190 protein-coding genes, 1 other RNA gene, 1 pseudogene and 1 other annotated feature (1 of these 193 cut by a window edge) are annotated in these 230686 nt (G+C 52.5%); of the genes and pseudogenes, 119 read left to right on the top strand and 73 right to left on the bottom strand.

The features are described 5' to 3' along the window. Together betB and betI are read right to left on the bottom strand one after the other, a co-directional pair. Positions 1–1398 carry the 5' portion of a betaine-aldehyde dehydrogenase gene (betB, locus tag ACJHXB_RS07805; protein ID WP_000089054.1) on the bottom strand. It extends 75 nt beyond the left edge of the window, so the window shows 1398 of its 1473 coding nt (coding positions 1–1398); its start codon is at positions 1396–1398; the stop codon falls past the left edge of the window. A 13-nt stretch (positions 1399–1411) separates the two neighbouring features. After that, a complete protein-coding gene (betI, locus tag ACJHXB_RS07800) occupies positions 1412–1999 on the bottom strand; it encodes a transcriptional regulator BetI (RefSeq protein ID WP_001469423.1) in 588 nt (195 codons plus the stop codon). 128 nt (positions 2000–2127) lie between these two features. Between betI and betT the strand changes: the two genes are divergently transcribed. Then, complete coding sequence (betT, locus tag ACJHXB_RS07795; RefSeq protein WP_000131044.1) at positions 2128–4161, top strand: choline BCCT transporter BetT; 2034 nt, start codon at positions 2128–2130, stop codon at positions 4159–4161. 877 nt (positions 4162–5038) lie between these two features. Then, on the top strand, positions 5039–6127 hold the full coding sequence (pdeL, locus tag ACJHXB_RS07790; protein ID WP_001305451.1) for a DNA-binding transcriptional activator/c-di-GMP phosphodiesterase PdeL: 1089 nt from the start codon (positions 5039–5041) through the stop codon (positions 6125–6127). Positions 6128–6168: 41 nt separating this feature from the next. Here the strand turns inward: pdeL and ACJHXB_RS07785 are convergent, their stop codons facing one another. Together ACJHXB_RS07785 and ACJHXB_RS07780 are read right to left on the bottom strand one after the other, a co-directional pair. Beyond that, entirely contained in the window at positions 6169–7101 is a 933-nt protein-coding gene (locus ACJHXB_RS07785; protein ID WP_001084392.1) for a LysR substrate-binding domain-containing protein, read from the bottom strand. A 91-nt stretch (positions 7102–7192) separates the two neighbouring features. Beyond that, positions 7193–7690: a DUF1097 domain-containing protein gene (locus ACJHXB_RS07780; protein ID WP_001013882.1), complete on the bottom strand. Its 498-nt coding sequence runs from the start codon at positions 7688–7690 to the stop codon at positions 7193–7195. A 257-nt stretch (positions 7691–7947) separates the two neighbouring features. Between ACJHXB_RS07780 and ACJHXB_RS07775 the strand changes: the two genes are divergently transcribed. The 14 genes from ACJHXB_RS07775 to yahM all read left to right on the top strand — a co-directional run bounded on the left by ACJHXB_RS07775 (position 7948) and on the right by yahM (position 23094). Beyond that, positions 7948–8553 carry an ankyrin repeat domain-containing protein gene (locus tag ACJHXB_RS07775; RefSeq protein ID WP_000153102.1) on the top strand — a complete coding sequence of 202 codons (606 nt, stop codon included), beginning with the start codon at positions 7948–7950 and terminating at the stop codon, positions 8551–8553. Between the two features lie 39 nt (positions 8554–8592). After that, complete coding sequence (locus ACJHXB_RS07770; RefSeq protein ID WP_001316147.1) at positions 8593–9456, top strand: DUF2877 domain-containing protein; 864 nt, start codon at positions 8593–8595, stop codon at positions 9454–9456. Beyond that, positions 9446–10993 carry an acyl-CoA synthetase FdrA gene (gene fdrA, locus ACJHXB_RS07765; protein ID WP_000111842.1) on the top strand — a complete coding sequence of 516 codons (1548 nt, stop codon included), beginning with the start codon at positions 9446–9448 and terminating at the stop codon, positions 10991–10993. Before ACJHXB_RS07770 ends, fdrA begins: the two co-directional genes overlap by 11 nt. Continuing rightward, positions 10993–12411 carry a DUF1116 domain-containing protein gene (locus tag ACJHXB_RS07760; protein ID WP_000083440.1) on the top strand — a complete coding sequence of 473 codons (1419 nt, stop codon included), beginning with the start codon at positions 10993–10995 and terminating at the stop codon, positions 12409–12411. Before fdrA ends, ACJHXB_RS07760 begins: the two co-directional genes overlap by 1 nt. A 94-nt stretch (positions 12412–12505) precedes the next feature. Further along, entirely contained in the window at positions 12506–13456 is a 951-nt protein-coding gene (locus tag ACJHXB_RS07755) for a carbamate kinase family protein (protein ID WP_000661640.1), read from the top strand. 9 nt (positions 13457–13465) lie between these two features. Continuing rightward, positions 13466–14848, top strand: coding sequence for an amidohydrolase family protein (locus ACJHXB_RS07750; RefSeq protein ID WP_000665144.1), 1383 nt, complete (start codon positions 13466–13468; stop codon positions 14846–14848). 296 nt (positions 14849–15144) lie between these two features. Beyond that, a complete protein-coding gene (locus tag ACJHXB_RS07745) occupies positions 15145–15555 on the top strand; it encodes an ASCH domain-containing protein (protein WP_410233480.1) in 411 nt (136 codons plus the stop codon). 253 nt (positions 15556–15808) lie between these two features. Further along, positions 15809–16792 carry an autoinducer 2 ABC transporter substrate-binding protein gene (locus tag ACJHXB_RS07740; protein WP_001042105.1) on the top strand — a complete coding sequence of 328 codons (984 nt, stop codon included), beginning with the start codon at positions 15809–15811 and terminating at the stop codon, positions 16790–16792. Positions 16793–16840: 48 nt separating this feature from the next. Further along, positions 16841–18325, top strand: coding sequence for a sugar ABC transporter ATP-binding protein (locus ACJHXB_RS07735; RefSeq protein WP_000447342.1), 1485 nt, complete (start codon positions 16841–16843; stop codon positions 18323–18325). Continuing rightward, positions 18318–19289, top strand: a complete 972-nt coding sequence (locus tag ACJHXB_RS07730) for an ABC transporter permease (protein WP_000818902.1) — start codon at positions 18318–18320, stop codon at positions 19287–19289. The genes ACJHXB_RS07735 and ACJHXB_RS07730 overlap by 8 nt, the downstream gene beginning before the upstream one ends. Then, positions 19286–20242, top strand: coding sequence for an ABC transporter permease (locus tag ACJHXB_RS07725; RefSeq protein WP_000750344.1), 957 nt, complete (start codon positions 19286–19288; stop codon positions 20240–20242). Before ACJHXB_RS07730 ends, ACJHXB_RS07725 begins: the two co-directional genes overlap by 4 nt. 86 nt (positions 20243–20328) lie before the next feature. Continuing rightward, on the top strand, positions 20329–21378 hold the full coding sequence (gene yahK / locus ACJHXB_RS07720) for an NADPH-dependent aldehyde reductase YahK (RefSeq protein ID WP_000692722.1): 1050 nt from the start codon (positions 20329–20331) through the stop codon (positions 21376–21378). A 242-nt stretch (positions 21379–21620) separates the two neighbouring features. Further along, entirely contained in the window at positions 21621–22436 is an 816-nt protein-coding gene (gene yahL, locus ACJHXB_RS07715; RefSeq protein ID WP_001605091.1) for a protein YahL, read from the top strand. 412 nt (positions 22437–22848) lie between these two features. Beyond that, positions 22849–23094, top strand: coding sequence for a protein YahM (yahM, locus tag ACJHXB_RS07710; RefSeq protein ID WP_000290604.1), 246 nt, complete (start codon positions 22849–22851; stop codon positions 23092–23094). A gap of 16 nt (positions 23095–23110) precedes the next feature. On the opposite strand, the gene ACJHXB_RS07705 is transcribed toward yahM, so the two are convergent. After that, a complete protein-coding gene (locus ACJHXB_RS07705) occupies positions 23111–23782 on the bottom strand; it encodes a LysE family transporter (protein ID WP_000976969.1) in 672 nt (223 codons plus the stop codon). Positions 23783–23928: 146 nt separating this feature from the next. Here ACJHXB_RS07705 and yahO point away from each other — a divergent pair, with 146 nt between their 5' ends. After that, positions 23929–24204, top strand: a complete 276-nt coding sequence (gene yahO / locus ACJHXB_RS07700) for a DUF1471 family periplasmic protein YahO (protein WP_000691953.1) — start codon at positions 23929–23931, stop codon at positions 24202–24204. 100 nt (positions 24205–24304) lie between these two features. Here the strand turns inward: yahO and prpR are convergent, their stop codons facing one another. Continuing rightward, complete coding sequence (prpR, locus tag ACJHXB_RS07695; protein WP_000941090.1) at positions 24305–25891, bottom strand: propionate catabolism operon regulatory protein PrpR; 1587 nt, start codon at positions 25889–25891, stop codon at positions 24305–24307. 238 nt (positions 25892–26129) lie between these two features. On the opposite strand from prpR, the gene prpB reads away from it, so the two are divergent. The 6 genes from prpB (at position 26130) to codA (ending at position 34413) form a co-directional block, all read left to right on the top strand. Beyond that, the gene (gene prpB / locus ACJHXB_RS07690; RefSeq protein ID WP_000052204.1) at positions 26130–27020 is read left to right on the top strand and encodes a methylisocitrate lyase; all 891 of its coding nucleotides are present in this window, start codon (positions 26130–26132) and stop codon (positions 27018–27020) included. A gap of 44 nt (positions 27021–27064) precedes the next feature. Next, positions 27065–28234 (top strand): 2-methylcitrate synthase, encoded by a 1170-nt coding sequence (gene prpC / locus ACJHXB_RS07685; protein WP_001285910.1) that lies wholly within the window; start codon positions 27065–27067, stop codon positions 28232–28234. Positions 28235–28267: 33 nt separating this feature from the next. Beyond that, positions 28268–29719: a 2-methylcitrate dehydratase gene (gene prpD / locus ACJHXB_RS07680; RefSeq protein WP_001275892.1), complete on the top strand. Its 1452-nt coding sequence runs from the start codon at positions 28268–28270 to the stop codon at positions 29717–29719. 39 nt (positions 29720–29758) lie between these two features. After that, positions 29759–31645, top strand: a complete 1887-nt coding sequence (gene prpE, locus ACJHXB_RS07675) for a propionate--CoA ligase (protein WP_000010274.1) — start codon at positions 29759–29761, stop codon at positions 31643–31645. Positions 31646–31880: 235 nt separating this feature from the next. Further along, positions 31881–33140 (top strand): cytosine permease, encoded by a 1260-nt coding sequence (codB, locus tag ACJHXB_RS07670; protein ID WP_000076233.1) that lies wholly within the window; start codon positions 31881–31883, stop codon positions 33138–33140. Next, positions 33130–34413: a cytosine/isoguanine deaminase gene (gene codA / locus ACJHXB_RS07665; protein ID WP_001469424.1), complete on the top strand. Its 1284-nt coding sequence runs from the start codon at positions 33130–33132 to the stop codon at positions 34411–34413. The genes codB and codA overlap by 11 nt, the downstream gene beginning before the upstream one ends. A gap of 39 nt (positions 34414–34452) precedes the next feature. On the opposite strand, the gene cynR is transcribed toward codA, so the two are convergent. Then, positions 34453–35352, bottom strand: coding sequence for a transcriptional regulator CynR (gene cynR / locus ACJHXB_RS07660; protein WP_000952486.1), 900 nt, complete (start codon positions 35350–35352; stop codon positions 34453–34455). 109 nt (positions 35353–35461) lie between these two features. Between cynR and cynT the strand changes: the two genes are divergently transcribed. Genes cynT through cynX form a run of 3 tightly spaced genes read left to right on the top strand, consistent with a single transcriptional unit; the run spans position 35462 to position 37809 of the window. After that, a complete protein-coding gene (gene cynT / locus ACJHXB_RS07655) occupies positions 35462–36121 on the top strand; it encodes a carbonic anhydrase CynT (RefSeq protein ID WP_000658660.1) in 660 nt (219 codons plus the stop codon). Between the two features lie 30 nt (positions 36122–36151). Next, complete coding sequence (cynS, locus tag ACJHXB_RS07650; protein WP_000616235.1) at positions 36152–36622, top strand: cyanase; 471 nt, start codon at positions 36152–36154, stop codon at positions 36620–36622. Between the two features lie 5 nt (positions 36623–36627). After that, on the top strand, positions 36628–37809 hold the full coding sequence (gene cynX / locus ACJHXB_RS07645; protein ID WP_001244045.1) for a cyanate transporter CynX: 1182 nt from the start codon (positions 36628–36630) through the stop codon (positions 37807–37809). 87 nt (positions 37810–37896) lie between these two features. On the opposite strand, the gene lacA is transcribed toward cynX, so the two are convergent. The 5 genes from lacA to ACJHXB_RS07620 form a co-directional block, all read right to left on the bottom strand. Further along, on the bottom strand, positions 37897–38508 hold the full coding sequence (gene lacA / locus ACJHXB_RS07640; RefSeq protein WP_024185241.1) for a galactoside O-acetyltransferase: 612 nt from the start codon (positions 38506–38508) through the stop codon (positions 37897–37899). 65 nt (positions 38509–38573) lie between these two features. Continuing rightward, a complete protein-coding gene (lacY, locus tag ACJHXB_RS07635; protein WP_000291549.1) occupies positions 38574–39827 on the bottom strand; it encodes a lactose permease in 1254 nt (417 codons plus the stop codon). A gap of 51 nt (positions 39828–39878) precedes the next feature. Next, complete coding sequence (gene lacZ, locus ACJHXB_RS07630; RefSeq protein WP_000177890.1) at positions 39879–42953, bottom strand: beta-galactosidase; 3075 nt, start codon at positions 42951–42953, stop codon at positions 39879–39881. Between the two features lie 122 nt (positions 42954–43075). Next, complete coding sequence (gene lacI, locus ACJHXB_RS07625) at positions 43076–44158, bottom strand: DNA-binding transcriptional repressor LacI (protein WP_000805887.1); 1083 nt, start codon at positions 44156–44158, stop codon at positions 43076–43078. A gap of 76 nt (positions 44159–44234) precedes the next feature. After that, positions 44235–45068 carry a DNA-binding transcriptional regulator gene (locus ACJHXB_RS07620; protein ID WP_001309295.1) on the bottom strand — a complete coding sequence of 278 codons (834 nt, stop codon included), beginning with the start codon at positions 45066–45068 and terminating at the stop codon, positions 44235–44237. Positions 45069–45258: 190 nt separating this feature from the next. Here ACJHXB_RS07620 and ACJHXB_RS07615 point away from each other — a divergent pair, with 190 nt between their 5' ends. The 8 genes from ACJHXB_RS07615 to ACJHXB_RS07580 all read left to right on the top strand — a co-directional run bounded on the left by ACJHXB_RS07615 (position 45259) and on the right by ACJHXB_RS07580 (position 53561). Further along, a complete protein-coding gene (locus tag ACJHXB_RS07615) occupies positions 45259–46923 on the top strand; it encodes a bifunctional 3-(3-hydroxy-phenyl)propionate/3-hydroxycinnamic acid hydroxylase (protein ID WP_001007421.1) in 1665 nt (554 codons plus the stop codon). 1 nt (position 46924) lies between these two features. Beyond that, on the top strand, positions 46925–47869 hold the full coding sequence (gene mhpB / locus ACJHXB_RS07610) for a 2,3-dihydroxyphenylpropionate/2,3-dihydroxicinnamic acid 1,2-dioxygenase (RefSeq protein ID WP_000543457.1): 945 nt from the start codon (positions 46925–46927) through the stop codon (positions 47867–47869). 17 nt (positions 47870–47886) lie between these two features. Further along, positions 47887–48753: a 2-hydroxy-6-oxonona-2,4-dienedioate hydrolase gene (gene mhpC, locus ACJHXB_RS07605; protein WP_000121898.1), complete on the top strand. Its 867-nt coding sequence runs from the start codon at positions 47887–47889 to the stop codon at positions 48751–48753. Positions 48754–48762: 9 nt separating this feature from the next. After that, a complete protein-coding gene (mhpD, locus tag ACJHXB_RS07600) occupies positions 48763–49572 on the top strand; it encodes a 2-keto-4-pentenoate hydratase (protein ID WP_000160745.1) in 810 nt (269 codons plus the stop codon). Continuing rightward, positions 49569–50519, top strand: coding sequence for an acetaldehyde dehydrogenase (gene mhpF / locus ACJHXB_RS07595; RefSeq protein WP_000044314.1), 951 nt, complete (start codon positions 49569–49571; stop codon positions 50517–50519). Before mhpD ends, mhpF begins: the two co-directional genes overlap by 4 nt. Beyond that, positions 50516–51529 (top strand): 4-hydroxy-2-oxovalerate aldolase, encoded by a 1014-nt coding sequence (gene mhpE, locus ACJHXB_RS07590; protein ID WP_001013499.1) that lies wholly within the window; start codon positions 50516–50518, stop codon positions 51527–51529. Before mhpF ends, mhpE begins: the two co-directional genes overlap by 4 nt. Positions 51530–51708: 179 nt before the next feature. Then, positions 51709–52920, top strand: a complete 1212-nt coding sequence (gene mhpT, locus ACJHXB_RS07585) for a 3-(3-hydroxy-phenyl)propionate transporter MhpT (RefSeq protein ID WP_001605095.1) — start codon at positions 51709–51711, stop codon at positions 52918–52920. Positions 52921–53021: 101 nt separating this feature from the next. After that, positions 53022–53561: a DUF2058 domain-containing protein gene (locus tag ACJHXB_RS07580; protein ID WP_001096703.1), complete on the top strand. Its 540-nt coding sequence runs from the start codon at positions 53022–53024 to the stop codon at positions 53559–53561. A 125-nt stretch (positions 53562–53686) separates the two neighbouring features. Here ACJHXB_RS07580 and fghA read toward each other — a convergent pair whose 3' ends face one another. The 7 genes from fghA to ACJHXB_RS07545 form a co-directional block, all read right to left on the bottom strand. After that, a complete protein-coding gene (gene fghA, locus ACJHXB_RS07575) occupies positions 53687–54520 on the bottom strand; it encodes an S-formylglutathione hydrolase (protein WP_000419063.1) in 834 nt (277 codons plus the stop codon). A 92-nt stretch (positions 54521–54612) separates the two neighbouring features. Continuing rightward, complete coding sequence (gene frmA, locus ACJHXB_RS07570; protein ID WP_000842102.1) at positions 54613–55722, bottom strand: S-(hydroxymethyl)glutathione dehydrogenase; 1110 nt, start codon at positions 55720–55722, stop codon at positions 54613–54615. A gap of 34 nt (positions 55723–55756) precedes the next feature. Further along, positions 55757–56032, bottom strand: a complete 276-nt coding sequence (frmR, locus tag ACJHXB_RS07565; RefSeq protein WP_001141271.1) for a formaldehyde-responsive transcriptional repressor FrmR — start codon at positions 56030–56032, stop codon at positions 55757–55759. A gap of 184 nt (positions 56033–56216) precedes the next feature. Next, on the bottom strand, positions 56217–56990 hold the full coding sequence (locus tag ACJHXB_RS07560; RefSeq protein WP_000596108.1) for a YaiO family outer membrane beta-barrel protein: 774 nt from the start codon (positions 56988–56990) through the stop codon (positions 56217–56219). Between the two features lies 1 nt (position 56991). Then, the gene (locus ACJHXB_RS07555; protein WP_072146524.1) at positions 56992–57573 is read right to left on the bottom strand and encodes an acetyltransferase; all 582 of its coding nucleotides are present in this window, start codon (positions 57571–57573) and stop codon (positions 56992–56994) included. Then, positions 57551–58747, bottom strand: a complete 1197-nt coding sequence (locus ACJHXB_RS07550) for a glycosyltransferase (RefSeq protein WP_001605096.1) — start codon at positions 58745–58747, stop codon at positions 57551–57553. Before ACJHXB_RS07550 ends, ACJHXB_RS07555 begins: the two co-directional genes overlap by 23 nt. 9 nt (positions 58748–58756) lie before the next feature. Then, positions 58757–59428 carry a PIG-L deacetylase family protein gene (locus ACJHXB_RS07545; RefSeq protein WP_000362012.1) on the bottom strand — a complete coding sequence of 224 codons (672 nt, stop codon included), beginning with the start codon at positions 59426–59428 and terminating at the stop codon, positions 58757–58759. A 608-nt stretch (positions 59429–60036) separates the two neighbouring features. Here ACJHXB_RS07545 and tauA point away from each other — a divergent pair. Genes tauA through tauD form a run of 4 tightly spaced genes read left to right on the top strand, consistent with a single transcriptional unit; the run spans position 60037 to position 63451 of the window. Beyond that, on the top strand, positions 60037–60999 hold the full coding sequence (gene tauA / locus ACJHXB_RS07540) for a taurine ABC transporter substrate-binding protein (RefSeq protein WP_001469425.1): 963 nt from the start codon (positions 60037–60039) through the stop codon (positions 60997–60999). A 12-nt stretch (positions 61000–61011) separates the two neighbouring features. Further along, positions 61012–61779 (top strand): taurine ABC transporter ATP-binding subunit, encoded by a 768-nt coding sequence (tauB, locus tag ACJHXB_RS07535; RefSeq protein WP_000939354.1) that lies wholly within the window; start codon positions 61012–61014, stop codon positions 61777–61779. Beyond that, positions 61776–62603 carry a taurine ABC transporter permease TauC gene (tauC, locus tag ACJHXB_RS07530; protein WP_000114581.1) on the top strand — a complete coding sequence of 276 codons (828 nt, stop codon included), beginning with the start codon at positions 61776–61778 and terminating at the stop codon, positions 62601–62603. Before tauB ends, tauC begins: the two co-directional genes overlap by 4 nt. Continuing rightward, the gene (tauD, locus tag ACJHXB_RS07525) at positions 62600–63451 is read left to right on the top strand and encodes a taurine dioxygenase (RefSeq protein WP_000004073.1); all 852 of its coding nucleotides are present in this window, start codon (positions 62600–62602) and stop codon (positions 63449–63451) included. The genes tauC and tauD overlap by 4 nt, the downstream gene beginning before the upstream one ends. A gap of 39 nt (positions 63452–63490) precedes the next feature. On the opposite strand, the gene hemB is transcribed toward tauD, so the two are convergent. Then, positions 63491–64465, bottom strand: coding sequence for a porphobilinogen synthase (hemB, locus tag ACJHXB_RS07520; RefSeq protein ID WP_001366503.1), 975 nt, complete (start codon positions 64463–64465; stop codon positions 63491–63493). A 525-nt stretch (positions 64466–64990) separates the two neighbouring features. Here hemB and ehaB point away from each other — a divergent pair. Both ehaB and iprA read left to right on the top strand, forming a co-directional pair. Then, complete coding sequence (gene ehaB / locus ACJHXB_RS07515) at positions 64991–67939, top strand: autotransporter adhesin EhaB (protein ID WP_000556477.1); 2949 nt, start codon at positions 64991–64993, stop codon at positions 67937–67939. Between the two features lie 85 nt (positions 67940–68024). Then, the gene (gene iprA / locus ACJHXB_RS07510) at positions 68025–68648 is read left to right on the top strand and encodes a hydrogen peroxide resistance inhibitor IprA (RefSeq protein ID WP_001295817.1); all 624 of its coding nucleotides are present in this window, start codon (positions 68025–68027) and stop codon (positions 68646–68648) included. On the opposite strand, the gene ampH is transcribed toward iprA, so the two are convergent. Continuing rightward, positions 68649–69806, bottom strand: a complete 1158-nt coding sequence (ampH, locus tag ACJHXB_RS07505; RefSeq protein ID WP_410233479.1) for a D-alanyl-D-alanine-carboxypeptidase/endopeptidase AmpH — start codon at positions 69804–69806, stop codon at positions 68649–68651. Between the two features lie 351 nt (positions 69807–70157). On the opposite strand from ampH, the gene sbmA reads away from it, so the two are divergent. Together sbmA and yaiW are read left to right on the top strand one after the other, a co-directional pair. After that, positions 70158–71378, top strand: a complete 1221-nt coding sequence (gene sbmA, locus ACJHXB_RS07500) for a peptide antibiotic transporter SbmA (protein WP_001469426.1) — start codon at positions 70158–70160, stop codon at positions 71376–71378. Positions 71379–71390: 12 nt separating this feature from the next. Further along, positions 71391–72485 (top strand): surface-exposed outer membrane lipoprotein YaiW, encoded by a 1095-nt coding sequence (gene yaiW / locus ACJHXB_RS07495; protein WP_000092060.1) that lies wholly within the window; start codon positions 71391–71393, stop codon positions 72483–72485. 57 nt (positions 72486–72542) lie between these two features. On the opposite strand, the gene ACJHXB_RS07490 is transcribed toward yaiW, so the two are convergent. Beyond that, complete coding sequence (locus tag ACJHXB_RS07490; protein ID WP_000763151.1) at positions 72543–72851, bottom strand: YaiY family protein; 309 nt, start codon at positions 72849–72851, stop codon at positions 72543–72545. Between the two features lie 259 nt (positions 72852–73110). On the opposite strand from ACJHXB_RS07490, the gene ACJHXB_RS07485 reads away from it, so the two are divergent. Continuing rightward, complete coding sequence (locus ACJHXB_RS07485; protein WP_001295334.1) at positions 73111–73323, top strand: DUF2754 domain-containing protein; 213 nt, start codon at positions 73111–73113, stop codon at positions 73321–73323. A 23-nt stretch (positions 73324–73346) separates the two neighbouring features. On the opposite strand, the gene ddlA is transcribed toward ACJHXB_RS07485, so the two are convergent. Then, entirely contained in the window at positions 73347–74441 is a 1095-nt protein-coding gene (ddlA, locus tag ACJHXB_RS07480) for a D-alanine--D-alanine ligase (RefSeq protein ID WP_000413676.1), read from the bottom strand. Between the two features lie 77 nt (positions 74442–74518). Here ddlA and ACJHXB_RS07475 point away from each other — a divergent pair, with 77 nt between their 5' ends. From ACJHXB_RS07475 to adrA, 5 genes are all read left to right on the top strand, one after another. Then, on the top strand, positions 74519–74722 hold the full coding sequence (locus tag ACJHXB_RS07475) for a hypothetical protein (protein ID WP_001300163.1): 204 nt from the start codon (positions 74519–74521) through the stop codon (positions 74720–74722). Between the two features lie 181 nt (positions 74723–74903). After that, positions 74904–75164: an anti-adapter protein IraP gene (iraP, locus tag ACJHXB_RS07470; RefSeq protein WP_000792975.1), complete on the top strand. Its 261-nt coding sequence runs from the start codon at positions 74904–74906 to the stop codon at positions 75162–75164. Between the two features lie 99 nt (positions 75165–75263). Next, the gene (gene phoA, locus ACJHXB_RS07465; RefSeq protein ID WP_000814388.1) at positions 75264–76679 is read left to right on the top strand and encodes an alkaline phosphatase; all 1416 of its coding nucleotides are present in this window, start codon (positions 75264–75266) and stop codon (positions 76677–76679) included. 118 nt (positions 76680–76797) lie between these two features. Beyond that, complete coding sequence (gene psiF / locus ACJHXB_RS07460; protein ID WP_000705173.1) at positions 76798–77118, top strand: phosphate starvation-inducible protein PsiF; 321 nt, start codon at positions 76798–76800, stop codon at positions 77116–77118. A 101-nt stretch (positions 77119–77219) separates the two neighbouring features. Next, on the top strand, positions 77220–78335 hold the full coding sequence (gene adrA, locus ACJHXB_RS07455; RefSeq protein ID WP_000484048.1) for a diguanylate cyclase AdrA: 1116 nt from the start codon (positions 77220–77222) through the stop codon (positions 78333–78335). A gap of 16 nt (positions 78336–78351) precedes the next feature. On the opposite strand, the gene proC is transcribed toward adrA, so the two are convergent. Further along, positions 78352–79161 (bottom strand): pyrroline-5-carboxylate reductase, encoded by an 810-nt coding sequence (gene proC / locus ACJHXB_RS07450; protein ID WP_001304841.1) that lies wholly within the window; start codon positions 79159–79161, stop codon positions 78352–78354. A gap of 119 nt (positions 79162–79280) precedes the next feature. Here proC and ACJHXB_RS07445 point away from each other — a divergent pair, with 119 nt between their 5' ends. The 6 genes and pseudogenes from ACJHXB_RS07445 to ACJHXB_RS07420 all read left to right on the top strand — a co-directional run. Continuing rightward, a complete protein-coding gene (locus ACJHXB_RS07445; protein ID WP_000158155.1) occupies positions 79281–79739 on the top strand; it encodes a YaiI/YqxD family protein in 459 nt (152 codons plus the stop codon). A 182-nt stretch (positions 79740–79921) separates the two neighbouring features. Then, positions 79922–80446, top strand: a complete 525-nt coding sequence (gene aroL / locus ACJHXB_RS07440; protein ID WP_000193393.1) for a shikimate kinase AroL — start codon at positions 79922–79924, stop codon at positions 80444–80446. A gap of 49 nt (positions 80447–80495) precedes the next feature. After that, the gene (yaiA, locus tag ACJHXB_RS07435) at positions 80496–80687 is read left to right on the top strand and encodes a protein YaiA (protein WP_001142439.1); all 192 of its coding nucleotides are present in this window, start codon (positions 80496–80498) and stop codon (positions 80685–80687) included. Between the two features lie 257 nt (positions 80688–80944). Next, positions 80945–81622, top strand: coding sequence for an AroM family protein (locus tag ACJHXB_RS07430; RefSeq protein ID WP_001276403.1), 678 nt, complete (start codon positions 80945–80947; stop codon positions 81620–81622). A 71-nt stretch (positions 81623–81693) separates the two neighbouring features. Then, positions 81694–81978, top strand: a complete 285-nt coding sequence (gene ppnP / locus ACJHXB_RS07425; protein WP_000941942.1) for a pyrimidine/purine nucleoside phosphorylase — start codon at positions 81694–81696, stop codon at positions 81976–81978. A 144-nt stretch (positions 81979–82122) separates the two neighbouring features. Further along, a pseudogene (locus tag ACJHXB_RS07420) lies at positions 82123–82515 on the top strand (DUF2773 domain-containing protein); the annotation flags it as partial. 77 nt (positions 82516–82592) lie between these two features. Here the strand turns inward: ACJHXB_RS07420 and rdgC are convergent. After that, a complete protein-coding gene (gene rdgC / locus ACJHXB_RS07415; protein ID WP_001298537.1) occupies positions 82593–83504 on the bottom strand; it encodes a recombination-associated protein RdgC in 912 nt (303 codons plus the stop codon). Positions 83505–83628: 124 nt separating this feature from the next. Between rdgC and mak the strand changes: the two genes are divergently transcribed. After that, on the top strand, positions 83629–84537 hold the full coding sequence (gene mak, locus ACJHXB_RS07410) for a fructokinase (RefSeq protein ID WP_001219310.1): 909 nt from the start codon (positions 83629–83631) through the stop codon (positions 84535–84537). 135 nt (positions 84538–84672) lie between these two features. Here mak and araJ read toward each other — a convergent pair whose 3' ends face one another. The 3 genes from araJ to sbcD all read right to left on the bottom strand — a co-directional run bounded on the left by araJ (position 84673) and on the right by sbcD (position 90325). After that, positions 84673–85857, bottom strand: coding sequence for an MFS transporter AraJ (gene araJ / locus ACJHXB_RS07405; RefSeq protein WP_410233482.1), 1185 nt, complete (start codon positions 85855–85857; stop codon positions 84673–84675). Positions 85858–85982: 125 nt separating this feature from the next. Then, positions 85983–89126 (bottom strand): exonuclease subunit SbcC, encoded by a 3144-nt coding sequence (gene sbcC / locus ACJHXB_RS07400; protein WP_000698901.1) that lies wholly within the window; start codon positions 89124–89126, stop codon positions 85983–85985. Then, positions 89123–90325: an exonuclease subunit SbcD gene (sbcD, locus tag ACJHXB_RS07395; RefSeq protein WP_001221337.1), complete on the bottom strand. Its 1203-nt coding sequence runs from the start codon at positions 90323–90325 to the stop codon at positions 89123–89125. Before sbcD ends, sbcC begins: the two co-directional genes overlap by 4 nt. A gap of 189 nt (positions 90326–90514) precedes the next feature. Here sbcD and phoB point away from each other — a divergent pair, with 189 nt between their 5' ends. The 6 genes from phoB (at position 90515) to ACJHXB_RS07365 (ending at position 99338) form a co-directional block, all read left to right on the top strand. Next, positions 90515–91204 (top strand): phosphate response regulator transcription factor PhoB, encoded by a 690-nt coding sequence (phoB, locus tag ACJHXB_RS07390; RefSeq protein WP_000113933.1) that lies wholly within the window; start codon positions 90515–90517, stop codon positions 91202–91204. A gap of 57 nt (positions 91205–91261) precedes the next feature. After that, on the top strand, positions 91262–92557 hold the full coding sequence (gene phoR / locus ACJHXB_RS07385; RefSeq protein ID WP_000893603.1) for a phosphate regulon sensor histidine kinase PhoR: 1296 nt from the start codon (positions 91262–91264) through the stop codon (positions 92555–92557). Positions 92558–92963: 406 nt separating this feature from the next. Further along, entirely contained in the window at positions 92964–94283 is a 1320-nt protein-coding gene (brnQ, locus tag ACJHXB_RS07380) for a branched-chain amino acid transporter carrier protein BrnQ (protein ID WP_000149639.1), read from the top strand. 75 nt (positions 94284–94358) lie between these two features. Beyond that, on the top strand, positions 94359–95732 hold the full coding sequence (gene proY, locus ACJHXB_RS07375; RefSeq protein WP_001366470.1) for a proline-specific permease ProY: 1374 nt from the start codon (positions 94359–94361) through the stop codon (positions 95730–95732). A gap of 155 nt (positions 95733–95887) precedes the next feature. Further along, positions 95888–97705: a maltodextrin glucosidase gene (gene malZ, locus ACJHXB_RS07370; protein WP_001605099.1), complete on the top strand. Its 1818-nt coding sequence runs from the start codon at positions 95888–95890 to the stop codon at positions 97703–97705. Positions 97706–97892: 187 nt separating this feature from the next. After that, positions 97893–99338 (top strand): hypothetical protein, encoded by a 1446-nt coding sequence (locus ACJHXB_RS07365; protein ID WP_000155934.1) that lies wholly within the window; start codon positions 97893–97895, stop codon positions 99336–99338. Positions 99339–99358: 20 nt separating this feature from the next. Here the strand turns inward: ACJHXB_RS07365 and acpH are convergent, their stop codons facing one another. Further along, entirely contained in the window at positions 99359–99940 is a 582-nt protein-coding gene (gene acpH, locus ACJHXB_RS07360; protein ID WP_001009884.1) for an ACP phosphodiesterase, read from the bottom strand. A 295-nt stretch (positions 99941–100235) separates the two neighbouring features. Between acpH and queA the strand changes: the two genes are divergently transcribed. The 6 genes from queA (at position 100236) to yajD (ending at position 106177) form a co-directional block, all read left to right on the top strand. Continuing rightward, positions 100236–101306, top strand: a complete 1071-nt coding sequence (gene queA / locus ACJHXB_RS07355; protein ID WP_001266492.1) for a tRNA preQ1(34) S-adenosylmethionine ribosyltransferase-isomerase QueA — start codon at positions 100236–100238, stop codon at positions 101304–101306. A gap of 55 nt (positions 101307–101361) precedes the next feature. Then, positions 101362–102489 carry a tRNA guanosine(34) transglycosylase Tgt gene (tgt, locus tag ACJHXB_RS07350; RefSeq protein ID WP_000667319.1) on the top strand — a complete coding sequence of 376 codons (1128 nt, stop codon included), beginning with the start codon at positions 101362–101364 and terminating at the stop codon, positions 102487–102489. A gap of 22 nt (positions 102490–102511) precedes the next feature. Further along, on the top strand, positions 102512–102844 hold the full coding sequence (gene yajC, locus ACJHXB_RS07345) for a preprotein translocase subunit YajC (RefSeq protein WP_000007629.1): 333 nt from the start codon (positions 102512–102514) through the stop codon (positions 102842–102844). 27 nt (positions 102845–102871) lie between these two features. Continuing rightward, positions 102872–104719 (top strand): protein translocase subunit SecD, encoded by a 1848-nt coding sequence (gene secD / locus ACJHXB_RS07340; protein ID WP_000934822.1) that lies wholly within the window; start codon positions 102872–102874, stop codon positions 104717–104719. Between the two features lie 10 nt (positions 104720–104729). Continuing rightward, the gene (gene secF, locus ACJHXB_RS07335; RefSeq protein WP_000046637.1) at positions 104730–105701 is read left to right on the top strand and encodes a protein translocase subunit SecF; all 972 of its coding nucleotides are present in this window, start codon (positions 104730–104732) and stop codon (positions 105699–105701) included. A 128-nt stretch (positions 105702–105829) separates the two neighbouring features. Next, positions 105830–106177: an HNH nuclease YajD gene (gene yajD / locus ACJHXB_RS07330; RefSeq protein WP_000974813.1), complete on the top strand. Its 348-nt coding sequence runs from the start codon at positions 105830–105832 to the stop codon at positions 106175–106177. Between the two features lie 37 nt (positions 106178–106214). On the opposite strand, the gene tsx is transcribed toward yajD, so the two are convergent. Continuing rightward, positions 106215–107099, bottom strand: coding sequence for a nucleoside-specific channel-forming protein Tsx (tsx, locus tag ACJHXB_RS07325; protein WP_001295328.1), 885 nt, complete (start codon positions 107097–107099; stop codon positions 106215–106217). Between the two features lie 298 nt (positions 107100–107397). After that, positions 107398–107937, bottom strand: a complete 540-nt coding sequence (locus ACJHXB_RS07320) for a DUF3251 domain-containing protein (protein ID WP_001389860.1) — start codon at positions 107935–107937, stop codon at positions 107398–107400. A gap of 150 nt (positions 107938–108087) precedes the next feature. Between ACJHXB_RS07320 and nrdR the strand changes: the two genes are divergently transcribed. The 6 genes from nrdR to pgpA all read left to right on the top strand — a co-directional run bounded on the left by nrdR (position 108088) and on the right by pgpA (position 112190). Beyond that, the gene (gene nrdR, locus ACJHXB_RS07315) at positions 108088–108537 is read left to right on the top strand and encodes a transcriptional regulator NrdR (RefSeq protein WP_000543535.1); all 450 of its coding nucleotides are present in this window, start codon (positions 108088–108090) and stop codon (positions 108535–108537) included. A 3-nt stretch (positions 108538–108540) separates the two neighbouring features. Further along, positions 108541–109644, top strand: a complete 1104-nt coding sequence (ribD, locus tag ACJHXB_RS07310) for a bifunctional diaminohydroxyphosphoribosylaminopyrimidine deaminase/5-amino-6-(5-phosphoribosylamino)uracil reductase RibD (protein WP_001150438.1) — start codon at positions 108541–108543, stop codon at positions 109642–109644. 88 nt (positions 109645–109732) lie between these two features. Continuing rightward, complete coding sequence (ribE, locus tag ACJHXB_RS07305) at positions 109733–110203, top strand: 6,7-dimethyl-8-ribityllumazine synthase (protein WP_001021161.1); 471 nt, start codon at positions 109733–109735, stop codon at positions 110201–110203. A 19-nt stretch (positions 110204–110222) separates the two neighbouring features. After that, entirely contained in the window at positions 110223–110642 is a 420-nt protein-coding gene (nusB, locus tag ACJHXB_RS07300) for a transcription antitermination factor NusB (RefSeq protein ID WP_000801125.1), read from the top strand. 77 nt (positions 110643–110719) lie between these two features. After that, on the top strand, positions 110720–111697 hold the full coding sequence (gene thiL / locus ACJHXB_RS07295) for a thiamine-phosphate kinase (protein ID WP_000742097.1): 978 nt from the start codon (positions 110720–110722) through the stop codon (positions 111695–111697). After that, the gene (gene pgpA / locus ACJHXB_RS07290) at positions 111675–112190 is read left to right on the top strand and encodes a phosphatidylglycerophosphatase A (protein WP_000154043.1); all 516 of its coding nucleotides are present in this window, start codon (positions 111675–111677) and stop codon (positions 112188–112190) included. Before thiL ends, pgpA begins: the two co-directional genes overlap by 23 nt. Positions 112191–112366: 176 nt before the next feature. Here pgpA and ACJHXB_RS07285 read toward each other — a convergent pair whose 3' ends face one another. From ACJHXB_RS07285 to xseB, 5 genes are all read right to left on the bottom strand, one after another. After that, positions 112367–113938 (bottom strand): pentapeptide repeat-containing protein, encoded by a 1572-nt coding sequence (locus ACJHXB_RS07285; RefSeq protein ID WP_000978315.1) that lies wholly within the window; start codon positions 113936–113938, stop codon positions 112367–112369. A gap of 231 nt (positions 113939–114169) precedes the next feature. Continuing rightward, positions 114170–115144, bottom strand: coding sequence for a 1-deoxyxylulose-5-phosphate synthase YajO (gene yajO, locus ACJHXB_RS07280; protein ID WP_001199800.1), 975 nt, complete (start codon positions 115142–115144; stop codon positions 114170–114172). Between the two features lie 54 nt (positions 115145–115198). Beyond that, entirely contained in the window at positions 115199–117061 is a 1863-nt protein-coding gene (dxs, locus tag ACJHXB_RS07275) for a 1-deoxy-D-xylulose-5-phosphate synthase (RefSeq protein WP_000006831.1), read from the bottom strand. Between the two features lie 24 nt (positions 117062–117085). Next, positions 117086–117985, bottom strand: coding sequence for a (2E,6E)-farnesyl diphosphate synthase (ispA, locus tag ACJHXB_RS07270; protein WP_000347217.1), 900 nt, complete (start codon positions 117983–117985; stop codon positions 117086–117088). Further along, positions 117985–118227, bottom strand: coding sequence for an exodeoxyribonuclease VII small subunit (gene xseB / locus ACJHXB_RS07265; RefSeq protein ID WP_001124935.1), 243 nt, complete (start codon positions 118225–118227; stop codon positions 117985–117987). The genes ispA and xseB overlap by 1 nt, the downstream gene beginning before the upstream one ends. A gap of 205 nt (positions 118228–118432) precedes the next feature. Here xseB and ACJHXB_RS07260 point away from each other — a divergent pair, with 205 nt between their 5' ends. Continuing rightward, positions 118433–119881 (top strand): tRNA 4-thiouridine(8) synthase ThiI, encoded by a 1449-nt coding sequence (locus tag ACJHXB_RS07260; RefSeq protein ID WP_000668662.1) that lies wholly within the window; start codon positions 118433–118435, stop codon positions 119879–119881. Between the two features lie 53 nt (positions 119882–119934). Here ACJHXB_RS07260 and yajL read toward each other — a convergent pair whose 3' ends face one another. Further along, on the bottom strand, positions 119935–120525 hold the full coding sequence (yajL, locus tag ACJHXB_RS07255; protein WP_001276301.1) for a protein deglycase YajL: 591 nt from the start codon (positions 120523–120525) through the stop codon (positions 119935–119937). After that, a complete protein-coding gene (gene panE / locus ACJHXB_RS07250) occupies positions 120488–121399 on the bottom strand; it encodes a 2-dehydropantoate 2-reductase (RefSeq protein ID WP_000705866.1) in 912 nt (303 codons plus the stop codon). Before panE ends, yajL begins: the two co-directional genes overlap by 38 nt. A 167-nt stretch (positions 121400–121566) precedes the next feature. On the opposite strand from panE, the gene yajQ reads away from it, so the two are divergent. After that, positions 121567–122058 carry a nucleotide binding protein YajQ gene (gene yajQ, locus ACJHXB_RS07245; RefSeq protein ID WP_001138904.1) on the top strand — a complete coding sequence of 164 codons (492 nt, stop codon included), beginning with the start codon at positions 121567–121569 and terminating at the stop codon, positions 122056–122058. A 127-nt stretch (positions 122059–122185) separates the two neighbouring features. Here yajQ and ACJHXB_RS07240 read toward each other — a convergent pair whose 3' ends face one another. From ACJHXB_RS07240 to ACJHXB_RS07205, 8 genes are all read right to left on the bottom strand, one after another. Further along, positions 122186–123550 (bottom strand): MFS transporter, encoded by a 1365-nt coding sequence (locus ACJHXB_RS07240; protein WP_001000953.1) that lies wholly within the window; start codon positions 123548–123550, stop codon positions 122186–122188. Between the two features lie 148 nt (positions 123551–123698). Then, entirely contained in the window at positions 123699–124589 is an 891-nt protein-coding gene (gene cyoE / locus ACJHXB_RS07235) for a heme o synthase (RefSeq protein ID WP_000971336.1), read from the bottom strand. 11 nt (positions 124590–124600) lie between these two features. Then, entirely contained in the window at positions 124601–124930 is a 330-nt protein-coding gene (locus ACJHXB_RS07230) for a cytochrome o ubiquinol oxidase subunit IV (protein ID WP_000019869.1), read from the bottom strand. Next, the gene (locus ACJHXB_RS07225; RefSeq protein WP_000179819.1) at positions 124930–125544 is read right to left on the bottom strand and encodes a cytochrome o ubiquinol oxidase subunit III; all 615 of its coding nucleotides are present in this window, start codon (positions 125542–125544) and stop codon (positions 124930–124932) included. The genes ACJHXB_RS07230 and ACJHXB_RS07225 overlap by 1 nt, the downstream gene beginning before the upstream one ends. Then, positions 125534–127525, bottom strand: coding sequence for a cytochrome o ubiquinol oxidase subunit I (cyoB, locus tag ACJHXB_RS07220; RefSeq protein ID WP_000467180.1), 1992 nt, complete (start codon positions 127523–127525; stop codon positions 125534–125536). Before cyoB ends, ACJHXB_RS07225 begins: the two co-directional genes overlap by 11 nt. Positions 127526–127546: 21 nt before the next feature. Continuing rightward, positions 127547–128494: a cytochrome o ubiquinol oxidase subunit II gene (gene cyoA, locus ACJHXB_RS07215; RefSeq protein WP_001239436.1), complete on the bottom strand. Its 948-nt coding sequence runs from the start codon at positions 128492–128494 to the stop codon at positions 127547–127549. Between the two features lie 459 nt (positions 128495–128953). After that, positions 128954–130429 (bottom strand): muropeptide MFS transporter AmpG, encoded by a 1476-nt coding sequence (ampG, locus tag ACJHXB_RS07210; RefSeq protein WP_000098451.1) that lies wholly within the window; start codon positions 130427–130429, stop codon positions 128954–128956. A 43-nt stretch (positions 130430–130472) separates the two neighbouring features. Then, positions 130473–131051 (bottom strand): lipoprotein, encoded by a 579-nt coding sequence (locus tag ACJHXB_RS07205; RefSeq protein WP_000473501.1) that lies wholly within the window; start codon positions 131049–131051, stop codon positions 130473–130475. 304 nt (positions 131052–131355) lie between these two features. Between ACJHXB_RS07205 and bolA the strand changes: the two genes are divergently transcribed. The 9 genes from bolA to fadM all read left to right on the top strand — a co-directional run bounded on the left by bolA (position 131356) and on the right by fadM (position 141684). Next, positions 131356–131673: a transcriptional regulator BolA gene (gene bolA, locus ACJHXB_RS07200; protein ID WP_000973448.1), complete on the top strand. Its 318-nt coding sequence runs from the start codon at positions 131356–131358 to the stop codon at positions 131671–131673. 343 nt (positions 131674–132016) lie between these two features. Continuing rightward, positions 132017–133315: a trigger factor gene (tig, locus tag ACJHXB_RS07195; RefSeq protein WP_001198386.1), complete on the top strand. Its 1299-nt coding sequence runs from the start codon at positions 132017–132019 to the stop codon at positions 133313–133315. Positions 133316–133560: 245 nt separating this feature from the next. Continuing rightward, entirely contained in the window at positions 133561–134184 is a 624-nt protein-coding gene (clpP, locus tag ACJHXB_RS07190) for an ATP-dependent Clp endopeptidase proteolytic subunit ClpP (RefSeq protein ID WP_000122253.1), read from the top strand. Between the two features lie 125 nt (positions 134185–134309). Further along, on the top strand, positions 134310–135584 hold the full coding sequence (gene clpX, locus ACJHXB_RS07185; protein WP_000130305.1) for an ATP-dependent protease ATP-binding subunit ClpX: 1275 nt from the start codon (positions 134310–134312) through the stop codon (positions 135582–135584). Positions 135585–135771: 187 nt separating this feature from the next. Continuing rightward, the gene (gene lon, locus ACJHXB_RS07180) at positions 135772–138126 is read left to right on the top strand and encodes an endopeptidase La (protein ID WP_001295325.1); all 2355 of its coding nucleotides are present in this window, start codon (positions 135772–135774) and stop codon (positions 138124–138126) included. A 190-nt stretch (positions 138127–138316) separates the two neighbouring features. Then, entirely contained in the window at positions 138317–138607 is a 291-nt protein-coding gene (gene hupB / locus ACJHXB_RS07175) for a nucleoid-associated protein HU-beta (protein WP_254892905.1), read from the top strand. Between the two features lie 191 nt (positions 138608–138798). Next, a complete protein-coding gene (gene ppiD, locus ACJHXB_RS07170) occupies positions 138799–140670 on the top strand; it encodes a peptidylprolyl isomerase (protein ID WP_000969353.1) in 1872 nt (623 codons plus the stop codon). 150 nt (positions 140671–140820) lie between these two features. Continuing rightward, entirely contained in the window at positions 140821–141192 is a 372-nt protein-coding gene (locus ACJHXB_RS07165) for a helix-hairpin-helix domain-containing protein (protein WP_000680294.1), read from the top strand. Between the two features lie 93 nt (positions 141193–141285). After that, a complete protein-coding gene (fadM, locus tag ACJHXB_RS07160; protein WP_001194534.1) occupies positions 141286–141684 on the top strand; it encodes a long-chain acyl-CoA thioesterase FadM in 399 nt (132 codons plus the stop codon). Positions 141685–141735: 51 nt separating this feature from the next. On the opposite strand, the gene queC is transcribed toward fadM, so the two are convergent. Together queC and ACJHXB_RS07150 are read right to left on the bottom strand one after the other, a co-directional pair. Further along, a complete protein-coding gene (queC, locus tag ACJHXB_RS07155) occupies positions 141736–142431 on the bottom strand; it encodes a 7-cyano-7-deazaguanine synthase QueC (RefSeq protein ID WP_000817245.1) in 696 nt (231 codons plus the stop codon). Positions 142432–142495: 64 nt separating this feature from the next. Then, positions 142496–144196 carry an SgrR family transcriptional regulator gene (locus ACJHXB_RS07150; RefSeq protein WP_001238251.1) on the bottom strand — a complete coding sequence of 567 codons (1701 nt, stop codon included), beginning with the start codon at positions 144194–144196 and terminating at the stop codon, positions 142496–142498. Positions 144197–144295: 99 nt separating this feature from the next. On the opposite strand from ACJHXB_RS07150, the gene cof reads away from it, so the two are divergent. The 6 genes from cof (at position 144296) to amtB (ending at position 151136) form a co-directional block, all read left to right on the top strand. Continuing rightward, positions 144296–145114 (top strand): HMP-PP phosphatase, encoded by an 819-nt coding sequence (gene cof, locus ACJHXB_RS07145; RefSeq protein WP_001469438.1) that lies wholly within the window; start codon positions 144296–144298, stop codon positions 145112–145114. Positions 145115–145266: 152 nt separating this feature from the next. Continuing rightward, positions 145267–145725 carry a DNA-binding transcriptional regulator DecR gene (decR, locus tag ACJHXB_RS07140; protein WP_000884589.1) on the top strand — a complete coding sequence of 153 codons (459 nt, stop codon included), beginning with the start codon at positions 145267–145269 and terminating at the stop codon, positions 145723–145725. A 29-nt stretch (positions 145726–145754) separates the two neighbouring features. Further along, entirely contained in the window at positions 145755–147527 is a 1773-nt protein-coding gene (locus ACJHXB_RS07135) for a SmdA family multidrug ABC transporter permease/ATP-binding protein (RefSeq protein WP_001235589.1), read from the top strand. Beyond that, on the top strand, positions 147520–149301 hold the full coding sequence (locus ACJHXB_RS07130) for a SmdB family multidrug efflux ABC transporter permease/ATP-binding protein (RefSeq protein ID WP_001256201.1): 1782 nt from the start codon (positions 147520–147522) through the stop codon (positions 149299–149301). Before ACJHXB_RS07135 ends, ACJHXB_RS07130 begins: the two co-directional genes overlap by 8 nt. A 180-nt stretch (positions 149302–149481) precedes the next feature. Then, positions 149482–149820 carry a P-II family nitrogen regulator gene (glnK, locus tag ACJHXB_RS07125; RefSeq protein ID WP_000780338.1) on the top strand — a complete coding sequence of 113 codons (339 nt, stop codon included), beginning with the start codon at positions 149482–149484 and terminating at the stop codon, positions 149818–149820. Positions 149821–149849: 29 nt separating this feature from the next. Further along, on the top strand, positions 149850–151136 hold the full coding sequence (amtB, locus tag ACJHXB_RS07120; protein WP_000685037.1) for an ammonium transporter AmtB: 1287 nt from the start codon (positions 149850–149852) through the stop codon (positions 151134–151136). Positions 151137–151184: 48 nt separating this feature from the next. Here amtB and tesB read toward each other — a convergent pair whose 3' ends face one another. Further along, complete coding sequence (tesB, locus tag ACJHXB_RS07115) at positions 151185–152045, bottom strand: acyl-CoA thioesterase II (RefSeq protein ID WP_000075876.1); 861 nt, start codon at positions 152043–152045, stop codon at positions 151185–151187. A 217-nt stretch (positions 152046–152262) separates the two neighbouring features. Here tesB and ACJHXB_RS07110 point away from each other — a divergent pair, with 217 nt between their 5' ends. Beyond that, positions 152263–152835: a YbaY family lipoprotein gene (locus ACJHXB_RS07110; RefSeq protein WP_000779831.1), complete on the top strand. Its 573-nt coding sequence runs from the start codon at positions 152263–152265 to the stop codon at positions 152833–152835. A gap of 30 nt (positions 152836–152865) precedes the next feature. On the opposite strand, the gene ACJHXB_RS07105 is transcribed toward ACJHXB_RS07110, so the two are convergent. Continuing rightward, positions 152866–153177, bottom strand: a complete 312-nt coding sequence (locus tag ACJHXB_RS07105; protein ID WP_000409911.1) for an MGMT family protein — start codon at positions 153175–153177, stop codon at positions 152866–152868. 162 nt (positions 153178–153339) lie between these two features. On the opposite strand from ACJHXB_RS07105, the gene ffs reads away from it, so the two are divergent. Then, positions 153340–153436: signal recognition particle sRNA small type (gene ffs, locus ACJHXB_RS07100), an RNA gene on the top strand. A gap of 119 nt (positions 153437–153555) precedes the next feature. Then, entirely contained in the window at positions 153556–153909 is a 354-nt protein-coding gene (locus ACJHXB_RS07095; protein WP_000878140.1) for a DUF1428 domain-containing protein, read from the top strand. 41 nt (positions 153910–153950) lie between these two features. Here ACJHXB_RS07095 and pdeB read toward each other — a convergent pair whose 3' ends face one another. The 7 genes from pdeB to acrA form a co-directional block, all read right to left on the bottom strand. After that, positions 153951–155501, bottom strand: coding sequence for a cyclic-guanylate-specific phosphodiesterase PdeB (gene pdeB, locus ACJHXB_RS07090; RefSeq protein WP_001366446.1), 1551 nt, complete (start codon positions 155499–155501; stop codon positions 153951–153953). Positions 155502–155664: 163 nt separating this feature from the next. Further along, positions 155665–156135 carry a YlaC family protein gene (locus ACJHXB_RS07085; RefSeq protein ID WP_000136192.1) on the bottom strand — a complete coding sequence of 157 codons (471 nt, stop codon included), beginning with the start codon at positions 156133–156135 and terminating at the stop codon, positions 155665–155667. Positions 156136–156250: 115 nt separating this feature from the next. Further along, a complete protein-coding gene (maa, locus tag ACJHXB_RS07080; protein ID WP_000102564.1) occupies positions 156251–156802 on the bottom strand; it encodes a maltose O-acetyltransferase in 552 nt (183 codons plus the stop codon). 171 nt (positions 156803–156973) lie between these two features. Next, entirely contained in the window at positions 156974–157192 is a 219-nt protein-coding gene (locus ACJHXB_RS07075) for an HHA domain-containing protein (protein ID WP_001291435.1), read from the bottom strand. A gap of 25 nt (positions 157193–157217) precedes the next feature. After that, on the bottom strand, positions 157218–157592 hold the full coding sequence (gene tomB / locus ACJHXB_RS07070; protein WP_000344800.1) for an Hha toxicity modulator TomB: 375 nt from the start codon (positions 157590–157592) through the stop codon (positions 157218–157220). Positions 157593–158137: 545 nt separating this feature from the next. Further along, entirely contained in the window at positions 158138–161287 is a 3150-nt protein-coding gene (acrB, locus tag ACJHXB_RS07065) for an efflux RND transporter permease AcrB (RefSeq protein ID WP_001132480.1), read from the bottom strand. Positions 161288–161309: 22 nt separating this feature from the next. Further along, positions 161310–162503: a multidrug efflux RND transporter periplasmic adaptor subunit AcrA gene (acrA, locus tag ACJHXB_RS07060; RefSeq protein WP_001295833.1), complete on the bottom strand. Its 1194-nt coding sequence runs from the start codon at positions 162501–162503 to the stop codon at positions 161310–161312. A 141-nt stretch (positions 162504–162644) separates the two neighbouring features. Between acrA and acrR the strand changes: the two genes are divergently transcribed. After that, positions 162645–163292, top strand: coding sequence for a multidrug efflux transporter transcriptional repressor AcrR (gene acrR, locus ACJHXB_RS07055; RefSeq protein ID WP_000101737.1), 648 nt, complete (start codon positions 162645–162647; stop codon positions 163290–163292). 127 nt (positions 163293–163419) lie between these two features. After that, positions 163420–166782 (top strand): mechanosensitive channel MscK, encoded by a 3363-nt coding sequence (gene mscK, locus ACJHXB_RS07050; RefSeq protein ID WP_000177742.1) that lies wholly within the window; start codon positions 163420–163422, stop codon positions 166780–166782. Positions 166783–166993: 211 nt separating this feature from the next. Here the strand turns inward: mscK and rsmS are convergent, their stop codons facing one another. Both rsmS and priC read right to left on the bottom strand, forming a co-directional pair. After that, positions 166994–167155, bottom strand: a complete 162-nt coding sequence (gene rsmS / locus ACJHXB_RS07045) for a pleiotropic regulatory protein RsmS (RefSeq protein WP_000051157.1) — start codon at positions 167153–167155, stop codon at positions 166994–166996. A 13-nt stretch (positions 167156–167168) separates the two neighbouring features. Continuing rightward, positions 167169–167696 carry a primosomal replication protein N'' gene (gene priC, locus ACJHXB_RS07040; protein WP_000844861.1) on the bottom strand — a complete coding sequence of 176 codons (528 nt, stop codon included), beginning with the start codon at positions 167694–167696 and terminating at the stop codon, positions 167169–167171. A 69-nt stretch (positions 167697–167765) separates the two neighbouring features. On the opposite strand from priC, the gene ACJHXB_RS07035 reads away from it, so the two are divergent. The 8 genes from ACJHXB_RS07035 to hemH all read left to right on the top strand — a co-directional run bounded on the left by ACJHXB_RS07035 (position 167766) and on the right by hemH (position 175797). Then, the gene (locus tag ACJHXB_RS07035) at positions 167766–168143 is read left to right on the top strand and encodes a DUF454 family protein (RefSeq protein WP_001188905.1); all 378 of its coding nucleotides are present in this window, start codon (positions 167766–167768) and stop codon (positions 168141–168143) included. A gap of 152 nt (positions 168144–168295) precedes the next feature. Further along, entirely contained in the window at positions 168296–168847 is a 552-nt protein-coding gene (apt, locus tag ACJHXB_RS07030; protein WP_000127356.1) for an adenine phosphoribosyltransferase, read from the top strand. 128 nt (positions 168848–168975) lie between these two features. Then, complete coding sequence (dnaX, locus tag ACJHXB_RS07025; RefSeq protein WP_000122015.1) at positions 168976–170907, top strand: DNA polymerase III subunit gamma/tau; 1932 nt, start codon at positions 168976–168978, stop codon at positions 170905–170907. After that, positions 170240–170304, top strand: a sequence feature (DnaX frameshifting element). Its footprint overlaps the gene before it by 65 nt. Before the next feature lie 52 nt (positions 170908–170959). Next, positions 170960–171289 (top strand): YbaB/EbfC family nucleoid-associated protein, encoded by a 330-nt coding sequence (locus ACJHXB_RS07020; RefSeq protein WP_000467098.1) that lies wholly within the window; start codon positions 170960–170962, stop codon positions 171287–171289. Next, the gene (gene recR / locus ACJHXB_RS07015) at positions 171289–171894 is read left to right on the top strand and encodes a recombination mediator RecR (RefSeq protein ID WP_001195025.1); all 606 of its coding nucleotides are present in this window, start codon (positions 171289–171291) and stop codon (positions 171892–171894) included. The genes ACJHXB_RS07020 and recR overlap by 1 nt, the downstream gene beginning before the upstream one ends. Before the next feature lie 109 nt (positions 171895–172003). After that, complete coding sequence (gene htpG, locus ACJHXB_RS07010) at positions 172004–173878, top strand: molecular chaperone HtpG (RefSeq protein WP_000678197.1); 1875 nt, start codon at positions 172004–172006, stop codon at positions 173876–173878. A gap of 180 nt (positions 173879–174058) precedes the next feature. After that, positions 174059–174703 (top strand): adenylate kinase, encoded by a 645-nt coding sequence (gene adk, locus ACJHXB_RS07005; RefSeq protein ID WP_001220233.1) that lies wholly within the window; start codon positions 174059–174061, stop codon positions 174701–174703. A 131-nt stretch (positions 174704–174834) separates the two neighbouring features. Then, positions 174835–175797, top strand: coding sequence for a ferrochelatase (gene hemH, locus ACJHXB_RS07000; RefSeq protein WP_001250087.1), 963 nt, complete (start codon positions 174835–174837; stop codon positions 175795–175797). Here hemH and aes read toward each other — a convergent pair. Further along, entirely contained in the window at positions 175794–176753 is a 960-nt protein-coding gene (gene aes / locus ACJHXB_RS06995; protein WP_000801806.1) for an acetyl esterase, read from the bottom strand. The two genes, hemH and aes, sit on opposite strands and share 4 nt — an antisense overlap. 151 nt (positions 176754–176904) lie before the next feature. Here aes and gsk point away from each other — a divergent pair, with 151 nt between their 5' ends. Continuing rightward, a complete protein-coding gene (gene gsk / locus ACJHXB_RS06990; protein ID WP_000671570.1) occupies positions 176905–178209 on the top strand; it encodes an inosine/guanosine kinase in 1305 nt (434 codons plus the stop codon). A 288-nt stretch (positions 178210–178497) separates the two neighbouring features. Continuing rightward, positions 178498–179478 (top strand): IS110-like element IS621 family transposase, encoded by a 981-nt coding sequence (locus ACJHXB_RS06985; RefSeq protein ID WP_000399660.1) that lies wholly within the window; start codon positions 178498–178500, stop codon positions 179476–179478. 140 nt (positions 179479–179618) lie between these two features. Here ACJHXB_RS06985 and ybaL read toward each other — a convergent pair whose 3' ends face one another. Both ybaL and fsr read right to left on the bottom strand, forming a co-directional pair. Then, positions 179619–181295 (bottom strand): YbaL family putative K(+) efflux transporter, encoded by a 1677-nt coding sequence (gene ybaL, locus ACJHXB_RS06980; protein WP_000546224.1) that lies wholly within the window; start codon positions 181293–181295, stop codon positions 179619–179621. Positions 181296–181532: 237 nt separating this feature from the next. After that, positions 181533–182753, bottom strand: coding sequence for a fosmidomycin MFS transporter (gene fsr, locus ACJHXB_RS06975; protein WP_001251635.1), 1221 nt, complete (start codon positions 182751–182753; stop codon positions 181533–181535). Between the two features lie 217 nt (positions 182754–182970). On the opposite strand from fsr, the gene ushA reads away from it, so the two are divergent. Further along, positions 182971–184623: a bifunctional UDP-sugar hydrolase/5'-nucleotidase gene (gene ushA, locus ACJHXB_RS06970; protein WP_000771776.1), complete on the top strand. Its 1653-nt coding sequence runs from the start codon at positions 182971–182973 to the stop codon at positions 184621–184623. Positions 184624–184659: 36 nt separating this feature from the next. Here the strand turns inward: ushA and ybaK are convergent, their stop codons facing one another. From ybaK to copA, 3 genes are all read right to left on the bottom strand, one after another. Further along, positions 184660–185139, bottom strand: a complete 480-nt coding sequence (ybaK, locus tag ACJHXB_RS06965; protein WP_000186631.1) for a Cys-tRNA(Pro)/Cys-tRNA(Cys) deacylase YbaK — start codon at positions 185137–185139, stop codon at positions 184660–184662. 203 nt (positions 185140–185342) lie between these two features. Further along, entirely contained in the window at positions 185343–186137 is a 795-nt protein-coding gene (locus ACJHXB_RS06960; protein ID WP_000365154.1) for a TraB/GumN family protein, read from the bottom strand. Positions 186138–186565: 428 nt separating this feature from the next. Continuing rightward, complete coding sequence (gene copA / locus ACJHXB_RS06955) at positions 186566–189070, bottom strand: copper-exporting P-type ATPase CopA (protein ID WP_000083991.1); 2505 nt, start codon at positions 189068–189070, stop codon at positions 186566–186568. Positions 189071–189332: 262 nt separating this feature from the next. On the opposite strand from copA, the gene glsA reads away from it, so the two are divergent. The 7 genes from glsA to cueR all read left to right on the top strand — a co-directional run bounded on the left by glsA (position 189333) and on the right by cueR (position 217881). Beyond that, positions 189333–190265 (top strand): glutaminase A, encoded by a 933-nt coding sequence (gene glsA / locus ACJHXB_RS06950; RefSeq protein ID WP_000883024.1) that lies wholly within the window; start codon positions 189333–189335, stop codon positions 190263–190265. Positions 190266–190267: 2 nt separating this feature from the next. Further along, on the top strand, positions 190268–191560 hold the full coding sequence (locus ACJHXB_RS06945) for an APC family permease (RefSeq protein ID WP_000982143.1): 1293 nt from the start codon (positions 190268–190270) through the stop codon (positions 191558–191560). Between the two features lie 337 nt (positions 191561–191897). Continuing rightward, positions 191898–193253: a TolC family outer membrane protein gene (locus ACJHXB_RS06940; RefSeq protein WP_000090504.1), complete on the top strand. Its 1356-nt coding sequence runs from the start codon at positions 191898–191900 to the stop codon at positions 193251–193253. 108 nt (positions 193254–193361) lie between these two features. Then, positions 193362–214139 carry a BapA-related adhesin SiiEA gene (gene siiEA / locus ACJHXB_RS06935; protein WP_001605107.1) on the top strand — a complete coding sequence of 6926 codons (20778 nt, stop codon included), beginning with the start codon at positions 193362–193364 and terminating at the stop codon, positions 214137–214139. 3 nt (positions 214140–214142) lie between these two features. Continuing rightward, entirely contained in the window at positions 214143–216305 is a 2163-nt protein-coding gene (locus ACJHXB_RS06930) for a type I secretion system permease/ATPase (protein ID WP_097446870.1), read from the top strand. Then, entirely contained in the window at positions 216302–217477 is a 1176-nt protein-coding gene (locus tag ACJHXB_RS06925) for an HlyD family type I secretion periplasmic adaptor subunit (protein WP_097446869.1), read from the top strand. The genes ACJHXB_RS06930 and ACJHXB_RS06925 overlap by 4 nt, the downstream gene beginning before the upstream one ends. Further along, positions 217474–217881, top strand: a complete 408-nt coding sequence (gene cueR / locus ACJHXB_RS06920) for a Cu(I)-responsive transcriptional regulator (protein ID WP_001026741.1) — start codon at positions 217474–217476, stop codon at positions 217879–217881. Before ACJHXB_RS06925 ends, cueR begins: the two co-directional genes overlap by 4 nt. A gap of 3 nt (positions 217882–217884) precedes the next feature. Here cueR and ACJHXB_RS06915 read toward each other — a convergent pair whose 3' ends face one another. The 3 genes from ACJHXB_RS06915 to ACJHXB_RS06905 are packed head-to-tail and all read right to left on the bottom strand — an operon-like array spanning position 217885 to position 219856. Next, positions 217885–218088 carry a hypothetical protein gene (locus tag ACJHXB_RS06915; RefSeq protein WP_000664216.1) on the bottom strand — a complete coding sequence of 68 codons (204 nt, stop codon included), beginning with the start codon at positions 218086–218088 and terminating at the stop codon, positions 217885–217887. Next, a complete protein-coding gene (locus ACJHXB_RS06910) occupies positions 218085–218507 on the bottom strand; it encodes a hypothetical protein (protein ID WP_001305512.1) in 423 nt (140 codons plus the stop codon). The genes ACJHXB_RS06915 and ACJHXB_RS06910 overlap by 4 nt, the downstream gene beginning before the upstream one ends. Positions 218508–218560: 53 nt before the next feature. Next, positions 218561–219856, bottom strand: coding sequence for a YadA-like family protein (locus tag ACJHXB_RS06905; RefSeq protein WP_020240786.1), 1296 nt, complete (start codon positions 219854–219856; stop codon positions 218561–218563). A gap of 486 nt (positions 219857–220342) precedes the next feature. On the opposite strand from ACJHXB_RS06905, the gene ACJHXB_RS06900 reads away from it, so the two are divergent. Beyond that, a complete protein-coding gene (locus tag ACJHXB_RS06900) occupies positions 220343–220705 on the top strand; it encodes a hypothetical protein (protein ID WP_001001643.1) in 363 nt (120 codons plus the stop codon). 184 nt (positions 220706–220889) lie between these two features. Here ACJHXB_RS06900 and ACJHXB_RS06895 read toward each other — a convergent pair whose 3' ends face one another. Both ACJHXB_RS06895 and ACJHXB_RS06890 read right to left on the bottom strand, forming a co-directional pair. Further along, a complete protein-coding gene (locus ACJHXB_RS06895) occupies positions 220890–221348 on the bottom strand; it encodes an NfeD family protein (RefSeq protein WP_000970319.1) in 459 nt (152 codons plus the stop codon). Then, on the bottom strand, positions 221345–222262 hold the full coding sequence (locus ACJHXB_RS06890; RefSeq protein WP_000904502.1) for an SPFH domain-containing protein: 918 nt from the start codon (positions 222260–222262) through the stop codon (positions 221345–221347). The genes ACJHXB_RS06895 and ACJHXB_RS06890 overlap by 4 nt, the downstream gene beginning before the upstream one ends. 145 nt (positions 222263–222407) lie before the next feature. Between ACJHXB_RS06890 and fetA the strand changes: the two genes are divergently transcribed. Continuing rightward, positions 222408–223085: an iron efflux ABC transporter ATP-binding subunit FetA gene (gene fetA, locus ACJHXB_RS06885; RefSeq protein WP_001157538.1), complete on the top strand. Its 678-nt coding sequence runs from the start codon at positions 222408–222410 to the stop codon at positions 223083–223085. Beyond that, positions 223072–223851 (top strand): iron efflux ABC transporter permease subunit FetB, encoded by a 780-nt coding sequence (gene fetB / locus ACJHXB_RS06880; RefSeq protein WP_001295323.1) that lies wholly within the window; start codon positions 223072–223074, stop codon positions 223849–223851. Before fetA ends, fetB begins: the two co-directional genes overlap by 14 nt. Positions 223852–223913: 62 nt before the next feature. Here the strand turns inward: fetB and cnoX are convergent, their stop codons facing one another. Genes cnoX through tesA form a run of 3 tightly spaced genes read right to left on the bottom strand, consistent with a single transcriptional unit; the run spans position 223914 to position 226251 of the window. Further along, positions 223914–224768, bottom strand: a complete 855-nt coding sequence (cnoX, locus tag ACJHXB_RS06875; RefSeq protein ID WP_080786636.1) for a chaperedoxin — start codon at positions 224766–224768, stop codon at positions 223914–223916. 60 nt (positions 224769–224828) lie between these two features. Next, the gene (gene ybbO, locus ACJHXB_RS06870) at positions 224829–225638 is read right to left on the bottom strand and encodes an NADP(+)-dependent aldehyde reductase (RefSeq protein ID WP_000148932.1); all 810 of its coding nucleotides are present in this window, start codon (positions 225636–225638) and stop codon (positions 224829–224831) included. Then, the gene (gene tesA / locus ACJHXB_RS06865; protein ID WP_001295836.1) at positions 225628–226251 is read right to left on the bottom strand and encodes a multifunctional acyl-CoA thioesterase I/protease I/lysophospholipase L1; all 624 of its coding nucleotides are present in this window, start codon (positions 226249–226251) and stop codon (positions 225628–225630) included. Before tesA ends, ybbO begins: the two co-directional genes overlap by 11 nt. Between tesA and ybbA the strand changes: the two genes are divergently transcribed. The 3 genes from ybbA to ACJHXB_RS06850 all read left to right on the top strand — a co-directional run. Further along, positions 226222–226908: a putative ABC transporter ATP-binding protein YbbA gene (gene ybbA, locus ACJHXB_RS06860; protein ID WP_001110573.1), complete on the top strand. Its 687-nt coding sequence runs from the start codon at positions 226222–226224 to the stop codon at positions 226906–226908. The two genes, tesA and ybbA, sit on opposite strands and share 30 nt — an antisense overlap. Then, complete coding sequence (gene ybbP / locus ACJHXB_RS06855; protein ID WP_097446868.1) at positions 226905–229319, top strand: putative ABC transporter permease subunit YbbP; 2415 nt, start codon at positions 226905–226907, stop codon at positions 229317–229319. The genes ybbA and ybbP overlap by 4 nt, the downstream gene beginning before the upstream one ends. Positions 229320–229747: 428 nt before the next feature. Then, the coding region (locus ACJHXB_RS06850) for a DUF6531 domain-containing protein (RefSeq protein ID WP_407631326.1) at positions 229748–230686 on the top strand (939 nt) is incomplete at its 3' end.

Below are 230686 nucleotides of genomic sequence, written 5' to 3'. Positions count from 1 at the left end.
GCCGTTCTCGCGACCAATGCCGGAGTGTTTGTAGCCGCCAACGGGCATCTCAGCAGGGGATTCGCCCCAGGTGTTGATCCAGCAAATACCCGCTTCCAGCTGATGAATGACGCGATGCGCGCGGTTCAGGTCCGCCGTCACGATGCCCGCCGCCAGGCCGTAGTCGGTATCATTGGCGCGGCGAATCACTTCGTCCTCAGATTCATAAGTGAGAAGCGACATCACCGGACCGAAGATCTCTTCGCGCACGATGGTCATTTCGTCGCGGCAATCGGTGAACACGGTCGGTGCAACCCATGCGCCGTTATCGAAGCCATCGCCTTTCAATACATCGCCGCCGCGCAGTACGCGCGCGCCTTCCTCTTTGCCTTTAGCGATGTAACGCAGCACGTTATCGCGATGCGGGAAGCTGACCAGCGGGCCGAAGTTAGTTTGCGGATCGAAAACGTCGCCCGCGCGAATGCGCTCAACGCGCGCCAGAATCTTTTGTTCAAATGCGGCTTTGCATTTCGCCGGAACGAAGACGCGGGTGCCGTTGGTACACACCTGACCGGAGCTGAAGAAGTTCGCCATCATGGCGATATCAGCGGCGAGATCGAGATCTGCATCGTCGAAAACGATCAGCGGTGATTTACCGCCCAGCTCCATGGTCACTTCTTTCAGGGAGGAAGCCGCCGAGTTAGCCATCACTTTTTTGCCGCTGGCGACACCGCCGGTAAATGACACTTTGGCAATGCCCGGATGCTCGGTCAGATACTGCCCGGTTTCCGCACCTACGCCCGGCAGCACGTTAAATACACCGTCCGGCAGGCCCGCTTCGCTGTAAATTTCAGCCAGCTTTAACGCGGTAAGCGGGGTGACTTCGCTCGGTTTGAAAATCATCGCGTTGCCTGCCGCCAGCGCCGGTGCGGATTTCCACAAGGCAATCTGGATCGGGTAGTTCCATGCGCCAATCCCTGCCACTACGCCCAGCGGTTCGCGGCGGGTATAAACAAATGACGTCTCACGCAATGGGATCTGGCTGCCTTCCAGCGACGGGATCAGCCCGGCGTAGTACTCGAGCACGTCCGCGCCGGTAACGATATCGACGGTTGATGTTTCCGAATACGCTTTTCCGGTGTCGAGGGTTTCCAGTTTTGCGAGTTCGTCATTGCGTTCACGCAGAATATCAACGGCCCGACGCAGAATACGCGAGCGCTCCATAGCGGTCATCGCCGCCCAGATTTTTTGCCCTTGTTGGGCACTCTTCACGGCGCGATCGACATCCTCACGCCCGGCGGCCTGCACGGTCGCCAGCACGTTACCGTTGGCCGGGTTAATGGTCTCGAAGGAGCGACCACTGGTGGCGGAGGTATAACCACCATGTATATAAAGCTGCTGTTCTGCCATTCGGGACATCACGTCTCCTCAGTTAATCGGTGGGTAAATGCTGAGTAATAAAGTGACGGGTCAGCGAGTGTGCGAGAGGTTTATCCAGCGCTTTGCCGCTCAGTGCCGCGCGCAGCCATAATCCGTCAATTAGCGCGGCAAGGCCGTAGCCCGCTTCCTGTGCCTGTTGGCGCGGTAACTCGCGGCGAAATTCGCTCACCAGATTCGACAGCAAGCGGCGGCTACTGACCTGCTGCAAGCGATAGAGCATCGGCTGATGCATACTGCTGGCCCAGAACGCCAGCCAGGCTTTCATCGCCGCGCCGCTCACCTGAGTCTCATCGAAGTTTCCACCAACAATCGCCTGTAATCGCAGCTCTGCACTGCCCTGCGGAAGTGCATGTAAGCGGTTCAAAACCGCGTCACGCAGCTGACTGGTGATATCGCGCATGGTTGCTTCCAGCAGACCATTTTTGTCCCTGAAATAGTGGCTGATGATCCCCGTAGAAACGCCTGCACGGCGGGCGATCTGCGCGATCGTTGCATCGTGCATGCCCACCTCATTGATTGCTTCCAGCGTGGCGTCGATCAGTTGTCTGCGCCGGATCGACTGCATCCCCAATTTGGGCATTTTCGCCACTCCATTCATCAGCGTTGTTTATCTATTAAAGCGGTTATTGATTGGACGTTCAATATAAAATGTGTCTTAATTGTTACGAATTTGATTTTAAATGGTAACAATAACAGTGGGGATACTGGATGACAGACCTTTCACACAGCAGGGAAAAGGACAAAATCAATCCGGTGGTGTTTTACACTTCCGCCGGACTGATTTTGTTGTTTTCCCTGACAACGATCCTGTTTCGCGACTTCTCGGCCCTGTGGATTGGCCGCACGCTGGACTGGGTTTCTAAAACCTTCGGTTGGTACTATCTGCTGGCGGCAACGCTCTATATTGTCTTTGTGGTCTGTATCGCTTGTTCGCGTTTTGGTTCGGTGAAGCTCGGGCCAGAACAATCCAAACCGGAATTCAGTCTGCTGAGTTGGGCGGCGATGCTGTTTGCTGCCGGGATCGGTATCGACCTGATGTTCTTCTCCGTAGCCGAACCGGTAACGCAGTATATGCAGCCGCCGGAAGGCGCGGGACAGACGATTGAGGCCGCGCGTCAGGCGATGGTCTGGACGCTGTTTCACTACGGCTTAACCGGCTGGTCGATGTATGCGCTGATGGGCATGGCGCTCGGATACTTTAGCTATCGTTATAATTTGCCGCTCACTATCCGCTCGGCGCTGTACCCGATCTTCGGTAAACGGATTAACGGGCCGATAGGTCACTCAGTGGATATTGCTGCGGTGATCGGCACCATCTTTGGTATTGCCACTACGCTCGGTATCGGTGTGGTGCAGCTTAACTATGGCTTGAGCGTACTGTTTGATATTCCCGATTCGATGGCGGCGAAAGCGGCACTGATCGCCTTGTCGGTGATCATCGCAACGATCTCTGTCACCTCCGGTGTCGATAAGGGCATTCGCGTGTTATCGGAACTCAACGTTGCGCTGGCGCTGGGGCTGATCCTGTTCGTGCTGTTTATGGGCGACACCTCGTTCCTGCTTAATGCGCTGGTGCTGAACGTTGGCGACTATGTGAATCGCTTTATGGGAATGACGCTCAACAGTTTTGCCTTCGACCGTCCGGTTGAGTGGATGAATAACTGGACGCTCTTCTTCTGGGCATGGTGGGTGGCATGGTCGCCGTTTGTCGGCCTGTTTCTGGCGCGTATCTCGCGCGGGCGCACCATTCGCCAGTTCGTGCTGGGCACGTTGATTATTCCGTTTACCTTCACGCTGTTATGGCTCTCGGTGTTCGGCAATAGCGCGCTGTATGAAATCATCCACGGCGGCGCGGCATTTGCCGAGGAAGCTATGGTCCATCCGGAGCGCGGCTTCTACAGCCTGCTGGCGCAATATCCGGCGTTTACCTTTAGCGCCTCTGTCGCCACCATTACTGGCCTGCTGTTTTATGTGACCTCGGCGGACTCCGGCGCGCTGGTGCTGGGGAATTTCACCTCGCAGCTTAAAGATATCAACAGCGACGCCCCCGGCTGGCTGCGCGTCTTCTGGTCGGTGGCGATTGGTCTGCTGACGCTTGGCATGCTGATGACCAACGGGATATCCGCGCTGCAAAACACCACGGTAATCATGGGGCTGCCGTTCAGCTTTGTGATTTTCTTCGTGATGGCGGGGTTGTATAAATCTCTGAAGGTAGAAGATTACCGCCGTGAAAGTGCCAACCGTGATACCGCGCCGCGACCGCTGGGGCTTCAGGATCGCCTGAGCTGGAAAAAACGTCTCTCGCGCCTGATGAATTATCCGGGCACGCGTTACACTAAACAGATGATGGAGACGGTCTGTTACCCGGCAATGGAAGAAGTGGCGCAGGAACTGCGGTTGCGCGGCGCGTACGTGGAGCTAAAAAGCCTGCCGCCGGAAGAGGGGCAACAGTTGGGGCATCTGGATTTGTTGGTGCATATGGGCGAAGAGCAAAACTTTGTCTATCAGATTTGGCCGCAGCAATATTCGGTGCCGGGCTTTACCTACCGCGCACGTAGCGGTAAATCGACCTACTACCGGCTGGAAACCTTCCTGTTAGAAGGCAGCCAGGGCAACGACCTGATGGACTACAGCAAAGAGCAGGTGATCACCGATATTCTCGACCAGTACGAGCGGCACCTTAACTTTATCCATCTCCATCGTGAAGCGCCGGGCCATAGCGTGATGTTCCCGGACGCGTGATTGTTATTGCATAAAACCGCGCCATGTCTGCATATGGCGCGGTTTCTCTTACCTCTTGATACGTTATATCTGTGTACAGTTAAGCCCTTAGTATCGATTGATGATTGCCAGGCAACAGATAATAAAAAAGAAAAGAACTATTGAAGCCCAAAACCTACGCTTGGACTGTTGTGAATGTTCAATAAGCTTAGTCTTATTTAATGTAAATATTGGTGCTAATTTGAAATGACGCTTTATTCATGGGAAACGCGTAGCGCAAATCAACTAAAATCAATGTAACTGTTTGTTGTTTAAGGTTTAATTGTCTGTGTCTGATATTTTATTGATTGTTTTAAATATTGTTTTTATTGTCATTGTTATAATGTTGGCCATCTATTGCTGAATGGATTCAGCCTTAAAAAGCAGGTTGTTAAGGGATAGGCATAGAGTAATGACGTGTATGCATAACCAACATCTTTACTCATTATGTCATTGAATGTTGACGCTATGTGTTTATGAGGTTGAGGTATTTTCAGTTGATCTGGATTGTTAAATTCATATAATGCGCCTTTACTCATGAATGGGCGTCAATACGTAGTGGGAAATTATAAATATTGAAATAGTCCAACTACTTCTTTATTACCAAAAATGAGTATCTGAATTTTAATATTGCATTCTTGCGTGATTATCTCCTGAGTTTGACTTGTGATTACCTTTTTAAGGTATTTAGCGTAACTGTTTTTGAGCGAGCATCAGAGGTAAAGATAATCTTTTTGATAGTGATGTGGGATGTTATGCGTATGGCATCGCTGATGTTTATGGTTACCCCTTATGTGTGCTCAGGAATCCACAGGTAATCACTCATACTGAACAGCGATAAAAGATAAAAGGTGTGTTCATGAATTCATGTGATTTTCGTGTTTTTCTGCAAGAGTTCGGTACAACGGTTCATTTGTCATTGCCTGGTAGCGTATCCGAGAAAGAACGACTGCTACTCAAGCTGCTGATGCAGGGAATGTCTGTAACAGAAATATCACAGTACAGAAATCGCAGTGCAAAGACCATTTCACATCAAAAGAAACAGCTCTTTGAGAAACTGGGGATTCAGAGTGATATTACTTTCTGGCGGGATATTTTCTTTCAGTACAATCCGGAGATCATATCCGCCACGGGTAATAATAGTCACAAATATATTAATGATAATCACTATCACCATATCGTCACGCCTGAAGCCATCAGTCTGGCGTTGGAAAACCATGAGTTTAAACCGTGGATCCAACCGGTTTTCTGCGCGCAGACTGGGGTACTGACGGGCTGTGAGGTGCTTGTCCGCTGGGAACATCCACAAACGGGAATTATCCCACCGGATCAGTTTATTCCTCTGGCGGAGTCATCTGGTCTTATCGTCATAATGACTCGCCAGTTGATGAAACAGACTGCGGATATTCTGATGCCGGTAAAACATTTGCTGCCGGACAATTTCCATATTGGCATCAACGTCTCGGCGGGTTGTTTTTTGGCTGCGGGATTTGAAAAAGAGTGTCTGAACCTGGTTAAGAAATTAGGTAACGATAAAATCAAACTGGTTCTCGAGCTAACGGAACGTAACCCTATTCCGGTAACGCCAGAAGCCAGAGCGATATTTGACAGCCTTCATCAGCACAACATTACCTTTGCGCTGGATGACTTTGGTACGGGTTATGCGACCTATCGTTACTTGCAGGCGTTCCCGGTCGATTTTATTAAGATCGATAAGTCATTTGTGCAAATGGCGAGCGTGGACGAAATATCCGGTCATATTGTGGACAATATTGTCGAACTGGCGCGTAAGCCTGGTCTGAGTATCGTGGCGGAAGGGGTAGAAACCCAGGAGCAGGCGGATTTAATGATCGGCAAAGGCGTTCACTTTTTACAGGGCTATTTGTACTCCCCGCCAGTTCCGGGTAATAAATTTATCTCTGAATGGGTAATGAAAGCAGGTGGTTGATGTAAACCGCTATTCACAGCGCATCGGGAGGTTGGCAGCGATTAATTCTCCCGATGCAGTAAATCCTGATAGATCCCCGTTAATATGCCATTTGGCGCAAATTGTTTTTTAATCCACTGCGTCACCTGACCCGTAGCAGAATGCTGAGTCGCCAGTAACATGCGCGAATCCTGGCGCGGATTATGGATTTGTCGGGTAACCAGCAGGGATTGCGTCATCGCCTCACGGACCATGTAATCCGGCAAAAAACCAATCCCTTCACCTAAAATCTGGCACTGACATTTGGTGTTGAAATCTGGCACCAGAATCGACTCCTGCCCATGCAGCAACCAGCCCACTTTTTTATTAATCGTATGCGCGGTGTCCTCCACCATGATATTAGGATAGAGACGCAGTTGGCTTTCGGCGATCGGCTCCGGCACAAAGGCTAATGGGTGATCCGGGGCGATAGCAAAAGCCCAGCGAATTGCGCCAATCTCCGTGTAATCAATGCCGCCGCCGTCCAGCAGTGTGTCGGGCGCGCCGATAGCAATATTCGCCTGATTATTAATAATCGCATCCCAGACGCCGTTATACACTTCGGTCGTCACGGTAATCTGGCAGGTTGGAAACTGCTTTTTCAGTACCTGTAATAAGCGTGCGGTGTGTTTGGGCGTATAAAGCAGTTGGTTAATACAAATGCGCACCCGTGCTTCTATACCCTGCGAAATAGTATCGATGCTGCGTTTGATGGCGTGAAAATCATTCAGCAGGTCGGTAGCTTTGCGGAAAAAATAACGCCCGGACTCCGTTAACTCAATGCTTCGGGTACTGCGAGTGAACAGCACCACATCCAGCCCTGTTTCCATTCGCTTGATGGTGTAGCTAATGGCGGAAGTGGTTAAACCCAACTCTTCTGCGGCTTTACTGAAGCTGCCAAAACGCGCAGCGGTAGTAAATGCCAACAGATTCTCTTCGGTAAAAATTGAGTTCATTAAACCATTCCCGCCATTATCGAATATGAATTTCTCCAGCCATGACTGTAGAGGTATCGGTTAAAGATAGATAATCATTTTTGAATAACTTTTAATACCCGTCGCGTTTAGTCGTCGCTTCGCTTAATTTTTGTCCGCCATATTCTGAAATTATCCCCACGCAGTTACCCGCCAGAAAACCCAGTAATGTCACCGTCCAGTTCATCCCGCTGGCAAAAAATAGCGTCATGCCGAGAAAGCCTCCGGGAATAAAAGACAATAAACCGAAACGTCCTTGCCAGACCACCACCGCCGAGAAGGGTACAGTCATAATCACGCTCGCCCAGAACGTGGACAATCCACTCACCGAGGCCAGCCAACCGGCAGCCAGCGCGGCGAAAAACGCCCACACCATCCCGGAATAATTAACCGCCAGGCTTCTGATAAACCCCGATTTACCGCCGCCTGCGGCATAAAAACTGCAAAAGGCGACGAAGCCAATAGTTCCTAATAATTCCCATCCCTGAGAGAGCCCGACATGTGAAGACACTAACTGCCAAAGCCCTGCACAAATACCGACGGTGACACCCGTTGCCGTGAGTCCGTTCATCTTGTTCCCCTCTGGTTAGACATGGACGAAAGCTACTCTTACATGTGCAGACTATAGAGAAATAAAACCTGATTGAGTGAAAGGGTATCGGGTCAAAGAAACAAATATTGCACTACCGCACACTGCGAAAAGATTGTTGAACATCATTCAACAAAAAGGCGAAATACGGCGAATTAAATTTAAGCGGGTTCTTTTATCAGATTATCGTTGCTATTCTCAATTCATCGAAAACAGCCACAAAAACCAGGGGAATGTGAATGACTATAAAAAATCTACCTGCCGACTATTTATTGGCTGCGCAACAGGGTGATATCGATAAAGTAAAAACATGCCTTGCGCTGGGTGTCGATATTAATACCTGCGATCGTCAGGGGAAAACGGCAATTACGCTGGCAAGTTTATATCAGCAATATGCTTGCGTTCAGGCATTAATTGATGCCGGAGCGGATATTAATAAGCAAGATCAAATATGTTCAAATCCTTTTTTAATTAGCTGCCTGACCGGCGATTTAACCCTGTTACGGATTATTTTACCGGCTAAACCTGATCTTAATTGCGTCACCCGTTTTGGCGGTGTCGGCCTGACGCCTGCCTGTGAAAAAGGCCATTTAAGTATTGTAAAAGAGCTTTTGGCGCATACGGAGATTAACGTTAACCAGACCAACCATGTTGGCTGGACGCCGCTACTGGAAGCAATTGTGCTTAATGATGGCGGGATTAAACAGCAGGCGATTGTCCAGTTATTGCTGGAACACGGTGCCAGCCCGCACATGACGGATAAATATGGCAAAACGCCGCTGGAACTGGCGCGGGAACGAGGCTTTGAAGAGATTGCGCAGTTACTGATTGCCGCAGGTGCATAATCCGGGAGGCTTGCTATCAACACACCAGAAAGACGGTGTGTGTGGGCGCTAACTGCGGATGCTGATTTTCTGGCGCATCGGGGGCAAGGTCAGGTTGAACAGGTCTTTGCCAGAGCGGTAAATATCGCACTTCCGGCCCGCCAGCAGTTGCTGACGCTGCTTTGTGAAGAGTACGACAATGCGCCAAACAGTTGTCGGTTGGCACTCACTCACTTTGATGGTCTGTTCCGGCATGGTGATAAGGTTCAGTTTGACGATCAAGGCATTACGGTTGGTCAACATCTTCATATAGAGATGAGTCATTGCCTGCGTTGGCTGTCCCCAACCTTGCAAATGGCCGCTGTGAATTTTCATCTTATCGCCTGGCAACAGTGGCATGACATTATTCATCAGCACCTGGGGGAAAATGAAACCCTGTTTAATTATTGCGGCGATAATCCGTTTTATCAGGCGTTAAATAAAGAATTACATATTAAACGACGGGCAGTTATTCAGGCCGTAAACGATAAACAAAATATCGCCTCAGCAGTCGCCAGTATGATGGGCTTAGGGATTGGCCTTACGCCATCAGCCGACGATTATTTAACAGGTCTGGCGCTTATTTTATTTATTTCCGGACATCCGGCGGAAAAATACAAAGAGGAATTTTATATCGGTCTGCAACGCGGCAGAAATAATACCACGTTATTAAGTGCCATAACGCTGGAAGCCGCATTACAACAACGCTGCCGGGAAAATATTCATCATTTTATTCACGATATTATTTATGGTGTCCCTGGGAATTCAACCCAGGCAATAGAAAAAATTAAACATATTGGCTCCAGTTCCGGCTGCGACATGCTGTATGGCATGGCCGATGGTTGTGCGCTGAGCCAAACCTACGGAGGGAATTATGTCAGTTAAAATAGTCATTAAACCGAATACCTATTTTGATTCTGTCTCGCTGATGTCTATCTCCACGCGTGCAAATAAACTCGACGGCGTCGAGCAGGCATTTGTGGCGATGGCGACCGAAATGAACAAAGGCGTACTGAAGAATTTAGGGCTGCTGACGCCGGAGCTGGAGCAGGCGAAAAACGGCGACCTGATGATTGTCATCAATGGTAAATCGGGTGTGGACAACGAGCAGTTGCTGGCGGAGATTGAAGAACTGTTCAACACCAAAGCGCAAAGCGGCTCGCACGAGGCGCGTTACGCCACTATTGCCAGCGCCAAAAAGCATATCCCGGAAAGTAACCTGGCAGTGATTTCGGTCAACGGTCTGTTTGCCGCTCGCGAAGCGCGTCAGGCGCTGCAAAACGATCTTAACGTGATGCTGTTTTCCGATAACGTCTCGGTTGAAGATGAACTGGCGCTCAAACAGTTGGCCCATGAAAAAGGGCTGCTGCTGATGGGGCCGGACTGCGGCACGGCGATTATCAACGGCGCGGCGCTCTGCTTTGGTAACGCCGTGCGTCGCGGCAACATCGGTATTGTTGGCGCATCCGGCACCGGCAGCCAGGAGCTGAGCGTCCGCATTCATGAATTTGGCGGCGGCGTTTCACAACTGATCGGCACCGGCGGGCGCGACCTGAGCGAGAAAATCGGCGGCCTGATGATGCTCGACGCTATCGGGATGCTGGAAAACGATCCGCAAACTGAAATCATTGTGCTTATCTCCAAACCGCCAGCGCCTGCGGTGGCCCGCAAAGTGCTGGAACGCGCACGCGCCTGCCGTAAGCCAGTGGTGGTCTGCTTCCTCGGTCGTGGCGAAACGCCAGTGGATGAGCAGGGGCTACAGTTTGCTCGCGGCAGCAAAGAGGCGGCACTAAAAGCGGTGATGCTCTCCGGTGTGAAACAAGAACATCTCGACTTGCATACCCTGAACCAGCCGTTGATTGCGGATGTGCGTGCGCGTCTGCAACCGCAGCAGAAATACATTCGTGGCCTGTTCTGCGGCGGCACGCTGTGTGACGAAACCATGTTCGCGGTGATGGAAAAACATGGCGATGTCTACAGCAACATTCAGCCCGATCCTGAATTCCGCCTGCAAGATATCAACCGCAGCATCAAACACACCTTCCTAGACTTTGGCGATGACGACTTCACCAACGGCAAGCCGCATCCAATGATTGACCCCACCAACCGTATCAGCCGCTTGATCGAAGAGGCGCGCGATCCAGAAGTGGCGGTGATCGTGATGGATTTTGTGCTCGGGTTTGGATCGCATGAAGATCCGGTCGGTTCCACCATCGAGGCGATCAAAGAGGCGAAAGCGATCGCCGCTGCCGAAGGACGTGAGTTGATCATTCTCGCCTATGTGCTGGGTACCGATCTTGATACGCCATCATTAGAACAACAAAGCCAGATGCTGCTTGATGCCGGAGTGATTCTGGCAAGCAGCAGCACCAATACCGGATTGCTGGCGCGTGAATTTATCTGCAAAGGGGAGGAAGCCTGATGAGCCAGTCACTGTTTAGCCAACCGTTGAACGTTATTAACGTCGGCATCGCCATGTTTAGCGATGATCTGAAAAAGCAGCATGTAGAAGTGACCCAACTCGACTGGACGCCGCCGGGGCAGGGCAATATGCAGGTGGTGCAGGCGCTGGACAACATTGCCGATTCCCCGCTGGCGGACAAAATCGCCGCCGCGAATCAGCAGGCGCTGGAGCGCATTATTCAGTCACATCCGGTGCTGATTGGTTTTGATCAGGCGATTAACGTGGTGCCGGGCATGACGCCGAAAACCATTCTTCACGCCGGGCCGCCGATCACCTGGGAAAAAATGTGCGGCGCGATGAAAGGCGCGGTCACCGGGGCGCTGGTGTTCGAAGGGCTGGCGAAAGATCTCGACGAGGCGGCTGAACTGGCGGCCTCCGGGGAGATCTCCTTCTCGCCGTGCCACGAGCACGACTGCGTGGGATCGATGGCGGGTGTTACTTCGGCCTCGATGTTTATGCACATCGTAAAAAACAAAACCTACGGCAACATCGCTTACACCAATATGAGCGAGCAGATGGCGAAGATTTTGCGTATGGGCGCTAACGACCAGAGCGTGATTGACCGCCTCAACTGGATGCGCGATGTGCAGGGGCCCATGCTGCGCGACGCGATGAAAATTATCGGCGAAATCGATCTGCGCTTAATGCTGGCGCAAGCGCTGCATATGGGCGATGAATGCCATAACCGCAATAACGCCGGGACGACGCTGTTGATTCAGGCGTTGACGCCAGGGATTATTCAGGCGGGTTATTCCGTCGAGCAACAGCGCGAAGTGTTTGAGTTTGTCGCCAGCAGCGACTACTTCTCCGGCCCGACGTGGATGGCGATGTGTAAAGCGGCGATGGATGCGGCGCACGGCATCGAATACAGCACCGTGGTCACCACCATGGCGCGTAACGGCGTCGAGTTCGGCCTGCGGGTCAGCGGCCTGCCGGGGCAATGGTTTACCGGTCCGGCGCAGCAGGTGATCGGGCCGATGTTTGCCGGTTATAAGCCGGAAGATTCGGGGCTGGATATCGGCGACAGCGCCATCACCGAAACCTACGGCATTGGCGGATTTGCTATGGCGACCGCGCCCGCGATCGTCGCGCTGGTGGGCGGCACGGTGGAAGAGGCTATCGATTTCTCCCGCCAGATGCGTGAAATCACTCTCGGTGAAAACCCCAACGTCACCATTCCGCTGCTCGGTTTTATGGGCGTGCCGTCGGCAATCGACATCACCCGCGTGGGCAGCAGCGGCATTCTGCCGGTGATCAACACCGCCATCGCCCATAAAGATGCGGGCGTCGGCATGATTGGTGCGGGCATTGTGCATCCACCATTCGCCTGCTTCGAGAAAGCCATTCTCGGCTGGTGCGAACGTTACGGCGTCTGACCTGCAAACGCACCTTACGATCCCTTCTCCCTTCTGGGGAGAGGGGCAACCTCACTCTCATAACCCCATCACCCTCTGTAGCGGACATAACAACATGAAAGAGCTTGTGGTCGTTGCCATTGGTGGCAACAGCATTATCAAAGATAACGCCAGCCAGTCGATTGAGCATCAGGCGGAGGCGGTGAAAGCCGTGGCCGATACGGTGCTGGAAATGCTGGCTTCCGATTACGACATTGTGCTGACCCACGGCAACGGGCCGCAGGTCGGTCTGGATTTACGCCGCGCGGAGATAGCCCACGAGCGCGAAGGGCTGCCCTTAACGCCGCTGGCGAACTGTGTGGCGGATACGCAAGGCGGCATTGGCTATCTGATCCAACAGGCGCTGAATAACCGACTGGCGCGTCACGGTGAGAAAAAAGCCGTCACCGTGGTGACTCAGGTGGAAGTGGATAAAAACGATCCGGGGTTTGCCCATCCCACCAAGCCCATCGGCGCATTCTTTAGTGAAAGCCAGCGTGACGAATTACAAAAGGCAAACCCTGACTGGCGTTTTGTTGAAGATGCCGGACGGGGCTATCGCCGCGTGGTCGCCTCGCCGGAACCGAAACGTATTGTCGAAGCACCTGCCATTAAGACTCTGATCCAACAAGGCTTTGTGGTGATTGGCGCGGGTGGCGGCGGAATTCCGGTGGTGCGCACAGAAGCAGGGGATTACCAAAGCGTGGACGCAGTTATCGACAAAGATCTCTCTACCGCGCTACTGGCTCGCGAAATTCACGCCGACATTTTGGTGATCACTACTGGCGTGGAAAAAGTGTGTATTCACTTTGGCAAGCCGCAGCAGCAGGCGCTTGATCGGGTGGATATTGCCACCATGACCCGCTATATGCAGGAAGGGCATTTCCCGCCTGGCAGCATGTTGCCAAAAATCATCGCCAGCCTGACGTTCCTGGAACAGGGCGGCAAAGAAGTGATTATCACCACGCCGGAATGCCTGCCTGCGGCGCTGCGCGGTGAAACGGGCACCCATATTATTAAAACGTAAGGACGTAAGATGAAAGAAAGCAATAGCCGCCGTGAGTTTCTGAGCCAGAGCGGTAAGATGGTCACCGCCGCCGCGCTGTTTGGTACCTCTGTGCCGCTCGCCCATGCGGCAGTCTCTGGCACAACCCACTGCGACGCGAATAACACCATGAAAATCACTGACCCGCACTACTATCTCGACAACGTGTTGCTGGAAACCGGTTTTGACTACGAAAATGGCGTGGCGGTGCAGACCCGCACGGCGCGCCAGACTGTGGAAATTCAGAACGGCAAAATTGTTGCACTGCGCGAGAACAATCAGCATCCGGACGCCACGCTGCCGCACTATGACGCTGGCGGTAAGCTGATGCTGCCCACCACCCGCGACATGCATATTCATCTCGACAAAACCTTTTACGGCGGGCCGTGGCGCTCGCTCAATCGCCCGGCAGGCACCACCATCCAGGACATGATCAACCTCGAGCAGAAAATGCTGCCGGAGCTGCAACCGTACACTCAGGAACGAGCGGAAAAACTGATCGATTTATTGCAGTCGAAAGGCACTACCATTGCCCGCAGCCACTGCAATATCGAACCGGTTTCCGGCCTGAAAAATCTGCAAAATTTGCAGGCGGTGCTGGCGCGACGTCAGGCGGGCTTCGAGTGTGAAATCGTCGCCTTCCCGCAGCACGGTTTGCTGCTGTCGAAATCGGAACCCTTAATGCGTGAAGCAATGCAGGCGGGCGCGCATTACGTCGGCGGTCTGGACCCGACCAGTGTTGATGGCGCGATGGAAAAATCCCTCGACACCATGTTTCAGATTGCGCTGGACTACGACAAAGGCGTCGATATTCACCTACACGAAACCACTCCGGCAGGCGTGGCAGCCATCAATTATATGGTTGAAACGGTAGAGAAAACGCCACAGCTGAAGGGCAAGCTGACCATCAGCCACGCCTTCGCGCTGGCAACGCTCAACGAACAACAGGTAGATGAACTGGCGCACCGGATGGCGGCGCAGCGAATTTCGATCGCTTCGACGGTGCCGATTGGCACGCTGCATATGCCGCTCAAACAGTTGCACGACAAAGGCGTAAAAGTCATGACCGGAACTGACAGCGTTATTGACCACTGGTCACCTTACGGCCTGGGCGACATGCTGGAAAAAGCCAATCTGTACGCGCAGCTCTATATTCGCCCTAACGAACAGAATTTGTCCCGTTCGCTGTTTTTAGCCACTGGCGATGTATTGCCGCTGAATGAAAAAGGCGAGCGCGTGTGGCCCAAAGCGCAGGATGACGCCAGTTTTGTGCTGGTGGACGCCTCCTGTTCCGCCGAGGCGGTGGCGCGTATCTCGCCGAGAACGGCGACGTTCCATAAAGGGCAACTGGTGTGGGGGAGTGTGGCAGGTTGATACGCATTTGAAACGCCTGCAATGGTGAACAGTAAGAGATTTAAAGCCCCAGGGAGTGGGGCAGCAATGGTTTGCTAATGAATGATCCTGAACTTTATAATCTCCGGGCGTAATTTCCAGGGGATTATTTGAGAGAAATACACAAAAGTGAGTTTTAACAAAGATATTTATCAAGCCATAAATGTGACCTGCTTCGGATAAAAAAGATTAAGCATCGAAAAACCAATGATCTTCTTGCTGATGGTTACCAACAGTAATTAAGATGTGATTTTTTCCGTAATCGCGAAAATATTCTCATGACCATAAAAGAAAAAATCTCACAAGAATATCCCCATGCTTCCTTTTGTACTTTTGGCGATTCAGCAGCGTTGGCCGATCACCTCGCAACGTTGATTGCGACATGTGTTAAAACAGCTTCCTGTGGTTCGCTGGCGGGATGTATTGAAGACAACGCATTTCCGATGATTGGTGAGTATAAGATTGTAGAAAATAGCCGTGGTGAGCCTGTCTGTGTTATCAGAGTGATTGGCCTGCATTTACTGCGCTTTTCTGATGTCACCGCGGAGCTTGCCCGTAAGGAAGGTGAAGGTGACCTCAGTCTTGAATATTGGCGTAATGAACACCGTCGTTTTTTCCAGGCAGAAGGATGCTATTCACCCGAAATGGACGTTATCTTTGAAGAATATGCCCTTATTGACGTTGTGTAGATAACTATTTTTCTACGCGAAATAAGCTCACAAACATAAAATATCGCTAATTTTGTTTATTTTGCTATTTTTTACGTGATGAATGTCACACTTATTATTGCTGCCCGTTTTGTCCATATTTATAACCAAATTTTTAATAGCTGCCTGAAATAGGGCTGTTTATTCTGCATAAAAATATTCGAAAATTCTTATTCTCTCCAGCGCGCTAATTTGGGCGAACACTTCCTGACTACCCTGCAATGAGGCTGAAATGATGAATAAACGTTTTGTTATCAATATGGTGTCTTCGCTGTTATTAGGCGCTGCGCTAATTTCTGCGCCGCTCCAGGCAGCGGAAAAAGTCGTGGTGAATATCTCTAAAGTCGATGGTATGCCGTGGTTTAATCGCATGGGCGAAGGTGTGGTCGAGGCGGGTAAAGCCTTTGGTGTTAATGCCTCACAGGTGGGACCTTCAAGTACTGATGCTCCGCAACAGGTTAAAATTATTGAGGATTTAATCGCCCGTAAGGTTAATGCAATTACTATCGTGCCAAACGATGCCAACGTGCTGGAACCGGTATTCAAAAAAGCGCGAGATGCCGGAATTGTGGTTCTGACCAACGAATCCCCCGGTCAGCCAAGTGCTAACTGGGATATCGAAATCATTGATAACGAAAAATTTGCCGCTGAATATGTTGAACATATGGCGAAACGCATGGGTGGCAAGGGCGGCTATGTGATTTACGTGGGTAGTTTGACCGTGCCGCAGCATAACTTATGGGCTGACTTGCTGGTGAAATACCAGAAAGAGCATTACCCTGATATGCATGAAGTTACCCGCCGCATGCCGGTTGCCGAGAGTGTGGATGACTCACGTCGTACCACACTGGACCTGATGAAAACCTATCCTGACTTGAAAGCGGTTGTCTCCTTTGGTTCAAACGGTCCGATTGGCGCGGGACGTGCGGTGAAAGAGAAACGGGCGAAAAATAAAGTCGCAGTCTATGGCATGATGATCCCTTCACAGGCGGCATCACTGATTAAAAGTGGTGATATCACCGAAGGGATTACTTACGATCCGGCCTCTGCAGGTTACGCACTCGCGGCCGTCGCCAGCACGTTGCTGAAGGGTGAAGAGATCAAACCTGGATTAGAAATGGAGAATCTCGGTAAGGCCGACGTAGATATGGATAAGCGAATTATCCGTTTCCATAAGGTATTACTGGTCAACAAAGACAATATCGACTCACTTTATTAATCCATTTCTTCGGGGCGAAAGCCCCGATTCTTATTGCCAGGGGATGCTATGGAAACCTTCCTTTCCCTTCGTCATATCAACAAAACGTTTCATGCCACGCGAGCGCTGCGCGATGTTTCTCTCGACTTTATGTCGGGTGAAGTGCACTGCCTTGCCGGGCAAAACGGCTGTGGTAAATCGACGTTGATTAAAATTATGTCCGGTGTTTATCGCCCGGATGAGGGAGCGGAAATTACGCTTGGTGGGAAAAACTGGTCAAAGCTGACACCCGCCGCTTCGGTGGCGCAGGGGATTCAGGTGATTTATCAGGACCTCTCTTTATTTCCTAACCTGAGTGTCTGGGAGAATATCGCCGTGAATCACTATCACCACGGTCTGTTTGTTAACCGCCGTCGTCTGCGTGAGGTGGCGCAGGCGGCAATGACCAGTATTAACGTCACATTGCCACTGGATACGCTCGTTTCTGAGCTTTCAATTGCCCGCTGTCAGCTGGTGGCAATTTGCCGTGCACTGGCGCAGGACGCACGGTTGATCGTGATGGATGAACCAACCGCTTCGCTGACCCATCAGGAAGTGCAAGGGTTATTACAGGTGGTGCATCAATTGCGGGAACGCGGGATCTGCGTGGTCTTCGTCAGTCATCGTCTGGAAGAAGTGATGGAAGTTTCCGACCGTATTTCAGTGCTGAAAGATGGTGAGCTGGTCGGGACCTTTCCGGCCGCAGAGATGACCACAAAACAACTCAGTTTTCTGATGACCGGCCAGGAGTTCGAATATCAGGTACGAGAGTTGTGGCAGGGAAAATCCAGCACCCCGGTGCTGGAGGTGCGTAATTTAAGTCGTCATGGGGAATATCAAAATATTAACTTGCGGGTGGAAGCGGGCGAAGTGGTGTCGATTGTTGGCCTGCTTGGTGCGGGGCGCACGGAATTATGTCTGAGTCTGTTTGGTATGACCCGACCGGATGCTGGTGAGATCCTCATCAACGGTCAGCCGGTTACACTGCATAGTAACCAGGACGCCATCCGCCACGGTATTGGTTATGTTTCGGAAGATCGCATGTCGCGCGGTTTGGTGATGGCGCAATCTATTGAAGACAACATCATTAGCACTGTTTTTCACAAGGTAAAAGATCGCTTCGGCTTTCTGAGTGAAGCTAAAGTGCGTGACCTGGTGGACAGGCTAATCAAGGCATTGACCATCAAAGTCTCTGACCCACATCTCCCGGTGAATACGCTTTCCGGGGGTAACGCGCAGCGAGTATCGATCGCCAAATGGCTGGCGATTGGGCCACGACTGTTGATTCTCGATAGCCCGACTGTCGGTGTTGATATCGCCAACAAAGCAGGAATATACGGCATTATCAGCGATCTGGCGGCTCATGGCATTGCGGTATTGATGATCTGCGATGAAATTGAAGAAGCGTGGTATCAAAGCCACCGGATTTTGGTAATGCAAAAAGGTCAGATCACCCATAGCTTCCTGCCTGACAGCAGTTCTCAGGCCAGGATTGCGGAGGTGGTAAATGGCTGAACTGAAAAAACGCCATGAATTCTGGCTGGCATTACTGATTGTGGTGCTGTTTGTTGGCCTTGCCTGGCGCAGCGACGAGTTTCTGACATTCGGTAATTTGTACGATCTCGCCAATAACTATGCCATGTTGACTATTCTCGCCTGTGGTTTGTTTGTGGTGTTAATTTCCGGTGGGATTGATATTTCGTTTCCGGCAATGACCATCATTGCGCAATACGGCATGGTGCTGTTGCTGCAAAAAATTGGTGGCAACTTTGCTGTCGCGTTTGCCCTGGCGGGCGGCATCGGCATTTTACTTGGCTTAATAAACGCCTTACTGGTTAATCGCCTACGGGTGCCGTCTATCATCATCACTATCTCGACGCTGAATATTTTCTATGGCCTGCTGTTATGGTTGAGTAAAGGTGTGTGGCTGTACGACTTTCCGCCGTGGTTTGAGCAGGGGGTTATGTTGTTCAAGTACACCGATGCTGATGGCTATGACTATGGCCTTGGTCTGCCGCTGATCGCCATGATTACGGTGGTGCTGCTAACAGCGTTTATCATGAATTTCACCAGTGTAGGGCGCAAAATTTATGCCCTTGGCGGGAACCGCGAATCAGCCAGTCGCATCGGCTTTAGCGTGCTGAAACTGCAACTTTTCGTCTACGGCTATATGGGATTGATGTCTGGTGCTGCGGGTGTAGTGCAGTCGTGGACGGTGATGACTGTCGCCCCCGATTCTCTTCTGGGTTATGAGCTGACAGTACTGGCTGCGGTGGTGCTTGGCGGCACTAGTTTGCTCGGCGGGCGCGGCACGTTAACCGGTACTTTGCTCGGCGTGGTGTTGTTGGCAGTGATGCAAAACGGGCTAAATTTATTGGGAGTCTCGTCTTACTGGCAAACATTGATCACCGGCATCATCATCGTTGCCAGCATTAGTGCCACGGCGTGGAGTCAGCATCAGAACCGGAGTCTGCTATGAAAAAATCGTGGCGTAACAACGTTGAGTTTTACTTGATCGGCCTGCTGGTGCTAACTGTTGCAGCCTTCAGCATTACTATGCCGGAGATTTTCTGGTCGATAAGTAATTTCCAGTCCGTCGCTTCGCAAATGCCCGTGCTGGGCATTCTGGCGTTGGCTATGGCGGTGACCATGCTTTGCGGTGGCATTAACTTGTCAATTATAGCCACTGCTAACGCCTGTTCACTGGTGATGGCGTGGGTGGCGACTCAGTATCCACCGGGTATTGCTACGGTTGTCGCTACGCTGCTGGCGGGCGCTGGCGCGGCGGTGATAATCGGTTTATGTAACGGCGTATTGATTGCTGGTATTCGAGTGTCGCCAATTCTTGCAACGCTTGGGATGATGACGTTGCTCAAAGGGGTAAATATTCTGGTGACAGGCGGTAGCGCCATTGCCAATTATCCCTCATGGGTGCTGTGGTTGAATCATGCACAGTGGTTCGGTATTCCGCTACCGATGTGGTTGTTTGCCGCAGTGGCGCTGGGGCTGTGGATATTGCTGGAGAAAACGCCACTCGGTAAATCCATTTATCTGATTGGTTCTAACGAACGAGCAACACTTTACTCCGGTATTAACACTCGTCGGGTGCTGATATGGGTGTATGTCATTTCCGCCTTGCTTTGTGCGGTAGCGGCATTTTTGATGATGTCGAAACTCAACTCGGCTAAGGCCTCTTATGGCGAATCGTACTTGCTGGTGTCAATCCTCGCGGCAGTACTCGGCGGGGTTAATCCGGACGGCGGCAGCGGGCGGATAATTGGTATGGTGCTGGCGCTGTTTCTTCTGCAAATTATTGAAAGCGGCTTCAATATTCTCGGTATAAGCCCCTACCTGACGATGGCCTTATGGGGAACGTTGCTGCTCTGTTTCATTCAGGCTCGCGGCATGTTGGGGCTGGATCGGGTGGTTTAAATATTGGCTATATTCAATGGACGCGTTTTGCCGCGATGACATATCAGGCATCGCCAAATACACATAGCTAATCAGGAGTAAACACAATGAAGATCAAAGCTGTTGGTGCATATTCCGCTAAACAACCACTTGAACCGATGGATATCACCCGGCGTGAACCGGGACCGCATGATGTCAAAATTGAAATCGCTTACTGTGGCGTCTGCCATTCCGATATCCACCAGGTCCGTTCCGAGTGGGCGGGGACGGTTTATCCCTGCGTGCCGGGCCATGAAATTGTAGGGCGCGTGGTAGCTGTTGGTGATCAGGTAGAAAAATATGCGCCGGGCGATCTGGTTGGTGTCGGCTGCATTGTCGACAGTTGTAAACATTGCGAAGAGTGTGAAGACGGGCTGGAAAACTACTGTGATCACATGACCGGCACCTATAACTCGCCGACGCCGGACGAACCGGGCCATACTCTGGGCGGCTACTCACAACAGATCGTCGTTCATGAGCGATATGTTCTGCGTATTCGTCACCCGCAAGAGCAGCTGGCGGCGGTGGCTCCTTTGTTGTGTGCAGGGATCACCACATACTCGCCGCTACGTCACTGGCAGGCCGGGCCGGGTAAAAAAGTGGGCGTGGTCGGCATCGGCGGTCTGGGACATATGGGGATCAAGCTGGCCCACGCGATGGGGGCGCATGTGGTGGCATTTACCACTTCTGAGTCAAAACGCGAAGCGGCAACAGCCCTGGGGGCCGATGAAGTTGTTAACTCACGCAATGCCGATGAGATGGCGGCTCATCTGAAGAGTTTCGATTTCATTTTGAATACAGTAGCTGCGCCACATAATCTCGACGATTTTACTACCTTGCTGAAGCGTGATGGCACCATGACGCTGGTTGGTGCGCCTGCGACACCGCATAAATCACCGGAAGTTTTCAACCTGATCATGAAACGCCGTGCGATAGCCGGTTCTATGATTGGCGGCATTCCAGAAACACAGGAGATGCTCGATTTTTGCGCCGAACATGGCATCGTGGCTGATATAGAGATGATTCGGGCCGATCAAATTAATGAAGCCTATGAGCGAATGCTGCGTGGTGATGTGAAATATCGTTTTGTTATCGATAATCGCACACTAACAGACTGAAAAAATTAATAAATACCCTGTGGTTTAACATATTAACTTCGCTCTCCACTTAACTTTTTAGTTAAGGAGAGCGAAATAATATCAAAGTAGCAGTAAAACCTATAACGTAAATTCAAATTGTTAAATTAACTCCCTCCAGTACACAATACTTCACACGTTCGTTATGAGCGATTTCTGATAGTGCCTGGTTTAATCAGGGCTTTATTATCTGCGACGTTTATTTTTATTTAAGAGAGATCGCGATGATATCATTAAAAGCTCCGCACAATAATTTGATGCCATATACGCAACAAAGCATACTTAATACGGTTAAAAACAATCAGTTATCAGAGGATATCAAAAGCTCCCTGGTCTCCTGTGTCGATATATTCAAGGTTTTGATTAAACAATATTATTATTATCCTTATGATTGTCGTGATGATTTAGTCGATGACGACAAACTCATTCATCTCATGGCTGCCGTACGAGACTGTGAGTGGTCAGACGATAACGCACTCACCATAAATGTGCAGTTTAATGATTTCCCTGGGTTTTATGACTGGATGGATTACCCTGATCACCCGGTTAAGTTTGTTTTTCGCATACTTGAAAATCAAAAAGGGACAGTTTGGGTATATGACCAGGATGATGCGTTTCTTGATATTAAAGCAAATGTGCAGGCTGGACGCTTTACCGGGCTTAAGAAATTAGTGCAGTTTATCGATTCAGTGCGAACAGATTGCAAATGTATTCTTCTTGAACACCATATGCCTTTGCTGAGACTTTTCCCTAAAGGGAAAGAGTGTATGCATGTGGAAAAATGGCTTCGCGAAATGTCGTCTATCCCGGAGACCGACGCGCCCATTAAGCAGGCGCTTGCGCATGGATTATTATTACACTTAAAAAATATCTACCCTGTTTTTCCTGAATCACTGGTGATGTTATTGCTCTCTGTTCTGGACGTAAAAACATACAGAGATGATGCGCGATTAAATCAATGGATATCTAATAGAGTGCAGGAATTAGGTGACAGATATTATCCTGTAAATAAGCACGTTAAAATCCGCTACACTCTTTAGTTCAGAAAGGGTTCCACCTGCGAGTTGTTATTCCACCAGAGAGTGAATCGCAAAGCAGGTGATCATTTCATCTGTATATCCGTATGCCAAATGGCATTCCACCGCCTTTTTCGCCGATATTTTGTTGTGATCGGCGACACTTCGCTTAAAAAAGCATCAGCAGTGGTTTCGCAGCTATACGGTGTATAAAAAATGATCTCATGCAGATGTTTTGTGAATGTGTGGGTTGACATTCATATTAAAAAAATCATAATTCCATCATGTTTGTGTGGGGTCTTTTCTGTATCTTACGCATCGCACTCAAGCCTGACAGAAAATATGCTGTAAGGCTCATATCAAAAACCGCCATTAGCTCATCAGGAAGAGCAGACGACAACCAGGATTGTTGTATGGTACGGGGTTCGAGGCCTCGATGGCGGTCCAACTTTTCATAACTCTTCTGAATCAGCTCCCCTTATTATCATCCCTGCAAAGTGGAACATTACCATTGTTTGGCTATTCAGGACGGGTCAGACCAATGAAAAAAGCCCACACAGGGGAGAGTGGGCTGAAATGGGAAGCTAAAGACTCAAGTAAACTTATCGGAAATAAGGACCACGCATTACGGGGGCTATCATCGCCGATGGTCGGGATTCGGCAAATCAGGTTGATTACGTAGAGAGTAAATTATCTGCTCACCGCTGCGTCACCCCTTCGTAAATCAGGCGTAGCGCGAATACACCAATAATTGCACCAATAACCCGACTGGCAACGCGTTGCATACGCCCATAAGCACGACGCACTGCGGGCAAAGAAAACGCCTGACTAAGAAAAACGCGCCAGATAACTGATGCGAGCACAATCCCCGCCCAGGCCATTAAACGTGCCCATGTTGGTGTTTCGGCATTTAATGTTACTGAGAAAATACTGATAAAAAATAAAACGGTTTGCGGGTTAGAGAGATCGGTAATTAATCCGCGGCGAAAAAAGACATACCAGGGGGCGTTAATCGGTTGTTGTAGTGTGCTCATTTGCGGTGTTGACTGGCGGCGCATGCTGCACCACGCAAACCATAAGAGATAAGCGCCGCCAACGATTCTGATAAGCGAAAAAATCTCCTCACACTGCGTAATTAGCGTTGCAAGACCAAACAAACCCAACCCGGAATAAAATGCATCGCCCAACGCCACGCCCAGCCCGGTCAGCACCCCTGCGCGTCGACCGGAAGCCAGGCTGGTTTGTACTACCACAAAGAGATTGGCTCCCGGATTAAAAAAAGTAATCACGAACAGTCCTACGGTCAGATAAACGGCGTGCAAAGGATCCATAGTGATTTCATCCATAAATAAGTGAAGTAACTTCATCATATTTCTACCAAAAATAATCGGGTGCGAGAGAGATCACAAAGTGTCTTATTTCCGGTTACTGGCGTTTATGCGCTGACTGAACTAATTATTAATCAACCCAATAATGTGGGTGGGTGATAGTGTGATAACAACTCTGGAGCCGTAATATGAAAATAATCTCTAAAATGTTAGTCGGTGCGTTAGCGTTTGCCGTTACCAATGTTTATGCCGCTGAATTGATGACCAAAGCGGAATTTGAAAAAGTTGAATCGCAGTATGAAAAAATAGGTGATATTTCAACCAGTAATGAAATGTCGACTGCAGATGCAAAAGAAGATTTAATCAAAAAAGCCGATGAAAAAGGGGCTGATGTGTTGGTACTGACCTCTGGTCAAACTGACAATAAGATTCACGGCACGGCAAATATTTATAAGAAGAAGTAATTCTGAAACCTATGTAAACATCCCCGATGCGTAAGTTTATCGGTGATCATCATCTATTGAAATTTATGCCGGATAAAGCGTTCGCGCTGCATTCGGCAGTTCAGTTTTTCAGCCGCCGCCAGAACGTCGTCCGGCTTATGCCTAAATAATTCGCCGCTGCTGTTTTATCGCCTTTAAATTTCTCCAGTGCCTGTTGTGGTGTCAGTAAGCGTGGAGCGGGAATTTTCGCCGACTCGCGCGCCAGCTCCGGCAGTAGCAGCTGCAAAAACTGCGGCGTTAAATCCGGCGTCGGTTCCACACTTAAAAACAGCGCCAGTCGCTCCATCATATTGCGCAGTTCACGAATATTGCCCGGCCAGTCGTAGTGCACCAGCACGGTTTCGCTTGCCTGTAATCCCTGGCGTAATGCGGCAGAAAACGGGGCGGAGAGCGCCGCCAGAGACACTTTCAAAAAGCTTTCCGCCAGCGGCAGAATATCCGTCACCCGCTCGCGCAGTGGTGGCAATTGCAGACGCAAAATACTCAGCCGATAAAACAGATCACGGCGAAACTGCCCTTGCCGCATATCTTCTTCCAGATTGCAGTGAGTGGCGCTAATGACCCGCACATCTACCGGAACAGGCTGATGCCCGCCGACGCGGGTGACCTCTTTTTCTTCCAGTACCCGCAGCAGCCGAGTCTGCAACGGCAGCGGCATTTCGCCAATCTCATCCAGAAACAGCGTACCGCCGTGGGCAATTTCGAACAGCCCGGCGCGACCTCCACGTCGCGAGCCGGTGAACGCCCCTTCCTCATAGCCAAACAGCTCTGCTTCCAGCAGCGATTCGGCAATCGCCCCGCAGTTGACGGCAACAAACGGATGCGACTTTTTGCCCTGTCGCGCATCGTGGCGGGCAAAATATTCCCGATGAATCGCCTGGGCTGCCAGTTCTTTGCCCGTCCCCGTTTCCCCTTCAATTAACACCGCCGCACTGGAGCGGGCATACAGCAAAATAGTCTGCCGCACCTGTTCCATCTGTGGTGATTGACCGAGCATATCGCCCAGCACGTAACGAGTACGCAGGGCGTTACGGGTGGCATCGTGAGTGTTATGGCGTAACGACATGCGCGTCATATCCAGCGCATCGCTGAACGCCTGGCGCACGGTGGCGGCGGAATAGATAAAAATTCCGGTCATTCCGGCTTCTTCTGCCAAATCGGTAATCAGCCCTGCGCCGACCACCGCTTCGGTGCCGTTAGCTTTTAGCTCGTTAATCTGCCCGCGTGCGTCTTCCTCGGTAATGTAGCTACGTTGGTCGAGGCGCAAATTAAAGGTTTTTTGAAACGCCACCAGCGCCGGAATAGTTTCCTGATAAGTCACAACGCCGATAGAAGAGGTGAGTTTTCCGGCTTTTGCCAGTGCCTGTAACACATCGTAGCCGCTCGGTTTAATCAAAATAACTGGCACTGACAGGCGGCTTTTCAGGTACGCGCCGTTAGAGCCAGCAGCGATGATGGCGTCGCAGCGTTCGCTAGCCAGTTTCTTGCGGATGTAGGTCACCGCTTTTTCAAAGCCAAGCTGGATAGGGGTAATGTTCGCCAGATGATCAAACTCGAGGCTGATATCGCGAAACAGCTCGAACAGGCGCGTTACAGATACCGTCCAGATAACCGGTTTGTCGTCATTCAGCCGTGGTGGATGTGCCATAGCGCACCGCAAAGTTAAGAAACCGAATATTGGGTTTAGTCTTGTTTCATAATTGTTGCAATGAAACGCGGTGAAACATTGCCTGAAACGTTAACTGAAACGCATATTTGCGGATTACTTCATGACTATATTGCTAACAAATTGAAATTAAACATTTAATTTTATTAAGGCAATTGTGGCACACCCCTTGCTTTGTGTTTATCAACGCAAATAACAAGTTGATAACAAAGGATGGGCTATGTCTCTACACTCTCCAGGTAAAGCGTTTCGCGCTGCACTGACTAAAGAAAATCCATTGCAGATTGTCGGCACCATCAACGCTAACCATGCGCTGCTGGCGCAGCGTGCCGGATATCAGGCGATTTATCTCTCCGGCGGTGGCGTGGCGGCAGGGTCGCTGGGGCTGCCCGATCTCGGTATTTCTACTCTTGATGACGTGCTGACAGATATTCGCCGTATCACCGACGTTTGTTCGCTGCCGCTGCTGGTGGATGCGGATATCGGTTTTGGTTCTTCTGCTTTTAACGTGGCGCGCACCGTGAAATCGATGATTAAAGCCGGTGCGGCAGGATTGCATATTGAAGATCAGGTTGGTGCAAAACGCTGTGGTCATCGCCCGAATAAAGCGATCGTCTCGAAAGAGGAGATGGTGGATCGGATCCGCGCGGCGGTGGATGCGAAAACCGATCCTGATTTTGTGATCATGGCGCGCACCGATGCGCTGGCGGTAGAGGGGCTGGATGCGGCGATTGAGCGTGCGCAGGCCTATGTTGAAGCGGGTGCCGAGATGTTGTTCCCGGAGGCGATTACCGAACTCGCCATGTACCGCCAGTTTGCCGATGCGGTGCAGGTGCCGATCCTCGCTAACATCACCGAATTTGGCGCAACACCGCTGTTTACCACCGACGAATTACGCAGCGCCCATGTCGCAATGGCGCTGTACCCACTTTCAGCGTTCCGCGCCATGAACCGCGCCGCTGAGCATGTCTACAACGTCCTGCGTCAGGAAGGGACGCAGAAAAGCGTCATCGACACCATGCAGACCCGCAACGAGCTGTACGAAAGCATCAACTACTACCAGTACGAAGAGAAGCTCGACGACCTGTTTGCCCGTAGCCAGGCGAAATAAAACACAACGAAAAATATCTCGACCCTACAAATGACGAGGACAACATGAGCGACACAACGATCCTGCAAAACAGTACCCATGTCATTAAACCGAAAAAATCTGTGGCACTATCCGGCGTTCCGGCGGGCAATACGGCGCTCTGCACCGTGGGTAAAAGCGGCAACGACCTGCATTACCGCGGCTACGATATTCTTGATCTGGCGGAACATTGCGAATTTGAAGAAGTGGCGCACCTGCTGATCCACGGCAAACTGCCGACCCGTGACGAACTCGCCGCCTACAAAACGAAACTGAAAGCCCTGCGCGGTTTACCAGCTAACGTGCGTACCGTGCTGGAAGCCTTACCCGCGGCGTCGCACCCGATGGATGTTATGCGCACCGGCGTCTCCGCGCTCGGTTGCACGCTGCCAGAAAAAGAGGGTCATACCGTCTCTGGCGCGCGGGATATTGCCGACAAACTGCTGGCGTCACTTAGCTCGATTCTTCTCTACTGGTATCACTACAGCCACAACGGCGAACGCATCCAGCCGGAAACCGATGACGACTCCATCGGCGGTCACTTCCTGCATCTGCTGCACGGCGAAAAGCCATCGCAAAGCTGGGAAAAGGCGATGCATATTTCGCTGGTGCTGTACGCCGAACACGAGTTTAACGCCTCCACCTTTACCAGCCGGGTGATTGCGGGCACCGGCTCTGATATGTATTCCGCGATTATTGGCGCGATTGGTGCACTGCGCGGGCCGAAGCACGGCGGGGCGAATGAAGTGTCGCTGGAGATCCAGCAACGCTACGAAACGCCGGACGAAGCCGAAGCCGATATCCGCAAGCGGGTGGAAAACAAAGAAGTGGTCATTGGTTTTGGTCATCCGGTTTATACCATCGCCGACCCGCGTCATCAGGTGATCAAACGCGTGGCGAAGCAGCTCTCGCAGGAAGGCGGCTCGCTGAAGATGTACAACATCGCCGATCGCCTGGAAACGGTGATGTGGGAAACGAAAAAGATGTTCCCCAATCTCGACTGGTTCTCCGCTGTTTCCTACAACATGATGGGCGTTCCCACCGAGATGTTCACACCACTGTTTGTTATCGCCCGTCTCACTGGCTGGGCGGCGCACATTATCGAACAACGTCAGGACAACAAAATTATCCGTCCTTCCGCCAATTATGTTGGACCGGAAGACCGCCAGTTTGTCGCGCTGGATAAGCGCCAGTAAACCTCTACGAATAACAATAAGGAAACGTACCCAATGTCAGCTCAAATCAACAACATCCGCCCGGAATTTGATCGTGAAATCGTTGATATCGTCGATTACGTCATGAACTACGAAATCAGCTCCAGAGTGGCCTACGATACCGCCCATTACTGCCTGCTCGACACTCTCGGCTGCGGTCTGGAAGCTCTCGAATACCCGGCCTGTAAAAAACTGCTGGGGCCAATTGTTCCTGGCACCGTCGTCCCTAACGGCGTGCGCGTCCCCGGAACTCAGTTCCAGCTCGACCCCGTCCAGGCGGCATTTAACATCGGCGCGATGATCCGTTGGCTCGATTTCAACGATACCTGGCTGGCGGCGGAGTGGGGCCATCCTTCCGACAACCTCGGCGGCATTCTGGCAACGGCGGACTGGCTTTCGCGCAACGCGGTCGCCAGCGGCAAAGCGCCGTTGACCATGAAACAGGTGCTGACCGCAATGATCAAAGCCCATGAAATTCAGGGCTGCATCGCGCTGGAAAACTCCTTTAACCGCGTCGGCCTCGACCACGTTCTGTTAGTGAAAGTGGCTTCCACCGCCGTGGTCGCCGAAATGCTCGGCCTGACCCGCGAGGAAATCCTCAACGCTGTTTCGCTGGCGTGGGTGGACGGTCAGTCGCTGCGCACCTATCGCCATGCGCCGAACACCGGCACGCGTAAATCCTGGGCGGCGGGCGATGCCACTTCCCGCGCGGTACGTCTGGCACTGATGGCGAAAACGGGCGAAATGGGTTACCCGTCAGCCCTGACTGCGCCTGTGTGGGGCTTCTACGACGTCTCCTTCAAAGGTGAGTCGTTCCGCTTCCAGCGCCCGTACGGTTCTTACGTGATGGAAAATGTGCTGTTCAAAATCTCCTTCCCGGCGGAGTTCCACTCCCAGACGGCAGTTGAAGCAGCGATGACGCTCTATGAACAGATGCAGGCAGCAGGCAAAACGGCGGCAGATATCGAAAAAGTGACCATTCGCACCCACGAAGCCTGTATTCGCATCATCGACAAAAAAGGACCGCTCAATAACCCGGCAGACCGCGATCACTGCATTCAGTACATGGTGGCGATCCCGCTGCTGTTCGGATGCTTAACGGCGGCAGATTACGAGGACAACGTTGCGCAAGATAAACGCATTGACGCCCTGCGCGAGAAGATCAATTGCTTTGAAGATCCGGCGTTTACCGCTGACTACCACGACCCGGAAAAACGCGCCATCGCCAATGCCATAACCCTTGAGTTCACCGACGGCACACGATTTGAAGAAGTGGTGGTGGAGTACCCAATTGGTCATGCTCGCCGCCGTCAGGATGGTATTCCGAAACTGGTCGATAAATTCAAAATCAATCTCGCGCGCCAGTTCCCGACTCGCCAACAGCAGCGCATTCTGGAGGTTTCTCTCGACAGAGCTCGCCTGGAACAGATGCCGGTCAATGAGTATCTCGACCTGTACGTCATTTAAGCAAACAGCGGTAAGGCGTAAGTTCAACAGGAGAGCATTATGTCTTTTAGCGAATTTTATCAGCGTTCGATTAACGAACCGGAGCAGTTCTGGGCCGAGCAGGCCCGGCGTATTGACTGGCAGACGCCCTTTACGCAAACGCTCGATCACAGCAATCCGCCGTTTGCCCGTTGGTTTTGTGAAGGCCGAACCAACTTGTGCCACAACGCTATCGACCGCTGGCTGGAGAAACAGCCAGAGGCGCTGGCGCTGATTGCCGTCTCTTCGGAAACAGAAGAAGAGCGCACCTTTACCTTCCGCCAGTTACATGACGAAGTGAATGCGGTGGCCTCAATGCTGCGCTCGCTGGGTGTGCAGCGCGGCGATCGGGTGCTGGTGTATATGCCGATGATTGCCGAAGCACATATTACTCTGCTGGCTTGCGCGCGCATTGGCGCTATTCACTCGGTGGTGTTTGGGGGATTTGCCTCGCACAGCGTGGCGGCGCGAATTGATGATGCTAAACCGGTGCTGATTGTCTCGGCTGATGCCGGAGCGCGCGGTGGCAAAATCATTCCTTATAAAAAATTGCTCGACGATGCGATAAGTCAGGCGCAGCACCAGCCACGCCATGTTTTGCTGGTGGATCGCGGGCTGGCGAAAATGGCACGCGTCAGCGGGCGGGATGTCGATTTCGCGTCGTTGCGCCATCAACACATCGGCGCGCGGGTACCGGTGGCGTGGCTGGAATCCAACGAAACCTCCTGCATTCTCTACACCTCCGGCACGACCGGCAAACCTAAAGGCGTGCAGCGTGACGTTGGCGGATATGCGGTGGCGCTGGCGACCTCGATGGACACCATTTTTGGCGGCAAAGCGGGCGGTGTGTTCTTTTGTGCTTCGGATATCGGCTGGGTGGTGGGGCATTCGTATATCGTCTACGCGCCGCTGCTGGCGGGGATGGCGACTATCGTTTACGAAGGATTACCGACCTGGCCGGACTGCGGCGTGTGGTGGAAAATCGTCGAGAAATATCAGGTTAGCCGCATGTTCTCAGCGCCGACCGCCATTCGCGTGCTGAAAAAATTCCCTACCGCTGAAATTCGCAAACACGATCTCTCGTCGCTGGAAGTGCTCTATCTGGCTGGAGAACCGCTGGACGAGCCGACCGCCAGTTGGGTGAGCAATACGCTGGATGTGCCGGTCATCGACAACTACTGGCAGACCGAATCCGGCTGGCCGATTATGGCGATTGCTCGCGGTCTGGACGACAGGCCGACGCGTCTGGGAAGCCCCGGCGTGCCGATGTATGGCTATAACGTGCAGTTGCTCAATGAAGTCACCGGCGAACCGTGCGGCGTCAACGAGAAAGGGATGCTGGTGGTGGAAGGGCCGCTGCCGCCGGGGTGTATTCAGACCATTTGGGGCGACGACGACCGCTTTGTGAAGACGTACTGGTCGCTGTTTTCCCGTCCGGTGTACGCCACTTTTGACTGGGGTATCCGCGATGCTGACGGTTATCACTTTATTCTCGGGCGCACTGACGATGTGATTAACGTTGCCGGGCATCGGCTGGGGACGCGCGAGATTGAAGAGAGTATCTCCAGTCATCCGGGCGTTGCCGAAGTGGCGGTGGTTGGGGTGAAAGATGCGCTGAAAGGGCAGGTGGCGGTGGCGTTTGTCATTCCGAAAGAGAGCGACAGTCTGGAAGACCGTGAGGTGGCGCACTCGCAAGAGAAGGCGATTATGGCGCTGGTGGACAGCCAGATTGGCAACTTTGGCCGCCCGGCGCACGTCTGGTTTGTCTCGCAATTGCCGAAAACGCGATCCGGAAAAATGCTGCGCCGCACGATCCAGGCGATTTGTGAAGGACGCGATCCTGGGGATCTGACGACCATTGATGATCCTGCGTCATTGGATCAGATCCGCCAGGCGATGGAAGAGTAGGTTGTTGTCGGATGCGTCGCGTGGCGCATTCGACACCATGCGCCGATGCCAGATGCGACGCTGACGCGTCTTATCATACCTACCCACTGTTTTTACACCGATAATTTTTCCCCCACCTTTTTGCACTCATTCATATAAAAAATATATTTCCCCACGAAAACGATTGCTTTTTATCTTCAGATGAATAGAATGCGGCGGATTTTTTGGGTTTCAAACAGCAAAAAGGGGGAATTTCGTGTCGCAAGATAACAACTTTAGCCAGGGGCCAGTCCCGCAGTCGGCGCGGAAAGGGGTATTGGCATTGACGTTCGTCATGCTGGGATTAACCTTCTTTTCCGCCAGTATGTGGACCGGCGGCACTCTCGGAACCGGTCTTAGCTATCATGATTTCTTCCTCGCAGTCCTCATCGGTAATCTTCTCCTCGGTATTTACACTTCATTTCTTGGTTACATTGGCGCAAAAACCGGCCTGACCACTCATCTTCTTGCTCGCTTCTCGTTTGGTGTTAAAGGCTCATGGCTGCCTTCACTGCTGCTGGGCGGCACTCAGGTTGGCTGGTTTGGCGTTGGCGTGGCGATGTTTGCCATTCCGGTGGGCAAGGCAACTGGGCTGGATATTAATTTGCTGATTGCCGTTTCCGGTTTACTGATGACCGTCACCGTCTTCTTTGGCATTTCGGCGCTGACGGTTCTTTCGGTCATTGCAGTTCCGGCTATCGCCTGTCTTGGCGGTTATTCCGTGTGGCTGGCCGTTAACGGCATGGGCGGCCTGGACGCATTAAAAGCGGTCGTTCCCGCACAACCGTTAGATTTCAATGTCGCGCTGGCGCTGGTTGTGGGGTCATTTATCAGTGCGGGCACGCTCACCGCTGACTTTGTCCGGTTTGGTCGTAATGCCAAACTGGCGGTGCTGGTGGCGATGGTGGCCTTTTTCCTCGGCAACTCGTTGATGTTTATTTTCGGTGCAGCGGGCGCGGCGGCACTGGGGATGGCGGATATCTCTGATGTGATGATTGCTCAGGGTCTGCTGCTGCCTGCGATTGTGGTGCTGGGGCTGAATATCTGGACCACCAACGATAACGCGCTCTATGCGTCGGGCTTAGGTTTCGCCAACATTACCGGGATGTCGAGCAAAACCCTTTCGGTAATCAACGGTATTATCGGTACGGTCTGCGCACTATGGCTGTATAACAATTTTGTCGGCTGGCTGACCTTCCTTTCGGCAGCTATTCCTCCGGTAGGGGGCGTGATCATCGCTGACTATCTGATGAACCGTCGCCGCTATGAGCACTTTGCGACCACGCGTATGATGAGTGTCAATTGGGTGGCGATTCTGGCGGTCGCCTTGGGGATTGCCGCAGGCCACTGGTTACCGGGTATTGTTCCGGTCAACGCGGTATTAGGTGGCGCGCTGAGCTATCTGATCCTTAACCCGATTTTGAATCGTAAAACGACAGCAGCAATGACGCATGTGGAGGCTAACAGTGTCGAATAACGCTTTACAAACAATTATTAACGCCCGGTTACCAGGCAAAGAGGGGCTGTGGCAGATTCATCTGCTGGACGGAAAAATCAGCGCCATTGATGCGCAATCCGGCGTGATGCCCGTAACTGAAAACAGCCTGGATGCCGAACAAGGTTTAGTTATACCGCCGTTTGTGGAGCCGCATATTCACCTGGACACCACGCAAACCGCCGGACAACCGAACTGGAATCAGTCCGGCACGCTGTTTGAAGGCATTGAACGCTGGGCCGAGCGCAAAGCGTTATTAACCCATGACGATGTGAAACAACGCGCATGGCAAACGCTGAAATGGCAGATTGCCAACGGCATTCAGCATGTACGTACCCATGTCGATGTTTCGGATGCAACGCTGACCGCGCTGAAAGCAATGCTGGAAGTGAAGCAGGAAGTCGCGCCGTGGATTGATCTGCAAATCGTCGCCTTCCCGCAGGAAGGGATTTTGTCGTATCCCAACGGTGAAGCGTTGCTGGAAGAGGCGTTACGCTTAGGGGCAGACGTAGTGGGGGCGATTCCGCATTTTGAATTTACCCGTGAATACGGCGTGGAGTCGCTGCATAAAACCTTCGCCCTGGCGCAAAAATACGACCGTCTCATCGACGTTCACTGTGATGAGATCGATGACGAACAGTCGCGCTTTGTCGAAACCGTTGCTGCCCTGGCGCACCGTGAAGGCATGGGCGCGCGAGTCACCGCCAGCCACACCACGGCAATGCACTCCTATAACGGGGCGTATACCTCACGCCTGTTCCGCTTGCTGAAAATGTCCGGTATTAACTTTGTCGCCAACCCGCTGGTCAATATTCATCTGCAAGGACGTTTCGATACGTATCCAAAACGTCGCGGCATCACGCGCGTTAAAGAGATGCAGGAGTCCGGCATTAACGTCTGCTTTGGTCACGATGATGTCTTCGATCCGTGGTATCCGCTGGGAACGGCAAATATGCTGCAAGTGCTGCATATGGGGCTGCATGTTTGCCAGCTGATGGGCTACGGGCAGATTAACGATGGCCTGAATTTAATCACCCACCACAGTGCCAGGACGTTGAATTTGCAGGATTACGGCATTGCCGCCGGAAACAGCGCCAACCTGATTATCCTGCCGGCTGAAAATGGGTTTGACGCGCTGCGCCGTCAGGTTCCGGTGCGCTATTCGGTACGTGGCGGTAAGGTGATTGCCAGCACCCAACCAGCACAAACCACCGTATATCTGGAGCAGCCAGAAGCCATCGATTACAAACGGTAATTTCCTCTGCGTTGAAGAGCCACTGACCTGTGTCAGTGGCTACCGTGATTCATGCCCGCCAACATCCGCACATTCTTCCAACGCCATGTGTAAAAATGCCTTCGCGGCGGCTGTCTGCCAGCTATTTTTCCGCCGCAACAAAACCGCCGTTCTCTCCAGTAACGGTGGGGCAAGGGAAATCGCTTTAAGCCCGTCATGTTGTGTGGCAATCGCTGCTGGTAACAATGTGGAAAGGGAAGTGCGGCGAATCAACTCCAGAACCGCGCTAATTGAGTTCGCCTCAATGACCACCTGTGGATGTAGCCCCGCTTTCTCGCAGTAGTGGTCAATTTGCTCTCTGGTGGCAAATTCCGCGCTGAGCAGGACCAGTTTTTCATCATGCAAGCGACTCAACGCCACCTGTTCACAGGCAGCCAGCGGATGATGTTGCGCCACGACTAACGCTAAACTTTCTGTCAGTAAAGGAATTGCCTCCAGCTCCGGCGAATGCACAGGCGCGAAGGCAATCCCAACGTCCAACTCGTCGCGACAAAGCAGATCTTCGATTTTCTCCTGCGACATTTCCTGTAGCTGGAGCGTGATGCCGGGGTAGCGCGCATAGAAATCCGCCATTAAAGGGCCGATAAAGTAGCTTGTAAAGGTGGGAGTGACGGCGATACGCAGCGATCCTCGCGTCAGATCGGCAACATCATGAATCGCCCGTTTACCCGCCCCCAGTTCCTGTAACGCCCGGCTGGCGTACTGTCGCCAGACTTCTCCTGCATCAGTGAGACGAATCGTTCGCCCACTACGGTCAAACAGCGGCACGCCTAAACTTTCCTCTAACTGGCGAATCTGCTGGGAAAGTGCTGGCTGGGAGACGTGCAACGCACTGGCTGCACGGGTGAAGCTGCCATGTTCAGCCACGGCAAGAAAATAATTGATATGTCGAGAGAGCATTCGCCAACCTATAAGTAAATCCAATAGAATTCATCATAAATGAGACTTTTACCTTATGACAATCGGCGAGTAGTCTGCCTCTCATTCCAGAGACAGACAGAGGTTAACGGTGAAAGAGATTATTGATGGATTCCTTAAATTCCAGCGCGAGGCATTTCCGAAGCGGGAAGCCTTGTTTAAACAGCTGGCGACACAGCAAAGCCCGCGCACCCTTTTTATCTCCTGCTCCGACAGCCGTCTGGTCCCTGAGCTGGTGACGCAACGTGAGCCTGGCGATCTGTTCGTTATTCGCAACGCGGGCAATATCGTCCCTTCCTACGGGCCGGAACCCGGTGGCGTTTCTGCTTCGGTGGAGTACGCCGTCGCTGCGCTTCGGGTATCTGACATTGTGATTTGCGGTCATTCCAACTGTGGCGCGATGACCTCCATTGCCAGCTGTCAGTGCATGGACCATATGTCTGCCGTCTCCCACTGGCTGCGTTATGCCGATTCAGCCCGCGTCGTTAATGAGGCGCGCCCGCATCCCGATTTACCGTCAAAAGCTGCGGCGATGGTACGTGAAAACGTCATTGCTCAGTTGGCTAATTTGCAAACTCATCCATCGGTGCGCCTGGCGCTCGAAGAGGGGCGGATCGCCCTGCACGGCTGGGTCTACGACATTGAAAGCGGCAGCATCGCAGCTTTTGACGGCGCAACCCGCCAGTTTGTGCCACTGGCCGCTAATCCTCGCGTTTGTGCCATACCGCTACGCCAACCGACCGCAGCGTAACCTTATTTTTAAACCATCAGGAGATCCACCATGATTCAGTCGCAAATTAACTGCAATATTCGTCTTGATCTTGCCGATGCCATTTTGCTCAGCAAAGCTAAAAAAGATCTCTCATTTGTCGAGATTGCCGACGGCACCGGTCTGGCAGAAGCCTTTGTAACCGCGGCTTTGCTGGGGCAGCAGGCGCTTCCTGCCGACGCCGCCCGCCTGGTCGGGGCGAAGCTGGATCTCGACGAAGACGCCATTCTACTGTTGCAGATGATTCCACTGCGTGGCTGCATTGATGACCGTATTCCAACCGACCCAACGATGTATCGTTTCTATGAAATGTTGCAGGTGTACGGCACAACCCTGAAAGCGTTGGTTCATGAGAAGTTTGGCGATGGCATTATCAGCGCGATTAACTTCAAACTCGACGTTAAGAAAGTGGCGGACCCGGAAGGTGGCGAACGTGCGGTTATTACCTTAGATGGCAAATATCTGCCGACCAAACCGTTCTGACAGCCATGCGCAACCATCAAAAGACGTTCACGATACTGCTGGTTCTGGTGCTGATTGGTCTTAATATGCGACCACTGCTCACCTCTGTTGGGCCACTGCTACCGCAATTGCGCCAGGCGAGCGGAATGAGCTTTAGTGTGGCTGCCCTGTTGACCGCTCTGCCGGTGGTCACCATGGGCGGGCTGGCGCTAGCCGGAAGCTGGCTTCATCAGCATGTCAGCGAACGTCGCAGCGTCGCCATCAGTCTGTTGCTGATTGCCGTCGGTGCATTGATGCGTGAGCTTTACCCCCAAAGTGCGCTGCTGCTTAGCAGCGCACTGCTTGGTGGGGTGGGGATCGGCATCATTCAGGCGGTGATGCCTTCGGTAATTAAGCGGCGGTTTCAGCACCGTACGCCACTGGTGATGGGGCTGTGGTCCGCGGCTCTGATGGGCGGCGGTGGCCTTGGTGCCGCCATTACGCCCTGGTTAGTTCAACATAGCGAAACCTGGTATCAAACACTCGCCTGGTGGGCGCTGCCTGCCGTTGTTGCGCTCTTTGCCTGGTGGTGGCAAAGCACCCGCGAGGTCGCCTCTTCCCACAAGACAACAACCACTTCGGTTCGCGTGGTTTTCACTCCTCGCGCGTGGACGCTGGGTGTTTACTTCGGTCTGATTAACGGTGGTTACGCCAGCCTGATTGCCTGGTTACCCGCTTTCTATATTGAGATTGGTGCCAGCGCGCAGTACAGCGGTTCCTTGCTGGCATTGATGACGCTTGGGCAAGCCGCAGGAGCTTTGCTGATGCCTGCTATGGCTCGCCATCAGGATCGGCGCAAACTTTTGATGCTGGCGCTGGCGTTACAACTGGTGGGTTTCTGCGGCTTTATCTGGCTGCCGCTGCAATTGCCGGTATTGTGGGCAATGGTGTGTGGGTTAGGTCTGGGCGGCGCATTTCCGCTCTGTTTGCTGCTGGCGCTCGATCACTCTGCGCAACCGACTATTGCTGGCAAGCTGGTGGCGTTTATGCAGGGGATCGGTTTTATCATCGCCGGGCTTGCCCCGTGGTTTTCTGGCGTGCTGCGTAGTATCAGTGGCAATTACTTGATGGACTGGGCGTTTCATGCGCTGTGCGTCGTTGGGCTGATGATCATAACCCTGCGCTTTGCACCAGCACGTTTTCCGCAGCTGTGGGTCAAAGAGGCATGATGCGACGCTTGTTTCGCCAGATAATGGAAGAGTGAATTATTGTCGGATGTGCCCAATGGCGCATCCGACATTTATTTCAGTGCTTATTTAAACTGAAGGTTCAACTTTATAATCTTTGTAATAATAGTGCTTATCCCGGTCGTTTATTTCGCGAATAACCCGGCAAGGAACGCCAGCAGCCACGACGTTTGGTGGAATGTCTTTTATGACGACACTACCCGCGCCAATAACAGAATTATCCCCGATGGTGACGCCTGGATTAATGACCACATGACTTCCGATCCAGACGTTATTGCCAATCGTTATCGGAAAAGAGTACATCTCACCGTTTTTTCTCAATTCATGGTGTACAGGGTGTCCCGTAACGGAAAGAGTAACATTGGGAGCAATCAGTACGTTATCACCGATTGTTACCGTGTAGTCATCGACAATGGTTAAATTAAAATTTGCATAAAAATTGCGGCCTATATGGATGTTGGAACCGTAAGAGAAATAGACGGGAGGTTCTATCCAGGCGTTTTCCCCTACCGTGGCAAACATATCTTTAAGCAGGCTTTCTCTTTTTTCAACTTCTGATGGATGCGAGTGATTAAACTCATACATTAACGTTTTCCCACGAAGTCTTTTTTCCGGTAAGCCTTCGCACATATCGGTAAATAGCTTGCCTGCTTTTATTCTTTCGGTCATTGGCATGTTCATTGCGATCATTCCGTCCTGATATGTTGGTCGGATAAGGCGCTCGCGCCGCATCCGACATTAATTGCTTAAGCGACTTCATTCACCTGACGACGCAGTAGAGAAAGCGGACCGGGGCCGCTAAGCGTGAACACGGAAATTAAGGTGAAGCCCAACGCCACCAGACCCAGCACCAGATAAGCGCCCTGGAAACCGATGCTTTCATACATATTGCCCGCCAGTACAGACATAAAAATCATCGCCAGTTGCTTAAAGAAGCAGAAACAGACCAGATAAATCGTCGCTGAAAAACGCACTTCAAACTGGCTGGTAATATATTTAAAGCAGCCCACCAGCAGGAACGGTACTTCAAACATATGCAGCGTTTTCAGAATAACCACTTCCAGCGCTGAGGTGGCGAACGATGAGCCAATAATACGTACAGACATAATAGTGCCAGCCAGCAGCAGGGCGTTTTTCCCACCGATGCGATTAATGATCAGTGGCGCAAAGAACATAATCGAGGCGTTAAGTAATTCGCCCATTGTCGTTACGTAGCCAAATACCCGCGTACCCTGTTCACCGGTAGCAAAGAACGAAGTAAAGAAATTAGCAAACTGTTGGTCAAAAACATCGTAGGTGCAGGAAACGCCAATAACATACAGTGACAAAAACCACAGTTTTGGCTGTCTGAACAGTTCCAGCGCCAGCTTAAGGCTAAATGCCGAATGGTTGGCACCTACCGCATTGGCAACCGTGGCGGAAGAGGGCGCATCCGTTTTGGCGAAAAAGAGCAAAACGGCGAGGATGAGTGCACAGCCAGAACCCAGCCAGAAAACAAACTGATTATTGATGGTGAACATGATGCCGACAATCGAGGCACACAGCGCCCAGCCAACACAGCCAAACATCCGCGCGCGACCAAATTCGAAATTACTGCGACGGCTGACTTTCTCGATAAATGCCTCTACTGCTGGCGCACCGGCGTTAAAACAAAAGCCAAGATAAATACCACCAACAATCGATCCTACTAAAATGTTGTATTGTAACAGTGGCCCGAAGATAAAAATAAAGAACGGCGCAAACATCACTAACATGCCGGTAATAATCCACAGCAGGTATTTGCGCAGCCCGAGTTTGTCAGAAAGCAGACCAAACAGCGGTTGGAATAATAGCGAGAACAGAGAAATAGCAGCAAAAATAATACCCGTATCACTTTTGCTGATATGGTTGATGTCATGTAGCCAAATCGGGAAAAACGGGAAGTAGGCTCCCATGATAAAAAAGTAAAAGAAAAAGAATAAACCGAACATCCAAAAGTTTGTGTTTTTTAAATAGTACATAATGGATTTCCTTACGCGAAATACGGGCAGACATGGCCTGCCCGGTTATTATTATTTTTGACACCAGACCAACTGGTAATGGTAGCGACCGGCGCTCAGCTGGAATTCCGCCGACACTGACGGGCTCCAGGAGTCGTCGCCACCAATCCCCATATGGAAACCGTCGATATTCAGCCATGTGCCTTCTTCGGCGTGCAGCAGATGGCGATGGCTGGTTTCCATCAGTTGTTGTTGGCTGTAGCGACTGATATTGAACTGGAAGTCGCCGCGCCACTGGTGTGGGCCATAATTCAATTCGCGCGTCCCGCAGCGCAGACCGTTTTCGCTCGGGAAGACGTACGGGGTATACATGTCTGACAATGGCAGATCCCAGCGGTCAAAACAGGCGGCAGTAAGGCGGTCGGGATAGTTTTCTTGCGGCCCTAATCCGAGCCAGTTTACCCGCTCTGCGACCTGCGCCAGCTGGCAGGTCAGGCCAATCCGTGCCGGATGCGGTGTATCGCTCGCTACTTCAACATCAACGGTAATCGCCATTTGACCACTACCATCAATCCGGTAGGTTTTCCGGCTGATAAATAAGGTTTTCCCCTGATGCTGCCACGCGTGAGCGGTCGTAATCAGCACCGCGTTGGCAAGTATATCTGCCGTGCACTGCAACAACGCCACTTCGGCCTGGTAATGGCCCGCCGCCTTCCAGCGTTCGACCCAGGCGTTAGGGTCAATGCGGGTCGCTTCACTTACGCCAATGTCGTTATCCAGCGGTGCGCGGGTGAACTGATCGCGCAGCGGCGTCAGCAGTTGTTTTTCATCGCCAATCCACATCTGTGAAAGAAAGCCTGACTGGCGGTTAAATTGCCAACGCTTATTACCCAGCTCGATGCAAAAATCCATTTCGCTGGTGGTCAGATGCGGGATGGCGTGGGACGCGGCGGGGAGTGTCACGCTGAGGTTTTCCGCCAGACGCCACTGCTGCCAGGCGCTGATGTGTCCGGCTTCTGACCATGCCGTCGCGTTCGGTTGCACTACGTGTACCGTAAGCCAGAGTTGTCCGGCGCTCTCCGGCTGCGGTAGTTCAGGCAGTTCAATTACCTGTTTACCTTGTGGAGCGACATCCAGAGGCACTTCACCGCTTGCCAGCGGCTTGCCATCCAGTGCCACCGTCCAGTGCAGGAGCTCGTTATCGCTATGACGGAACAGGTATTCGCTGGTCACTTCGATGGTTCGCCCGGATAAACGGAACTGGAAAAACTGCTGCTGGTGTTTTGCTTCCGTCAGCGCCGGATGCGGCGTGCGGTCGGCAAAGACCAGACCGTTCATGCAGAACTGGCGATCGTTTGGCGTATCGCCAAAATCACCGCCGTAAGCTGACCACGGGTTGCCGTTTTCATCATATTTAATCAGCGACTGATCCACCCAGTCCCAGACGAAGCCGCCCTGTAAACGGGGGTACTGACGAAATGCCTGCCAGTATTTAGCGAAGCCGCCAAGACTGTTACCCATCGCGTGGGCATATTCGCAAAGGATCAGCGGGCGCAGTTCTCCAGGCAGCGAAAGCCATTTTTTGATGGACCACTTCGGCACAGCCGGGAAGGGCTGGTCTTCATCCACGCGCGCGTACATCGGGCAAATAATATCGGTGGCCGTGGTGTCGGCTCCGCCGCCTTCATACTGCACCGGGCGGAAAGGATCGACAGATTTGATCCAGCGATACAGCGAGTCGTGATTAGCGCCGTGGCCTGATTCATTCCCCAGCGACCAGATGATCACACTCGGGTGATTACGATCGCGCTGCACCATTCGCGTTACGCGTTCGCTCATCGCTGGTAGCCAGCGCGGATCATCGGTCAGACGATTCATTGGCACCATGCCGTGGGTTTCAATATTGGCTTCATCCACCACATACAGGCCGTAGCGGTCGCACAACGTGTACCACAGCGGATGATTCGGATAATGCGAACAGCGCACGGCGTTAAAGTTGTTCTGCTTCATCAGCAGGATATCCTGCACCATCGTCTGCTCATCCATGACCTGACCATGCAGAGGATGATGCTCGTGACGGTTAACGCCGCGAATCAGCACCGGCTTGCCGTTCAGCAGCAGGAGACCATTTTCAATCCGCACTTCGCGGAAACCGACATCGCAGGCTTCTGCTTCAATCAGCGTGCCGTCGGCGGTGTGCAGTTCAACCACCGCACGATAGAGATTCGGGATTTCGGCGCTCCACAGCGCCGGGTTTTCGACGTTCAGACGTAGTGTGACGCGATCGGCATAACCACCACGCTCATCGATAATTTCACCGCCGAAAGGCGTGGTGCCGCTGGCGACCTGCGTTTCACCCTGCCACAAAGAAACCGTCACCCGCAGCTCATCGCGCAGTTCGCCGCACATCTGAACTTCTGCCTCCAGTACCGCGCGGCTGAAATCATCATTAAAGCGAGTGGCAACATGGAAATCGCTGATTTGTGTGGTCGGTTTGTGCAGCAACGAGACGTCACGGAAAATGCCGCTCATCCGCCACATATCCTGATCTTCCAGATAACTGCCGTCACTCCAGCGCAACACCATCACCGAGAGGCGGTTTTCTCCGGCGCGTAAAAATGCGCTCAGGTCAAATTCAGACGGCAAACGGCTGTCCTGGCCGTAACCGACCCAGCGCCCGTTGCACCACAGATGAAACGCCGAGTTAACACCATCAAAAATAATTCGCGTCTGGCCTTCCTGTAGCCAGCATTCATCAATATTAAATGTGAGCGAGTAACAACCCGTCGGATTCTCCGCGGGAACAAAAGGCGGATTGACCGTAATGGGATAGGTCACGTTGGTGTAGATGGGCGCATCGTAACCGTGCATCTGCCAGTTTGAGGGGACGACGACAGTATCGGCCTCAGGAAGATCGCACTCCAGCCAGCTTTCCGGCACCGCTTCTGGTGCCGGAAACCAGGCAAAGCGCCATTCGCCATTCAGGCTGCGCAACTGTTGGGAAGGGCGATCGGTGCGGGCCTCTTCGCTATTACGCCAGCTGGCGAAAGGGGGATGTGCCGCAAGGCGATTAAGTTGGGTAACGCCAGGGTTTTCCCAGTCACGACGTTGTAATACGACGGCCAGTGAATCCGTAATCATAGTCATAGCTGTATCCTGTGTGAAATTGTTATCCGCTCACAATTCCACAGAACATACGAGCCGGACGCATAAAGTGTAAAGCCTGGGGTGCCTAATGAGTGAGCTGACTCACATTAATTGCGTTGCGCTCACTGCCCGCTTTCGAGTCGGGAAATTTGTCGCGCCAGCTGCATTAAAGAATCTGCCAACGCCTGGGGAGAAGCGGTTTGCGTATTGGGCGGAAGGGTGGTTTTTCTTTTCACCAGTGAGACGGGCAACAGCTGATTGCCCTTCACCGCCTGGCCCTGAGAGAGTTGCAGCAAGCGGTCCACGCTGGTTTGCCCCAGCAGGCGAAAATCCTGTTTGATGGTGGTTAACGGCGGGATATAACACGAGCTGTCTTCGGTATCGTCGTATCCCACTACCGAGATATCCGCACCAACGCGCAGCCCGGACTCGGTAATGGCGCGCATTGCGCCCAGCGCCATCTGATCGTTGGCAACCAGCATCGCAGTGGGAACGATGCCCTCATTCAGCATTTGCATGGTTTGTTGAAAACCGGACATGGCACTCCAGTCGCCTTCCCGTTCCGCTATCGGCTGAATTTGATTGCGAGTGAGATATTTATGCCAGCCCGCCAGGCGCAGACGTGCCGAGACAGAACTTAATGGACCTGCTAACAGAGCGATTTGCTGGTGACCCAATGCGACCAGATGCTCCACGCCCAGTCGCGTACCGTCTTCATGGGAGAAAATAATACTGTTGATGGGTGTCTGGTCAGAGACATCAAGAAATAACGCCGGAACATTAGCGCAGGCTGCTTCCACAGCAATGGCATCCTGGTCATCCAGCGGATAGTTAATGATCAGCCCACTGACGCGTTGCGCGAGAAGATTGTGCACCGCCGCTTTACAGGCTTCGACGCCGCTTCGTTCTACCATCGACACCACCACGCTGGCACCCAGTTGATCGGCGCGAGATTTAATCGCCGCGACAATTTGCGACGGTGCGTGCAGGGCCAGACTGGAGGTGGCAACGCCAATCAGCAACGACTGTTTGCCCGCCAGTTGTTGTGCCACGCGGTTGGGAATGTAATTCAGCTCCGCCATCGCCGCTTCCACTTTTTCCCGCGTTTTCGCAGAAACGTGGCTGGCCTGGTTCACCACGCGGGAAACGGTCTGATAAGAGACACCGGCATACTCTGCGACATCGTATAGCGTTACTGGTTTCACATTCACCACCCTGAATTGACTCTCTTCCGGGCGCTATCATGCCATACCGCGAAAGGTTTTGCGCCATTCGATGGTGTCAACGTAAATGCATGCCGCTTCGCCGTCCGGCCACCAGAATAGCCTGCGATTCAACCCCTTCTTCGATCTGTTTTGCCACCCGTTGTAGCGCCGGAAGATGCTTTTCCGCTGCCTGTTCAATGGTCATTGCGCTCGCCATATACACCAGATTCAGACAGCCAATCACCCGTTGTTCACTGCGCAGCGGTACGGCAATAGAGGCGATCTTTTCTTCTTGATCCCAGCCGCGGTAGTTCTGTCCGTACCCCTCTTTGCGCGCGCGCGCCAGAATGGCTTCCAGCTTTAACGGTTCCCGTGCCAGTTGATAGTCATCACCGGGGCGGGAGGCTAACATCTCGATTAATTCCTTGCGTTCTTGTTCGGGGCAAAAGGCCAGCCAGGTCAGGCCCGAGGCGGTTTTCAGAAGCGGTAACCGTCGCCCGACCATTGCCCGGTGAAAGGATAAGCGGCTGAAACGGTGGGTGGTTTCGCGTACCACCATTGCATCAACATCCAGGGTGGACACATCTGTTGGCCAAACCACTTCGCGCAACAGATCACCCAGCAATGGGGCCGCCAGTGCAGAAATCCACTGTTCGTCACGAAATCCTTCGCTTAATTGCCGCACTTTGATGGTCAAACGGAAACTATCATCGGAGGGACTACGCCGGACATATCCCTCTTCCTGCAGCGTCTCCAGCAGTCGCCGCACAGTGGTGCGATGCAGGCCGCTGAGTTCCGCCAGCAGCCCGACGCTGGCACCGCCGTCAAGTTTATTTAACATATTTAATAACATTAGACCGCGGGTTAAGCCGCGTACGGTTTTGTATTCCGTCTGCTCATTGTTCTGCATATTAATTGACATTTCTATAGTTAAAACAACGTTGTGCACCTGGTGCACATTCGGGCATGTTTTGATTGTAGCCGAAAACACCCTTCCTATACTGAGCGCACAATAAAAAATCATTTACATGTTTTTAACAAAATAAGTTGCGCTGTACTGTGCGCGCAACGGCATTTTGTCCGAGTCGTGAGGTACTGAAATGGCAATACAACACCCTGACATCCAGCCTGCTGTTAACCATAGCGTTCAGGTGGCGATCGCTGGTGCCGGTCCGGTCGGGCTGATGATGGCGAACTATCTCGGCCAGATGGGCATTGACGTGCTGGTGGTGGAGAAACTCGATAAGTTGATCGACTACCCGCGTGCGATTGGTATTGATGACGAGGCGCTGCGCACCATGCAGTCGGTTGGCCTGGTCGATAATGTTCTGCCGCACACTACGCCGTGGCACGCGATGCGTTTTCTCACCCCAAAAGGTCGCTGTTTTGCTGATATTCAGCCAATGACCGATGAATTTGGCTGGCCGCGCCGTAACGCCTTTATTCAGCCTCAGGTCGATGCGGTGATGCTGGAAGGATTGTCGCGTTTTCCGAATGTGCGCTGCCTGTTTTCCCGCGAGCTGGAGGCCTTCAGCCAGCAAGATGACGAAGTGACCTTGCACCTGAAAACGGAAGAAGGGCAGCGGGAAACGGTCAAAGCCCAGTGGCTGGTGGCCTGTGATGGTGGGGCAAGTTTTGTCCGTCGCACTCTGAATGTGCCGTTTGAAGGTAAAACTGCGCCAAATCAGTGGATTGTGGTAGATATCGCCAACGATCCGTTAAGTACGCCGCATATCTATTTGTGTTGTGATCCGGTGCGCCCGTATGTTTCTGCCGCGCTGCCTCATGCGGTACGTCGCTTTGAATTTATGGTGATGCCGGGAGAAACCGAAGAACAGCTGCGTGAGCCGCAAAATATGCGCAAGCTGTTAAGCAAAGTGCTGCCTAATCCGGACAATGTTGAATTGATTCGCCAGCGTGTCTACACCCACAACGCGCGACTGGCGCAACGTTTTCGTATTGATCGCGTACTGCTGGCGGGCGATGCCGCGCACATCATGCCGGTATGGCAGGGGCAGGGCTATAACAGTGGCATGCGCGACGCCTTTAACCTCGCATGGAAACTGGCGTTGGTTATCCAGGGGAAAGCCCGCGATGCGCTGCTCGATACCTATCAACAAGAACGTCGCGATCACGCCAAAGCGATGATTGACCTGTCCGTGACGGCGGGCAACGTGCTGGCTCCGCCGAAACGCTGGCAGGGTACGTTACGTGACGGCGTTTCCTGGCTGTTGAATTATCTGCCGCCAGTAAAACGCTACTTCCTCGAAATGCGCTTCAAGCCGATGCCGCAATATTACGGCGGTGCGCTGGTGCGTGAGGGCGAAGCGAAGCACTCTCCGGTCGGCAAGATGTTTATTCAGCCGAAAGTCACGCTGGAAAACGGCGACGTGACGCTGCTCGATAACGCGATCGGCGCGAACTTCGCGGTAATTGGCTGGGGATGCAATCCACTGTGGGGGATGAGCGACGAGCAAATCCAGCAGTGGCGCGCGTTGGGCACACGCTTCATTCAGGTGGTGCCGGAAGTGCAAATTCATACCGCACAGGATAACCACGACGGCGTACTACGCGTGGGCGATACGCAAGGTCGCCTGCGTAGCTGGTTCGCACAACACAATGCTTCGCTGGTGGTGATGCGCCCGGATCGCTTTGTTGCCGCCACCGCCATTCCGCAAACTCTGGGTAATACGCTGAATAAACTGGCGTCGGTAATGACGCTGACCCGCCCTGATGCCGACGTTTCTGTCGAAAAGGTAGCCTGATATGCACGCTTATCTTCACTGTCTTTCCCACTCGCCGCTGGTGGGGTATGTCGACCCGGCACAAGAGGTACTCGATGAGGTCAATGGCGTGATTGCCAGCGCCCGCGAGCGTATTGCGGCTTTCTCCCCTGAACTGGTGGTGCTGTTTGCGCCAGATCACTACAACGGCTTTTTCTATGACGTGATGCCACCGTTCTGTTTAGGCGTTGGAGCGACGGCAATTGGTGATTTCGGCAGTGCGGCAGGTGAGCTGCCCGTGCCTGTGGAGCTGGCGGAGGCCTGTGCGCATGCCGTCATGAAGAGCGGAATCGATCTTGCCGTTTCTTACTGTATGCAGGTGGACCACGGGTTCGCCCAGCCGCTGGAGTTCCTGCTCGGCGGGCTGGATAAGGTGCCAGTTCTGCCTGTGTTCATCAACGGTGTCGCCACGCCGCTGCCCGGTTTCCAGCGTACCCGCATGTTGGGTGAAGCCATTGGACGTTTCACCAGCACTCTCAATAAACGCGTGCTGTTCCTGGGTTCCGGTGGGCTTTCCCATCAGCCGCCGGTGCCCGAACTGGCGAAAGCCGATGCCCATATGCGCGACCGTCTATTGGGGAGCGGGAAAGATTTACCCGCCAGTGAGCGCGAATTGCGTCAGCAACGGGTGATTAGCGCCGCTGAGAAGTTTGTTGAGGATCAGAGAACGCTGCATCCGCTCAACCCGATTTGGGATAACCAGTTCATGACTTTGCTGGAGCAGGGACGCATACAGGAACTGGATGCCGTCAGTAACGAAGAGCTTTCTGCTATTGCCGGAAAGTCGACACATGAAATCAAAACCTGGGTCGCCGCTTTTGCCGCTATTTCTGCGTTTGGCAACTGGCGTAGCGAAGGGCGTTATTACCGCCCAATCCCGGAGTGGATTGCCGGATTTGGCTCGTTAAGCGCCAGAACAGAGAACTGAATATGCAGGAGAAGATGATGAGTTATCAGCCACAAACCGAAGCCGCCACCAGCCGTTTTCTGAATGTAGAAGAAGCGGGTAAAACGCTGCGCATCCATTTTAATGACTGCGGACAAGGCGACGAAACCGTTGTCCTGCTGCACGGTTCCGGCCCGGGTGCTACTGGCTGGGCGAACTTCAGCCGCAATATCGATCCGCTGGTAGAGGCGGGCTATCGGGTGATCCTGCTGGATTGCCCGGGTTGGGGTAAGAGCGATTCGATCGTTAATAGTGGTTCGCGATCGGATCTTAATGCGCGAATCCTGAAAAGCGTGGTGGATCAACTGGATATCGCCAAAATCCACCTGCTGGGCAACTCGATGGGCGGCCACAGTTCTGTGGCGTTCACCCTTAACTGGCCGGAGCGCGTCGGCAAACTGGTGCTGATGGGCGGCGGTACGGGCGGTATGAGTTTGTTTACGCCGATGCCAACCGAAGGTATTAAGCGACTGAATCAGCTTTATCGTCAGCCGACTATCGAAAACCTGAAGCTGATGATGGATATCTTCGTTTTTGATACCAGCGATTTGACCGACGCCCTGTTTGAAGCGCGCCTGAATAATATGCTGTCGCGCCGCGATCACCTGGAAAACTTCGTTAAGAGCCTGGAAGCCAATCCGAAACAGTTCCCGGATTTTGGCCCACGTCTGGCGGAAATCAAAGCGCAAACCCTGATTGTCTGGGGGCGCAACGACCGCTTTGTGCCGATGGATGCGGGTCTGCGTCTGCTGTCCGGCATTGCCGGTTCTGAACTGCATATCTTCCGCGACTGTGGTCACTGGGCGCAGTGGGAACATGCCGACGCTTTCAATCAACTGGTGCTGAATTTCCTCGCACGCCCTTAAGGAACGGTCATGACGAAGCATACTCTTGAGCAACTGGCGGCGGATTTACGCCGCGCCGCAGAGCAGGGCGAAGCGATTGCGCCGCTGCGCGATCTGATTGGTATTGAAAACGCTAAAGCGGCCTACGCCATTCAGCGCATCAATGTGCAACATGACGTTGCGCAGGGGCGTCGCGTGGTGGGGCGTAAAGTGGGGCTGACGCATCCGAAAGTGCAGCAACAACTGGGCGTTGATCAACCGGATTTCGGGACATTATTTGCCGACATGTGTTATGGCGATAACGAAACCATTCCTTTTTCCCGTGTTCTGCAACCCCGCATTGAAGCGGAGATTGCACTGGTGTTGAACCGCGATCTACCCGCAACCGATATCACCTTCGACGAATTGTATAACGCCATTGAATGGGTACTTCCGGCGCTGGAAGTGGTGGGGAGCCGCATTCGCGACTGGTCGATTCAGTTTGTCGATACCGTGGCAGATAACGCTTCCTGTGGGGTGTATGTCATCGGCGGTCCAGCGCAACGTCCGGCGGGGTTAGACCTGAAAAACTGCGCCATGAAGATGACGCGTAATAACGAAGAGGTTTCCAGCGGGCGCGGCAGCGAATGCCTGGGACATCCGCTTAATGCCGCCGTCTGGCTGGCACGCAAAATGGCCAGTCTGGGTGAACCGCTGCGCGCCGGAGATATCATTCTTACCGGGGCATTAGGTCCGATGGTGGCGGTGAATGCGGGCGATCGTTTTGAAGCCCATATCGAAGGCATAGGTTCAGTTGCTGCGACATTTTCAAGTGCAGCCCCAAAAGGAAGTCTGTCATGAGTAAGCGTAAAGTCGCCATTATCGGTTCTGGCAACATTGGCACCGATCTGATGATTAAAATTTTGCGTCACGGTCAGCATCTGGAGATGGCGGTGATGGTCGGCATTGATCCTCAGTCCGACGGTCTGGCGCGTGCCAGACGTATGGGCGTCGCCACCACCCATGAAGGGGTGATCGGGCTGATGAACATGCCTGAATTTGCTGATATCGACATTGTATTTGATGCGACCAGCGCGGGTGCGCATGTGAAAAACGATGCCGCTTTGCGCGAAGCGAAACCGGATATTCGCTTAATTGACCTGACGCCTGCTGCCATCGGCCCCTACTGCGTGCCGGTCGTTAATCTCGAGGCGAATGTCGATCAACTGAACGTCAACATGGTCACCTGCGGCGGCCAGGCCACCATTCCAATGGTGGCGGCAGTTTCACGCGTGGCGCGTGTTCATTACGCCGAAATTATCGCTTCTATTGCCAGTAAATCTGCCGGACCTGGCACGCGTGCCAATATCGATGAATTTACAGAAACCACGTCTCGAGCCATTGAAGTGGTGGGCGGCGCGGCAAAAGGGAAGGCGATTATTGTGCTTAACCCAGCAGAGCCACCGTTGATGATGCGTGACACGGTGTATGTATTGAGCGACGAAGCTTCACAAGATGATATCGAAGCCTCAATCAATGAAATGGCTGAGGCGGTGCAGGCTTACGTACCGGGTTATCGCCTGAAACAGCGCGTGCAGTTTGAAGTTATCCCGCAGGATAAACCGGTTAATTTGCCGGGCGTGGGGCAGTTCTCCGGGCTGAAAACGGCTGTCTGGCTGGAAGTCGAAGGCGCAGCACATTATCTGCCTGCCTATGCGGGCAACCTCGACATTATGACTTCCAGTGCGCTGGCGACAGCGGAAAAAATGGCCCAGTCACTGGCGCGCAAGGCAGGAGAAGCGGCATGAACGGTAAAAAACTTTATATTTCGGACGTCACGTTGCGTGACGGTATGCACGCCATTCGTCATCAGTATTCGCTGGAAAATGTCCGCCAGATTGCCAAAGCACTGGATGATGCCCGTGTGGATTCGATTGAAGTGGCCCACGGCGACGGTTTGCAAGGTTCCAGCTTTAACTATGGTTTCGGCGCACATAGCGACCTTGAATGGATTGAAGCGGCGGCGGATGTGGTGAAGCACGCCAAAATCGCGACGTTGTTGCTGCCAGGAATCGGCACTATTCACGATTTGAAAAATGCCTGGCAGGCTGGCGCGCGGGTGGTTCGTGTGGCAACGCACTGTACCGAAGCCGATGTTTCCGCCCAGCATATTCAGTATGCCCGCGAGCTCGGAATGGACACCGTTGGTTTTCTGATGATGAGCCATATGACCACGCCGGAGAATCTCGCAAAGCAGGCAAAGCTGATGGAAGGCTACGGTGCGACCTGTATTTATGTGGTGGATTCTGGCGGTGCGATGAACATGAGCGATATCCGTGACCGTTTCCGCGCCCTGAAAGCAGAGCTGAAACCAGAAACGCAAACCGGCATGCACGCTCACCATAACCTGAGTCTTGGCGTGGCGAACTCTATCGCGGCGGTGGAAGAGGGCTGCGACCGAATCGACGCCAGCCTCGCGGGAATGGGCGCGGGCGCAGGTAACGCGCCGCTGGAAGTGTTTATTGCCGCCGCGGATAAACTGGGTTGGCAGCATGGGACCGATCTCTATGCGTTAATGGATGCCGCTGACGACCTGGTGCGTCCGTTGCAGGATCGTCCGGTACGAGTCGATCGCGAAACGCTGGCGCTGGGATACGCCGGTGTTTACTCGAGCTTCCTGCGTCACTGTGAAACGGCGGCGGCGCGTTATGGCTTAAGCGCGGTGGATATTCTCGTTGAGTTGGGCAAACGCCGGATGGTTGGCGGCCAGGAGGATATGATCGTCGACGTGGCGCTGGATCTGCGCAACAACAAATAATGATGACTGCCGAGAACGTGCATTTTGTATGCCCATCCCAGCACGACTGCCGGATGCGGCGTAAACGCCTTGTTCGGCCTACATTTTCTTCGCCTGTAGGCAGTCATTAAATGGTTCTGATTACGCGGCTGGCAATGTATCAGCCGCGATTCACCTGCACTCGCAACGAGGTTCATCTTATGTCGACTCGTATCCCTTCATCATCTTCATCCCGCCTGATGCTGACCATCGGGCTTTGTTTTTTGGTCGCTCTGATGGAAGGACTCGATCTTCAGGCGGCTGGCATTGCGGCGGGTGGCATCGCCCAGGCTTTCGCACTCGATAAAATGCAAATGGGCTGGATATTCAGCGCCGGAATACTCGGTTTGCTACCCGGCGCGTTGGTTGGCGGAATGCTGGCGGACCGTTATGGTCGCAAGCGCATTTTGATTGGCTCAGTTGCGCTGTTTGGTTTGTTCTCATTGGCAACGGCGATTGCCTGGGATTTCCCCTCACTGGTCTTTGCGCGACTGATGACCGGTGTCGGGCTGGGGGCGGCGTTGCCGAATCTGATCGCCCTGACGTCTGAAGCCGCGGGGCCACGTTTTCGTGGGACGGCAGTGAGCCTGATGTATTGCGGTGTCCCCATTGGCGCGGCGCTGGCGGCGACACTGGGTTTCGCGGGGGCAAACTTAGCATGGCAAACGGTGTTTTGGGTAGGTGGTGTGGTGCCGTTGATTCTGGTGCCGCTATTAATGCGCTGGCTGCCAGAGTCGGCGGTTTTCGCTGGCGAAAAACAGGCCGCGCCTCCACTGCGTGCGTTATTTGCGCCAGAAACGGCAACCGCGACGCTGCTGCTGTGGTTGTGTTATTTCTTCACTCTGCTGGTGGTCTACATGTTGATCAACTGGCTACCGCTGCTTTTGGTGGAGCAAGGATTCCAGCCATCGCAGGCGGCAGGGGTGATGTTTGCACTGCAAATGGGTGCGGCAAGCGGGACGTTAATGTTGGGCGCATTGATGGATAAGCTGCGTCCAGTAACCATGTCGCTACTGATTTATAGCGGCATGTTAGCTTCGCTGCTGGCGCTGGGAACGGTGTCGTCATTTAACGGTATGTTGCTGGCGGGATTCGTCGCGGGGTTGTTTGCGACAGGTGGGCAAAGCGTTTTGTATGCCCTGGCACCGTTGTTTTACAGTTCGCAGATCCGCGCAACAGGTGTGGGAACAGCCGTGGCGGTAGGGCGTCTGGGGGCTATGAGCGGTCCGTTACTGGCCGGGAAAATGCTGGCATTAGGCACTGGCACGGTTGGCGTAATGGCCGCTTCTGCGCCGGGTATTCTTGTTGCCGGCCTGGCAGTGTTTATTTTGATGAGCCGGAGATCACGAATGCAGCCGTGCGCCGATGCCTGACGCGCCTTATTAAGTAGGGGCGAAAGGGACTTGCCCCCAATACACCTACGGCGTTTACAGGTATACTCGCTAAAAATTATTCAGCGGGTTTGGAAACAAAGATGGCAAAACTTACCTTACAAGAGCAGTTGCTCAAAGCAGGATTAGTCACCAGCAAAAAAGCGGCGAAGGTCGAGAGAACGGCGAAAAAATCGCGCGTTCAGGCGCGTGAAGCTCGGGCGGCGGTAGAAGAAAATAAAAAGGCACAGCTTGAGCGTGATAAACAGCTTAGCGAGCAACAAAAACAAGCGGCGTTGGCGAAAGAATATAAAGCTCAGGTGAAGCAGCTCATTGAAATGAACCGAATCACCATTGCCAATGGCGATATTGGTTTTAACTTCACTGACGGCAATCTGATTAAGAAGATTTTTGTCGATAAGCTCACACAGGCGCAGTTGATTAATGGTCGTCTGGCGATTGCCCGCTTGTTGCTCGATAACAATAGCGAAGGTGAATACGCCATTATTCCCGCCAGCGTTGCCGATAAAATTGCTCAGCGTGATGCCAGCAGTATTGTGTTGCACAGCGCGCTCAGCGCCGAAGAGCAGGATGAAGACGATCCGTATGCCGACTTCAAAGTGCCTGATGATTTGATGTGGTAAACATAGATAAGTCGTGCGCAGATGCCTGATGCGACGCTGCCGCGTCTTATCATGCCTACAAATTCCCGCGCCATCCGGAGGCCGGATAAGGCGTTCACGCCGCATCCGGCAATCGTGCACTATTATTAACGCATATTCAGTTTATTGGCGTGGTAGGCAATATGCTCGCCAATAAAACTGGAGACAAAATAATAGCTGTGGTCGTAACCCTCGTGATAACGGATTAACGTCTTGATATTCATCGCCTGGCAGATCTTTTCAAGATTTGGAGTCCGCAGCTGTTCTGCGTAAAAATCATCACTCAACCCCTGATCAACCATGATTTCCGCAACGCGTTGACCTTGTGAAATAAGACTCACCGGGTCGTAATCCAACCAGGCTTCTTTATTTTCACCAAGATATGCGGTAAAGGCTTGCTGTCCCCACGGTACTTGCGATGGGGAGACAATGGGCGAAAACGCTGAGACGCTGACATATTCATCTGGGTTACGTAACGCCAGCACCAGCGCGCCCAGCCCGCCCATAGAATGACCTGAGATAGACTTTCTGGCCGTTGCCGGAAAATGTTGCATCACTAAATCCGGCAGCTCGTTGCGGATATAGTCATACATTTTGTAATGTTCATTCCACGGCGCTTGCGTTGCGTTCAGGTAAAACCCGGCACCTTGCCCGAGATCGTAACGGTCAGCATCTGCGACATGACTGCCTCGCGGACTGGTGTCTGGCGCAACAACAATAATGTTGTGCTCCGCCGCGTAACGCTGCATCCCCGATTTAGTAATGAAATTCTGCTCGTTGCAAGTCAGCCCTGAAAGCCAGTACAACACCGGCAATTTTTCACTTGCGGCTTTTGGTGGGAGATAGACGCCGACATTCATTTCACATTTCAGTGATTGGGAATAATGCCGATACACATTTTGCCAGCCGCCAAAGCTGGCATGTTTTTCAATGAGTTCCATCAGTCATTATCTCACGGTTAATCCCCCGGACGGCTGCCCGGGGAGAGTATTAAGAACCCCGTCTGAACTGGACGGGGTAAACCTGCGGGCAATCAGTAACGAATTACGGTTCGAATGGATTTGCCTTCATGCATCAGGTCGAAGGCGTCATTAATTTCATCCAGGCTCATGGTATGCGTGACAAACGGTTCCAGATCGATATCACCTTTCATCGCATCTTCAACCATACCCGGTAACTGGGAACGACCTTTCACGCCGCCAAACGCGGAACCTTTCCATACGCGACCAGTGACCAACTGGAATGGACGGGTGGAGATTTCCTGACCGGAACCCGCGACCCCGATGATCACCGACTGACCCCAGCCGCGGTGCGCACTTTCCAGCGCCGCACGCATCACGTTGACGTTACCGATGCATTCAAAGGTATGGTCGATACCCCATTTGTTGATATCCAGCAGGACATCTTTAATCGGTTTGTCGTAGTCATTCGGGTTAATACAGTCGGTAGCACCGAAGCGACGCGCCAGATCGAATTTCTTCGGGTTCGTATCAATAGCGATAATCCGTCCCGCTTTCGCCTGACGCGCGCCCTGAACAACTGCCAGACCAATCGCGCCAAGACCAAATACGGCAACAGAATCACCTGGCTGGACTTTAGCCGTGTTGTGTACCGCGCCAATACCGGTGGTCACGCCACAGCCCAGCAGGCAGACGTGTTCGTGGTTTGCTTCTGGATTAATTTTGGCCAGAGACACTTCCGCGACCACGGTGTATTCACTGAATGTAGAGCATCCCATGTAGTGATAAAGCGGTTGCCCGTTGTAAGAAAAACGGGTGGTGCCGTCTGGCATCAGGCCTTTACCCTGGGTTTCGCGAACCGCAACACAGAGGTTGGTTTTGCCGGAACGACAGAACTCACACTCGCCGCACTCTGCGGTGTAAAGCGGGATCACATGGTCGCCAGGTTTGACGCTGGTTACGCCTTCACCGACTTCAACCACAACGCCGGCCCCTTCGTGACCGAGAACTACCGGGAATACACCTTCCGGGTCATCGCCGGAGAGGGTAAATGCGTCGGTATGGCAAACGCCGGTATGGGTGACTTTAATCAGCACTTCACCTTTTTTCGGTGGTGCAACGTCAATTTCAACGATTTCCAGCGGTTTACCGGGAGCAAATGCAACGGCAGCACGTGATTTCATCTCTCGCTCTTCCTCAATATGGTAATAGATTCAGCTATTTAAGATAGGCACGAACCAGTTCAATAGTGTCGTCAACGGATTGGCTGACTTCGCGGCTGTAGCAGTCATTTCGGTCAAACGTTTCCCGGATATGGCTTTCAAGCACTTCTGCCATCAGCCCGTTAGCCGCGCCCCGAACGGCAGCGATCTGTTGGAGTATGGCACGGCATTCGGCATCACCCTCCAGCGACCGTTCCAGAGCATCAATCTGCCCCCGAATACGACGAACTCGAGTAAGGACCTTTTTCTTCTCTTCCGGAGTACTGGGCATTTCGCACCTCATCATCTGCACGCAATATACTATAGGGGGGTATGCTATATGTCAATGCATACCCCCCTATAGTATATAACACTGGAGAATAAAATTTATCCGGTGAATGTAGTCGGATAACAAAAAGTAAAGAGGGGCCTAATCGACAGGGAAGGCCGCCCCGGATAGCGGGCGGCAGAAGGAATCAGAATTTCCAGGTCAGATGGGCTGCAAGTTGCAGACCGTTATAATCATCGGTTGGGGTGTCGTACCACACTTTACCTGCCGTCAGCCCGAGATTAAGTTGCTCAGTCAGCGGTTGAATACGTTGCAAACTGACGCTCTTCATGCTGCCGTAGCGTGTTTCTGGCGTCCAGTCATAGGTGTAAGCACCTGTTCCGCGGCTTAGCCATAGTTGCGTATAACCAGTGCCGCGCGGGTCATTCAGACGCACGGAAATCATATTGCTGTAACTACCACCTGCATCGCTGGAGTCATAATGGGTATAGCGGTAGCTGGAGATCACCGGGCCAGTATAGAGTGATACGCCGCCTTGCCAGGCATCGACTTCGACATCATCGTAATATTTAGTGTAGCGATAACCGGTCGTGAAAAGCGTTTTTGGCAACAGTGCCAGGTTAATATCCTGACGAAAATCCTGGCGGGCAAAGACCGGCGTATTATCCGCAAAGGCAATACCCGTTCGGGTTGTCAGCCAGTTATTCCATTTATACCAGACCGCACCCTGACCGCGAGTGGCATTGAAATGTTCAGTTTCATAATCACGACGCCCCTGGGAAAGATTAAAAAGCAGCGTTGCGTTTTCAACTTTCGCCACCAGTTCAGCATACGCTAAATTACGGTTGCCATGATCACCAGAATAATCGGTAAAATCGTAGCCCGCGGTAATGGAAGTTAACCCGGCATAAGCGGGCAATGTGCTAAAAATTGCTGCCGCTAATAACGTCCGTTTTATCATTTTAATCTCCTGTACGGATAAGTTCTTGTCGGAGTGAATAAGTTCCGGGAGGTAAATTACGTTCTACAATCACGCGCGGGCCAAGTTGCGTGTTCGGGGAAATAATTCGCCCAGGCAAAATAATAACTTGTACGCCAAGGCGTGAACGCTGCCCGATATAACAACCTAATTTATCGCATTCGGTAGCGATAATTCCCTCTGGAGTTCGAACAGACACGGGCTGTTGATCCAGACGATGATTACTGGTACGTACTTGTGCGCCCAAATATGCCTGGTTTGCAACTACCGAGTCGGCGATAAAGCATTGCGGACCAATCGTTGCTTCCGCTTCAATAACCGCATTTTTAATTTCGGTGGCAAAACCAATTTTTACGCCATTGCTGATTATTGTGCCAGGACGAATAAACGCATAATTACCTATCAGGCAGTTTGCGCCAATCACTACCGGACCCTGAATAACGGCACCGTGACAAATACGGGTATTCGCGCCGATAACAACTTCACCTGCAGTTTCATCAATAATTACCTGGTCTGCAATCTGAATATTTTTCTCTTTAACATTAAGCTTCAGAAAGTTTTTCAGTTCCTGTGACAGAAGATTGGGAATAAGCGGTTGACGCTTCCACCAGTGCGGAATAGCGGGTGGGTTTGTCGCGCTGAGGTTCGCGTCCAGTAAAAAAGGCAATAAGTCCATAAATAATCCAGATGGCATAAGCTAATAATACATACACAACGGAAAGCGGTGCTAAAGGCACCAACAACCAGCAACGATGAAACCAGGCGCTAAAAGCACCAATAACACAAACTACGCCGACCCAGATAAGCGGAAACATTGCCAACACCACACCATGCGGCCCGGTGGTAATGAATTCATTAAACCAGGTAGTGAGATAAATCCCAACGCCATAAAGCACAACCAACAGCATAGGAAATATACTGAAGATACCGAAGCGGCTAAATAAAAGCCTTTTATGCAGGCGCATACAGACCGCGTAGCCCACAATCCAACGCCGCCAGCGACGCCACTCCTCACGCGGGCTGTTGCATTCCTGTGGGTATACGATGCAGCGATTCGCCTGCCGAATACGATAGCCGTTTGCCACCAATGTCCAGGTGAGATCAAGGTCTTCGACTTTAGTACGATCGGAGAAACCGAACTTACGCAATACATCAGTACGGAACATCCCGCAGGCACCGCTGATAATAAACGGTGCGCCGCCCAGGAGCTGCTGTAGCGTGCGCTTCATAACAATCATCGGCAACTTTACGGTCGCGCGGATGTGCGGTAACAGACCCGCGCCTTTCAACGCAGTAGAGGGAATGCCGCCTACGGCATCAGCACCGCGCTCTATTTCTGCCAGCATATAGCCCATTCCGTCTTGATCGGGCGGAACATAGGTGTCGGCATCACTTAAAAAAACCTGGTCGCAGGTGGCGTAATTGAGGCCATTCATCAGCGCACCACCTTTACCGGTATTTTTTTGCGTGACGGCAATAAAGCGGTCGCCCCATTTGCGTTTGACTTCCGCCATGACCGCTTCGGTATTGTCCGTGGAGCCGTCGTTAACGCAAATTACCCGGCAAAAATAAGGGTTACGCAGTAGATTATCCAGTGACTGTGCCAGACACGGGCCTTCGTTATACGCAGGTATAATGGCGTCAATACAACCTTTTTTTTGGCTGGGCTTACGCCTTAACGTACTCAGGAACCATAGCAATATTGCTACGGCCATACATATAAATATCCAGGTTTTCATGCAATTTGCTCAAAGAATCATTTTATGAATTACAAAGCCTTCACCCAGATCGCTATTGACCTGTTGCCCGCGAAATTGTGCAACTGCACGCAGGCGATCATGACGCATATAATCGCGTCGTTCCTGGCTTTTATGTTTTTTTAATGCAGCAAGTTTGACTGTGAAATATTCTTCTTTAACGGATTCAAAAACCTGAGGCATAAATGAAAGCCAGGTACTCGGGGTTTCGTAGCCGAGAATTTGTGGAATAGTGCGGCAGGCAACCATTGAAGCTTGATAAACAGCGAGATGATCCTGATGGCGGTCGGCATCATGCATGGTATATACCCGCATGATTTCAACATCAGAAGGAATTTGATTTTTAATGATATCTTCCAGGGCGGAAATCATATCATTGAGCTGTAAATGCGCGCGGGTGTCAGCAAAATTAAGATGAATAGTTTGGTGGCACCCTAATATCTTTAGGGCGTTGCGCGATTCTTCATGGCGATCGATTATTCCATCTGTGCCAGAGTTGCCGGTAGTCATCACCACGGCTGCGATATAAATTCCTTTTTGCGCAAGACGAGCAAGCGACGCGCCACAGCCCAATTCTATATCGTCAGGATGTGCGCCAATAGCAAGGATACCCTTTCTTTTATTTGCCGAAGAAAGGATGGCTGAATCTAAAACCTTATCCACTTAATGACACTCCATTTTATTTATTATACTACAAGCACAACGATGCCCGCAGAGACGTAATCTCTGGCACAGACAGATGCTAATTTTTAAGTGTTAAAAATTACTGATAGCTGAAAAATAAGGGGCTTTCAGGTACGGGGATACGACTGCGTAATCTTTTATGTAGTTCATATGTTAAGTGTTTGTGTGTTTGGTTTGTATAGTTATTTTGTTTTATATATTGTATTTAGATGTGATTTAGTTTGTCAATTAATTACATATTAAAAATATGTTCTAGGCACAAATATGGATTATATACATTATGTGAATGTATTATGTGGTTGATTGAGAATGATACAGTTATATATGCAATGTGAATATAATGATTTCATTATATGTATTGCTGTTAGTAAAATAAAAGACATTATGTTCTGCTTGTTTATGCATTAATAAAAATGAAGTGCAGTAACTTACTGAATTGTCAGAGTGGGTGTAATTGCATATTTAATCTTTCCTTTGCCGCTTTTTTGCTAAGAATAAAATCATCTGTGCGATAACGACTAATTCTTTTAATGAATGTTTTTATTCCTGAATACTGCTCCTATAACAAGACAGGGGAGCAGACAATCATGGCAATTTCATCGCGTAACACACTTCTTGCCGCACTGGCATTCATCGCTTTTCAGGCACAGGCGGTGAACGTCACCGTGGCCTATCAAACCTCCGCTGAACCGGCGAAAGTGGCTCAGGCTGATAACACCTTTGCTAAAGAGAGCGGGGCGACGGTGGACTGGCGTAAGTTTGACAGCGGAGCCAGCATCGTGCGGGCGCTGGCTTCAGGCGATGTCCAAATCGGTAACCTCGGTTCCAGCCCATTAGCGGTGGCAGCCAGCCAACAGGTGCCGATTGAAGTCTTCTTACTGGCGTCAAAACTGGGTAACTCCGAAGCGCTGGTGGTAAAGAAAACTATCAGCAAACCGGAAGATCTCATTGGCAAACGCATCGCCGTACCGTTTATCTCCACCACCCACTACAGCCTGCTGGCGGCGCTGAAACACTGGGGTATAAAACCCGGACAAGTGGAGATAGTGAACCTGCAGCCGCCCGCGATTATCGCCGCATGGCAACGGGGAGACATTGATGGTGCTTATGTCTGGGCACCGGCGGTTAACGCCCTGAAAAAAGACGGCAAGGTGCTGACCGATTCTGAACAGGTCGGGCAGTGGGGCGCGCCGACACTGGACGTCTGGGTGGTGCGCAAAGATTTTGCCGAGAAACATCCAGAGGTCGTGAAAGCGTTCGCTAAAAGCGCCATCGATGCTCAACAACCGTACATTGCTAATCCAGACGCGTGGCTGAAACAGCCGGAAAACATCAGCAAACTGGCACGTTTAAGCGGCGTACCTGAAGGTGACGTTCCGGGGCTGGTGAAGGGGAATACCTATCTGACGCCGCAGCAGCAAACGGCAGAACTGACCGGACCGGTGAACAAAGCGATCATCGACACCGCGCAGTTTTTGAAAGAGCAGGGCAAAGTCCCGGCTGTAGCGAATGATTACAGCCAGTACGTGACCTCGCGCTTCGTGCAATAAAAGGAGGCGCAGATGCTGCAAATCTCTCATCTTTACGCCGATTATGGCGGCAAACCGGCACTGGAAGATATCAACCTGACGCTGGAAAGCGGCGAGCTACTGGTGGTGCTGGGGCCGTCCGGCTGCGGTAAAACCACCCTGCTGAATCTGATTGCCGGTTTTGTGCCTTATCAGCATGGCAGCATTCAACTGGCGGGTAAGTGCATTGAGGGACCGGGCGCAGAGCGGGGCGTGGTTTTTCAGAATGAAGGGCTGCTACCGTGGCGTAATGTGGTAGACAACGTGGCGTTCGGCCTGCAACTGGCAGGTGTTGAGAAAATGCAGCGACTGGAAATCGCGCACCAGATGCTGAAAAAAGTGGGGCTGGAAGGGGCAGAAAAACGCTACATCTGGCAGCTTTCCGGCGGTCAACGTCAGCGGGTGGGGATTGCCCGCGCGCTGGCGGCAAATCCCCAGCTGTTATTACTCGATGAACCGTTTGGTGCGCTGGACGCCTTCACCCGCGACCAGATGCAAACCCTGCTGCTGAAACTCTGGCAGGAGACGGGCAAGCAGGTGCTGTTGATTACCCACGATATAGAAGAAGCGGTGTTTATGGCAACCGAACTGGTTCTGCTTTCACCCGGCCCTGGCCGTGTGCTGGAGCGGCTGCCGCTCAACTTCGCCCGCCGCTTTGTTGCCGGGGAACCGAGCCGCAGCATCAAGTCCGATCCACAATTCATCGCCATGCGCGAATATGTTTTAAGCCGCGTATTTGAGCAACGGGAGGCGTTCTCATGAGTGTGCTTATTAATGAAAAACTGCATTCGCATCGGCTGAAATGGCGCTGGCCGCTCTCGCGTCAGGTGACCTTAAGCATTGGCACGTTAGCGGTTTTACTCACTGTATGGTGGGCAGTGGCGGCGCTGCAACTGATTAGCCCGCTGTTTTTACCGCCGCCGCAACAGGTACTGGCAAAACTGCTTACTATTGCCGGACCTCAAGGATTTATGGACGCCACCTTGTGGCAGCATCTGGCAGCCAGCCTGACGCGCATTGTGCTGGCGCTACTTGCGGCGGTGTTGATCGGCATTCCGGTCGGGATCGCCATGGGACTAAGCCCGACGGTGCGCGGAATTCTGGATCCGATAATCGAGCTTTATCGTCCGGTGCCGCCGCTGGCGTATTTGCCGCTGATGGTGATCTGGTTTGGTATTGGTGAAACCTCGAAGATCTTACTGATCTATTTAGCGATTTTTGCACCGGTGGCGATGTCGGCGCTGGCAGGGGTGAAAAGCGCGCAGCAGGTTCGCATTCGTGCCGCCCAGTCGCTGGGTGCCAGCCGTGCGCAGGTGCTGTGGTTTGTCATTTTGCCCGGCGCGCTGCCGGAAATCCTCACCGGATTACGCATTGGTCTGGGTGTGGGCTGGTCTACGCTGGTAGCGGCGGAGCTGATTGCCGCGACGCGCGGTTTAGGATTTATGGTTCAGTCAGCGGGTGAATTTCTCGCGACTGACGTGGTGCTGGCGGGGATCGCGGTGATTGCGATTATCGCCTTTCTTTTAGAACTGGGTCTGCGCGCGCTACAGCGCCGCCTGACGCCCTGGCATGGAGAAGTACAATGAGTGAACGTCTGAGCATTACCCCGCTGGGGCCGTATATTGGCGCACAAATTACGGGTGCCGACCTGACGCGCCCGTTAAGTGATAACCAGTTTGAACAGCTTTACCATGCGGTACTGCGTCATCAGGTGGTGTTTCTGCGTGAACAGGCCATTACGCCGCAGCAGCAACGCGCGCTGGCCCAACGTTTTGGCGAACTGCATATTCATCCTGTTTACCCTCATGCTGAAGGGGTTGACGAGATCATCGTCCTGGATACCCATAACGATAATCCGCCGGATAACGACAACTGGCATACCGATGTGACATTTATTGAAACGCCACCCGCAGGGGCGATTCTGGCGGCAAAAGAGTTACCCTCGACCGGCGGCGATACGCTCTGGACCAGCGGTATTGCGGCCTATGAGGCGCTCTCTGTTCCCTTCCGCCAACTGCTGAGCGGGCTGCGTGCGGAGCATGATTTCCGTAAATCGTTCCTGGAATACAAATACCGCAAAACCGAGGAGGAGCATCAACGCTGGCGCGAGGCGGTCGCGAAAAATCCGCCGTTGCTACATCCGGTGGTGCGAACGCATCCGGTGAGCGGTAAACAGGCGCTGTTTGTGAATGAAGGCTTTACCACGCGAATTGTTGATGTCAGCGAGAAAGAGAGCGAAGCCTTGCTGGGCTTTTTATTTGCCCACATCACCAAACCGGAGTTTCAGGTGCGCTGGCGCTGGCAACCAAATGATATTGCGATTTGGGATAACCGCGTAACCCAGCACTATGCCAATGCGGATTACCTGCCACAGCGGCGGATTATGCATCGGGCGACGATCCTTGGGGATAAACCGTTTTATCGGGCGGGGTAAGGGGGAAATGCCGGGTTGGATAACCCGGCATAATGATCATTAACGCAGAATCTTCTTCTCAGCCAAATCCAGCGCAAAGTAGCTGAAAATCAGATCCGCACCCGCACGCTTAATCGAACCTAAGCTTTCGAGCACGACTTTCTCTTCATCTATAGAACCCGCCAGCGCGGCGAACTTAATCATCGCATACTCACCGCTCACCTGATACGCGCCAATCGGCAATTCAGTACGTTCACGCAGCTCACGCACGATGTCGAGGTACGCTCCAGCAGGTTTAACCATCAGGCAGTCTGCGCCCTGGGCTTCATCCAGCAGTGATTCACGAATCGCCTCGCGACGGTTCATTGGGTTCATCTGATAGCTTTTGCGGTCGCCTTTTAATGCGCTTCCGGCAGCTTCACGGAACGGACCATAAAAGGAAGAGGCGAACTTGGTCGAATACGACATAATCGCCGTATCTTTAAAGCCCGCAGCGTCCAGCGCCTGACGAATCGCCTGTACCTGGCCGTCCATCGCGGCGGAAGGGGCGATGAAGTCTGCACCTGCAGCAGCTGCAACCACGGCTTGCTTGCCTAAATTTGCCAGAGTCGCGTCGTTGTCGACGCCATGCTCGCACAGCACACCGCAGTGACCGTGAGAAGTGTATTCACAAAAGCAGGTGTCTGACATAACGATCATTTCTGGCACAGTCTGCTTGCAGATGCGCGACATCCGCGCCACCAGTCCATCTTCCCGCCAGGCATCGCTGCCGGTTTCATCGGTATGGTGGGAAATGCCGAAAGTCATCACGGAACGAATACCGGCGTTGGCGATGCGTTCAATTTCGCGTGCCAGATGTTTCTCTGGAATGCGCATCACGCCTGGCATGGCTTCAACGGCTTTGTAGCCGTCAATTTCTTCTTCAACAAAGATCGGCAACACCAGGTCGTTAAGGCTAAGTGTTGTCTCTTCAAACATAGCGCGCAGCGCAGGAGATTTGCGCAGGCGACGAGGGCGTTGGATTAAGTCTGTCATGGTCTGCCTGATGTTTGTGGAATCGAGGGGCATAGTATACCTGAAGCAGGGTGGGGATGTTTTACGAAAGTTGTCGCGATGTTGACAAGAAGAGAATGGAAGAGAGGCCAGGACATCTTTGTAATAGAAATAGCAATAATTTCATATTCACTGAAAATATTTTTAATTTTTATTTATAGCCATAGATTATTGTTTTTGGGGATTTGGTGACGTTTTCAAAAAGTGAATAACTTAAAGTTCATTGCTTATTGATACATTATTTGTCTGTTTTAGTTGTTTTATATTTTCATGGTCTATGTTTTAAAATTAACGCTTTCATTAACGTATTGAAATATTGTGTTTTTGTTATTTCTTTCTGTGTGTGTGTTCACGTGCTTTATATATGTCCGCAATCGGACTTAGGGGAAAGAATAATTGAACCATTCCTCTATAACGCCGCATAATCGTCAACGCGAAACATAATATGTTTTCTATGCATTGATAATTGATGGATCAACTTATTACGTCCCTGAGGAGGGATGACAAATGCACTCCTGGAAAAAGAAACTTGTAGTATCACAATTAGCATTGGCTTGCACTCTGGCTATCACCTCTCAGGCTAATGCAGCGACCAACGATATTTCTGGTCAAACTTACAATACTTTCCATCACTACAACGACGCCACCTATGCTGATGACGTTTACTATGATGGTTATGTAGGCTGGAATAACTATGCCGCTGATAGTTATTACAACGGCGATATCTATCCGGTCATTAATAACGCTACCGTTAACGGCGTGATTTCTACCTACTATCTGGATGACGGTATTTCTACTAATACCAACGCCAATAGCCTGACAATCAAAAACAGCACTATTCACGGCATGATTTATTCCGAGTGCATGACAACTGATTGTGCTGATCGTGCGAATGACTACTACCATGATCGTCTGGCGCTGACCGTTGATAATTCAACGATCGATGACAACTACGAACACTACACATATAACGGCACCTACAATAATGCCGCTGACACTCATGTTGTAAATGTATTTAACATTGGTACTGCCATCACTCTGGATCAGGAAGTTGATCTGTCCATCTCTAATAACTCTCATGTAGCAGGTATTACGCTGACTCAGGGTTATGAGTGGGAAGATATCGACGACAACACTGTCAGCACTGGTGTAAACAGCAGCGAAGTGTTTAATAACACCATCACTGTTAAAGATTCAACCGTGACCTCTGGTTCATGGACTGATGAAGGTACAACTGGTTGGTTCGGTAATACAGGTAATGCCAGCGATTACAATGGTAAAGGTTGGAACGCTGACGATATCGCATTAGCTGTTATTGCACATCCTGCTGCTGATAACGCCATGCAAACCACTGCAACATTCGATAATTCCACACTGATGGGCGATGTATTCTTCTCAAGTAACTTTGATGAGAACTTCTTCCCGCATGGTCGTGATAGCTATCGTGATGCTGACGGTGATGTAGATACTAACGGTTGGGATGGTACTGATCGCCTGGATCTGACCCTGAACAATGGCAGCAAGTGGGTCGGTGCGGCAATGTCTGCGCATCAGATTGGTGTTGATACTGATGACGATGGTGTAAATGACTCCTATACATATGGAATCAATACTGAAGCCACTGCAACTCTGATCGACATCGCAGCTAACAGCCTGTGGCCTTCATCAACTGTTGGTGTAGAAAACAGCGACTCTGAATACAGCGAATTTGATCACATCATCGGTAACGAAGTTTACCAGAGCGGTCTGTTCAATGTGACCCTGAACACCGGTTCACAGTGGGATACCACCAAAACTTCTCTGATTGATACTCTGAGCATCAACAGTGGTTCAACGGTTAATGTTGCTGATTCAACGCTGATTTCTGACTCTATCTCTCTGACAGGTCTTTCTGCGCTGAACATCAACGAAGATGGTCATGTTGCAACTGATTCACTGACTGTCGACAACAGTACCGTAACCATTTCTGATGAAGTTTCTGCTGGTTGGGCTGTAGGTGATGCTGCTCTGTATGCCAACAACATCAAAGTGACTAACGACGGTATTCTGAATGTCGGTAACACTGCGGCGAATGCTCTGCAGGTTGATACTCTGAACCTGACCAGCACTACTGATACCAGTGGTAACATTCACGCTGGTGTGTTCAACATCGAAAGCAACCGCTTCGTACTTGATGCCGACCTGACCAACGACCGTACCAACGATACTACCAAGTCAAACTACGGTTATGGTTTAATCGCAATGAACTCTGATGGTCACCTGACCATTAACGGTAACGGCGATAACGACAACACTGCTTCTATCGAAGCTGGTCAGAACGAAGTTGATAACAACGGTGACCATGTTGCAGCTGCAACCGGTAACTACAAAGTTCGTATCGACAACGCTACTGGTGCTGGTTCTATCGCTGACTACAACGGTAACGAACTGATCTACGTTAACGACAAAAACAGCAACGCGACCTTCTCTGCTGCTAACAAAGCTGACCTGGGTGCATACACCTATCAGGCTGAGCAGCGTGGTAACACCGTTGTTCTGCAACAGATGGAGCTGACCGACTACGCTAACATGGCGCTGAGCATCCCGTCTGCGAACACCAATATCTGGAACCTGGAACAAGACACCGTTGGTACTCGTCTGACCAACTCTCGTCATGGCCTGGCTGATAACGGCGGCGCATGGGTAAGCTACTTCGGTGGTAACTTCAACGGCGACAACGGCACCATCAACTATGATCAGGATGTTAACGGCATCATGGTCGGTGTTGATACCAAAATTGACGGTAACAACGCTAAGTGGATCGTCGGTGCGGCTGCAGGTTTCGCTAAAGGTGACATGAATGACCGTTCTGGTCAGGTGGATCAAGACAGCCAGACTGCCTACATCTACTCTTCTGCTCACTTCGCGAACAACGTCTTTGTTGATGGTAGCTTGAGCTACTCTCACTTCAACAACGACCTGTCTGCAACCATGAGCAACGGTACTTATGTTGACGGTAGCACCAATTCCGACGCTTGGGGCTTCGGTTTGAAAGCCGGTTACGACTTCAAACTGGGTGATGCAGGTTACGTGACTCCTTACGGCAGCGTTTCTGGTCTGTTCCAGTCTGGTGATGACTACCAGCTGAGCAACGACATGAAAGTTGACGGTCAGTCTTACGACAGCATGCGTTATGAACTGGGTGTAGATGCAGGTTATACCTTCACCTACAGCGAAGACCAGGCTCTGACTCCGTACTTCAAACTGGCTTACGTCTACGACGACTCTAACAACGATAACGATGTGAACGGTGATTCCATCGATAACGGTACTGAAGGGTCTGCGGTACGTGTTGGTCTGGGTACTCAGTTCAGCTTCACCAAGAACTTCAGCGCCTATACCGATGCTAACTACCTCGGTGGTGGTGACGTAGATCAAGACTGGTCCGCGAACGTGGGTGTTAAATATACCTGGTAATATTCTTCACTCTGAAGAAATAGGTTATTTAATCTAAATAATGCCCGTCAAGGATTTGACGGGCATTACTGCAAAGGACGCGCAAATGTTATCTGTAGTTAAACCTCTTCAGGAATTTGGTAAGCTCGATAAATGTTTGTCCAGATACGGTACGCGCTTCGAGTTTAATAATGAAAAGCAAGTTATATTTTCCAGTGATGTCAATAGCGAAGATACTTTCGTTATTTTAGAGGGCGTTATCTCTCTGCGTAGAGAAGAAAACGTACTTATCGGTATTACCCAGGCTCCTTATATTATGGGACTGGCTGATGGTTTAATGAAAAACGATATACCATACAAATTAATATCAGAAGGAAATTGTACGGGATATCATCTACCAGCCAAACAAACCATTACCCTTATTGAACAAAATCAACTCTGGCGAGATGCTTTTTACTGGTTAGCCTGGCAAAATAGAATTCTGGAATTACGCGACGTGCAGCTCATTGGGCATAATTCCTACGAACAAATCCGCGCGACGTTATTATCAATGATTGACTGGAATGAAGAATTGCGATCACGTATTGGGGTGATGAATTATATCCATCAACGTACACGCATATCGCGTTCTGTCGTCGCAGAAGTTCTCGCTGCTTTGCGTAAAGGCGGCTATATCGAAATGAATAAAGGCAAACTGGTCGCTATCAACCGTTTGCCTTCAGAGTATTAATCAGGATGCGGGGATAACCAACGGTTTATTCCCGCTTAGCTCGGTCACCAGGTCATTGATGCCATCGCTCATATTTTTAAAGCGCGTCAACGGCGAACGAGTGACCACCACAAACGCGCCAATATTCTTCTGCGGGATCATCGCCATATAGGTAATGAAACCGCCACCACCACCTGTCTTCTGAATAATCCCCGGACGACCCTCTTTCGGGGCCATATATACCCAGCCTAAACCAAGCGCATCCGCTTTGCCGGGGACATCCATGCCAATCACTTTCGTAAACTGCGCGCGCTGATAAATCAACGTCTGCATGCGATCAGCCTGGTTACTGCGCTGATAAAAATCGGATGACAAATACTGCTGCATCCAGCGCATCATATCGCCAGGCGTGGAATAGACGCCGCCGCTGCCAATTGCCGCCAGCGTGTTATTGCACGGACTGGCACCGCGCTCAGCAACCATTAAACGGCGGCACTGATCCGGTGAGGGAGTGTAGGTGGTGTCTTTCATCCCCAATGGACGGGTAATCTGCTCTTCAAACAACTGGGTATAAGGCTTGCTGGACGCATTCGCCAGTGCATCTGCCAGCAGGTCGAACGCAAGGTTAGAGTACGCCGCCTGACTGCCTGGCGCGGCTTTCAGCTTCGCCGTAGAAAGGTATTTCCAGCGTTGCTCGCGCGTTGGCCAGACAAATACCGGACGATGTGCCGCGCCACCGGGCTGTTCACGGGGCAGGGCGCTGGTATGGGTTGCCAGATTCACCAGCGTAATGGGCGTCCCATTGTAAGTCGGTACGCGTGCGCCTGGCGGAGCATATTTACTTAGCGGATCGTTTAACTTCACGGTCCCCTGGTCGAGCAATTTCACCAGCATCTCACTGGTCATTAGCTTGGTGAGGGAAGCAATACGTATGACCGAATCCAGCTGCGGGCGAACGTTATTACCAGGTCGCGTTTCGCCATAACTGCGAAAGACGCGCTGGTTACCGTCGATAACAACCAGCGCCATCCCCGTGGCACCGCTGCCGTAAAAAATATGATCGGCATAACGATCGACAATATCAGAGGCGAACTCCGGTTCAGTGATCGGCTGCGCCGCATGGACGGAGGTCAATGACGCCGCACACAGCACGGCAGAAAAAAGCAGACAACGTTTCAACGGTGGTGTCCATAGATTGAATGAAGGTAACTGAGCGTATTTATACTACTCATTGATGGATTGCAAAGGGCGAATTAGTGCAATAATAGTGTTAAAAACGTAACGGCGCGTAAACACGATCTTTTTCCTGCTCACTAATGCCTGCATTTGTGATCCTGCGCGTGTTAATCCGCTTATGTAAACAATCTTTGGTTTGTGAAATCCGTCGAAACAATTCTTATGCTCAGGCTGGCGAACTAAGCGCCTTGCTATGGGTCACAATGGTCGGTTTCATTTGGCTGACGCTTTGTAGCGGTCATGCGGTTAATACACAGCAGTTGTTAAAACGATAAGAAGTTAGCAGGAGTGCATATGTTTAAGTCTTTTTTCCCAAAGCCGGGACCGTTTTTTCTCTCGGCCTTTGTTTGGGCATTGATTGCCGTTATCTTCTGGCAAGCCGGTGGGGGTGACTGGGTGGCGCGTATCACCGGAGCTTCCGGGCAGATCCCGATTAGCGCCGCGCGTTTCTGGTCGTTGGATTTCCTGGTTTTTTACGCTTACTACATTGTTTGCGTAGGACTTTTTGCATTGTTCTGGTTTATCTACAGCCCGCATCGTTGGCAATACTGGTCAATACTCGGTACTGCACTGATCATCTTCGTCACCTGGTTTTTGGTGGAAGTCGGGGTCGCCGTCAACGCCTGGTATGCGCCGTTCTATGATCTGATTCAAACTGCGCTAAGTTCGCCGCATAAAGTCACCATCGAACAATTTTACCGCGAAGTGGGCGTCTTTCTGGGGATTGCGCTGATCGCGGTGGTGATCAGTGTGCTGAACAACTTCTTTGTCAGTCACTACGTGTTCCGCTGGCGTACGGCGATGAACGAATATTACATGGCGAACTGGCAACAACTGCGTCATATCGAAGGTGCCGCCCAACGTGTGCAGGAAGATACCATGCGTTTTGCTTCAACGCTGGAGAATATGGGCGTCAGCTTTATCAACGCTATCATGACGTTGATCGCCTTCCTGCCGGTGCTGGTAACGCTCTCCGCGCATGTGCCGGAGCTGCCGATTGTCGGGCACATTCCGTATGGCCTGGTGATTGCCGCTATCGTCTGGTCGCTAATGGGGACCGGATTGCTGGCAGTGGTAGGGATCAAACTGCCGGGGCTGGAGTTTAAAAACCAGCGTGTAGAGGCTGCCTACCGTAAAGAGCTGGTTTATGGTGAAGACGATGCCACGCGCGCGACGCCGCCTACGGTACGCGAGCTGTTTAGCGCCGTACGGAAAAACTATTTCCGCCTCTATTTTCACTATATGTATTTCAACATCGCCCGCATTCTCTATTTGCAGGTCGATAACGTTTTCGGTTTGTTCTTGCTGTTTCCGTCAATTGTTGCCGGTACGATTACGCTCGGCCTGATGACGCAGATTACCAACGTTTTTGGTCAGGTTCGCGGAGCTTTCCAGTACCTGATTAACTCATGGACCACACTGGTTGAGTTGATGTCTATCTACAAACGTCTGCGCAGCTTTGAACATGAGCTGGATGGTGACAAAATTCAGGAAGTAACCCATACCTTGAGCTAAAAAGGAGAAGTAATGTCGCGCGTCAATCATCTATCTTCGCTGTCATTGTTGGCGGTTCTGGTTTTAGTGGGGTGTAGTAGTCAGGCTCCGCAACCGTTGAAAAAGGGCGAAAAAGCGATAGATGTGGCGAGCGTCGTGCGGCAGAAGATGCCTGCGAGCGTGAAAGACCGCGATGCCTGGGCGAAAGATCTCGCCACCACGTTTGAAAGTCAGGGGCTGGCACCGACGCTGGAAAACGTCTGCTCGGTGCTGGCGGTGGCGCAGCAGGAGTCAAATTATCAGGCAGATCCAGCCGTTCCGGGCTTAAGCAAGATCGCCTGGCAAGAGATTGACCGTCGTGCTGAACGGATGCACATTCCTGCTTTTCTGGTGCATACCGCGCTAAAAATCAAATCGCCAAACGGCAAAAGCTATAGCGAACGGTTAGATTCGGTGCGTACTGAAAAGCAATTGAGCGCGATTTTTGACGATCTGATCAGCATGGTGCCAATGGGGCAGACGCTGTTTGGTTCGCTTAATCCGGTGCGCACCGGTGGGCCGATGCAGGTCAGCATTGCTTTTGCCGAACAGCATACCAAAGGGTATCCGTGGAAAATGGACGGTACAGTCCGTCAGGAAGTCTTCAGTCGTCGCGGCGGGTTGTGGTTTGGTACTTACCATTTACTGAATTATCCCGCCAGCTATAGCGCGCCGATATACCGTTTTGCTGATTTTAACGCTGGCTGGTACGCCAGCCGTAATGCCGCGTTTCAGAACGCGGTCAGTAAGGCCAGCGGCGTGAAGCTGGCACTGGACGGTGATTTAATTCGTTACGACAGTAAAGAGCCCGGGAAAACCGAACTGGCAACGCGCAAACTGGCGGGAAAACTGGGGATGAGCGACAGTGAAATTCGCCGCCAGTTAGAGAAAGGGGACAGCTTCTCTTTTGAGGAGACGGCGCTGTACAAGAAAGTTTATCAACTTGCCGAAGCGAAAACGGGTAAATCACTACCCCGCGAAATGTTGCCTGGCATTCAACTGGAAAGCCCGAAAATCACCCGCAACCTGACTACGGCCTGGTTTGCGAAGCGCGTAGACGAACGGCGGGCGCGTTGTATGAAACAGTGATCAAACAGGAATGTCATGCCAGATAAGGCGTTTTAGGTCCTATCTGGCAAGTAAATCTTACTGGCGGCGATGTCGCCAGTGCAGCCATAGCGCCACTACTGCAAAAATGAGGCAGCCAACTAAAAACGGGATCAGCCCGAAAATGGTGCCGACACCTAAACCAATTTCCACCCGTGGGCGACCTGTTTCCTGGACCTGCATTAAACGCTCATAGACGCCAGGCGCATGCACTAGCAGGTTCAGCAATTGCGCCCCAGCCCAAAAGCAAAACAGCACAAACAACGCATAGGCAATATTGCCAGGCGTTGAAGAGGCATTGCGATATTTTCCGCTAAACAGCGATTTTGACAGGGTGAAATCAGCCATAAAAACCTCCGGAAGTCATCTGCTTCTCTTCTGGTGTGATACCAGCGGCTTATGGCAAGTCTGACAGGTCATTAAGATTGTCAATATCAGAATCATGGTAAATTGATGTTGGGAATATTCCCGAAGCGTGAATCTTCGTCGTGAGTCACAAAATGACAACCTTAAGTTAAATGTATTAACAATTACGGAAATGTTGTCTACGCCACAGACGGATGTTGCAGAATATGCAAGGATGTTGTTTTTCGTTAACGGAGCTGCCATGAACTTGCCTGTAAAAATCCGCCGTGACTGGCACTACTATGCGTTCGCCATTGGCCTTATATTCATTCTTAATGGCGTGGTGGGGTTACTGGGATTTGAAGCAAAAGGTTGGCAGACCTATGCCGTCGGTCTGGTGACGTGGGTGATTAGTTTCTGGCTGGCGGGGCTGATTATTCGTCGTCGCGATGAAGAAACTGAAAACGCCCAATAAGAATATTATCGGGCGTTTAAATATTACATTGTGGTTTTCAATGCGTTATCCGCAGCGTGACGCTCCAGCGCCAGCTCAATCAAACGGGTGATCAGGTCGGTGTAACCCAGACCGCTGGCTTGCCACAGCTTCGGATACATACTGATGTTGGTGAAGCCAGGCAGTGTGTTGATCTCGTTGATCACCACGTCGTTCTCTGGGGTTAAAAACACGTCTACACGCGCCATGCCTGCGCATCCCAACGTCTGATAAGCCTGAACGGCAATCGCCCGGATCTTATCGTTGATTTCTGGCGCAATGGCTGCCGGAACTACCACTTTCGCGCCATCTTCGTCAATGTACTTGGTGTCGTAGGCATAAAAATCGCTGGTTAGTACGATCTCGCCACAGGTGCTGGCTTGCGGATTGTCGTTGCCCAGAACTGCGCATTCGATCTCACGACCTTTGATCCCTTGCTCAACGATCACTTTATGATCGAACTCGAACGCCAGATCGACGGCAATTGCGTACTGTTCTTCACTGGTTACTTTGCTGACACCAACAGAAGAGCCCTGATTAGCTGGTTTTACAAACAGCGGTAACCCCAGTTTAGACTCCACTTCGGCAAAACTGATGTTGTGACGATTAGCGCGCGTCAGGGTAATAAATGGCGCAATGTTCAGCCCGGCATCGCGCAGCAGACGTTTGGTGACATCTTTATCCATACAGGCCGCTGAAGCCAGAACATCAGAACCTACAAACGGTAAATTGGCGACCCGCAGCATTCCCTGCAAGGAACCATCTTCGCCCAGCGTACCGTGGACAATCGGGAAAATGACATCCACCGTCGGCAACGGCTGACCGTTTTGCGCGTCGATAAGCTGATGTTCATGTTTACCAGGCACCTGCGCAAGGCTGGTCGCCGAAGGGCGCAACGCAATATGGGCAGGATCGTCTGCATTTAGCAGATAATTGCTGGCATCGCTGACGTGCCATTGCCCTTGTTTATCAATGCCCAGCAGCACAACGTCGAAGCGACTTTTATCAATGGCATCGACAATGTTTTTTGCCGATTGCAGAGACACTTCATGTTCCGCTGATTTACCACCAAAAACGATTCCTACCCGCAGTTTTTCCATCTTAAAAACCTATCCCGTCTAACACAAAGTGCATACATTACCACGACAAAACGGGGGATTCGCGGCCTTCTGAAAGATTGTTGCAATCTTCTGCTGACAAAGCGTGCAACGTACTGGTGAAGAAAGTGCGTTATCTCAAAGATGTGCGCAAGATCACAAAAATGATGAACGGGAAGCTAATTTATTCCTGGCTTAAATGGCCATGCGGTGAGTTTTTTTCTCTTAATTATAAGTTAACGAAGAGAATATATTTCATAACTTTTATTTATAATAAAGGTTGATGATTAAAAGCCTATATTTTGTGTGGGTAATTATTTAAATAAGAGAAACGTTTCGCTGGTAATCAAACAAAAAATATTTGCGCAAAGTATTTCCTTTGTCATAAAAATAATACTTCCAGACACTATGAAGTTGTGAAACATAATGTTAACTTCTCCATACTTTGGATAAGGAAATACAGACATGAAAAATCTCATTGCTGAGTTGTTATTTAAGCTTGCCCAAAAAGAAGAAGAGTCGAAAGAACTGTGCGCGCAGGTAGAAGCTTTGGAGATTATCGTCACTGCAATGCTTCGCAATATGGCGCAAAATGACCAACAAAGGTTGATTGATCAGGTAGAGGGGGCGCTGTACGAGGTAAAGCCCGATGCCAGCATTCCTGACGACGATACGGAGCTGCTGCGCAATTATGTAAAGAAGTTATTGAAGCATCCTCGTCAGTAAAAAGTTAATCTTTTCAACAGCTGTCATAAAGCTGTCACGGCCGAGACTTATAGTCGCTTTGTTTTTATTTTTAATGTATTTGTACATGGAGAAAATAAAGTGAAACAAAGCACTATTGCACTGGCACTCTTACCGTTACTGTTTTCCCCTGTGACAAAAGCCCGGACACCAGAAATGCCTGTTCTGGAAAACCGGGCTGCTCAGGGCGATATTACTGCACCCGGCGGTGCTCGCCGCTTAACGGGTGATCAGACCGCTGCTCTGCGTGATTCTCTTAGCGATAAACCTGCCAAAAATATTATTTTGCTGATTGGCGATGGGATGGGGGACTCGGAAATTACTGCTGCACGCAATTATGCCGAAGGTGCGGGCGGCTTTTTTAAAGGTATCGATGCCTTACCGCTTACCGGACAATACACACACTATGCGCTGAATAAAAAAACCGGCAAACCGGACTACGTCACCGACTCGGCTGCATCAGCAACCGCCTGGTCAACTGGTGTCAAAACCTATAACGGTGCGCTGGGCGTCGATATTCACGAAAAAGATCACCCAACGATTCTGGAAATGGCAAAAGCCGCAGGTCTGGCGACCGGTAACGTTTCTACCGCAGAGTTGCAGGATGCCACGCCCGCCGCGCTGGTGGCGCATGTGACCTCGCGCAAATGCTACGGGCCGAGCGCGACCAGTGAAAAATGTCCGGGTAACGCTCTGGAAAAAGGCGGAAAAGGATCGATTACCGAACAGCTGCTTAACGCTCGTGCCGATGTTACGCTTGGCGGCGGCGCAAAAACCTTTGCTGAAACGGCAACCGCCGGTGAATGGCAGGGAAAAACGCTGCGTGAACAGGCACAGGCGCGTGGTTATCAGTTGGTGAGCGATGCTGCCTCACTGAATGCGGTGACGGAAGCGAACCAGCAAAAACCCCTGCTAGGACTGTTTGCTGACGGCAATATGCCAGTGCGCTGGCAAGGACCGAAAGCAACGTACCACGGCAATATCGACAAGCCCGCAGTTACCTGTACGCCTAATCCGCAACGTAATGACAGCGTACCGACCCTGGCGCAGATGACCGACAAAGCCATTGAATTGTTGAGTAAAAATGAGAAAGGCTTTTTCCTGCAAGTTGAAGGTGCGTCAATCGATAAACAGGATCACGCTGCGAATCCTTGTGGGCAAATTGGCGAGACGGTCGATCTCGATGAAGCCGTACAACGTGCGCTGGAATTCGCTAAAAAGGAGGGTAACACGCTGGTCATAGTCACCGCTGATCACGCCCACGCCAGCCAGATTGTCGCGCCGGACACCAAAGCGCCGGGCCTCACCCAGGCGCTAAATACCAAAGATGGCGCAGTGATGGTGATGAGTTACGGGAACTCCGAAGAGGATTCACAAGAACATACCGGCAGTCAGTTGCGTATTGCGGCGTATGGCCCACATGCTGCCAATGTCGTTGGACTGACCGACCAGACCGATCTCTTCTACACCATGAAAGCCGCCCTGGGGCTGAAATAAAACCGCGCCCGGCGGTGAATTTTCGCTGTCGGGTGGTTTTTTTGCTGTTAGCAACCAGACTTAATGGCAGATCACGGGCGCAAACGCTCATGGTTAAAACATGAAGAGGGATGGTGCTATGAAAATAACATTACTGGTTACCTTGCTTTTCGGACTGGTTTTTTTAACCACCGTCGGCGCTGCCGAGAGAACCTTAACCCCGCAACAACAGCGTATGACCTCCTGTAATCAGCAGGCGACGGCGCAGGCGTTGAAAGGGGATGCTCGTAAGACCTACATGAGTGATTGCCTGAAGAACAGCAAGTCTGCGCCTGGTGAAAAAAGTTTGACGCCACAGCAGCAAAAGATGCGCGAATGTAATAATCAAGCAACGCAACAATCTCTGAAAGGTGATGATCGTAATAAGTTTATGAGCGCCTGCCTCAAAAAAGCCGTCTGATATCTGATAGTGCTAACGGGTGAGCTACGAAAATGGCTCACCCGAAATTTCATACTTCTGCCTTTAGCCCCGTCTCTATAATTTGGGAAAATTGTTTCTGAATGTTCCCAAAAATAATGAATGATGAAAACTTTTTCAAAAAAGCGGCGGCGCATGGGGAGGAACCTCCTTTAACTCCTCAAAACGAACATCAGCGGTCCGGGCTGCGCTTCGCCCGTCGCGTCAGACTACCCCGCGCGGTTGGCCTGGCTGGCATGTTCTTACCGATTGCTTCAACGCTGGTTTCGCACCCGCCGCCGGGCTGGTGGTGGCTGGTGTTGGTCGGCTGGGCGTTCGTCTGGCCGCATTTAGCCTGGCAGATAGCGAGCAGGGCCGTCGATCCGCTTAGCCGGGAAATTTACAACTTAAAAACCGATGCAGTATTAGCGGGAATGTGGGTAGGCGTAATGGGCGTAAACGTGCTGCCTTCCACCGCGATGTTGATGATTATGTGTCTGAATTTGATGGGGGCAGGCGGCCCCCGTCTGTTTGTCGCGGGTCTGGTGTTGATGGTGGTTTCCTGCCTTGTCACCCTCGAACTGACGGGCATCACCGTGTCGTTCAATAGTGCGCCGCTGGAATGGTGGCTCTCCCTTCCCATTATCGTCATTTATCCTCTGCTGTTTGGCTGGGTCAGCTACCAGACGGCGACTAAACTGGCGGAACATAAACGCAGGTTGCAGGTCATGAGTACCCGCGACGGTATGACGGGCGTGTATAACCGACGTCATTGGGAAACTATGTTACGCAATGAATTTGATAACTGTCGGCGGCATAACCGCGATGCGACATTACTGATTATCGATATCGACCATTTCAAGAGCATCAACGATACTTGGGGCCATGATGTGGGCGATGAGGCGATTGTGGCGCTTACCCGACAGTTACAAATAACCCTGCGCGGTAGCGATGTGATTGGTCGGTTTGGCGGCGATGAGTTTGCGGTAATCATGTCCGGTACGCCAGCTGAGAGCGCCATTACCGCCATGTTACGGGTGCATGAAGGGCTAAACACGTTACGTTTGCCGAATACGCCACAGGTAACATTACGGATTAGTGTGGGGGTTGCGCCGCTGAATCCACAAATGAGTCACTATCGCGAGTGGTTGAAATCGGCAGATTTGGCGCTCTACAAAGCAAAGAAAGCCGGACGTAACCGCACCGAAGTGGCGGCCTGACGTCCGGCAAAAATCATCAGGATTTGCTGAGTTTTTCTGATTTTTCCATACACTTCGTCATCGCTTCGATCACTGCGGCACGGAAGCCTTTCTCTTCCAGTACGCGTACCGCCTCAATGGTGGTGCCTCCCGGTGAGCAGACCATATCTTTCAGTGCCCCCGGATGTTCTCCCGTTTCCAGCACCATTTTTGCGGAACCCATGACCGCCTGAGCGGCAAATTTATACGCCTGGGCGCGTGGCATCCCGCCCAGCACGGCGGCGTCGGCCATCGCTTCGATAAACATAAAGACGTAGGCTGGCGAAGAACCGCTCACACCGACCACCGGGTGGATCATCGGCTCAGCAATTACTTCCGCTTCGCCAAAGCAGCGGAAAATATTCAGCACATCAGCGGTATCTTCTGGGGTTACCAGCGCGTTTGGCGTTACGGAGGTCATCCCGGCATTAACCAGCGCGGGAGTGTTCGGCATGGCGCGGATAATTTTCCGGTCATGGCCCAGCGCGCGGGCAAGCTGGTCGAGTGTGATACCTGCAGCAATAGAAACGACCAGAGAGTCTTTATTCAGGCTGGAGGTGATTTCGCTAAGCACTTTAATCATGATGCCAGGTTTAACGGCGGCAAAAATGATGTCGGCGATTTGCGCCACTTCTTGCGCCGATTCTGCGGCGTTGATGCCGAACTGGTCATGCAGGGCGGCGACTTTATCCGGGGAGGGGGTATATACCCAGATTTGCCCTGGAAGCACCTGACCGCTGGCAATCAGACCGCCGAGAATGGCTTTTCCCATATTGCCGCAGCCAATAAAACCGATTTTCTTTTCCATTGCCTCACTCCTGCCGTGAAATTCATTGTTTTGATAATCGCTGGCAGAAGCATAAACAGAACTATGCCGGAAGGCAAAAGCGCGACACAATAGAGGATTACCCAACAAAGGATGACTTTATGACAATTTGGGTGGATGCCGACGCGTGTCCCAATGTAATTAAAGAGATTTTGTATCGCGCGGCGGAACGTATGCAGATGCCGCTGGTACTGGTAGCAAACCAGAGTTTACGCGTGCCGCCATCGCGATTTATTCGTACGCTGCGCGTCGCGGCAGGTTTCGACGTTGCCGATAACGAAATTGTCCGGCAGTGTGAAGCGGGCGATTTGGTGATCACCGCAGATATTCCTTTGGCTGCTGAAGCCATCGAGAAAGGCGCGGCGGCGCTTAATCCTCGCGGCGAACGTTATACGCCAGCGACCATTCGTGAGCGCCTGACGATGCGCGATTTTATGGATACCTTACGTGCCAGTGGGATCCAGACCGGAGGACCAGATAGTCTTTCACAACGTGACCGCCAGGCCTTTGCCGCGGAGCTGGATAAGTGGTGGCTGGAAGTGCAACGTAGTCGTGGCTAAATGTAATTTATTATTTACACTTCATTCTTGAATATTTATTGGTATAGTAAGGAGTGTATTGAGATTTTCACTTTAAGTGGAATTTTTTCTTTACAATCGAAATTGTACTAGTTTGATGGTATGATCGCTATTCTCATGATACCGGCTTTCGCCGCATTGCGACCTATTGGGGAAAACCCACGATGACACAACCTCTTTTTCTGATCGGGCCTCGGGGCTGTGGTAAAACAACGGTCGGAATGGCCCTTGCCGATTCGCTTAACCGTCGATTTGTCGATACCGACCAGTGGTTGCAATCACAGCTCAATATGACGGTCGCGGAGATCGTCGAAAGGGAAGAGTGGGCGGGATTCCGCGCCAGAGAAACGGCGGCGCTGGAAGCGGTAACTGCGCCATCCACCGTTATCGCTACAGGCGGCGGCATTATCCTGACGGAATTTAATCGTCACTTTATGCAAAATAACGGGATCGTGGTTTATTTGTGTGCGCCAGTATCAGTCCTGGTTAACCGACTGCAAGCTGCACCGGAAGAAGATTTACGGCCAACCTTAACGGGGAAACCGCTGAGCGAAGAAGTTCAGGAAGTGCTGGAAGAACGCGATGCGCTTTATCGCGAAGTTGCGCATATTATCATCGACGCAACAAACGAACCCAGCCAGGTGATTTCTGAAATTCGCAGTGCCCTGGCACAGACGATCAATTGTTGATTTTCGAGCGCCTATACTTAACGTTCATCCCGTGAAATAAGGAAGAACGATGCCAACGAAACCGCCTTATCCTCGTGAAGCATATATAGTGACGATTGAAAAAGGAAAACCAGGACAGACGGTAACCTGGTACCAACTCAGAGCCGATCATCCTAAACCAGACTCGTTGATCAGTGAACATCCGACCGCTCAGGAAGCGATGGATGCGAAAAAACGCTATGAGGACCCTGACAAAGAGTGACCGCATCAGACTGCTCGGAAGGGATTCTGAGTGCCACCACAAGGGATCTGCGTCACATTTTTCACAATTCATGTTTTTCAAATAATTAGAATATTAAACAATAACAATCCATTACTGGAATCATTTGGAATCTTTACATTATGCCGTGTAGGTCTGCTGCTACGCTTTTTGTCATTTGTAGCACAGGTAAGTGTCAGCAGTGGTGCTTAGCGCTTGCCCGGTAATTAACGACGAAATAAAAGTAAGGTGGAAGAACAATGAGTGCGTCGTTGGCGATCCTGACCATCGGCATTGTACCTATGCAGGAAGTTTTGCCGCTCCTGACAGAATACATTGACGAAGATAATATTTCCCATCATAGCCTGCTGGGGAAGTTAAGCCGCGAAGAAGTGATGGCGGAGTACGCGCCAGAAGCAGGCGAAGACACAATTCTCACATTATTAAATGACAACCATCTGGCCCATGTTTCGCGTCGCAAAGTAGAGCGTGACCTGCAAGGTGTGGTTGAAGTGCTCGATAATCAGGGCTACGACGTCATTATATTAATGAGTACGGCAAACATTAGTAGTATGACTGCGCGTAATACGATCTTTCTTGAGCCGTCGCGGATATTGCCACCGCTGGTTTCCTCTATTGTTGAAGATCATCAGGTAGGGGTTATCGTACCGGTTGAGGAGTTGCTGACCGTTCAGGCGCAAAAATGGCAAATTTTGCAGAAACCGCCGGTATTTTCATTGGGTAACCCCATTCATGATTCAGAACAAAAAATCATTGATGCCGGGAAAGAATTACTGGCGAAAGGCGCAGATGTCATCATGCTGGATTGTTTGGGATTTAACCAGCGTCATCGCGATTTACTGCAAAAACAGCTCGATGTTCCTGTCTTGCTGTCTAACGTATTGATTGCACGGCTGGCTGCGGAATTACTGGTGTAATTTTGCGTGACAGCCAGCGCCTCTGGCCCCTATAGTGAAGTAGATGTTCAACTACCAGACAGGGCCAGTTTATGCTTCAAAGTAATGAGTACTTTTCCGGCAAAGTGAAATCGATCGGCTTTTCCAGCAGCAGCACTGGTCGCGCCAGCGTGGGGGTTATGGTTGAAGGCGAATACACCTTCAGCACCGCTGAGCCTGAAGAGATGACGGTAATCAGTGGCGCGCTGAATGTGTTACTGCCTGACGCGACCGACTGGCAAGTGTATGAAGCCGGTTCGGTGTTTAATGTTCCCGGTCACAGTGAGTTTCATCTGCAAGTTGCCGAACCCACCTCTTATCTGTGCCGCTATCTGTAATTCCTCGCCTTCCCCTTGAACGGGAGGGCATTTTTCTGAAATGTCCTCTCTTTAACCCATAATAATATTTCCTTTGCTGGGATTTTTTCGATTTCCGATATATTCATAATTCATCAAGGTTGATATAAATATCAGCGAAGATCTCCAGATATTTTTGCGGAACTGGCCACGATAAAAGATAAATCAGATGATGAATGGTGGCGTGCATTGCTGCAAAGTCGCAATGATCATTTGCGCCAAACGGCATTGCGCAACGCACATACCCCGGCGTCTTTGTTAACGACATTGACTGAGCCTCAGGATCGGGCGTTGGTTATTAATAATCCACAGTTGGCTGCCGATGTGAAAACGACGTGGTTAAAAGAGGATCCATCATTACTCTTATTTGTCGATCAACCCGATCTTTCGCTGTTACGTGATTTAGTGAAAACAGGGGCAACGCGGAAAATTCGCAGTGAAGCGCGTCACCGGCTTGAGGAAAAACAAAAAACGCATAATATTGCTGCGCTAAAAATTATTGCCCGCCGTAGCGAATAATTATATGCCTGGTGTAGCTTCGTACGCCGGATAAGACGCGGCAGGCGTCGCATCCGGCATTAAAGGAAAATCAGCAATTAACGTTGTGCTTCGCCACCTAATCCTTCAATCAGGTTTTGAATTAACGCTGCCAGTTCACCAGTCATCAGGATGAAATCGGCATCAAAGCGCTGGGCGAAATCTTCACGGTCGATATCTTCGTTTTGATCGCGCAACTCGTCGCAGAACTTCAGACGCTTGAGCGAACCATCGTCGCACATCACAAACTGAATGCGCTGCTGCCAGTCGAGCGCCAGTTTAGTCACCACTTTTCCGGCTTCGATGTGATTGGTGATCTCTTCGCTGGTCAGATCTTGTTTCTTCGCGCGGATCACTCCACCATCTTCCAGCAGCGATTTCAGCTCGGCTTCATCAAGCAGCTGGAAGCCCTGTGCCGCGCTGCCGGAGCGTACCCATTCGGTCAGCGTCAGTTCAATCGGGTTTTCCATGCTCAATGGTACAACCGGTAACGACCCCAGGCTTTTACGCAGTAATGCCAGCGTATCTTCCGCTTTTTTGGCACTGGCGCAGTCCACCATAATCAAACCATTAACCGTGTCGATCCACATCATTGTCTGGCTAAAACGGCTGAAAGCACGCGGCAGCAGAGAGTGCAGCACTTCGTCTTTCAGCGAATCTTTTTCGGTTTTCTTCAGCTTACGCGCCTGTTCCGCTTCCAGTTTGGCGATTTTCGCTTCCAGCGCCTGTTTAATCACCGGAGACGGGAGGATTTTTTCTTCTTTGCGCGCGCAGATAACAATTTGACCATTGGCAACGTGCGTTAACGCATCGCTGTGCGATCCCATCGGAGGAACCCAGCCCATCTTCGCCATGTCCTGGCTGCCGCATGGGGTAAATGCCATCGAGGCTAGCTGTTTTTCCATCTCTTCTGCACGCAACGAAATCTCGCGGCTAAGACGGTAAACCATTAAATTTTTGAACCACAGCATGATAATTTCCACGGCCTTGTCGTTAAATTTAGCGGGCATGATAACGAATTGTCGGCGGCCTTGCATTGCCAATCCAGTTGTCCGTCTCTACGCTATTGATATTGAAAAAAATAAGGAGAGTACCGTGCGTATAGGTATCGATTTAGGCGGCACCAAAACTGAAGTGATTGCACTGGGCGATGCAGGGGAGCAGTTGTACCGCCATCGTCTGCCCACGCCGCGTGATGATTACCGCCAGACCATTGAAACGATCGCCACGCTGGTTGATATGGCGGAGCAGGCGACAGGGCAGCGCGGAACAGTGGGGATGGGCATTCCTGGCTCAATTTCGCCTTACACCGGCGTGGTGAAGAATGCCAATTCAACCTGGCTCAACGGTCAGCCATTCGATAAAGACTTAAGCGCGCGGTTGCAGCGGGAAGTGCGGCTGGCAAATGACGCCAACTGTCTGGCGGTTTCAGAAGCGGTAGATGGCGCGGCAGCGGGAGCGCAGACGGTATTTGCCGTGATTATCGGCACGGGATGCGGCGCGGGCGTGGCATTCAATGGGCGGGCGCATATCGGCGGCAATGGCACGGCAGGTGAGTGGGGACACAATCCGCTACCGTGGATGGACGAAGACGAACTGCGTTATCGCGAGGAAGTCCCTTGTTATTGCGGTAAACAAGGTTGTATTGAAACCTTTATTTCGGGCACGGGATTCGCGACGGATTATCATCGTTTGAGCGGACATGCGCTGAAAGGCAGTGAAATTATCCGCCTGGTTGAAGAAAGCGATCCGGTAGCGGAACTGGCATTGCGTCGCTACGAGCTGCGGCTGGCAAAATCGCTGGCACATGTCGTGAATATTCTCGATCCGGATGTGATTGTGCTGGGGGGCGGGATGAGCAATGTAGACCGTTTATATCAAACGGTTCCGCAGTTGATTAAACAATTTGTCTTCGGCGGCGAATGTGAAACGCCGGTGCGTAAGGCGAAGCACGGTGATTCCAGCGGCGTACGCGGCGCTGCGTGGTTATGGCCACAAGAGTAAAAAACGTAGGCAATTGGCGCATCATGCCTGATGCGATGCCGCGTCTTATCAGGCCTGCAAAATGTGCCGGAACCGCAGGCCGATAACGCGTTCACGCCTCATCCGGCAATAAGCAACGCGCACCGTGACAGTAATCTACCCCAGTGGTTTCGCCAGCACCGGACTATCCGCCGCTTGCTGGCGTTTATAGCGACCATACAGCAGCAACGACGACATCGCAGCAAACGAAAGCAGGGCGGCAGGCAGCGCCACGTAATTATATGCCAGCCCCAGCGTCAGCATCATACCACCGCAATATGCGCCGACGGCGCTACCGAGGTTAAACGCTATTTGCCCACCTGCGGCACCTAATAACTCTCCGCCTTTGGCATTTTGCAGTAACAATATTTGCAGTGGTGCTGAAAGGGCAAATAATCCCGCGCAACAAATAAATGCAAAAATAAGCGACGTTGTTTTCATGCCGCCGAAGAAAAAGAGCATCAGCAGTGCCAGCACAATAATAAAGTCAGTTACTGCCGCAATGCGCAGTGGTGAATAACGTCCTGAAATCCGGCCACTTAGCACATTCCCCAGCACCATCCCTAGCCCAACTAACATCATAATAAAAGTCATCGCCGTTTCCGAAAAACCGGAAATAAACATCATGTATGGCTTTACGTAGCTGAACCAGGCAAACACACCTGCGTTGCCAAACATGGTGGCGGTGAAAATTAACCACGGGGCCGGGCTGCGCAAAAAGTGAAATTGTTCGCGTAGCTTTCCTTTCGCCTCGTCGCGAATATCCGGCACCCAAAAATAGACCGATGCCATCACCGCAATATTAAAAACAGCGATCAATAAAAAGGTGTAACGCCAGCTAAATTCCTGACTTAAATACGTTCCCAGCGGAATGCCCAGCAAATTGGCGACTGTCATCCCGGAAACCATCCCCGCCACGGCGGCGGTGACTTTGCCGGGTTTGATAATTTTTGATAACACGATCGCTCCGACGCCAAAAAATGCACCATGCGGAAAGCCGGAAACCAGCCGACCAATGGCGAGCATCAGGTAAGACGAAGAGAGCGTGAACATGGCGTTGCCAATGACGCACAACGCCACCAGAAACAACAAGATATGTTTGAGTGAGTAGTGGCTGGAAAAGAGTGCGATGATTGGCGCACCGACCACCACCCCCAGCGCATAATACGAGATCATATGTCCGGCAGCAGGAATCGAAATTCCTACGTTATGCGCCAGCTCCGTGAGCACGCCCATAATGCCAAATTCGGCCATCCCCAAACCAAACGTGCCCAGAGCCAAAGATAAAATGACTTTTTTCATACCACCATCACAACCACCAGAACGGCTACCAATCACCGTAGCCAATAAAGTGATAGCTTGCAGGATAACGACCAGCAAGGCCAAGAGATAATTCGCCCCTCTGTATTCATTATCCTGCTGAATAGTTATTTCACTGCAAACGCACTTTCCAGTTTGCTGTAGCCCAGGCCGTTGATCTTCTTCACTTTGATCTGCACCGGAATACGCTCTTTCATCGCTTCAACGTGGCTAATCACACCGATGGTTTTGCCACTGGCATTCAGGGCATCCAGCGCATCAAGGGCGGTATCCAGCGTTTCGCTATCCAGCGTGCCAAAACCTTCATCGAGGAACAGCGAATCAATACGCGTTTTATGGCTGACCAGATCTGAAAGCGCCAGTGCCAGCGCCAGACTGACGAGGAAACTCTCGCCACCGGAAAGGGTACGGGTATCGCGTACCGCATCTGCCTGCCAGGTATCAACAACCTCGACTTCCAGCGCCTCGCTGGCTTTGCGCTGTAACAGATAGCGCCCGTGCAGCCGGGTAAGTTGCTGATTAGCGAGATGGACTAAATTATCCAGCGTCAGTCCCTGGGCAAACTTGCGGAATTTATCGCCCTCTTTGGAACCTATTAGCGAATTCAGATATCCCCAGTCCTCAACCTGCTGCGTCATTTGAGCAATTTGCTGCATTAAGGTTTGTTGTTGCTGACGGTTGTCTGCATCCTGCTTCAGCTGCTGGCGAATCTCGCCCTGACTGGTGGTGTTTTCACGCAACTTTTGGTGAGTTTGCGCTAACTCTTGCTGAATCTGCTCCACCGTTACAGTGAGAGCCAACCCGTCAGGTCGGTGTTGCTGATGCTGTGCCAGCGTTTCTGCTGTCTGAGTGACCAGTGTTTGCACCTGACGGCGCTGGTTTTCCAGATTCTGCTTGAGCTGTTCCAGTTGCGTTAGTGTTTGTTCATCCATTAGCGCCGCAAGGAACGCCTGCTGATCGTCAAAGATGCTGGCCTGTAGCGCGGTGTCAAACTGCGCCTGGGCTTTTTGCAGACTTTGCGCCGCCAGAACGTCCTGTTGCTGTAACGTCTGCTGCTGGCTGTGTAATGCGAGACATTGTTCATGAACCTGCCGCCAGTTTTCCAGTACCACAGTTTCTTCGCTGTGCGGGAGTTCATCACTTTGCGGCAACGTTTCCAGAATCGGCGTCAGCTGCTGCATACGGTTTTGCAGCGCGGTTAATTCGTTCTGGCGTTGCTGCCACCTCTGCGCTTCTTGCTGACGTGTCGCCAACCAGCTCTCTTCTTCATCTTCCTGTGGCAATGTCAGTGCATAACCCGCCAATGCCGTTAAGAGTTGCTGCTGGCGTTGTTCAATTTGCTGTTGATACTGAATAATTTGCTGATTATGCGCGGCAATCTGCCCTTGTAATTCATGCCGTTGGCTGAGTAACCGCAGCTGGCGTTCGTGCTCATCTTGTGCATCCAGCCACGGTTGAATATCGTCCTGTGGCTGCAAGGTGATATTGAGGCTGGCCGTGACGGCTTGCCATTGTTGAGTAAGTGCTTGCTCATCTTGTCGGAGGCTTTGCGCTTCGTTTTCATCACGCTGAAGTTGCTTTGTTAAGGCGTCCAGTTGCCCACGTAGCGTCGCACCTTCTTCACCGAGCTTTTTAACTTCGTTTTCCAGCGCCAGTAATCGAGACTGATTAACGCCAGGCTCCAGCGCCTGATACGCCTCGACCGCCGGGTGGCTGGTGGAACCACAAAGAGGACAAGGCTGACCCGCCTGTAACTGTGCACGCTGGGCTTCCAGCGTTTTGATGCGCGCTTCCTGCTCGCAAATGGTTTTCACATCGGCAAGTTGCTGCGTCTTTTCTTTATAACGCTGGCGCATTTCGTTAAGTGCGGCGTTACGTTGCGTCTGTTCTTGCGTGACATTCTGGATAGTGACCTGTAATTGCGCCAGGCGTTTTTGTTGGGGAACAATCTGTCCATGCAGCGCGACCAGGCGCTGACGCAGCGTGCGTTGCTCAGCATGTTGCGCCAGGGCGGTAGCAACTTCATCGGCGGTTAACGTCAACGTGATCGCCGCAAGCGCATTAAGTTTTTGCTCAGCATGGGTTAACTGTTGCTGCCATTGCCGCAGATGCTCGCGATCGCTGGTTTGTTGGGAGAACTGCGCACGCCAACCCGCCAGTTCGTTGTTCCACTGACGGAAGCGGTCGTGTTCCTGTAACCAGGCATTCAGGCTTTGTTGCTGCTGCTGTAATTCTGCAGACTGCTTCGCCGCGTGGTGGCGAATGCTCGCCCGAAGCGCCATTGTGCTCTGTAAGCGAGTATTTACTTCTTCAATCTGCTGGCGAGTATGCGCCAGCGCCGCGCTGTGTTCTGCGATGCGTTCCCAGTGTGGACGAAGATTTCGTGCCGGTTGTGCCAGACTGAGCGCCGCCAGTTGAGGTTGCGCTTTTTCTTCTTCGGCTAACGCCTGTTGCAAGGCCTGTTGACGGCGGCTGGCTTCTTGCTGCAATTCGTCCAGACGCGTTAACCAGTTTAGTGATTGTTGTTCTTGCTGCTGCGCGGTAAGTAACTGTTTTTCTTCGTCAGTAAGTACCTGCAAACTCGCTGTCAGCGATTGCACTTGTTCTGGCGTGAGCAACGCGACGCCGCTGGCCTGCGCTTGCAGCTTCTCCAGCTCTGTGCGGGCCGATTTGTGCTGCTCAAAAACCATCGCCGAGATTTGCCCGTAGATTTCAGTGCCGGTTAACTCCTCGAGCAATTCCGCGCGTTCTTTTGGTTTGGCATTCAGGAAGGCAGCAAATTGCCCCTGCGAAAGCAGCATCGAACGGGTGAAGCGCCCGTAATCCAGTCCGGTTAACGTCGCCGTCAGTTCCAGCTTATCTTTCACTTTGTCGGCGAGAATTTTGCCGTCGGCGCAGCGCGCCAGCTCTACGCGTGGCACCTGCAAATTACCGTCGGGCTGGTTACGCGCCCGATTCTGGCTCCAGAACGCGCGATACGCTTCACCTTTGACTTCAAACTCCACTTCCGCCAGACATTCGGCGGTATCGCGGGTCATGAGATCATTTTGCGATTGTGAAACGTTAGAAAGGCGCGGAGTTTCGTGATACAGCGCCAGACAAATGGCGTCCAGCAGGGTGGTTTTCCCCGCACCGGTTGGGCCGGTAATGGCAAACAGCCCGTTGCTGGCGAACGGCTCGCGGGTGAAATCAATCTTCCATTCGCCTTTTAATGAGTTCAGGTTTTTCAGGCGCAGGCTGAGAATTTTCATGCTTCGTGTTCTCCTGCGAGGGTATGCAATGTCGTGGCGAAAAGATGCTGCAGACGTTGCTGCTGCGATTCATCCAGTTCTTCCAGTGCCAGACGGCGATTGAACACCTCTTCGACGCTGAGTTCGCTGAGGGTTTCACGCTGTTGGCTGGCTAACACTCGCTCGCGCTGTTCACGACTCCGGCGTACCAGCAATACTTCGACAGGTAATGATTCGGTTAATGCCTGGATTTTGCGCTGAATATCATGCAGATACTCATCAGTAGTGATTTCGATATCCAGCCAGACAGGTGGCTCCTGTGATACATCGCGCCACTGTTCCAGCTGTTCGGTAATCGACGCCAGATCGCCTTTCAGCACCGCCATGGGTTGCGTTACCGGTACGTTCAGGTTTTCCACGCTCTCTAATTTGCCGTTTGAAAATGTCACTAAATGGACATATTTACTCTTACCGCATTCATCAAAACTCAGTGGAATGGGGGAACCGCAATAGCGAACATGTTCCATGCCGCCAATAATCTGTGCGCGGTGAATATGCCCGAGCGCGATGTAGTCGGCTGGTGGAAAGTTTTGTGCCGGAAACGCGTCCAGCGTGCCAATATAGATGTCACGCACGGCGTCACTTTTACTGGCACCCACGGTCGTTAAGTGTCCCGTGGCGATGATGGGCAGAGGCTGATCGCCGCGCAGTTTGCAGGCATCGGCATAGTGTTGTTGGTAATAATCGGTAATAGCTGCCAGCAAATGCTGCTGTTTTTCAATACTGTTAAGCCCCGCCTGGCTGGTAATAATGTCACGCGGACGTAAAAACGGAATAGGGCACAGCACTGCGCCTGGCGTCCCGTCGCGACGAGGCAAGATTTGCGGCGCATGTCCGGCGCTGGCGACCACGGTCGTATTGAGGAACGCCATGATATCGCGCGATTCATTCAGCGTGGCGACCGAGTCATGGTTTCCTGCCAGTACCACCAGATGACAGCCAGTTTGCTGTAAATTGACAACAAAACGGTTGTATAACGTGCGGGCGTAACTGGGGGGCGAGCCGGTATCGAAAACATCACCGGCAACAATAATCGCATCCACCTGATGGGTTTGTGCTGTCTCCAGCAGCCAGTCAAGAAAAGCCTGATGTTCAGCTTCGCGGCTTTTACTGTAGAAGTTCTGGCCGAGATGCCAGTCTGAGGTGTGAAGGATGCGCATAACGGTTCCCTGGCGAAAAAGCATGGGCGCGATTATACCCAAACAGATGTGCCATTTGCTTTTTTCTGCGCCACGGAAATCAATAACCTGAAGATATGTGCGACGAGCTTTTCATAAATCTGTCATAAATCTGACGCATAATGACGTCGCATTAATGATCGCAACCTATTTATTACAACAGGGCAAATCATGGCGAGACGTATTCTGGTCGTAGAAGATGAAGCACCAATTCGCGAAATGGTCTGCTTCGTGCTCGAACAAAATGGCTTTCAGCCGGTCGAAGCGGAAGATTATGACAGTGCTGTGAATCAACTGAATGAACCCTGGCCGGATTTAATTCTCCTTGACTGGATGTTACCTGGCGGCTCCGGTATCCAGTTCATCAAACACCTCAAGCGCGAGTCGATGACCCGGGATATTCCAGTGGTGATGTTGACCGCCAGAGGGGAAGAAGAAGATCGCGTGCGCGGCCTTGAAACCGGCGCGGATGACTATATCACCAAGCCGTTTTCGCCGAAGGAGCTGGTGGCGCGAATCAAAGCGGTAATGCGCCGTATTTCGCCAATGGCGGTGGAAGAGGTGATCGAGATGCAGGGGCTAAGCCTCGACCCGACATCTCACCGGGTGATGGCGGGCGAAGAGCCACTGGAGATGGGGCCGACAGAATTTAAACTGCTGCACTTTTTTATGACGCATCCTGAGCGCGTGTACAGCCGCGAGCAGCTGTTAAACCACGTCTGGGGAACTAACGTGTATGTGGAAGACCGCACGGTCGATGTCCACATTCGTCGCCTGCGTAAAGCACTGGAGCCCGGCGGGCATGACCGCATGGTGCAGACTGTGCGCGGTACAGGATATCGTTTTTCAACCCGCTTTTAACGCCTTGCTCATCGGACGCAGAGCAGGGCTTATGATTTCTTAACTGGAGTATCTTACGTGCTGGAACGGCTGTCGTGGAAAAGGCTGGTGCTGGAGCTGCTACTTTGCTGCCTCCCGGCTTTCATCCTGGGTGCATTTTTTGGTTACCTGCCCTGGTTTTTGCTGGCATCGGTAACGGGACTGCTTATCTGGCATTTCTGGAATTTGTTGCGCCTTTCATGGTGGCTGTGGGTGGATCGTAGTATGACCCCGCCACCGGGACGTGGTAGCTGGGAACCGCTGCTATACGGATTACACCAGATGCAGTTGCGAAATAAAAAACGCCGCCGCGAACTGGGCAATCTGATTAAACGCTTTCGTAGCGGCGCGGAGTCGCTGCCCGACGCGGTGGTGCTGACCACGGAAGAGGGCGGTATTTTCTGGTGCAACGGTCTGGCGCAACAGATTCTTGGCTTGCGCTGGCCGGAAGATAACGGGCAGAACATCCTTAACTTGCTGCGTTACCCGGAGTTTACGCAATATCTGAAAACGCGTGATTTTTCTCGCCCGCTTAATCTGGTGCTCAACACCGGGCGGCATCTGGAAATTCGCGTCATGCCTTATACCCACAAACAGTTGCTGATGGTGGCGCGTGATGTCACGCAAATGCATCAACTGGAAGGGGCGCGGCGTAACTTTTTTGCCAACGTGAGCCATGAGTTACGTACGCCATTGACCGTGTTACAGGGTTACCTGGAGATGATGGATGAGCAACCGCTGGAAGGCGCGGTACGTGAAAAAGCGTTGCACACCATGCGCGAGCAGACCCAGCGGATGGAAGGGCTGGTGAAGCAGTTGCTGACGCTGTCGAAAATAGAAGCCGCACCGACGCATTTGCTCAATGAAAAGGTTGATGTGCCAATGATGCTGCGCGTTGTTGAGCGCGAGGCTCAGACTCTGAGTCAGAAAAAACAGACATTTACCTTTGAGATAGATAACGGCCTCAAGGTGTCTGGCAACGAAGATCAGCTACGCAGTGCGATTTCGAACCTGGTCTATAACGCCGTAAATCATACGCCGGAAGGCACGCATATCACCGTACGCTGGCAGCGAGTGCCGCACGGTGCCGAATTTAGCGTTGAAGATAACGGACCGGGCATTGCACCGGAGCATATTCCGCGCCTGACCGAGCGTTTTTATCGCGTTGATAAAGCGCGTTCCCGGCAAACCGGCGGTAGCGGATTAGGGTTAGCGATCGTGAAACATGCGGTGAATCATCACGAAAGTCGCCTGAATATTGAGAGTACAGTAGGAAAAGGAACACGTTTCAGTTTTGTTATCCCGGAACGTTTAATTGCCAAAAACAGCGATTAATCCGCCTTTGTCATCTTTTATTGCCATAAGCCAGCCGATGCTGGCTTATTTTCTTTGCAGTCAAAATACGGGCGTTAGATTTTACAACGGTTGGTGATTTTTTGTTCGCATGATTAGCCATGTCTTTTTCACGGAAATAGTGTTTTATACTGGTTGGTGATTTCTTATCGCTATATACCTCTGGTTTTTAGATCCCTTCTTGCTTTAAAACGTTATAAGCGTTTAAATTGCGCTTCAGGTGCTGTCATACTGACTGCATTAACGCGGTAAATCGAAAAACTATTCTTCGCCGCGCCTGGTTGGGAGTATTTCCCGCTAAAATTGTTTAAATATACCGCTGTATCATCCCCAGGGATTGGCACAAAAATTTAACGTTACAACACCACATCCACAGGCAGTATGATTTATGACCCATCAATTAAGATCGCGCGATATCATCGCTCTGGGCTTTATGACATTTGCGTTGTTCGTCGGCGCAGGTAACATTATTTTCCCTCCAATGGTCGGCTTGCAGGCAGGCGAACACGTCTGGACTGCGGCATTCGGCTTCCTCATTACTGCCGTTGGCCTGCCGGTATTAACGGTAGTGGCGCTGGCAAAAGTTGGCGGCGGTGTTGACAGCCTCAGCACGCCAATCGGTAAAGTCGCTGGCGTACTGCTGGCAACGGTTTGTTACCTGGCGGTGGGGCCGCTTTTCGCTACGCCGCGTACAGCTACCGTTTCCTTTGAAGTGGGGATTGCACCGCTGACGGGTGATTCCGCGCTGCCGCTGTTTATCTACAGCCTGGTCTATTTCGCTATCGTTATTCTGGTTTCGCTCTATCCGGGCAAGCTGCTGGATACCGTGGGCAACTTCCTTGCGCCGCTGAAAATTATCGCGCTGGTCATCCTGTCTGTTGCCGCGATTGTCTGGCCGGCGGGTTCTATCAGCACGGCGACTGAGGCTTATCAAAACGCTGCGTTTTCTAACGGCTTCGTTAACGGCTATCTGACCATGGATACGCTGGGCGCAATGGTGTTTGGTATCGTTATTGTTAACGCGGCGCGTTCTCGTGGCGTTACCGAAGCGCGTCTGCTGACCCGTTATACCGTCTGGGCTGGCCTGATGGCGGGTGTTGGTCTGACTCTGCTGTACCTGGCGCTGTTCCGTCTGGGTTCAGACAGCGCGTCACTGGTCGATCAGTCTGCAAACGGCGCTGCTATTCTGCATGCTTACGTTCAGCACACCTTTGGCGGCGGCGGTAGCTTCCTGCTGGCGGCGTTAATCTTCATCGCCTGCCTGGTAACGGCAGTTGGCCTGACCTGTGCTTGTGCAGAATTCTTTGCCCAGTACGTACCGCTCTCTTATCGTACGCTGGTGTTTATCCTCGGCGGCTTCTCGATGGTGGTTTCTAACCTCGGCTTAAGCCAGCTGATCCAGATCTCCGTACCGGTGCTGACCGCTATTTATCCGCCGTGTATCGCACTGGTTGTATTAAGTTTTACACGCTCATGGTGGCATAATTCGTCCCGCGTGATTGCTCCGCCGATGTTTATCAGCCTGCTTTTTGGTATTCTCGACGGGATCAAAGCATCTGCATTCAGCGATATCTTACCGTCCTGGGCGCAGCGTTTACCGCTGGCCGAACAAGGTCTGGCGTGGTTAATGCCAACAGTGGTGATGGTGGTTCTGGCCATTATCTGGGATCGCGCGGCAGGTCGTCAGGTGACCTCCAGCGCTCACTAAATCACTGAACATTTGTTTTAACCACGGGGCTGCGATGCCCCGTGGTTTTTTATTGTGTTGATGGGTTAGGAATTGATGGAAAGTAAGAACAAGCTAAAGCGTGGGCTAAGTACCCGCCACATACGCTTTATGGCACTGGGTTCAGCAATTGGCACCGGGTTGTTTTACGGTTCGGCAGACGCCATCAAAATGGCCGGTCCGAGCGTGTTGTTGGCCTATATTATCGGTGGTATCGCGGCGTATATCATTATGCGTGCGCTGGGGGAAATGTCGGTACATAACCCGGCCGCCAGCTCTTTCTCGCGTTATGCGCAGGAAAACCTCGGCCCGCTGGCAGGTTACATTACCGGCTGGACCTACTGCTTTGAAATCCTTATTGTCGCCATCGCCGATGTGACCGCTTTTGGTATCTATATGGGTGTCTGGTTCCCGACGGTGCCGCACTGGATTTGGGTACTGAGCGTGGTGCTGATCATTTGCGCCGTAAACCTGATGAGCGTGAAGGTATTCGGTGAGCTGGAATTCTGGTTCTCGTTCTTTAAAGTCGCCACTATCATCATCATGATTGTCGCCGGTTTCGGCATCATCATCTGGGGGATTGGCAACGGCGGGCAACCGACCGGTATTCATAACCTGTGGAGCAACGGCGGCTTCTTCAGTAACGGCTGGCTTGGGATGGTGATGTCGTTGCAAATGGTGATGTTTGCTTACGGTGGGATCGAAATTATCGGGATTACCGCCGGTGAAGCGAAAGATCCTGAGAAATCGATTCCGCGTGCGATTAACTCCGTGCCGATGCGTATTCTGGTGTTCTATGTCGGTACGCTGTTCGTCATTATGTCTATCTACCCGTGGAATCAGGTTGGCACTGCCGGTAGCCCGTTCGTACTGACGTTCCAGCATATGGGGATTACCTTTGCCGCCAGCATTCTTAACTTTGTTGTGCTGACCGCTTCGCTTTCGGCAATTAACAGTGACGTATTTGGCGTAGGCCGTATGCTCCACGGTATGGCAGAGCAGGGCAGCGCGCCAAAAATTTTCAGCAAAACCTCGCGTCGTGGTATTCCGTGGGTCACGGTGCTGGTGATGACTACCGCGCTATTGTTTGCGGTATATCTGAACTACATCATGCCGGAAAACGTCTTCCTGGTGATCGCTTCGCTGGCGACCTTCGCCACGGTGTGGGTGTGGATTATGATCCTGCTGTCGCAAATCGCCTTCCGTCGCCGTTTACCGCCAGAAGAAGTTAAGGCGCTGAAATTTAAAGTACCGGGTGGGGTAGCAACCACCATCGGCGGTTTGATTTTTCTGCTCTTTATTATCGGGTTGATTGGTTATCACCCGGATACGCGTATCTCGCTGTATGTCGGTTTCGCGTGGATTGTTGTGCTGTTGATTGGCTGGATATTTAAGCGCCGCCACGATCGTCAGCTGGCTGAAAACCACTAATCCTTGCGTTCTGTAAGCCGGTTCAGGAGGAAATCCTGATCCGGCTATTCCGAAAGTTATCCGCCCCCGTCCTCCTCCCCCAAATATCCTTCAGATGATGAGTGATCCTGCATTAGGCTATGGCAAGGTGATCAGATTTTCATCACAGGGGAATTATGATGTTAAATGCATGGCACCTGCCGGTGCCCCCATTTGTTAAACAAAGCAAAGATCAACTGCTCATTACACTGTGGCTGACGGGCGAAGACCCACCGCAGCGCATTATGCTGCGTACAGAACACGACAACGAAGAAACGTCAGTACCGATGCATAAGCAGCGCAGTCAGCCGCAGCCTGGCGTCACCGCATGGCGGGCGGCGATCGATCTCTCCAGCGGGCAACCTCGGCGGCGTTATAGTTTCAAATTACTGTGGCACGATCGCCAGCGTTGGTTTACACCGCAGGGCTTCAGCCGAATGCCGCCAGCACGACTGGAGCAGTTTGCCGTCGATGTCCCGGATATCGGCCCACAATGGGCTGCGGATCAGATTTTTTATCAGATCTTCCCTGATCGTTTCGCCCGTAGTCTTCCTCGTGAAGCTGAACAGGATCATGTCTATTATCATCACGCAGCCGGACAAGAGATCATATTGCGTGACTGGGATGAACCGGTCACGGCGCAGGCGGGCGGATCAACGTTCTATGGCGGCGATCTGGACGGTATCAGCGAAAAACTGCCGTATCTGAAAAAACTTGGCGTGACGGCGCTGTATCTTAATCCGGTGTTTAAAGCTCCCAGCGTACATAAATACGATACCGAGGATTATCGCCATGTCGATCCGCAGTTTGGCGGTGATGGGGCGTTGTTGCGTTTGCGACACAATACGCAGCAGCTGGGAATGCGGCTGGTGCTGGACGGCGTGTTTAACCACAGTGGCGATTCCCATGCCTGGTTTGACAGGCATAATCGTGGCACGGGAGGAGCTTGTCACAACCCCGAATCGCCCTGGCGCGACTGGTACTCGTTTAGTGATGATGGCACGGCGCTCGACTGGCTGGGCTATGCCAGCTTGCCGAAACTGGATTATCAGTCGGAAAGTCTGGTGAATGAAATTTATCGCGGGGAAGACAGTATTGTCCGCCACTGGCTGAAAGCGCCGTGGAATATGGACGGCTGGCGGCTGGATGTGGTGCATATGCTGGGGGAAGCGGGTGGGGCGCGCAATAATTTGCAGCACGTTGCCGGGATCACCGAAGCGGCGAAAGAAACCCAGCCGGAAGCGTATATAGTTGGAGAGCATTTTGGCGATGCACGGCAATGGTTACAGGCCGATGTGGAAGATGCCGCCATGAACTATCGCGGCTTCACATTCCCGTTGTGGGGATTTCTCGCCAACACCGATATCTCTTATGATCCGCAGCAAATTGACGCCCAAACCTGTATGGCCTGGATGGATAATTACCGCGCAGGGCTTTCTCATCAACAGCAATTACGTATGTTTAATCAGCTCGATAGCCACGATACTGCGCGATTTAAAACGCTGCTCGGTCGGGATATTGCGCGCCTGCCGCTGGCGGTGGTCTGGTTGTTCACCTGGCCTGGTGTACCGTGCATTTATTACGGTGATGAAGTGGGACTGGATGGTAAAAACGATCCGTTTTGCCGTAAACCGTTCCCCTGGCAGGTGGAAAAGCAGGATACGGCGTTATTCGCGCTGTACCAGCGAATGATTGCGCTGCGTAAGAAAAGTCAGGCGCTGCGTCGTGGCGGCTGTCAGGTGCTATATGCGGAAGATAACGTGGTGGTATTTGGCCGCGTGCTGAATCAGCAGCGTGTACTGGTGGCAATCAACCGTGGAGAAGCCTGTGAAGTGGTGCTACCCGCGTCACCGTTGCTTAATGTTGCGCATTGGCAACGCAAAGAAGGCCATGGGCAACTGACAGACGGGATTCTGGCTTTGCCTGCCATTTCGGCTACGGTATGGATGAACTAAAGCATCTGTTTTATTTGTTACGTCGTTAGTCATCAGCCCTGACACTACGCAGCGCAAAAAAGCTGCTCAATGTCAGGGCTGAGTTTGTTAAATATTTGTCCCGTTCGATATGAGCGATTTTTGGTATTCTTTGCCCATGAGGTTATGTACAACCTGCTCCAGGATAACCCTGTATTGGAGCAAAGATATGACAATTTCAAATTCGAATTTATTGAAACCGTTTATTACTGGTACTGAGTTGCCACCTTTTAAAGAGGATGTCTTTTCTAAAACAGAAGAACAATTTAAAAAAAGCCCCCATGGCAAATTGCTTTTCATTTCCGGAAATGAAAACTTAGTAAACATTTCAGCGGAAAAAATCGATGAAATAAAAAATAGCAAAGATTTCTTTTCAAATATTGTAAATATAATAATTTTACTCATTAAGCATCCTGAGAAAATTCTGCCCATTCTTCATGGTTGTCCTGCAGAGTCCATCGAACTCATTAAGAATGCGAAACGAACGGGGCAATGGTCATATGAGATGACTGATAAGAACGGGCAGAGTATTGAAGTGTCCTATATTTTCACTGATACCATAGATAATAATTATGATGGAAAATTATGCTTAAAAATCTGTAACCCCTGCAACCAAAATGATTCTAGTACACATGAATATAAAATAGATCATCAACAGTTGAAAAATCACATAAGGCAACTTGAGGAGTGGGCCCTTCTTGAAAAGTTTTATGATAACAACGCTTATTATTCTAAACGTACAAAACAATTAGAGAAGAAAATTGCCGATGCGGGGTTTATAGCAGGGAAGGTTAATGCCGATAACTTTAATGTAAAAGAGTTTAAAGACGATATAGCCTCGATGCTTTGTGAACAGCCCCCCATGCGAACACACCAGATATCTTCATCCGGATACTTATCTGCCGATAAAGTACCCGATCTCTATAAGACAAATTTGGAAGACGCGCAGAGAGATCTGAAAACAACACCGGTTGACATCGATGGTGTTAGTCTAAAACCAAAAACTCGGGAAAAAATTGCGAAAAAAACTGAGGAAGAAAATGCGAAAAAAATTGCGAAACAAAATGCGAAGACCATTGAGGAGAAGAATAGTGAAAAAAACAAGAAAGAAACAAATCCTGAGGATAATTTTGTCTTAAAATTCTCACCGGAAGAAATCAATGAGATGCTCCTAGATTACAGCGATGAAGAACAAAAAAAATTAAGACCTTTTTTCACTAGTGATCATATCTATTGTTTGTTTGATGCTTTTAGTCAGGGTTTGTATAATGTTGCTCGTAATGGCAGTCCACGGTATGCAGGTTTACTACGTCAAATAGCATCCAAGTGTGCGATATTACAAGATTTTGATCAACAATTGTTCTGGCGCACGTTTTCAGGAGGAGTCTTCCATCGACGTATCTCTGTGAACAGCGAGCCAGAAAAGACAGATGTATGGCGATTCAGTACACAATTTGATTTTCCATATATAAATGAAAACGGAGAGTTGTCCAGAACGGTACTCATGTTCGAGGGGGTTGCTGAAAGCAACTTTAAAGATATCGCCAATCATTCCAGCGAATGTTTTTCTTACAGCTGTTATGCCGCCCCGCTGGATGCGAATGCTAAAAAATAGTGACGCCGGAGCTTGAAGTTTCAGAGCGCCTTGTGTGACGCCTGTGCCATCATCCGCGGATAAAACTGCCAGAAGCGGGTTTCCAGGGCATCGTAATGGGCGTCTAAATCGTACCAGGAGTCACGCAGGGCATCCAGACGTGGCCGACGGCTTGCCATGCCGTTTAACACGTTCTGGATGAAATCCATATCGCGATAGCGCACCAGCCACTGCTCTGACCATAAGTAGTTGTTCAGATTGATAAAGCGCGGCGGTGAGTCCGGCAAAATCGTCATCACTTGCTCGCGGGCATAACAGACAAATTCCTGTAGCGGAAAGTCCGGCGACAGCTGCGACCAGTGGCGGGAAAGAAAGTGATCCCACATGACATCCAGCGTAATAGGCGCAACACGGCGGGTTTCACTACGAAACCATTCCCGTGCTTCGCGGACTTCCGGCAGATTGTCGGTTAGTACATCAATGCGCCGATGCATATGAATGCCAGCCACGACGTCGGGTGGAAAACTTTCTTCAGGATTTCCGCGTACGAAATCAGCCAGCAAATTGCCGGAAAGCGAGCTTTCCGCGAGATGGGCTAAATGCAGGTGAGCTAAAAAATTCATATACACTTCATCCTTCAAACTGCCTCTTCGTTGGCTGCTAGTTACTCGGCTCATCCATGAGCCTCGCCCTTACGGGCCACCGTTACACGGTGTTCAAATCTGTTCCGGACAGATTTGTCACTCACCCCAGTCACTTACTTAATGTAAGCTCCTGGGGACTCATTCAGTTGCCATCTCGATGCATCTTGAATGATTTTGTGTATAGATTATGTCATCCATCAAGGAGGGTAAAGGTTGCAGGGAGAGCGCCCCGGCACTAGACTACCCGCCTCTTATTTTAGTCTGAGTCAGTGTCATGCGCGTTACCGATTTCTCCTTTGAATTGCCCGAATCCCTGATTGCCCACTATCCCATGCCTGAACGCAGTAGCTGTCGTTTACTGTCGCTGGACGGGCCGACGGGCGCGCTGACGCACGGTACTTTCACCGATTTACTCGATAAGCTCAACCCCGGCGATCTTCTGGTTTTTAATAATACTCGCGTGATCCCGGCGCGCCTGTTTGGGCGTAAAGCCAGTGGCGGCAAGATTGAAGTGCTGGTTGAGCGGATGCTCGACGACAAACGCATTCTTGCGCATATTCGCGCCTCGAAAGCGCCAAAACCTGGCGCAGAACTGCTGCTGGGCGATGACGAAAGTATTAACGCAACAATGACCGCGCGCCACGGCGCACTGTTTGAAGTTGAATTTAATGATGATCGTTCGGTACTGGATATCCTCAACAGCATCGGCCATATGCCGCTGCCGCCGTATATCGACCGTCCGGACGAAGACGCTGACCGCGAACTTTATCAAACCGTTTATAGCGAAAAACCGGGCGCGGTTGCAGCCCCGACCGCTGGTCTGCATTTTGACGAACCTTTGCTGGAAAAATTACGCGCCAAAGGCGTGGAGATGGCGTTCGTCACCCTGCACGTTGGTGCGGGCACCTTCCAGCCGGTGCGCGTCGACACCATTGAAGATCACATCATGCACTCGGAATACGCTGAAGTACCGCAGGATGTGGTAGACGCGGTACTGGCGGCGAAAGCGCGCGGTAACCGGGTGATTGCGGTTGGCACCACCTCAGTACGTTCACTGGAAAGCGCGGCTCAGGCGGCGAAAAACGATCTCATCGAACCGTTCTTTGACGACACCCAAATCTTTATCTATCCGGGCTTTCAGTACAAAGTGGTCGATGCGCTGGTGACGAACTTCCACTTGCCAGAGTCGACGCTGATTATGTTGGTTTCGGCCTTTGCCGGTTATCAACACACCATGAACGCCTATAAAGCAGCGGTAGAAGAGAAATATCGCTTTTTTAGTTACGGTGATGCGATGTTTATCACGTACAATCCGCAGGCAATTAATGAGCGCGTCGGGGAGTAATTCCGCGGCGCTGGTTTAAAACGTTGGACTGTTTTTCTGACGTAGTGGAGAAAAAATGAAATTTGAACTGGACACCACCGACGGTCGCGCACGCCGTGGCCGCCTGGTCTTTGATCGTGGCGTAGTGGAAACGCCTTGTTTTATGCCTGTTGGCACCTACGGCACCGTAAAAGGGATGACGCCGGAAGAAGTTGAAGCCACTGGCGCACAAATTATTCTCGGTAACACCTTCCACCTGTGGCTGCGCCCGGGCCAGGAAATCATGAAACTGCACGGCGATCTGCACGATTTTATGCAGTGGAAAGGACCAATCCTTACCGACTCCGGCGGCTTCCAGGTCTTCAGCCTTGGTGATATTCGTAAAATCACCGAACAGGGCGTTCACTTCCGTAACCCGATCAACGGCGACCCGATTTTCCTCGACCCGGAAAAGTCGATGGAGATTCAGTACGATCTTGGTTCGGATATCGTCATGATCTTTGATGAGTGTACGCCGTATCCTGCTGACTGGGATTACGCAAAACGCTCCATGGAGATGTCTCTGCGTTGGGCGAAGCGTAGCCGTGAGCGTTTTGACAGTCTCGGAAACAAAAATGCGCTGTTTGGTATCATTCAGGGCAGCGTTTACGAAGATTTACGTGATATTTCTGTTAAAGGTCTGGTAGATATCGGTTTTGATGGCTACGCTGTCGGCGGTCTGGCTGTGGGTGAGCCGAAAGCAGATATGCACCGCATTCTGGAGCATGTATGCCCGCAAATTCCGGCAGACAAACCGCGTTACCTGATGGGCGTTGGTAAACCAGAAGACCTGGTTGAAGGCGTGCGTCGCGGTATCGATATGTTTGACTGCGTAATGCCAACCCGCAACGCCCGAAATGGTCATTTGTTCGTGACCGATGGCGTGGTGAAAATCCGCAATGCGAAGTATAAGAGCGATACTGGCCCACTCGATCCTGAGTGTGATTGCTACACCTGTCGCAATTATTCACGCGCTTACTTGCATCATCTCGACCGTTGCAACGAAATATTAGGCGCGCGACTCAACACCATTCATAACCTTCGTTACTACCAGCGTTTGATGGCGGGTTTACGCAAGGCTATTGAAGAGGGTAAATTAGAGAGCTTCGTAACTGATTTTTACCAGCGTCAGGGGCGAGAAGTACCACCTTTGAACGTTGATTAATATTAATAATGAGGGAAATTTAATGAGCTTTTTTATTTCTGATGCGGTAGCGGCAACGGGTGCACCGGCGCAAGGTAGCCCGATGTCTTTGATTTTGATGCTGGTGGTATTCGGTCTGATTTTCTATTTCATGATCCTGCGTCCACAGCAGAAGCGCACCAAAGAACACAAAAAGCTGATGGACTCCATTGCCAAAGGTGATGAAGTTCTGACGAACGGTGGCCTGGTTGGTCGCGTAACCAAAGTAGCGGAAAACGGCTACATTGCTATCGCGCTGAATGACACCACTGAAGTAGTTATTAAACGTGACTTCGTAGCTGCCGTTCTGCCGAAAGGCACCATGAAGGCGCTGTAATTAAAATTTTTCCCTAAGGGAATTGCCGTGTTAAACCGTTATCCTTTGTGGAAGTACGTCATGCTGATCGTGGTGATTGTCATCGGTCTGCTGTATGCGCTTCCCAACCTGTTTGGTGAGGATCCGGCTGTTCAGATCACTGGTGCGCGCGGAGTCGCCGCCAGTGAGCAAACGCTGATCCAGGTCCAGAAAACGTTACAAGAAGAAAAAATAACTGCTAAGTCTGTGGCACTGGAAGAGGGCGCTATTCTTGCGCGCTTCGACTCCACTGACACCCAACTGCGCGCTCGTGAAGCATTAATGGGCGTTATGGGTGACAAATACGTCGTGGCGCTTAACCTTGCCCCGGCAACGCCGCGCTGGCTGGCAGCTATTCACGCTGAGCCGATGAAGCTCGGCCTTGACCTGCGTGGCGGCGTTCACTTCCTGATGGAAGTGGATATGGACACCGCGCTTGGCAAACTCCAGGAACAAAACATCGATAGCCTGCGCAGCGACCTGCGCGAAAAGGGCATCCCGTATACCACCGTTCGTAAAGAAAACAACTACGGCCTGAGCATCACTTTCCGCGATGCTAAAGCTCGTGATGAAGCCATTGCGTATCTGAGCAAGCGCCATCCGGACCTGGTGATTAGCAGCCAGGGCAGCAACCAGCTGCGTGCGGTAATGAGCGATGCTCGCCTGAGTGAAGCGCGTGAATATGCGGTGCAGCAGAACATTAATATCCTGCGTAACCGTGTAAACCAACTTGGTGTGGCGGAGCCGGTGGTTCAGCGTCAGGGTGCTGACCGTATCGTTGTTGAACTGCCTGGTATTCAGGACACCGCGCGTGCGAAAGAGATTCTGGGTGCGACGGCAACGCTGGAATTCCGTCTGGTAAACACCAACGTTGATCAGGCCGCAGCGGCTTCCGGCCGCGTACCGGGCGACTCTGAAGTGAAACAGACCCGCGAAGGTCAGCCAGTTGTGCTGTACAAACGCGTAATTCTGACCGGTGACCATATCACCGACTCAACTTCCAGCCAGGACGAATACAACCAGCCGCAGGTTAACATCTCGCTCGACAGCGCAGGTGGCAACATTATGTCTAACTTCACCAAGGACAACATCGGCAAACCGATGGCGACCCTGTTTGTGGAGTACAAAGACAGCGGTAAGAAAGATGCAAACGGTCGTGCGGTTCTGGTGAAACAGGAAGAGGTGATTAACATCGCCAACATCCAGTCTCGTCTGGGTAACAGCTTCCGTATCACCGGCATCAACAACCCGAACGAAGCCCGTCAGCTGTCACTGCTGCTGCGTGCCGGTGCGTTGATCGCGCCGATTCAGATTGTTGAAGAACGTACCATTGGCCCGACCCTGGGTATGCAGAACATTGAGCAGGGGCTGGAGGCTTGCCTTGCCGGTCTGCTGGTTTCTATTCTGTTCATGATCATCTTCTATAAGAAGTTTGGTCTGATTGCGACCAGTGCTCTGATTGCCAACTTGATCTTGATCGTCGGCATTATGTCGCTGTTGCCAGGCGCAACGCTGAGTATGCCAGGTATCGCGGGTATTGTCTTAACCCTTGCGGTAGCGGTCGATGCGAACGTACTTATCAACGAACGTATTAAAGAAGAGTTGAGCAACGGACGTACTGTTCAACAGGCAATTGATGAAGGTTATCGTGGCGCATTCAGTTCTATCTTCGATGCGAACATCACCACGCTGATTAAAGTCATCATCCTGTACGCAGTGGGTACCGGGGCAATTAAAGGGTTCGCGATTACTACCGGTATCGGTGTGGCGACGTCGATGTTTACCGCGATTGTCGGTACGCGTGCCATCGTAAACCTGCTATATGGCGGCAAGCGCGTCAAGAAGCTGTCAATCTGAGGAGTGCGATGTGGCACAGGAATATACTGTTGAACAACTAAACCACGGCCGTAAAGTCTATGACTTTATGCGCTGGGACTACTGGGCTTTTGGCATCTCTGGTCTGCTTTTAATCGCCGCTATCGTTATTATGGGCGTGCGTGGCTTTAACTGGGGATTGGATTTCACCGGTGGTACGGTTATTGAAATTACGCTCGAAAAACCGGCTGAAATTGACGTAATGCGTGATGCATTGCAAAAAGCCGGTTTTGAAGAGCCGATGCTGCAAAACTTTGGTAGCAGCCACGACATCATGGTCCGTATGCCGCCTGCTGAAGGCGAAACCGGCGGTCAGGTGCTGGGCAGCCAGGTTCTGAAGGTGATTAACGAATCCACCAATCAGAATGCAGCAGTGAAGCGTATTGAGTTCGTCGGTCCGAGCGTGGGGGCAGACCTTGCGCAAACCGGTGCGATGGCGTTGATGGCAGCGCTGCTGTCTATCCTCGTGTACGTAGGTTTCCGCTTTGAGTGGCGACTGGCGGCAGGGGTGGTTATTGCGCTGGCGCACGACGTTATCATTACGCTGGGTATTTTGTCGTTATTCCATATCGAGATTGACCTGACCATTGTGGCATCGTTGATGTCGGTTATCGGTTACTCGCTTAACGACAGTATCGTGGTATCGGACCGAATTCGTGAAAACTTCCGCAAGATCCGTCGCGGTACGCCTTACGAAATCTTTAACGTGTCCTTGACCCAGACGCTGCACCGTACCTTGATCACATCCGGTACTACCTTGATGGTTATCCTGATGCTGTACCTCTTCGGTGGTCCGGTACTGGAAGGCTTCTCGCTGACCATGCTGATTGGTGTTTCCATCGGTACTGCATCTTCCATCTATGTGGCATCGGCGCTGGCCCTGAAATTGGGTATGAAGCGTGAGCATATGCTGCAACAGAAAGTGGAAAAAGAAGGGGCGGATCAGCCGTCAATTCTGCCGTAATCAAGTTCCCGTTGATGTTGAAAATCCCGGTCAGAAGATCGGGATTTTTTTTGATGTATGGAGATTGCGAAAATCCCCGCATCTTGGGAAACTGCGCGTAACCCTACATTTCATCCAGGTAACTTTTCATGGCTATCATCCCTAAAAACTATGCGCGGTTAGAAAGCGGCTATCGCGAAAAAGCATTAAAAATCTATCCGTGGGTCTGCGGTCGCTGTTCTCGCGAGTTTGTTTATTCCAACCTGCGTGAACTTACCGTTCACCACATTGATCACGACCATACCAATAACCCGGAAGACGGCAGTAACTGGGAGTTATTGTGTCTTTATTGCCACGATCACGAGCATTCAAAATATACCGAAGCGGATCAGTATGGTACGACCGTTATCGCAGGGGAAGATGCGCAGAAAGATGTCGGTGAAGCGAAGTACAACCCATTCGCTGATTTAAAAGCGATGATGAATAAGAAGAAGTGATAAAAAATGCCGGATATGAAATCCGGCATTCTCACAATTAGAAGTTGTAACCTACTACCAGGTAACCACCCCAGCCGGTAGAGCGAACGTTGAAGTTGCCGTTGCCGAAGTTCAGTTCTGCATCGTCGTTCCACTGACCACCGTCGTGCCAGTAACGAGCTACGACAGAGTAGTGCCAGTGATCGTAGTTCAGAGCCAGAATATGGCTGGAAGCGATAGAGTTATTGGTACGGGTCTTAATACCGTTGATTGCATTACCGCTGTCATCCCCTAAATCGGAACCCCAGTCGAAGTTGGTGAAGCCGATGTAGCTCAGCTGACCGCCCCACAGATCGGTAATCGGCACAAAGTATTTAATTTTGAAACGGTAACCGTCCCACTCGTTTTCATTCGCTGCGCCATAGTTCTGCCACTGGTATTTCGCATAGACGTTCATGGACAGGCTCATCGGCAGGCCAGTATCGATATCGGTACCCAGACCCATGTACCAGGTGCTCTGGCGACCATCTTTATTACGACCCATGTCGTAAATGTAGTTGTTCGCGAAGTACCACTCTTTGAACGGACCAAAGCTAAGGTCAGTATTGGTCAGCTTGTCGATGGAGAAACGTGGTTCGATTTCCATAAACAGCGGAGAACCGTGGTTCCAGATACCTTTTGCATCGGAGTTACCGCCGAAGAATACCGGCGCATCCGCATAACCATAGAAGTCGAACCAGTCTTTTTTAGCGAATGCTTCGTACTCAAGGTAGGTATCGTTGCGGATCTGCGGTCCGAAACGGGTGTGATAGCTTCCGACAACGTTAACGCTCTGGTGCCACCAGTCGGAAAGATACTGCGGTTTGTCGTTTTCAGCTGCGTTGACAGTAAAAGACGAAGAGAGCGCCAGTACCGCACCGGCTGCCAGTAATGTTTTTTTCATATGTATGCCACTGTTTGAAAATCCCTTGCGGGAGTGAAAAAGGCGCAAATTGCGTTTCTAAATATTTCGTATACAGAGGAGCCTATTATAAAAATCATTGCTCACAAAAATATGTTTCGTTTCACAGTTCTATCATTTACGTAATCGATTGCGTTCACGTTTACACACATTCGGGCGGGGATTGTACTGACTTTCACCCTTGTTGCAAACTTTTACTATCAATCCAGGTGATGTAAGCGGAGTAACAAAATGACGGGAAAAGATGTTGCGGGACGCACAAAATCGCCCCGCAATACGTTTACTGCATAACAGGTTGAATGTCGTGGATACGTACAAAGCCTAACTGATCCACAGACATACCCTTTAACTGTAACGGAATATCAACATCGCTGGGGGCGAGGACGCTGGCGGGGGCGTTAATCAATTGATTCTGCACATTGATTTCCTGAAAGTTGTCTATTGTTCCCTGAATTTGCCCATATTCAACAGTTCCGCTGAATGCGGGCAAGGGATCATTCGACTCGCCCTGAATACGTAGCGTCAGGGTGGTGCCATCTGTATCAGACGTAATATTCACCAGCGACATACGTAAAGTACCGATCTGGCTTTCCAGTCTTGCTGGTGTTTTCGCTCCAGGCAGAAGGTAAACCCCACTGCTGGATTTTGCATTCAGCCTGTTTTGCTGAGTGATTTTGACCGTTTCTTTATTGAGTTGCGTCATCTCCTGGTTCAGTGTGCTGACGCTGTGTTTCATCTGCCGCACTTCGCTTTGCTGCACACAGGCGCTAAGGCTGAACAGGCTTCCCAGCAGGAGCAGTCGAAAAACGTTAGTATTCATAGGTCGTCCCTTTCTCGTCGCAATTAGCCTAATGGTAGAGGGTAAAAGCAGCGAAAGCATCGATCCTTTATCTCAAAAGCGTTGCGCCTTTGTTGTATCGTCAGTTCAGGGTAAAATAGATTTCTGTTAACCACCTGGTCAGGACGCCGTATGCATTGCCCATTCTGTTTCGCCGTGGACACTAAGGTAATTGACTCTCGTCTCGTGGGCGAGGGTTCATCCGTACGCCGCCGTCGGCAGTGTCTGGTGTGTAATGAACGTTTCACCACCTTTGAAGTGGCGGAGCTGGTTATGCCGCGTGTTGTAAAAAGCAACGACGTGCGTGAACCGTTTAATGAAGAGAAATTACGTAGCGGAATGCTGCGGGCGCTGGAAAAACGTCCGGTGAGTTCCGATGACGTCGAAATGGCAATCAATCATATTAAATCGCAGCTGCGCGCCACCGGTGAGCGCGAAGTGCCGAGCAAGATGATTGGCAATCTGGTGATGGAGCAATTGAAAAAGCTCGATAAAGTCGCCTATATCCGTTTTGCCTCTGTCTACCGCAGTTTCGAAGATATCAAAGAATTTGGCGAAGAGATCGCGCGCCTGGAGGACTAAGCCGTGCAGGACGAGTATTACATGGCGCGGGCGCTAAAGCTGGCGCAACGAGGACGTTTTACCACGCATCCCAACCCGAATGTCGGGTGCGTCATTGTCAAAGATGGCGAAATTGTCGGTGAAGGTTACCATCAACGAGCGGGTGAACCGCATGCCGAGGTACACGCGTTGCGCATGGCTGGCGAAAAAGCCAAAGGCGCAACGGCGTATGTCACACTCGAACCCTGTAGCCATCATGGTCGTACGCCACCGTGTTGTGATGCATTAATTGCTGCGGGCGTGGCGCGCGTGGTTGCCGCAATGCAAGACCCCAATCCGCAGGTCGCTGGACGTGGACTTTACCGTCTGCAACAGGCTGGCATTGACGTCAGCCACGGGCTGATGATGAGTGAAGCCGAGCAATTGAATAAAGGCTTTCTCAAGCGGATGCGCACCGGCTTTCCTTATATTCAGTTAAAACTTGGCGCATCGCTTGATGGTCGCACGGCGATGGCGAGCGGCGAAAGCCAGTGGATCACTTCGCCCCAGGCGCGGCGTGATGTACAACGCCTGCGCGCGCAAAGTCATGCCATTTTAACCAGCAGCGCCACGGTGCTGGCGGATGATCCAGCCTTAACGGTGCGTTGGTCTGAACTGGATGAACAAACTCAGGGGCTCTACCCGCAACACAATCTCCGCCAGCCGGTACGTATTGTGATTGATAGCCAAAATCGCGTGACGCCGGAACATCGCATTGTGCAGCAGCCCGGCGAAACCTGGTTCGCGCGTACGCAGGAAGATTCTCGTGAGTGGCCGGAAACGGTGCGTACCTTGCTGATTCCAGAGCATAAAGGTCATCTGGATCTGGTTGTACTGATGATGCAACTGGGTAAACAGCAAATTAACAGCATCTGGGTGGAAGCGGGGCCAACGCTCGCTGGCGCATTGCTACAGGCTGGTTTAGTTGATGAGCTGATTGTCTATATCGCACCTAAACTATTAGGCAACGACGCCCGTGGATTATGCACGCTGCCAGGACTTGAGAAATTAGCCGACGCCCCCCAATTTAAATTCAAAGAGATACGTCATGTAGGCCCGGATGTTTGCCTGCATTTAGTGGGTGCATGATCTCCCGGCTCGAAAGGGAAGCAGCGCACGAAATATTATGCTAAAATCCGCCCCCCTGCGGGGCCATACTCGAACCCGAAGGAAGAAAATGAACATTATTGAAGCTAACGTTGCTACCCCGGACGCTCGCGTCGCCATCACCATCGCGCGTTTCAACAACTTTATCAATGACAGCCTGCTGGAAGGTGCAATTGACGCACTGAAACGTATCGGTCAGGTAAAAGATGAAAACATTACCGTTGTTTGGGTGCCTGGTGCCTATGAGCTGCCGCTGGCGGCGGGTGCACTGGCTAAAACCGGTAAATACGACGCGGTGATTGCGCTGGGTACGGTTATTCGTGGTGGCACTGCCCACTTTGAATATGTCGCTGGTGGTGCAAGCAACGGCCTGGCGCATGTTGCCCAGGACAGCGAAATTCCGGTTGCTTTTGGTGTTCTGACCACTGAAAGCATTGAACAAGCGATCGAACGTGCTGGCACCAAAGCTGGCAACAAAGGTGCAGAAGCTGCACTGACCGCGCTTGAAATGATTAATGTATTGAAAGCCATCAAGGCCTGAAATTAGTAAGGGGAAATCCGTGAAACCTGCTGCTCGTCGCCGCGCTCGTGAGTGTGCCGTCCAGGCGCTCTACTCCTGGCAGTTGTCCCAGAACGACATCGCTGATGTTGAATACCAGTTCCTGGCTGAACAGGATGTAAAAGACGTTGACGTCCTGTACTTCCGTGAGCTGCTGGCCGGGGTGGCGACTAACACCGCATACCTCGACGGACTGATGAAGCCATACCTGTCCCGCCTGCTGGAAGAACTGGGCCAGGTAGAAAAAGCAGTACTGCGCATTGCGCTGTACGAGCTGTCTAAACGTAGCGATGTGCCATACAAAGTGGCCATTAACGAAGCGATCGAACTTGCGAAATCGTTCGGCGCAGAAGACAGCCATAAGTTCGTCAACGGCGTACTCGATAAAGCAGCACCTGTGATTCGCCCTAACAAAAAGTGATATCCAGGCCGGTAGATTCACGGAAGACCGTTCCGCGATCGCCGGCCTTTTCTTTTTTACCTGCTGAGGCATAACGTATGGCATGTGGCGAGTTCTCCCTGATTGCCCGTTATTTTGACCGTGTAAGAAGTTCTCGTCTTGATGTCGAACTGGGCATTGGCGACGATTGCGCACTTCTCAATATCCCCGAGAAACAGACCCTGGCGATCAGCACTGATACGCTGGTGGCGGGCAACCACTTCCTCCCTGATATCGATCCTGCTGATCTGGCGTATAAAGCACTGGCGGTGAACCTAAGCGATCTGGCTGCGATGGGGGCCGATCCGGCCTGGCTGACGCTGGCATTAACCTTACCGGACGTCGACGAAGCGTGGCTTGAGTCCTTCAGCGACAGTTTGTTTGATCTTCTCAATTATTACGATATGCAACTCATTGGCGGCGATACCACGCGTGGGCCATTATCAATGACGCTGGGTATCCACGGCTTTGTTCCGATGGGACGAGCCTTAACGCGCGCTGGGGCGAAACCTGGTGACTGGATCTATGTGACCGGTACACCGGGCGATAGCGCCGCCGGGCTGGCGATTTTGCAAAACCGTTTGCAGGTTGCCGATGCTAAAGATGCGAACTACTTGATCAAACGTCATCTCCGTCCGTCGCCGCGTATTTTACAGGGACAGGCACTGCGCGATCTGGCAAATTCAGCTATCGATCTCTCTGACGGTCTGATTTCCGATCTCGGGCATATCGTGAAAGCCAGCGACTGTGGCGCACGTATTGACCTGGGATTGCTGCCGTTTTCTGATGCGCTTTCTCGCCATGTTGAGCCGGAACAGGCGCTGCGCTGGGCGCTCTCTGGCGGTGAAGATTACGAGTTGTGTTTCACGGTGCCGGAACTGAACCGTGGCGCGCTGGATGTGGCTCTCGGTCATCTGGGCGTACCGTTTACCTGTATCGGGCAAATGACCGCCGATATCGAAGGGCTTTGTTTTATTCGTGACGGCGAACCTGTCACGTTCGACTGGAAAGGATATGACCATTTTGCCACGCCATAAAGATGTCGCGAAAAGTCGCCTGAAGATGAGTAATCCGTGGCATCTGCTTGCTGTCGGATTCGGAAGTGGATTAAGCCCAATCGTTCCTGGCACGATGGGATCGCTGGCGGCGATTCCGTTCTGGTATCTGATGACCTTTTTGCCCTGGCAGCTCTATTCGCTGGTGGTGATGCTGGGGATCTGTATCGGCGTCTATCTTTGTCATCAAACGGCGAAAGACATGGGCGTGCACGATCACGGCAGCATTGTCTGGGACGAATTTATTGGTATGTGGATCACGCTCATGGCGCTGCCGACCAATGACTGGCAGTGGGTCGCCGCCGGGTTTGTGATTTTCCGTATCCTGGATATGTGGAAACCGTGGCCGATCCGCTGGTTTGACCGCAATGTACATGGCGGCATGGGGATCATGATCGACGATATTGTCGCCGGGGTAATTTCCGCAGGCATCCTGTACTTTATCGGTCATCACTGGCCGCTGGGTATTCTTTAATGCCATTGACCGGGAGGTGTAGGCGATTCCAGACCACCCGGTTTGATTTATAAATGAACAGTGCCCCAATTTTGGGGCACTCTGTTAAAGTAAAACCCGACATCACCGAATATATTATACGGCGATATTTTAAGGTGTATCTTTGTCACTCATAATTCACGTACACTCAAATATCGTCAGTCGACGAACTCATAATAATTGCTCATATTCTCTGACTGTTGCCGAAAAATATCATCAAAGTTATCCTTAATGGTTTGGTTTATAGTGTTGAATAAATTTTTAGAAAGTTCATCTATTTTGTCTTGAATCTTTGGTTTTATTTCATCTTGAATTTCACGGGTAACCAAAAGTTGGTCCAATTGATCATCCATTTTGTATTTTGCAATTAATTGTGCAGTTAAAGGTATTTTCTTTAAATAATCATTTTTTGTTATTTTATACTGGCCGATGAAATATTGCCTGGCTTGTTCTTGTTTATAGTTAAAAATCTCATTGTATTTTTTTCTGCTTATTTTTCCTTCAAGATTCATTGCTTGATTGAATATGCTCTTTAAATGCTGATTATAGAAAATAAAATTATCGATATCTTGTATTATTTTAGTGGTTGTTGATTTTTCATCAAATTTTAATGACTCAGGGTTTTTATCTGATTCAATATAGTCAAGAATAATTTTTGCTAATGGGCTAATATCTTTTTCTTCTGTTGATTCTGCTTCTGCTTTTAATATCGGATTAAAAAGGTCGGTACGGTAAAGTTTCGTGCCTTTCATCCTGACGATGTCAGGAAGAATAGTGTTTGAAAGATTAGCCTCGCTAAAGTCCACATTTTGGCAATCACTTTCTGATAAATCTGCCCAATTGAAAGTGGTTTTAACACAGGAGCAGTTAGTTAGAATCATCCCTTTCGTTTCATTCCCATGTGATTTCTGATAAGTTATCCTTTGTATTATTTGATCTGCTTCTGGATATTGCATCTCAGGTTCTTTTTCTTTACCATATATCACCGCATTATCAAGAATTGCGCCAGTGCAATTCATATTTGTTAGATCGCATTTGATAAATCTACAACTGTTAAAATTCGCATTTGTACAATTCGTATTTGTAAACTTGACGCTATCAAAATAAGTATGTTCGAAGTTGACATTTGAGCAGTTACAGTTTCCCAGATCTATACCGAAATCTATATCGGGATCTTTATTGGGATCTTTACCGGAAATATTGCTGTGTGCTAGATATAGACCGCTGAAATCGTAATATCCATTGTCATCCTTTTCTATTGGGAGTGAATAAGTCTTTACTACCTCGTTAACAATAGAGATAGTTCCACGTATCATCAGATTTTCTCCGACTTTATAAAAAATAATGTTATGTTTGATGGTGCTGTTGTATGGCTCTGGCAATGAGGATGCAATTTTATTCCAAAAGCAACAAAGCGTGGTCTGCTTTTGTTTGGGCGAGAGGTTATCAAATTTCAGGTTTAAATATGAGTCTAAATCTGACGATGCATCTATATTAAAATTGGGATCTGGAGATGACGCTGAATTATAATTTAGAACTGACAATGTATTGATGTATTTATGAATCGATTTAAATGCTTTTTGTTTATCACTGTCCAGAAAAAAATCACGAATTTTGTTCCATAGCCTTTCGATAAGATTTTGATTTAAATCGTGCTTCATTGAGTTTCTTAAATCTGCAACCGGTACATCAGTAAACAGGATCGGTTGTTTGGTGATAGTTTTCATCATGATTGTAATCCTCTTACGTTGACTAAATAAGACAGTTTTAGGGGATATTACCTGGAGAAACTATCAAAAATCGCTCAAAGGGATGAAGACGATGAATAGCTGTAAATTTAATCACCAAGAATTTTTTGTTGCAGAGGTGGATTATGGTTACAGAAGGTGATGGGAGGTACGTTGTCCCCATCATCGCAGACGATGGGGAATTCAGCAGATAAAATGGCTGAAAAGCGAGATTTACTTAAATCCTACGACCGGATGCGGTTTATATGGCGTTTCCAGTTCAGCAATCTGTTCCGGCTTCAAGGTGATATCCACCGCGTTCAGCAGCTCATCAAGCTGTTCTTCCCGCGAAGTTCCGATAATCGGTGCGGCAATGCCCGGTTTACTCAACAACCAGGCCAGCGCAACTTGTGCTCGTGTTGCACCGAGTTCTTCGCTGACGCCCGTTAACCGCTCTGCGATCTGCGCGTCATTTTCATCGCTTTCTTTATAGAGATTTTTACCCACCTCATCAGACACCAGTCGTGCGGTAGTTTCTCCCCACGGACGTGTCAGACGGCCCCGCGCCAGCGGGCTCCACGGAATCACCGCTACGCCTTCCTGATAACACAGCGGCAGCATCTCACGCTCTTCTTCGCGATAAATCAGATTGTAGTGATCCTGCATACTGACAAACTGCGCCCAGCCGTGCTGTTTTTGTAGTTCCAGCGCCTGAGCAAACTGCGAAGCGTGCATGGATGACGCGCCGATATAACGCGCTTTCCCGGCTTTTACCACGTCGTTGAGGGCTTCCAGCGTCTCTTCGATCGGCGTGTTGTAATCCCAGCGATGAATTTGCAGGATATCGACATAATCCATGCCGAGACGGCGCAGGCTGTCGTCAATAGAACGTAGAATTTGCGCACGGGATAATCCTTCCGGTAAATCACCAACGCGATGGAACACTTTGGTGGCAACGACCACGTCTTCACGACGGGCGAAATCCCGCAGTGCGCGACCGACGATCTCTTCGCTGCTGCCATCGGAATAGCTATTGGCGGTGTCAAAGAAATTTATGCCGCCTTCCAGCGCGCGTTTAATGATGGGACGGCTGCTCTCTTCCGGCAGTGTCCATGCGTGATTACCGCGATCTGGCTCGCCAAAGGTCATACAGCCGAGGCAAAGTCGGGAAACGCGAAGGTCGGTTTTTCCTAAGGGGTTGTATTGCATGCTGCCACTCCTGCCATGAATAATTTCTTAAGCATAGCAGGAGTGGAGTAGGGATTATGCCAGCCAGGCCTTGATTTTGGCTTCCATACCAGCGGCATCGAGGCCGAGTTCGGCGCGCATTTCTTCCTGCGTTCCTTGTGGAATAAAGAAGTCAGGCAGGCCAATGTTCAGCACGGGTACTGGTTTACGATGGGCCATCAGCACTTCGTTCACGCCGCTGCCTGCGCCGCCCATAATGGCGTTTTCTTCTACGGTGACCAGCGCTTCATGGCTGGCGGCCATTTCCAGAATTAACGCTTCATCAAGCGGTTTCACAAAACGCATATCGACCAGCGTAGCGTTCAGCGATTCAGCGACTTTCGCCGCTTCTGGCATCAGCGTACCAAAGTTAAGGATCGCCAGTTTCTCGCCACGACGCTTCACAATGCCTTTGCCAATTGGCAGTTTTTCCAGCGGCGTCAACTCCACGCCTACCGCGTTGCCACGCGGGTAGCGCACCGCTGACGGGCCATCGTTATAGTGATAGCCGGTATAGAGCATCTGGCGACATTCGTTTTCATCGCTCGGGGTCATAATGACCATTTCCGGTATGCAGCGCAGGTAAGAGAGATCAAAAGCGCCCTGGTGGGTTTGACCATCAGCACCAACAATGCCCGCGCGGTCGATGGCGAACAGGACCGGAAGCTTTTGAATTGCCACGTCATGCAGCACCTGATCATAGGCGCGTTGCAGGAAAGTGGAGTAGATCGCGACAACGGGTTTGTACCCACCAATCGCCAGACCCGCCGCAAAGGTCACTGCGTGTTGCTCGGCAATTGCCACGTCGAAGTAGCGATCCGGGAATTTACGAGAAAACTCAACCATACCGGAACCTTCACGCATCGCCGGAGTAATCGCCATCAGCTTGTTGTCTTTCGCTGCCGTTTCGCACAACCAGTCGCCAAAGATTTTTGAATAGCTTGGTAAACCGCCGCTACTTTTCGGCAAACAACCGCTGGAGGGATCAAATTTAGGCACGGCGTGGAAGGTGATTGGGTCTTTTTCTGCCGGTTCATAACCACGACCTTTTTTGGTCATGATATGCAGGAACTGCGGGCCTTTCAGGTCGCGCATGTTCTTCAGCGTGGTGATAAGCCCCAGCACATCGTGACCGTCCACCGGGCCGATGTAGTTAAAGCCCAGCTCTTCAAACAATGTGCCAGGCACCACCATGCCTTTAATATGTTCTTCGGTACGTTTGAGCAGCTCTTTAATGGGCGGAACGCCAGAGAAAACTTTTTTCCCGCCTTCGCGCAGTGAAGAGTAAAGCTTACCGGAAAGCAGCTGCGCCAGATGGTTGTTGAGCGCACCGACATTTTCGGAAATCGACATTTCATTGTCGTTGAGAACCACCAGCATATCAGGGCGGATATCGCCCGCGTGATTCATCGCTTCAAACGCCATGCCAGCGGTAATAGCGCCATCGCCAATGACACAGACGGTACGGCGATTTTTGCCTTCTTTCTCGGCAGCAACCGCAATACCAATTCCGGCACTGATGGAGGTTGATGAATGCCCGACGCTTAATACGTCATATTCGCTTTCGCCGCGCCACGGGAACGGGTGCAGACCGCCTTTCTGACGGATGGTGCCGATCTTGTCGCGGCGTCCGGTCAAAATTTTATGCGGATAAGCCTGATGCCCCACATCCCAGATTAACTGGTCAAACGGGGTGTTGTAGACATAGTGCAGCGCCACGGTCAGTTCGACCGTGCCCAGCCCGGAGGCGAAGTGCCCGCTGGAACGGCTCACGCTGTCGAGTAAATAGCGGCGCAGTTCGTCGCAGAGTTTCGGTAAACTCTCTTTCGGCAACAGTCGTAACTCCTGGGTGGAGTCGACCAGTGCCAGGGTCGGGTATTTGGCAATATCAAAACTCATCAGGGGCCTATTAATACTTATTGTTTATTTATTACGCTGGATGATGTAGTCCGCTAGCGCTTCCAGTGCCGAGGTATCGAGTGACTGTTCAGCCAGTTGTTTCAGCGACTGACGGGCATCGTCGATCAGATCCCGGGCTTTCTTCCGGGCTTGCTCAAGACCCAGAAGTGCAGGGTAGGTACTTTTACCAAGTTGCTGGTCGGCACCCTGGCGTTTTCCCAACGTTGCAGTATCTCCTACCACATCCAGGATGTCATCCTGAACCTGGAAGGCAAGGCCGATGCTCTCTGCGTACTTGTCGAGTACTGGCAGAGCACGACGTCCTTTATCTCCGGCGCTTAATGCACCAAGGCGAACGGCGGCGCGAATCAATGCGCCGGTTTTATGACGATGAATACGCTCAAGCGCGTCCAGAGGTACGTGTTTGCCTTCCGCATCTAAATCTAATGCCTGACCACCGCACATTCCGGCAATACCGCTGGCGCTCGCCAGTTCTGAAATCATCGAAATTCTGTCGCGATCCGATACTTCCGGCATATCGGCATCGCTTAAAATCGAGAACGCCAGCGTTTGTAAAGCGTCGCCAGCGAGAATCGCGTTTGCTTCGCCAAACTTCACATGGCAGGTTGGCAAACCGCGACGCAGATCGTCATCATCCATTGCCGGTAAATCATCATGAATTAATGAGTAAGCGTGGATACACTCTACGGCGGCAGCGGGTGCGTCCAGCGTGTTTGTGCTAACGCCGAACATATGACCGGTGGCATAAACCAGGAAAGGTCGCAGGCGCTTACCACCTAATAATGCGCCATACTGCATGGTTTCGACCACGGGAGTGTTCTGAAAGGGCAGTGGGGCGATAAAACGGCTCAGCGCCTGGTTGGCCTGCTTAACGCAGGCTTCGAGTTGCTGCGGAAAGTCCATTACTCATTGTCCGGTGTAAAAGGGGTTAGAGAGGCGTCTTCATTGTCAGACAGCAGAATTTGTACGCGCTGTTCGGCTTGTTGTAATTTGGCCTGCCCCTGACGTGCCAGCTGCACGCCGCGTTCGAACTCGTTCAGCGCCTCTTCCAGCGGCAGGTCGCCACTTTCCAGACGGGTTACAATCTGTTCCAGCTCGCTCAGCGCCTTTTCAAAGCTGGCGGGCGCCTCATTTTTCTTCGGCATAATGAATGTCTGACTCTCAATATTTTTCGCCCCGTCATGGTAACGGACTCAGGGCAAATAGCAAATAACGCGCAATGGTAAGGTGATGTGCGCAGCAAAGCGATGTTAGTGGTATACTTCCGCGCCTGGATGCAGCCGCAGGTGTGGGCTGCTGTATTTTTCCCTATACAAGTCGCTTAAGGCTTGCCAACGAACCATTGCCGCCATGAAGTTTATCATTAAATTGTTCCCGGAAATCACCATCAAAAGCCAATCTGTGCGCTTGCGCTTTATAAAAATCCTTACCGGGAACATTCGTAACGTTTTAAAGCACTATGATGAGACGCTCGCTGTCGTCCGCCACTGGGATAACATCGAAGTTCGCGCAAAAGATGAAAACCAGCGTCTGGCCATTCGCGACGCCCTGACCCGTATTCCGGGTATCCACCATATTCTCGAAGTCGAAGACGTGCCGTTTACCGACATGCACGATATTTTTGAGAAAGCGTTGGTTCAGTATCGCGATCAGCTGGAAGGGAAAACCTTCTGCGTACGCGTGAAGCGCCGCGGCAAACATGATTTTAGCTCGATTGATGTGGAACGTTACGTCGGCGGCGGTTTAAATCAGCATATTGAATCCGCGCGCGTGAAGCTGACTAACCCGGATGTCACTGTCCATCTGGAAGTGGAAGACGATCGTCTCCTGCTGATTAAAGGTCGCTATGAAGGTATTGGCGGTTTCCCGATTGGTACCCAGGAAGATGTGCTGTCGCTCATTTCCGGTGGTTTCGACTCCGGCGTTTCCAGCTATATGTTGATGCGTCGCGGCTGCCGCGTGCATTACTGCTTCTTTAACCTCGGCGGCGCGGCGCATGAAATTGGCGTGCGTCAGGTGGCGCATTATCTGTGGAACCGCTTTGGCAGCTCCCACCGCGTGCGTTTTGTCGCTATTAATTTCGAACCTGTCGTCGGGGAAATTCTCGAGAAAATCGACGACGGTCAGATGGGTGTTATCCTCAAACGTATGATGGTGCGTGCCGCGTCTAAAGTGGCTGAACGTTACGGTGTACAGGCGCTGGTCACTGGCGAAGCACTGGGCCAGGTGTCCAGCCAGACGCTGACTAACCTGCGCCTGATTGATAACGTCTCCGACACGCTGATCCTGCGTCCGCTGATTTCTTACGACAAAGAGCACATCATCAACCTGGCTCGCCAGATTGGCACTGAAGACTTTGCCCGCACGATGCCCGAATATTGCGGTGTGATCTCCAAAAGCCCGACGGTGAAAGCGGTTAAATCGAAGATTGAAGCGGAAGAAGAGAAGTTCGACTTCAGCATTCTCGATAAAGTGGTTGAGGAAGCGAATAACGTTGATATCCGCGAAATCGCCCAGCAGACCGAGCAGGAAGTGGTGGAAGTGGAAACCGTCAATGGCTTCGGCCCGAACGACGTGATCCTCGATATCCGTTCTATCGATGAACAGGAAGATAAGCCGCTGAAAGTCGAAGGGATTGATGTGGTTTCTCTGCCGTTCTATAAACTGAGCACCAAATTTGGCGATCTCGACCAGAACAAAACCTGGCTGTTGTGGTGTGAGCGCGGGGTGATGAGCCGCCTGCAGGCGCTCTATCTGCGCGAGCAGGGCTTTAACAATGTGAAGGTATATCGCCCGTAATTTGTGGTTTTTACGTCGCATCTGGTCAGATGCGACGTTTGCCGCATCCGCCACTACTCGTAATAATTATAAATCCCTGCCGCCATCACCAGTTGTGATGCCACTTCATGGGCTTTTTCACGCCCAACCAACAGGTCGATAATTTTCAGACCAAAGTCGATAGCTGTACCCGGCCCCTGGCTGGTCAGCAATTTTACCCGTGCATCCCAGACGACGCGCTTGTCCTGCCATTGTTCGGCGGGAATTTTGTCTTTCAGCGTCGGGAAGCAGGTCATATTGCCAATCGGGAAGATATCGTGCGGCACCAGCACGGTGGCTGGCGCGGCGCAAATAGCCGCGACGATACGCCCGGAACGGTGGAACTGTTTAACGGTTTCAACCAGCAGTGTGCTATCGCGAAAACACTCTGCGCCTTTAATACCACCAGGCAGCACGATCACGTCATATTCACCGTCAGCCACTTCGACCAGCGGCGCATCCGCCAGCAGCTTCACGCCGCGCGAGCAGGTAATTGCCAGGTTGCCATCGCTGGCGACGCTGGCAGTGGTGACTTTGATTCCGCCACGAACCAAGAGGTCGATAGTGGTGACGGCTTCAGTCTCTTCACTACCAGGGGCGAGGCAAACCAGTGCCGATGCGCTCATATTCACTCTCCTTTCTTTTTACCATTTCAAACAGGCGGGTGTTTTCCGGTACGGTAATCCCATGCGCGCGGGCGCGGCGTAAGAGAAAACCATTGATATAGTCGATTTCGGTGTGGCGCAGCGCACGGATATCCTGCAACATCGACGAGATATTTTCCGCTGTGGCATCAATCACCTGCATCACGTAATCACGCAAATCTTCTGCTGAAGTATGATGTCCTTCGCGTTCGATCACTGCCGCGACTTCTTCGCATATCTGCATAATTTCTTGCGGATGATGACGTAATTCACCATTCGGGCAATTCCAGATGGCGGTCAGTGGATTAATCACACAGTTGACTGCCAGCTTGCGCCACAGCTCGGCGCGAATATTGTTATGCCACGCGACGTCAGGTAACACGGTTTGCAAAATATCCGCCAGATAACTGTAATCGCCGTCCTGTTGCCGTGCCGGGCCAATATGCGTGATACCGTTTGCCACATGAATAATGACATTGCCGTCGCGGCGGGCGGCATGGGTGGTGGTGCCCATCAGTAATGGCTGCTGAATGTTTTGCAACTCTTCGATGGTGCCCATGCCGTTGTGAATTAACAGTATTGGCGTGGTTACAGGCAGTGTGGACGCGAGACTTTTGACGGCATCGGAAACCTGCCATGCTTTCAGCGTCACCAGGAGCAGATCGCTGGTGGCGAGAAAATCGGGATCGTTGGCGGTCAGCGATTCGTTAAATATCGAACCATCTGTCTCAACCAGATTCACACTACAATAAGGTTGCGGTACGCGCAGCCAGCCCTGAACTTCGTGACCCTGTTTACAAAGTGCTGTAAGCCATAATTGCCCTAAGGCACCGCATCCCAATACGGTAATTTTCATTCTTCCTCCTCACCCGCAACCACTCCGGGTGTTCAATAAGGCTATCCCTTAATTGTGCATGCTGTTGCGACTATGCACAATTAAGGGATACATCCTGGTGCAGGACTGTTGGTTATTTAACTTTGCAGGTATTATGCTTCGCATCAAAAATGAAGGGAGAGGAAAAGATGCCATCTTTCGATATTGTCTCTGAAGTTGATCTTCAGGAAGCACGTAACGCGGTCGATAACGCGAGCCGCGAAGTGGAGTCCCGTTTTGACTTCCGTAATGTTGAAGCCTCATTTGAGCTGAACGACGCCAGCAAAACCATCAAAGTGTTGAGCGAGTCCGATTTCCAGGTCAATCAGTTGCTGGATATTCTGCGTGCCAAGCTGCTGAAGCGCGGCATTGAAGGCAGTTCGCTGGATGTACCGGAAAATATCGTTCATAGCGGTAAAACCTGGTTTGTGGAAGCGAAACTGAAACAGGGCATTGAGAGTGCGACCCAGAAGAAAATCGTCAAGATGATCAAAGACAGCAAACTGAAAGTGCAGGCGCAAATTCAGGGTGATGAGATCCGCGTAACGGGTAAATCTCGTGATGATTTGCAGGCTGTCATGGCGATGGTACGTGGTGGCGATCTGGGTCAGCCGTTCCAGTTCAAAAACTTCCGCGATTAATCGCGACAATGTGCGTTTTGTTCATGCCGAATGCAGCATGAACAGCTAATTCGGCCTACAACGATTTGTAACTCAAGAACTTTGTAGGCCTGGTAAGCGTAGCGCAGCAGGCAATTCGCCTCGTTTTTTATGCCTGACGAATTGCCTGTTCAACCTCAAAGCGATTCGTCACTTTGCTGTCGATTTTCACATAAGCTGAATGTTCTTCTTCTGCAATCAACACTTCTTTGACGCCCGCGGTTTCCAGCAAACGCACTTTTAACGCCTCGTTTGCGGCAATGTCCGCCGGGATTTCAATGCGCAAGCTGCTGACATACGGCGGTTCTTTCATGGTACTGGCGACTGCCAGCCACACTGCGGCCAGCATTGCGCCAGCGAGAAATACTCCCTGACCGTCAAACATGCCGTCAATCCAGCCGCCCAGCGAACCGCCAATCGCCACGCCAAGAAACTGGCTGGTGGAGTAAACACCCATCGCCGTACCTTTGTAACCTGCTGGCGACTCTTTACTGATAAGTGAAGGCAGAAGGGCTTCCATCAAATTAAACGCTACAAAGAAAAGCTGCACGCCGACCACCAGTTGCCAGAACTGCGTTTGTGCGTTCCACAACACAATTTCCGCAACCACGATCAACCCAACGCAGAAGACAAAGACTTGCTTCATTTTGCGCTTAACTTCAGCGTAGATAATGAAAGGCACGACCGAGCCAAAGGCGATTAGCATTGTCGCCAGATAGACCTTCCAGTGTTCAGCCGCCGGGAACCCCGCATCAGCCAGTTGTCCGGGCAGGGCAACAAACGTCGACATCAGCAAAATATGCAGACACATAATGCCAAAGTTGAGTTTCAGCAGCCGCGGTTCCGCCAGCACTTTACTGAAACTGCCTTTCACCATTCCGGACTCACGATTAAGTACGTGAGTGCTACTGTTGGGCACAACCCAAATGGTCAACGCAATGCCGGTCGTTGCCAGAATAGCGATCATCCAGAACAGCGCGTGCAGCCCAAGTTTGTGAGTGATGATCGGGCCAAGCACCATCGCAATGGCAAAGGTAATGCCAAAGCTCACGCCGATAAACGCCATTGCTTTGGTGCGGTTTTGTTCGCGCGTGAGATCGGAAAGCAGCGCCATAACGGCAGCGGCAATCGCACCGGAGCCTTGTAGCGCCCGGCCCAGAATAATTCCCCAGATGGAGTCAGAGAGCGCAGCGATAACGCTACCGGCGGCAAACACTGCCAGCCCACCGACAATTAATGGTTTGCGACCAATGCGGTCGGAAAGCAGGCCAAACGGAATCTGAAAAACGGCCTGAGTCAGACCATAAATACCAATGGCAATACCGATTAATGCTTCGCTGGCACCTTGCAGAGCCATGCCGTACGTGGTCAGAACCGGCAGAACCATGAACATGCCCAGCATGCGCAACGAGAATACGGTCCCTAAACCCCAGGTCGCGCGTCGCTCACCTGGCGTCATTTTATAATCGTTCATTACCACCTCTGTTTTAAATTCGCGACTAGTGTAAAGCGGCAAACGAATGGGGTAAACATGCGGATTTTTTAGTAAATATTTCGAGAGGGATATGATTCTAATGCTAAGAAAAAAGGTGCCGTAGCACCTTTTTAACTGAGAGGTTGTGTTACCACACAGCAGCCAGCAGCGTATGCGAGTCCGGCACCATAAAATCAACGGACATCATCACCGAGAGGGCAGTGATGGCGATGATAGAGAAGCCGAACAGCTTGCGCGCCCAGATTCTGTCATCAGCAACTTTATAACCGCGCAGAGCCATGCCTAACCACCAGACGCTCACCGCCGCGGCGACTACCAGATATTTATACCCAGCGTAACCGCCAAGAGAGAGCATCAGCGTGGCAACGGCAAAGGCGATGATATACAGCGTGATGTGATTCTTCGCCACCGAAATGCCTTTTACCACTGGCAATACCGGAATGTTTGCCGCCTGGTAATCCTTAAAGCGGAAAATGGCGATGGCATAGGAGTGAGGCATCTGCCACAGACTGAAGATAGCAAGCAGGATCGCTGCGCCACTATCGAACTCGCCGGTTACTGCACAGTAGCCGATCACCGGCGGCGCAGCGCCGGAGAGCGAACCAATCAATGTGCCGTAGACTGAGTGGCGTTTCATGTACAGGCTATAAACGCCGACGTAAACCACAAAGCCCATCACCCCCAGCCAGCAGGCCAGCGGATTCGCGCCAAACCACAGCAGCATAAAGCCAGCAATACCCAGCAAGGTGGCGTACACCAGCGAGACAGCAGGAGAGATCAGGCCTTTAACCAGCACCCGATTCTTCGTCCTTTCCATCTTTCTGTCGATATCCCTGTCGATGTAGTTGTTAAACACACAACCCGACGCCACAACCAGTGACACCCCAACCAGCGTGTAGATAAACAGGGGATAATCAATGCTGCCCTTTGAGGCCAGCAGGAATCCCCCAATCACCGAGATCAGGTTGCCAAAGATGATGCCTGGTTTCGTTACTTGCAGGTATTGCTTAAACATCATAACCGCCGCTCTTAGTGCATCATCATGTTGTAGTTGAGGTTCCACATAATCCAGATGGAGCCTACAACCAGGATAGCGATGATTAGCACGGTGAAGACAAACGCCGTCATGTTCCAGCCTTCATCTGATTTGGTATTCATGTGCAGGAAGCACACCAGATGCACCAGAACCTGTACCACTGCCATTGCCAGGATTGTTCCCAGAATTACGGCCGGAGAGGCAGCTCCTGTCATCACCATCCAGAACGGAATCACCGTCAGAATGATCGACAGGATAAAGCCTGTCATGTAGGTTTTTACGCTGCCATGGGACGCGCCGCTGTGATCGGTAGAATGACTCATTACATCGCCCCCATCAGATAAACAACAGTGAACACACAGATCCAAACCACATCCAGGAAGTGCCAGAACAGGCTCAGGCACATGATGCGGGTACGGTTAGTGCTGGTCAGGCCGCGACGGGCGATTTGCACCATCAGCACCGCCATCCAGATAAGACCGGAAGTGACGTGCAGACCGTGCGTGCCGACCAACGCAAAGAACGCTGACAGGAAGCCGCTGCGATCCGGACCCATGCCGTTAACAATCAGGTGATGGAATTCATAGATTTCCATCCCAATAAATCCGGCACCAAACAACCAGGTCAACGCCAGCCAGGAGATAACCTGGCTTTTGTTGTTTTTGTACATGGCGATAGCCGCCATGCCGTAGGTGATGGAGCTGAACAACAGCAAGAAAGTTTCAACCAGAACGAACGGCAGTTCGAAAATGTCCTTACCTGTCGGGCCGCCTGCGGTGCCGTTCACCAGAACGGCATAGGTAGCAAACAAGATAGAGAACAGAATGCAGTCGCTCATCAGGTAGATCCAAAATCCGAAGATTTTGGTTCCGCCTGCATCGTGGTGCCCGTGTTCGTGCGCGTGGGCAGTCGCGTGCGTCAAAGTATCAGTTGCCATTTTTCAGCCCTGCCTTAGTAATCTCATCGAAATGCTGGTTTTCCAGTTTTTCGATTTCTGCCACCGGCACGTAGTAATCCACGTCCTCGTCGAAGCTTTTCACGATCCAGGTGATGATCATGCCTGCGAAGCCAACAATCGCCAGCCACCAGATATGCCAGATCATGGCGAAACCGAAGATGGTGGAGAAAGCTGCAATGACGATACCTGCACCGCTGTTTTTCGGCATATGAATTTCTTCATAGTGGTCAGGCTTTTTGTACGCTTCGCCTTTCTCTTTCATTTCCCAGAATGCATCACGCTCGTGAACGTGCGGCACAACGGCAAAGTTATAGAACGGAGGCGGGGAAGAGGTTGCCCACTCCAGCGTACGGCCACCCCACGGGTCGCCAGTCAGGTCACGGTTCTGGTCGCGGTCACGAATAGAAACGTACATCTGAATAACGAGGCAGAGAATACCCAGCGCAATCAGTACTGCACCGCTGGCTGCAATCATCAGCATGGTGTGGAACTGCGGGTCAATCTGCTGGCTCAAACGACGGGTCATGCCCATGAAGCCCAGCGCATACAGCGGCATAAAGGCAACGAAGAAGCCGATGATCCAGAACCAGAACGCGCGTTTACCCCAGGTTTCGTTCAGTTTGAAACCGAACGCTTTAGGCCACCAGTAGGTCATCCCTGCGAAGCAGCCGAAGACCACGCCGCCGATGATCACGTTATGGAAGTGCGCAATCAGGAACAGGCTGTTATGCAGAACGAAGTCCGCGCCCGGTACTGCCAGCAGCACGCCAGTCATACCGCCTACCGAGAAGGTGACGATAAAACCGATGGTCCACAGCATCGCAGAATGGAACACGATGCGGCCCTGATACATGGTGAACAGCCAGTTGAAGATCTTCACCCCGGTCGGGATGGCGATAATCATGGTGGTGATACCAAAGAAGGCGTTTACGTTCGCGCCCGCACCCATCGTAAAGAAGTGGTGCAGCCAGACGATGAACGACAGCACGGTGATACAGACGGTTGCCCATACCAGCGAGGTATAACCAAACAGACGTTTACGCGAGAAGGTTGCCGCAATTTCGGAGAACACACCGAAAACAGGCAGGATCAGGATGTAAACTTCCGGGTGGCCCCAGGCCCAAATCAGGTTGATGTACATCATCATGTTGCCACCCATATCGTTGGTAAAGAAATGGGTGCCCAGATAGCGATCCAGGGTCAACAACGCAACGGTAACCGTCAGAATTGGGAAGGAAGCAATAATCAGTACGTTCGCGCACAGTGATGCCCAGGTAAATACTGGCATCTTGAACATGGTCATGCCCGGTGCGCGCATCTTCAGAATGGTAACGAAGAAGTTGATACCGGTAAGCGTTGTACCTATACCGGATAGCTGGAGACTCCATATCCAGTAATCGACACCGACTCCCGGACTGTACTCTATTCCCGATAGCGGTGGATAGGCCAGCCAGCCGGTCTGCGCAAATTCGCCCACGCCGAGAGAAACGTTAACCAGAATCACACCAACAACGGTAAACCAGAAGCTTAGGTTGTTGAGGAACGGGAACGCAACGTCACGCGCGCCGATCTGCAGCGGAACCACCAGGTTCATCAGACCGATAACGAAAGGCATCGCCACGAAGAAGATCATAATCACGCCGTGCGCGGTGAAGATCTGATCGTAGTGGTGAGGTGGCAGGAAGCCCGCTTCGCCCGCCGAGGCAAGGGCCTGCTGGCTACGCATCATAATGGCGTCAGCAAAACCACGCAGCAACATCACAATCGCCACGATGATATACATGATACCGAGGCGTTTATGGTCGACGGAGGTCAGCCACTCTTTCCACAGGTAGGTCCACTTACCGAAGTAAGTGATCAGGCCAACGAGCGCCAGACCTCCCAAAATAATGCCAGCGATCGTAACCATGACGATAGGTTCATGGAACGGGACTGCATCAAGTGATAATTTTCCGAACATCTTTATTCTTCCTCAACCCCTTTAATGGGCGGATTCCGCGTGGCTCATGTCCATGCCTTCCATACCTTCATGTGCGCTGTGCTCACCTTCTGGCTGGGTCATGTCCATGCTCTTACCGTGAGCCATAAACTTGTTAATCACATCGGCAAACAAGTCTGGTTTCACGTTGGAGAAATATTCCACCTGGTTGTATTCGCTAGGCGCGGCCAGTTTTTCGAACGCTGCCATGTCAGACATGGTGTTCGGCGACTGTTTCGCTTTTGCGACCCACTGGTCGAATGCGGCGCGATCCGGTGTTGCAATAGCTTTGAACTTCATGCCTGAGAAGCCCGGGCCGCTGTAGCTGGCGGAGATACCGTCATAAGTACCGGGTTCGTTGGCGATCAGATGCAGGCGAGTCTGCATACCGGCCATGGCATAAATCTGGCTACCCAGACGCGGAATGAAGAAGGAGTTCATCACGGAGTTGGAGGTCACTTTGAAGTACACCGGAGTGTTCGCCGGGAAAGCGATTTCATTCACGGTAGCAATGCCCTGTTCCGGGTAGATGAAGAACCATTTCCAGTCCATGGAAACCACTTCGATGGTAATGGGCTTCTCGTCGTGTGCCAGCGGCTTGCTAGGCTCAAGAGCGTGAGTGGTTTTCCAGGTCAGTACCGCAAGGAAGATGATGATTAAGATAGGTACCGTCCAGACCACAGCTTCCACTTTATTGGAGTGTGACCAGTTCGGGCTGTACTTAGCATCTTTATTGCTCGCACGGTACTTCCAGGCGAAACCAACAGCCATCAAGATTGCGGGAATAACGACAATCAACATCAGGCCAAATGCCGTCAGTATCAGTGAACGTTGCTCCAGACCAATCTGTCCTTTGGGATCTAACAGCGCAGAATTACAGCCACTGAGCAATACAGTGCCTGCAAATAATGACAACCATCCCAAACTTTTATTGTATTTCCTGAGTCTCATTTAACGACCTCAATTCCACGGGATCTGGTGGCGTTTAAAGTGTGTGGGCATTTTACGGGAAGGTTACATTACTGTAAACATGATTAAATTCCTGTTACTTGGATTTGGCTTCCAGGTCACATATGTTGCAAAACATATCAGGTTGATTTTAAGAAGCTGTTGCAAAAGGGCGTTATAACAAAAGGGGAGTGCAGAAGGAGTCTGGGCGGGCAATTGGTATAACCAATGCGAAATAAAACAATTATTTAACAAATAATTATCATTAAGGTGACAACTGGGTAGTGAGAAAATAAAGACTCATTAGCTGAATCGTGTAAGAAAAATAGAATTCATAAATGGCGTCAATAATTTCCAGACGCTAAGCCGCACAAAAGAACAAATATTAATAAGCGATGCTGATGTTTATTTGGCCGTAATAATTACGGCGAGTGATTACTACGGCTAAATAATATTTACAGATTACGTCAGATGCGTTTTTCGTAGCGCCAGATAATCCAGTAAACCACCAAGCACGACGCCAGAAAGGGCGACTAAAACCCCGACTTCCAGCAGCGCAGGCAGGAAAGAGAAGTGCGTCAAATCCAGCGCGTCCATCGTCAACAGCAGTAACCACACGGCCAACAGGCTGATGCCCGCCGCCAGTGTCCACATGGCAAAGGCATAACCTGCCGGATATTCGGTACGGGAGATAAAGTTGTCATTTACTCGTGTATATTCAAGCGTCTGGCGACAAATCAGCAGCAAAATAAGCCCTGGTACGGCAGCGGCGACGGAGAACAGATAGAATGTCGACCAGCCGTGTGCTTCAACAAACCAACCCGCCACGGGGCCGACATAAACTCGTCCTACAGCAGAAAGCGCTGAGAGCAGGGCAAATTGAGTAGCGGAAAATGACTTATTACACAGCGTCATTAACAGCGCGACAAAGGCTGATGTACCCATCCCGCCACAGAGGTTTTCGAAAAAGACGGCTGCGCCCATGCTGTAGAGATGCTTATCAGTAATCGACAGTAGCCAGTAACCGGCGTTAGACGCACCTTGTAAAATACCGAAAATCAGCAGCGCCCGGAACAGTGACAGGCGCTGCATCAAAATCCCACCGTACAATGCGCCAACAATGGTCGCCAGTAAGCCAAGCGTTTTGTTAACCACGCCTACTTCACCCGCATCAAACCCGACGCCACGAATCAAAAACGTGGTTGTCAGGCTCATGGCGAATGCGTCGCCCAGCTTATACAGCACGATAAGAAGCAAAATAAGCCAGGCATTATTGCGACCAAAGAAATCGCGCAGAGGTGCAACAACCGCTTGTTCCAGCGTTTTGGGCACTGGAATGGTGTCGGTTGGTTCTGGTGCAAGTAACGTCGCAATAATACAGGGGAGCAACAGCGCCGCCATCAACCAGTACATGCCCTGCCAGCCCAGCCATTTATCTGCCAGCCACAGGGCTAAGCCGCCGGAAACCAGCATCCCTAAACGGTAACCCAGCACGCTGATTGCCGCGCCCGCACCACGTTCTTCTGCCGGGAGCACATCGGTTTTCCACGCATCGAAGACAATATCCTGGGAGGCAGAGCAAAAAGCGATCACCACCGCCAGTGCCGCCATCCAGCGGAGCTGGGTGCCTGGTTCGAGAAAACCCATCGCCGCAATGGCGACTAATAACAGAATTTGCGTGGCGAGCAGCCAACCGCGCCGCCGCCCGAAAAATGGGGGCGTGTAGCGGTCCATCAGCGGTGACCAGAGGAATTTAAAAACGTAAGCCTGGCCTACCAGCGAGAAGAAACCAATGGTTTTGAGGTCGATATTCTCGACCGTCATCCAGGCCTGTAAGGTGCCGGATGTCAGGGCGAGCGGTAGCCCGGAAGCAAAACCCAGGATCAGCAATATGGCTGAACGCGGCTGTTGAAAAATACGTAAATATTGACTGGACATGGGCGTCTACAGGCCCGGCTTGCACCGGGCCAGAGGGCAGAAATTAACGCGCGTTCTGCTTGATGAATTCGTGGATGCTGGTGTCCTGAGACATATCAGCGATGGTATCGGTCAGCACACTGTTAACCGCATCGGCGATATTTTTGTTGGAGGCCTGGAACGCACCTTCAACGTTGTAGCTGGCACGATAGTTTTTGGTCATTTTGTTGCCATTCTGCGCGGTAGCGATGATGGCAATATCCGCTTTAGTAGCGATGTTGTAGCGCACGTTGCCCTGGGACACGTCAGCATACAGTTGGCTAACGATGATTTGCAGATTAACCGGGCCATTCGGACCAACCATGTAACCACGCGCGGTCATCTGTTTTTCCAGCACTTCTTGCAGCAGGAAACGCAGATCGCGGGAGGCGGTCAGGGTAACGATTTGATTATCGCGGGTGACTTTTGCCAGCGCCTGATCGGTACGCTGATCGGCACCATTAATGCTTACGGTGACGCCCATCAGGCTTGGATCCTGCTGTGGCAGTGTCATCGTCGGGGAAACTTCAATAGTTGTTGGCGGTTTTGCGCATCCTGCAAGCATAAACAGAGCAACTAACGGGAAGAGGATTTTTTTGAACATGTTCGGGCTCTCAGAGACTCTTAAGCGTGTTTGGTAAAAATTCCCGCCATCATAACATTGCCAACGGCGAGGGGAAGTGGGTAAGGCATGTAAATTCATCATGTTGACGAAATAATCGCCCCTGGTAAAAGAAACGCTGATGCGAGGCCTGTGTTTCAATCTTTAAATCAGTAAACTTCATACGCTTGACAGAAAAACCAGGACGAAACCTAAATATTTGTTGTTAAGCTGCAATGGAAACGGTAAAAGCGGCTAGTATTTAAAGGGATGGATGACATCTCAGCGTTGTCGGAGGAGATATTTCATGATGATACGTGAGCGGATAGAAGAAAAATTAAGGGCGGCGTTCCAACCCGTATTCCTCGAAGTAGTGGATGAAAGCTATCGTCACAATGTCCCAGCCGGCTCTGAAAGCCATTTTAAAGTTGTGCTGGTCAGCGATCGTTTTACGGGTGAACGTTTTCTGAATCGTCATCGAATGATTTACAGTACTTTAGCGGAGGAACTCTCTACTACCGTTCATGCGCTGGCTCTGCATACTTACACTATTAAGGAGTGGGAAGGGTTGCAGGACACCGTCTTTGCCTCTCCTCCCTGTCGTGGAGCAGGAAGCATCGCGTAAAAACGCATTTGCAACTGTCGGCGCTTTTCCAGTATGTTGCTAAAGATTTTATGAAAAACGGCCTGCGGGCCGTTTTGTTTTGTCTGGATTTTGCGCTTTTTGCCCAGCATTCAGACGAAAATTGCCCGGGAATTGTGAAAAAATACGCGACAGCGCGCAATAACCGTTCTCGACTCATAAAAGTGATGCCGCTATAATGCCGCGTCCTATTTGAATGCTTTCGGGATGATTCTGGTAACAGGGAATGTGATTGATTATAAGAACATCCCGGTTCCGCGAAGCCAACAACCTGTGCTTGCGGGGTAAGAGTTGACCGAGCACTGTGATTTTTTGAGGTAACAAGATGCAAGTTTCAGTTGAAACCACTCAAGGCCTTGGCCGCCGTGTAACGATTACTATCGCTGCTGACAGCATCGAGACCGCTGTTAAAAGCGAGCTGGTCAACGTTGCGAAAAAAGTACGTATTGACGGCTTCCGCAAAGGCAAAGTGCCAATGAATATCGTTGCTCAGCGTTATGGCGCGTCTGTACGCCAGGACGTTCTGGGTGACCTGATGAGCCGTAACTTCATTGACGCCATCATTAAAGAAAAAATCAATCCGGCTGGCGCACCGACTTATGTTCCGGGCGAATACAAGCTGGGTGAAGACTTCACCTACTCTGTAGAGTTTGAAGTTTATCCGGAAGTTGAACTGCAGGGTCTGGAAGCGATCGAAGTTGAAAAACCGATCGTTGAAGTGACCGACGCTGACGTTGACGGCATGCTGGATACTCTGCGTAAACAGCAGGCGACCTGGAAAGAAAAAGACGGCGCTGTTGAAGCAGAAGACCGCGTAACCATCGACTTCACCGGTTCTGTAGACGGCGAAGAGTTCGAAGGCGGTAAAGCGTCTGATTTCGTACTGGCGATGGGCCAGGGTCGTATGATCCCGGGCTTTGAAGACGGTATCAAAGGCCACAAAGCTGGCGAAGAGTTCACCATCGACGTGACCTTCCCGGAAGAATACCACGCAGAAAACCTGAAAGGTAAAGCAGCGAAATTCGCTATCAACCTGAAGAAAGTTGAAGAGCGTGAACTGCCGGAACTGACTGCAGAATTCATCAAACGTTTCGGCGTTGAAGATGGTTCCGTAGAAGGTCTGCGCGCTGAAGTGCGTAAAAACATGGAGCGCGAGCTGAAGAGCGCCATCCGTAACCGCGTTAAGTCTCAGGCGATCGAAGGTCTGGTAAAAGCTAACGACATCGACGTACCGGCTGCGCTGATCGACAGTGAAATCGACGTTCTGCGTCGTCAGGCTGCACAGCGTTTCGGTGGCAACGAAAAACAAGCTCTGGAACTGCCGCGCGAACTGTTCGAAGAACAGGCTAAACGCCGCGTAGTTGTTGGCCTGCTGCTGGGCGAAGTTATCCGCACCAACGAGCTGAAAGCTGACGAAGAGCGCGTGAAAGGCCTGATCGAAGAGATGGCTTCTGCGTACGAAGATCCGAAAGAAGTTATCGAGTTCTACAGCAAAAACAAAGAACTGATGGACAACATGCGCAATGTTGCTCTGGAAGAACAGGCTGTTGAAGCTGTACTGGCGAAAGCGAAAGTGACTGAAAAAGAAACCACTTTCAACGAGCTGATGAACCAGCAGGCGTAATTTACGCAGCATAACGCGCTAAATTCGCACAAAGGCCCGTCACCGCCAGGTGGTGGGCTTTTTTTTGTCATGAATTTTGCATGGAACCGTGCGAAAAGCCTCTTTCGGTGTTAGCGTAACAACAAAAGATTGTTATGCTTGAAATATGGTGATGCCGTACCCATAACACAGGGACTAGCTGATAATCCGTCCATAAGGTTACAATCGGTACAGCAGGTTTTTTCAATTTTATCCAGGAGACGGAAATGTCATACAGCGGCGAACGAGATAACTTTGCACCCCATATGGCGCTGGTGCCGATGGTCATTGAACAGACCTCACGTGGTGAGCGCTCTTTTGATATCTATTCTCGTCTACTTAAGGAACGCGTCATTTTTCTGACTGGCCAGGTTGAAGACCATATGGCTAACCTGATTGTGGCGCAGATGCTGTTCCTGGAAGCAGAAAACCCAGAAAAAGATATCTATCTGTACATTAACTCCCCAGGCGGGGTGATCACTGCCGGGATGTCTATCTATGACACCATGCAGTTTATCAAGCCTGATGTCAGCACCATCTGTATGGGCCAGGCGGCTTCGATGGGCGCTTTCTTGCTGACTGCAGGGGCAAAAGGTAAACGTTTCTGCCTGCCGAATTCGCGCGTGATGATTCACCAGCCGTTGGGCGGCTACCAGGGCCAGGCGACCGATATCGAAATTCATGCCCGTGAAATTCTGAAAGTTAAAGGGCGCATGAATGAACTTATGGCGCTTCATACGGGTCAATCATTAGAACAGATTGAACGTGATACCGAGCGCGATCGCTTCCTTTCCGCCCCTGAAGCGGTGGAATACGGTCTGGTCGATTCGATTCTGACCCATCGTAATTGATGCCAGAGGCGCAACTGTGCCGCTATACTTATCCAGGGCGGCACAACGCTGTAAGCGGCTTGCGCCTGAGAATGGCATTTGCGTCGTCGTGTGCGGCACAAAGAACAAAGAAGAGGTTTTGACCCATGACAGATAAACGCAAAGATGGCTCAGGCAAATTGCTGTATTGCTCTTTTTGCGGCAAAAGCCAGCATGAAGTGCGCAAGCTGATTGCCGGTCCATCCGTGTATATCTGCGACGAATGTGTTGATTTATGTAACGACATCATTCGCGAAGAGATTAAAGAAGTTGCACCGCATCGTGAACGCAGTGCGCTACCGACGCCGCATGAAATTCGTAACCACCTGGACGATTACGTTATCGGCCAGGAACAGGCGAAAAAAGTGCTGGCGGTCGCGGTATACAACCATTACAAACGTCTGCGCAACGGCGATACCAGCAATGGTGTCGAGTTGGGCAAAAGTAACATTCTGCTGATCGGTCCGACCGGTTCCGGTAAAACGCTGCTGGCCGAAACGCTGGCGCGCCTGCTGGACGTCCCGTTCACCATGGCCGACGCAACCACGCTGACCGAAGCCGGTTATGTGGGCGAAGACGTTGAAAACATCATTCAGAAGCTGTTGCAGAAGTGCGATTACGACGTACAGAAAGCGCAGCGCGGGATTGTCTACATCGATGAAATCGACAAGATTTCTCGCAAGTCAGACAACCCGTCCATTACCCGAGACGTTTCCGGTGAAGGCGTACAGCAGGCACTGTTGAAACTGATCGAAGGTACGGTAGCTGCTGTTCCACCGCAAGGTGGGCGTAAACATCCGCAGCAGGAATTCTTGCAGGTTGATACCTCTAAGATCCTGTTTATCTGTGGCGGTGCGTTTGCCGGTCTGGATAAAGTGATTTCCCATCGTGTAGAAACCGGCTCCGGCATTGGTTTTGGCGCGACGGTAAAAGCGAAGTCCGACAAAGCAAGCGAAGGCGAGCTGCTGGCGCAGGTTGAACCGGAAGATCTGATCAAGTTTGGTCTGATCCCTGAGTTCATTGGTCGTCTGCCGGTTGTAGCAACGTTGAATGAACTGAGCGAAGAAGCTCTGATTCAGATCCTCAAAGAGCCGAAAAACGCCCTGACCAAGCAGTATCAGGCGCTGTTTAATCTGGAAGGCGTGGATCTGGAATTCCGTGACGAGGCGCTGGATGCTATCGCTAAGAAAGCGATGGCTCGTAAAACCGGTGCCCGTGGCCTGCGTTCCATCGTAGAAGCCGCACTGCTCGATACCATGTACGATCTGCCGTCCATGGAAGACGTCGAAAAAGTGGTTATCGACGAATCGGTAATTGATGGTCAAAGCAAGCCGTTGCTGATTTATGGCAAGCCGGAAGCGCAACAGGCATCTGGTGAATAATTAACCATTCCCATACAATTAGTTAACCAAAAAGGGGGGATTTTATCTCCCCTTTAATTTTTCCTCTATTCTCGGCGTTGAATGTGGGGGAAACATCCCCATATACTGACGTACATGTTAATAGATGGCGTGAAGCACAGTCGTGTCATCTGATTACCTGGCGGAAATTAAACTAAGAGAGAGCTCTATGAATCCTGAGCGTTCTGAACGCATTGAAATCCCCGTATTGCCGCTGCGCGATGTGGTGGTTTATCCGCACATGGTCATCCCCTTATTTGTCGGGCGGGAAAAATCTATCCGTTGTCTGGAAGCGGCGATGGACCATGATAAAAAAATTATGCTGGTCGCGCAGAAAGAAGCTTCAACGGATGAGCCGGGTGTAAACGATCTTTTCACCGTCGGGACCGTGGCCTCTATATTGCAGATGCTGAAACTGCCTGACGGCACCGTCAAAGTGCTGGTCGAGGGGTTACAGCGCGCGCGTATTTCTGCGCTCTCTGACAATGGCGAACACTTTTCTGCGAAGGCGGAGTATCTGGAGTCGCCGACCATTGATGAGCGGGAACAGGAAGTGCTGGTGCGTACTGCAATCAGCCAGTTCGAAGGCTACATCAAGCTGAACAAAAAAATCCCACCAGAAGTGCTGACGTCGCTGAATAGCATCGACGACCCGGCGCGTCTGGCGGATACCATTGCTGCACATATGCCGCTGAAACTGGCTGACAAACAGTCCGTTCTGGAGATGTCCGACGTTAACGAACGTCTGGAATATCTGATGGCAATGATGGAATCGGAAATCGATCTGCTGCAGGTTGAGAAACGCATTCGCAACCGCGTTAAGAAGCAGATGGAGAAATCCCAGCGTGAGTACTATCTGAACGAGCAAATGAAAGCTATTCAGAAAGAACTCGGTGAAATGGACGACGCGCCGGACGAAAACGAAGCCCTGAAGCGCAAAATCGACGCGGCGAAAATGCCGAAAGAGGCAAAAGAGAAAGCGGAAGCAGAGTTGCAGAAGCTGAAAATGATGTCTCCGATGTCGGCAGAAGCGACCGTAGTGCGTGGTTATATCGACTGGATGGTACAGGTGCCGTGGAATGCGCGTAGCAAGGTCAAAAAAGACCTGCGTCAGGCGCAGGAAATCCTTGATACCGACCATTATGGTCTGGAGCGCGTGAAAGATCGTATCCTTGAGTATCTTGCGGTTCAAAGCCGTGTCAACAAAATCAAAGGACCGATCCTCTGCCTGGTAGGGCCGCCGGGGGTAGGTAAAACCTCTCTTGGTCAGTCCATTGCCAAAGCCACCGGGCGTAAATATGTCCGTATGGCGCTGGGCGGCGTGCGTGATGAAGCGGAAATCCGTGGTCACCGCCGTACTTACATCGGTTCTATGCCGGGTAAACTGATCCAGAAAATGGCGAAAGTGGGCGTGAAAAACCCGCTGTTCCTGCTCGATGAGATCGACAAAATGTCTTCTGACATGCGAGGCGATCCGGCCTCTGCACTGCTTGAAGTGCTGGATCCAGAGCAGAACGTAGCGTTCAGCGACCACTACCTGGAAGTGGATTACGATCTCAGCGACGTGATGTTTGTCGCGACGTCGAACTCCATGAACATTCCGGCACCGCTGCTGGATCGTATGGAAGTGATTCGCCTCTCCGGTTATACCGAAGATGAAAAACTGAACATCGCCAAACGTCACCTGCTGCCGAAGCAGATTGAACGTAATGCACTGAAAAAAGGTGAGCTGACCGTCGACGATAGTGCCATTATCGGCATTATTCGTTACTACACCCGTGAGGCGGGCGTGCGTGGTCTGGAGCGTGAAATCTCCAAACTGTGTCGCAAAGCGGTTAAGCAGTTACTGCTCGATAAGTCATTAAAACATATCGAAATTAACGGCGATAACCTGCATGACTATCTCGGTGTTCAGCGTTTCGACTATGGTCGCGCGGATAACGAAAACCGTGTCGGTCAGGTAACCGGTCTGGCGTGGACGGAAGTGGGCGGTGACTTGCTGACCATTGAAACCGCATGTGTTCCGGGTAAAGGCAAACTGACCTATACCGGTTCGCTCGGCGAAGTGATGCAGGAGTCTATTCAGGCGGCGTTAACGGTGGTTCGTGCGCGTGCGGAAAAACTGGGGATCAACCCTGATTTTTACGAAAAACGTGACATCCACGTCCACGTACCGGAAGGTGCGACGCCGAAAGATGGTCCGAGTGCCGGTATTGCTATGTGCACCGCGCTGGTTTCTTGCCTGACCGGTAACCCGGTTCGTGCCGATGTGGCAATGACCGGTGAGATCACTCTGCGTGGTCAGGTACTGCCGATCGGTGGTTTGAAAGAAAAACTACTGGCAGCGCATCGCGGCGGGATTAAAACAGTGTTAATTCCGTTCGAAAATAAACGCGATCTGGAAGAGATTCCTGACAACGTAATTGCCGATCTGGACATTCATCCTGTGAAGCGCATTGAGGAAGTTCTGACTCTGGCGCTGCAAAATGAACCGTCTGGCATGCAGGTTGTGACTGCAAAATAGTGACCTCGCGCAAAATGCACTAATAAAAACAGGGCTGGCAGGCTAATTCGGGCTTGCCAGCCTTTTTTTGTCTCGCTAAGTTAGATGGCGGATCGGGCTTGCCCTTATTAAGGGGTGTTGTAAGGGGATGGCTGGCCTGATATAACTGCTGCGCGTTCGTACCTTGAAGGATTCAAGTGCGATATAAATTATAAAGAGGAAGAGAAGAGTGAATAAATCTCAATTGATCGACAAGATTGCTGCAGGGGCTGATATCTCTAAAGCTGCGGCTGGCCGTGCGTTAGATGCTATTATTGCTTCCGTAACTGAATCTCTGAAAGAAGGGGATGATGTAGCACTGGTAGGTTTTGGTACTTTTGCCGTTAAAGAGCGTGCTGCCCGTACTGGCCGCAACCCGCAGACCGGTAAAGAGATCACCATCGCTGCCGCTAAAGTACCGAGCTTCCGTGCAGGTAAAGCACTGAAAGACGCGGTAAACTAAGCGTTGTCCCCAGTGGGGATGTGACGAAGTTCAAGGGCGCATCTACTGATGTGCCTTTTTTATTTGTATTCGGTGACTTTCTGCGTCTTGTGGGCTGACAATTGCCCCCGTTTCTTGTCACAATAGGCCTTTGCGCGCATCGATACGTTGCGTGAGGTACACAGTCATCTACAGCGGAGTGTTGTTACACCATGATGGACAGCTTACGCACGGCTGCAAACAGTCTCGTGCTCAAGATTATTTTCGGTATCATTATCGTGTCGTTCATATTGACCGGCGTGAGTGGTTACCTGATTGGCGGAGGCAATAACTACGCCGCAAAAGTGAATGACCAGGAAATCAGCCGTGGGCAGTTCGAGAACGCCTTCAACAGCGAGCGTAATCGCATGCAGCAACAGCTGGGCGATCAATACTCTGAGCTTGCAGCGAACGAAGGCTATATGAAAACCCTGCGTCAACAGGTGCTGAATCGTCTGATCGACGAGGCGCTGCTGGATCAGTACGCTCGTGAGCTGAAACTGGGTATCAGCGATGACCAGGTTAAACAGGCGATTTTCGCGACCCCAGCCTTCCAGGTTGACGGCAAATTTGATAACAGCCGCTATAACGGTATCCTCAACCAGATGGGGATGACCGCCGATCAGTACGCCCAGGCGCTGCGTAACCAGCTCACTACCCAACAGCTGATTAACGGCGTTGCCGGTACCGATTTTATGCTGAAAGGTGAAACCGACGAGCTGGCGGCACTGGTAGCTCAACAACGCGTGGTGCGTGAAGCGACTATCGATGTTAACGCGCTGGCGGCGAAGCAGCCTGTGACCGAACAGGAAATTGCCAGCTACTACGAACAAAACAAAAACAATTTCATGACGCCGGAACAATTCCGCGTGAGTTACATCAAGCTGGATGCCGCAACGATGCAGCAACCGGTTAGCGATGCGGATATCCAGAGCTACTACGATCAGCATCAGGATCAATTCACCCAGCCGCAGCGTACCCGCTACAGCATCATCCAGACCAAAACTGAAGATGAAGCGAAAGCGGTACTTGATGAGCTGAATAAAGGCGGTGATTTTGCTGCGTTAGCCAAAGAAAAATCTGCCGATATTATCTCTGCCCGTAACGGCGGCGATATGGGTTGGTTAGAAGATGCCACTATCCCGGATGAACTGAAAAATGCTGGTCTGAAAGAAAAAGGCCAACTCTCTGGTGTCATCAAATCTTCGGTCGGTTTCCTGATTGTACGTCTGGACGACATTCAGCCAGCGAAAGTGAAGTCGTTAGACGAAGTGCGTGACGATGTCGCGGCGAAAGTGAAACACGAAAAAGCCCTCGATGCGTACTACGCACTGCAGCAGAAAGTGAGCGATGCGGCAAGCAATGATACCGAGTCTCTGGCCGGTGCAGAGCAAGCTGCCGGCGTTAAAGCCACTCAGACGGGTTGGTTCAGCAAAGATAACCTGCCGGAAGAGTTGAACTTCAAGCCGGTTGCTGACGCTATCTTCAACGGCGGTCTGGTAGGTGAAAACGGCGCGCCGGGCATCAACTCTGACATCATCACCGTAGACGGCGACCGCGCATTCGTGCTGCGCATCAGCGAGCACAAACCGGAAGCGGTGAAACCGTTGGCAGATGTTCAGGAACAAGTTAAGGCACTGGTTCAGCACAACAAAGCTGAACAACAGGCGAAAGTGGATGCTGAAAAATTGCTGGTTGATTTGAAAGCCGGCAAAGGTGCGGAAGCTATGCAGGCTGCCGGTCTGAAATTTGGCGAGCCGAAAACCTTAAGCCGTTCCGGTCGTGACCCGATTAGCCAGGCGGCGTTTGCACTACCACTGCCAGCGAAAGACAAATCGAGCTACGGTATGGCGACCGATATGCAAGGTAATGTGGTTCTGCTGGCGCTGGACGAAGTGAAACAAGGTTCAATGCCGGAAGATCAGAAAAAAGCGATGGTGCAGGGTATCACCCAGAACAACGCACAAATCGTCTTTGAAGCGCTGATGAGTAACCTGCGTAAAGAGGCGAAAATCAAAATTGGCGATGCGCTGGAACAGCAATAATCCTGAAGCCGCCTCGCAAAAAAATGCTTTGCAGCTGTAACAAGAAAAGGTCGCTTTCGCGGCCTTTTCCATTTCTGAACATTGCCATTTGTTTACTGTTTTCACTGCCGTTAAGGTGATTCCACTGTTAACAAACAAGGAGAAAACAGTATGAAACACGGAATTAAAGCACTGCTCATTACCCTGTCCCTGGCCTGTGCCGGAATGTCTCATAGTGCTCTGGCGGCAGCTCCTGCGGCAAAACCGACAACGGTAGAAACCAAAGCGGAAGCTCCTGCAGCACAAAGTAAAGCAGCAGTTCCGGCGAAAGCCAGTGACGAAGAAGGCACCCGGGTCAGCATTAATAATGCCAGCGCGGAAGAGTTAGCCCGCGCGATGAATGGCGTTGGCCTGAAGAAGGCGCAGGCGATTGTCAGTTATCGCGAAGAGTACGGTCCGTTTAAAACGGTGGAGGATCTCAAGCAGGTGCCGGGGATGGGCAATTCGCTGGTGGAACGTAATCTGGCGGTATTAACCTTGTAATTAATTTGCATAGTGGCAATTTTTTGCCAGGCTAAAGAGGTCATACCAGTTATGGCCTCTGTACTTATAACAACAACGTAAGGTTATTGCGCTATGCAAACACAAATCAAAGTTCGTGGATATCATCTCGATGTTTACCAGCACGTTAACAACGCTCGCTACCTTGAGTTTCTCGAAGAAGCCCGCTGGGATGGGTTGGAAAATAGCGACAGTTTTCAGTGGATGACGGCCCATAACATCGCTTTCGTGGTGGTCAATATCAATATTAACTATCGTCGCCCGGCGGTATTAAGCGACCTGTTAACCATTACCAGTCAGTTGCAGCAATTAAACGGTAAAAGCGGCATCCTAAGCCAGGTCATTACACTGGAGCCGGAAGGGCAGGTGGTAGCGGATGCGCTTATTACGTTTGTTTGTATTGATCTTAAAACGCAGAAAGCATTAGCTCTGGAAGGGGAATTGCGCGAAAAGCTGGAGCAGATGGTTAAGTAAACGTTTTGTGGTGCCGGATGCTCAAGCCGCATCCGGCGACACCCGGAATAATTACCTCAACCCGGTTTTCTGCTTCATCGCTGCCATCACCGTCGGTTTATCGGCCAGATAATGATTCAAACCATTGGCGCGTAAATTACATGCTGCGCAATGACCGCAACCGTCACCTTTAATGCCGTTATAACAGGTCAGCGTTTCGTTACGCACTAAATCCAGTTTGCCGTAATAATCAGCCAGCGCCCAGGTTTCCGCTTTATCAATCCACATCAGCGGCGTTTCAAAACGAATATCTTTCGCCATACCCAGACTGACGGCATGGTTCAGTGCTTTCACAAACTCATCACGACAATCCGGGTAGCCGGAGAAATCCGTTTCGCAGACGCCGGTAATGACGGCTTCTGCTTTTACCTGATACGCATATATCGCCGTCAGTGTCAGGAACAAAATATTACGCCCTGGGACAAACGTATTCGGGATGCCATCGGCTTCAGGTTCATAATCAGGCACCGGAATGCTGTCACGCGTCAGGCTACTGACCGCCAGTTCGTTGAGCAGTGTCACATCCAGCACTTTATGTGCACGAGCGCCCAGTTTCAGGGCCAGCTCGCGTGCCACGTCGATCTCTGCGCGATGCCGCTGACCGTAATCGAACGTTACGCAATGGACTTCATCATATTGTTGTAATGCCTGCACCAGACAGGTGGTGGAATCCTGGCCTCCACTGAACACAACGACAGCACGTTTCATAGATAATCCTGCTTGAACAATAAAAGCGTTATGGTAACGCCTGCGATTAACCCGGACCAGCTATTCATTGCGACGGCGCGGGAAGCCAGGCTTCGGTAAATTCAAACCAGCCGCGCGGTGTCAGTCGCACACCGTTCACGCCGGGAGGGGCACTAATGCGATAGTGATAGTTGAACAGCGGCGTCAGCGTCGCATCTGTCATTAACTGGCTAAAAACCGCTTTCAGGGCATTAAATCGGTTTTCTTCATCAGGCATTATTTGCACGGCATCCAGTGTCGATTGTAGATGTGCGTATGCTGGAGCGTCGAAAACATGTGGCCATAGTGGATCGCAACGCAGCCATTGCTCCAGGGTATATTCCGGTGCTTCGCCAATTAATCTGTCGCCCATCATGAGGTCTGCGTGTGCCAGTAGGGTCGTGTCGTCCCAGTTTTTTGCGTTATGAAAAATAATTGTGAGTTCACAGCCTTCCGCTGCCAGTGTCGCCTGTAGACGTTCTGCCATGGTATGAAGTTCTATCGGTAGGTGATAAACCAGCGTCAAGGTTTTCGGTAGTTTGACCTCATCCGGTACTTGCCATTGCGGAATAGTCCAGCCTGGCAGTAATGCATGACTGGCGGTGATCAGGTTTTCTCCGACTTCTAACGTTTGTAATAAACCGGATTGATGAATAATGGAGATCACTTTTCGCGCCTGCCAGAGGGACAGTCGGGGACTTTTGCGCAACGTTAAATAGCAAAAACCTAAACTGATGCCACTACTGACCTGGCTGACCCGTTGCAGCTCCTCCGGTTTGCCGATGGTGATTTGCACGGGATGCCGACAACTGGTTCCCAAATCTTTTTCGAAAAGCGGCGGAGTTATCCAGTACTCAACCGCTTTAAGCAGCGGATGACGTAAATGGTAATAATCATGGCTTTCCAGGCGCACCAGCTCCGCTGTGAATTGTGTTAAGCGAAAAGGACCCGTGCCGATCAGTGGGAATTGCGGATGCGCCAGATGGCTGCAATAGCTCGCCAGCCGGTGCGCAAGCCAGTAATCAGGGCGATGTAAAAAGAAGGTCAGACACTGCGGATGGGTGACTTCAATACGCTTCACGCTAATAAATAATTGATCCAGTGCTGGCAGTTGTAACAGCATCAATAATCGCTGGTGTAAGTGTGAGGCTTTTACTGCATCGCCGTTATGCCAGTGTAGGGTTGAACGAAGATAAAAGTCCCAGCGTAACCCGTCAGCAGAGGTTTCCCAGTGATGCGCTAAATCGCCAATCGGGCGCTGGGTATTATTATCGAAGCGGGTCAGGCCGGAAAATATCTGTCCGGCGAGATGCTGCTCGGCACGGCCGGGCAAAAAGCCCGGTTGTAGCGGTTCGAGCGGGCGATAGTATGGAATACGCAACGTGGGTGTATCGTTTTGCCATTGTCCGCCCATAAACGGCTGTAACAGAGTGCGCAGCTCACCTGGGGCCAGTTGCGCCAGCTCCAGCACATCTTGCTGCTTTCCGGTTTCCAGCGCCTGTTCCATCATCGTATTGCGTAGCGATTCTGGCGTGACCAGAAAGCGTAGTTGCCCGCGCTTTCCGCGTCCTGACTGCGCCTGCCACTCCAGCCATCCCGCCTCCTGTGCCTGGCGTAACAGCGTACGAACATGGCGTTCGCTGCAAAAACAGCGTTCGGCCAGTTCGCTGACGGTGACGGTTTGCGGCTTTCCGGCGGAAGGTTGCCACAGACGTTGATACTGGTTAAGACGGTTGAGCAGTCGCATATAAACCCGGAACAATATTATTTAACTATTCACTATTACTTCCGTATATATCAGGTGATACTCAATCACCATTAACCGTGTCACAGAGTGGAGAAAGAAATGGCTCGTCTGGCAGCATTTGATATGGATGGCACTTTATTGATGCCTGACCATCATTTAGGTGAGAAAACCCTCTCTACTTTGGCGCGACTGCGTGAACGCGACATTACCCTCACTTTTGCCACGGGGCGTCATGCGCTGGAGATGCAGCATATTCTCGGGGCGCTATCGCTGGATGCATATTTGATTACCGGCAACGGAACGCGCGTGCATTCTCTGGAAGGTGAACTTTTACATCGTGATGATTTACCTGCGGATGTCGTGGAGCTGGTGCTGTATCAGCAATGGGATACCCGAGCCAGCATGCATATCTTCAATGACGACGGTTGGTTTACCGGGAAAGAGATCCCTGCGTTGTTGCAGGCATTTGTCTATAGCGGTTTTCGTTATCAGATAATCGATGTCAAAAAAATGCCACTCGGCAGCGTCACCAAGATCTGCTTCTGTGGCGATCACGACGATCTTACACGCTTGCAGATCCAGCTATACGAAGCATTAGGCGAGCGTGCACATTTGTGTTTTTCCGCCACGGATTGCCTCGAAGTGCTGCCGGTGGGCTGCAATAAAGGCGCTGCATTGACGGTGCTGACCCAACATTTAGGTTTATCGTTGCGCGATTGCATGGCCTTTGGTGATGCGATGAACGATCGCGAAATGTTAGGCAGCGTCGGTAGCGGATTTATTATGGGCAATGCGATGCCGCAATTGCGCGCGGAGCTCCCGCATTTACCGGTGATTGGACATTGCCGAAATCAGGCTGTCTCTCACTATTTGACGCACTGGCTGGACTATCCACATCTACCTTATTCCCCCGAATAACGAGATCCCTTCCAGCACCGGGCAATTGCCCGGTTTTTTTTGCGTTGAATTTGTCATTTTGTGCCGTGGTGTTTAAACCGCACAGAATAAATTGTCGCGATTTCACCTTTAAAATAGAATTAAAAGAGAAAAAAATTCTCCGTGGAAGGGCTATGTTAGATAAAATTGACCGTAAGCTGCTGGCCTTACTACAGCAGGATTGCACCCTCTCTTTGCAGGCACTGGCTGAAGCCGTTAATCTGACAACTACCCCCTGCTGGAAGCGTCTGAAACGGCTGGAGGACGACGGTATTCTTATCGGCAAAGTCGCCCTGCTGGATCCGGAAAAAATAGGCCTCGGCCTGACTGCCTTTGTGCTGATAAAAACGCAACATCACAGCAGCGAATGGTATTGCCGCTTTGTCACGGTGGTTACCGAAATGCCAGAAGTGCTGGGGTTCTGGCGCATGGCCGGTGAATACGATTATCTGATGCGCGTCCAGGTTGCCGACATGAAACGCTACGACGAGTTTTATAAGCGTCTGGTAAACAGCGTGCCGGGGCTGTCGGACGTCACTTCCAGCTTCGCGATGGAACAGATTAAATACACCACTTCTTTACCCATCGAATAAATATCCAGAATCAGGTCAGGACACAACGCGTGCGATTATTTGCTCAATTAAGCTGGTATTTCCGTCGGGAATGGCGTCGCTATCTCGGGGCTGTCGCCTTGCTTGTCATTATCGCGATGCTGCAACTGGTTCCGCCAAAAGTGGTTGGTATTGTTGTCGATGGCGTGACAGAACAACACTTTACTACCGGGCAGATCCTGATGTGGATCGCCACCATGGTGCTGATTGCCGTTGTGGTTTATCTCCTGCGTTATGTCTGGCGCATATTGCTGTTTGGCGCGTCTTATCAACTGGCTGTCGAACTGCGTGAAGATTATTACCGTCAGCTAAGCCGGCAGCATCCTGAGTTTTACCTGCGTCATCGCACGGGTGACCTCATGGCTCGTGCGACCAATGACGTCGATCGCGTCGTGTTTGCCGCCGGAGAAGGGGTGCTGACGCTGGTGGATTCACTGGTAATGGGCTGCGCTGTGTTGATTATGATGTCTACGCAAATTAGCTGGCAGTTGACCTTATTTGCCCTGTTGCCGATGCCAGTGATGGCGATCATGATTAAGCGCAACGGCGATGCTTTGCATGAACGCTTTAAGCTGGCACAGGCGGCGTTTTCCAGTCTTAATGACCGCACCCAGGAAAGCCTCACCAGTATCCGCATGATCAAAGCCTTTGGTCTGGAAGATCGCCAGTCGGCGTTATTTGCCGCGGATGCCGAAGATACCGGCAAAAAAAACATGCGGGTGGCGCGTATTGATGCTCGTTTCGACCCGACCATCTATATCGCGATTGGTATGGCGAACTTGCTGGCGATTGGCGGCGGTAGTTGGATGGTGGTGCAGGGCAGTTTAACGCTGGGCCAGCTCACCAGTTTTATGATGTATTTAGGTCTGATGATTTGGCCAATGCTGGCGCTGGCATGGATGTTTAACATAGTGGAGCGTGGTAGTGCTGCGTACAGCCGTATTCGCGCGATGCTGGCGGAAGCGCCGGTGGTGAACGATGGTAGCGAACCCGTGCCAGAAGGTCGTGGCGAACTGGATGTAAATATTCACCAGTTCACGTATCCGCAGACTGACCATCCTGCGCTGGAAAACGTCAATTTCGCCCTGAAACCCGGTCAGATGCTGGGTATCTGCGGGCCGACTGGTTCCGGCAAAAGTACCCTGTTGTCGCTCATTCAGCGTCATTTCGACGTCAGCGAGGGGGATATTCGCTTTCATGATATTCCTCTGACGAAGTTACAACTCGATAGCTGGCGTAGCCGCCTGGCGGTGGTCAGCCAGACGCCATTTCTTTTTTCCGACACCGTGGCGAACAACATCGCGCTGGGTTGCCCGAATGCCACACAGCAAGAGATTGAGCATGTCGCGCGGTTAGCCAGCGTACATGACGATATTTTGCGTCTACCGCAAGGTTACGATACAGAGGTGGGCGAGCGCGGTGTGATGCTTTCTGGCGGACAAAAACAGCGTATCTCCATTGCTCGAGCGTTATTAGTCAACGCGGAAATCCTCATCCTTGATGATGCGCTTTCAGCGGTGGACGGACGCACAGAGCACCAGATCCTGCATAACCTGCGGCAGTGGGGGCAGGGAAGAACGGTAATCATCAGTGCCCATCGCCTTTCGGCACTGACGGAAGCCAGTGACATTATTGTGATGCAGCACGGACATATCGCTCAGCGTGGCAATCATGATGAGCTGGCGCAACAAAGCGGCTGGTATCGCGATATGTATCGCTATCAACAACTGGAGGCGGCGCTCGACGACGCTCCGGAAATTCGCGAGGAGGCCGTCGATGCGTAGTTTTAGCCAACTGTGGCCGACTCTCAAGCGTCTGTTAGCGTACGGTTCGCCGTGGCGTAAACCGCTGGGGATTGCAGTCCTGATGATGTGGGTTGCGGCAGCGGCAGAAGTCAGTGGGCCGCTGCTTATCAGCTATTTTATCGACAATATGGTAGCGAAAAATAACCTGCCGTTGAAAGTGGTTGCAGGGCTGGCTGCGGCGTATGTTGGGCTACAACTGTTTGCCGCCGGGCTACATTACGCGCAGTCGCTGCTGTTTAATCGGGCGGCAGTAGGCGTAGTGCAACAGTTGCGTACCGACGTGATGGATGCTGCGTTACGCCAGCCATTAAGCGAGTTTGATACCCAACCTGTCGGGCAGGTGATTTCCCGCGTCACTAATGATACTGAAGTGATCCGCGACCTCTACGTTACCGTAGTGGCAACGGTCCTGCGTAGCGCCGCCCTGGTGGGTGCGATGCTGGTGGCGATGTTTAGTCTCGACTGGCGAATGGCGCTGGTGGCGATAATGATTTTCCCGGTGGTGCTGGTGGTAATGGTGATATACCAGCGTTACAGCACGCCAATTGTCCGTCGTGTGCGCGCCTATCTGGCGGATATTAACGACGGCTTTAACGAAATCATCAATGGCATGAGCGTCATCCAGCAGTTCCGTCAGCAGGCGCGATTTGGCGAACGTATGGGTGAGGCCAGTCGTTCACACTATATGGCGAGGATGCAAACCCTGCGCCTCGACGGTTTTCTGCTGCGTCCGCTGCTGAGTCTGTTTTCATCGCTCATTCTTTGTGGATTGTTGATGCTGTTTGGCTTCTCTGCCAGCGGCACCATTGAAGTGGGCGTACTGTATGCGTTTATCAGCTATCTTGGGCGACTTAACGAACCCTTAATCGAACTGACCACGCAACAGGCGATGCTGCAACAGGCTGTTGTTGCTGGTGAGCGCGTGTTTGAGCTGATGGACGGACCGCGCCAGCAATATGGTAATGATGATCGCCCCTTACAGAGCGGCACCATTGAAGTCGATAACGTGTCATTTGCTTATCGCGATGACAATCTGGTACTGAAGAACATTAATCTCTCGGTGCCTTCGCGCAACTTTGTGGCGCTGGTCGGGCATACCGGCAGTGGTAAAAGTACCCTCGCCAGTTTATTGATGGGCTATTACCCGCTAACGGAAGGTGAGATTCGCCTTGATGGTCGTCCATTAAGTTCGTTAAGTCACAGCGCGCTGCGTCAGGGCGTGGCGATGGTGCAGCAAGATCCGGTAGTGCTGGCGGATACCTTTCTCGCCAACGTGACGCTGGGACGTGATATCTCCGAAGAACGCGTCTGGCAGGCGCTGGAAACCGTGCAACTGGCGGAGCTGGCGCGCAGCATGAGTGATGGTATTTATACGCCGCTGGGAGAGCAGGGGAATAATCTCTCCGTCGGGCAAAAGCAACTACTGGCACTGGCACGCGTGCTGGTGGAGACGCCGCAAATCCTGATCCTTGATGAGGCAACCGCCAGCATTGACTCCGGTACTGAACAGGCGATTCAACATGCTCTGGCGGCGGTGCGTGAACATACCACGCTGGTGGTGATTGCTCACCGCTTATCGACCATTGTTGATGCCGACACCATTCTGGTGCTTCATCGTGGGCAAGCCGTGGAGCAGGGCACTCACCAGCAACTGCTGGCGGCCCAGGGTCGCTACTGGCAGATGTATCAACTGCAACTTGCGGGCGAAGAGCTGGCAGCCAGCGTGCGTGAAGAGGAATCATTGAGCGCCTGAATAGCGCAATATTTCATCGTTGGTGCAAAAATGTAACGCACTGTGCACTGTCATAGTGCGTTTTTGTTTTCAATCTTCTTAACTTCCTGCTCTCCTTCTCGTTTTTCATTTCTGGCACACCGCTTGCAATACCTTCTTCGTGTAGCAGAACCATTACCGAATTCTGACCGGAGGGGATCTATGAAGCTGGTGACCGTGATAATCAAACCATTCAAGCTGGAAGACGTTCGTGAAGCGTTATCTTCCATTGGTATTCAGGGCCTGACCGTCACCGAAGTGAAAGGTTTCGGGCGTCAGAAAGGGCATGCCGAGCTGTACCGGGGAGCGGAATACAGCGTCAACTTTCTGCCAAAAGTAAAAATTGATGTGGCGATTGCTGATGACCAACTCGATGAAGTGATCGATATCGTCAGTAAGGCGGCTTACACCGGAAAAATTGGCGACGGCAAAATCTTTGTCGCTGAATTGCAACGCGTCATTCGTATTCGTACCGGCGAAGCCGACGAAGCGGCGCTGTAATCTCTGGCACACAGCAACAGGAACGAAAAATGAAGATAGCGACGATAAAAACTGGGCTTGCTTCACTGGCGATGCTGCCGGGACTGGTAATGGCTGCACCTGCGGTGGCCGATAAAGCCGACAATGCGTTTATGATGATCTGTACTGCGCTGGTGCTGTTTATGACTATTCCGGGGATTGCCCTGTTTTACGGTGGGTTGATTCGCGGCAAAAACGTGCTGTCGATGCTGACGCAGGTGACGGTGACGTTTGCACTGGTCTGTATTCTCTGGGTGGTTTACGGTTACTCGCTGGCGTTTGGTGAGGGCAACAACTTCTTCGGCAACATTAACTGGCTGATGCTGAAAAACATCGAACTGACGGCGGTGATGGGCAGCATTTATCAGTATATTCACGTAGCGTTTCAGGGATCGTTTGCCTGCATTACCGTAGGCTTGATAGTTGGGGCGCTGGCGGAACGAATCCGCTTCTCAGCTGTGTTGATTTTCGTGGTGGTATGGCTGACGCTCTCCTACATTCCGATTGCGCATATGGTCTGGGGCGGCGGTTTGCTGGCTTCTCACGGTGCACTGGATTTCGCGGGTGGCACGGTGGTCCACATTAACGCCGCAATCGCCGGTCTGGTGGGCGCATATCTGGTAGGCAAACGCGTGGGCTTCGGCAAAGAGGCGTTTAAACCGCACAACCTGCCGATGGTCTTCACCGGGACTGCCATTCTCTATATCGGTTGGTTTGGCTTTAATGCCGGGTCAGCGGGCACGGCGAATGAAATCGCAGCACTGGCATTTGTGAATACTGTGGTCGCAACGGCGGCGGCAATTCTTGGCTGGATCTTCGGTGAATGGGCGCTGCGTGGTAAGCCTTCACTGCTGGGAGCGTGTTCAGGCGCGATTGCCGGTCTGGTCGGCGTGACGCCAGCGTGTGGCTACATTGGTGTTGGCGGCGCGTTGATTATCGGCGTGGTAGCTGGTCTGGCGGGCTTGTGGGGCGTTACCATGCTCAAACGCTTGTTGCGGGTGGATGATCCCTGCGATGTCTTTGGTGTGCACGGCGTTTGTGGCATTGTCGGCTGTATCATGACCGGGATTTTTGCCGCCAGCTCGCTGGGCGGCGTGGGCTTCGCTGAAGGTGTGACGATGGGCCATCAGTTGCTGGTACAGCTGGAAAGCATCGCCATTACGATCGTCTGGTCCGGTGTGGTGGCATTTATTGGCTACAAACTGGCGGATCTGACGGTTGGCCTGCGTGTGCCGGAAGAACAGGAGCGAGAAGGGCTGGATGTCAACAGCCACGGCGAGAATGCATATAACGCGTAACAAGCACTGCAAAAAACAGCCGGACGGTTTTCACCTCCGGCTATTTTTTTAATTATGATTACGCATTACCCCTTCCTGAACGGTCGAGGCAACCAGCACGCCATCCTGGGTATAAAACTCACCGCGCACAAAGCCGCGTGCGCTGGACGCCGAGGTGCTCTCCACGCTATACAGCAGCCATTCATTCAAATTAAACGGGCGATGGAACCACATGGAATGGTCGATGGTCGCTATCTGAATTCCTGGTTCGAGAAAACCGATGCCGTGCGGCTGTAGAGCTACCGGCAGGAAGTTAAGATCAGAAGCGTAACCGAGCAGATACTGATGAACGCGCAGATCATCCGGCACGCTACCATTTGCGCGGATCCACACCTGACGATGCGGTTCTGCGACGTGCCCTTTCAGTGGGTTATGAAACTCCACCGGACGGACTTCAAGCGGACGATCGCAGATGAATTTATCTTTCAGCACTGGCGGCAGCAGGTGCGCCAGCGATTGGGCGATTTGCGTTTCCGAAGGCAGGCCATCAGGCGCTGGCGCGGACGGCATTGTTTTTTGATGTTCGAAACCCGCTTCTGGTGCCTGGAAAGAGGCAGTCATATAAAAAATCGGTTTGCCGTTTTGAATAGCAGCAACCCGGCGGGCGCTGAAGCTGTTACCGTCACGCAGCGTTTCGACATCATAAATAATCGGCTTCTTACTATCGCCAGGGCGAAGAAAGTAGCTATGAAACGAATGTACCAGCCGCTCTTCAGGGACGGTCTCTTTTGCAGCATACAAGGCCTGACCCACGACCTGGCCGCCAAACACCTGGCGTAAACCTAAATCTTCACTCTGGCCGCGAAAGAGTCCTTCCTCAATTTTTTCCAGATTTAACAATGTCAGTAAATTTTTTAGCGCCTGACTCATATAACTCTCCAGTAACAAAGCTGCCGCAGCAAGCCAAAGTGAGTTGAGTATAACGCAAATTTGCCACTGGTCCGATGGGTGCAATGGTCTGAATTACGGGCTAATTACAGGCAGAAATGCGTGATGTGTGCCACACTTGTTGACGTTACTATTTTGTTAACCACTCTTCCGGCGAGGAAAGTTAGCCCGCTGGTGCATTGATAATAAGGAGAAGTGAATGAAACTCGTGCACATGGCCAGTGGTTTAGCGGTTGCGATTGCGTTGGCGGCTTGCGCAGATAAAAGCGCGGATATTCAGACGCCAGCACCGGCTGCAAATACGTCTATTTCAGCAACACAACAACCTGCTATCCAGCAACCGAATGTCTCCGGTACCGTCTGGATCCGTCAGAAAGTCGCACTGCCGCCTGATGCCGTGCTGACCGTGACACTTTCTGACGCGTCGTTAGCCGATGCACCGTCAAAAGTGCTGGCGCAGAAAGCGGTGCGTACCGAAGGCAAACAGTCACCATTCAGCTTTGTTCTGCCATTTAACCCGGCAGATGTTCAGCCGAACGCGCGTATTCTGTTGAGTGCGGCGATTACCGTGAATGACAAACTGGTATTTATTACCGATACCGTTCAGCCGGTGATCAACCAGGGCGGAACTAAAGCCGACCTGACATTGGTGCCGGTGCAGCAAACCGCCGTGCCGGTTCAGGCCAGCGGTGGCGCAACGACTACCGTACCTTCGACTTCACCAACTCAGGTGAATCCGTCTTCGGCAGTTCCAGCTCCTACGCAATATTAAGCGCAGTTAACCCTCTCCGCCCGGAGAGGGTTAGTAGTTCCAGCGATAACGCTGCAAGTCGATTTGCCCGCTTCCCGATACCATCACACCTTCTGCCAGTAATGCCTGTCGTTGACGCTGTAAATCCGGTCCGGTTAGCGAAATTGTGCCGTGGCGATTAACCACCCGGTGCCAGGGCAAGGTGCTGCCTTCAGGGAGACGCTTTAACACACCGCCCACCTGGCGCGCGGCGCGGGGCGATCCTGCCAGTTTCGCCACATCACCGTAAGTGGTGACATAGCCTTCGGGAATAGCGGCGACGATTTGCCAGACGCGTTGGGGAAATGAATCTTCTTTTTCCATCTTTTTTTCCTGAGGTAATTTTTCAGCATAATCTGGAAAAACGCCCGAGTGAAGTCGCATTGCGCAAGAAACCAGCATCCGGCACGCAATGGGTTGCAATTAGCCGGGGCAGCAGTGATAATGCGCCTGCGCGTTGGTTCTCAACGCTCTCAATGGGGGCTCTGTTGGTTCTCCCGCAACGCTACTCTGTTTACCAGGTCAGGTCCGGAAGGAAGCAGCCAAGGCAGATGACGCGTGTGCCGGGATGTAGCTGGCAGGGCCCCCACCCATTTCTGCCTCCCAGCGTTTCGTCAAAAAATCCCAATATGGCTAAACTTTAACCACGACTGACGTCGCAAGAATTTTCTGGCTGCGCAGTACGCTTCGGAGGTATGTCTGATGAAGTATGTTGATGGTTTTGTGGTTGCCGTTCCTGCCGATAAAAAGGATGCCTATCGGGAAATGGCCGCTAAGGCCGCGCCATTGTTTAAAGAGTTTGGCGCGCTTCGTATTGTCGAATGCTGGGCCAGCGATGTACCGGATGGCAAAGTGACCGATTTTCGTATGGCGGTGAAAGCGGAAGAGAATGAAGAGGTTGTCTTTAGCTGGATTGAATACCCTTCAAAAGAGGTCCGCGACGCTGCTAATCAAAAGATGATGTCGGACCCACGGATGAAAGAGTTCGGCGAGTCCATGCCGTTTGATGGTAAGCGAATGATCTATGGCGGATTCGAGTCAATCATCGACGAATAGGTAGCGTGACGGGCTGTGCGGCGTGCCGTCAGCCCTACAATTCACAAATGTTGCTCGGCCCAGCGTAAGAAATCTTCTTTCGGTAATGCCTTGCTGTAGAGCCAGCCCTGACCGTAGTGCACGCCATGCTGGCGTAACCACTCTTCTTGTTTACTGGTTTCGATTCCCTCCGCTACCATTTTCAGTTTCAGTGTTTTTGCCATTTCGATGATATGCGGCGTGACATTTTTATATTCCAGCGCATCAACGAAAGATTTATCTATCTTCAGAATGTCGACATCCAGATCCTGTAAATAACTTAAACTTGAATACCCCGTACCAAAATCATCAAGATAAATTTCATGGCCCGCCTCCCGGTAGCGAGAAATTATCGGGGCGCTGGTTTTCGGATCGGCAAACTCGCGTTCAGTGAGTTCAAGCGCGATCTGTCTGGGATTAACCTGATAGTGATTGATCATTTCACGCAGCAATTGCGGGATTTTTTCCGAGGTGAGCACGGTGGATTCAAGATTGATCGAAATATGCTGCTGCGGATGCTGACGCAGCCAGTCGCCCATATCTTCAAAGACGCTTCTTATAATCAGTAGCGTCAATGGCTCAGAAAGGCCCGTTTGCTGTGCCAGCGGAATAAAACTATCTGGTGATAACCAACTACCGTCTGTCTGCGGCCAGCGCGCCAGTGCCTCAGCACCGACAATTTTGCCATTGGCTAAGGAGACAATCGGCTGATAGTGCACGCAAATATCACGATTTTCGATAGCATCCTGCAGCCGATGATGCGGTGACTGGATACGGCGCAAAATACGCAGCACAAACATCGCTGCCAGCAGGCCAATCACCAACCCGAGCGGTAACCAAATAAAGACTTGCCGATGCCAGCCTTTCTGCAACATTTTCGTTGAAGCCCAGGTGATGATCGAAATATTCATTTCCGGGAAGGGCAGGATATCGTAAATGATTCCATTATTTTCGATATGCTCACCGGGTGTTTTTTGTAGTCTGGTAATAATTCCCTGAGCAATTTCATCGCTGCTGGTTATGACAACGTTATGGGCATTGCCAATAATGGCGGCATCAATTTGCCATGAACTATAGGGAATGACATCAATAAAGGAAGCAGGGTCGATCATGACGACATAATGTGCCGTTCCCATGGCGACCATGTAACGGATAATGCCTAAATCGTTATGCGATGTTAACCAGACACGATAACCATCTTTCGAAATTTTACCTGGCTCGGGGAAGGTATCGGGCGGGCTTTCATGCTCCAGAGACGAACACTGGGGAACGTTGTTATCGATATAAACCACTTCCTGAATATAGCGATAACTGTAAGATACCCGACGCATTTCCATGAGATGGGCTTCGCTACAGGCAGCGCCTTGCCATCTTTCCAGCTCTTGCAGCGCATCTTTCCCTTGTGTCGCCACCTTATTGGCCCGAATAGCGACGCGGGAGGAATACGTATTCAGCTCTTCAATAAATGATGTTTCTACCTGCTGATGGGCCAGCCAGATGCTTAAGCCGACAGGCAGCAATACTGAAAGAATCAGTACTCCCGAAATAAGGCCGACCAGATGTCGTGTTCTCACCAGCATATCCTTATTAACACAGTGTAGGGAAAGTATATCTGATTGTGGAAAAAGGCTGGCAGGAGATAAGGAGGTAGAGCCGGGATTTCATGAAGTGATGGGTGGAAACGATCGTTGTCATTTGACCAGGCGCAGAGCTTTACGCCTGGTATGTAACCCTAATTTAAGATGTTGATTCGGCGCGAGCGAGGGTAAAAATATCGTAAAAAGACAGTTCACCTTTACGGACGATCATTTTTTGCAGTTGTTCCTTATGAACATCCGCGACACGCGGAGAGTTCAAGATGGCTTCAACCAGCGCGGCAGGTACAAAGCGCGTGTTGTACCATTCGCCGTTATAGCAAACGCGGAAATCCAGCACGTCGATATCTTCATAGCGGTAGCGTGGGTAGACATCGAAAAAGAAGAAACCATTAAGCAGGATAAATAATACCACCAGTAGCCAGACAGAGCCTGAAAGCGTTTCGGACTGCAACATCACCGCCAGGGTGGCAAAAAAAGCAACGTACATACCGATAAACAGCCCCGGATGTTTACGGATAAAACTGATACTAAAGCGGGGTTTGTTGTCGCGTTTTTCGCGGGTATTCAGAGACTCAATCGTTTCGGTCAGCAGGCGTTGTATTTCGGTCATCGTTTGCCTTCGTGGTATCTGCAACTTTCCAGGGAACACCCTATTTTAACGTGGGAATAGTAGAGGGAAAGTAACAGATTTACCACAATTTTGCATAACAGTTGCGAAAAACCGATTACAATTTTTTAATTATTCTGGCTGGATTACCGCCCACGACAACGTTGTCCGGGACATCTTTTGTGACAACTGCACCTGAGGCTACCACGACGTTATCACCAATGGTCACACCAGGGTTAATGACCGCGCGTCCGCCAATCCAGACGTTATTACCGATGGTGACGGGTTTCCCCAGTTCAGCACCGCTATTACGTGCTACAGGGTCGATGGGATGTGTTGCCGTGTAGATATGAACGCCTGGTGCCAACATACAGTTATCACCGATGCGAATAGGGCAGACATCAAGCATCACGCAATCGAAGTTGGCGAAAAAATTATTGCCGAGAAAAATGTTATAGCCATAATCACAGCGAAACGTTGGCTCAATATAAGCCTCTGTCACCTGACCGAATAAATCAGCGAGAATTTGCTGGCGTAATGTGTGCTCTTCCGCCAGGGAATGATTGTATCGGTGAATAAGCTGACGAGCGCGCAGGCGATCGCGAGATAACGTCTCATCTGCCGAGCGATACAACTCACCAGCAATCATCTTTTCTTTTTCTGTGCTCATTACTGACCTCCGGTTGCTGAAAATGCGGCAACACAGTAAGACGAAAAGTCAGTGAAGAGAACGTTCCCATTACATCTGTGTGATAAAGATCACATAGGGTATGTCTTCATGGCGAAAAAGTATAAAATTCTTAATAAACAGCCGGTTATAGCTCCGAAAGCGAATTATTTATTAGCGAATAAATTTCCATACTGAGGAAGGGATCTTGTCGTACAGTTTATTCATGGTCAATTCGGCGAGGCGGTGATCTGCGGCTGAGTAAAATACCGCCAGTTCATTATCTGATAATTCGTATTTATTTTTCTCGATAACACGCTCCAGCGTGTCAATTGTCTGGCAACGACGTAAACGCATTAAATAATCGGTTTTCGTTAAAGGTTTTTCGGACATACTTCTACCCATGGTTGTAATAATTCTAACAAGATAAACTCGCAGGATTCTCTTTCGTCGCATTGACAAAACAACGGAATAGTCGATTACCTGACTTCCGCCATTTCTGAAGATCCTGCATATTAATACCATAACTGCTGAACAACATAAAGGTGTCATCCAGATATTCGTCGATCTGCTCAATGAGCTTATTGTCTTCATTATACTTAATTTTGTAATTAAGTGCGAAGGTCGCAATATGCTCAATCAGTTCATTCAACTGGAGGTTGATCGCCGAGGTTGGGTCGTTAACCCAGCCATGATTGCTTTCTTCAAGGTTTGCAAGACAGTCATGATACAGGGTTTCACAGAGAAACTTAAGCTGTGCGATATCATGTCTTTTGGGTGAGTATTCATCCATAACGCGTCCCCTTCTTAGTGGTTGAACTAACGGACACCTTTCGGGATGGAAAAAACTTACTGACCTGGACTTGCCCTCTCGTTTGTTAGCTTAACTATAAGCCACTCTTTGCAGGTTTTCATCGCATTATTACGAAAAATTACAATTAGGAAGGAAGCGGGACAGGACTTACTTTTTCATACTAGCACTAACCCGCAGCAGGTAAAAGCAGTTTGCTCGAACTGTTCATAACATTTCAGGATTATCGCCAGATGAAATTGGTAACACTAATACCAGGATTGCTCTGAATATGACGTAATAACCGAGGAATGAATAAAGAATTACCGCAAATAATTAAGAATAGCCTCTAAATGATTATGGATTATTAAATCTATTAGCGCTACTTAATATAAATTAACTAACAATCAGTATTTTTTATGAATTTTAAACGTGTTTAATACTGGTTTTCGTATGAGATCCTGAGTTGGTGGTTCAATGACTTCTTAATGTTCGTCGGTTATGCATAAAAAAGGCCGCTTGCGCGGCCTTTGTGATTACACGTTGTATCAATGATGATCGACAGTATGGCTGTGCTCGATATCTTCATTCTTGCGGCTAAAGCGGCGGCGAACCACCACAAAGAATACCGGAACGAAGAAGATTGCCAGTACCGTTGCGGTCACCATCCCGCCCATTACACCGGTACCTACTGCGTTCTGCGCGCCGGAACCAGCACCAGTACTGATAACCAGCGGCATAACGCCGAGGATAAACGCCAGCGAGGTCATCAGGATCGGACGTAAACGCATCCGCACCGCATCAAGCGTCGCTTCAATCAGACCTTTACCTTCTTTATCCATCAAGTCTTTGGCGAATTCGACGATAAGTATCGCGTTCTTCGCCGACAACCCAATGGTTGTGAGCAGGCCTACCTGGAAGTAAACGTCATTGGTCAGGCCACGGAAGGTGGCAGCCAGCAACGCACCGATAACCCCCAGCGGAACGACCAGCATAACGGAGAACGGAATCGACCAGCTTTCATACAGCGCCGCCAAACACAGGAACACGACAATCAACGAAATCGCGTACAGTGAAGGTGCCTGGTTGCCGGAGAGACGTTCCTGATAGGACATCCCCGTCCAGTCATAGCCAACACCGGTAGGCAGTTTGCTCGCCAGTTGTTCCATCAGCTCCATTGCTTCACCGGTACTTTTACCCGGTGCCGCCTGGCCTAAGATTTCCATGGATGGCAGGCCGTTGTAACGTTCCAGACGCGGCGAACCGTACTCCCAACGAGAAGAGGAGAACGCCGAGAACGGCACCATCTGACCATCAGCAGCACGAACATACCAGTCGCCGATATCATCCGGCAGCATACGGTATTTCGCTTCTGACATGACGTAAACTTTCTTCACACGACCGCGGTCGATAAAGTCGTTCACATAGCTACCGCCCCATGCAGCGCCCAGAGTGGTGTTAATGTCGTTGATAGAAACACCCAGCGCCTGCGCTTTTTCCTGGTCGATATCAATCTTAAACTGCGGGGTATCTTCCAGACCGTTTGGACGTACGCTGGTCAACATATCAGGGTGCTTCGCTGCTTCTGCAAGCAGCTGGTTACGCGCCTGAGTCAGTTTTTCGTGACCAAGGCCAGCCTGGTCAATCAGCTCAAAGTCAAAGCCGGTTGCAGTACCCAGTTCCACGATTGCGGGCAGGTTAAAGGCGAAAACCATCGCATCTTTGATTTGCGAGAAAGCGCGTGTTGCACGCATGGTAATCGCTTCAACTTTGTTTTCTTCACCCGGACGATCGGCCCAGTCCTTCAAGGAAACGAACGCAATACCGGTATTCTGACCACGTCCCGCAAAGCCGAAGCCGTTAACAGCGAACACCGACTCAACGTTGTTCTTTTCTTTGGTCAGATAGTAATTCGTTACCTCATTGAGCACTTTCTGCGTACGTTCCTGCGTTGCACCTGCTGGCAGCTGAACCATGGTCATAAATACGCCCTGGTCTTCATCTGGCAAGAAGGAGCTTGGCAGACGCACGAACAGATAGGCCATGCCGACCACGATGATCAGATACAGCACCAGGTAACGCCCTGTACTGCGCAGAATACCGCCTACGCTGTCGGTGTAGTGGTGCGTGCTCTTCTCGAACATGCGGTTAAACCAGCCGAAGAAGCCTTTTTTACCTTCTCCGTGATCGCCTTTGGCAATCGGTTTCAGCATGGTGGCACAAAGAGCCGGAGTCAGAATCAACGCCACCAGTACCGACAGCGCCATTGCTGAAACAATGGTAATAGAGAACTGACGATAGATAGCACCAGTAGAACCGCCAAAGAAGGCCATCGGTACGAATACCGCCGACAGTACCATCGCGATACCGACCAGAGCGCCCTGAATCTGCCCCATCGACTTACGGGTGGCTTCTTTTGGCGGCAAACCTTCTTCCGCCATCACACGCTCAACGTTTTCTACCACAACGATGGCGTCATCCACCAACAGGCCAATGGCGAGCACCATCCCGAACATTGTTAGCGTGTTTATCGAGAAGCCAAAGGCGGCAAGGACGGCAAAGGTCCCCAGCAATACCACCGGTACGGCAATGGTCGGAATCAACGTCGCGCGGAAGTTCTGCAAGAACAGATACATAACCAGGAACACGAGGATGATCGCTTCGACCAGCGTTTTAACCACTTCGTGAATAGAGATTTTCACGAACGGCGTGGTGTCGTACGGGTAAACAATTTTCAGACCTGACGGGAAGAACGGTTCCATCTTCGCCAGTTCAGCACGGATTGCCGCAGCGGTATCCAGCGCGTTTGCACCGGTCGCCAGCTTGATCCCCAGACCGGAAGCCGGTTGGCCGTTAAACTCTGCGATGATGTCGTAGTTCTCACCACCCAGCTCAATTTTCGCCACATCACGCAGCAGCACGCGGGAACCATCCTGATTCACTTTCAGCAGGATTTTGCCAAACTCTTCAGTAGAGGTCAGACGCGTCTGAGCAATAATAGAGGCGTTAAGCTGTTGGCCTTTCACCGGCGGCGTACCACCGAGCTGACCCGCCGCAACCTGGGCGTTCTGCGCTTTGATGGCGGTAATGACATCAACCGGTGTTAGTTGGAATTTGTTCAGTTCATTCGGGTTCATCCAGATACGCATCGCGTACTGTGAACCGAACAACTGAACGTCACCCACGCCCGACGTACGGCTGATGGCATCTTTCATATTCGCCGCCACGTAGTCGGAGATATCCTCCTGCGTCATGGTGCCATCGGTGTTGATAACGCCGACAACCATCAGGAAGCTGCTGGATGATTTCTCAACGCTCACCCCTTGCTGCTGAACTTCTTGCGGCAGCAACGGCATCGCCAGCTGCAGTTTGTTCTGCACCTGAACCTGCGCGATATCCGCATCAGTACCAGACTCAAAGGTCAGGGTGATCTGCACGGTACCCGTGGAGTCACTGTTAGAGGACATGTACATCAGGTTATCGATACCGTTCATATTCTGTTCGATAACCTGTGTCACCGTGTCCTGCACTGTTTTCGCATCAGCGCCGGGGTAGGAGGCGGAGATCGTTACTGCCGGCGGTGCAATCGTAGGATATTGCGCCACCGGCAGTTTGAGGATCGCCAGCCCCCCTGCCAACATGATGATAATGGCGATCACCCACGCAAAAATCGGGCGATCGATAAAGAAATTAGGCATGTCTTAACGGCTCCTGTTTAAGTTAAGACTTGGACTGTTCAGGCTGAGCACCGCTTGCGGCTTGCTGGTTATTATCAGCGGTAACTTCTTGTGCTTTTACCTGGACACCAGGACGCACTTTCTGCAGCCCACTTATTACTACGCGATCGCCTGCTTTCAGACCTTCTGTCACCAGCCACTTATCGCCGATAGCCTGGCTTGCAACGATCGGACGGGTTTCCACTTTGTCATCCGCGCCAACCACCAGTACGGTGGCATCGCCACGCGGCGTACGGGTTACGCCCTGTTGCGGGACTAAAATAGCGTTTGGATTAAGCCCTTCTTCCAGACGTGCACGTACGAACATACCCGGCAGCAGAGTGTGATCCGGGTTCGGGAAGATAGCGCGTAGGGTGATAGACCCAGTGGTCTGATCAACGGTAACGTCAGAGAATTCCAGCGTACCGTCCTGCGGGAACTTAATGCCGTCACTGGTGATCAGCGACACTTTGGCTTTGCCGTTCTCTTGTTTCAGCGTGCCATTTGCCAGTTCCTGTTTCAGGCGCAGGAAGTCGTTGCTGGACTGGGTCACATCAACGTAGATCGGATCAAGTTGCTGCACGGTTGCCAGCGCAGTCGCCTGACCGTTCTGTACCAATGCGCCTTCCGTCACGTTCGACTTACCAATGCGACCGCTAATCGGAGAGGTAACTTTGGTGTAAGCCAGATTGATCCGCGCAGTTTCAACGGCAGCTTTCGCCGCAGTTACCGCAGCATTCGCCTGTTGCGCATCAGCCAGAGCCTGATCGTACTCTTGCTTACTGATGTACTGAGTACCGAGCAATTTCTGATAACGATTCACCGTCAATTGCGCGATATTGGCTGCAGCCTGGGCTTTCGCCAGATCGCCTTTCGCGCTGTCGTATGCCGCCTGATAGGTCGCAGGATCAATCTGATAGAGAGAGACACCTGCTTCGATGTCGCTACCTTCTTTGAAATTACGCTTCAGGATAATCCCGCTAACTTGAGGACGAACTTCTGCGATCCGGTAGGCACTGGTGCGACCCGGAAGCTCGGTTGTGATCTGCAGAGGTTCAGTTTTGACTGTTACTACGCCAACGGCGGGCATCTGCTGGCCACCTTGTTGGGCCTGTTTGTCGTCACATCCTGTTAGGGCTAAGCTGCCTGAGAGCATCAGAACGACCGCCAGAGGCGTAAACCCTCTGTTTTTGTTCATATGTAAACCTCGAGTGTCCGATTTCAAATTGGTCAATGGTCAAAAGTTAATAAACCCATTGCTGCGTTTATATTATCGTCGTGCTATGGTACATACATTCACAAATGTATGTAAATCTAACGCCTGTAAATTCACGAACATATGGCACGAAAAACCAAACAAGAAGCGCAAGAAACGCGCCAACACATCCTCGATGTGGCTCTACGTCTTTTCTCACAGCAGGGGGTATCATCCACCTCGCTGGGCGAGATTGCAAAAGCAGCTGGCGTTACGCGCGGTGCAATCTACTGGCATTTTAAAGACAAGTCGGATTTGTTCAGTGAGATCTGGGAACTGTCAGAATCCAATATTGGTGAACTAGAGCTTGAGTATCAGGCAAAATTCCCTGGCGATCCACTCTCAGTATTAAGAGAGATATTAATTCATGTTCTTGAATCCACGGTGACAGAAGAACGGCGTCGATTATTGATGGAGATTATATTCCACAAATGCGAATTTGTCGGAGAAATGGCTGTTGTGCAACAGGCACAACGTAATCTCTGTCTGGAAAGTTATGACCGTATAGAACAAACGTTAAAACATTGTATTGAAGCGAAAATGTTGCCTGCGGATTTAATGACGCGTCGCGCAGCAATTATTATGCGCGGCTATATTTCCGGCCTGATGGAAAACTGGCTCTTTGCCCCGCAATCTTTTGATCTTAAAAAAGAAGCCCGCGATTACGTTGCCATCTTACTGGAGATGTATCTCCTGTGCCCCACGCTTCGTAATCCTGCCACTAACGAATAACCCTGAATCTGACTCCAGGATTTTTCCTGGACATTTTCGTCGTTGCTATTCTGGTTCACTGCGTCGTGATATTCTTGCGGTTTGACTTTTTCAGGTCGTTCTTCAGGTTCAGAAACCTTCATTCATCATGACTATGTTCCAGTATTACAAACGATCACGGCATTTTGTTTTTTCAGCATTTATTGCTTTTGTTTTTGTCTTGTTATGCCAGAACACGGCGTTTGCGCGGGCGTCATCGAATGGTGATCTGCCGACAAAAGCGGACCTGCAGGCGCAACTTGACTCACTAAATAAACAAAAAGATCTTTCTGCTCAGGACAAACTGGTGCAGCAGGATCTGACAGATACATTAGCCACCCTCGATAAAATCGATCGCGTAAAAGAAGAGACAGTTCAGCTACGGCAAAAAGTCGCTGAAGCGCCGGAAAAAATGCGCCAGGCGACCGCGGCGTTAACAGCACTTAGCGATGTCGATAACGACGAAGAAACGCGCAAAATTCTGAGCACGCTTTCGTTGCGCCAGCTGGAAACTCGCGTTGCCCAGGCGCTGGACGATTTGCAAAACGCACAAAACGATCTGGCGTCTTATAACAGCCAGCTGGTTTCGTTACAGACGCAGCCCGAACGCGTGCAAAATGCGATGTATAACGCTTCGCAGCAGCTGCAACAAATTCGCAGTCGTCTGGATGGGACTGATGTCGGCGAGACTGCCTTACGTCCCAGCCAGAAAGTGTTAATGCAGGCTCAGCAGGCTTTGCTGAATGCCGAGATTGACCAGCAGCGTAAAAGCCTGGAAGGGAACACAGTCTTACAGGATACCTTGCAAAAGCAACGGGATTACGTGACGGCGAACAGCGCCCGTCTGGAGCATCAGTTGCAGCTGTTGCAAGAAGCAGTAAACAGCAAGCGCCTGACTTTAACCGAAAAAACGGCGCAGGAAGCCGTCTCCCCGGATGAAGCCGCGCGTATTCAGGCTAATCCGCTGGTGAAGCAGGAACTGGAAATTAACCAGCAGTTAAGTCAGCGTCTGATTACCGCGACTGAAAACGGTAATCAGTTGATGCAGCAAAACATTAAAGTCAAAAACTGGCTGGAGCGGGCGCTGCAATCGGAACGCAATATTAAAGAGCAGATTGCCGTCCTGAAGGGCAGCCTGCTGTTGTCTCGTATCCTTTACCAGCAACAACAAACGCTGCCCTCGGCGGATGAACTGGAAAACATGACCAACCGCATCGCGGATTTGCGTCTCGAACAGTTTGAAGTCAACCAGCAGCGTGATGCACTCTTCCAGAGCGATGCGTTCGTCAACAAACTGGAAGAAGGTCACGCCAACGAAGTCAACAGCGAAGTTCACGATGCGTTATTGCAAGTGGTTGATATGCGTCGCGAATTGCTGGATCAGCTTAACAAACAGTTGGGTAACCAGCTGATGATGGCCATTAACCTGCAAATCAACCAGCAGCAGTTGATGAGTGTGTCGAAAAACCTGAAATCCATCCTGACTCAGCAAATCTTTTGGGTGAACAGTAACCGTCCAATGGACTGGGACTGGATCAAAGCGTTCCCACAAAGCCTGAAAGATGAATTTAAGTCGATGAAAATCACGGTGAACTGGGAAAAAGCCTGGCCTGCCGTTTTTATCGCTTTCCTCGCCGGTTTGCCGCTGCTGTTGATTGCCGGGCTGATCCACTGGCGTCTGGGCTGGCTGAAAGCGTATCAACAAAAACTGGCTTCCGCTGTGGGTTCCCTGCGTAACGACAGCCAGCTCAACACACCAAAAGCGATCCTTATCGACCTGATCCGTGCGCTGCCGGTGTGCCTGATTATTCTCGCGGTTGGCCTGATTCTGTTGACCATGCAGCTCAACATCAGCGAACTGCTATGGTCGTTCAGTAAAAAACTGGCGATTTTCTGGCTGGTGTTTGGCCTGTGCTGGAAGGTACTGGAGAAAAACGGCGTTGCCGTGCGTCACTTTGGTATGCCGGAACAGCAGACCAGCCACTGGCGTCGGCAAATTGTCCGCATCAGTCTCGCATTGCTGCCTATCCATTTCTGGTCTGTGGTGGCAGAACTTTCCCCGCTGCATCTGATGGATGATGTGCTGGGGCAGGCGATGATTTTCTTCAACCTGCTGCTGATTGCCTTCCTGGTATGGCCGATGTGCCGCGAAAGCTGGCGTGATAAAGAGTCGCACACCATGCGACTGGTCACCATTACCGTACTGTCGATTATCCCGATTGCGTTGATGGTGCTGACCGCCACGGGTTATTTCTACACCACGCTGCGCCTCTCCGGGCGTTGGATTGAAACCGTTTATTTGGTGATCATCTGGAACCTGCTGTACCAGACGGTATTGCGCGGCTTAAGCGTAGCGGCGCGGCGTATCGCCTGGCGTCGTGCGCTGGCGCGTCGGCAGAATCTGGTGAAAGAGGGCGCAGAAGGTGCCGAACCGCCGGAAGAACCCACCATTGCACTGGAGCAGGTTAACCAGCAGACGCTGCGTATTACCATGTTGCTGATGTTTGCGCTGTTCGGTGTCATGTTCTGGGCAATTTGGTCCGATTTGATCACCGTGTTCAGCTATCTGGACAGCATCACGCTCTGGCATTACAACGGTACTGAAGCTGGTGCTGCGGTGGTGAAAAACGTCACCATGGGCAGTCTGTTGTTTGCGATTATCGCCTCAATGGTGGCCTGGGCGTTGATTCGCAACCTGCCTGGTTTGCTGGAAGTGCTGGTGCTCTCGCGACTGAATATGCGCCAGGGCGCGTCGTATGCCATTACTACCATCCTTAACTACATCATTATTGCCGTTGGTGCGATGACGGTGTTCGGATCGCTGGGCGTCTCGTGGGATAAACTCCAGTGGCTGGCCGCAGCATTATCCGTAGGTCTTGGTTTTGGTTTACAAGAAATTTTTGGTAACTTCGTCTCCGGTTTGATCATTCTGTTCGAACGTCCGGTGCGTATTGGCGATACGGTAACCATTGGTAGCTTCTCGGGGACAGTAAGTAAGATCCGTATTCGTGCGACAACGATTACCGATTTCGATCGCAAAGAAGTGATCATCCCGAATAAAGCGTTTGTTACCGAGCGTCTGATCAACTGGTCGTTGACTGACACTACTACGCGTCTGGTGATCCGTCTCGGCGTGGCCTATGGCTCCGATCTGGAAAAAGTGCGTAAAGTGTTACTGAAGGCGGCGACTGAGCACCCAAGGGTGATGCACGAACCAATGCCGGAAGTCTTCTTTACGGCGTTTGGTGCCAGCACGTTGGATCATGAGCTGCGTCTGTATGTGCGTGAACTGCGTGACCGTAGCCGTACTGTCGATGAGCTGAACCGTACTATCGATCAGCTGTGCCGTGAAAACGACATCAACATTGCCTTTAACCAGCTTGAAGTGCATCTGCACAACGAGAAGGGCGATGAGGTGACGGAAGTAAAACGCGACTACAAAGGCGACGATCCGACACCAGCGGTTGGGTAATAACCAAAGGGGGCGACATTTAGTTGCCCCGAGATTACTGACAAAGTGCGCGTTGTTCATGCCGGATGCGGCGTGACCGCCTTATCCGGCCTACGGAACCGCAAGAATTCAATATATTGCAGGAGCGGTGTAGGCCTGATAAGCGTAGCGCATCAGGCAGTTTTGCGTTTGCCCACAATCTTAGGGGACATTTAGCGGCCCCATTTATTTCTCACTTTTCCGCCTCATCATCGCGCGTTAATTTCTTTTCATAATCGCGTTTTACAATATCCAGCGCGCGCAGCACGGTGCGGGTTGGGATCTGATTTTCTTCCAGCAGCACAATCAAATCGACAGCCAGTTTGACATCGTCAGGGGCATTTTCCAGTGACATACTCTCTCCATTGCTAGCGGGTTAAGCGCGCTAGCCTGTTTTCGATTTTTTCCAGCGCATGGCGGCAGCGTGCCAGGCGCGCTTCATAGGCTTCCACTTCACGATGCAGCGTTTGCTGTTCCACGAGATCGGTCACCCGCGCCAGGCGGGCTCTGCGTTCGGCAACCATCTCACGTAGCCGCCGCTCAAAATCCTGATGCTGAATACGTTTACGCTGCCAGCGGGCAATTTTCGGTGGTGCGCTATCCCACTCGCGCAATGACCAGGCGGAGGCTTCACGCGCGATGGCTTCCAGTTGTGCCGCCAGATGTTCTGCCAGCCAGGCCACTTGCGGCAGCTGTTGCTGCTCAACCGCATGACGAAGCGCAGCCATGTTATCGCCCGCCTCATCGAGACAAGCCTGCAGTGTTGTCGCACGAGTCTGAAAAAGGTGCCTGTCAAAACGGGCACTTAGCGTGGCAAATTGCGCTACCGGGGCACAACGCTGACGCAGCGTAGCGAGCTGTCCTTCCAGTTTTTCCAGCAGCAGGGCGGTTTTCACGATAAGACCTCAATGAAAATGATAATTGTTATGCTAAAGTAGCAACTCTGTAAGCTGACAACACTCAATATGCAACGAATCATTTTAATCATCATTGGCTGGCTGGCGGTAGTGCTGGGTACGCTGGGCGTGGTATTACCGGTATTACCGACGACGCCGTTTATCCTGCTGGCGGCCTGGTGCTTTGCCCGTTCTTCCCCGCGCTTTCACGCCTGGTTGCTGTACCGCTCATGGTTTGGCAGCTATCTACGTTTCTGGCAGAAACATCATGCGATGCCGCGCGGCGTCAAACCGCGGGCGATTTTGCTTATTTTGCTCACGTTTGCCATTTCTCTGTGGTTCGTCCAGATGCCATGGGTGCGCATCATGTTGCTGGTAATTCTCGCCTGTTTGCTTTTTTATATGTGGCGAATTCCGGTGATTGATGAAAAGCAAGAAAAGCACTGAAGCACAACAATCGCAGTTGCAATTATTGCGTACAGCCAGTACATTCTGGCGTTTTCGAGCACAGGCGCAGGCGGTCAAAGGTTAAACAACTGTTACTTTTGATACGTTTAAAACGCGCCGTGAGTACCACCGTAACAAGCAGGCATACACTTATGACCGCGACTGCACAGCAGCTTGAGTATCTCAAAAATAGCATCAAAAGCATTCAGGACTACCCAAAACCCGGCATTCTTTTCCGTGATGTCACCAGCTTACTGGAAGACCCGAAAGCTTACGCTCTCAGCATCGACTTGCTGGTTGAGCGTTACAAAAATGCGGGCATTACCAAAGTTGTCGGCACCGAAGCGCGTGGCTTCTTGTTTGGCGCTCCGGTAGCTCTGGGTCTGGGCGTTGGCTTTGTACCGGTCCGTAAACCGGGCAAACTGCCGCGTGAGACCATCAGTGAAACTTACGATCTGGAATACGGCACCGATCAGCTGGAAATCCACGTTGATGCCATCAAACCGGGCGACAAAGTTCTGGTGGTGGACGATCTGCTGGCAACCGGCGGCACTATCGAAGCGACCGTTAAACTGATCCGTCGTCTGGGTGGTGAAGTGGCTGATGCTGCGTTCATTATCAACCTGTTCGATCTCGGCGGCGAGCAGCGTCTCGAAAAACAGGGCATTACCAGCTACAGCCTAGTCCCGTTCCCGGGCCATTAATTATCGCCAGTCTTGTGCTGCCCACGCTACGGACAGCACAAGATGTGCATTCAGCCTCGCCGTTCTGACGGGGCTGTGTTAGCATTACCCCTTCGTGAATCCACCTTCCAGCGTTTCAGAGCCTGCCAATGAGTTATCAGGTCTTAGCCCGAAAATGGCGCCCACAAACCTTTGCTGACGTCGTCGGCCAGGAACATGTGCTGACCGCACTGGCGAACGGCTTGTCGTTAGGGCGTATTCATCATGCTTATCTTTTTTCCGGCACCCGTGGCGTCGGAAAAACCTCTATCGCCCGACTGCTGGCGAAGGGGCTAAACTGCGAAACCGGCATTACCGCGACGCCGTGCGGCGTGTGCGATAACTGTCGTGAAATCGAGCAGGGGCGCTTTGTCGATCTGATTGAAATCGACGCCGCCTCGCGCACCAAAGTTGAAGACACTCGCGACCTGCTGGATAACGTCCAGTACGCTCCGGCGCGTGGTCGTTTCAAAGTTTATCTGATCGACGAAGTGCATATGCTGTCGCGCCACAGCTTTAACGCACTGTTAAAAACCCTTGAAGAGCCGCCGGAGCACGTTAAGTTTCTGCTGGCGACGACCGATCCGCAGAAATTGCCGGTGACGATTTTGTCGCGCTGTCTGCAATTCCATCTCAAGGCGCTGGATGTCGAGCAAATTCGCCATCAGCTTGAACACATCCTCAACGAAGAACATATCGCTCACGAGCCGCGGGCGCTGCAATTGCTGGCGCGCGCCGCTGAAGGCAGCCTGCGAGATGCCTTAAGTCTGACCGACCAGGCGATTGCCAGCGGTGACGGCCAGGTTTCAACTCAGGCGGTCAGTGCGATGCTGGGTACGCTTGACGACGATCAGGCGCTGTCGCTGGTTGAAGCGATGGTCGAGGCCAACGGCGAGCGCGTAATGGCGCTGATTAATGAAGCCGCTGCCCGTGGTATCGAGTGGGAAGCGTTGCTGGTGGAAATGCTCGGTCTGTTGCATCGTATTGCGATGGTACAACTTTCGCCTGCTGCACTTGGCAACGACATGGCCGCCATCGAGCTGCGGATGCGTGAACTGGCGCGCACCATACCGCCGACGGATATTCAGCTTTACTATCAGACGCTGTTGATTGGTCGCAAAGAATTACCGTATGCGCCAGACCGCCGTATGGGCGTTGAGATGACGCTGCTTCGTGCGCTGGCGTTCCATCCGCGTATGCCGCTGCCTGAGCCAGAAGTGCCACGCCAGTCCTTTGCGCCCGTCGCGCCAACGGCAGTAATGACGCCAACCCAGGTGCCGCCGCAACCGCAATCAGCGCCGCAGCAGGCACCGACTGTACCGCTCCCGGAAACCACCAGCCAGGTGCTGGCGGCGCGCCAGCAGTTGCAGCGCGTGCAGGGAGCAACCAAAGCAAAAAAGAGTGAACCGGCAGCCGCTACCCGCGCGCGGCCGGTGAATAACGCTGCGCTGGAAAGACTGGCTTCGGTCACCGATCGCGTTCAGGCGCGTCCGGTGCCATCGGCGCTGGAAAAAGCGCCAGCCAAAAAAGAAGCGTATCGCTGGAAGGCCACCACTCCAGTGATGCAGCAAAAAGAAGTGGTCGCCACGCCGAAGGCGCTAAAAAAAGCGCTGGAACATGAAAAAACGCCGGAACTGGCGGCGAAGCTGGCGGCAGAAGCCATTGAGCGCGACCCGTGGGCGGCACAGGTGAGCCAACTTTCGCTACCAAAACTGGTCGAACAGGTGGCCTTAAATGCCTGGAAAGAGGAGAGCGACAACGCAGTATGTCTGCATTTGCGCTCCTCTCAGCGGCATTTGAACAACCGCGGCGCACAGCAAAAACTGGCTGAAGCGTTGAGCACGTTAAAAGGTTCAACGGTTGAACTGACTATCGTTGAAGATGATAATCCCGCGGTGCGTACGCCGCTGGAATGGCGTCAGGCGATATACGAAGAAAAACTTGCGCAGGCGCGCGAGTCCATTATTGCGGATAATAATATTCAGACCCTGCGTCGATTCTTCGATGCGGAGCTGGATGAAGAAAGTATCCGCCCCATTTGATCGTAAGCACAGCTTACGTTCGTCATCCTTAACGTGATTGAGAGAGAAACCTATGTTTGGTAAAGGCGGTCTGGGTAACCTGATGAAGCAAGCCCAGCAGATGCAAGAAAAAATGCAGAAAATGCAGGAAGAGATCGCGCAGCTGGAAGTCACCGGCGAATCTGGCGCAGGTCTGGTAAAAGTGACCATCAACGGTGCACACAACTGCCGTCGCGTAGAGATCGACCCGAGCCTGCTGGAAGACGACAAAGAGATGCTGGAAGACCTGGTGGCTGCAGCATTCAACGACGCAGCACGTCGTATTGAAGAAACGCAGAAAGAAAAAATGGCCTCTGTATCCTCCGGAATGCAGCTGCCGCCTGGCTTTAAGATGCCGTTCTGATGCAAACCAGCCCGCTGTTAACACAGCTTATGGAAGCACTGCGCTGTCTGCCGGGCGTTGGCCCGAAGTCGGCGCAGCGTATGGCGTTCACGCTGCTTCAGCGCGATCGTAGCGGCGGGATGCGTCTGGCGCAGGCGCTCACCCGGGCGATGTCGGAAATCGGCCACTGCGCCGATTGCCGCACCTTCACCGAACAGGAAGTCTGTAACATCTGTTCGAATCCGCGTCGTCAGGAAAACGGTCAAATCTGCGTGGTGGAGAGTCCGGCGGACATCTACGCCATTGAGCAGACGGGGCAGTTTTCAGGCCGTTATTTTGTGTTGATGGGGCACCTGTCACCGCTGGACGGCATCGGTCCGGATGATATCGGGCTTGATCGTCTGGAACAGCGTCTGGCAGAGGAAAAAATCACTGAAGTGATCCTCGCCACCAACCCCACGGTTGAAGGTGAAGCTACCGCTAACTACATTGCCGAGCTTTGCGCGCAATATGACGTGGAAGCCAGCCGAATCGCTCATGGCGTACCGGTTGGCGGCGAACTGGAAATGGTCGATGGCACCACGCTGTCACACTCCCTTGCCGGGCGTCATAAGATTCGTTTTTAAGCAAACGAGAGCAGGATCACCTGCTCTCGCTTGAAATTATTCCCCCTTGTCCCCATCTCTCCCTCATCCTGTTTTTAACCTTAAAATGGCATTATTGAGGTAGACCTACATGAAAGGACAAGAAACTCGTGGTTTTCAGTCAGAAGTGAAGCAGCTTCTGCACCTGATGATCCATTCTCTCTATTCCAATAAAGAAATCTTCCTGCGTGAGCTTATCTCTAACGCCTCCGATGCGGCGGACAAGCTGCGTTTCCGCGCGCTATCTAACCCGGACCTGTATGAAGGTGATGGCGAACTGCGCGTTCGTGTCTCTTTCGATAAAGACAAGCGTACGCTGACCATCTCCGATAACGGCGTGGGGATGACCCGCGACGAAGTGATTGACCATCTGGGGACTATCGCTAAATCCGGCACCAAATCATTCCTCGAATCCCTGGGTTCTGACCAGGCGAAAGACAGCCAGCTGATCGGTCAGTTTGGTGTTGGTTTCTACTCTGCGTTTATCGTGGCTGACAAAGTGACCGTGCGTACTCGCGCGGCAGGCGAAAAACCAGAAAACGGCGTCTTCTGGGAATCGGCTGGCGAAGGTGAATACACCGTTGCCGACATCACTAAAGAAGATCGTGGTACTGAAATCACCCTGCATCTGCGTGAAGGCGAAGACGAGTTCCTCGATGACTGGCGTGTGCGTTCCATCATCAGCAAATATTCCGACCATATCGCGCTGCCGGTAGAGATCGAAAAACGCGAAGAGAAAGACGGCGAAACCGTTATCTCCTGGGAGAAAATCAACAAAGCGCAGGCGCTGTGGACTCGTAACAAGTCGGAAATCACCGATGAAGAGTACAAAGAGTTCTACAAACACATCGCCCACGACTTTAACGATCCGCTGACCTGGAGCCACAACCGTGTTGAAGGTAAGCAGGAGTACACCAGCCTGCTGTACATTCCGTCCCAGGCTCCGTGGGATATGTGGAACCGCGATCATAAACATGGCCTGAAACTGTACGTCCAGCGTGTGTTCATCATGGACGACGCAGAACAGTTCATGCCGAACTATCTGCGCTTCGTGCGTGGTCTGATTGACTCCAGCGATCTGCCGCTGAACGTTTCCCGTGAAATCCTCCAGGACAGCACGGTAACGCGTAACCTGCGCAATGCGCTGACCAAGCGTGTGCTGCAAATGCTGGAAAAACTGGCGAAAGACGACGCGGAAAAATACCAGACCTTCTGGCAACAGTTTGGCCTGGTACTGAAAGAAGGTCCGGCGGAAGATTTCGCTAACCAGGAAGCGATCGCCAAACTGCTGCGTTTTGCGTCTACTCATACCGCTTCTTCTGCGCAGACCGTGTCTCTGGAAGACTACGTTTCCCGCATGAAAGAAGGGCAGGAGAAAATCTACTACATTACCGCAGACAGCTATGCGGCAGCGAAGAGCAGCCCGCACCTGGAACTGCTGCGTAAGAAAGGCATCGAAGTTCTGCTGCTTTCCGACCGCATCGATGAGTGGATGATGAACTATCTGACTGAGTTCGACGGTAAACCGTTCCAGTCTGTGTCTAAAGTTGACGAGTCGCTGGAAAAACTGGCTGACGAAGTTGATGAGAGCGCGAAAGAAGCGGAGAAAGCCCTGACTCCGTTCATCGACCGTGTGAAAGCCCTGCTCGGCGAGCGCGTGAAAGATGTCCGTCTGACTCACCGTCTGACCGATACGCCAGCGATTGTTTCTACCGACGCGGACGAAATGAGCACTCAGATGGCGAAACTGTTCGCTGCGGCGGGCCAGAAAGTGCCAGAAGTGAAATACATCTTTGAACTGAACCCGGATCACGTACTGGTGAAACGTGCGGCAGATACTGAAGATGAAGCGAAGTTCAGCGAGTGGGTAGAACTGCTGCTGGATCAGGCGCTGCTGGCAGAACGCGGCACGCTGGAAGATCCGAACCTGTTTATTCGTCGTATGAACCAGCTGCTGGTTTCCTGATGTCATGCCGGATGACCTTCGTGTCATCCGGCATTTTTCTTTTCATTATCTGCACTTTCCGCAAATTATCTCGCCATTAACCGTTTCAGCCCCAGGTGCCTTTCTTGAGGCAATCGCTTGTTGGTGGTATCGTTTATCGCTTTTTCAAAAAATTCGACACATTTTAAGGGGATTTTCGCAATGCGTATCATTCTGCTTGGCGCTCCGGGCGCGGGGAAAGGGACTCAGGCTCAGTTCATCATGGAGAAATATGGTATTCCGCAAATCTCCACTGGCGATATGCTGCGTGCTGCGGTCAAATCTGGCTCCGAGCTGGGTAAACAAGCAAAAGACATTATGGATGCTGGCAAACTGGTTACCGACGAACTGGTGATCGCGCTGGTTAAAGAGCGCATTGCTCAGGAAGACTGCCGTAATGGTTTCCTGTTGGACGGCTTCCCGCGTACCATTCCGCAGGCAGACGCGATGAAAGAAGCGGGCATCAATGTTGATTACGTTCTGGAATTCGACGTACCGGACGAACTGATCGTTGACCGTATCGTCGGTCGCCGCGTTCATGCGCCGTCTGGTCGTGTTTATCACGTTAAATTCAATCCGCCTAAAGTAGAAGGCAAAGACGACGTTACCGGTGAAGAACTGACTACCCGTAAAGACGATCAGGAAGAAACCGTGCGTAAACGTCTGGTTGAATACCATCAGATGACTGCACCGCTGATCGGCTACTACTCCAAAGAAGCGGAAGCGGGTAACACCAAATACGCGAAAGTTGACGGCACCAAGCCGGTTGCTGAAGTTCGCGCTGATCTGGAAAAAATCCTCGGCTAATCAAGCCGCAGCAGATCTGCTTTCGGGCAGGTCTGCTCATCCTCCTCAGGCAATACCTCTCACAGCAATTAGTTCTTCTTCTTCACTTTTCCGCTACAATTATCAACAAGTTGAATCGATAAGAGGCGGTAATGCGTCAGACTAAAACCGGTATCCTGCTGGCAAACCTGGGTACGCCCGATGCCCCCACACCTGAAGCGGTAAAACGCTATCTGAAACAATTTTTAAGCGACAGACGCGTGGTTGATACCTCACGGTTGTTATGGTGGCCGTTGCTGCGCGGCGTGATTTTGCCGCTGCGCTCGCCACGTGTGGCGAAGCTGTATGCCTCTGTCTGGATGGACGGTGGCTCGCCGCTGATGGTTTACAGCCGCCAGCAACAGCAGGCGCTGGCACAACGTTTACCGGAGACGCCCGTAGCGCTGGGAATGAGCTACGGCTCGCCATCACTGGAAAGCGCCGTAGATGAACTCCTGGCAGAGCATGTAGATCATATTGTGGTGCTGCCGCTTTATCCGCAATACTCCTGTTCAACGGTCGGTGCGGTATGGGATGAACTGGCACGCATTCTGGCGCGCAAACGTAGCATTCCGGGGATATCGTTTATTCGTGATTACGCCGATAACCACGATTACATTAATGCACTGGCGAACAGCGTACGTGCTTCTTTTGCCAAACATGGCGAACCGGATCTGCTGCTGCTCTCTTATCATGGCATTCCCCAGCGTTATGCCGATGAAGGCGATGATTATCCGCAACGTTGCCGCACAACGACTCGCGAACTGGCTTCCGCACTGGGGATGGCACCGGAAAAAGTGATGATGACCTTTCAGTCGCGCTTTGGGCGGGAACCCTGGCTGATGCCTTATACCGACGAAACGCTGAAAATGCTCGGAGAAAAAGGCGTAGGTCATATACAGGTGATGTGCCCGGGCTTTGCTGCGGATTGTCTGGAGACGCTGGAAGAGATTGCCGAGCAAAACCGTGAGGTCTTCCTCGGTGCGGGCGGGAAAAAATATGAATATATTCCGGCGCTTAATGCCACGCCGGAACATATCGAGATGATGGCTAATCTTGTTGCCGCGTATCGCTAAAGCTGAGCGGTAAAGAACTGAGCGCCGTCACGAAGAGCCTCGTCGGCGGTTTTCATCATCCGTGAATAATGCAAAAAGGCGTGCAGCGTGCCTGGGTAGAGTTTGAACTCACAGGGCTGCTGATGCGCCGCTAACGTCTGGTAAAGCAGACGGCTGTCATCCAGCAGCGGATCGAACTCCGCCCCGGCAATAAAACAGGGCGGAACTTCGCGAGTGAGATCATTATTAAACAGGCAGTAATACGGCGACTCGCGGTCCGCGTCGTTGCTTAAATACGCCTCTTCATACATCTGTAAATCCTGTTGCGTTAAGCCATCCCAGACACCGCCCAACAGACGACGAGTCACGGAATCCCGTAATCCGTAAAGCCCATACCACAGCAAAACGCCCGCAACTTTACCGCAATCGATCTGATTATCACGCAACCACAACGCACTGGCGAGCGCCAGCATGGCACCTGCGGAATCACCGGCAAAGCCAATGCGGGACATATTGATTTGATAATCTTCCGCCTGCTGGTGGAAATAACAACAGGCAGCCACAATTTCCTCTATCGCTTGCGGAAAACACGCTTCAGGTGAAAGGGTGTAATCAATGCCAATCACCGTACATTGGCTGTAGCTTGCCAGCAGGCGCATGATGCGATCGTGGGTATCAAGATTGCCGAGAATAAAACCGCCGCCATGCAAATAAAATAGCGTCGCCGGGCTATCTGGCTGCGGACAAAAGAGACGTGTTTCCACCTGCCCATATTTTGTTGGAACCATGTAAGCTCTGGTTGCCATTTCTGGAGCGCCCGCATTCCAGAATCGGCGCTCAAGCGTGTAATACTGTCGTTGCTCAGCAATCGTTCCCGTTGCGGGCCAGGGCGGTAAATCCGGCTGAAGAGTATTCACAACAGTCTTCATTTCAGCAGAAATAAGGTCCAGAACGGGTAATTTGTTTTCCGGCTTCATGCAAAAACTCCTTTCAAATTACGTCATTGTAAGGAACCACTGCCATGAAAATGCGATCCCGCCTGCTGATATTGAAACTGGCTGCGTCTCGCGCGCTCCCGTCAGATTGTGTTAACATTCGCCGCTCAGTTAACCACCCGTAAAAACAACCATGAAATTTCCCGGTAAACGTAAATCCAAACATTACTTCCCTGTAAATGCACGCGATCCGCTGCTTCAGCAGTTCCAGCCAGAAAACGAAACCAGCGCCGCCTGGGTAGTGGGTATCGATCAAACGCTGGTCGATATTGAAGCGAAAGTGGATGACGAATTCATTGAGCGTTATGGATTAAGCGCCGGGCATTCACTGGTGATTGAGGATGACGTAGCCGAAGCGCTTTATCAGGAACTAAAACAGAAAAACCTGATTACCCATCAATTTGCGGGTGGCACTATTGGTAACACCATGCACAACTACTCGGTGCTCGCGGACGACCGTTCGGTGCTGCTGGGCGTCATGTGTAGCAATATTGAAATTGGCAGCTATGCCTATCGTTACCTGTGTAACACCTCCAGCCGTACCGATCTTAACTATCTACAAGGCGTGGATGGCCCGATTGGTCGTTGCTTTACGCTGATTGGCGAGTCCGGGGAACGTACCTTTGCTATCAGCCCTGGCCACATGAACCAGCTGCGGGCTGAAAGTATTCCGGAAGATGTGATTGCCGGAGCCTCGGCACTGGTTCTCACTTCTTATCTGGTGCGTTGCAAGCCGGGTGAACCCATGCCGGAAGCAACCATGAAAGCCATTGAGTACGCGAAGAAATATAACGTACCGGTGGTGCTGACGCTGGGCACCAAGTTTGTCATTGCAGAGAATCCGCAGTGGTGGCAGCAATTCCTCGAAGACCACGTTTCTATCCTTGCGATGAACGAAGATGAAGCCGAAGCGTTGACCGGAGAAAGCGATCCGTTGTTAGCATCTGACAAGGCGCTGGACTGGGTTGATCTGGTGCTGTGCACCGCAGGGCCAATCGGCTTGTATATGGCGGGCTTTACCGAAGACGAAGCGAAACGTAAAACCCAGCATCCGTTGCTGCCGGGCGCTATAGCGGAATTTAACCAGTATGAGTTTAGCCGTGCCATGCGCCACAAGGATTGCCAGAATCCGCTGCGTGTTTATTCGCACATTGCGCCGTACATGGGCGGGCCGGAAAAAATCATGAACACCAACGGAGCAGGGGATGGCGCACTGGCAGCGTTGCTGCATGATATTACCGCCAACAGCTACCACCGTAGCAACGTACCAAACTCCAGCAAACATAAATTCACCTGGTTAACTTATTCATCGTTAGCGCAGGTGTGTAAATATGCTAACCGTGTGAGCTATCAGGTACTGAACCAGCATTCACCTCGTTTAACGCGCGGCTTGCCGGAGCGTGAAGACAGCCTGGAAGAGTCTTACTGGGATCGTTAAGTTATCGTCGGTTCGTAGGCCAGATAAGGCGTTCACGCCGTATCTGGCATTTTGCTCTCAATGCCTGATGCGACGCTGGCGCGTCTTATCATGCCTTGTATTATCCCTCCTGTGCAGAGAAAATCGGCCAGTTTTCTCTGCCTGCAGTCCGCATGCCGTATCGGGCCTTAGGTTTTCAACCTGTTGCGTAGATTTATGCAGCGGACTGCCTTTCTCCCAAAGTGATAAACCGGACAGTATCATGGACCGGTTTTCCCGGTAATCCGTATTTGCAAGGTTGGTTTCACTATGGAACATGAACTTCATTATATCGGTATCGACACCGCTAAAGAGAAACTGGATGTCGATGTGTTGCGTCCTGATGGTCGTCATCGCACCAAAAAATTCGCTAACACCACTAAAGGGCACGATGAGCTGGTGAGCTGGCTGAAAGGTCACAAGATTGACCATGCGCATATCTGCATCGAAGCGACCGGCACCTATATGGAACCTGTCGCAGAGTGCCTTTACGATGCAGGCTACATAGTATCAGTCATTAATCCTGCGCTGGGTAAAGCTTTCGCTCAGAGTGAAGGACTGCGTAACAAGACCGATACCGTGGATGCGCGCATGCTGGCAGAGTTCTGTCGTCAGAAGCGCCCTGCAGCCTGGGAAGCTCCTCACCCGCTTGAACGCGCGTTGCGTGCCCTGGTAGTACGCCACCAGGCGCTGACAGATATGCATACGCAGGAACTGAATCGCACTGAAACGGCACGGGAAGTCCAGAGGCCGAGCATTGATGCTCACCTTCTGTGGCTTGAAGCAGAGCTGAAGCGTCTTGAGAAGCAGATAAAAGACCTGACAGACGATGATCCGGATATGAAACACCGCAGAAAACTGCTGGAAAGTATCCCGGGTATCGGAGAGAAAACATCTGCGGTATTGCTGGCTTATATCGGTCTGAAAGACCGCTTCGCCCATGCCAGACAGTTCGCTGCTTTTGCGGGTCTGACACCACGGCGTTATGAATCAGGCAGTAGTGTGAGAGGGACAAGCCGGTTGAGTAAAGCCGGACATGTGTCGCTTCGCAGGGCGTTGTATATGCCTGCAATGGTAGCCACCAGTAAGACTGAGTGGGGACGGGTGTTCCGCGACCGTCTGGCGGCTAATGGCAAGAAAGGAAAAGTGATTCTCGGCGCGATGATGCGCAAGCTGGCCCAGGTGGCGTATGGAGTGCTGAAGTCAGGCGTGCCGTTCGATGCGGCACGGCATAATCCAGTAGCGGCGTAAAAATCGCGGAAGGGATGAAAAAAACAGCGCCTGACGGCGCTGTGTCTGGTATGCCTGCAATCCGGGAAACCGGACCAGGAAAAAACTTGCAGGCCATAACAGTATCTACATATCCGCGCCTATTATCCGGCAACCACCGTTTACCCCGTCACCACTTCACCCGCCGGTGGTGTTTCCAGCAGTTCTAGCATAGTACGGGCAATTTCACGCTCACCCATCACTACCTGATTCGCGCCACGTTCGGTGATATACGCCACTTCATCGTCATAATGGGCGCGGGCGATAATCTCAATATCCGGGTTTTTCGCGCGGGCAGATGCCACAATCTCGCCTGCTTCATAACCGTTGGGAATCGTCAGGATCAGCCATTTTGCACATTCCAGATGCGCCAGTTGCATAATTTCTTCGTTCGCCGCATTGCCCAATACTGCGCGGACCCCGCGCTCTCGCAGCTCATCAACACGGGTTCGTGACGTCTCAATCACCACCAGCGGAATATCAGAGGCGAGCAATTTCTCCCCCAGCAGGCTGCCTACACGACCGTAACCTACCAGTAGCGCATGGTTGCAAATATCCACTGGGATCTGCTTCTCTTCTTCGATAGCCTCTTCCAGCGTCTGCTCTTCCAGCGTTTCGGTCTTCGCCAGATATTTCTCCAGCAGCGCAAACAGGACCGGGTTGAGCATAATCGACAAAATCGCCCCTGCCAGTACCAGGTTCTGCCCGGCTTGCGGCAACAGATCCAGCGCCATGCCCAGTCCCGCCAGGATAAACGCGAACTCACCAATTTGCGCCAGGCTGGCGGCGATAGTTAATGCCGTACGTTGGGAGTGACCAAACAGTCGCACCAGGAAAAACGCGGCTAACGACTTACCAAACAGAATAATCGCCAGCGTCGCCAGCACTGCCAGCGGTTGCTGAATCAGAATTAACGGATCAAACAACATCCCGACGGAGACAAAAAACAGCACCGCAAACGCGTCGCGCAATGGCAGCGTATCGTGGGCGGCACGGTGACTCAGTTCAGACTCGTTCAGTACCATCCCGGCAAAGAACGCACCGAGTGCAAAGGAGACATCAAACAGCTCCACCGCACCAAAGGCAATCCCTAACGCCAGCGCCAGCACCGACAGGGTAAACAGCTCACGGGAACCGGTTGCTGCGCTACGTGCCATAATCCACGGCACCAGACGGCGACCTACCAGCATCATAATGGCGATAAATGCGATCACCTTGCCGATGGTGATCCCCATATCGACAGCAAGAGTGGCAAAGCCCACATCGCCTTGTTCCATCATTCCTGCCACTGCGGGCAGCAACACCAGCGTCAGAACCATTACCAGGTCTTCCACAATCAACCAACCGATGGCGATTTGCCCACGCTGACTGTCTATTAATTGCCGTTCTTCAAGTGCGCGCAGTAACACCACGGTACTGGCGGTGGAAAGGCATAAGCCGAACACGATACCGGTCATTAACGACCAGCCCAGCACGGCGGAGAGCGCCATACCCAGCAGCGTCGCCACGGCTATCTGGGCGATCGCACCGGGAATGGCGATGGCCTTTACCGCCATCAAATCCTTCAGCGAAAAGTGCAGACCCACGCCAAACATCAACAGAATGACGCCCAGTTCAGCCAGTTCCGGCGCAAGCTTGGTATCGGCAACAAAGCCCGGAGTGAATGGTCCTGCCAGCACACCCGCTAACAGATATCCCACCAGAGGAGAAATACGTAGTTTATTGGCCAGCATGCCGAGGATAAAGGCGAGCACAAGGCCGCCAACAATGGTGGTGATAAGCGGGGTGGCGTGATGCATTCCGTCTCCTTTTCCTGGTGGTTATTGTCCATTTTTGGCCGGGAAAACCAAAATTACAGGTAATAGTTTATGACAATTTCATTGATGATGTTTATGAATAATTGTTGAATTTTGCAGAAAAATGGAATTAGCTGCAAAAAAAGCACGGATCGGAAAACTGAAGGCGGTTTAACAGAGGAAAGGCTTATGGCGACTGTAAAATGATGCAGCCAAAGTTTGCCTTTGGCTGCAATGAAATCACTCTTTATGCCGGTTATCAGGCAGGAATATGGTCAACATCCCCAATAGTGGCAGGAAAGCACAGATTTTATAGACTAACTCGATGCTGGTGTGATCGGCGATAAGCCCCAGAACTGCCGCTCCCAGACCTCCCATGCCAAAAGCAAAACCGAAAAAGAGTCCAGAAACCATACCGATACGTCCCGGAAGTAGCTCCTGAGCGTAGACCAGAATGGCAGAGAATGCCGAAGCGAGGATAAATCCAATAATCACCGTTAAAACCCCCGTCCAGTGCAGGCTGGCGTAGGGTAAAATCAGCGTAAACGGCGCAACGCCGAGGATAGAGCCCCAAATCACATATTTCCGCCCAATTTTATCCCCTACAGGCCCGCCGATCACCGTACCTGCCGCAACGGCAAACAGGAAGGCAAACAGATGAAGCTGAGCATTCTGGATAGATAATCCGAATTTTTGCATCAGATAAAAGGTGTAATAGCTGCTGATGCTCGCCATATAGAAATATTTCGAGAAAATGAGGATTAACAGAATGCTGACCGCCAGTACCACTTTGTTTCGCGGCAGTGGATTGATAATCGTCGCTTTGGGTTTTCCTTTATTCATTCGGTGCTGTGCCGAGTACCAACGGCTGATTTGCGCCAACACCACGATCGCCAGCAGTGCCGCAAGCACAAACCAGGCAACGTTGCCTTTACCATAAGGCGCGATAATCACCGCCGCCAGCAAGGGCCCCAGGGAACTGCCAAAGTTGCCGCCGACCTGAAAGATAGATTGCGCCAGGCCATGACGCCCGCCAGAAGCCATACGGGCCACGCGAGAAGATTCCGGATGAAAGACCGATGAACCGGTACCGACCAGCGCCGCCGCCAGCAGAACTGCGCCAAAACTGCCCGCCAGCGCAAGTAGCACCAGACCACTTAAGGTAAAGCACATGCCAATTGGCAACGACCACGGCATCGGATATTTATCGGTCCAGTAGCCGACCACTGGTTGCAGTAGCGAAGAGGCGAGCTGGAAGGTGAGGGTTATCATGCCAATCTGCATAAATGTCAGAGAAAATTCTGACTGAAGCAGCGGATAAATCGCCAGAATCAGCGATTGGATCATGTCGTTCAGCAGATGTGAGAGGCTGATAGCACCTAAAATACCAAACGATGTTCGGGCCTTGGTCGTTGACGCAGCCGCGCCCGCCACAGGCTGGGTTTGTTCACTCATTGCCATAGGAAAGTCACTTTTTCAGGGTTGCGATGTAAAGAATGATCTTATTTGTGATTATTACCCGACTAACATACCTGTATGCGTCGCCTGAAGGAAGTCTCAACGCTGAATACAGAATTTCTAATCTGGATGCAGATTTATCTTCACCGGACGCAGACTTGTCTATGATGTCGCGTCATACTATTTTTCAACACGTTGAAATCAGGTCAGGGAGAGAAGTATGAAATTATTGCAGCGGGGCGTGGCGTTAGCACTGTTAACCACATTTACACTGGCGAGTGAAACTGCTCTGGCGTATGAGCAGGATAAAACCTACAAAATTACAGTTCTGCACACCAATGATCATCATGGGCATTTTTGGCGCAATGAATATGGCGAATATGGTCTGGCGGCGCAAAAAACGCTGGTGGATGGTATCCGCAAAGAGGTTGCGGCTGAAGGCGGTAGCGTGCTGCTACTTTCCGGTGGCGACATTAACACTGGCGTGCCCGAGTCTGACTTACAGGATGCCGAACCTGATTTTCGCGGCATGAATCTGGTGGGTTACGATGCGATGGCAATCGGTAATCATGAATTTGATAACCCGCTCACCGTATTACGCCAGCAGGAAAAGTGGGCAAAGTTCCCGTTACTTTCTGCCAATATCTACCAGAAAAGTACCGGCGAGCGCCTGTTTAAACCATGGGCGCTGTTTAAGCGTCAGGATCTGAAAATTGCCGTTATTGGCCTGACGACGGATGACACAGCGAAGTTAGGCAACCCAGAAAACTTCACCGATATTGAGTTCCGTAAGCCCGCCGATGAAGCGAAGCTGGTGATTCAGGAGCTGCAACAGACAGAAAAGCCAGACATTATTATCGCGGCGACCCATATGGGGCATTACGACAATGGTGAGCACGGCTCTAACGCACCGGGCGATGTGGAGATGGCACGCGCGCTGCCTGCCGGATCGCTGGCGATGATCGTCGGTGGTCACTCGCAAGATCCGGTCTGCATGGCGGCAGAAAACAAAAAACAGGTCGATTACGTGCCGGGTACGCCATGTAAACCGGATCAACAAAACGGCATCTGGATTGTGCAGGCGCATGAGTGGGGCAAATACGTGGGACGGGCTGATTTTGAGTTTCGTAATGGCGAAATGAAAATGGTTAACTACCAGCTGATTCCGGTGAACCTGAAGAAGAAAGTGACCTGGGAAGACGGGAAAAGCGAGCGCGTGCTTTACACTCCTGAAATCGCTGAAAACCAGCAAATGATCTCGCTGTTATCGCCGTTCCAGAACAAAGGCAAAGCGCAGCTGGAAGTGAAAATAGGCGAAACCAATGGTCGTCTGGAAGGCGATCGTGACAAAGTGCGTTTTGTACAGACCAATATGGGGCGGTTGATTCTGGCAGCCCAAATGGATCGCACTGGTGCTGACTTTGCGGTGATGAGTGGAGGCGGAATTCGTGATTCTATCGAAGCAGGCGATATCAGCTATAAAAACGTGCTGAAAGTGCAGCCATTCGGCAATGTGGTGGTGTATGCCGACATGACCGGTAAAGAGGTGATTGATTACCTGACCGCCGTCGCACAAATGAAGCCAGATTCAGGTGCCTACCCGCAATTTGCCAACGTTAGCTTTGTGGCGAAAGATGGCAAACTGAACGACCTGAAAATCAACGGCGAACCGGTCGATCCGGCGAAAACTTACCGCATGGCGACATTAAACTTCAATGCCACCGGCGGTGATGGCTATCCGCGCCTTGATAACAAACCGGGCTATGTGAATACCGGCTTTATTGATGCCGAAGTGCTGAAAGCGTATATCCAGAAGAGCTCGCCGCTGGATGTGAGTGTTTATGAACCGAAAGGTGAGGTGAGCTGGCAGTAATCCGAAAGTGCCGGATGTTCGCATCCGGCACAATGCTTAATCGCGGCGGGCGATATCAGCAAATTTGGCATCGAGGATCTTTGCCAGATCGCCTGCCGCCAGTTCGATATCCAGTCCGCGCTTGCCGCCGGAAACATAAATAGTGGCAAATTCTTGTGCGGGGGCGTCGATAATCGTTGGCAGACGTTTTTTCTGCCCCAGTGGGCTAATCCCCCCAACCAGATATCCCGTCGAACGCTGCGCAACCATCGGATCGGCCATCTCAACTTTCTTGGCACCCAGCGCTTTTGCTACTTTTTTAAGATCCAGTTGACCTGCGACCGGCGTAACGGCCACGGCAAGGTGTTTCATATCACCGTTCACTGCGACCAGCAGCGTTTTGTAGACCTGATCCGGATTCAAACCTAATTTTTTGACGACTTCATCGCCAAAATTGGTTTCAGCCGGATCGTGCTCGTAGGTATGGATTTGAAACGAAATCTTGTTTTTTTCTAGCAATTTAACTGCGGGTGTCATGGTAATTTTCCTGCCTTAAACAAAAAAACGAAGCAAGCATACGCCTGATGGCGGTCCAAAAAAAAGAGTCATCTTGCCTAAGAGTATTGGCAGGATGGTGAGATTGAGCGACAATCGAGTTACACCGTCGCTTAAAGTGACGGCATAATAATAAAAATATGAAATTCCTCTTTGACGGGCCAATAGCGATATTGGCCATTTTTTTAACGCAACATCTGCGGCAAATTCCCTTCTCCATACAGGTGTAGTGCACCGACTGCGACCACATAGCGCCCCGGCGGCATGGCGCATAATTTGTCCCGCCAGGCGAGATTTCGCTGATGCATCAGCACATCGTACAGCGACTGACTGAACGTATTAGGCAGCGTTATTTCATTATTTTGCGGCGGCGCATTCAGCCACCAGCTCATCATTTGTTGCAGCAACCGTGCATTGGTGTGCCAGTGGGTCAGCGTATCGTCCAGCAGCGCCAGTCCGTTGTCAGGGAGCTGGAGCAACATGGCAATCTGGTTTTCTGCCCCTTCCAGTTCAATCACGGGTTTATGTTGTTGCTTCGCCGCCTGCAATAGCTGGTAATCGATACCGTATTCTGCCCGCAGCCCCAGTTTTTGTGCCTGCGTCGCCTGAAGAACCATCGCGATTTGCCACAGCGGTTGGGTAGAAAAGAGCGACGGAGAAATGCCCATCTCCTGGCTAATGTGCTGCAGATTTTGGAGTTGCTCCTCGCTAATGCGCTCTTCCAGCGCCTCGCAGGCAGGCAAATTAGCAAAAGGCGTATCGCTGGTGGAAACATCCGCCTCGACGATCAGCGCATCGGCGTTTTTGAGCTTTTTGAGCAAACGGGTGGGCAGGGGAGCCATATCGTGGCTGCCCATATGAATACTGCCAATCAGATGAAAATGGCGATTGCCGGGAAGAGAGATATCGATAGCAGGCCAGGTGTAATGATTACCGCGCAGCGCGGCCCAAAGCGTTTTTACCCGGTACAACAGATCCATACGACCTCCCTTTGTGAAATATCATGCTAGCGCGCGGGGAGGGATGGCGCAAATGGAGTTATGAGGCTTGTTCAGTGGTAGCTTAAATATGATCAAAAAATTGTTTTTGCTTTGAAACGAAAGACTGCACCGGTGTTGGTGGCGTCAAAATCGCCGAGGCGTTCCCTGAAGGCCGGGGCAGCCCACATGGATGTGGGCTGAGGGCGCGTTTTACAGGGATGTTACCTCGCGCCCGACCCGGTAGCCGCAAGGGATAAGCTGAGGGTACCGCGCAGCGGCGATTTTGTTCGCCAGAGCCCGGGGGCGCAGGGGGCGGCGGCGATTGGCCGCCCCCTGCGCGCTCCCTGCGCCAGTCACTTTATATGGCATTACTCATAAAAGGAGCGCAACAAGAACTGGATCTCACAAACGCATTAAGTAAATACCAATCATTCCTTCGGTTTAAACCGCAGCAACCGGTTGGCGTTACTCACTACGGTAATCGACGAGAGCGCCATTGCCGCTCCGGCGACCACCGGGTTAAGCAGCGTACCGGTGAACGGCCACAAAATACCGGCGGCGACCGGAATACCGATACTGTTGTAGATAAACGCGCCGAGCAGGTTCTGCTTCATATTGCGCAGCGTTGCGCGGGAAATCGCGAGCGCATCCGCAACACCCATCAGGCTATGGCGCATCAGGGTAATCGCCGCGGTTTCAATGGCAACATCACTGCCGCCACCCATCGCAATACCGACATCCGCCTGAGCCAGCGCTGGCGCGTCGTTAATGCCGTCGCCCACCATTGCCACCTGACGTCCTTCACTTTGCAGACGTTTGATCGCTTCGGCTTTACCGTCCGGCAGCACCCCAGCTATCACCTCATCAATCCCTGCTTCTTTGGCGATCGCATTGGCGGTGGTTGGGTTATCCCCGGTTAGCATCACCAGACGATATCCCGCTTTATGCAGGCGTTGCAGCGCCGCCACGCTATCACTACGCAATGGATCGCGTACAGCCAGCAGGGCTACCGCTTTCCCGTCAACCGCCAGCAGCACAGGCGTTGCCCCTTGCGATGCCTGAGCTGAAATATCTGCCTCAATCGCTTTAGTATCAACTTGCTGGTCATTTAACAGCGCCTGATTGCCCAGCAATACCGCATGACCTTCAGCTTCACCGCTCACACCCAGCCCGCGCAATGTGCGGAAACCGTTGACCTGCGGTAGCTGCATATCACCTGCTTTATCGAGGATCGCCCGTGCCAGCGGGTGGCTGGAACCTTGCTCCAGCGCCGCCGCCAGACGCAATGCTTGCGCTTCATCAACATCAGCAAATGTTTTTACTGCGACAACCTGCGGCTTCCCTTCGGTCAGCGTCCCGGTTTTATCGAACACCACGGTGTCGAGCGTACTGGCGCGTTGCAGCGCGTCGGCGTCCCGCACCAGCACACCAAACTCAGCCGCCCGCCCGACGCCCGAAATAATCGACATCGGCGTCGCCAGTCCCAGCGCACACGGACAGGCGATAATCAGCACCGTGGTGGCAATCACCAGGGTATAGACAATCTGCGGTGCCGGACCAAAGAAATACCAGATTGCCGCACTGATCAGCGCAATGACTACCACTACCGGCACAAACACGGCGGAGATTTTATCCGCCAGTTGACCGATTTCTGGCTTGCTGCTCTGGGCCTGTCGCACCATGCGAATGATCCGTGACAGCGTAGTATGGCTGCCGACCGCACTGGCACGAAACAGCACACTGCCGTCCTGTACCACTGTCCCGGCATGGACGCTATCGCCTTCGCCTTTTTGCTGCGGGATAGGTTCGCCCGTCAGCATCGCTTCATCCAGCCACGCTTCGCCTTGAGTAATCTCACCATCTACCGGCACACGGTCGCCGGTCGTCAGGCGCAGTAACATACCTGGCTGAACATCTGCCAGCGGCACGTTTTTTTCACCTTCGTCAGTGACCAGGCGCGCCGTCGGTGGGGTTAAATCGAGTAATTTCTCCAGCGCCTTAGAAGAACGCTGACGCGCGCGCGCTTCCAGCATATGGCCGAGATTGATCAGACCGATAATCATCGCGCTGGCTTCGTAATAAAGATGTCGCGCTTCCATCGGGAACCACTGCGGCCACAGGTTGACGCTCATCGAATAGAGCCACGCCACGCCCGTACCCAGCGCCACCAGCGTATCCATTGTCGCCGCGCCGTTCAGCAGGCTTTTCCATGCACTGCGGTAAAAATGCCCGCCGGCGAAAACCATTACCGCCAGGGTTATCAGGCCGATAACCAACCACAGGCTGCGGTTGTCGGCGGTGACCATCATGTTATCGCCGATCATCCCCCAGACCATCACCGGGATACCCACCGCCAGTGCGACAATCGCCTGCCAGCGGAAGCGCTTCATCGTAGCGACGGCGGTTTCTTGCTGGCGCTCGCGGCGTTTAGCGTCATCTTCAATCGCTTCCGCGCCGTAGCCCGCTTTTTCCACCGCCTGCACTAAATCTTGTGGGGAGGCACTGCCCATCACCAGCGCAGTACGCTCCGCCAGGTTTACCCGTGCCTGAGTGACGCCCGGTACGCTTTGCAACGCATTTTGTACGCGGGTGACACAGCTGGCGCAGCTCATGCCGCTCAGCAGCAACTGCTGGCTGTCATCGTCATCGGCGGTCGCTGCCGGAAGCGCCTCAGAAACCGCTGTCAGTGCTTCCGACGGGATTGATGACTCCGCCAGCGGTTTAGCCTTTGGGTGGCTTACAGATGCGTCATAACCCGCTTGTTTGATGGTTTCGATCAGCTGTTCTGCACTGGCAGTCCCGGTAACGTGCGCTTCAGTGACAGACACATCCGCCTGCTCAACATCCGGGCGCTGTTCGAGACTTTCTTTCACGCGTTTAACGCAGTGACCGCAGGACAGGCCGTCCAGGGTCAGGTCGATAGTTTGTGACATAAAACACTCCTTTTAAGACAGTTTTGACTGGCTGTGATAAAGGTTAAACCTTCCAGCAAGGGGAAGGTCAAGAAATTAATAAACCAGGCGGGTAAAAGTCCGTAAAGATTAAAAAATCGGCTCGATTTGCATCAGGATTAGACATTTATCTCTTTGTTTTCCTGTAGTTAAGTTGCGGGTGCTAAGTTAAATCAGGATGCCTGAAAATCGGCACCGGGGTGAGGAATTACCTCCCGCATCTATAAAAAGGAGTTAACAAAAGATGTTAGATGCAAACAAATTACAGCAGGCAGTGGATCAGGCTTACACCCAATTTCACTCACTTAACGGCGGACAAAATGCCGACTACATTCCCTTTCTGGCGAATGTACCTGGTCAACTGGCAGCAGTGGCTATTGTGACCTGCGATGGCAACATCTATCGCGCGGGTGATAGTGATTACCGCTTTGCGCTGGAATCCATCTCGAAAGTCTGTACGTTAGCCCTTGCGTTAGAAGATGTCGGCCCGCAGGCGGTACAGGACAAAGTTGGCGCTGACCCGACCGGATTGCCCTTTAACTCAGTTATCGCCTTAGAGTTGCATGGCGGCAAACCGCTGTCGCCACTGGTAAATGCTGGCGCTATTGCCACCACCAGCCTGATTAACGCTGAAAATGCCGAACAACGCTGGCAGCGAATTTTACATATCCAACAACAACTGGCTGGTGAGCAGGTAGCGCTCTCTGACGAAGTCAACCAGTCGGAACAAACAACCAACTTCCATAACCGGGCCATTGCCTGGCTGCTGTACTCCGCCGGATATCTCTATTGTGATGCAATGGAAGCCTGTGACGTGTACACCCGTCAGTGCTCCACGCTCATCAATACTGTTGAACTGGCAACGCTTGGCGCGACGCTGGCGGCGGGTGGTGTGAATCCGCTGACGCATAAACGCGTTCTTCAGGCCGACAACGTGCCGTACATTCTGGCTGAAATGATGATGGAAGGGCTGTATGGTCGCTCCGGTGACTGGGCGTATCGCGTTGGTTTACCGGGCAAAAGCGGTGTAGGTGGCGGTATTCTGGCGGTCGTCCCTGGCGTGATGGGAATTGCCGCGTTCTCACCACCGCTGGACGAAGAAGGCAACAGTGTTCGCGGTCAAAAAATGGTGGCATCGGTCGCTAAGCAACTCGGCTATAACGTGTTTAAGGGCTGATCATGATGAACACGGAAGGTAATAACGATAACAAACCCCTCGGTCTATGGAACGTCGTTTCCATCGGTATTGGGGCAATGGTGGGGGCGGGGATCTTCGCGCTGCTGGGGCAGGCTGCGTTGCTAATGGAAGCCTCGACCTGGGTCGCCTTTGCTTTTGGCGGTATTGTGGCGATGTTTTCCGGTTATGCCTATGCGCGCCTGGGGGCGAGCTATCCCAGCAATGGCGGTATTATCGACTTCTTTCGTCGCGGATTAGGCAACGGCGTCTTTTCGCTGGCACTCTCGTTATTGTACCTGTTGACGCTGGCGGTGAGCATCGCCATGGTCGCCCGTGCTTTTGGCGCTTATGCCGTGCAGTTTTTGCATGAAGGCAGCCAGGAGGAGCACCTTATATTGCTCTACGCGTTGGGGATCATTGCGGTGATGACGCTTTTCAACTCCTTAAGCAACCATGCGGTAGGGCGGCTGGAAGTGATCCTCGTCGGCATTAAAATGATGATCCTGTTATTGCTGATTATTGCCGGTGTCTGGTCGCTGCAACCGGCGCATATTTCCGTCTCTGCGCCCCCCAGCTCCGGTGCGTTCTTCTCCTGTATCGGGATAACCTTCCTTGCCTATGCGGGCTTTGGCATGATGGCGAACGCGGCGGATAAAGTGAAAGATCCGCAGGTCATTATGCCACGGGCGTTTCTGGTGGCGATTGGCGTTACCACGTTGCTTTATATCTCGCTGGCGCTGGTTTTGCTTAGCGATGTATCGGCATTAGAGTTAGAAAAATATGCCGATACCGCCGTAGCGCAGGCAGCTTCTCCGCTGCTCGGGCATGTGGGTTATGTGATCGTCGTCATCGGCGCTTTACTGGCGACGGCTTCAGCCATCAACGCGAACCTGTTCGCCGTGTTTAACATCATGGACAACATGGGCAGCGAACGCGAACTGCCAAAGCTAATGAATAAATCCCTGTGGCGGCAGAGTACCTGGGGCAACATCATTGTCGTGGTGCTGATTATGCTGATGACGGCGGCGCTGAATTTAGGCTCACTCGCCAGCGTTGCCAGCGCCACCTTTTTGATCTGCTATCTGGCGGTGTTTGTGGTGGCGATCCGCCTGCGTCATGATATTCACGCCTCGTTGCCGATTCTTATCGTTGGTACGTTGGTGATGTTGTTGGTGATCGTTGGCTTTATCTACAGCCTGTGGTCCCAGGGCAGCCGTGCGTTGATATGGATTATTGGTGCAATCTTACTCAGCCTTATTGTGGCAATGGTCATGAAGCGCAATAAAACCGTATAACACCTCTCTGCGCGCAGTACAGCCTGTACTGCGCCTTTGTCTTTAATTCAAATTACCTTTCTTATTCCTTTAATAAATAAGTCACAAAAAAATGATATATACGCGATAAATCTGTGATGCTAATCACTTATTACCGTGGATTATTCTTAATGTGTATGATGGTAATCTAAAAGTCGTAGTGTATTCTAAATAAATAACGTATAAGCTTTTTAGCTGCATTTCTTTGCCCATATCAAAGATCGACAAAAGAGATGCACAAGTTATTACCCTTCTTAATAAAATGAGACTGGTTATAAAAACCAGTTAAAATAATGACCTGGAAGGAAGTGACTTATCTATGGCGCGATTCCAGTTTAAAAGCCGTAAAAATAATGGGTTTATTTTTTTAATAAGTTTTATGGTGATGGGAGAAGCTACAATTGCTGCACCGCTGCCACAATGGGCGAACGCCCCAGCGGTAACGCCAGTTGCCCGATTATCTTTACAGGAAAGTATATTACGCGCCTTTGCGCGAAATCCCGACGTCACTCAACAGGCGGCGCAGATAGGTATTGGCGAAGCGCAAATTGATGAAGCCAAAAGTGCCTGGTATCCGCACGTTGGATTAACCGGCAATGCGGGACCGTCCCGACAAACGGACTCCAGTGGCAGGCTTGATAACAACGTTTCGTATGGCATAACCCTGACACAGCTGGTGTATGACTTTGGTAAAACTAACAACGATATCAAACTGCAAACTGCCGCCCGTGACAGCTACCGCTTTAAATTGATGGCAACATTAACCGATGTTGCAGAGAAAACGGCGACTGCCTATATGGAAGTCAGTCGTTATCAGGCTTTGTGCGATGCGGCTCAACGCAATATTCACTCGCTGGAAAACGTCTACAACATGGCGGCATTGCGCGCTAATGCTGGCCTGAACTCATCGTCGGATGAATTACAAGCCCAGACGCGCATTGCCGGAATGCGCTCAACGCTGGAGCAATATCAGGCGCAGATGGCAAGCGCCAAAGCGCAACTGGCGGTGCTCACTGGCGTACAGCCGGAGGCGATAGCCGCGCCACCTGCTGAATTAGCCGAGCAGCCGGTATCGCTGAAAAATATTGATTACCAGTCCATCCCGCTGGTGCTGGCGGCAGAAAACTTACGCCAGTCAGCACAGTACGGCGTGGAAAAAACGAAAGCGCAATACTGGCCAACGCTCAGTATTCAGGGGGGCAAAACGCGCTACCAGACCAGTGACCGCTCGTATTGGGACGATCAGTTACAACTGAACGTTAACGCGCCGCTGTATCAGGGCGGCGCAGTTTCAGCCCAGGTGCAACAGGCTGAAGGGCAACAAAAAATCTCTGCCTCGCAGGTCGAACAGGCAAAACTGGATGTGCTGCAACGAGCGTCTGTGGCATATGCCAACTGGACAGGCGCACGGGGTCGCGAAGAAGCCGGTTTAGCACAATCCGAAAGTGCGCACAAAACGCGAGATGTGTACCAAAATGAATATAAATTGGGCAAACGCAGTCTGAATGATCTATTAACCGTCGAGCAAGATGTCTTTCAGGCGCAATCGGCTGAAATAAATGCCAATTATGATGGCTGGGTCGCCGCCGTAAATTATGCCGCTGCGGTGAATAACCTTATTCCATTAGCGGGAATTAAACAGGGCTTATACAACGACTTACCCGACTTGAAATAATCCTGCCATTATTAATATCAGGTATGCCTCGTTGTTAAGTGATTACCTTTGTCTTATTTAGATAAATGGACTCGCTAAGGATATGCGCCATTTATCAGGAATGCCATTATGAGCCTGATTATTGATGTTATTTCGCGTAAAACATCCGTCAAACAAACGCTGATTAATCCTGGCGACGTCACGGTTGTTATTTATGAGCCTTCCGTGGTGCAGGTTCATGCTCAGGCCTCTGCCGTTTCGCGTTACGTCCGTGAAGGAAATGACCTGCTGATCTATATGCAGGACGGCACGGTGATCCGTTGCAACGGTTATTTCCTGCAAGCGGCGAATACCGCTGAACAATCGGAACTGGTGTTTGCCGATGGGCAACAGCTAACCCATGTCACCTTTGCCGATACTGCTGCGGGTGGTTTAGCCCCCGTAGAACTGACTGCCCAGACCACTGCGATTGAAAGCATTGCGCCATTTCTTGATACCGTTGCTCAGACCAGCGCCTTCCCGTGGGGTTGGCTGGCGGGGGCGGCGGTAGGTGGTGGTGCGCTTGGTGCACTGCTGGCAAGCGGTGGTGATGGCGACTCGAAAACGGAAGTGATTAATAACCCTACGCCACCCGCTGAGCCTGGCAACGCCACACCATCATTTTTAGTTACCGATAATCAGGGCGATCAGCGCGGCATTCTCGCCACCAATGACATCACCGATGACACCACGCCAACCTTTAGCGGCAGCGGGCAGGCGGGGGCGACTATTCAGATTAAAGACAGTAACGGCAATACTATTGCCAGTACTCAGGTAGACAACAACGGTCACTGGAGTGTCTCGTTACCCACGCAAAGTGCAGGTGAACATACCTGGTCAGTGGTGCAAATTGTCGGCAGTACCATCACTGACGCCGGTTCGATAACGTTAACCATCGACAATAGTCAGGCCAGCGTGCAGGTTGCCACCACCGCAGGCGATAACATTATTAACGCCAGCGAACAGGCCGCCGGGTTTACGCTTTCTGGTACCAGTAGCCATCTGGCGCAGGGAACAGAACTCACCGTTACGCTAAACGGCAAAACCTACACCACCAGCGTAGGCGCTAACGGTGCCTGGAGCGTGCAGGTACCGACCGCCGATGCGCAGGCGTTAGGCGAAGGGAATCAGGCAGTGCTGGTCAGCGGGAAAGACGCCACAGGCAATACGGTCACCGGCGCGCAGCTTTTAACGGTCGATACCCAACCGCCAACGCTTGCCATCAACACTATCGCTCAGGACAACATCGTCAGTGCTGCGGAACATAACGCCGCGCTGGTACTGAGCGGCACTTCGAATGCAGAAGCGGGGCAAACCGTAACCCTGACCGTCAACGGGAAAAGCCATTCAGTAACCGTCGGTAGCGATGGAACCTGGCAAGTGACGCTGCCTGCCACGGAGGTACAGGCACTGGCGGAGGGGAACTACGCTGTCAATGCCAGTGTCAGCGATCGGGCAGGAAACACCACCAGCAACAGCGCGAATTTCACGGTAGACACCTCAGCACCCGTGGTCAGCGTTAACACCGTGGCGGGCGACGATATTCTTAATAATGCTGAGCAGGCCGTCGCGCAGATCATCTCCGGACAAGTCAGCGGTGCTTCTCCTGGCGATACGGTAACGGTGAAATTGGGCACTCATGTCCTGACGGGCATTGTGCTGGCAGATGGCAGCTGGAATGTGGCGCTGGACCCAGCGGTAACCCGCACGCTGGATCGCGGAGCCAATACGATTTTCGTCACCGTGACAGATACTGCAGGAAATACCGGCGCGGCGTCTCGAGCAATCACGCTGGTCGGTGTCTCTCCGTTAATCACCATTAACACCGTCTCCGGCGATGACATTATCAGTGGCGCAGAAAAAGGTGCGCCACTGACCCTTACCGGTAGCACTCAACAGGCCGAGACAGGACAAACCGTCACAGTAACCCTGGCTGGACAGAGTTTTACTACTACCGTGCAGGCTGATGGCTCCTGGAGTCTGACGGTACCTGCCGCCGCGATGGGAAATCTGCCTGACGGCGCGGTGGCGATTACCGCTTCTGTGACGGATCTCAGCGGCAATACCGGCAACACCTCTCGCACCATTACCGTCGACAGCCAGGCCCCGGCCTTAAGCATCGATCCACTGACCGCCGATAACATCATCAACGCCACCGAAAGCGGGCAGGATCTGCAAATCACCGGCACCACCGACGCTCAGCCAGGGCAGACGGTGACCGTTACGTTGAATGGGCAGACCTATCAGGGCGTCGTGCAGTCCGACGGCACCTGGAGCGTGACCGTTCCCGCCGCCAACGTTGGCGCACTGGCTGACGGCAACGCTACGGTCACCGCCAGCGTGAACGATGTTGCCGGTAATCCGAGCAGCGTCTCACGCGTGGCGCTGGTCGATGCCACGCCGCCGGTGGTAACCATTAATCCGGTGGCGACCGATAACGTCATCAACACGCCGGAACACACCCAGGCGCAAATCATCAGCGGCACGGTTACTGGCGCTCAGGCGGGCGATATCGTCACCGTGACGCTGAATAATGTGGATTACACCACGGTGGTGGATGGTTCCGGCAACTGGAGTCTGGGTGTTCCGGCTTCCGTTGTCAGCGGACTGGTGGATGGCAGTTATCCGATCAACGTGTCAGTGACTGACCGCGCCGGAAACACGGGCAGCCAGTCACTGACTGTCACGGTCAATACCGCCGCGCCAGTAATTGGTATTAACACCATTGCTGGCGATGATGTGATAAACGCCAGCGAAAAAGGGGCTGATGTCCAGATTACCGGTACCAGCGATCAGCCAGCCAATACCGCCATCACCGTGACGCTGAACGGGCAAAATTACACCACCACGACCGACGCCTCCGGCAACTGGAGCGTCACCGTTCCGGCATCGGCGGTAACCGCACTGGGCCAGGCCAACTACACGGTAACGGCGGCGGTGACGAGTAATATCGGCAACAGCGCCACCGCCAGCCATAACGTGCTGGTTGACAGCGCGCTGCCCGGCGTGACCATTAACCCGGTGGCAACCGACGATATTATTAACGCCGCCGAAGCGGGCGTCGCGCAAACCATCAGCGGGCAGGTGACTGGAGCCGCCGTTGGCGACGCGGTAACCGTTACGCTGGGTGGCAATACCTACACCACCACCGTACAGCCGGGATTAAGCTGGAGCGTGAGCATTCCGGCGGACGCTATTCAGGCGCTGGGTAATGGCGATTTAACGGTGAGCGCCTCGGTCACCAATCAAAACGGCAACACCGGCAGCGGCACGCGGGATATCACCATCGACGCCAATCTGCCCGGTCTGCGGGTCGATACGGTGGCAGGCGATGATGTGGTCAATATCATCGAGCACGGGCAGGCGCTGGTGGTCAGCGGCAGCAGCTCGGGGCTGGCTGAAGGCACGCCGCTTACCGTTACGATTAACAATGTGGAATACACCACTGCGGTGCAGGCCGATGGTAGCTGGAGCGTGGGCGTCACGGCGGCGCAGGTTAGCGCCTGGCCTGCGGGAACAGTAACGGTTACCGTGTCCGGGGAAAGTAGCGCCGAAAATCCGGTGAGCATTACGCATCCGGTTATGGTCGATCTCACTCCGGCGGCGATCACCATCAACACCATCGCCACGGATGATGTGATTAACGCCACAGAAAAAGGCGCTGATTTAACCCTTTCCGGCACCACCACTAACGTAGAATCCGGTCAAACCGTCACCGTCACCTTTGGCGGGAAAAATTACACTGCCAGCGTGGCGAGCGATGGTAGCTGGGCTGCCACCGTTCCCGCCGCCGATCTGGCAGCATTACCAGAGGGCAGCGCCTCCGCGCAGGCCAGCGTCAGCAATATTAACGGCAATAGCGCCTCGGCGGTGCATAACTACAGCGTCGACAGCAGTGTCCCGACCATCATTATCAATACCGTTGCCAGCGACAATATCGTCAACGCCAGCGAAGCCGATGCGGGTGTGACGGTGAGCGGCAGCACCACTGCCGAGGCAGGGCAGATTGTTACGATAACGCTCAATAGCCCGACCGTGCAGACGTATCAGGCAACGGTACAGGCCGACGGTAGCTGGAGTATTAATATTCCGGCGGCAGATCTTGAGGCATTGACCGATGGCAGCCACACCCTGACCGCCACGGTCAATGACAAAGCAGGCAACCCGGCGAGCACCACGCATAATCTGGCGGTGGATCTCACCGTTCCGGTACTCACCATCAACACCATTGCGGGCGACGATATTATTAACGCCGCCGAACACGGGCAGGCGCTGGTGATTTCCGGTTCCAGCACTGGCGGAGAAGCGGGGGATGTCGTCACCGTCACGCTAAACAGTAAAACCTACACCACGACGCTGGATGCCTCCGGCAACTGGAGCGTCGGCGTTCCGGCGGCGGATGTCACGGCGCTGGGCAGCGGCCCGCAAACTGTCACCGCCAGCATTACCGACGCGGCAGGCAATAGCGATGATGCCAGCCGCACGGTTACAGTGAATCTGACCGCGCCGACCATTGGCATTAACACCATCGCCACCGATGACGTGATTAACGCCATCGAAAAAGGCGCGGATCTGCAAATTTCCGGCACCAGTAATCAGCCAGCTGGCACCACAATTACGCTGACGCTGAACGGGCAAAATTACACTGCCACGACGGACGCCGCAGGCAACTGGAGCACCACGGTGCCAGCCTCCGCCGTCAGTGCGCTGGGCGAAGCCAGTTATACGGTGACGGCGAATGTCACCGACAGCGCGGGTAACAGTAATTCCGCCAGCCATAACGTGCAGGTGAATACCGCACTGCCTGGCGTCACCCTTAATCCGGTGGCGAGCGACGACATTATTAACGCCGCCGAATCGGGCGTGGCGCAGACCATCAGCGGGCAGGTGACGGGCGCGGCGGCGGGCGATACGGTTACCGTAACGCTTGGCGGGAAAACCTACACCACTACCGTGCAGGGCAATTTAAGCTGGAGCGTGGGCGTTCCGGCGGCGGATATTCAGGCCATCGGCAATGGCGACCTGACAGTTAATGCCTCGGTGACCAACGGCGTTGGTAATACCGGCAGCGGTTCGCGAGATATTACTATCGACGCTAATTTGCCTGGCCTGCGCGTCGATACCGTGGCGGGCGATGATGTGGTCAACAGCATCGAGCACGGTCAGGCACTGGTGATAACCGGTAGCAGCAGCGGGCTGGCGGCGGGCGCGGCGCTGACGGTGGTGATCAATAACGTCACCTACGGCGCGACGGTATTAGCCGATGGTACATGGAGCCTTGGCGTTCCAGCGGCAGATGTGGGCAACTGGCCTGCGGGTACGGTGAATATCACGGTTTCAGGTGCCACTAGCGCAGGAAACCCGGTCACTATCACCCATCCGGTCACCGTCGATCTGGCGGCGGTGGCGATCTCCATTAACACCGTTTCCGGCGACGATGTGATTAACGCCGCCGAAAAAGGGGCAGATTTAACCCTTTCCGGCAGCACTTCCGGCGTGGAAGCGGGACAAACCGTCACCGTCACCTTTGGCGGTAAAACCTACACCGCCACCGTAGCGGGCGATGGTAGCTGGACAACCACCGTACCCGCCGCCGATCTCAGCGCGTTACGCGACGGCGACGCCACGGTACAGGCCAGCGTCAGCAATATTAACGGCAACACGGCTTCGGCGACCCACGCCTACAGCGTCGATGCCACGGCACCGACGCTTGCCATTAACACCATCGCCACTGACGATATTCTGAACGCCGCCGAGGCGGGCAATCCGCTAACCATCAGCGGCAGTAGCACCGCCGAAGCGGGGCAGACGGTAACTGTCACGCTTAATGGCGTGACTTACACCGGCACCGTCCTGGCGGACGGGAGCTGGAGCGTCAGCGTGCCGACGGCGGATCTCAGCAATCTGACCGCCAGCCAGTACACGGTCAGCGCCTCGGTAAGCGATAAAGCGGGTAACCCGGCAACCGCCACTCATGGGCTGGCGGTGGATCTCACCGTTCCCGTATTAACCATCAACACCGTCTCCGGCGATGACATTATTAACGCCGCCGAACACGGGCAGGCGCTGGTAATCTCCGGTTCCAGCGCTGGCGGCGAAGCGGGCGATGTCATCACCGTTACGTTAAACAGTAAAACCTATACCACCACGCTGGACGCTTCCGGCAACTGGAGCGTCGGCGTTCCGCTGTCAGATGTCACTGCGCTGGGCAGCGGCCCGCAAACCATCACAGCTACCATTACCGACGCGGCAGGCAACAGCGATGATGCCAGCCGCACGGTCACCGTGAATCTCACCGCGCCAACCATTGGTATCAACACTATCGCCAGCGATGACGTGATTAACGCCACGGAAAAAGGCGCGGATCTGCAAATTACCGGCACCAGTAATCAACCCGCAGGCACCACAATAACGGTGACGCTGAACGGGCAAAATTACACCGCGACGACCGATTCCTCCGGCAACTGGAGCGCCACGGTGCCTGCCTCGGCAGTTAGCGCGCTGGGTGAGGCCAATTACACGGTAACCGCAAACGTCACCGACAGCGCAGGCAACAGCAATTCCGCCAGCCATAACGTGCTGGTCAACAGCGCGTTACCTGCCGTCACCATTAACGCGGTGGCGACCGACGATATTATTAACGATGCCGAGTCGGGAAATGCCCAGACCATCAGCGGGCAGGTGACGGGTGCCGCGGCGGGCGACACAGTTACCGTTACGCTGGGTGGCAACACCTACACCGCCACGGTGCAGGCTAATTTAAGCTGGAGCGTTAGCGTGCCGGCGGCGGATATTCAGGCCATCGGCAATGGTAATCTCACAGTAAACGCCTCGGTCACTAATGGCGTGGGCAACACCGGCAGCGGCTCGCGCGATATCACTATCGACGCCAATCTGCCTGGCCTGCGGGTCGATACCGTGGCGGGCGATGATGTTATTAACAGCATTGAGCACAATCAGGCGCTGGTGATCACCGGGAGCAGCAGCGGATTAACGGCGGGAACGGCGTTAACGGTCGAGATTAACAACGTTACTTACGCCGCGACGGTGTTAGCCGACGGCACATGGAACCTCGGCGTTCCGGCGGCAGACGTCAGCAACTGGCCAGCGGGTACGGTCGATATAACCGTAAGCGGCACCAACAGCGCCGGGACAACCTCCACTATTACCCATCCGGTTACCGTCGATCTGGCGGCGGTTGCCATCACCATTAACACCCTTTCCGGCGATGATGTGATCAACGCCGTGGAGAAAGGCGAAACGCTGGTGGTGAGCGGCAGCACCAGCGGTGTCGAAGCCGGGCAGACGGTGACGGTCACCTTTGGTGGCAAAAATTACACCACCACCGTTGAAGCCAACGGTAGCTGGACGGTGAATGTGCCGCCTGCCGATCTCGCTGCGCTACCGGACGGCGCGGGTAACGTGCAGGCGAGCGTCAGCAATATTAACGGCAACAACGCCCAGGCCGATCGCGCGTACAGCGTTGATGCCACCGCGCCGCTTGTGACCATCAACACTATCGCCAGCGACGATATCCTTAACGTGAGCGAAGCGGGCGCGGGGATAACCATCAGCGGTACCACCACGGCACAGGCCGGACAGACGCTGACCGTCACGCTCAATAACAACACGTACCAGACCACTGTTCTCGCGGATGGCACCTGGAGCGTGAACGTTCCGGCAACGGATTTAAGCGGATTAACCGCCAGCAGTTACACCGTGACCGCCACGGTGAGCGACAAAGCGGGTAACCCGGCAAGCGCCGACCACGCGCTGGCGGTGGATGTCACCGCGCCGGATCTCACCATTAATACCGTCGCGGGCGATGACATTATCAACGCCATCGAACATGGTCAGGCGCTGGTCGTCAGCGGCACCAGCACGGGCGCGGCGGCGGGCGATGTGGTAACCGTCACGCTGAACGGTAAAAACTACACCACCACGCTGGACGCCTCCGGTAACTGGACTGTGGGCATTCCGGCGGCGGATGTCACGGCGCTGGCGACCGGTAGCCAGACGATCACCGCCAGCCTGAGCGATCGCGCGGGCAACAGCGACAGCACTACCCATAATGTGACCGTTGATCTCAGCGGCCCGACGCTGACCATCAATACCGTCTCCGACGATGACATTATTAACAGTACGGAGAAAACCCAGGATCTGACCATCAGCGGCGGCTCCAGCGGTCTGGCGACTGGCACCACGGTCACCGTGATGTTGAACGGCCTGGCGTACAGCGCCACCACCGACAGTTCCGGCAACTGGAGCGTTACCGTGCCCGCTTCGGCGGTCGGCGCGCTGGGCGAGGCGGTCTATTCGATTAGCGCCAGCGCCACCGACAGCGCGGGCAACAGCGGCAGCACCACCCATACGGTGAATGTCGAATCGCTCCTGCCTGGGGTGATCATTAATACGGTGGCGGGCGATGACATTATCAATGCCGCTGAAATCGCTGTGGCGCAGACCATCAGCGGGCAGGTCACGGGAACGGCGGCTGCGGGGAATACGGTAATTGTCACCATTGGTGGCAATCAATACACCGCCACCGTGCAGCCAGATTTAAGCTGGAGCGTCAGCGTACCGGCGAACGTTTTGCAGGCGCTGGGCAACGGTGAACTGACCATCAGCGCCTCGGTGACTAATGGCGTGGGTAATACTGGCACCACAACACACGACATCGTGATAGACGCCAACCTGCCAGGTCTGCGCGTCGATACCGTAGCAGGCGATGATGTGGTCAATATTATCGAGCACGGTCAGGCGTTGGTAGTCACCGGTAGCAGTACCGGACTGGCGGTGGGGGCGGCGTTGACGGTAGTGATCAACGGCGTCACCTATGGCGCAACGGTACTCGTCGATGGCACCTGGAGCGTCGGTGTTCCGGCGGCAGATGTCACAAACTGGCCTGCGGGGACGGTCAATATTGCCGTCTCTGGCACTAACACTGCCGGAACCACAACCAGCATTACTCATCCGGTCACGGTCGATCTCGCTACCGTGGCGATTACCATCAACACACTTTCCACTGACGATGTAATTAATGCCGCCGAAAAAGGCAGCGATTTGCAGCTTTCCGGCACCACCTCCGGCGTGGAAGCGGGGCAGACCATCACCGTTATCTTCGGTGGTAAAAGTTACACCACCACGGTTGCCGCGGATAATACCTGGGGGCTAACGATCCCAGCCGTCGATCTCGCAACCTTGCCGGACGGCACAGCAAACGTCCAGGCCAGTGTCAGTAGCGTCGCGGGTAACAACGCCCAGGCAACGCATGCTTACAGCGTCGATGCCACCGCGCCCTCCGTTACCATCAACACCATCGCCAGCGACGATATTCTTAACGCCGCCGAAGCGGGATCGGCGCTGACCATCAGCGGCACCAGCACGGCAGAAGCCGGGCAGACGGTGACCGTAACGCTAAACGGCGTTAATTACAGCGGGAACGTGCAGGCAGACGGAAGCTGGAGCGTCAGCGTACCAACTGGCGATTTAGCTAACCTTACCGCCAGCTCGTATACCGTTAACGCCTCGGTCAGCGACAAAGCCGGAAATCCGGCTTCAGCAACGCATAATCTGACGGTGGATCTCGTTGCGCCGGTCGTTACCATCAACACGGTAGCGGGCGATGACATCATCAACGCTACGGAACACGGACAGGCGCAGATTATCAGCGGCTCAGCAACGGGCGCGACGACCGGTAACACGGTTTCCGTGACGATTGGCACGACCACCTACACCACCGTGCTGGACGCCAACGGCAACTGGAGCATCGGCGTGCCTGCCAGCGTGATTTCCGCACTGGCGCAGGGCGATGTAACCATTACCGCCACGGTCACCGACTCCGCAGGCAACAGTGGTACGGCCTCGCACACTGTCACCGTGGCGCTCGGCGCGCCGATACTCGGCATTAACACCATTGCCGTCGACGACATCATCAACGCCACGGAGAAAGGTGCAGATCTGGCGATTTCCGGCACCAGCGACCAGCCTGCGGGCACGCAGATTACCGTTACGCTCAACGGGCAAAATTACACCACCACTGCCGATGCTTCCGGGAACTGGAGCGTGACCGTTCCGGCGTCACGGGTGAGCGCCCTCGGTGAAGCCACTTACACGGTGACCGCCGCCGCTACTGACGCCGATGGCAACAGCGGTTCCGCCAGCCATAACGTACAGGTTAATACCGCGCTGCCTGGCGTCACCATTAACGTGGTGGCAACGGACGATATTATTAACGCTGCCGAAGCAGGGACAGATCAAACTATCAGCGGGCAGGTGACGGGGGCTACGGCAGGCGATACGGTGACCGTCACGCTCGGCGGGGCGACTTACACTGCCACGGTGCAGGCGAATTTAAGCTGGAGCGTCGATGTTCCGGCCTCCGCGCTACAGGCGTTGGGCAACGGTGAGCTGACCATTTCGGCTTCGGTAACGAACAGCGTAGGCAATACCGGTAACGGCACGCGTGAAATCACCATCGACGCGAATCTGCCCGGTCTGCGGATTGACACCGTGGCGGGCGATGACGTGGTCAATATTATCGAGCACGGACAGGCGCTGGTGATTACCGGCAGCAGCTCCGATCTGGCAGCGGGCAGCAACGTCACGCTGACCATTAACGGGCAAACCTATGTTGCGGCGGTACTGGCGGATGGCTCATGGAGCGTCGGCGTTCCGGCGGCAGATGTCAGCGCCTGGCCTGCGGGGACGGTCACAATTACGGCGAGCGGCAACACCACCGCCGGAAATCCGGTCAGCGTTACGCATCCGGTGACTGTCGATCTCACTGCGGTGGCGGTCAGCATCAACGCCATTACTGCCGATGACGTGATTAACGCTGCCGAAAAAGGCGCGGCGTTAACGCTCTCTGGCAGCACTTCTGGTGTGGAGGCCGGGCAAACGGTCACCGTCACCTTTGGCGGCAAAACTTACAGCGCCACGGTGGCTGCGAATGGTTCCTGGAGCACCTCGGTTCCGGCGGCAGATATGGCGGCCCTGCGTGATGGCGATGCCAGCGCACAGGCCAGAGTCAGCAATGTTAACGGCAACAGCGCCACCACTACTCACGCTTACAGCGTCGATGCCAGCGCGCCAACGGTGGCCATTAACACTATTGCAGGCGACGATATTCTTAACGCCGCCGAAGCGGGTGCTGCGCTGACTATCACTGGCAGCAGCACGGCGGAAGCGGGGCAGACGGTGACCGTCACCCTCAATGGCGAAAACTATACTGGCACGGTTCAAACGGACGGTAGCTGGAGCGTCAGCGTACCGCCAGCCGACTTAAGCGCCCTGACCGCCAGCAACTACACCGTTAGTGCGGCGGTGAGCGACAAAGCCGGAAACCCGGCCTCGGTTAATCACAACCTGACGGTGGATACGTCTGTTCCGGTTGTCACCATCAACACGGTGGCGGGCGATGATGTGATCAACGCGACGGAACACGCCCAGGCGCAGATTATCAGCGGCTCCGCCACGGGTGCGGCAACCGGCAGCACCGTGACGGTGACTATCGGCAGCACCACCTTCACCACCGTGCTGGACGCCAGCGGTAACTGGAGCGTCGGCGTTCCGGCAAGCGTCGTCTCGGCGCTGGCGAACGGCACGGTGACCATTAACGCCAGCGTCACCGATGCCGCCGGAAACAGCGGCAGCGCCACGCATCAGGTGACGGTCAATACTGGCCTGCCGTCAATTACCTTTAACGCCATCAGCGGCGATAACGTCCTAAACGCCGATGAAAAAGGCCAGCCGTTGACCATTAGCGGTAGCAGTACGGGGCTGGCGACGGGCGCGCAGGTCACCGTCACGCTCAACGGTCATAACTACAGCGCCACCACCGACGCGGCGGGCAACTGGACCTTAACCGTGCCGGTGAGCGATCTGGCGGCTCTGGGTCAGGCCAACTATACCGTCAGCGCCAGTGCCACCAGTGCGGCGGGTAACACCGCCAGCAGCCAGGCGAATTTACTGGTCGATAGCGGCCTGCCGGGCGTTACCATCAACACCGTGGCGGGCGATGATATTATCAACGCCGCCGAAGCCGGGGCCGATCAAACCATCAGCGGGGTGGTGACTCGCGCCGCCGCTGGCGATACGGTCACCGTGACGCTGGGCGGCAACACTTACACAGCGCAGGTTCAGCCCGATTTAAGTTGGAGCGTCACCGTTCCGGCAGACGATTTACAGGCGTTGGGCAATGGCGATTTGACCATTAACGCCTCGGTTACCAACGCGAATGGCAACACTGGCAGCGGCTCGCGGGATATCACCATTGATGCCAACCTGCCGGGTCTGCGCGTGGATACCGTGGCGGGCGATGATATCGTCAACAGTATCGAGCACGGGCAGGCGCTGGTGATCACCGGCGGCAGTAGCGGCCTGAATGCAGGTGCTGTGCTGACGGTTACCATCAACAGTGTGGCGTATTCCACCACGGTACAGGCGGACGGGAGCTGGAGCGTTGGCATTCCGGCGGCAAACGTCAGCGCCTGGCCTGCGGGGCCGTTAACCGTTGAAGTTACAGGACAGAGCAGCGCCGGAAACCCAGTCAGCGTCAGCCATCCGTTCACCGTCGATTTAACGGCGGTGGCAATCAGCATCAACACCGTTGCCAGCGATGACGTAATTAACGCCGCCGAAAAAGGCACTGGTCTGACCCTTTCCGGCAGCACCAGCGGGATTGAAAGCGGGCAAACCGTTACCGTCACTTTTGGCGGTAAAACCTACACTGCAAGCGTCGCCGCCAACGGTAGCTGGAGTGTGAACGTTCCAGCGGCAGATCTGGCAACTCTGCCAGACGGCGCGGCGAACGTGCAGGCTAGTGTCAGCAGCGCGAGCGGTAACAGTGCCTCGGCGACCCATGCGTATAGCGTTGACGCCAGCGCACCGACGCTCACCATTAACACCATTGCCAGCGACGATATTCTTAACGCCACGGAGGCGGGAAGCCCGCTCACCATCAGCGGCACCAGCACCGCCGAAACCGGGCAGACGGTCACCGTGACCCTTAACGGCGCAACCTACACCGGCAATGTGCAGGCGGACGGTAGCTGGAGCGTCAGCGTTCCCACTTCAGCCCTGGGCGTGCTAAGTGCAAGCAATTACACCGTCAGCGCCACGGTCAACGACAAAGCGGGCAACCCCGGCAGCGCCAGCCATAATCTGGCGGTAGACACCACCGCGCCGGTTCTCACCATTAACACCGTGGCGGGCGATGACATCATCAACGACGCCGAACACGGGCAGGCGCTGGTGATTTCTGGCACCAGCACGGGCGGGGAAGCGGGCGATGTGGTGAGCGTTGTGCTCAACGGCAAAACCTACACCACCACCCTGGATGCCTCCGGCAACTGGAGCGTTGGCGTTCCGGCGGCGGATGTTACGGCACTGGGTAGCGGCGCACAGACCATCACCGCCAGCGTCAGCGATCGGGCGGGTAACAGCGATGACGCCAGCCGCACCGTGACCGTCAGCCTCAGCGCGCCAGTGATTAGCATCAACACCATCGCGGGCGATGATGTGATCAACGCGACGGAAAAAGGATCTGATCTGGCGCTTTCCGGCACCAGCGATCAGCCTGCGGGTACGGCGATCACCGTCACCCTGAACGGACAAAACTACAGCGCCACTACCGACGCCTCCGGCAACTGGAGCGTCACCGTGCCCGCCTCGGCGGTCAGTGCGCTGGGCGAAGCCACCTACAGCGTCACGGCGAGCGTTACCAATGCTCAGGGTAACAGCAGCACCGCCAGCCATAACGTGCAGGTCAATACCGCGCTGCCGGGCGTCACCATTAATCCGGTGGCGACGGACGATATTATCAACGCTTCAGAGGCGGGCAGCGCGCAAACTATCAGCGGCCAGGTAACCGGTGCGGCGGCGGGTAGCATCGTCACCGTTGAACTGGGCGGTAAAACTTACACCGCCACCGTCCAGCCAGATTTAAGCTGGAATGTGAGCGTACCAGCCGCCGACTGGCAGGCGTTAGGTAATGGTGAGTTAACGGTTAATGCCTCGGTAACCAACGCCGTTGGCAACACCGGTAGCGGCACGCGCGATATCACCATCGACGCCAGTCTGCCTGGCCTGCGGGTGGATACCGTTGCAGGCGATGATGTGGTCAATATCATCGAACATGCTCAGGCGCAGGTGATTACTGGCACCAGCTCTGGCTTTGCGGCGGGCACGGCGCTGACGGTGGTGATAAATAACCAAACTTATGCCGCCACGGTGCTGGCGAATGGTACCTGGAGCGTCGGCGTACCGGCGGCGGATGTCAGTAACTGGCCTGCGGGAACGCTGAACATTACCGTTAGCGGCGCGAACAGTGCCGGAACGCAAACCAGCATTACCCATCCGCTGACAGTTGATCTCAGCACTGTCGCCGTCAGCATAAACAGCATCACCAGCGATGATGTGATTAACGCCGCCGAAAAAGGCGCGGCATTAACGCTCTCCGGCAGCACGTCCGGCGTCGAAGCGGGGCAAGCCGTTACCATTACTTTTGGCGGTAAAACCTACACCACCACGGTGGCGGCAAACGGTAGCTGGAGCACCACCGTTCCGGCGGCGGATATGGCGGCCCTGCGTGACGGCGATGCCAGCGCCCAGGTGCGGGTGACTAACGTCAACGGCAACAGCGCCACGGCAACGCATGAATACAGCGTCGATAGCGCCGCGCCAACGGTGACCATCAATACCATTGCCAGTGATAACATCATCAACGCCAGCGAAGCGGCGGCGGGCGTGACGGTATCCGGCACCAGCACGGCGGAGGCAGGGCAGACGCTGACCGTCACGCTTAATGGCACTAACTACCAGACCACGGTGCAGGCAGACGGCAGCTGGAGTTTAACGCTGCCCGCCAGCGACTTAACCGCACTTGCCAATAACGGCTACACCCTGACCGCCACGGTCAGCGATTTGGCGGGTAACCCTGGCAGCGCCAGCAAAGGTGTGACCGTCGATACCACCGCGCCCGTCATCAGCTTTAACACCGTGGCGGGCGACGATGTGATTAACAACGTTGAACACACTCAGGCGCAGATTATCAGCGGCACCGCCTCGGGCGCGGTGGCGGGCGACCGCCTGGTGGTGACCATCGCCGGGCAGCAGTATGTCACCAGCACCGATGCCAGCGGCAACTGGAGCGTTGGCGTGCCTGCCAGCGTGATTTCCGGCCTTGCGGACGGCACAGTGACTATCAGCGCCACTGTCACCGATAGCGCAGGCAACAGCAGCACGCAGACGCACAACGTGCAGGTGAACACGGCGGCAGTGTCGCTCTCGGTCAGCACCATCAGCGGCGATAACCTTATTAACGCCGCCGAAGCAGGCAGTGCGCTGACCCTGAGCGGCACCGGAACGAACTTTGCCGCAGGTACAGTAGTGACCGTGTTGCTTAACGGCAAAGGCTACAGCGCTACCATTCAGAGCAACGGGAGCTGGAGCGTGAACGTGCCGGCGGCAGACGTTGCGGCGCTTGCCGATGGCACCAGCTACACGGTCAGCGCTTCCGCCCAGGACAGCGCCGGAAACAGCGCCACGGCTTCGCGCAGTGTGGCGGTGGATCTCACCGCGCCGATTATCAGCATTAACACCGTTTCGACGGACGATCGTCTCAACGCCGCCGAACAGCAGCAGCCGTTAACCCTTAACGGCTCGACCAGCGCGGAAGTGGGGCAGACGGTCACTGTCACCTTCGGCGGCAAAACCTATACCGCCACGGTGGCCGCCAATGGCACCTGGACGCTGAACGTGCCTGCGGCAGATCTGGCATCGCTCGGGCAGGGCGCGCAGACCATTACCGCCAGCGTGAACGATCGCGCCGGTAACCCCGGTCAAACCACGCACGCCCTGACCGTCGATACCGTTGCGCCCACGGTCACCATCGCCACGGTGGCGGGTGACGATATTATCAACAACGCCGAGCAGCTTGCCGGGCAGACCATCAGCGGCACCACCACCGCCGAAGCGGGCCAGACGGTGACCGTCACCTTTAACGGGCAAACCTGGACCGCAACGGTCGGCAGCGGCGGAAGCTGGTCGGTGTTTATTCCGGCGCAGCAGTTTGCCGGATTAAGCGACGGCAGCTACACCATTAGCGCGACGGTTAGCGATCAGGCCGGAAACCCCGGCAGCGCCAGCCGTGGCGTGACGCTGAACGGCGATGTGCCTACTGTCACCATCAACACCTTTGCGGGTGATGATGTGGTGAATGCGGCGGAACACGGCTCGTCGCTGGTGATCAGCGGCACCACCACCGCCCCAGTCGGGCAGACGCTGACCCTAACCTTAAACGGCAAAACCTACACCACCACGGTGCAGACGGGCGGTAGCTGGAGCTACACCCTCGGCAGCGCCGATGTCACCGCGCTGGCGGACGGTAACGCCTACGTGATTAACGCCTCGGTGAGCAACGCCATTGGCAACACCGGCAGCAGCAATCACACCATTACCGTCGATCTCAGCGCTCCGGCGATGGGCATTAATATCGATTCCCTGCAAGCCGACACTGGCCTTAGCGCCAGTGACTTTATCACCAGCGTCAGCCCGGTGGTGGTCAACGGCTCACTCACCGCCGCGCTTGCCAGTAACGAGACGGCGCAAATCAGTATCGACGGCGGCGTAACCTGGACTACGCTTACCGTCACTGGCACGAGCTGGCGCTATAACGACAGCCGCACGCTGACCGATGGCAACTATCTCTATCAGGTGCGGGTGATTGACGCAGCGGGCAACGTCGGTGCCACCGACAGCCAGAATGTGGTGATCGACACCACCGCGCCAGACCCAGCGGTGAAAACCATCGCCATTAGCGCGATCACCACCGATACGGGCTTGATCACTAACGATTTTGTCACCAGCGACACGACGCTTGCGGTGAGCGGCACGCTGGGCGCGGCGCTTTCTGCTGGTGAGTTCGCGCAAATCAGTATCGACGGCGGCACCACCTGGCAGAACCTGTCAGTAAGCGGCTTAACCTGGACCTGGCTTGACGGGCGGACGCTGACCGATGGCAACTACAACTATCAGGTGCGGGTGATCGACACCGCCGGAAATATCGGCGCGACCGCCAGCCAGATAGTCACCGTGGATACCACCGCGCCGCTGGCGAGCAAAACCATCGCCATTGCGGGCATTAGCGATGACACCGGGTTAAGCAGCAGCGATTTTGTTACTCGCGACACCACGCTGACCGTGCGCGGCACGCTCGGCGCGGCGCTGGCGGCAGACGAACGGGCGCAAATCAGCCTCGACGGCGGTGTCACCTGGACCACGTTAACCGTTATCGGCACCAGTTGGAGCTATGCCGATGGTCGCACACTGACCGACGGCACCTGGAACTACACGGTGCGGGTGGTGGATCTGGCGGGGAACGTTGGGCAGACCGCAACGCAAAATGTGGTGGTCGACACCACCAGCCCGGAAGCGGCGAAAAGTATCACCATTACCGGTATCAGCGATGACACCGGAGCCAGCAGCAGCGATTTTATTACCAGCGACACCTCGCTTACCGTGCGCGGCGTATTGGGGGCGGCGCTCGGCGCTAACGAGTTCGCGCAAATCAGTACCGACAACGGCGCAACCTGGGTGAACGTGACCGTCGCCGCAGACGGCCTTAACTGGAGTTACGTTGACGGGCGTACGCTCACCAACGGCACCACCACCTGGCAGGTGCGGGTAGTCGATCTTGCGGGCAACGTTGGCGCAACCGGCAGCCAGTCGGCGCAGATTGACACCGTGAACCCGGCGCAGGTGCTCACCATCGCCAGCATCAGCACCGACACGGGTAGCTCGGCAACTGACTTTATCACCAGCGATACCTCGCTCACGCTGACTGGTTCGCTGGGGGCGGGGCTTGCCAGCGGCGAAGTGGCGCAGATTAGCCTCGACGGCGGCGCGACCTGGATCACGCTCACCACCAACGGCACGCAGTGGACCTACACCGACGGCCGCACGCTGACCGACGGCAGCTACGTTTATCAGGTGCGGGTGCTGGATCTGGCGGGAAATACCGGTCCGGTGGTGTCGAAAACGGTGGTGGTCGATACGATTAACCCCACCGCGACGCCGACCATTGTGTCGTACACTGATGACGTCGGGCAGCGGCAGGGGACATTAAGCAGTTCGCAGGCCACCGACGACACTACGCCATTGCTGAACGGCGTGCTCTCCGCGCCGCTTGCCAGCGGTGAAGTGGTTTACCTCTACCGCAACGGCCTGCTGTTAGGCGCGGTGACGATGGTCGGCGCGCTGAACTGGACCTACAGCGACAGCGGGCTGGTCAGCGGTGCCTACACCTACAGCGCGCGAGTGGTGGATTTGGCGGGGAATATCACCTCCTCCAGTGATTTTGTCCTGACGGTCGATACCTCTATTCCGACCACGCTGGCGCAAATTACCAGCCAGACCACGCGCGATACCACGCCGATTATCAGCGGGGTGATCACCGCCGCGCTTGCCAGCGGGCAGTATGTTGAAGTGGTGATCAACGGCAAAACCTACACCTCTGAACCGGGCGGTGCGGTGGTGGTCGATCCGGCGCACAACACCTGGTATGTACAGTTGCCGGATACCGACGCGCTGGCGGCTTCTGCGACCGCCTATAACGTCACCGCGCAGGTAAAAAGCTCGGCGGGCAACGGCAATAACGCCAATATTAGCAATGGCACGGTGACGGTTAACGCGGCGATTGATTACACACCGACCTGGACCACCGCCAGCAAAACCACCGCCTGGGGGCTGACCTACGGCCTCGACTCGCACGGGATGTGGACGGTGCTGGCAAACCAGCAGGTAATGCAATCGACTGACCCACTCACCTGGTCGAAGACCGCGCTGACGCTGTATCAGAGCGGCAACAACTATGCCACCAGCTCCATCGCCGATTACGACCGTAACGGTACGGGCGATCTGTTTATCACCCGTGATGACTACGGTACAGGCTATATCAACGGCTTTACCAATAACGGCGATGGCACCTTTTCCAGCGCTATTCAGGTCACCGTCGGCACCCTGACGTGGTACGGCTCGATTGTGGCATTTGATAAAGAGGGCGACGGCTATCTCGACTTCTGGATTGGCGACGCGGGCGGGCCGGACTCCAACACCTTCCTGTGGAACAACGCAGGTACGCTGGTAGGTAACTCCACCACGTCGAACAGCGGCGGTAGCGCCACGGTGGGCGGGGCGGTGACGGGGTATCTTTCGCTCAACGAAGGTTCTGGCGTCGATCTGAACAATGACGGCAGGATCGACCTGGTTCAGCACACCTATAACCTGAACAACTATTACACGCTATCTTCGCTCATCAACCAGGGGAATGGGACGTTTGTCTGGGGGCAGAACACCATTAACACCTTCCTCAGCACGGCGGGCAGCGGTGGTAACTCGACGTCTGTCTCCATGACCTGGGCCGATTTCGATGGCGACGGCGATATGGACCTTTTCCTGCCTGCCAGCCAGGGAAGAGCTAACTACGGCTCGCTGTTATTCAACACCAACGGCGTGCTGGGCAGTCCGGTGGCGGTGGGCGCAACGGCAACCACCTACGCCAGCCAGTTTAGCGTGGCGGTGGACTGGAACCACGACGGCCTGATGGATATCGCCCGTATCGCCCAGACCGGACAATCGTATCTTTACACCAACGTTGGTGGTGCCAGCAACTGGACACAATCGGCCCTCGGCGGCAGCCAGAGCGGCACTACCAGCGGCGTGGCGGCAATGGACTACGACTGGGACGGCGCGGTGGATGTGCTGGTGACCAAACAGTCGGGCAGCGTCTATCTTATTCGCAACACCAACACGGTGAGCTACGGCACTTCGCTGCACCTGCGCATCACCGATCCTAACGGCATTAACGTCTATTACGGCAATACCGTAAAACTGTACAACTCGGCGGGAGTGCTGGTCGCCACGCAAATCATCAACCCGCAGTCGGGTATGGGGGTTAACGACACCTCGGCGCTGGTCAACTTCTACGGGCTGAACGCCGGAGAAACCTACAACGCGGTGCTGATCAAATCCACCGGCACCACCGCCAGCAATATCGACCAGACGGTCAACACCAGCTGGGGCGGTTTACAGGCCACCGATGCCACTCACGCTTACGATCTCAGCGCCGAAGCGGGTACCGCGAGCAACAACGGCAAGTTCGTCGGCACCGGTTATAACGACACCTTCTTTGCCACCGCAGGCACCGACACTTACGACGGCTCCGGCGGCTGGGTGTACAGCTCCGGCACCGGAACGTGGCTGGCGAATGGCGGGATGGACGTGGTTGATTTCCGCCTCTCGACGGTGGGTGTGACCGCGAACTTAAGCAGCACCGCCGCGCAGGCTACTGGCTTTAACACCTCGACATTTACCAATATCGAAGGCATTTCCGGCTCGAATTTTAACGACACTCTGACCGGCAGCAGCGGCGATAACCAACTGGAAGGGCGCGGCGGCAACGACACCCTTAACATCGGCAACGGCGGTCACGACACCTTGCTCTATAAACTGCTCAACGCCAGTGACGCCACTGGCGGCAACGGCTCGGATGTGGTGAATGGCTTTACGGTAGGGACATGGGAAGGCACCGCCGACACCGATCGCATTGATATTCGTGAACTGTTACAGGGCAGCGGCTACACCGGCAACGGCAAAGCCAGCTACGTCAACGGCGTGGCGACGCTGGATGCGCAGGCCGGGAACATCAGTGATTTTGTCAAAGTCACCCAGAGCGGCAGCGACACCATCGTGCAGATCGACCGCGACGGCACGGGCGGCACTTATGCGGCAACTAACGTGGTCACGCTGACGGGCGTGCATACCGACCTTGCCACTTTGCTGGCGAATCATCAGCTGATGGTGGTGTAGATAATGAAAAAAAATGCCCAGTCCGTGGAAGCCTGGCTGGAGGCGATGATCGCCGTGGCGCGTTATTACCGCCTTGATTTTTCTCAGGAGAACGTGCGCGCGACCGTCAACTGGGAGCGCGACAGCAAGCGGGAGGAGTTGCTCACCGACATGGCGCGGCAGTTGGGAATGGGGTTACGGTTGGTGGAGTTCTCCGCCGACTCGCTTAACCCGTGGCGTCTGCCGCTGATCGCGGTATTTGATAATCAGCAGATTGGCGTGATCACCCGCCGCGATAATCACGACAATATCAGCGTTCAGTTCAGCGGTGACGAAGGGCTGGAAACCACGCTTAACGTTACGGATATTGAAGATAACATCGTCGAACTGGCGCTGTTGCGCCCGCTCAGCGCTATTCCTGACGCGCGGGTAGACGACTATATTCGCCCGTATCAGGCGAACTGGTTCTGGAATCTCTCGCTAAAAGACTGGCGGCGCTATGGCGATATTATGCTGGCGTCACTGGTGGCGAACGTGCTGGCGCTTGCGGCGATGATTTTCTCGATGCAGGTTTACGACCGCGTCGTTCCGGCGCAATCGTACCCGACGCTATGGGTGCTGTTCGCCGGGGTGATGATGGCGATCCTGTTTGAGTTCTGTATGCGCATGGTGCGCACACATCTTTCGGATGTGATCGGCAAGCGGGCGGATCTGCGTATTTCGGATCGCGTTTTTGGTCATGCGCTACGGCTTAAAAACAACGTGCGATCGAAATCCACCGGATCGTTTATCTCACAGATCCGCGAACTGGAATCGGTGCGGGAGCTGATTACTTCCACCACCATCGGCGCGGTGGCGGATCTGCCGTTCTTCCTGCTGTTTGTCTTTATTTTGTGGATGATTGGCGGCTGGCTGGTGCTGGTGGTTTTGCTGGCGCTGCCGTTATTGGTTATCCCCGGCCTGCTGGTGCAACGCCCGCTGGCGCGGCTGGCGAACGAAGGAATGCGCGAGTCAGCGGTACGCAACGCTACGCTGGTGGAAGCCGTGCAGTCGATTGAAGATATTAAACTGCTGCGTGCTGAACAGCGTTTTCAGAATCAGTGGAACCACACCAACGACGTGGCCTCGTCCATCAGTATGAAGCAACGTTTTCTCACCGGGCTACTGCTCACCTGGACTCAGGAAGTGCAATCCATCGTCTACGTGGTGGTGCTGTTGGTGGGCTGCTTTATGGTAATGAACGGTGACATGACCACCGGCGCACTGGTGGGAACGACGATCCTGGCTTCGCGCACTATTGCGCCGCTGTCGCAGATTTCCGGCGTACTCTCGCGCTGGCAGCAGGCGAAAGTGGCACGCAACGGCCTCGATGAACTGATGAAGCGCCCGGTGGATCAGCCGGAACACGGCAAGCTGGTGCATAAAGCGGTACTGCACGGCAATTATCAGTTCAGCAACGCTATCTTTTATTACGACGAAGAAGAGAAGATTGCCGATGTGGCGATTGGCAAACTCAACATTCAGGCCGGAGAGAAAATCGCCATTCTCGGGCGCAACGGCGCGGGTAAATCAACGCTACTGCAAATGCTCGCCGGAATGCGTATCGCCCAACAGGGGCAGGTGCTGCTGGATAACATCAGCATCGGTCAGCTTGATCCGGCGGATCTGCGCCGCGACATGGGGCTACTGAGCCAGACCGGACGACTGTTTTTCGGCTCGCTGCGGGAAAACCTGACGATGGGGATGCCGGAGGCCAGCGATGAAGATATCGAACGCGCATTAACACTCAGCGGGGCGCTGCCGTTTGTGCAGAAGCAGAAAAACGGCCTCAACTACATGATTCAGGAAGGGGGATTTGGTCTTTCTGGCGGTCAGCGGCAAACGCTGCTGCTGGCGCGGCTACTCATCTCTCAACCCAATATCGTGCTGCTCGATGAACCCAGCGCCTCGCTGGACGAAATGGCGGAAGCGCATTTAATCGAACAACTGAAACAGTGGATTGGCCATCGCACGCTGATTATCGCCACTCACCGCACGGCGATGCTGCAACTGGTGGACCGCATTATCGTGATGGATCAGGGGCGGATTGTGATGGATGGCGCGAAAGAGGCCATTTTGCGTGAACAGGGCGAACCCACGACGCGACGGGTGGTGTTGCAGGAGAAGAATAAGGGGTCTGCCGCATGAATGGACAACTGCAATACAACCGTGGCCTGACTGAACCCCGCCTGCCGCGTTCGGCGCTGGCGGTACGCGTTACCGCTGTGATGCTGCTCTGTTTTCTCGGCTGGGCGTGGTACTTCCAGCTTGATGAAGTCACCACCGGCAGCGGCACGGTAGAACCTTCCGGGCGCGAACAGGTGGTGCAGTCGCTGGAAGGCGGAATTCTGTATCATCTCGACGTCAAGGTTGGCGATATTGTTGAACAGGGCCAGCCGCTGGCGCAGCTTAACCGCACCAAAACGGAATCCGACGTCCAGGAAGCAATGTCGCGGCTGTACGCGGCGCTGGCAACCTCGGCGCGGCTGCGGGCGGAAGTGAGTAATAAACCGCTGGTCTTCCCTGACGAACTGAATAAATTCCCCGAACTTATCGAGTCGGAAACGGCGTTGTACAACACTCGCCGCGATGGGCTGAACAAAGCCACCACCGGGCTGACGCAGGGGATTAGCCTGGTCAACCGCGAACTGGCGATGACCCAGCCGCTGGTAAAACAGGGGGCGGCGAGCAGCGTTGAAGTGCTGCGCCTGCAACGCCAGGCCAATGAACTGGAAAACAAACTCAGCGACGTGCGCACGCAATACTACGTTCAGGCGCGCGAAGAGTTAGCAAAAGCCAATGCGGAAGTAGAAACCCAGCGTTCGGTGATCCGCGGGCGGGAAGATTCTCTCACCCGGCTCAACTTTACCGCGCCGGTACGTGGCATTGTTCAGGACATTGACGTCACCACGGTTGGCGGCGTTATTGCCCCCGGTGGTAAACTGATGACCATCGTGCCGCTGGATGAGCAACTGCTGATCGAGGCAAAAATCTCCCCGCGCGATGTGGCGTTTATCCATCCGGGGCAAAAATCGCTGGTGAAAATAACCGCCTATGATTACTCCATCTACGGCGGCCTGCCGGGGGAAGTAGCGGTGATCTCACCAGACACCATTCAGGATGAAGTGCGGCGCGATGTTTATTACTATCGGGTGTACATTCGCACTTTCAGCAACCATCTGGAAAATAAACATAAACAGCAGTTTCCGATATTCCCCGGTATGGTGGCGACGGTCGATATCCGCACCGGCAAAAAAAGCGTGCTGGATTATCTGTTGAAACCCTTTAACAAAGCACAGGAGGCGTTGCGCGAACGATGAACATTAGCGATGTAGCAAAAATTACCGGCCTGACCAGCAAAGCCATTCGCTTCTATGAAGAGAAGGGGCTGGTGACGCCGCCGATACGCAGCGAAAACGGTTATCGCACCTACACGCAGCAGCATCTCAACGAACTGACCTTACTGCGCCAGGCACGCCAGGTGGGCTTTAACCTGGAAGAGAGCGGCGAGCTGGTGAATCTGTTTAACGATCCGCAGCGTCACAGCGCTGATGTAAAACGGCGCACGCTGGAGAAGGTGGCGGAGATCGAGCGGCACATTGAAGAACTGCAATCCATGCGCGACCAGCTACTGGCGCTGGCGAATGCCTGCCCCGGAGATGACAGCGCCGACTGCCCGATTATCGAAAATCTCTCCGGCTGCTGTCATCATCGGGCGGGGTGAAAATCAGTTAATCCCCGTTTGCACCGAAAGAATATGCTGCAAACTTTCTACCATAATGCGCCCCGACTGAAATAAGCCTTCCTGGATTTCATTGTTAACATTCACAGCGTGAACCAGGGAGGCTAATAACACCACTTGCAAGAAGGCAAAAATAAACGCACCGATAATCATAATATGCGTCAGGGGGATTTTCCTTTGCTCCTTCATTTTAAATAACCCACAAACTGACCTTCCTTCATTAAGGCGACTTTTCCCGTGTGGTGATAAACAATGACGTTATAAAGACCTGACTGATAAACAGTGGCATCTTTATTGTCTTCATCAATTGCACATAATGAATCATTGAGATAAGCAAAGTTCTTACTGCTCATTCTAAAGGTCATGCCAAATCCTTTATAAATAGATTTTTTAGCGGCCTGGGCATGTTGTGCGGCTTCTGCATTTTTAAATGCCTGCGCCTCGGATGCACTTAAAATAGCCGTCTGACGCTGTTGTTCTGCGAGATAACAGGTGTCATGGCTGACGCCCTGCGCCTGGCAATCTGCGATGCGGGAAGTGGGTGAACTACAGCCAGCCAGTAATATAACCGCCAGCAGGGAAAACGATTTAATGGAACTATTCATCATTGTTAACCTTAAATAATGTGCGGAAAATTGCGAATAAGAAATTGCTGTTAAAATTAGAACGAATATCCCACGCCGACACCCGCGCCGAAATCAGATTGCGTATCCGCAGAGACACCGGCTTTAATCACGGTATGCGTTCCGGCATTAAAAGATGTTCCGAAAGACACCGCAGATTCACCGTTGAAGGTTCCCGCTCCCGCTGACATCATCATAAAGTCACCGGCTTTCACCTGTGGTTGTGAGGCGATAGCGATGGCTGATGCAGTTCCCGCATTGGCTTCTTTACGGTTGTCCTCAACTTCGTTTTTCAGCGAACTGAAATGGTTATTGAGCGTAGTAATCTGCTGGCTATTATCCGCTACTCGTTTTTGCGTGTTGCTTAACTGCTGATGCGTTTGGGTTACGTCTTGTGTCAGGCTGTCAATTTGTTCATGCGTTTGCGTTGAGTCTTGCGCCAGACGCTGAATTTGTTCCCCGTACTGCACACTATCGATATGCTGTTGTGTTGCCTGGTTAGTCGCCAGAGTATCTATTTTTTGTTTTTGTTCTGCTGCAGTACGCGCATTCGCATCATTTTGTGCTCTCAGTCCGGCGTTAACCATCTCTTGATAATGTGCGTTGGTCTGGCCATCGCCAAGTGCGGAAACCGTTTTTTGCGTCGCGTCGATTTGTTTCTGCTGATCGTCCATTTGTTGCTGCTGGGTGTCCGCTTGTTCCTGTTGCGCATTGGCAGCAGCAGTCTGTCTGGCGTCAATCATGCTCTGATATCGGGCGGCAGTCTGTACATCACCGGTGGCGGCAACGGTTTTCCGGGTTTCGTCGAGTTGTTGCTGCTGGTCAGCAATATCGCTGCGGTTCTGTTCGATATTATTTTTGTTTTCTGTCACAGCACCGGAAAGTTTGACGCCGTTCATCAGAGCGGTGTTGGCGTTAGCGCTGGCATGGTCAGCCGTTGACTGGGCATGTGCGACATCGCCTTTTATGTTGGTGACGTCTGACTGCACTGCGGAGACATCATTACGGGTGTCGGCGATGGCGGCTTTATTGGCATCAATATCCGTCTGCGCCACCATAATGGCGTGCTGCGCGTCATCAGCTTTCATTGAAGCCCAGTTGGCGGCATGTTGTGCGTCCTGAATGGCGGTATCCTGCCCGTTGTCGCGGTCGGTCTGCGCTTGATTGGTTATCGGGTTCAGCGTATTGGTGGGCTGTACGGGAGAAGCAGCTGTATTTTCCTGAGGTGTCGTTGTCCGGTAATCATGCGCAATCAGATAATTTTGTGCGGCTGCACTATTCCCTGTCCTTTCTAAAAATCGACCAATTTTCTGATCAATTTCCGATTGCGACATTCCTGGCTGGATTGCCGTTAATTCTGTCGTTGCCGCCTCAACAGTATCACCCGCAAACGCAGATGGACTTACGGCGGTAGCAACAACGACAGCCAGTAAAGACAGCTTTACAGTTTTCATGCATTTTTTCTCTTTCAAAGTAAGTCACATATTTGTTTCTATAAGCAACGTAAAACGTTGTTATAAGAATTAATCTGCGTTGCAATTTGATCGAAATCTACGCCGCCATTTGTGTGATGTAAAGCGCATTTTTGTCTGGTGTAAGCGTAAACATCACCAATAAGAAACAAAAAATGTTTCTTATATAAATAAAATAGAAAATCATTTTGTGCTCTTTCAATGTAAAAAAGAGTAAAGACTTGTTTTGATAAGCGAAATAAATTCTGTTTCTGGACTAAACGTGAAGCGGTTCCTGATGTGTGCTAAAATGCGTTTCTTTGATAAATCTCAATTTTTAAGAGGTTTACGCCAGGCAGGAAAATTTAAATGAATGAATTTGAGAAGATTTTTAATGAAATGAATCTGGACCGGGCATTGCTACCGATCCTTTTTCGTTCGAACCGGTCAACAGTGTGGAAATATTTGAGTGGTGATAGTACGGCTCCTGCCTCAGCTATGTCACTGATTATGCTGTTGCAGTTAATCCAGAAACGAAACCCCGATCTGTTAGCCGAATGGTTAACGCTTTCTGATTTCACCATTCCGCCAGAAGTTTACCTGGACCAGCCTGATTACTGGAAAGGGTGGGTGTATACGCAACACAAGGTCAATAAAAACGTCCTGGAATATCTAAAAAAACATTATCCGGATGAAGACCAAAAAAACATGAATAAAGGTAGTGACGAGTAATTTGCCAATGCCAGTTAATATAGCGGAGGCGGCCTACGATTCGGGCGCAGACTTCCAGGCATGATAAGACGCGCCCGCGCCGCATCAGGCATCAGCGCATAACCGCCGGATGCGGCGTAAACGCCTTATCCGGCCTACAATTCGGGCATATTTTGTAGGCATGAAAAGACGCATCAGCGTCGCATCAGGCGATGACCGCACGGATAATCAGCGTTATCCCTTCTATCGCAATCACCTCAACATGCGTACCTGCACTGAGATCCTCGCTGGCGCTGACAGGCCATGAACTGTCACCGACGCGCATATGACCTCGCCCGTTGACCAGCGGAGATTCCAGCACAAAACGTCGGCCAATAAGCTGCTGCCCGCGCTGGTTTAAATGACTGTCGCTGTGCTTTTGTTCGCGCACCCGCCGCGACAACCATTTCCACCACAGCCAGGCGGCGAGCAGCGTCAGGACGGCAAACATCACCCCTTGCCACTCCCAACCCAGCGGCAACAGCCAGACCACCAGGCCGGTAATCACCGCTGCCACGCCGCTCCACAACAGATAACCATTTCCGCCCAGCATCTCGGCTGCCAGCAGCAACCCGCCGAGACTGAGCCAGAAAATATGTGGATGAACGACCATTAACTCCATCATGGCTGAGTCCGCTTGTTGGCGCTGTCTTTCACCAGCTCGGCAATCCCGGCAATCGACCCCATCAGGCTGCTGGCCTCTAATGGCATCATCACTACTTTGCTGTTACTGGACGAACCGATCTGCTGTAACGCTTCGGTGTATTTCTGTGCGACGAAGTAGTTCACCGCCTGAATATCACCGGAGGCGATGGCTTCAGACACCATTTTGGTGGCGCGGGCTTCTGCTTCAGCGGAACGTTCACGAGCTTCAGCCTGTAAAAACGCCGACTGACGTTCGCCTTCCGCTTTCAGGATTTGCGACTGTTTTTCACCTTCGGCTTTGAGGATTTCCGCCTGACGGATCCCTTCCGCTTCGAGGATGTAAGCGCGTTTGGTACGTTCCGCTTTCATCTGCGCGTTCATTGAAGAGATAAGCTCTGCCGGTGGGCGCACGTCGCGAATTTCAATACGGGTGACTTTAATCCCCCACGGGTTGGTGGCCTCATCGACAATACGCAGCAGGCGTGAGTTGATGCTGTCGCGCTGAGAGAGCATTTCATCAAGTTCCATTGAACCCAGCACGGTACGGATGTTAGTCATGGTCAGGTTGATGATCGCCAGCTCCAGATTGCTGACTTCATAAGCCGCGCGCGGCGCGTCAATCACCTGAATAAAGCACACGGCGTCGATGGTAACGTTGGCGTTATCTTTCGAGATAACTTCCTGGGAAGGGATATCGAGCACTTGCTCCATCATATTGATCTTGCGACCAATGCGATCCATAAACGGCACCACCAGACTGAGCCCCGGCTGTAACGTTTTGGTATAGCGACCAAAACGTTCTACCGTCCATTGATAGCCCTGCGGCACGATTTTGACGCCCGCGCCGACAATGACCAGCGCGACAAAAATGAGAATCGGGATAAAGATAAGCATCGGAAAAACCTCCTGTTGTACCGTCCATAATCAGCAAAATTGCTGCTTGATTAAACAAATTATACCTGATTACTGAAAGAGAGTTCCCCCTTATTCCTGGGAAGGATAAACTGTTTTTAGTAAAAATCAGAAAAAGGGAACAGCGATGCAGGAAAATAGTCCTTTGCTTCAGCTACAAAACGTAGGATATCTGGCGGGTGATGCGAAGATTCTTAATAACATCAATTTTTCGCTGCGTGCTGGCGAATTTAAGTTAATTACCGGTCCTTCTGGTTGTGGCAAAAGTACGCTGCTAAAAATAGTTGCTTCATTGATCAGCCCAACCAGCGGAACGTTACTGTTTGAAGGTGAGGATGTCAGCACACTAAAGCCAGAAATCTACCGCCAGCAAGTGTCTTACTGCGCCCAGACGCCGACGCTGTTTGGCGATACGGTATACGATAATCTGATCTTTCCCTGGCAGATCCGTAACCAGCAGCCTGACCCAGCCATTTTTCTCGATTTTCTCGAACGCTTCGCCTTACCGGACACCATTTTGACGAAGAATATCGCCGAGCTATCTGGTGGTGAAAAACAACGCATCTCATTGATTCGTAACCTGCAATTTATGCCGAAGGTTTTATTGCTGGATGAAATCACCAGCGCGCTGGATGAAAGTAATAAACATAACGTTAATGAGATGATCCATCGCTATGTGCGCGAGCAAAATATTGCCGTGCTGTGGGTGACACACGATAAAGACGAAATTAATCATGCGGATAAAGTGATTACACTGCAACCGCATGCCGGAGAAATGCAGGAAGCACGCTATGAACTCGCATAATATTACTAACGAATCATTGGCACTGGCATTAATGCTGGTGGTGGTGGCAATCTTAATTAGCCATAAAGAAAAACTGGCGCTGGAGAAAGATATTCTCTGGAGCGTCGGGCGCGCGATAATTCAGCTGATTATTGTCGGCTATGTGCTGAAGTATATTTTCAGCGTGGATGATGCCAGCCTGACATTATTGATGGTGTTATTTATCTGCTTTAATGCGGCGTGGAACGCGCAAAAACGCAGTAAATATATTGCTAAAGCTTTTATCTCATCGTTTATTGCCATTACGGTCGGGGCGGGAATTACCCTGGCGGTGCTGATTCTCTCAGGGTCGATTGAATTTATCCCGATGCAGGTGATCCCTATCGCCGGGATGATAGCCGGTAACGCCATGGTAGCGGTGGGGTTGTGTTACAACAATTTAGGGCAACGGGTGATTAGCGAACAGCAACAGATTCAGGAGAAACTGAGTCTTGGCGCGACGCCGAAACAGGCTTCAGCGATATTGATTCGCGACAGTATTCGCGCGGCTTTAATTCCGACGGTCGATTCAGCAAAAACGGTTGGCTTAGTGAGTTTACCAGGAATGATGTCCGGGCTGATATTTGCCGGGATTGATCCGGTGAAGGCGATTAAATATCAGATTATGGTGACCTTTATGCTGCTCTCAACCGCCAGCCTGTCGACCATTATTGCCTGCTATTTAACCTATCGTAAGTTTTACAATTCGCGCCACCAGTTGGTGGTGACGCAATTGAAGAAGAAATGATGCAATGCCGGATGCGCAGCATCGCATCCGGCGTTGTGGTTCATGTGCCGATCAACGGAAATTCAATACAACAACGCATACAGCTGGCGGCGATACTTCGACGCCAGTGCATCACCTGTACCCAGCGCAGCGAGGATCTCCTGGAACGTTTTACGCGTCTGACCGTCTGCGGCAGTGAGATCTTTACGCAGATGCCCAAACAGTAACTCCAGCGCCTCTTCATTGCGCCCAACCTGGTGCAGTTGCAGTGCCAGTTGCGTTGCCAGTGCGGCATCTTCTGGATTCTCTGCCACCTGCTGTTGCAACTGTTGAATTTCCGGCGTATCAGCCGCCTGCTTCAGCAGTTCGATTTGCGCCACCAGCCCCTGATAGCGGGTGTCCTGATCCTGCAACGGAATGGTTTTCAGCACGGCTTCTGCATCTTCAGAACGGTTCAGTGCAATCAGCGTTTCTGCCAACAGCAGGCCGATCTCCCCGTTCTGATTCGACAACTGCCAGGCGTCTTTCAGCAATGGCAAGGCGTCGGTGTAATTGCCTTCTTGCATCAGTTGCATCGCCTGCTGCGCTTTCAGCTCTTCTTCACGCGGCAGCACTTTATCCAGCAGGGCGCGGATCGCCTCTTCCGGTTGCGGCCCCTGGAAGCCGTCTACCGGTTGCCCGTTCTGGAACAGATACACGGTCGGAATCGCGCGCAGACCAAACTGGGCGGCAATCATCTGCTCCGCGTTGCAGTCCAGCTTCGCCAGAATAAATTGCCCGTTGTACTGCGCCGCGAGGCTTTCCAGAATTGGGGTTAACTGCAAACAGTGCTGGCTACGTTCAGACCAAAAATAGAACAGCACCGGAGTGGTCATCGACTGTTCAAGAACCTGTTGCAGGTTAGATTCGTTAATGTTGACAATATTTTCTACGGACATGGAGTCGCTCTCTGTTGTCGATATTTTCTTTGACATGGGGGCTTAAGCGCGCGCTTCAACTCACCCCTGCAATATTTTGTCCATCACGCGCCCCGGCAGCAGGCGCTTAAGCACCATTACTGCCCAGGTCACCAGCGTTACCGGATAGCGCATCTTCGGTTTCTCGCTAATAAAAGCATGGCGTACTTTGTCCACCACCGCTTCCGGTCCCAACGTAAAGCGGGCGGCGATGCCAGGATTTTCGACTGGTTTATCACTTTGCGTCTGGTTGACGTTGTCGGTGAAGCGAGTACGAATGGGACCGGGTTCGATCAGGCTAACTTTAACTCCGCTGTGGCGCAGCTCCATGCGCAGCGCATCCGACCACGCCTCCAGCGCATATTTACTGGCTGCGTAAGCGCCGCGACCCGGCGTGGAGATTAATCCCATCACCGATGAGGTCATCACAATACGCCCTTCACCGTGCGGTAACATCGCGGGTAACAGGCGCATGGTGAGCTGGTGTGCGCCGAAAAAGTTGGCGGAAAACTGCTGTTCCATCTGCGCACGGCTGATGGTGGAAAGGGGGCCATACATGCCGAATCCGGCATTGTTAAAGATCCCATACAGACAATTATCGGTCAGGGCGATCACTTCGTCGGCTGCGCGATCAACACTTTCTGGCGAATCCAGATCGATCAACACGCCGGTAAATCCCATGCTGTTCATGCGCTCAACATCATCCGCTTTCCGGCAACCTGCCAGCACATGAAAACCCTGGCGTTTTAATTCGAGCGCGCTTTCCAGGCCAATTCCACTGGAACATCCGGTAATTAAGACCGATTTTTGCATAACTTTACCTGTCAGGATCTCCGTTGCTTTATGAGTCATGATTTACTAAAGGCTGCAACTGCTTCGCCATCCAGTCGGCAATAAACGGCTGGGCGTCGCGGTTGGGATGAATACCGTCATCCTGCATCCATTGTGGCTTGAGGTAGACCTCTTCCATAAAAAAGGGCAGCAGCGGAACATCAAACTCTTTGGCGAGTTTGGGGTAAATGGCGCTAAAGGCTTCATTATAACGGCGACCATAGTTTGCAGGCAGACGTATTTGCATTAACAATGGTTCAGCGTTGGCGGCTTTGACATCCTGCAAAATCTGGCGCAGCGTTTGCTCGGTTTGTTGTGGCTGAAAACCACGCAAACCGTCATTGCCGCCCAGTTCTACCAGCACCCAGCGCGGCTGATGCTGTTTCAGCAGAGCCGGAAGGCGCGCCAGCCCTTGTTGCGAGGTGTCGCCGCTGATGCTGGCATTGACTACCGACGTTTTACTCTGCCACTTATCATTCAACAAGGCAGGCCAGGCCGCGCTGGCAGACATTCGATACCCGGCGCTCAGGCTATCACCCAGAATCAATAACGTGTCCGCTGCGGCGGCACGGAAGGTTAACAGGACCAGGAACAGGAAGGGCAAATGCCAGCGGAAAACATTGTTGAAGTTCATCATCTTAAGAAGTCCGTCGGTCAGGGGGAGCATGAACTCTCCATCCTCACCGGAGTTGAGCTGGTTGTCAAACGTGGCGAGACCATCGCGCTGGTGGGCGAGTCGGGATCGGGTAAGTCAACCTTGCTGGCGATCCTCGCCGGGCTGGATGACGGCAGCAGTGGCGAAGTGAGTCTGGTAGGACAACCGCTACATAATATGGACGAAGAAGCGCGGGCAAAGTTGCGCGCGAAGCACGTAGGCTTTGTTTTTCAGTCATTTATGTTAATTCCTACCCTTAACGCGCTGGAAAACGTCGAGCTTCCGGCGCTGCTGCGCGGTGAGAGTAGCGCGGAAAGTCGTAACGGGGCGAAAGCGTTGCTCGAACAGTTAGGACTGGGTAAACGTCTGGATCATCTTCCGGCACAGCTTTCCGGCGGCGAACAGCAACGAGTGGCGCTGGCGCGAGCTTTTAATGGTCGGCCTGATGTGCTGTTTGCCGACGAACCCACCGGCAATCTTGACCGCCAGACGGGCGATAAAATTGCCGACCTGCTGTTTTCCCTCAACCGTGAACATGGCACCACGTTGATTATGGTGACCCACGACCTGCAACTGGCGGCACGCTGCGACCGCTGCTTACGGCTGGTGAACGGGCAGTTGCAGGAGGAAGCATGATTGCACGTTGGTTCTGGCGCGAATGGCGCTCGCCGTCGCTATTAATTGTCTGGCTGGCGCTAAGCCTGGCGGTGGCCTGCGTGCTGGCGCTGGGCAATATCAGCGATCGCATGGAGAAGGGCTTAAGCCAGCAAAGCCGGGAGTTTATGGCGGGCGATCGGGCGTTGCGCGGTTCGCGCGAAGTGCCGCAAGCGTGGCTGGAGGAAGCACAAAAGCGCGGCCTGAAAGTCGGCAAGCAGCTGACTTTCGCCACAATGACCTTTGCAGGCGACACACCGCAGCTGGCGAACGTCAAAGCGGTGGATGATATCTACCCGATGTATGGCGATCTGCAAACTAATCCCCCTGGCCTGAAACCGCAGGCGGGCAGCGTATTGCTGGCCCCACGCCTGATGGCACTGCTTAACCTGAAAACAGGCGACACCATCGACGTGGGTGATGCCACCTTGCGGATTGCCGGAGAAGTGATTCAGGAACCGGATTCCGGTTTTAACCCCTTCCAGATGGCTCCGCGTCTGATGATGAATCTGGCGGATGTCGATAAAACCGGAGCCGTGCAGCCGGGAAGTCGGGTCACCTGGCGCTATAAATTCGGCGGCAACGAGAACCAGCTCGACGGCTATGAGAAATGGTTGTTACCCCAGCTTAAACCCGAACAACGCTGGTACGGTCTGGAACAGGACGAAGGCGCGCTGGGGCGCTCGATGGAACGCTCGCAACAGTTCCTGCTGCTTTCGGCGCTTCTGACCTTGCTGCTGGCAGTGGCAGCGGTGGCGGTGGCGATGAATCATTACTGTCGCAGTCGCTACGATCTGGTGGCGATCCTCAAAACTCTGGGGGCAGGGCGAGCGCAACTGCGTAAGCTAATCGTCGGTCAGTGGTTGATGGTGCTGGCGCTTTCAGCCGTTACCGGCGGGGCGATAGGCCTGTTGTTCGAAAACGTGTTGATGGTGCTGCTCAAGCCCGTTCTGCCTGCTGCACTACCGCCAGCCAGCCTCTGGCCGTGGCTATGGGCGCTGGGCACCATGACGGTTATCTCGCTGCTGGTGGGGCTACGACCATACCGCTTGTTGCTGGCAACGCAGCCTTTACGCGTATTACGTAATGATGTGGTAGCGAACGTCTGGCCGCTGAAGTTTTATCTGCCGATTGTCAGTGTGGTGGTTGTGGTGCTGCTCGCCGGATTAATGGGTGGCAGCATGCTGCTTTGGGCGGTGCTGGCGGGCGCGGTAGTACTGGCTTTGCTGTGCGGTGTGCTGGGCTGGATGCTGCTGAATGTACTTCGCCGCATGACGCTGAAATCGCTGCCTCTGCGCCTGGCGGTTAGCCGCCTGTTACGTCAGCCGTGGTCAACGTTAAGCCAGCTTTCGGCATTTTCGCTCTCCTTTATGCTGCTGGCGCTGTTGCTGGTATTGCGTGGCGATCTGCTCGACCGCTGGCAACAGCAGCTACCGCCAGAAAGCCCGAACTACTTTTTAATTAACATCGCCACAGAACAGGTAGCACCGCTAAAAACGTTCCTCGCGGAACATCAGATAGTCTCGGAATCATTTTATCCGGTGGTGCGGGCGCGACTGACGGCGATTAACGACAAGCCGACAGAAGGCAATGAAGATGAGGCGCTTAACCGCGAACTCAATCTTACCTGGCAAAATACGCGGCCCGATCATAATCCGATTGTCGCCGGTAACTGGCCGCCAAAAGCCGATGAAGTGTCGATGGAAGAGGGGCTGGCGAAACGCTTAAACGTTGCCCTCGGCGATACCGTGACTTTTATGGGCGATACCCAGGAGTTCCGCGCTAAAGTGACCAGTCTTCGCAAAGTGGACTGGGAAAGTCTGCGGCCTAATTTCTATTTTATTTTCCCGGAAGGGGCATTAGACGGGCAACCGCAGAGCTGGCTTACCAGTTTCCGCTGGGAGAATGGCAATGGCATGTTGACGCAACTCAACCGCCAGTTCCCGACCATTAGCCTGTTAGACATTGGCGCGATTTTAAAACAGGTCGGTCAGGTGCTGGAGCAGGTAAGTCGGGCGCTGGAGGTGATGGTGGTGCTGGTCACCGCCTGCGGTATGTTGCTGTTGCTGGCACAGGTGCAGGTGGGAATGCGTCAGCGTCATCAGGAGCTGGTGGTGTGGCGCACACTCGGTGCGGGGAAAAAACTGCTGCGCACCACGTTGTGGTGTGAGTTCGCCATGCTCGGGTTTGTTTCTGGCCTGGTGGCCGCAATTGGTGCGGAAACGGCGCTGGCAGTGTTGCAGGCGAAAGTGTTTGATTTCCCGTGGGAGCCAGACTGGCGATTGTGGATTGTTCTGCCGTGCAGCGGTGCGCTGCTGCTGTCGCTTTGCGGCGGCTGGCTGGGCGCGCGACTGGTTAAGGGTAAGGCGCTGTTCAGGCAGTTTGCGGGGTGATGAGAGTAAATAAGGGGCGTTCTGGTTGAATGGAACGCCTTGTTTAAATTAATTCTACAATATGTTTCATTGATGATGTTATTGAATTGGTGATTTCCTATCTTTCTATTGCTGATATTAATCTGAATCGGTGGAGTTTAATAATTTTAAATATAGCCCTACAAAAATAACTCAGACTAATAAAATCATAAACCATATGCGTTGAATGGATATTATCCATATAGTGAATTTGTTGATGATGAATTCATCTGTGCTAAAAATGTTAGTTTAATAAAATATTGAAAGTGACCTGTAATAACAGTTGTTGTTGATTGAGAACAAATAAGTTTATGTGAAAAATATATAAATACATTAGCTGGTCTTGTGTGTCATTTTATTTTTTTGTTGCTAACACAGGAATATGAACAATAACTAAAAGGGCACTTTATATGAGCGGAAAACCAGCGGCGCGTCAGGGAGATATGACTCAGTATGGCGGTCCCATTGTCCAGGGTTCGGCAGGTGTAAGAATTGGCGCGCCCACCGGCGTGGCGTGCTCGGTGTGTCCGGGCAGGATGACTTCGGGCAACCCGGTAAATCCGCTGCTGGGGGCGAAGGTGCTGCCCGGCGAGACGGACCTTGCGCTGCCCGGCCCGCTGCCGTTCATTCTCTCCCGCACCTACAGCAGCTACCGGACGAAGACGCCTGCGCCGGTGGGGATTTTTGGCCCCGGCTGGAAAGCGCCTTCTGATATCCGCTTACAGATACGCGATGATGCACTGGTACTCAACGACAACGGCGGACGGAGCATTCACTTTGAGCCGCTGCTGCCGGGGGAGGCGGTGTACAGCCGCAGCGAGTCCCTGTGGCTGGTGCGTGGCGGTAAGGCAACGCAGCCGGACGGCCACACGCTGGCGCGGCTGTGGGGGGCGCTGTCGCCGGATATCCGGTTAAGCCCGCATCTTTACCTGGCGACCAGCAGCGCACAGGGACCGTGGTGGATACTGGGGTGGTCAGAGCGGGTGCCGGGTGCTGAGGACGTACTGCCAGCGCCGCTGCCGCCGTACCGGGTGCTTACCGGGCTGGCGGACCGCTTCGGGCGGACGCTGACGTACCGGCGTGAGGCCGCCGGTGACCTGGCCGGGGAAATCACCGGCGTGACGGACGGTGCCGGGCGGGAGTTCCGTCTGGTGCTGACCACGCAGGCGCAGCGGGCGGAAGAGGCCCGTAAACAGCACACCGCTTCCTTATTTTCCCCTGACACCCCCCGCCCTCTTTCAGCCTCAGCGTTCCCCGACACACTGCCCGGTACCGAATACGGCCCCGACAGGGGCATCCGTCTTTCGGCGGTGTGGCTGATGCACGACCCGGCATACCCGGAGAGCCTG

This window comes from Escherichia sp. WS3227_2 (assembly GCF_046486495.1).
Classification (GTDB): domain Bacteria; phylum Pseudomonadota; class Gammaproteobacteria; order Enterobacterales; family Enterobacteriaceae; genus Escherichia; species Escherichia coli.
Note: the sequence above shows the minus strand (reverse complement) of the source record. Positions and strands in the feature narration are given on the sequence as shown.

Bases quoted from the DNA above. Each gene is read 5' to 3' on its own strand.
- betI (WP_001469423.1), bottom strand. From the start codon at position 1,999: ATGCCCAAATTGGGGATGCAGTCGATCCGGCGCAGACAACTGATCGAC.
- betT (WP_000131044.1), top strand. From the start codon at position 2,128: ATGACAGACCTTTCACACAGCAGGGAAAAGGACAAAATCAATCCGGTG.
- pdeL (WP_001305451.1), top strand. From the start codon at position 5,039: ATGAATTCATGTGATTTTCGTGTTTTTCTGCAAGAGTTCGGTACAACG.
- ACJHXB_RS07785 (WP_001084392.1), bottom strand. From the start codon at position 7,101: ATGAACTCAATTTTTACCGAAGAGAATCTGTTGGCATTTACTACCGCT.
- ACJHXB_RS07780 (WP_001013882.1), bottom strand. From the start codon at position 7,690: ATGAACGGACTCACGGCAACGGGTGTCACCGTCGGTATTTGTGCAGGG.
- ACJHXB_RS07775 (WP_000153102.1), top strand. From the start codon at position 7,948: ATGACTATAAAAAATCTACCTGCCGACTATTTATTGGCTGCGCAACAG.
- fdrA (WP_000111842.1), top strand. From the start codon at position 9,446: ATGTCAGTTAAAATAGTCATTAAACCGAATACCTATTTTGATTCTGTC.
- ACJHXB_RS07760 (WP_000083440.1), top strand. From the start codon at position 10,993: ATGAGCCAGTCACTGTTTAGCCAACCGTTGAACGTTATTAACGTCGGC.
- ACJHXB_RS07755 (WP_000661640.1), top strand. From the start codon at position 12,506: ATGAAAGAGCTTGTGGTCGTTGCCATTGGTGGCAACAGCATTATCAAA.
- ACJHXB_RS07750 (WP_000665144.1), top strand. From the start codon at position 13,466: ATGAAAGAAAGCAATAGCCGCCGTGAGTTTCTGAGCCAGAGCGGTAAG.
- ACJHXB_RS07745 (WP_410233480.1), top strand. From the start codon at position 15,145: ATGACCATAAAAGAAAAAATCTCACAAGAATATCCCCATGCTTCCTTT.
- ACJHXB_RS07740 (WP_001042105.1), top strand. From the start codon at position 15,809: ATGAATAAACGTTTTGTTATCAATATGGTGTCTTCGCTGTTATTAGGC.
- ACJHXB_RS07735 (WP_000447342.1), top strand. From the start codon at position 16,841: ATGGAAACCTTCCTTTCCCTTCGTCATATCAACAAAACGTTTCATGCC.
- ACJHXB_RS07730 (WP_000818902.1), top strand. From the start codon at position 18,318: ATGGCTGAACTGAAAAAACGCCATGAATTCTGGCTGGCATTACTGATT.
- ACJHXB_RS07725 (WP_000750344.1), top strand. From the start codon at position 19,286: ATGAAAAAATCGTGGCGTAACAACGTTGAGTTTTACTTGATCGGCCTG.
- yahK (WP_000692722.1), top strand. From the start codon at position 20,329: ATGAAGATCAAAGCTGTTGGTGCATATTCCGCTAAACAACCACTTGAA.
- yahL (WP_001605091.1), top strand. From the start codon at position 21,621: ATGATATCATTAAAAGCTCCGCACAATAATTTGATGCCATATACGCAA.
- yahM (WP_000290604.1), top strand. From the start codon at position 22,849: ATGGCGGTCCAACTTTTCATAACTCTTCTGAATCAGCTCCCCTTATTA.
- ACJHXB_RS07705 (WP_000976969.1), bottom strand. From the start codon at position 23,782: ATGATGAAGTTACTTCACTTATTTATGGATGAAATCACTATGGATCCT.
- yahO (WP_000691953.1), top strand. From the start codon at position 23,929: ATGAAAATAATCTCTAAAATGTTAGTCGGTGCGTTAGCGTTTGCCGTT.
- prpR (WP_000941090.1), bottom strand. From the start codon at position 25,891: ATGGCACATCCACCACGGCTGAATGACGACAAACCGGTTATCTGGACG.
- prpB (WP_000052204.1), top strand. From the start codon at position 26,130: ATGTCTCTACACTCTCCAGGTAAAGCGTTTCGCGCTGCACTGACTAAA.
- prpC (WP_001285910.1), top strand. From the start codon at position 27,065: ATGAGCGACACAACGATCCTGCAAAACAGTACCCATGTCATTAAACCG.
- prpD (WP_001275892.1), top strand. From the start codon at position 28,268: ATGTCAGCTCAAATCAACAACATCCGCCCGGAATTTGATCGTGAAATC.
- prpE (WP_000010274.1), top strand. From the start codon at position 29,759: ATGTCTTTTAGCGAATTTTATCAGCGTTCGATTAACGAACCGGAGCAG.
- cynR (WP_000952486.1), bottom strand. From the start codon at position 35,352: ATGCTCTCTCGACATATCAATTATTTTCTTGCCGTGGCTGAACATGGC.
- cynS (WP_000616235.1), top strand. From the start codon at position 36,152: ATGATTCAGTCGCAAATTAACTGCAATATTCGTCTTGATCTTGCCGAT.
- cynX (WP_001244045.1), top strand. From the start codon at position 36,628: ATGCGCAACCATCAAAAGACGTTCACGATACTGCTGGTTCTGGTGCTG.
- lacA (WP_024185241.1), bottom strand. From the start codon at position 38,508: ATGAACATGCCAATGACCGAAAGAATAAAAGCAGGCAAGCTATTTACC.
- lacY (WP_000291549.1), bottom strand. From the start codon at position 39,827: ATGTACTATTTAAAAAACACAAACTTTTGGATGTTCGGTTTATTCTTT.
- lacZ (WP_000177890.1), bottom strand. From the start codon at position 42,953: ATGACTATGATTACGGATTCACTGGCCGTCGTATTACAACGTCGTGAC.
- ACJHXB_RS07620 (WP_001309295.1), bottom strand. From the start codon at position 45,068: ATGCAGAACAATGAGCAGACGGAATACAAAACCGTACGCGGCTTAACC.
- ACJHXB_RS07615 (WP_001007421.1), top strand. From the start codon at position 45,259: ATGGCAATACAACACCCTGACATCCAGCCTGCTGTTAACCATAGCGTT.
- mhpB (WP_000543457.1), top strand. From the start codon at position 46,925: ATGCACGCTTATCTTCACTGTCTTTCCCACTCGCCGCTGGTGGGGTAT.
- mhpC (WP_000121898.1), top strand. From the start codon at position 47,887: ATGAGTTATCAGCCACAAACCGAAGCCGCCACCAGCCGTTTTCTGAAT.
- mhpD (WP_000160745.1), top strand. From the start codon at position 48,763: ATGACGAAGCATACTCTTGAGCAACTGGCGGCGGATTTACGCCGCGCC.
- mhpF (WP_000044314.1), top strand. From the start codon at position 49,569: ATGAGTAAGCGTAAAGTCGCCATTATCGGTTCTGGCAACATTGGCACC.
- mhpE (WP_001013499.1), top strand. From the start codon at position 50,516: ATGAACGGTAAAAAACTTTATATTTCGGACGTCACGTTGCGTGACGGT.
- mhpT (WP_001605095.1), top strand. From the start codon at position 51,709: ATGTCGACTCGTATCCCTTCATCATCTTCATCCCGCCTGATGCTGACC.
- ACJHXB_RS07580 (WP_001096703.1), top strand. From the start codon at position 53,022: ATGGCAAAACTTACCTTACAAGAGCAGTTGCTCAAAGCAGGATTAGTC.
- fghA (WP_000419063.1), bottom strand. From the start codon at position 54,520: ATGGAACTCATTGAAAAACATGCCAGCTTTGGCGGCTGGCAAAATGTG.
- frmA (WP_000842102.1), bottom strand. From the start codon at position 55,722: ATGAAATCACGTGCTGCCGTTGCATTTGCTCCCGGTAAACCGCTGGAA.
- frmR (WP_001141271.1), bottom strand. From the start codon at position 56,032: ATGCCCAGTACTCCGGAAGAGAAGAAAAAGGTCCTTACTCGAGTTCGT.
- ACJHXB_RS07560 (WP_000596108.1), bottom strand. From the start codon at position 56,990: ATGATAAAACGGACGTTATTAGCGGCAGCAATTTTTAGCACATTGCCC.
- ACJHXB_RS07550 (WP_001605096.1), bottom strand. From the start codon at position 58,747: ATGAAAACCTGGATATTTATATGTATGGCCGTAGCAATATTGCTATGG.
- tauA (WP_001469425.1), top strand. From the start codon at position 60,037: ATGGCAATTTCATCGCGTAACACACTTCTTGCCGCACTGGCATTCATC.
- tauB (WP_000939354.1), top strand. From the start codon at position 61,012: ATGCTGCAAATCTCTCATCTTTACGCCGATTATGGCGGCAAACCGGCA.
- tauC (WP_000114581.1), top strand. From the start codon at position 61,776: ATGAGTGTGCTTATTAATGAAAAACTGCATTCGCATCGGCTGAAATGG.
- tauD (WP_000004073.1), top strand. From the start codon at position 62,600: ATGAGTGAACGTCTGAGCATTACCCCGCTGGGGCCGTATATTGGCGCA.
- hemB (WP_001366503.1), bottom strand. From the start codon at position 64,465: ATGACAGACTTAATCCAACGCCCTCGTCGCCTGCGCAAATCTCCTGCG.
- ehaB (WP_000556477.1), top strand. From the start codon at position 64,991: ATGCACTCCTGGAAAAAGAAACTTGTAGTATCACAATTAGCATTGGCT.
- iprA (WP_001295817.1), top strand. From the start codon at position 68,025: ATGTTATCTGTAGTTAAACCTCTTCAGGAATTTGGTAAGCTCGATAAA.
- sbmA (WP_001469426.1), top strand. From the start codon at position 70,158: ATGTTTAAGTCTTTTTTCCCAAAGCCGGGACCGTTTTTTCTCTCGGCC.
- yaiW (WP_000092060.1), top strand. From the start codon at position 71,391: ATGTCGCGCGTCAATCATCTATCTTCGCTGTCATTGTTGGCGGTTCTG.
- ACJHXB_RS07490 (WP_000763151.1), bottom strand. From the start codon at position 72,851: ATGGCTGATTTCACCCTGTCAAAATCGCTGTTTAGCGGAAAATATCGC.
- ACJHXB_RS07485 (WP_001295334.1), top strand. From the start codon at position 73,111: ATGAACTTGCCTGTAAAAATCCGCCGTGACTGGCACTACTATGCGTTC.
- ddlA (WP_000413676.1), bottom strand. From the start codon at position 74,441: ATGGAAAAACTGCGGGTAGGAATCGTTTTTGGTGGTAAATCAGCGGAA.
- iraP (WP_000792975.1), top strand. From the start codon at position 74,904: ATGAAAAATCTCATTGCTGAGTTGTTATTTAAGCTTGCCCAAAAAGAA.
- psiF (WP_000705173.1), top strand. From the start codon at position 76,798: ATGAAAATAACATTACTGGTTACCTTGCTTTTCGGACTGGTTTTTTTA.
- adrA (WP_000484048.1), top strand. From the start codon at position 77,220: ATGTTCCCAAAAATAATGAATGATGAAAACTTTTTCAAAAAAGCGGCG.
- proC (WP_001304841.1), bottom strand. From the start codon at position 79,161: ATGGAAAAGAAAATCGGTTTTATTGGCTGCGGCAATATGGGAAAAGCC.
- ACJHXB_RS07445 (WP_000158155.1), top strand. From the start codon at position 79,281: ATGACAATTTGGGTGGATGCCGACGCGTGTCCCAATGTAATTAAAGAG.
- aroL (WP_000193393.1), top strand. From the start codon at position 79,922: ATGACACAACCTCTTTTTCTGATCGGGCCTCGGGGCTGTGGTAAAACA.
- yaiA (WP_001142439.1), top strand. From the start codon at position 80,496: ATGCCAACGAAACCGCCTTATCCTCGTGAAGCATATATAGTGACGATT.
- ACJHXB_RS07430 (WP_001276403.1), top strand. From the start codon at position 80,945: ATGAGTGCGTCGTTGGCGATCCTGACCATCGGCATTGTACCTATGCAG.
- ppnP (WP_000941942.1), top strand. From the start codon at position 81,694: ATGCTTCAAAGTAATGAGTACTTTTCCGGCAAAGTGAAATCGATCGGC.
- rdgC (WP_001298537.1), bottom strand. From the start codon at position 83,504: ATGCTGTGGTTCAAAAATTTAATGGTTTACCGTCTTAGCCGCGAGATT.
- araJ (WP_410233482.1), bottom strand. From the start codon at position 85,857: ATGAAAAAAGTCATTTTATCTTTGGCTCTGGGCACGTTTGGTTTGGGG.
- sbcC (WP_000698901.1), bottom strand. From the start codon at position 89,126: ATGAAAATTCTCAGCCTGCGCCTGAAAAACCTGAACTCATTAAAAGGC.
- sbcD (WP_001221337.1), bottom strand. From the start codon at position 90,325: ATGCGCATCCTTCACACCTCAGACTGGCATCTCGGCCAGAACTTCTAC.
- phoB (WP_000113933.1), top strand. From the start codon at position 90,515: ATGGCGAGACGTATTCTGGTCGTAGAAGATGAAGCACCAATTCGCGAA.
- brnQ (WP_000149639.1), top strand. From the start codon at position 92,964: ATGACCCATCAATTAAGATCGCGCGATATCATCGCTCTGGGCTTTATG.
- proY (WP_001366470.1), top strand. From the start codon at position 94,359: ATGGAAAGTAAGAACAAGCTAAAGCGTGGGCTAAGTACCCGCCACATA.
- malZ (WP_001605099.1), top strand. From the start codon at position 95,888: ATGATGTTAAATGCATGGCACCTGCCGGTGCCCCCATTTGTTAAACAA.
- ACJHXB_RS07365 (WP_000155934.1), top strand. From the start codon at position 97,893: ATGACAATTTCAAATTCGAATTTATTGAAACCGTTTATTACTGGTACT.
- acpH (WP_001009884.1), bottom strand. From the start codon at position 99,940: ATGAATTTTTTAGCTCACCTGCATTTAGCCCATCTCGCGGAAAGCTCG.
- queA (WP_001266492.1), top strand. From the start codon at position 100,236: ATGCGCGTTACCGATTTCTCCTTTGAATTGCCCGAATCCCTGATTGCC.
- tgt (WP_000667319.1), top strand. From the start codon at position 101,362: ATGAAATTTGAACTGGACACCACCGACGGTCGCGCACGCCGTGGCCGC.
- yajC (WP_000007629.1), top strand. From the start codon at position 102,512: ATGAGCTTTTTTATTTCTGATGCGGTAGCGGCAACGGGTGCACCGGCG.
- yajD (WP_000974813.1), top strand. From the start codon at position 105,830: ATGGCTATCATCCCTAAAAACTATGCGCGGTTAGAAAGCGGCTATCGC.
- tsx (WP_001295328.1), bottom strand. From the start codon at position 107,099: ATGAAAAAAACATTACTGGCAGCCGGTGCGGTACTGGCGCTCTCTTCG.
- ACJHXB_RS07320 (WP_001389860.1), bottom strand. From the start codon at position 107,937: ATGAATACTAACGTTTTTCGACTGCTCCTGCTGGGAAGCCTGTTCAGC.
- nrdR (WP_000543535.1), top strand. From the start codon at position 108,088: ATGCATTGCCCATTCTGTTTCGCCGTGGACACTAAGGTAATTGACTCT.
- ribE (WP_001021161.1), top strand. From the start codon at position 109,733: ATGAACATTATTGAAGCTAACGTTGCTACCCCGGACGCTCGCGTCGCC.
- thiL (WP_000742097.1), top strand. From the start codon at position 110,720: ATGGCATGTGGCGAGTTCTCCCTGATTGCCCGTTATTTTGACCGTGTA.
- pgpA (WP_000154043.1), top strand. From the start codon at position 111,675: ATGACCATTTTGCCACGCCATAAAGATGTCGCGAAAAGTCGCCTGAAG.
- ACJHXB_RS07285 (WP_000978315.1), bottom strand. From the start codon at position 113,938: ATGATGAAAACTATCACCAAACAACCGATCCTGTTTACTGATGTACCG.
- yajO (WP_001199800.1), bottom strand. From the start codon at position 115,144: ATGCAATACAACCCCTTAGGAAAAACCGACCTTCGCGTTTCCCGACTT.
- dxs (WP_000006831.1), bottom strand. From the start codon at position 117,061: ATGAGTTTTGATATTGCCAAATACCCGACCCTGGCACTGGTCGACTCC.
- ispA (WP_000347217.1), bottom strand. From the start codon at position 117,985: ATGGACTTTCCGCAGCAACTCGAAGCCTGCGTTAAGCAGGCCAACCAG.
- xseB (WP_001124935.1), bottom strand. From the start codon at position 118,227: ATGCCGAAGAAAAATGAGGCGCCCGCCAGCTTTGAAAAGGCGCTGAGC.
- ACJHXB_RS07260 (WP_000668662.1), top strand. From the start codon at position 118,433: ATGAAGTTTATCATTAAATTGTTCCCGGAAATCACCATCAAAAGCCAA.
- yajL (WP_001276301.1), bottom strand. From the start codon at position 120,525: ATGAGCGCATCGGCACTGGTTTGCCTCGCCCCTGGTAGTGAAGAGACT.
- panE (WP_000705866.1), bottom strand. From the start codon at position 121,399: ATGAAAATTACCGTATTGGGATGCGGTGCCTTAGGGCAATTATGGCTT.
- yajQ (WP_001138904.1), top strand. From the start codon at position 121,567: ATGCCATCTTTCGATATTGTCTCTGAAGTTGATCTTCAGGAAGCACGT.
- ACJHXB_RS07240 (WP_001000953.1), bottom strand. From the start codon at position 123,550: ATGAACGATTATAAAATGACGCCAGGTGAGCGACGCGCGACCTGGGGT.
- cyoE (WP_000971336.1), bottom strand. From the start codon at position 124,589: ATGATGTTTAAGCAATACCTGCAAGTAACGAAACCAGGCATCATCTTT.
- ACJHXB_RS07230 (WP_000019869.1), bottom strand. From the start codon at position 124,930: ATGAGTCATTCTACCGATCACAGCGGCGCGTCCCATGGCAGCGTAAAA.
- ACJHXB_RS07225 (WP_000179819.1), bottom strand. From the start codon at position 125,544: ATGGCAACTGATACTTTGACGCACGCGACTGCCCACGCGCACGAACAC.
- cyoB (WP_000467180.1), bottom strand. From the start codon at position 127,525: ATGTTCGGAAAATTATCACTTGATGCAGTCCCGTTCCATGAACCTATC.
- cyoA (WP_001239436.1), bottom strand. From the start codon at position 128,494: ATGAGACTCAGGAAATACAATAAAAGTTTGGGATGGTTGTCATTATTT.
- ampG (WP_000098451.1), bottom strand. From the start codon at position 130,429: ATGTCCAGTCAATATTTACGTATTTTTCAACAGCCGCGTTCAGCCATA.
- ACJHXB_RS07205 (WP_000473501.1), bottom strand. From the start codon at position 131,051: ATGTTCAAAAAAATCCTCTTCCCGTTAGTTGCTCTGTTTATGCTTGCA.
- bolA (WP_000973448.1), top strand. From the start codon at position 131,356: ATGATGATACGTGAGCGGATAGAAGAAAAATTAAGGGCGGCGTTCCAA.
- tig (WP_001198386.1), top strand. From the start codon at position 132,017: ATGCAAGTTTCAGTTGAAACCACTCAAGGCCTTGGCCGCCGTGTAACG.
- clpP (WP_000122253.1), top strand. From the start codon at position 133,561: ATGTCATACAGCGGCGAACGAGATAACTTTGCACCCCATATGGCGCTG.
- clpX (WP_000130305.1), top strand. From the start codon at position 134,310: ATGACAGATAAACGCAAAGATGGCTCAGGCAAATTGCTGTATTGCTCT.
- lon (WP_001295325.1), top strand. From the start codon at position 135,772: ATGAATCCTGAGCGTTCTGAACGCATTGAAATCCCCGTATTGCCGCTG.
- ppiD (WP_000969353.1), top strand. From the start codon at position 138,799: ATGATGGACAGCTTACGCACGGCTGCAAACAGTCTCGTGCTCAAGATT.
- ACJHXB_RS07165 (WP_000680294.1), top strand. From the start codon at position 140,821: ATGAAACACGGAATTAAAGCACTGCTCATTACCCTGTCCCTGGCCTGT.
- fadM (WP_001194534.1), top strand. From the start codon at position 141,286: ATGCAAACACAAATCAAAGTTCGTGGATATCATCTCGATGTTTACCAG.
- queC (WP_000817245.1), bottom strand. From the start codon at position 142,431: ATGAAACGTGCTGTCGTTGTGTTCAGTGGAGGCCAGGATTCCACCACC.
- ACJHXB_RS07150 (WP_001238251.1), bottom strand. From the start codon at position 144,196: ATGCGACTGCTCAACCGTCTTAACCAGTATCAACGTCTGTGGCAACCT.
- cof (WP_001469438.1), top strand. From the start codon at position 144,296: ATGGCTCGTCTGGCAGCATTTGATATGGATGGCACTTTATTGATGCCT.
- decR (WP_000884589.1), top strand. From the start codon at position 145,267: ATGTTAGATAAAATTGACCGTAAGCTGCTGGCCTTACTACAGCAGGAT.
- ACJHXB_RS07130 (WP_001256201.1), top strand. From the start codon at position 147,520: ATGCGTAGTTTTAGCCAACTGTGGCCGACTCTCAAGCGTCTGTTAGCG.
- glnK (WP_000780338.1), top strand. From the start codon at position 149,482: ATGAAGCTGGTGACCGTGATAATCAAACCATTCAAGCTGGAAGACGTT.
- amtB (WP_000685037.1), top strand. From the start codon at position 149,850: ATGAAGATAGCGACGATAAAAACTGGGCTTGCTTCACTGGCGATGCTG.
- tesB (WP_000075876.1), bottom strand. From the start codon at position 152,045: ATGAGTCAGGCGCTAAAAAATTTACTGACATTGTTAAATCTGGAAAAA.
- ACJHXB_RS07110 (WP_000779831.1), top strand. From the start codon at position 152,263: ATGAAACTCGTGCACATGGCCAGTGGTTTAGCGGTTGCGATTGCGTTG.
- ACJHXB_RS07105 (WP_000409911.1), bottom strand. From the start codon at position 153,177: ATGGAAAAAGAAGATTCATTTCCCCAACGCGTCTGGCAAATCGTCGCC.
- ACJHXB_RS07095 (WP_000878140.1), top strand. From the start codon at position 153,556: ATGAAGTATGTTGATGGTTTTGTGGTTGCCGTTCCTGCCGATAAAAAG.
- ACJHXB_RS07085 (WP_000136192.1), bottom strand. From the start codon at position 156,135: ATGACCGAAATACAACGCCTGCTGACCGAAACGATTGAGTCTCTGAAT.
- maa (WP_000102564.1), bottom strand. From the start codon at position 156,802: ATGAGCACAGAAAAAGAAAAGATGATTGCTGGTGAGTTGTATCGCTCG.
- ACJHXB_RS07075 (WP_001291435.1), bottom strand. From the start codon at position 157,192: ATGTCCGAAAAACCTTTAACGAAAACCGATTATTTAATGCGTTTACGT.
- tomB (WP_000344800.1), bottom strand. From the start codon at position 157,592: ATGGATGAATACTCACCCAAAAGACATGATATCGCACAGCTTAAGTTT.
- acrB (WP_001132480.1), bottom strand. From the start codon at position 161,287: ATGCCTAATTTCTTTATCGATCGCCCGATTTTTGCGTGGGTGATCGCC.
- acrA (WP_001295833.1), bottom strand. From the start codon at position 162,503: ATGAACAAAAACAGAGGGTTTACGCCTCTGGCGGTCGTTCTGATGCTC.
- acrR (WP_000101737.1), top strand. From the start codon at position 162,645: ATGGCACGAAAAACCAAACAAGAAGCGCAAGAAACGCGCCAACACATC.
- mscK (WP_000177742.1), top strand. From the start codon at position 163,420: ATGACTATGTTCCAGTATTACAAACGATCACGGCATTTTGTTTTTTCA.
- rsmS (WP_000051157.1), bottom strand. From the start codon at position 167,155: ATGTCACTGGAAAATGCCCCTGACGATGTCAAACTGGCTGTCGATTTG.
- ACJHXB_RS07035 (WP_001188905.1), top strand. From the start codon at position 167,766: ATGCAACGAATCATTTTAATCATCATTGGCTGGCTGGCGGTAGTGCTG.
- apt (WP_000127356.1), top strand. From the start codon at position 168,296: ATGACCGCGACTGCACAGCAGCTTGAGTATCTCAAAAATAGCATCAAA.
- dnaX (WP_000122015.1), top strand. From the start codon at position 168,976: ATGAGTTATCAGGTCTTAGCCCGAAAATGGCGCCCACAAACCTTTGCT.
- ACJHXB_RS07020 (WP_000467098.1), top strand. From the start codon at position 170,960: ATGTTTGGTAAAGGCGGTCTGGGTAACCTGATGAAGCAAGCCCAGCAG.
- recR (WP_001195025.1), top strand. From the start codon at position 171,289: ATGCAAACCAGCCCGCTGTTAACACAGCTTATGGAAGCACTGCGCTGT.
- htpG (WP_000678197.1), top strand. From the start codon at position 172,004: ATGAAAGGACAAGAAACTCGTGGTTTTCAGTCAGAAGTGAAGCAGCTT.
- adk (WP_001220233.1), top strand. From the start codon at position 174,059: ATGCGTATCATTCTGCTTGGCGCTCCGGGCGCGGGGAAAGGGACTCAG.
- hemH (WP_001250087.1), top strand. From the start codon at position 174,835: ATGCGTCAGACTAAAACCGGTATCCTGCTGGCAAACCTGGGTACGCCC.
- aes (WP_000801806.1), bottom strand. From the start codon at position 176,753: ATGAAGCCGGAAAACAAATTACCCGTTCTGGACCTTATTTCTGCTGAA.
- gsk (WP_000671570.1), top strand. From the start codon at position 176,905: ATGAAATTTCCCGGTAAACGTAAATCCAAACATTACTTCCCTGTAAAT.
- ACJHXB_RS06985 (WP_000399660.1), top strand. From the start codon at position 178,498: ATGGAACATGAACTTCATTATATCGGTATCGACACCGCTAAAGAGAAA.
- ybaL (WP_000546224.1), bottom strand. From the start codon at position 181,295: ATGCATCACGCCACCCCGCTTATCACCACCATTGTTGGCGGCCTTGTG.
- fsr (WP_001251635.1), bottom strand. From the start codon at position 182,753: ATGGCAATGAGTGAACAAACCCAGCCTGTGGCGGGCGCGGCTGCGTCA.
- ushA (WP_000771776.1), top strand. From the start codon at position 182,971: ATGAAATTATTGCAGCGGGGCGTGGCGTTAGCACTGTTAACCACATTT.
- ybaK (WP_000186631.1), bottom strand. From the start codon at position 185,139: ATGACACCCGCAGTTAAATTGCTAGAAAAAAACAAGATTTCGTTTCAA.
- ACJHXB_RS06960 (WP_000365154.1), bottom strand. From the start codon at position 186,137: ATGGATCTGTTGTACCGGGTAAAAACGCTTTGGGCCGCGCTGCGCGGT.
- copA (WP_000083991.1), bottom strand. From the start codon at position 189,070: ATGTCACAAACTATCGACCTGACCCTGGACGGCCTGTCCTGCGGTCAC.
- glsA (WP_000883024.1), top strand. From the start codon at position 189,333: ATGTTAGATGCAAACAAATTACAGCAGGCAGTGGATCAGGCTTACACC.
- ACJHXB_RS06945 (WP_000982143.1), top strand. From the start codon at position 190,268: ATGATGAACACGGAAGGTAATAACGATAACAAACCCCTCGGTCTATGG.
- ACJHXB_RS06940 (WP_000090504.1), top strand. From the start codon at position 191,898: ATGGCGCGATTCCAGTTTAAAAGCCGTAAAAATAATGGGTTTATTTTT.
- siiEA (WP_001605107.1), top strand. From the start codon at position 193,362: ATGAGCCTGATTATTGATGTTATTTCGCGTAAAACATCCGTCAAACAA.
- ACJHXB_RS06930 (WP_097446870.1), top strand. From the start codon at position 214,143: ATGAAAAAAAATGCCCAGTCCGTGGAAGCCTGGCTGGAGGCGATGATC.
- ACJHXB_RS06925 (WP_097446869.1), top strand. From the start codon at position 216,302: ATGAATGGACAACTGCAATACAACCGTGGCCTGACTGAACCCCGCCTG.
- cueR (WP_001026741.1), top strand. From the start codon at position 217,474: ATGAACATTAGCGATGTAGCAAAAATTACCGGCCTGACCAGCAAAGCC.
- ACJHXB_RS06915 (WP_000664216.1), bottom strand. From the start codon at position 218,088: ATGAAGGAGCAAAGGAAAATCCCCCTGACGCATATTATGATTATCGGT.
- ACJHXB_RS06910 (WP_001305512.1), bottom strand. From the start codon at position 218,507: ATGATGAATAGTTCCATTAAATCGTTTTCCCTGCTGGCGGTTATATTA.
- ACJHXB_RS06905 (WP_020240786.1), bottom strand. From the start codon at position 219,856: ATGTCGCAATCGGAAATTGATCAGAAAATTGGTCGATTTTTAGAAAGG.
- ACJHXB_RS06900 (WP_001001643.1), top strand. From the start codon at position 220,343: ATGAATGAATTTGAGAAGATTTTTAATGAAATGAATCTGGACCGGGCA.
- ACJHXB_RS06895 (WP_000970319.1), bottom strand. From the start codon at position 221,348: ATGATGGAGTTAATGGTCGTTCATCCACATATTTTCTGGCTCAGTCTC.
- ACJHXB_RS06890 (WP_000904502.1), bottom strand. From the start codon at position 222,262: ATGCTTATCTTTATCCCGATTCTCATTTTTGTCGCGCTGGTCATTGTC.
- fetA (WP_001157538.1), top strand. From the start codon at position 222,408: ATGCAGGAAAATAGTCCTTTGCTTCAGCTACAAAACGTAGGATATCTG.
- fetB (WP_001295323.1), top strand. From the start codon at position 223,072: ATGAACTCGCATAATATTACTAACGAATCATTGGCACTGGCATTAATG.
- cnoX (WP_080786636.1), bottom strand. From the start codon at position 224,768: ATGTCCGTAGAAAATATTGTCAACATTAACGAATCTAACCTGCAACAG.
- ybbO (WP_000148932.1), bottom strand. From the start codon at position 225,638: ATGACTCATAAAGCAACGGAGATCCTGACAGGTAAAGTTATGCAAAAA.
- ybbA (WP_001110573.1), top strand. From the start codon at position 226,222: ATGCCAGCGGAAAACATTGTTGAAGTTCATCATCTTAAGAAGTCCGTC.
- tesA (WP_001295836.1), bottom strand. From the start codon at position 226,251: ATGAACTTCAACAATGTTTTCCGCTGGCATTTGCCCTTCCTGTTCCTG.
- ybbP (WP_097446868.1), top strand. From the start codon at position 226,905: ATGATTGCACGTTGGTTCTGGCGCGAATGGCGCTCGCCGTCGCTATTA.